Consider the following 225,052-nt stretch of genomic DNA (forward strand, 5'->3'; position numbering starts at 1 on the left):
CCGACATCCGCGTCGCCAGGAAGGCCTGCCATGACCCGCCGCTCCCCGGACGCTGCGCCGCGCACTGCGCTGATCACCGGCGTCTCCGGCCAGGACGGCATGTTCATGGCCCGCCGACTCCTGCGGGACGGCTGGCAGGTCGTGGGCACCGTGCGACCCGGGATCTCCTCGCTCGCCCGCATGGCGCCCTACCTCGAGGGCGTCGAGATCGTGGAGCACGACCTGCTCGACGCCGCGGGCTTCGACGAGCTCGTGGTCCGTCACTCCCCCGACGTCGTGACAAACTTCGCCGGGTTCAGCTCGGTCGGTCGCAGCTGGAACGACGCGGACCTGGTGCTGCGCACGAACGCGACGACGGTCGTCGCGATGGTCGAGAGCCTGCTGCGCTATCGCGACAAGAACGCCCGCGACGTCCGTTTCCTGCAGGCCTCGAGCGCCGAGATGTTCGGCCCCGACGCGAGTGGCGCCCTCGACGAGTCGGCGCCGCACCGCCCCCGCACGCCGTACGCGATCGCCAAGAGCGCCGCCCACCACACGGTCGGCGCCTACCGCGAGAAGCACGGCCTGCTGGGCAGCACCGCGATCCTGTTCAACCACGAGAGCCCGTTCCGCGGCCAGCAGTTCGTGGCCGGGCGCATCGCGCGGCTCGCCGCCCAGACGGCGCTCGGCATCCCGGCCCGCCTCGACCTGGGCGACCTGGACGTCGAGCGGGACTGGGGCGCCGCGGCCGACTTCGTCGACGCGATGGCCGCGGCGGTCCTGCACGAGCAGGCCGACGACTACGTCCTGGCGACCGGCACGACCCACACCCTGCGCGACATGCTGACGGTGGCCGGCGCGGCCGCCGGGGTCGACGACCTGGTCGACCGGGTCGACCTCTCGGCCCACCTGTGGAGCAGCATCCAGGCACCCGCCCTGCTCGGCGACGCCACCCGGGCGCGCGAACAGCTGGGCTGGCAGCCGCAGACCTCCTTCGAGGACCTGGTCACCGACATGGTGCGGGTCGACCTGGAGCGCCTGCGCTCGGGCGTCGACGAGTCGGCCGACTACCTCCGCTGAGGCCTACTTCCACATCCCGGACGGGGTGATGGTCTCGGACTTGACCCGGCGCACGAGGCCCGGGAAGCGCTTCTTGAAGCGCGCGACCTCGTCCGGCACCGAGCAGCGGATCGCGATCGCCGCGTCGCCGGCGAGCTCGCGCCCGATCGTGCGCCACGTGCCGCGGCGCCACGAGGTCCAGGCCTCGGCGTCCTCGGGGAGGAAGGGCGAGGGCAGCGACTCGCCGCGGTCCGACGCGACCCGGTAGGCCCGCCGCACGAGCCGCGAGATCGGGCGGCCCGTCGTGTCGACGTGGTACGGGTACTCCCCCGCCTCCGGCAGCCACGCCTGGTGGTCGAGGATGCGGCGGGCGTACTCACGACACATCGCGTCGATCGTGGGGTTGCCGGCCCGGTGGTGCGCCGAGGAGCCCTCGTGGCGGACCGACAGCTCGGTCTCGGAGTGCGGGTCGAACGCGTGGAAGTGGAACAGTCGCAGGCGGTCGCCGTTGGAGGTGATGACGGGGCCGTCGTCGTCGCTGCCGATCGGGCGCTCGTGGAGGTTCACGACGCTGACGTTGTAGCCGTAGTGGCGCAGGATGCCCGCCTGGTAGGTCGAGGCACCGATGTCGAGCCACTTCTGGTCGACGAAGAGGCCCGCGAGCGGCTCGAAGAGGCACTCCGACCGCAGGTGCGCCCACCACCAGTCCAGGAACGGCAGGGCTCGGCGGTCCCAGCCGCCGAAGCCCAGGTTGTAGACGCCGGTGTGGAGCAGGTGGGCGTCCCACGAGAGGTCGTCGAGCGACGGCAGCGGCTCGAGGAAGTGGGGGGTCAGGAGGAGGCCGCCGGCGCTGTCCGCGAGCGCTCCGGGGAGCTCGTCCATGGGGGCCGTCACGTACGTGTCGGGGTCGAGGTAGAAGACCTGCTCCGCGTCGCGCAGCAGCTCGCGGAAGAAGGTGGGCTTCACGGCGGTGGCGAACTCGACGAGGTTGTAGATCGTCGCGAGGCGCAGCAGCTCGAAGCGGCTCAGCCCGATCTCGTCGGTGCCCACCGCGCGCACGTTCGACAGGCGCGACAGGTCGGGGGCGTCGGCACCCGTGCGGGCGTCGATGAACAGGATCGTGAGCGTCGCGTCGGGGTGGTGGTCGGCCAGCGAGTCGGCCAGCGCGAGGGCCTTCGGCAGGTAGTTCGAGGCCAGGACGGTGCAGTAGCTCGGCTCGGCAGCCATGAGGTCCCTTCGCAGGTCAGGCGCGTCCTCGGGGGGCACGCGGGCCCATCCTACGATCAACTCCGGTGAGTCCCCACGAGGGCGCGAGAACCGGTGTTAGTCTCCTCCCGTGCCCACGACCGAGCCCTCCGTCGACCTCGTCCGCGACCGTTACCTCGACCTGGTCAAGCGCAGCCTCACCGGCGCCCTGGCCGAGGACAACGACTCGATCCTCGGAGGTGTCCGCACCGACGGATCGCCCTCCTTCAAGAAGCGTGCCGCGAGCGCCGTGGGCAAGTTCGCCCAGCGCTACAACGTCGAGATCGCGGTCAAGAAGCCGTACGACCCGCAGGCCCGCCAGAACGGCCGCGACTGGCCCTCCCGCGCGGAGTCGATGATCGGCCTCAAGCGCATGGACAACCTGCAGGAGTGCATCGCGCAGATCATCGCCGACGACGTCCCCGGCGACCTGATCGAGACCGGCGTCTGGCGCGGCGGCGCGTGCATCTTCATGAAGGCCAACCTCGACGCCTGGGGCGACACCACGCGCACCGTGTGGCTCGCCGACTCCTTCGAGGGCCTGCCGGCTCCTGACGTCAGCGCCTTCCCCGCCGACCAGGGCGACGAGCTCTACAAGCGTGGCGGCCTGGCCGTCGGCCCGGAGATCGTCAAGCACAACTTCGAGCGCTACGGCCTGCTCGACGACCGCGTGAAGTTCCTCGTGGGCTGGTTCAAGGACACCCTGCCCACCGCCCCGGTCGAGCAGCTCTCGCTCGTGCGCCTCGACGGCGACATGTACGAGTCGACGTGGCAGGCCATCGAGAACCTGTACCCCAAGCTCTCCTCGGGCGGCTTCCTCGTGATCGACGACTTCGGCAGCTTCGTCGACCAGGCGCAGCAGGCGGTGCACGACTACCGCGCACAGCACGGCATCACCGACGAGATCATCGACATCGACGGCCACGGCGCCTACTGGCGCAAGAGCTGACCCCAGCACCTGCAGCACCCACGGGCCCCGCTCGTCGACCTAGTCGGCGGTGGGGCCCTGCTGCGTGACGGGCTCGTCCTGGTGGGCCGTCGCGGTGCTGACCTCCGCCTCCGGGTGCCGGATGCGCCAGGCCAGGAGCGCCATCAGCACGGCGGCGCCGACGCTGTGGGTGATGGCGACGGCCCACATGCCGGCGACGATGCCGCCGATCGGGGTCACGATGACCACGACGGTCAGGATGACGACGGTCGAGATGATGTCGTAGGCCAGCGAGGTGCGCACCGAGCGCGTGCCGAGCAGGCCGGCGCGGGGGCCGGTCAGCAGGCTCATGCCGACGAGCTGCCCGGCAGCGGCCCACAGCAGGGGCTGGGCCTCGTACCAGGTGTCGCTCAGCACGAGCGTGCCGAGCGAGTCGGGCAGCAGGACCATGACCGCGCCGTTGACCAGCGCCGCGGCCAGGGCGAATCCCGTGACGCGGAGCGCGACGGTCATCGCGAACGAGCGCCGCTCGGAGGCCACGCGGGAGATCTCGGCCGTGCCCGAGGCGATGCCGGCGATCTGCACGGTCTGGAACGGACGGGTCAGCAACAGGGCACCCTGCAGGCCACCCAGCGCCCGCGCTCCGGCGAGCGTGCCGATCGCGACGCTGGTGGCCAACGCGCCACCGCTGGTCGACCCGTAGGCGATGAGGTAGCGCCAGGAGAAGCCCCACGTCTCGCGCAGCCACCGCGTGCCGGGCCGCTGGCTACCGACCCGGTTCTGCAGGCACGAGCCGATCCCGGCCAGGGCGCCGCTGACGGCCCAGGTCGCCACGAAGACCGGCAGCGACCGCTGTCCGACCAGCAGCGCGACCGTGAGCGCCCCGATCTGGATGCCGAGCCAGGCCACGTCGAGCACGAGGGCGCGGGCGGGCCGCCGGGTCGTGAAGGCGAGGTAGCGGCCGGCGTCCTGGACGATCAGCAGCGGCAGGCACGCCGCCAGCACCCAGAGCGCCTCGGCGAGCACGGGGTCCCACGAGAGCGCGGCGACACCGCCCAGGGCCACGAGCACGCCCAGAACGCCGCCGACGACCCAGGCGCTGCCGATGGCGCTGCCCGCGCGGGCGGTGGCCTCCTCGGGGTGCACCAGGAGCGGGTCGCACACCAGGGCGCGGGCCAGGCCGATGACGGTCACGTAGGTCGTGAAGACGATCGCGAACAGGCCGAACTGCCCGGGGGTCAGCACCTGGACGGCCAGCAGGGCGAAGAGGACGTTCGACCCGCCCGAGACGGCCTGGTCGATCGTGACGACCCCGACGCGACGGCCCATCCCGGCCGAGGAGTCCTGGGGGGCCTCGGCGTCCGCGGGGGACGCGTCGTCCGCGCTGTCGGCCCGTCGCTCGTCGGTCGTCATCCTCGGGCCTCCACGGTGCGGGCGATCGTCGCGCGCACGGACTCCACCGTGCGCGACCAGGTGAAGCCGGCGGCCCACGCGCGTGCGGCCTCCGTCTCGTCGGGGGTCCTGGCGGCCGCCGCCAGCACGGCGTCGGCCAGCGCGGCAGGTGCCCAGTCGTCGGCCACGCTGGCGTGACCTCCCGCCGTCTCCATCGCCCCGGGGTCGGGGGCGATCACGACCGGCGCCCCGAGGGCCATGCCCTCGACGACCGGCAGGCCGAAGCCCTCGAGGTCCGAGGCCAGCACGACCATCGCAGCGTTCGCGACGACCCGGCGGAACTCCTCGTCGGGGAGGTAGGGGGCCAGCGACACGGACGCCCCCAGGTCGTGGCGATCGATGCGCTGCTGGAGCTCCGCGCGAAGGCCGGATCCGAGGCCGAGCACCAGGAGGTCGGCCGGGAGCCGGCCCCGGTCACGGAGCTCGGCCCACGTGTCGATCACGAGGTCGGGGTTCTTGTTGGTGTGGTGTCCGAACGCGACGGCCGCACCCGGGCTCGAGCGGCGCGGCCACGACGCGACGTGGTCGGCACCGAGGGGAGCCACCCCCGTCGGCAGGGCGCGCGTGCGGGGGTGCAGCCGGTGGAGGTCGGCGACGGTGCGCTGCGACACCCCGACCACGCCGTCGGCGATCCGGTAGCTGCGGCCGTAGGAGACGTCACGCAGGCGCCGGCGGGCCCAGCTGAACTGGTGCGGCAGGATCTCGTGGCGCAGGTCGTGCACCACGACCGTGAGCGGCGGGCCGGGGCGACGGACGGTCGTGGTAGGTGCCGTGGCCAGCACGGCATCGGCACCCGTCTCGCGGGCGAGCCGCGGCATCCAGCGGGTCTGCGCCGACGGACGACCGATCTCGGACGGCGCGCGGACGGCGACCTCGTGCGTCTCGTGCCCAGCCGTGTCGAGGTCGGAGCCCTCGACGACCAGGACGTGCAGCGTGTCGTCCGGTCGCACCTCCGCCCAGGCCGACAGCAGCCCCTCGACGAACGTGCGGTTGCCGCCGAACTGCGCGCACATCGCGTCGACCACGACGGTGAGCGGGGCGTCGCTCATGCTGCTCCGGTCACGCTCGGACCTGGGCGACGGCCGAGGAGTCCGCCGCGTCCGCCTGGTCGTCGTCCTCGAGCTCCTCCGGGTGGGCCTCGGCGTAGCGCTTGGCCAGCACCGGGGCCAGCAGGGCGAGCGACATCATCGACCAGATGTAGCGGTCCCACATGAGCGAGGTGACGAAACCGAGCGTCGCGTAGGCCAGCGCGGGCAGTGCGAGCAGGTGGTAGGGCGAGGGCAGGGTCAGCAGCGGCCGGACGATCGTGATGAACACCAGGACGTAGCCGACCAGACCGATCACGCCGACGGCGGCCACGGCCTGCAGGTAGATGTTGTGCGCCTCGAGCACGCCGGACAGACCACCGCCGATGATCGGGTTCTCGTGGAACTGCTCCAGGGCCTCGCGTGCGGCGTTCTCGCGCTCGATGTCGGATCCGCTCGCGCTGCCGCCTCCCAGCAGACGGCCGATCGCGTTGCCGGAGTCGGCGGCGAGGAGCCGGTTCGAGAAGGCGAGGAAGATCGCGAAGCCCGTCACCATGAAGGCGATCGGCACGAGCGAGCGGGTGAGCTGCGGATAGATCAGGGCGATCGCGATGAGCACCGCGAGGGCCGCACGGCTGCCGCTGATGTACAGGCCGTACGACGCGATGACGCCGCCCGTGATCGCGAGGACCTGGACGCCCACGGTCGCGCGGTGGCACAGGAACGGCACGATCGCGACGGCGAGCAGCATCGTCAGACCCAGGATGTTGGCGTGGGTCGTCAGGCCGGCGTACCGGCCACCGTCACCGTCCGGGCCGCGCAGGACGCCGATCACGGTGCTCAGGCTCGCGCCGAGGAGGTAGCCGGCCGCGAGCCAGCGCACCACGCTCTCGCGCGGGCTCCAGATCAGGAACAGGATCGGCAGGCCGAAGGCGCCGACGACGAGTCGTACGGTCAGGGCGAGGCTCACGAACGGCAGGTCGCTGATCACCGAGGCGACCAGCGCCGAGCCGACCAGGATCACGATGCCGGCGACCAGCGTCGACGGCAGCTGCACCCGACGACGGAGCAGGGTGGGCAGCAGGATCGTGAAGGCCAGCGCGAACATCGCGTCCGACGCCGTCACGAACGTCAGGCCGGGAACCGGCCGTACCGCGTTCATCGGCGACAGCACCATCGCCACGACGGCGAGCCCGGTACCGACGCGCTCCGTGCCCTGGGACAGGACGGCGCCGACGAGCAGGAACAGGCCGACGAGGATGCCGCCGACGAAGGCTCCCGACGTCGCGGCCAGCGTCACCGAGACGACCGTCAGGGCGCCGATCACCCCCGAGACCGCGATCCCCGACGCAGTCTCGGTCGAGACCGCCGACCAGCGGGGGGACGACCCCATCATCTGTCGTCCTACGGGGCGCGGCGACGGCCGGGCATGACGCCGTCGCGGCCCTTCGGCTTGGCGGCCTTCGCGGCCTTGGCGTCCTTGGCTGTGTTCGGGCTCTTCTGGCCGTAGCCGTACCCGTAGCCGTATCCGTAGCCGTACGCGCCGAGCGCACGCTTCGGCGCCATGTTGAGCACGACGCCGATGACCGGCGAGCCGACGGCCTCGAGGCGCTCGAAGGCGTTGCGGAGCACGACACGGCCGGTCTTGCCCTGGCGTGCCACGAACAGCACGCCGTCGGCGAGCGTCGAGACGACCGCCGGGTCGGCCACGGGCACCAGCGGCGCGGCGTCGAGGATGACGACGTCGTAGATCCCGCGGGCCTCCTCGATGAGGTTCTTCATGCCGCGGGTGCCGAGCACCTCGACGGGGTTGGGCGGCTGCGGGCCGGTGCCGAGGAAGTCGACGCCGCTGACGTGCGGCTGGATCGCGGCCTGCAGCGTCGTGCGTCCGACGAGGACCGACAGGAGGCCGACCGCGTTCTCGAGGCCGAGGAAGTCGGCGACCTCCGGCTTGCGGAAGTCGGTGTCGATCAGCAGCACGCGCTTGCTGTTCTGTGCCAGCGCGATCGCGAGGTTGCACGACGTCATGGTCTTGCCCTCGTTCGGCACGGCGCTCGAGACCATGATGACCCGCAGGTCGTCGTCGAGATCGGCGAACTGCAGGTTGGTGCGGAGCATGCGGAAGGACTCGGCGCGCAGGTTGCCGGCGCTGTCGCCGTCGATCAGCGGGTGCTTGGAGGCCGTCGGGTCGAACGGCACGACCGCGAGGACCGGGCGATCGGTCATCGCCGCGACGTCGTCGGCGTTCTTGACCGAGGTGTCGAAGATGTCGCGCAGGACCGCGCCGACGACGCCCAGGACGAGTCCGAGCAGGCCGCCGACCACGAGGTTCAGGGGCAGGCTCGGGCTGACCGCGGTGTTGCTGAAGGTGGGCTCGCCCGCGAGCCGCGCCACGATGGGTGCCTGGGACGGAAGTCCCGTCGTGGCGTCCAGGCCGTTCGGCGGCGCCTCGAGCTCCGAGACGAGGAGCTCGATCTGCTCGGCGACCGAGCGTGCGATGTCGACGGCCGTCTCGGGCACCGCGTCGGAGACGCTGATGGTGAGGGTCACCGAGCTGATCGGCGCCTCGACGGAGACCTCGCTCGACAGGTCGGCGACGGAGCGGTCCAGACCGAGGTCGTCGATCACGGCCTGCATGACCGAGGGGCTGGTCGCCAGGTCGGCGTAGCTGCTCGTACGCAGGGAGGAGTAGATGCCGAGCTGGTAGGCGTCGATCGTCGACGACCCGGTCGCGGTCACGTAGATGCTGGCGCGCGACTCGTACTTCGGGGTCATCAGCGTCGACACGACACCGGCCACGACGAGGCCGAGCAGGAAGACTGCGGTCACGAACTTCCAGCGACTGCGCAGGGTTCGCAGAAGTTGACGCAGCTCCACGGAAAGGCTCCTCTTTCGTGCGGTGAGTTGGGACCTTGGTCCTCGACCGGGCCCGACGTCGAAGTCTACGTCCTGAACGGCTCCGAGTCAGAAGGCGCGTGTGGGAAGATCTCGGTCGGGGCCAGGCTGCCCCGACCCGACCGATCTCGAAAGGCTTTTCCATGACCGTGCTAGTCACCGGCGCCGGTGGATTCATCGGTGGCCACCTCGTGGCCGACCTCCTCCGCCAGGGACACGACGTGCGCGCTGCGGACGTCAAGCCGCAGGGCGAGTGGTACCAGGTCCACGAGGCCGCCGAGAACGTCGTCGCCGACTGCGCCGACGCCCGGGACGCCCATCGCATCAGCGAGGGCACGCAGGAGATCTACAACCTCGCCGCCGACATGGGTGGCATGGGGTTCATCGAGAACAACAAGGCCGAGTGCATGCTCTCGGTCCTGACCAGCACCAACATGCTCGTCGCGGCCCGGGCCGCCGGCACCCGTCGCTTCTTCTACAGCAGCTCGGCCTGCGTGTACGCCGGCGACAAGCAGACCGACCCGAACGTCACCGCTCTCAAGGAGGAGGACGCGTACCCCGCGGACCCCGAGGACGGCTACGGCTGGGAGAAGCTCTTCAGCGAGCGCATGGCCCGCCACTTCCGCGAGGACTTCGGCATCCAGACGCGCATCGCCCGCTACCACAACGTGTACGGGCCCGACGGCACGTTCGAGGGCGGTCGCGAGAAGGCGCCCGCCGCGCTGAGCCGCAAGATCGCCGAGGCGAAGCTCTCCGGCGACCACACGATCGAGATCTGGGGCGACGGCGAGCAGAGCCGCAGCTTCATGTACATCGACGACTGCGTGCGCGGCACCCAGGAGATCCTGGCCGGCGACTTCGTCGAGCCGGTCAACCTGGGCTCGGCCGAGCTCGTCACCATCAACCAGATGGTCTCGGTGCTCGAGGAGATCTCGGGCGTCACGGTGGAGCGCAAGTACGACCTCAGCGCGCCGCAGGGCGTGCGGGGTCGCAACAGCGACAACACCCTGTTCCACAGCGTGTACGGCTGGGAGCCCTCGATCACGCTGCACGACGGCCTCGAGCGCACCTACGCCTGGATCCACGACCAGCTGACCGCTCGCGCCTGAGCCGCGGTCGGGGCGTTCGGCCTCAGGTGACGGGAGCGTGTGCCGTCGCCCGGCCGAACGCCTCGGCTGCGTGCAGCAGCCAGCGGTGCACGCCCACGTCGTCGCCACCGCGGTACGCCTCGGACGCGGCCCGGTAGGCCGGCTCGAGGTCGGCGTGACCTGCCTCCGTGACGACCAGCGAGGCCGGGTCGACGCCCGCCGCGACGACGACGAGCCGCTCGGCGGCGCGGGCGACGAGCCCGTTGTGCGACGCGAACGCACCGGCCGCGAGGATCTCGGCGTGCACCAGCGCCGCCACGACGAGGCCCGGCGCCGCGGTCGGCCGGGCCAGGTCGCGGGCGAGCCGGGTCAGGCGGTGCGTGCCCTCGGGGTTCACCGGGCGACCCGGCTCGAGACCGGGCCCGGCGTCGTCGACGACCGTCAGGGCGTGGACCCGCGCGATCGCCTGCAGCGGAGCGCGCTTCCACACGGGGACGAGCGACAACAGCTCGCTGGACATCCGCAGGGCGCCACGGGCGACGGGTCCGCCACCGCCCTCCGCGAGGTCGTCCGGCGCGACCGGGTCGCCCTCGAGCGTCGCCGAGGCAGCCGCGCCGAGGAGCAGCGAGCGGGCCGTCTGCTCGGGCGTCGAGCGGCGCAGTCCGCGGTCACGCAGCACGGAGTCGATGCCGTCGCGCGCCGAGGCGAACGACGACGGGATGCCCTCGAGGGTGGCGAGGCGCAGGAACGGATCGTCGGTCGCTGACACGCGTCGTAGCGTACCGAGCGCCTCGCGGACCGCGGGTACGCTGCAGGAATGGAAGGCGCGACCGTGCAACGGATGGCGAAGTGGCTGGTCGGCGAACGACTGTCGACCGTCCTGCACCTCGGTGACGCCTCGCTCGCCTACACGATGGCCGAGCAGGGTCACGACGTCGTGATCGCCGGCGACGACGTGCGCGTGGCCCGCGGGGCCGACCTCCAGTACGTGCGCACGGCCGGCGACCGCCTCCCCTTCCGCGCCGACTCCTTCGACGCCGTCGTGGCGCCCGCGCTCGACGACTCCCCCTCGGTGCTCGCCGAGTACGCCCGCGTGCTGAGGCCCGGTGGCGTCGTCTCGAGCGTCCGTCGCACGATCGACGAGACCCTGCCCTGGGTCCGGCGCCTGCGGGCCATCGCCGGGACGCCCCCGTCCGAGCGCGACGACACCCGGCTCGTGGTCGCGTCCGGGATGTTCGCGCAGCCCGAGGTCGAGCAGTTCGCGTCGTGGGAAGAGCTCGACGCGGCCGGAGTGCTGCAGCTGGCGCGTCACTTCCGCGACTCGCTCGGCCCCGAGCAGACCGCCCAGGTGCACCAGCTCGTCGCCTCGTCCTCGCACGGCGGCGGAACGCTCCGGCTTCGCCAGGCCACGACCTGCACCCGGGCCGAGGTCGAGAAGGCTCCCGACGCCACGGCCGACGAGCCGGCCGAGACGTCGCTGCTCGACTTCCGCTGAGGCTCGACCCCGCGGCCTAGACTTCCTGGGTGGAGTTCCTCAACGGCCTGCAGCCCGCGCACGACCTGACCTACAGCGACGTCTTCATGGTGCCGCGACGCTCCGACGTCGTGAGCCGCTTCGACGTCGACCTCGCGACCGCCGACGGCACGGGCACGACCCTGCCGCTCGTCGTCGCGAACATGACCGCGATCTCGGGACGCCGCATGGCCGAGACGATCGCGCGCCGCGGCGGCATCGCGATCATCCCGCAGGACATCCCGCTCGACGTGGTCGCCTCGACGGTGCGCCGGGTCAAGGCGGCGCACACCGTCTACGACACGCCCGTCACGGTGCCGTCCTCGATGACGGTCGGCGAGGCGCTGAGCCTGATCCCGAAGCGTGCACACGGTGCCGCGGTCGTCGTCGACGACGGCAAGCCGCTGGGCATCGTGACCGAGCGCGACGGCGCGGAGGTCGACCGGTTCGCCCAGGTGCACGAGGTCATGGACTCCGACATGTTCACGGTCGACGCCGGGCTCGACCCGCGCGCGTACTTCGACGCGCTGACGAGCCAGCACCGACCCCTCGCCCCCGTGCTCGACGGCGACTCGCTCGTCGGCGTCGTGACCCGCAAGGGTGCGCTGCGCTCGAGCATCTACACGCCCGCCACCGACCCGGACGGCCGGCTCGTGATCGGTGCCGCGGTCGGCATCAACGGTGACGTCCGCGCCAAGGCCCGTGCGCTGCTCGAGTCCGGCATCGACGTCATCGTGGTCGACACCGCCCACGGCCACCAGGTCAAGATGGCCGACGCGCTCCCCGTCGTGCGCGAGGAGCGCGACGCCTTCGAGGCGCGCACCGGGCGACGTGTGCCTGTCGCGGCGGGCAACATCGTCTCGGCCGACGGCACCCTCGAGCTCGTGGAGTCCGGTGCCGACATCGTCAAGGTGGGCGTCGGCCCGGGCGCGATGTGCACGACGCGCATGATGACCGGCGTCGGCCGGCCCCAGTTCTCTGCGGTGCTCGAGTGCGCGGCCGCGGCCCGCTCCGTCGGAGCCCACGTCTGGGCCGACGGCGGCGTCCGGTACCCGCGCGACGTCGCGCTCGCGCTGGCCGGCGGTGCCGCCAGCGTCATGATCGGCTCCTGGTTCGCCGGCACGCACGAGAGCCCCGGCGACCTGAAGTTCGGCCCCGACGGCCGCCCCTACAAGGAGTCGTTCGGCATGGCGTCCTCACGGGCCGTGGCCAACCGCACGCGGGACGCCGCCGGCTTCGAGAAGGCCCGCATGGCGCTGTTCGAGGAGGGCATCTCCACCTCGCGCATGTTCCTCGACCCTTCGAGCCCCGGCGTCGAGGACCTCGTCGACCAGATCACCGCCGGCGTGCGCTCCAGCTTCACGTACGCCGGTGCCCGGTCGATCCCCGAGTTCGCCGATCGCGCGGTCGTCGGGCTGCAGAGCTCGGCCGGCTACGACGAGGGCCGCCCGCTGCACGCCTCCTGGTGAGGCGCGCGACTCGTCCCTCGTCGCTCCACCGACTCGTTCCTCGTCGGTGCCGGGCTTCGCCCAGGCGCGCAGACCTCGCTTCGCTCGGCTTGTGGTGACCGCGGGACAAGACTTTCGTGGGACGACGAACGGCGCGCTCGCCATTGCGTATCGTGGGCCCGTGACCCACGAGCCGCAGAACGTCGTCGCCACGCAGAACAGCGCCCACGGTGAGGGACACGACTACGTCAAGGGATCGCCGCACCTGCGGCACACGGTCCTGCGCACGATGATCGCCGACCAGCTCGCGGCGCTCGTGAGCGAGACCATCGCCCGCAAGGGCTCGTGCCACGTGCTCGAGGTCGGCGCCGGTCACGGCACGTTCTCGGACTTCCTGCTGGCGGCCGGCGCGCGCGTCACCGTCACCGAGGCCAGCGAGGCGAGCGCGAAGACCCTGACCGAGAAGTACGCGGACCGCGACGACGTCGAGGTCTTCTTCGACACGACCGGCGGCGACGTCTTCGAGCGCGAGGACCGCTTCGACGGCGTCGTGTGCGCGTCGCTGCTGCACCACATCCCCGACTACGTCACGTTCGTGGGCGACCTCAGCGGACTGCTCGACGAGGACGGCTGGTTCTACTCCGTCCAGGACCCGACCTACTACCCGCGGCGCAGCCGGCGCACGCAGCTGCTGGGCCGTGGCACGTACTTCCTGTGGCGGCTCGGGCAGGGCAACTACAAGCGGGGGCTCTCGACCCGGGTGCGACGCGCCAAGGGCGAGTGGTCCGAGACCGAGGCGTCCGACCTCGTCGAGTACCACGTCGTGCGCGACGGCGTCGACGAGCTGGCGCTCGTGACCGAGCTCGAGAAGCACTTCACGGACGTCGAGCTGTTCACGTACTGGTCGACCCAGGGCCCGCTGTTCCAGAAGATGTTCGCCGGCCTCAACCCGCCCACCGACTTCGGCCTCATCGGCCGCCACCGCACCGCCTGACCCCTGCCGGTTTCCCACGAGACCGCTCAAACCCCGCATCGATGACACGAAGCTTCGTGCGCGCGATGCGGGATTCCGACGGTCTCGTGGGAAACCGCGGGGGTCAGCGGAGGATGAGGGCAAGGCCGCGGGCGAACGATCCGTCGAGGTCGGGGTCGAGCGTGATCGCGCCGACGGCCGCCGCCTGACGGTGCAGCTGGGTCGACTGGGTGTGGCCGACGACGTAGATCAGCAGCGTGCGCGCGAGGTCGAGCCCGACCTGCTCCGCGAGCGCCTCCTCGAACGTCGACACCTCGAGCCGGAAGGCCGACGCGGTCGCGACGACCTCGGCACCGTCGCGCACCGCCAGCATTGCGGTGCGCAGCTGGTGCAGGGAGCCCGCGACGTCGTCGGTGACCGCGACGTCCGCGACGATGCGCGCGGCCATCAGCGACAGGAGCGTCTGCTTGTTCGCGACGTGGTGGTAGAGCGCGCTGGGCTGCACCCCCAGCGCGCCGGCGACCCGACGCATCGAGCAGAACTCCAGGCCGAACTCGTCGAGCACGCCCAGGGCGCCAGAGACGACGTCGTCGAGCGTGTTCGCCATGGGGCCTCCCACCGGGTGCGCGTGGACCCCGGGCGGGATCGTGTGCCACACTACCGAACACCGTTCAGGTGAACACCGTTCAGGAGCCCTCATGACCAGCTCGACCCCCACTCCGGCCAGCACGCAGGCCGTGCCGCTCAAGCGCCGCAGCTCGCCGGCCACCGACCTCGCCCTCGTCACGACGTTCGCCGCCGTGATCGGTGTCTGCGCTGTGCTGCCCGCCATCAACGGCGTCGCGAGCGTGCCTTTCACGCTGCAGATGTTCGGCGTCTTCCTCGCCGGAGCCGTGCTCGGCGCCAAGCGCGGCTTCCTCGCCGTCGCGCTCTACCTGGCGGTCGCCACCGCCGGCGTGCCGATCTTCACGCAGGGCCAGGCCGGCCCCGGGGTCTGGGGCGGCGCCTCCGGCGGCTACCTCGTGGCGTTCCCGATCGCCGCGTTCCTCGTCGGGCTCGTCGCGACGTACACCGTCCGCCGCGGACCCGCGGTCTTCACGGTCGCCGTCGGTGTCGCTGCCGCGATCGTCACGGTCGCGGTGGTCGGCACGCTCGGCACCCTGGGCATGGCCCGTGCGCTCGACGTCTCGTGGGGCGTCGCGTGGGGCTACGCCACGCCGTTCTTCCCGGCCGACATCGCCAAGGGCGTCATCGCCGCGATCGTCGCCGCCGCCGTGCACCGCGCGTTCCCGCGCCTCACGCGCGGGTAGGTTCTCCCTGACCGAGACGCCCCGGGACGGAGCAGCACAGTGATCCAGCTGCAGAGCGCGACCGTCGTGGTCGACTCCCCCAGCGGACCGCTCACGCTGCTCCACCCCACGACCCTCGACCTCGGCGAGCACCGCATCGGCATCATCGGCGCAAACGGCTCCGGCAAGTCGACGCTGGCACGCCTGCTCAACGGGCTGGCGCTCCCGGCCGCGGGCCAGGTGCTGGTCGACGGGCTGGACGTCGACCGCGACGGCCGCGAGGTGCGCCGACGGGTGGGGTTCGTCTTCACCCATCCCGACGCCCAGCTGGTGATGCCGACGCCGCTCGAGGACGTCACGCTGTCGCTGCGCCGCAGCGTGCCGGACAAGGCCGAGCGGCGTCGACGCGCCCGCGAGGTCCTCGACACGATCGGGCTGGGCGACCGCGCCGACGTGCCCGTGCACTCGTTGTCGGGTGGGCAGAAGCAGCTGCTGGCCCTGGCCGGGGTGCTCGCGACCGACCCGGAGGTCGTGGTCGCCGACGAGCCGACGACCCTGCTCGACCTCCGCAACACGCGCTCGGTCGCCGACCGCCTGTTCGGCCTGCGGCAGCAGCTCGTGCTGGTGACCCACGACCTCGACCTCGCACGCCGCTGCGAGCGGGTGCTGGTCGTCGACGCCGCCCGCGTGGTCTTCGACGGACCCGCTGCCGACGCGGTCGACCACTACGTGGCCCTGAGCGATGTCTGAGGCGGACGATGTCTGAGCTCCTGGGCGCGTACCGGCCGGGATCGACGCTGCTGCACCGGATGCCGGTCGGACCGAAGCTGGCGGTGGTGGCGGCGTGGTCGATCGTCGTCGTCGCGACGCGCGGACCCCTCTTCTCGCCGGTGCTCGCCGCGCTCGCGATCGGGATCGCGATCTGGTCGGGCCTCGCGCTGCGTCGCACGCTCCGCACGATGCGCGGATTCCTGCTGCTGATGGTGCTGGTCGCGGCCTTCCAGACGTGGCAGCGCGGACCGGAGGTGGCCGTCACGGTCGTCACCAGCCTGCTGGCGCTGCTGCTCGTCGGCCTGGCGTTCACGGCCACGACCGCGGTCGACGACCTGCTCGGCACGGTCGAGCGGATCACCTCGCCGCTGCGGTTCGTCGGCGTGCGTCCCGAACGTGTGGCCCTGGCCTTCGCCCTGGTGCTGCGCGCGCTGCCGGCGGTGCTCGAGGTCGCGACGCAGACCCGCGACGCAGCACGGGCCCGCGGGCTCGAGAGGAGTCCGCGGGCCCTGCTGGTGCCGTTCGCGATCCGAGTCGTCGCCCACGCCTACGCCACGGGCGACGCCCTCGCAGCCCGCGGCCTCGACGACTGACCCTTCACCGAGAAATGCGCCCAGATGCGCAGAATCCCGTCAGGGAAACCGCGCAACTGGGCGCATTTCTGGGTCGGGGGCCTCAGGCCAGGGTGGCGAGGACCTCGTTCAGCGTCTGCGACGGGCGCATGACCTTGGCGGCCTTCTCGACGTCGGGCTGGAAGTAACCGCCGATGTCGGCCGGCGACCCCTGCACCGCGAGGAGCTCGTCGACGATCTTCTGCTCGTTCTCGGCCAGCGACCCCGCGACGGCGCCGAAGGCCTCGGCCAGGGCCGCGTCCTCGGTCTGCTTGGCCAGCTCCTGCGCCCAGTACAGGCCCAGGTAGAAGTGGCTGCCGCGGTTGTCGATCGTGCCGAGCTTGCGGCCCGGCGAGCGGTCCTCGTCGAGGAACGTGCCGGTGGCGCGGTCGAGCGTGTCGGCCAGCACCTGCGCGCGGGCGTTGTCGGTGGTCTGGGCGAGGTGCTCCAGGCTCACCGCCAGCGCGAGGAACTCACCGAGCGAGTCCCAGCGCAGGTAGTTCTCCTCCACGAGCTGCTGCACGTGCTTCGGGGCGGAGCCGCCGGCACCGGTCTCGAACAGGCCGCCTCCGTTGATGAGCGGCACGACCGACAGCATCTTCGCGCTGGTGCCCAGCTCGAGGATCGGGAACAGGTCGGTGTTGTAGTCGCGCAGCACGTTGCCGGTGACCGAGATCGTGTTCTCGCCCTTGCGGATGCGCTCGACTGACAGCTTCGTCGCCTCGACCGGCGAGAGGATGCGGATGTCCAGGCCGTCGGTGTCGTGCTCCGGGAGGTAGGCGTCGACCTTGGCAATCAGGTTGGCGTCGTGCGCGCGCTCGGCGTCGAGCCAGAAGACGGCCGGGTCGCCGGTGGCGCGGGCGCGCGTGACGGCGAGCTTGACCCAGTCGCGGATCGGCACGTCCTTGGTCTGGCAGGCGCGCCAGATGTCGCCCTGCGCGACGACGTGCTCGAGGATCGCGTCGCCCGCCGAGTTCACGACACGGACGGTGCCCGTGGTCGGGATCTCGAACGTCTTGTCGTGGCTGCCGTACTCCTCGGCCTTCTGCGCCATGAGGCCCACGTTCGGGACCGTGCCCATCGTGCTCGGGTCGTAGGCGCCGTTGGCCTTGCAGTCGTCGACGACGACCTGGTAGACGCCGGCGTAGCTCGAGTCGGGGATGACCGCGAGCGTGTCGGCCTCGCCGCCGTCCGGGCCCCACATGTGGCCCGAGGTGCGGATCATGGCCGGCATCGAGGCGTCGACGATGACGTCGCTCGGCACGTGCAGGTTCGTGATGCCCTTGTCGGAGTTGACCATGGCCAGCTCCGGGCCCTCGGCGAGCTCGGCGTCGAAGGACGCCTTGATCTCGGCGCCGCTGTCGAGCGCGTCGAGGCCGGCGAGGATGCCGCCGAGACCGTCGTTGGGGCTGAGGCCCGCGGCGGCGAGGTCGGCACCGAACGCGGCGAACGTCTTCGGGAAGAACGCGCGCACGACGTGACCGAAGATGATCGGGTCGGAGACCTTCATCATCGTGGCCTTGAGGTGCACCGAGAACAGGACGCCGTCGGCCTTGGCCTTGGCGATCTGCTCGGTGAGGAACTCGCGCAGCGCGGCGACGTCGAGGTAGGTCGCGTCGACGACCTCACCCGCGATGACGGGCAGCGACTCCTTGAGCACCGTGGTCGAGCCGTCGTCGCCGACGAGCTCGATGCGCAGGGTGTCGTCGGCCTCGATCACGACGGACTTCTCGTTGGAGCGGAAGTCGCGGACGCCCATCGTGGCGATGTCGGTCTGGGAGTCGGAGGACCAGGCACCCATGCGGTGCGGGTGCTTCTTGGCGTAGCTCTTGACCGACGCGGGGGCGCGGCGGTCGGAGTTGCCCTCGCGCAGGACCGGGTTGACGGCGGAGCCCATGACCTTGCCGTAGCGGGCGCGGACCTCCTTCTCCTCGTCGGTCTGCGGGTTCTCCGGGTACGCGGGGAGCGCGTAGCCCTGGTCCTGCAGCTCGGCGATCGCGGCCTTCAGCTGCGGCACGGAGGCGGAGATGTTGGGGAGCTTGATGATGTTCGCCTCGGGGCGCAGCGCGAGCTCGCCGAGCTCGGCGAGGGCGTCGCCGATGCGCTGCCCCTCCTCGAGGTGCTCGGGGAACTGGCTGATGATGCGGCCCGCCAGCGAGATGTCGCGGGTCTCGACCTGCACGCCCGCGGTGGAGGCGTAGGCCTCGATGAACGGCAGGAACGAGTGCGTCGCCAGTGCGGGCGCCTCATCGGTGTGGGTGTAGATGATCGTCGGGTCGGCCACGGGGTCTCCGTTTCGCACGCAAGAATAGTTTGACGTCAAGATATCTCATCACGAGACGTCCCCACCGTGGCACCCGCCGCGACCCCTGTCGAGCCGGGGCGGGCGCGGTAGCGTCCCCGCATGGAGGTCATCGGCGGCGCAGCGCTCGGCGCACTCGTCGTGCTGCTCGGCCTCGCGGGCTGGCGGCGGGCGGTCCGTCGGCGCGACGAGTCGCTCGGCAGCCCCGACGACCTGGCCACCTACGCGACGCTGCACACGGCCTCGCTGGCCGCACCGGCCCTGCGTGCCGGCCTCGACACCGACGGCGCGGCTCGCGCCCTGCCGTACCTGCGGGCCCTGCTCGGCGACGCGCCCGCCGCGCTCACCGACGGCGCCGGGGTGGTGGCGTCCTCGGGCGACGTCGACGCCGAGACCGCCACCCCGCTCGTCGAGGCGGTGCTGGCCGAGGGGCGCACCCAGGCGTCCGACCGGGTCGTCGTGGCGCCGCTCGCCGTCGAGGACCGCGTCGTCGGCACGCTCGTCGTGCGCACCGACCACCCGTCCGCGGGCCTCGTGCGCGCCACCACCGAGGTCGCGCGCTGGGTCTCCAGCCAGCTCGAGCTCGGCGAGCTGGCTGCCTCGCGCACCGCCCTGATGGAGGCCGAGCTGCGCGCGCTCCGGGCCCAGATCTCGCCCCACTTCATCTACAACTCGCTCGGCGCGATCGCGTCCTACGTGCGCACCGACCCGGAGCGCGCCCGGTCGCTGCTGCTCGAGTTCGCCGACTTCACGCGCTACTCCTTCCGGCGTCACGGCGACTTCACGACCCTCGCCGAAGAGCTGCTCTCGATCGAGCGCTACCTCGTGCTGGAGAAGGCCCGGTTCGGCGACCGGCTGCGCGTGACCTCCAGCGTCGCCCCCGAGGTGCTGCACGTGACCCTGCCGTTCCTCGCGGTGCAGCCACTCGTCGAGAACGCGGTGCGCCACGGCATCGAGCCGAAGGACGGACCCGGACACATCACGGTGGTGGCCCGCGACGCCGGGGCCACGTGCGTCATCGAGATCGAGGACGACGGCGTGGGCAGCGACCCCGACGTCGTGCGCGAGGCGCTGGCCGGTCGCGCGAGCAGCGGATCGATCGGCCTGGCCAACGTCGACGAGCGGCTGCGCGCGGTGTACGGCGACGACCACGGGATCGTCGTCGAGACGGCACCCGGCCTCGGCACGAAGGTCTCGCTGCGCGTGCCGAAGTTCAACCCGCGCGACCTTCCCTGAGGGCACGACCCGAACCGCGAGGTGACGCCGGTCACTCCGCCGTAGACTCACCGGGGTGAACGACCGCACGGCTCCCCCGGCACTGCGCGTGCTCGTCGTCGACGACGAGCGCCCCGTGCTCGACGAGCTGGTGTGGCTGCTCGCCCGCGACGAGCGCATCGCCCACGTGCGCACCGCGTCGTCGGGCACCGAGGCGCTGCGCGTGCTCGAGGGCGGTGACGTCGACCTGGCGTTCCTCGACATCGCGATGCCGGGGCTCAGCGGTCTCGAGATCGCCCGCCTGCTCGGTCGCTTCGCGCACCCGCCCCAGGTCGTGTTCGTGACCGCCCACGACGCCCACGCGATCGAGGCGTTCGAGATGAACGCGGTCGACTACCTGCTCAAGCCCGTGCGCGAGGAGCGGCTGGCCGAGAGCATCCGCCGCGCGGTCGACGCGGGCGACCGCGTGCCGGCCGCCCCGGACGAGCGCATCGCGGTCGAGCTCGGCGGGGTGACCCGCTTCGTCATGCGCTCGACCATCACCGACGTCGAGGCCCAGGGCGACTACGTACGGCTGCACACGATCGACGGCACCTCCCACCTCGTGCGCATGACGCTGAGCCACGTCGCCGACACGTGGGCCGAGCACGACTTCGCCCGCGTGCACCGCAGCCACGTCGTCAACCGGCGCCACATCCGCGAGGTCCGCCAGTCCGGCGGGCGGACGACGCTGGTGCTGCCGAGCGGCGACGCCACGCTCGAGGTCGAGGTCTCACGCCGCCACCACCGCGACCTGCGCGAGCTGATCCGTGACGCCTGACGACCCGCCGGAGGCCGTGCCGCAGCACCGCGAGCGGGTCCGCGTCACGAGTCCTCTCGTGCACGCCCCGGCGCCCCAACGGCGCAGCGCGCGCCAGGAGGTCGCCGAGCAGTCGACGGTCGGCGCGGTCTACGTGCGGTCGCTCGTGCGTGCCCAGCGCCGGGCGGCCATCGCGACGACCCTGGTCGCGGCGGTCTCGATCGGCGTGCTGCCGGTGCTGTTCTGGTCGGACCTGCCGGTCCGCACCTGGACGATCGCCTCGGTGCCCGTGGTGTGGATCGTGCTGGGCGTCCTGGTCTACCCGTGGGTGTGGTGGCTCGGCCGCGCGTACGTGTGGCGCGCCGAGCACAACGAGTCGACGTTCGTCGCCCTCATGGACTCCCCCACCGACCCGGCGGTCGACGACGCCCCGAGCCCGCCGTGAACACCACCGCGGGGCTCGCCGCGATCGTGCTGGTCGTGCTGGCGACGCTGACGATCGGCGCGCTCGCGATGCGCTGGAGCCGCACGACGAGCGACTTCTACGTGGCCTCGCGCAGCGTCAGTCCCTGGCTCAACGCCTCGGCGATCGGTGGCGAGTACCTGTCGGCCGCGTCGTTCCTCGGGGTCGCCGGGCTCGTGCTCGTGGCCGGGGCCGACGTGCTCTGGTATCCCATCGGCTGGACGACCGGCTACCTCCTGCTGCTCGTCGTCGTGGCCGCGCCCCTTCGGCGGTCAGGGGCGTACACGATCCCGGACTTCGCGGGCTGGAGGCTGCGCTCCGTCGCGGTCCGCCACGTCTCGACGCTGCTCGTGGTCGCCGTCGGCTGGCTCTACCTCATGCCGCAGTTCCAGGGCGCCGGCCTCACGATGCAGGCCGTCACCGGGGCTCCGGTCTGGACGGGCATCGCGGTCGTCGCGGTCGTGGTCGCGACCCTCGTGGCCTCGGGCGGGATGCGCTCGATCACCTTCGTCCAGGCCTTCCAGTACTGGCTCAAGCTGACCGCGCTGCTCGTGCCGCTGGTGTTCCTGCTGATCGCGTGGCGGGGTGACGGCGCCCCGATGCCGGAGGCCACGGCCGGGTGGGCGCTGCCGGACGCCGACCTCGGGGCGGAGCGCCTCTACACCGCCTACGCGGTCCTGACGGCGACGTGCCTCGGCACGATGGGTCTGCCCCACGTGGTGGTGCGCTTCTACACGAACCGCGACGGGGTCGCGGCCCGCCGCACGACGCTGATCGTGCTCGGCCTGCTCGGGGTGTTCTACCTCCTGCCCACCGCGTACGGCGCGCTCGGCCGGGTCTACGCGGGCGACCTGAGCGACTCGAGCCAGGCCGACACCGTGATCCTGCAGCTGCCGGAGCGGATGCTCACGACGGGTGCCGACGCGCTCGGTGCGCTGATCCTCGCCGGCGCCTTCGCCGCGTTCCTCTCGACCTCGTCGGGGCTGACGATGGCGATCGCCGGTGTCGTCGGGCAGGAGATCGACCGGCGACGCTGGTTCGGCGGACGGCTCGTCGGCGTCGCCTCGGTGCGCGTGGCGGCCGTGACCTGCGTGCTGCCGCCCCTCGCGCTCGCCCTCACCGCCGACAACATCCCCATCGCGACCTCGGTGACGTTCGCGTTCGCCCTCGCGGCGTCGACCTTCTGCCCGCTGCTGGTGCTCGGCATCTGGTGGCCACGCCTGACCCGCCAGGGGGCGGTCGCCGGGCTGGTCGGCGGCGGGCTGGCGGCCGGGATCGCGCCCCTGGTGACGTTGGGCCTGGACCCGGACGGCTGGGTCGGCCTGGTCGTCGCCCAGCCCGCCGTGTGGACCGTCCCGCTCGGCTTCGGGCTCATGATCGCCGTCTCCCTCCTCACCCGCCGCGCGAGCGACGAGGACACCGACCGGGTCTTCGCCAAGCTCCACACCCCCGAGCGCGCCTGACCCTCCCGCCCTCGGGGCGGGAGGAGCCTCGAAAGGGGTCCCTCGACCACCGGGGTGGGAGCGGTTGTCCACCGGTGGCCAACCGGGTCGTTGACGAGTGTCCGCACCCGCCTGGATGCTACGTATCAGTATCGGGGGACACGGCCGCGACGGGCGTCCGGGCCCCGTGCTCGTATCGGGGAAGGACGTACGACATGTCAGTCATCGAGCTGCCGAGCACCGCCTCGGCCCACGCGTACGCGTGGTCGAGCAACACCCTCCAGAGGACGCGGGTGAGGCTCGAGAACGGGCTGGTCCGCTACGACGGCTGGTTCCTGGTCTTCACGGCCGTGATCCTCGGCCTCGGCGCCACGATCATCAGCGGCATGGCGATCTGGTGCGTCGTCAAGCAGAAGAAGAACTTCACCGGGGAGTGGGGCTTCAAGAACTTCGGTCTGAAGGTCCGCTTCGAGTGCGAGTAGCCACTCGAGCCGGCGGGGCCGGCCGCGCAGCTCCGGCGACCGGCCCCGCCACCCGACCCACCCCCTCCTCTCGGAAGGCACCGGTGACGCGATGACGACGCTCGACGCCCGATCGATCGACTACGCCTACGAGCCGGGCGTGCAGGTGCTCCACGGCGTCGACCTGTCGGCCGCGTCCGGCGAGGTCCTGGGCCTCGTCGGCCCCAACGGGTCCGGCAAGTCCACCCTGATCCAGGTCCTCTTCGACCTGCTCGCCGCCCAGGGCGGGTCGGTCACGATCGACGGCCACCCGCACACCTCCACGGCGGCGAAGGACGCCTCCCTCTACCTGCCCAGCGACGACTACCTCCCCCAGTTCCTGACGGGCCGCGAGTACCTGGGGCTCGTCGCCCAGCTCTACGGCACCCGCGCCGACGACCCCTCCGACCTGTTCGCCCGGTTCGGCATGCAGGGACGCCTCGACGACCTGCTCGAGGACTACTCGCACGGCATGCGCAAGAAGACGCAGCTCATCTCGGCCCTGACGATGAGGCGCCCCGTGACCGTGATCGACGAGACCCTCAACGGCATCGACGTCGGGTCGCTCCGGCTCTGCGAGAAGGAGCTGGCGCACCTGCGCGACGAGGGCGGCGCCATCGTGCTGTGCACCCACGACTTCGCGCTGCTCGAGCGCCTGGCCGACCGCGTGGTCTTCCTCGACCTGGGCCGGGTGGTCGCCGACGACACGACGGCGGCGCTCGTCGCGCAGCACGGCTCGCTGGCCACGATGGTGTTCGACCACCTCGACTCCGCGGCGCGCTGAGGTGCGGCCCTCCCGCGCGCGGGCGCTGTCCGGGATGCTGCTGCGCTACTTCGGTCGCCGGGTCCTGCGCAGCGGCGTCCTGGCCTCCCGTCCCCTGCGCCTGGCCGCCGCTCTCCTCGTCGCCGGCCTCGCGGTCGTGGCGGTCGTGGCCGCCGTGACCTTCCTCGAGCCGCTGCGCTCCGAGCCGGAGGCCTGGGACCTGCTGTTCGACGCCACCAGCATCTCGGCGGTCCTCTGGTGCCTCGTCGCCGTGCTCCTGACCAAGACCCTGTTCCTCAACGCCGAGGGCATGCTCGCCCTGACCTTCGCGCTCCCGGTGACCAACCGTGAGCGGGCCGCGGCCTTCGTCCTCTTCGAGGCCGCCACGGCCGGCATCGTCGTGGCGGCAGGCGTGGGGGCCATGGCCGTCGCGGCGCTCGTGCTGCGCGGCCCGTCGGCCCTCCTCCCGCTCGTCGAGTCGATCGTGCTCCCCGTGCTCCTGACCTATCTCGTGGTCGGGCTCGCCTACCAGCTGCTCACCTGGGTGCTCACGGCCGTAGGCCTGCGCCGGACCCAGCCCCCGGTGCTGCTGCTGAGCCTGTTCGCCCTGCTGATCGCGTACGCGGCCACCGTCCCGCGCCTGACCGCCGCGGTGAGCGGCTCCTACCTCGAGGGCACCGACGAGCGGCCGTGGACCGCGGGAGTCGCGTCGCTGGCCGACCAGTGGGGCCACCCTGCCGCCCTGGCCACCTGCGCCGCGGCGATGGCGGTCCTGGCGGTGGCCACCGTCGCGCTGGCTCCCAACCGCCACCTCACCGCGTCGCGCTACCTCCCCTGGCGGGCCGGGGCGCTCACCCGCCGCCTGCTCGGCCCCTACGACTGGTGCGTGTTCCGCAGCCTCCAGACGTGGCTCCCGACCGTGCTGGCGGCCGCGGTCTACGTCGCCCTGACGATCAAGCCGCTGGCGCACCCGATGTGGGCCCTGTCCCTGGTGTCGATGGGCGCGCTCTACCAGTTCGCGGCCACCGAGCCGCTGCGTCGCCTGCGGGGCGGTCGCACACCCGCCTGGTCCGTCTACGTCCGCCTCCTGCGTGCCCAGGCACTGCTGTGGCTGCTGCTCGCGGTGCCGGCCACCGCCGCGGTGCTCGTGGTCGAGCCGGGCGCCGTCGCCGACGTCGTGGACCCGCTGGTCGGCAGCCTCGCCGGCACGGTGCTGGCGCTCGCCGTCGGCATCGTCTTCCCCGCGGTCGACGACAACCCGTTCTCCCTCTTCGTCGGCCTGTCGCTGGCCGTCGTCGTCGTGACCGCGCTCGCCCTCGCGATCGGCGTGCTCAGCCTGCCCCCACCCGTCGCTGCGGCCCTCGCCGTCGCGACCCTCGCGCTCGCCGTCGTCTACAGCGTCGTCGGCATCACCACCCACGAGTCAAGGAGACGTCATGAAGAAGTCGCTGATCGCCGTCAACAGCGTGGCCGGGGCGGCGCTGCTGACCCTCGTCGCCGGCGCCGCGATCCTGCTGGTGCTCATGTTCTCGACGGACGGTGACGCCGACGCGGACCGCCGGGCGTTCTTCGGCTCGCTCATGTTCAGCACGAAGGAGCAGGCCGACGGGTCGACCGCGATCACCGCAGGGGTCGACGACCCGGTGCCGCTGATCGTGCTGTTCGTCGTGCTCGCGATCGCCCTGACGTTCATCCAGCTCACGTACCGCGCGCTCAAGGTCCACCGCCAGCGACTCCTCGAGGAGCGCGGCCTGGCCTGAGCGGTGGACCGTCGCGCCTCGGTCCCCGCGATCCTGACCGCGACCGCCGGTCAGGTGTGGCCGCTGCTCGCCCTGCTCGGCACGTTCGCGGCGGGCGGCTCCGCGTGGTGGGTCACGTCGGGCGACCCGTCGCTGGTCCGGCTCGCGGCCGAGCTGCTGCTCGTCGCCGTCGTCGGCCTGGTCGGCTCGTTCGCGGTGCACGAGTCGGCGCACCTGCTGGCCCTGCGACGCGTGCCGACCGTCACCGCCGTCCGGCTGGAGCGCACCGCCTGGCGGCTCTCGCTGCACCCCGAGGGGCGGATGACGCGCCGCCACGTCGTCCTGGTCGCCCTGGCCGGCCCGGGTGCGTGCCTCGGCGCCGGGCTGACCCTCGCGGCGGCGGCGCCCGAGTCGTCCCTGCGGTGGTGGTTCGCGGCGCACGCGGTCTTCCTGGTCCCGCCGTTCGGCGACGGCCGCGCCGTCCTGAGGGCGATCCTGGCCCGGGATCCGCGGTGAGCGCCGACCGTTCGTCGCCGGAGATCGACCGCTCGTCGCGCCCCGCCGACCGGTGAGCGCTCCGCCCCCGACCTTCGACGCTGCACCCGCGCTGTGACCTGTCCCACAGGCCTGCGGGTTCCTAGCGTGAGCCACGACACACCCGTGTCCATCGGCCGCTGCTCCCTGCCGCCGGTGCGAGACAGAAGCAGGTGATCGACGTGGCCGAGAAGGTCAGTCCCGAGGTGCAGGCGGAGTACCAGCGTATTCACGCCACCGCCGAGTTCAAGGCGCTCCAACGCGCCTACCGCAAGTTCGTGATCCCGACGACCATCGCCTTCATGGTCTGGTACCTGACCTACGTCCTGTTCTCGAACTACGCGGGCGACTTCATGGGTCAGCAGGTCTTCGGCAACGTCAACGTGGCCCTGCTGTTCGGCCTCCTGCAGTTCGTCACGACCTTCGCGATCGCCTACGCCTACGCGCGCTACTCGCTGGCGAAGATGGACCCGATCTCCGACGAGCTCCGGGCCCAGTTCGAGCGGGAGGTCGACTGATGAGCGCCCTCCACACCGTCCTCGCCGACGACCGGGTGATCCTGGCCGCTGAGGGCACCACGAGCGACAACCGCGTCCTGACCGCCTCGCTGTTCGGCTTCGTCGTCCTGCTGACGGTCGGCATCACCTTCTGGGCGAGCCGCAACACCAAGACCGCTGCCGACTACTACGCCGGCGGCCGGTCGTTCTCGGGCATGCAGAACGGGTTCGCGATCGGCGGCGACTACATGTCGGCGGCGTCGTTCCTCGGCATCTCCGGCGCGATCGCCCTGTCGGGCTACGACGGCTTCCTGTACTCGATCGGCTTCCTCGTCGCGTGGCTCGTGGCGCTGCTGCTGATCGCCGAGCTGCTGCGCAACTCCGGCCGCTTCACGATGGCCGACCAGCTCGCGTACCGCATGGAGCAGCGACCCGTCCGCACCGCGGCGGCGACCTCCACCATCATCGTCTCGATCTTCTACCTGCTCGCCCAGATGGTCGGCGCCGGCGCCCTCGTGTCGCTGCTGCTCGGCATCGATGGCGAGACCGCGAAGAACATCACGATCGCTGCGGTCGGCCTGCTGATGGTCTTCTACGTCGTGCTCGGCGGCATGAAGGGCACGACCTGGGTGCAGATCGTCAAGGCCGTGCTGCTGATGTTCGGCACGCTGCTCATCTCGGTGCTGGTGCTCGCGAAGTTCGGCTTCAACCTGTCGGACCTTCTCGGCACCGCGGCGCAGGAGAGCGGCCAGGGCAAGGCGTTCCTCGAACCCGGACTGAAGTACGGCGGCTCCACCACGAGCAAGATTGACTTCATCTCGCTCGGCATCGCCCTGGTGCTCGGCACCGCGGGCCTGCCGCACATCCTGGTGCGCTTCTACACCGTGCCGACCGCCAAGGCGGCCCGCGTCTCGGTGCTCTGGGCCATCGGCCTGATCGGCGCCTTCTACCTGATGACGCTGATCCTCGGCTTCGGCGCCGCGGCGCTCGTCACGGGCGACCAGAAGCAGCAGATCATCGACTCCGGCGGCAACCTCGCCTCACCGCTCCTGGCGCAAGCCGTCGGCGGTGGTCCGGGCACGACCGGTGGCGCGATCCTGCTGGCCCTCATCGCGGCCGTCGCGTTCGCCACGATCCTCGCGGTCGTCGCCGGCCTCACGCTGACGTCGGCGTCCTCCGTGGCGCACGACCTGTACGCCAACGTGTGGAAGAAGGGCACCGCGTCGGAGAAGGACGAGGTCAAGATGGCCCGTATCGCGGCCTTCGTGATCGGTGGCGTCGCGATCGCCCTGGCGATCCCGGGCAAGAACCTCAACGTGGCGTTCCTCGTCGCGCTGGCGTTCGCGGTCGCGGCCTCGGCCAACCTGCCGGCCCTGCTCTACAACCTGTTCTGGAAGCGGTTCAACACCCGCGGAGCGGTCTGGAGCATCTACGGCGGCCTGATCTCCTCGGTGGGGCTGGTCATCTTCAGCCCGATCGTGTCGGGCAAGGGCCTGGACCCCAACGGCAAGAACCTGTCGCTGCTGCCCGAGAACATCGACATCAGCTGGTTCCCGCTGGAGAACCCGGGCATCGTCTCGATCCCGCTCGGCTTCTTCCTCGGCTGGCTGGGCACCGTGACGACCCGCAGCCGGGTCAGCGAGGAGCGGTTCCCCGAGCTCGAGGTCCGCTCCTTCACCGGAGCCGGCGCCGAGAAGTAAGCCGGCACCACCACGGTTGCGGGGCGGGCCTCGCCCGCCCCGCAACCACTCCGCAACACGCCTCGCGGCATGCTGTGGCGTGCGACACGATGAATGACGACAGCCCCTCGACCAGGAGACACCTGTGACTGACGAGACCATCAGCAACCTCGCCCACGAGGACCGCATCTTCGAGCCGCCGGCCGACCTCGCGGCGAACGCGAACTTCACCGCCGCCACCTACGAGGCCGCCGAGAAGGACCGGCTCGGCTTCTGGGGCGAGCAGGCGGCCCGCCTGACGTGGGACACCCCGTTCACCGAGGTGCTCGACTGGACCGATCCGCCGTTCGCGAAGTGGTTCGTGGGCGGCAAGCTCAACGTGGCCTACAACTGCGTCGACCGGCACGTCGAGAACGGGAACGGCGACAAGGTCGCGTTCCACTTCGTCGGCGAGCCCGGCGACACCCGCACCATCACCTACGCCGACCTGAAGGACGAGGTCAGCCAGGCCGCCAACGCGATCACCGAGCTCGGCATCGAGACCGGCGACCGGGTCGCGATCTACCTGCCGATGATCCCCGAGGCCGTCATCGCGATGCTCGCCTGCGCCCGTCTCGGCGCCCCGCACACCGTGGTGTTCGGCGGGTTCAGCTCCGACGCCCTCGCCTCACGGGTCGACGACTGCGGCGCCAAGCTCGTCATCACGTCCGACGGCGGCTACCGCCGCGGCAACCCCTCGGCCCTCAAGCCCGCGGTCGACGAGGCCCTCGCGAAGCTGGGCGACGCGAGCCCGGTCGAGCACGTGCTCGTGGTCAAGCGCACGGGCCAGGACGTCGAGTGGAACGACGACCTCGACGTCTGGTGGGACGAGACGGTCGGCCAGGCGTCCACCGACCACACCCCCGAGGCCTTCGACGCCGAGCACCCGCTGTACGTCATGTACACCTCGGGCACGACGGGCAAGCCCAAGGGCATCCTGCACACCTCGGGCGGCTACCTGACGCAGGCGGCGACGACGTTCCACGGCACGTTCGACCACAAGCCCGAGACCGACGTCTACTGGTGCACCGCCGACGTCGGCTGGGTCACGGGCCACTCCTACATCGTCTACGGCCCGACGGCCGAGGGCGCGACGCAGGTGCTCTACGAGGGCACCCCCGACACCCCGCACAAGGGCCGCTGGTGGGAGATCATCGCCGAGTACGGCGTGACGCTCTTCTACACGGCCCCCACCGCGGTCCGCACGTTCATGAAGTGGGGTCGCCAGATCCCCGCCGAGCACGACCTCACGTCGCTGCGCATCGTCGGCTCGGTCGGTGAGTCGATCAACCCCGAGGCCTACGTCTGGTACCGCGACAACGTCGGCGGCGGGAAGACCCCGATCGTCGACACGTGGTGGCAGACCGAGACCGGCGCCCACATGATCACCCCGCTGCCGGGCGTCACGAAGGCCAAGCCCGGCTCGGCCATGATCGGCTTCCCCGGCATCAGCATCGACGTCGTCGACGACGCGGGCGAGCCCGTGCCGAACGGAGGCGGCGGCTACCTCGTCGTCACCGAGCCGTGGCCCTCGATGCTCCGCACGATCTGGGGCGACGAGGAGCGGTACAAGGAGACCTACTGGTCGCGGTTCGCCTCGCAGGGCTACTACTTCGCCGGCGACGGCGCCAAGAAGGACGACGACGGCGCCATCTGGCTGCTCGGCCGCGTCGACGACGTCATGAACGTCTCGGGCCACCGCCTGTCGACGACCGAGATCGAGTCGGCCCTCGTGTCGCACCCGTCCGTCGCCGAGGCCGCCGTGGTCGGCGCCGCCGACGAGACCACCGGCCAGGCCGTCGTGGCGTTCGTGATCCTGCGCGAGTCCGCCGGCGACGAGGGCGGCACCGACGACGCGATCGCGGCGCTGCGCAACCACGTGGCCAAGGAGATCGGGCCCATCGCCAAGCCGCGCCAGATCATGGTCGTGCCGGAGCTGCCCAAGACCCGCTCCGGCAAGATCATGCGCCGCCTCCTGCGCGACGTCGCCGAGAACCGCGAGGTCGGCGACGCCACCACCCTGGCCGACTCCTCCGTGATGGACCTCATCACCCAGGGCCTCAAGACGACCAGCACCGACGACTGACCCCAGCCGTCGGGTTGGGCGGTGAGTGTTCCACCTAGGGCGGTGAGTCCTCCACCGTATGAACGTTCGTACGGTGGAGGACTCACCGCCCGTCGGCGTCAGGTGGAACACTCACCGCCCCACCGGGCGGGCGGTCGTGGTGCGCCGGGGGCGGTCGCTTGTAGGCTCGCGCCCATGGCCACCAGCGTGAAGCCCTCGTCCGACTCCGCGACCGAGACGGTCGAGGAGCCCACCATCGGTCGCCTCGTCGCCGACGCCAGCCGCGACCTGTCGGCGCTCGTCCAGCACGAGATCGCCCTCGCGAAGGCCGAGATGCGCTTCAGCGTCAAGGCCGGGGTGCTCGGCTCGCTGCTGTTCCTGGTCGCCGGCTTCCTCGGCATCCTCATCATCATCATGCTGTCGTTCGCGTTCGCGTACTTCCTCACGATGACCGGGCTGCACCCCGCCTGGGCGTTCCTGATCGTCGCCGGCGCCTACCTGCTGCTGGCCGGGCTCCTGGTCGTGGTGGGGGTCAACCGCATCAAGAAGATCAAGGCTCCCGAGGCCACGATCGAGACCGCCAAGCAGATCCCGGCTGCGCTCAAGGGGCAGCGACCGGGTCGCGACCTCGCCTGACCGCTCCGGCGATCGCGATCACCAGACCGACCACCAGCACGGCTCCGGCTCCGAGGGCGGCCGTGCTGAGCAGTCCGCCGTAGGAGTCGCGCGCCACGTCGATCAACGCCTGCGCCACGCGGTCGCCGGCCCCGGTGCTCGTCGTGACGTCGCTCGCCGACACGACCCGCGCACCGACGTACGACACGCCCACCGCGAGCAGCCCCCCGGCAGCGAGCCAGGCCAGGGCCGCCCCTCGACGGTTCGCCAGCAGCACGGCGGTCAGGGCTCCGACGAACGCCACGAGCGCGGCCGCCACGCCCATCAGCGGACTCGCGCCGATGAGCTGCACGGCGCGGCGGGCCGCCGTGCTGTCGTCCTCGACGGGCAGGTTCGCGGGCACCTCGAGGTCGACACCGGCCTGCACGGCCACGGCCGAGACGAGCGGCGAGAGCTCGACCACGAACCCGCTGCCGTCCTCGCGGAACATCTGCTGGTGGGCCTCGCGCTGCGACTCGCCCCAGGCGTCCACCACGGCGGCGCTGCCGAGACCCTGGCCGACGAATCCCTCGACGGTCGCGAGCGCCTGGTCGACCAGCTGGGGCGGCACCCCGAGTCCGAGGAGTCGCTCGCGCGTCTGCCCGGCGAGCTCGTCGGAGACGGCACCGACCAGCGCGTCGCGCGTCTCGGTGTCCTCCAGCACGCCGCGGCTGAGCTCGACGTAGCCGTCCTCGTCCGCGATGTGCGTCATGACCCACCCCAGGGGCAGCAGCGCGGCGAACGCGACGACGGCGAACAGGCCCGCGAGGAACGCGAGAAAGCCCTTCATGCACAACCTCCGGTGTCGACGGAGCGCGACGCCGTGCGCCCCTGGTCGGCGGCGTCGGCGACCTGGTCGGCCGTCAGCGCGTAGCCCGTGTTGGCGTCGGTGACCGACGCGGCGAAGATGACGCCGAGCACGCGCCCCTCGGCCGAGACGAGCGGGCCACCGGAGTTGCCCGACCGCACGAGGCTGCGGATCGAGAAGGACTCGCGGACGTGCTGCCCGTCGTTGTAGATGTCGGGGCTCTTGAGCCGGATCTGCTCGCGAATGCGGGCCGCCTGGGCGTCGAAGGGTCCGTTGCCGGGGTAGCCCAGCACCGCGGCGTCCTGCCCAGCCTGGCCCGCACCGTCGAACTCCAGCGCCGGCAGGTCCAGGTCGACCGCCAGGACCGCGATGTCCAGGGTCGGGTCGAATACCACGACCTCGGCGTCGAAGGATCCCTCGGTCGTCACGACGCTCGGCCGCGAGACGCCGGCGACGACGTGGGCGTTGGTCATGACGCGGTCGTCGGCGTACACGAAGCCGGTGCCCTCGATGCCGCGGTCGCAGGAGGCCTCACCCAGGATCTTGACCACGGAGGCGGACGCCTGCTCGACCCCGGGCAGCAGGAGGGTCGCCGGGTCGGGCGGACCGACCCGGACGATGTCCTCGCTGTCGAAGGGGTCGAGGTACTGCGGGAACAGGTTGGCGTCGATGACGTCGCTGAACGCCTGCAGCACCCCGGCGGTCTGCGAGGGCATGACGTCGTCGACGGCCCCCAGGATCGTCGAGTCCCGCGCGGCGGTCGACAGGTACGGCACGGTCGTGCCGCTGACGGCGTAGCCGAGGGCCCACGAGACGACCAGCACCGAGACGACGCTCAGCACGCCGCCGCCCGCCGCGTCGGCCCAGCGACCGCCGGGAGTGCGGACGGTGCGCCTCAGGTCGGTGCCCACCACCGTGCCGATGATCTGACCACCGGCCGCGGCCGCGACCACGAGGCCGAGGGCGGTCAGCGACGCGGCCAGGCTGGGCTCGTCGGGCGAGATCACCAGCGGCACGACCAGCACGGCGAGCAGGCCGCCCGCCAGCAGCCCCAGCGTCGCCGCGAGGTTCGCCAGGAACCCCTGCACGACACCGGACACGGCGAACGCGGCCGCCACGAGCACGATGCAGAGGTCGAGGGAGTTCATGGCAGGGCCGGCAGCTCTCGCTCGTCGGAGACGTCCCACGGACGCTCCCAGCCGACGACCTCGAAGAGTCGCGAGATGATCCCGGCCGTGAAGCCCCACAGCGGGATCGTCGTGCCCACGTCGAATGCCGGGCCCCGCCAGCCGAGCGGGTGCACGACGGTGAACCGGTGGTCGGGGTCGAGCAGGAGGTCGATCGGCTGGTGCAGGACGGTGCGGACCTCCTCGGGCGAGGCAGCACCCAGCACCTCCGGCGTGCGCCAGTAGGCCAGCACGGGAGCCACGGCGAAGTTGCTCGGCGGCAGCCACAAGGTCGGCAGCACGCCGAAGACCTCCACCCCGGCCGGGTCGAGCCCGACCTCCTCCTGGGCCTCGCGCAACGCCGCCGCCACGAAGCCCTCGGTGCCGTCGCCGTCGACCGGGTCGACCCGCCCCCCGGGGAACGAGACCTGCCCGGCGTGCTGACGCAGGGTCGTGGCCCGCTCGGTCAGCAGCAGCTCGGGCCCGTCGGCGCCGTCGGAGAACAGCAGCAGCACGGCGGCCGGACGGGCGTCGTCCGGCGGGTGCGGGAAGCGCGGCGAGAGCACCTCGGGCTCGACGGATCCGGCGATCTCGGCGAGCGGTCGGAGCCACGGTGGCAGGGCGGAGGTGCTGGGGCTCACTTCCCGACCTCCAGGTGCTCGGCGATGTCCGCGACGAGCACACCGTAGTCGTCGTAGGGCGTCAGCTGGGAGCCGACGACCTCTCCGTCGACGAGGAAGGCCGTCGTCGGCAGGCCCCGGAGCGAGAGCGCCGCTCGGAGCGAGCTCGTCGGATCGGCGACCTGCGGGTAGGTCACCCCGGTCTCCTGCGCCAGGGAGATCGCGGAGCGCGGGTCCTCGTCGGCGAACAGCACCCCGACGAACGTCACCTGGCCGGCGTACTCCTGCGCGGCCCGCGCCAGCAGCGGGAGCTCCTCGCGGCACGGCTCGCACCAGTGGGCCCAGACGTTGACGACGACGGGGCCGTCGAAGGCGGCGAGGTCGACCGGGTCGCCGGTCGAGACGCAGACGAGCTCGAGCCCACCCAGCTCGGTGTCTGCGTCGGCGCCCTCGGACGGTGCGGGGCAGCCGGCGATGCCGGCCTCGTGCGCCGCAGTGGTGACGGCCGTGTCGACGGGGGCTCCGTTCGTCTCCGCGTCGCCGGCGCGGTCCGGGGCGCAGGCGCCGACGACCAGCAGCGCCGCGATCGCGGCCGCCGCGAGCCGCTTCACGCGGGGCCCTGGGTGGTCACGAGGGCCTCCGCGACCACCGGGTCCGACGGGCCGAGTCCGTGGGAGGGGCACCAGCGAGCCACCGGGCACGCCCCGCACGCCGGGGTGCGGGCATGGCACCGACGGCGGCCGTGCCAGATGAGGCGGTGGCTCAGCATCGTCCAGTCGCGCCGCGGGAAGAGCGCGCCGACGGCGTGCTCGGTGCGCACCGGGTCGGCCAGGGTGTGGGCGTCGGCCCAGCCCAGTCGCTCGACGAGCCGCAGCACGTGCGTGTCGACCGGCAGGCCCGGCACGTCGAAGGCGTTGCCCAGCACGACGTTCGCGGTCTTGCGTCCGACTCCGGGCAGGGTCACGAGGTCGGCCATCCGCGGCGGCACCTCGCCGTCGAAGCGCTCGACGAGCACCGCCGAGAGCCCGAGCAGGTGTCCCGCCTTGGCCCGGAAGAACCCGGTCGAGCGGATGACCTCCTCCAGCTCGGTCCGGTCGGCGCCGGCCATCGTCGCCGCATCGGGCCACAGCTCGAACAGCGCCGGCGTGATCGCGTTGACGCGGCGGTCGGTGGTCTGGGCCGAGAGCACGGTCGCGACGAGCAGCTCGAACGGGGTGCGGAAGTCGAGCTCGCAGCGGGCGTCGGGATACGTCTCGGCCAGGACCCGGTGGATCCGACGCGCCCGGCGCACGAGCGCGGTGCGGGAGACGTCGTGGAGGGGCGACGGGCCGTCCTCGGGCGTGGGCACGCCACGTGCAGTCTCCGGTCGCGCCACCCGCACAGCCTAGTTGGCCCGTCAATCTCCCGTTAGCGCGCCGGAGTGTGACAGAATTTGACGGTACGTGTGAAACACCACATCGAGAGAAGGCCCACGTGTCCGAGGAAGTGCTCCGCCAGGCCCCGCTCTTCGCCGGTCTCGGCGAGGATGCAGCGGCGACGCTCGAGGCGTCGATGACGGCGGTGAGCCTGCGGCGCGGCGAGGTCCTGTTCAACGAGGGCGACGACGGCGACCAGCTCTACGTCGTGGTCGACGGGAAGATCAAGCTCGGCCGCACGTCCCCCGACGGCCGCGAGAACCTTCTCGCGATCCTCGGTCCGGGACAGATGTTCGGTGAGCTGTCGTTCTTCGATCCCGGTCCGCGCTCGGCCACCGCCACGGCGGTCACCGACGTCGACATGCGCAGTCTCGGTCACGAGGCCTTGAGCCCCGTCCTCGAGGCGCACCCCGGAGTGGCCAACGCGCTGCTCCACCAGCTGGCCGGCCGGCTGCGCCGCACCAACGAGGTCGTCGGCGACCTGGTGTTCTCCGACGTCCCGGGCCGCGTGGCCAAGGCGCTCCTCGACCTCGCGAGCCGCTTCGGCCGCGGTGCCGACGACGGTGTCCACGTCAACCACGACCTCACGCAGGAAGAGCTCGCGCAGCTCGTCGGCGCGTCGCGCGAGACCGTGAACAAGGCCCTGGCCGACTTCGCCTCGCGCGGCTGGCTGCGGCTCGAGCCCCGCTCGGTCATCATCCTGGACCTCGATCGTCTGCAGCGCCGCGCGCGCTGACCATTCGGTCTGCACGGCCCTCCGCCCCACCGGGTGGAGGGCCGTTCTGCGTGGGACGCGATCCGACGGCTCGTGGACGCCGACCCCGGTGGGCGGTGGATCCGCCACCGAATCGGGCCGCACACCCGGGCGGGCGGTGGATCTACCACCGAACAGCGCTGGTATCGGTGGAGGATCCACCGCTCCTCAGCCGGAGTGGGCCTTTCGGTGGTAGATCCACCGCCCCGGACCAGCGGTCACTCGCTGCGGAGGTACTCCAGCTGCGCCTCGACCGAGCGCTCCGCGGCCGGCCAGAGCGACCGGTCGACGTCGGCGTAGACCTTCTCGACGACGTCCTGGGCCGTGACGGCCCCGGCGGCGACGGCCGCACGGACCTGCTCGAGCCGCTCGAGGCGGTGCGCCCGGTAGAAGTCGACGACGCCGTGGGCATCGGGGAGCACCGGCCCGTGCGCGGGGTAGAAGCGGCTCGCGCGACCGGACGACACGACGTCGCCGATGCGGTCGAGGGACTCCAGGTACGGCCCGAGGGCGCCGTCCGGGTGGGCGATGATCGTCGTGCCGCGACCCAGGATCGTGTCGCCGGTCAGGAGAGCGGCGTCGTCCTCGACGAGCAGGCAGATCGAGTCCTGCGTGTGCCCGGGGGTGTGCACGGCCTCGACCCGCAGGCCGTCGACCTCGACGACCTCCCCGTCGGCCAGCGGCTCAGCGTCGCGGCACCAGGCCGCGTCCCGAGCCCGCGCGGGGGCGCCCGTGCGGGCGACCATCGTGTCGATGGCATCGGTGTGGTCGCCGTGCCAGTGCGTGTAGAGCACCAGCGCGACCTCACCGGCCTCCGCGAGCACGGCGTCGAGATGGGTCGGGTCGTCCGGACCGGGGTCGACCACGATGCTGCGCGCCGCACCCGGCGCCCGCAGGACCCACGTGTTGGTGCCGTCGAGCGTCATGATGCCGGCGTTGTCGGCCCGCACGACCACGGCGCGGTCACTCACCCGCACGGGCACGTCCGTCGGTCCGGCGGTCACGTCGGGAACGGCACCACTCATGACAGGTCCTCCAGGGTGTTCTCGATGTACCAGGCGCCGTCGTCGCCCCGCACGAGGCGCGGCTCGACGGTCTCGATCACGCGCTCGTGCGCCAGCCGCACGACGTCGCGGGCCCGGAGCCCCACCAGGTCGCGGCACACGGCCACGGTCGGAGGCATCAGCGCGACGCCACCACCGGCCGCCGAGTCGAGGGCGGCCTGCGGTGCGATCCAGGCGGCGCGGTCGGCCTCGCCCGGCAACGAGCCGACCCGCTGACCCTCGGGCACCGCAGCGACGAAGAAGCGGGTGTCGAAGCGGCGAGGCTCGAACGACGGGGTGATCCAGTGCGCCCAGGCGCCGAGGAGGTCGCTGCGCAGCACCCAGCCGTGCTCGCCCAGCACGTCGGCCAGGCTCCGGCGGGCGCCGTCGAGGTCGAGGCGGGTCTGCGTGATCTCGTCGGTGTCGAGCTCCGTCGCCGTGGTGTGCTCGTCGGGCCCCGCGAGCAGGATGCCGGACTCCTCGAAGGTCTCGCGGACCGCCGCGACGACCAGCGCCCGCGCGATCTCGGGGGTGCAGCGCAGCCGCGCCGCCCACGCGTCGACCGAGGGTCCGACCCAGCCGAGCGGCTCGTCGTCGCCGGCCTGGGTGGATCCGCCGGGGAACACCGACATCCCGGCCGCGAAGGCCATCGTCGGCTGACGGCGCAGGAGGTACGTCTCGGACCCCGCCTCGGTGTCGCGCAGCAGGGCCACGGTGGCGGCATCGCGCGGCGCCACCGGATCCTGGTCGTGGACGGGCTCCCAGCCGTCGGGCAGTCGGGTCCTCATGCGTCACTCCTCACTGCCGTCGCCTCAGGAGCGGACGGCGACCTGCAGCTCGACCTCCACCGGCGCACCGAGCGGGAGCTCGGCGACACCGACGGCGCTGCGCGCGTGCTGGCCCGCATCACCGAACGCGCCGGCGAACAGCTCGCTGGCCCCGTTCGCGACGGCGGGCTGGCCGGTGAAGCCCGGCGCGCTCGCGACGAACACCCCGACCTTCACGACCTGGACGACCGACTCGAGGTCGACGACGCTCGCGACGGCGGCAATCGCGTTGAGCGCGGCGACCTGCGCCAGCGCTGCGGCCTCCTCGGGCGTGACCTCGGCGCCGACCTTGCCGGTCGCCAGGAGAACCCCGGCGTCGAAGGGCAGCTGACCGGACGTGAACACGAAGCCGCCGTGGGCGACCGCGGGCACGTAGGCCGCGACGGGCGCGGCGACGGGCGGGACCGTCAGGCCCAGCGCCGCGAGCCGGTCGACAACCGCTGACACGTCAGGCCACCGGGCGCTTGAAGTACGCCACGAGGTTCTCGGGGTTCAGCCCCGGCACGATCTGGACGAGCTCCCAGCCGTCACGGCCGAAGTTGTCGAGGATCGCCTTGGTGTTGTGCACGAGCAACGGGGCGGTCAGGTACTCCCAGTTCGTCATGAGCCGACTGTAGCGGCGCGCGGCCGCGGCCCGGACAGCAGCAACGACCAACCGTCCCCGGCCGGGGTGGGGTCAGGCGGCGTCGACGAGGGCGCGGAGGAGCTCCTCGGCCAGGGCCAGCTCACCCGCGGCGTCCAGCTCGTCGCCCGGTGAGAGGTTGACGGTGTAGAGCACGCCGTCGGACAGCGCCGCGCCCGCGGTCTGGCTGAAGCCCGAGAACTCGCCGGTCACGATGCGGGCCTGCTCGCCGATGTCGGGCGCCGACTCGTCCTCGAGCGTGAGGCCCGCGGTCAGGCCGTCGAAGTAGACCTCCGCGCCGCCACCGAGCTCCGACTCGAGCAGCGCCCCCAACGAGAACGACGTGGAGCGCGGGTCCTCCTGGCCGTACTCGCAGATGTCGAACGGGCCCTCCTCGGCCGTGAGCGTCAGGCCCGAGACCGAGCTCGCGTCCTCGGCCGGGAAGATCTCGCAGACGTTGGGCGCCTCGGACGGCGCGTCGCCGGAGTCGCCGGAGTCCGACGAGCTGCTCGAGTCGGAGCTGCCTGCGTCGGAGTCGCCCGAGTCGTCGCCGCCACAGGCCGTGAGCAGCGCGAGCGGGACGAGCACGGCCGAGACGAGACGAAGACGACGCACGATGGCTCCTGGGGGTGGGGCAGACGGTGCCGCCACGCTACGCCGGGCGAGGCGACCGGGCGACGGGGGTTTTCCCTCGTGCGTGGCCCGATCCGACGAGCGCGCGGCGGGGATCTCGCTAGGCTGCGAACGTGTCGTCCACCGCCCTCCACGTCGTCACCGGCAAGGGCGGCACGGGCAAGACCACGGTCGCCGTGGCCCTCGCCCTGGCCCTCGCCGGCCGCGGTCAGCGCGTGCTGGTGTGCGAGGTCGAGGGACGCCAGGGCATCGCACAGCTGCTCGACGTCGCACCGCTGCCGTACGAGGAGCGACGCGTCGCCTCCGGGCTCGGTGGCGGCGAGGTGTTCGCCCTCGCGATCGACGCGGAGTCCGCACTGCTGGAGTACCTCGACATGTTCTACCGGCTCGGACGGGCCGGGAAGGCGCTCGACAAGTTCGGGGTCATCGACTTCGCCACCACGATCGCGCCGGGTGTCCGCGACGTGCTGCTGACGGGCAAGGTCTACGAGATCGCCAGACGCCGCGGCGAGAAGAAGGACACCGGCCCCCAGTACGACGCGATCGTGATCGACGCGCCACCCACGGGCCGCATCACCCGCTTCCTGAACGTCAGCACCGAGGTCGCCGGGCTAGCGAAGGTGGGCCCGATCCGGCGCCAGTCCGACTCGGTCACCGCGATGATGCGCTCCGACTCGACCCGCGTGCACCTCGTCACGGTGCTCGAGGAGATGCCGGTCCAGGAGACGCTCGACGGCATCGCCGAGCTCACCGCGGCCGAGCTGCCCGTCGGCCACGTCGTCGTGAACCTGGTGCGCGACGCGCTGCTCGACGAGGCGGCCGCGTCCGCGATCGACGAAGGCAGCCTCGACGCCGAGGCGGTCGGCGCGGTGCTGTCGTCGGCCGGGCTCGACGGCAGCACGGCCACGACCCTCGTGGCGGAGGGGCGAGGCCATCTCGAGCGCCAGGCCCTGCAGGCGGCGCAGCGAGCCCTGCTGGCCGAGTCCGACGCGCGCACGGCCGAGCTCCCGCTCCTCGACGGCGTCGACCTGGGCAGCCTCCTCGACCTCGCGGGCCGCCTCCGAGAGCAGGGAGTGGCATGAGCGAGCGCCAGCGAGCGAGCATCGGAGCACTCATGCCGGTTCCGGCTATCCTCACGCTCTTCAGGCCGGTGCCGGCATGAGCCCGAGCAAGTCGCGCACGGCGCCCGCTGCGGGGCGCCCCCGTTCGCAGGGGCGCGTCGTCGCCTCCCGCGACGCCGCGGGTCACCTCGACGTCGACGCCCTGATCCACGACCGCTCCGTCCGCATCATCGTGTGCTGCGGGTCGGGCGGCGTCGGCAAGACCACGACCTCGGCGGCGCTCGCGATGCGGGCGGCCGACGCGGGCCGCGGCGTGTGCGTGCTGACGATCGACCCGGCCCGCCGCCTGGCCCAGTCGATGGGGCTGACCGAGCTCGACAACACCCCCCGCGCGGTCGCCGGCGCCGGGGCCGACGGCGGCTCGCTCGACGCCATGATGCTCGACATGAAGCGCACCTTCGACGAGGTCGTCGAGAGCCACGCGACGCCCGAGAAGGCGGCGCAGATCCTGAACAACCCGTTCTACCAGGCGCTCTCCAGCTCGTTCGCGGGCACGCAGGAGTACATGGCGATGGAGAAGCTCGGCCAGCTCCATGGGCAGGACGAGTGGGACCTCATCGTCGTCGACACCCCGCCGTCGCGCTCGGCCCTGGACTTCCTCGACGCGCCGGAGCGGCTGTCCTCGATGCTCGACGGTCGCTTCATCAAGCTCCTGCTCGCGCCGGCCAAGGGCCCGGCCCGCCTGCTGAGCGCGGGCTTCGGCCTCGTGACCGGGGCGATCAACAAGATCCTCGGCGCTCAGGTGCTGAGCGACGTGCAGACCTTCGTCGCGGCCTTCGACACCCTGTTCGGCGGCTTCCGCCAGCGCGCCGAGGCGACCTACGCGCTGCTCCAGGCGCCGGGCACCGCGTTCCTCGTCGTCGCGTCACCCGAGCCGGCCGCGATGCGTGAGGCCTCGTACTTCGTCGAGCGCCTCGCCGGCGACCGCATGCCACTGGCCGGCCTCGTGGTCAACCGCGTGCACGACGACGTCACCGACGGGATCGAGCTCGACGAGGCCCGCGCTGCTGCGCGACGCCTCCGCGGCGCCGGCGAGACCGAGACGCAGGTGGCCGAGCTGCTCGACGTGCACGTGGAGCGGCTCATCACCGCCGCACGCGAGCAGCGGGAGCGTGACGGCTTCGCCCGGGCGCACCCCGGCGTGCCTCAGGTGCCCGTGACCGCGCTGTCGACCGACGTGCACGACCTCGAGGGCCTGCGCCGCATCGGCGACCTCCTCGCCCGTACGGGGACCCCGCAGGGCTGAGTCAGCCGGTCGGCTGCAGCACGCGACGCCACTGCGTCACGTTGGGGCGACGACGCAGCAGCGCACGGCGCTCACGCTCCGTCATGCCACCCCAGACGCCCCACTCGATGCGGTTGTCCAGGGCCTCGGCCAGGCACTCCGCGGTGACGGGACATCCGCCGCACATCACCTTCGCCCGATTCTGCTCCGCGCCCTTGACGAAGAGCTCTTCGGTCTTGCCGCGACAGGCGGCATTGGCCGACCAGTTGGCGTTCCATGTCATGTCGAACCTCCCGAGAGTGGTCCCGACCCGACGGGACCAAAGGTGTCTGAGACGACCGTATGAAATAACTGAGGACCTCCGGCAGGGTCATGGTGAGGCTTTTCGCATAGTTCTTTCGGGCTAGAAGTCCCGAAAAGGACCCGCCGGAGGGGTGCGCCGTGCGACGCGACCGCCGCCCGGACCCGCTCGTGGCCGGTCGGGCCGGGTCTCGTCACGTACCCTGTGCACATGGATTGGGACCGTGCCGCGACACGTCTACGACGCCGCGTGCGTGACGAGCCCCGACCCCCGTCGGCCGGCGCTGCAGCGTTCGCCGTCGTGCGGCTCGCGGCCATCGGCGGCCTGCTCGTGGCGGCCATCGTGGCCCCGGCTGCGGCCCTGGGCACCTACACCGTCACGCGGGCGGCCGACGACGTCATGTCGCTGCCGCTGACCCTGCCCGACTCGACGAACCCGCAGACGAGCCGCGTGCTCGCCGCCGACGGCCAGCTCATCGCGTACTTCTTCGAGGAGAACCGGCAGGACGTCCCGCTCGACCAGATCGCGCCCGTCATGACCGACGCGATCCTCGCGATCGAGGACCAGCGCTTCTACGAGCACGGGGCGCTCGACTTCGAGGGCACCGTGCGCGCCCTTGTCACCAACTCCGCGACCGGCTCCACCCAGGGCGGTTCCACGATCACGCAGCAGCTCGTCAAGATGACGCTCCTGCAGCAGGCCGGCACCGACGAGGAGAAGAAGGCCGCCACGGAGGAGACGATCGCCCGCAAGGTGCGCGAGCTGCGCCTGGCGATCGACCTCGAGAAGGAGTACTCGAAGGACGAGATCCTCCAGCAGTACCTCAACATCGCCTACTTCGGCGACGGCGCGTACGGCATCTTCTCCGCGGCCTCGCACTACTTCTCGGTCACGCCCGACCAGCTCACTGCCCAGCAGGCGGCGATGCTCGCGGGCCTGGTCAAGAACCCCGTCGGCTTCGACCCGAGCATCTACCCCGAGAAGGCCCTGCAGCGCCGCAACACGGTGCTCGCGGTGATGGGCCAGCAGGGCAAGATCTCCGAGAAGGAGTCCACCGACCTGCAGGCCACCGACCTCGGGCTCAACGTCACGGAGTACCCGAACGGCTGCGTCACCTCGTCGGCGGCGTTCTCGTGCGACTACGTGACCCAGTACCTGCTGCAGGAGCCGGCGCTCGGCGACACCGTGGAGGAGCGTCGCGAGATGCTCAAGCGCGGCGGACTCACGATCAAGTCCAACATCGACCTCAACATGCAGGGGGCGCTCAACGCCGCGGTGGCCGAGCACGTCTCCCCCACCGACAGCGCGATCGGCGCGATGGCGCTGGTCGAGCCCGGCACCGGCAAGGTGCGCGGCGTCGCGCAGTCGCGTCCCATGGGTCGCGACAAGGCCGCAGGACAGTCGTACATCAATTTCGCGGTGTCCAAGCCGTACACCGAGTCCAACGGCTTCCAGGCCGGTTCGACGTTCAAGATGTTCACGCTCGCCGCGGCGCTCGACCAGGGCCTGCCCGTCTCGACGGGCTTCAACTCACCGGCGACGATGACGATCCCGCCGGGCACCTACTTCGACTGCCAGGACCGCGGCACCAACAAGTTCGAGGTCCGCAACTCCACGACCTCCGGCTACACCAACATGTACACGGGCATGCGCCTGTCGGTGAACACGTACTTCGCGCAGCTCGAGGCCAAGGTCGGGCTCTGCCCCACCGTCACGATGGCCCGCGAGTTCGGCATCGTCGTTCCCGAGAACCAGGAAGTGCCGTCGTTCACGCTGGGCGTCACCGACACCAGCGTGCTCGACATGGCCGCCGCGTACGCCACGGCCGCCTCGGGTGGTCTGTACTGCAAGCCGCAGCCCGTGACCGAGATCGTCGGCTCCGACGGCCAGCCGATCAAGACCTACGAGCCGGAGTGCACCCGGGTGCTCACCGAGGAGGTCGCGGCGCAGATCAACGACATCACGCGTGGCCTCCAGGAGCCCGGCGGGTTCGGCTACTCGCGTGGCACGGGCCTCTCGGTGCCCTCGGCCGCGAAGACCGGCACGACGACCTCGGCCAAGGCCGTCTGGTACGTCGGCTACACGCCGGAGCTCGCCGCTGCGGCGATGATCGCAGGCGCCGACGCCGACGGCGTGCCGATCGCCCTGCGCGGCGGCAACGCGGCCGGCAGCTCGGTCGCGGGTCCGATGTGGGCCGACGCGATGCACGTCATCGACGACTTCCTGAGCCCGGTCGAGTTCGCCCGACCGCCGCAGGGTCGCCCGTCGAACCCGACGCCGCCCGCGCCTCCGGCCACGCCGGCGGCACCTCCGGCCGACCCGGCCGCGCCGCCCGCTCCCTGAGTCAGGCGCCGAGCTGGCGCTTGACCTCGGCGGCCACGGCTCCGCCGTCGGCGCGACCCTTGACCTGGGGCTGCACGAGCCCCATGACCTTGCCCATGGACTTCAGACCCTCGCCGGCGGCGCCGGTCTGCTCGATGGCCGCCGTCACGATCGCGGCGACCTCCTCGTCGCTGAGCGCGCTCGGCAGGTAGGTCGCCAGGATCTCGGCCTCGTCGCGCTCCTTCTGGGCGAGCTCGGGCCGGCCGCCGTCGTCGAAGGCCGTGGCGGACTCGCGGCGCTTCTTGGCCTCCTTGACGACGATGTCGAGGACTTCCTCGTCGCTCAGCTCGCGCGCCTCCTTGCCGGCGACCTCGGCGGTGCTGACCGCGGCCAGCACGAGGCGGATCGTCGACGCCGTGAGGGCCTCGCGGGCCTTGAGAGCGGTCGTGAGGTCGGAGCGCAGGCGTTCCTTGAGAGCGGACATGCCGCCATTGTCGCGCACGGGTCGTGACCGGGGCCGCCGCGCAACCGTGTGCAAGGGTGGACGCATGCGCGCCCGTGACGCCCTCGCCTGGTCGACCGCCCTCGGCGTCGGTGCCGTGGCGTGGGGCGCCGTCGTCGAGGTGCGCGCCTTCACCCTCCGCCGCGTGACCGTGCCGGTGCTGGCTCCCGGCTCTCGGCCCCTGCGGATCCTGCACCTGTCGGACGCCCACATGACGCCGTCCCAGGGCCGCAAGCAGGCGTGGCTGCGCGGGCTGGCCGCGCTGGAGCCTGACCTGGTGGTCAACACGGGCGACAACCTGTCGCACCTCGACGCGTTGCCGTCCGTGCTCGACGCGTACGGTCCGCTGCTCGACGTGCCGGGGGTGTTCGTCTTCGGCTCCAACGACTACTTCTCCCCCCAGCCCAAGAACCCGTTCCGGTACCTGGTGGGCGGCTCCGGCGTCGCGGCCGGCGGCTCTTGGGAGCGCGCGAAGGACCTGCCGTTCGAGGAGATGCGCGCGGCGTTCACCGACCGCGGGTGGAAGGACCTGTCGAACCGCGAGGACGAGGTGATCGTAGACGGCCGCCGCCTGTCGTTCGCCGGCGTCGACGACCCGCACCTGGAGTACGACGTGCTGGCCGACGTGCCCGCGGACCCGACGGCCGACCTCGCGATCGGCGTCGCCCATGCGCCGTACCTGCGGGTGCTGGACCACTGGAACCGGCTCGGCTACCCGCTGATCCTCGCCGGGCACACGCACGGCGGGCAGCTCTGCGTGCCGTTCTACGGCGCGCTCACGACGAACTGCGACCTCGACACCCGGCGTGTGAAGGGCCTGCACCAGCACCAGGTGGACGGGCTCGATCCCTCGTGGATGCACGTCTCCGCGGGGCTCGGGACGTCCCGCTACGCGCAGGTCAGGTTCGCGTGCCGCCCCGAGGCGACACTGCTGACCCTGACTGGGTAGACTCTCCTAGGTCGCTCACGCGAGTGGCGGCCGGGGTGTGGCGCAGCTTGGTAGCGCGCGTCGTTCGGGACGACGAGGCCGCAGGTTCAAATCCTGTCACCCCGACGCTGGACAAAGGGCTCGCCGACGAAGTCGGTGGGCCCTTTGTGCTGCGTGGGGTGGCCTTGCCCTAGCGCTTGGCGAGCTCGGCCGCGAAGATCGCGGAGGCCTTCTTGAGGACCTCGATCTCGTCACGGGCCGACGCGAGCTCGGCCTCGAGCTCGGCGATGCGTGCCAGCAGCTGCTCCTTGGGCGCCTGGCGCAGGCGCGCCCCGTCGCCGGAGGTGAACATGCCGTCGTCGAGCCGCTTGACCCAGATGCGCAGGGACTGCTCGCCGACCTCGAGCTCCTCGGCGACCTCGCGCAGGATCGACCGGTTGCCGGGCTCGGCCTGGCGACGATCGATGACACGGCGCACCGCAGCGTCACGCAGCTCGTCGCTGTACTTCTTCTCGAAGGCCATGCCCGTCCTCGTCCGATCCTCGTCCCGCCTCAGCGTAGCGACTCGCCCCGCCCCTCTCAGTCGCGACGCAGCACGACCTCGTCGATGGGGAGCCGCTCGCGGGGTGCGGTGTCGCGCGGGGCGAACTCGGGCTCGAGCTCGTCGGCCGGCGTCGCGCGTCCCACGGCGACCGTCACGAACGGCTCGAAGCGAGGGTCGACCGCGAGCGCACGGGCTGCGACCGCGGGGTCGAACCCGCCCATCTGGCGCACCGAGAGGCCCAGCTGCTGCGCCTGGATCGACAGGTGCGCGACCGCCTGACCGAGGTCGTACTCGGAGAACCGCTGACGCGCGCCGTCGGCTCCCACCCGCTCGACGAGGCCCAGCACCAGCAGCGAGGCGCGCGGCGCCCAGACCTGGTTGCGCTCGTTGATCGCCGACGCGATGCCTGCGTGCACCGCGGTGCCGCGTCGACCGACGAGGAACCGCCGGGGCTGCCGGTTCTGGGCCGACGGCGCCCAGCGGGCGGCCTCCAGGAGGGCCGTGACCTCGTCGTCGCCGATCTCGTGGTCGGCGTCGTAGGAGCGGGGGCTCCAGCGCTCGGCGAGCAGGTCGTGGATGGGTGCGGACGTCGCGGCGCGGCGGGTCGTCGCCACGGGTGAGGTCGTCATGGGTCCACGCTGCCAAACTCCGCAGCCGCCGTGGGTGCGTCCCGCCCCTCGGACGGCGTGCGTGGGTCAGGCGGCGGGCTGGGTGGCAGCCGGGTCCGGCATCGTCGGGTCCGGCACTGCAGGGTCGGGCACCACCGGGTCGGGCACCACGGGCGCCGGGGGTGGGGGTGCCCCGCCGAGGCTGAACGTGGTGTCGCCGGGCTCTCCGCCGAGGGTGCCGAGCTTGAGCGTGTATGAGCCGGCGCCCACGAAGGCCTCCGCGTCCGAGCAGGACCCGCCGGACACCCGGCCGTTCCAGGTCACCGTCGTGACGGTGGCCCACTCCGGGCTCAGCCGCACGGGGCTCGCCAGGATCGAGGTGGTGCAGGCGGTGGAGTCGTAGACCGGGTTGTCGCCGTCGTCGATCACCACGACCAGCTCCGAGGCCGACGCCTCCAGCACGCAGGGCTTCGCGGCGCTGGAGGAGATGGTCAGGGCGATCTGCACGGGTCCGCCCGCGGTCTGGTCCGCGGGGACGCTCGGGGTGACGCGCACGGTCGACGGCTCGCAGGCGGCGTCACCCGTGGCGAGGCTGGCCGGAACAGTGCCCTCGGGCATCTCCACGGCCTCGGTCTCGGTGGGCGTGGGGGTCGGCGCGGTGGCGCCCTCGTCCGCCGCGTCGTCGCCGCCCAGCACGGTGCGCACGAGCAGCCAGAGGATCAGGGCGATGCCGAGCACGCCCGCCAGCAGCACGATGCGTCGACGCCGGTACACCTCGGGCGGCAGCGGACGACTCACCCGGCCACGGTAGCCGCCACCTGCGGCGTGACAGGATCGACCCGCCATGACCCCGCCGCCCGAATCAGCCCTGGTGCAGCCGATCGACGCCGCGAGCCTGCACGAGCGGATCGCCACGTGGTTCGAGGCGAACGCCCGGTCGCTGCCCTGGCGCGACGACCCCCGTCCGTGGCCTGTCATGGTCTCGGAGCTGATGCTCCAGCAGACGCCGGTCGTGCGCGTGCTGCCGGTCTTCGACGCCTGGATGGAGCGGTGGCCGACGCCGGCCGACCTGGCGGCAGAGCCGGTCGGCGAGGCGGTGCGCGCATGGGGTCGGCTCGGGTACCCCCGGCGCGCCCAGCGGCTCCACGCCGCGGCCGTGGCGATCACCGAGCATCACGGCGGCGAGGTGCCCGGCACCTACGAGGAGCTCATCGCCCTGCCCGGCGTGGGCGACTACACCGCGGCGGCGATCGCCTCCTTCGCGTTCGACCGCCGGCACGTCGTGCTCGACACGAACGTGCGGCGGGTGCTCGTGCGCGTGCTCGAGGGGCGTCAGTACCCGCACACCTCGGTGACGAAGGCCGAGCGCGAGATCGCGACGGCGGTGCTCCCGGAGACCGGTGCCGCTCGGTGGGCCGCAGCGACGATGGAGCTCGGCGCGGTCGTGTGCACGGCCCGCTCACCGCGCTGCGCCGAGTGCCCGGTCGCGGACCTGTGCCGCTGGCACCTCGCCGGGCACCCGGAGCACGACGGCCCCGCCCGCAAGGGCCAGGCCTGGGCCGGCACGGACCGCCAGTGCCGCGGCCGACTCCTCGCGGTGCTGCGCGAGTCGGCCGATCCGGTGCCGAAGGCCGACCTCGACCTGGCCTGGGACGACGTCGCCCAGCGCGAGCGCTGCCTCGACTCCCTCCTCGACGACGGCCTCGTGACCCCCCACCCCGACGGCACCTTCACCCTCTGACCCGCCGCTCACCCAGATTTGCGCTCAGATGCGCGAAAAGCTCGCCCCCAAATTGCACATCTCGGCGCAAATCTGGGTCGGGGGACGACGAGGCCCCCGCACCCTGAGCGGGTGCGGGGGCCTCGGTCGAGCGGTACGTCAGTTGTCGGACGTGCCGGCCTCGACGGCCAGGGGCTCGTCGCCCTCGGTCAGCTCGAGATCGGCCTTGGAGGTGCCGGCGAACGTGAAGGTGGCCGACGGGCCCTCGCCCTCGACGTCCACGAACACGATCTGACCCGGACGCAGCTCGCCGAACAGCATCTTCTCGGCCATCGTGTCCTCGATCTCGCGCTGGACCGTGCGCCGCAGCGGACGCGCGCCCAGCACCGGGTCGAAGCCTCGGCGGGCCAGGAGATCCTTGGCCGCCTCGGTGAGCTCGATGCCCATGTCCTTGTCGGCCAGACGCTTCTCGAGCGACGCGATCATCATGTCGACCATCGAGATGATCTGGTCCTGCGTCAGCGGCGGGAACACGACGATCTCGTCGACGCGGTTCAGGAACTCGGGCCGGAAGTGCTGCTTGAGCTCCTCGGAGACCTTCGACTTCATCTTGTCGTACGAGCCCTGGACGTCGTCGACCTGGCTGAAGCCCAGGTTGACGCCCTTCGCGATGTCGCGCGTGCCGAGGTTGGTCGTCATGATGATGACCGTGTTCTTGAAGTCGACAAGTCGACCCTGGCTGTCGGTCAGACGGCCTTCCTCGAGGATCTGCAGCAGCGAGTTGAAGATGTCCGGGTGGGCCTTCTCGACCTCGTCGAACAGCACCACGCTGAACGGCTTGCGACGCACCTTCTCGGTGAGCTGGCCACCCTCCTCGTACCCGACGTAGCCGGGAGGCGCACCGAACAGGCGCGCGACCGTGTGCTTCTCGGAGTACTCGCTCATGTCGAGCTGGATGAGGGCGTCGTCGTCGCCGAACAGGAAGTTCGCCAGCGTCTTGGACAGCCACGTCTTGCCGACGCCCGAGGGGCCCGCGAAGATGAACGATCCGCCGGGACGGCGGGGGTCCTTCAGGCCGGCACGCGTGCGTCGGATGGCGCGGGACAGGGCCTTGATGGCCTCGTCCTGACCGATGACGCGCTTGTGCAGCTCGTCCTCCATGTTGAGCAGTCGCGTGGACTCCTCCTCGGAGAGCTTGACGATCGGGATGCCCGTGGCCAGGGCGAGGACCTCGGCGACGAGCTCCTCGTCGACGACCGCGACGGCGTCCATGTCGCCGGCCTTCCACTGCTTCTCGCGCTCGGACTTGGCCGCGATGAGCTTCTTCTCCTCGTCCCGCAGCGAGGCGGCGGCCTCGAAGTCCTGCGAGTCGATGGCGCCCTCCTTGCGGCGGCGGACGTCGGCGATCTGCTCGTCGAAGTCCTTCAGGACCGGCGGCGCCGTCATGCGACGGATGCGCAGGCGCGAGCCCGCCTCGTCGATGAGGTCGATCGCCTTGTCCGGCAGGAACCGGTCGGTGACGTAGCGGTCGGACAGGTTGGCCGCCGCCACGAGCGCCTCGTCGGTGATCGTGACGCGGTGGTGCGCCTCGTACCGGTCGCGCAGGCCCTTAAGCATCTCGATCGTGTGCGCGACCGAGGGCTCCGGCACCTGGATGGGCTGGAACCGGCGCTCGAGCGCGGCGTCCTTCTCGAAGTGCTTGCGGAACTCGTCGAGCGTCGTGGCGCCGATGGTCTGCAGCTCGCCGCGGGCCAGCATCGGCTTGAGGATGCTGGCGGCGTCGATCGCGCCCTCGGCGGCACCCGCACCCACCAGGGTGTGGATCTCGTCGATGAACAGGATGATGTCGCCGCGGGTGCGGATCTCCTTGAGGACCTTCTTCAGGCGCTCCTCGAAGTCACCGCGGTAGCGCGAGCCGGCCACGAGCGCGCCGAGGTCGAGCGTGTAGATCTGCTTGTCCTTGAGCGTCTCGGGGACGTCGCCACGGACGATGTCCTGGGCGAGACCCTCGACGACCGTCGTCTTGCCGACGCCGGGCTCGCCGATCAGCACCGGGTTGTTCTTGGTGCGTCGCGACAGGACCTGCATGACGCGCTCGATCTGGGTCTCGCGTCCGATGACCGGGTCGAGCTTGCCCTCGCGCGCGGCCTGCGTGAGGTTGCGGCCGAACTGGTCGAGGACGGTCGAGCCCTGCGGAGCGGACTCGGCGGGGGCGCCGGCGGCCTCGGCCTCCTTGCCCTGGAAGCCCTGGACGAGCTGGATGACCTGCTGGCGCACGCGGTTGAGGTCGGCGCCCAGCTTCACGAGGACCTGGGCGGCGACGCCCTCGCCCTCGCGGATCAGGCCAAGCAGGATGTGCTCGGTGCCGATGTAGTTGTGGCCCAGCTGCAGCGCCTCGCGCAGGGACAGCTCGAGGACCTTCTTGGCGCGCGGCGTGAAGGGGATGTGACCGCTGGGGGCCTGCTGGCCCTGGCCGATGATGTCCTCGACCTGGGCGCGCACGGCCTCGAGCGAGATGTCGAGGCTCTCGAGGGCCTTGGCGGCGACGCCTTCGCCCTCGTGGATGAGGCCCAGGAGGATGTGCTCGGTGCCGATGTAGTTGTGGCTGAGCATGCGCGCTTCTTCCTGCGCGAGCACGACCACACGACGGGCCCGATCGGTGAATCTTTCGAACATGGCGTCCCTCCCGGTTTTGGGCTGTCCGTCCAGTCTACGGGCGGTCAGGTCGTGTGCAGACTTCTGTCCGCACACGTGACACAACGGCAACACGGGGGGTCATGTTCCTCGCGTTCGCTCTCGGCGTACACGGGGGTGCGTCCCACCCGCCTGGCCGACCCCGGACGCACCACCGGGCGATCCGGCTCAGGCGTCGAGGTCGGCCTCGACGAGGTCGGCGATCGCGGTGAGCGCGGCCTCGTCGTCGGACTCCACCGTCACGCTGTCACCCTTGGCGGCGCCGAGGGTCATGATGAGCAGCGCCGAGCCGGCGTCGACCGGCTCGCCGCCGTCCGTCGCGAGGGTCACCGGGGCCGAGAGGCCGGCCGCGGCGGCGGCGATCGTGGCGGCCGGGCGGGCGTGCAGGCCGACGGCGGATCCGACGGTCACGGTCTTGCTGGGCATGGTGTCTCCTTCAGACAGGACGGTCAGGCGTTGACGGCGGTCGCGGGCGGGACGGTCTCGTGCTCGTACTCGAACGCCGCATCGGTGCGGTCGCGCCCCAGCTGCTTGAGCAGCGTGACCGAGGCCGCGCTGACGAGCGTACCGACGACGATCGCGACGAAGAACCAGATGACCTGGTCGATCGCGAAGAAGACGAACACGCCGCCGTGCGGGGCTGCCGACTCGACACCGGCGGCCATCGAGATCGCCCCGGCCGTGGCCGATCCGAGCATCATCGAGGGGATCACGCGCAGCGGGTCGGCCGCGGCGAACGGGATCGCACCCTCGGAGATGAACGCGGCACCCAGCAGCCAGGCCGACTTGCCGTTCTCGCGCTCGGCCGGCGTGTAGAGCCGCGGACGGATCGCGGTCGACAGCGCCATGGCCAGCGGCGGCACCATGCCGGCGATCATGACGGCGGCCATGATCTTGACCTCCGTGCCGCCGTTGGCGATCGCGTCCGCCGTCAGGCCGGTCGTCGCGAACACGTAGGCGGCCTTGTTGATCGGCCCGCCCAGGTCGACGGCCATCATCAGACCGAGGATGACGCCGAGCAGCACGATGGAGCCGCCGGAGAGACCGTTGAGCCAGTTCTCCAGGCCCTGCGAGGCGTCGGCGATCGGCTTGCCGATGAGCAGGAGCATCACGAGCCCGACGAGGAAGATCGTCACGAGCGGGATGATCACGACCGGCATCAGCCCGGCCAGCCAGCGCGGCACCTCGCGCTTCGCGAGCCAGCTCGCGACCAGGCCGGCGAGCAGACCGCCGACGATGCCGCCGAGGAACCCGGCTCCGATGCTGGAGGCGAGCGCCCCCATCACGAAGCCCGGCGCGATGCCGGGGCGGTCGGCGATCGCGTAGGCGATGTAGCCGGCCAGGGCCGGGACGAGGAACCCGAACGCCAGGCCACCCAGCACGTTGAGCAGGGAGCCCAGGTAGGTCAGCAACGCGCTGCCGAACAGGGCGTTCTCGCCGGCCGGGGGCAGGTTCGTCAGCGAGAACTCGTCGAAGACGGCTCGGGCCGGGTCGCCGTTGTACTCGTAGCCCGCCAGCAGGAAGCCGAGCGCGATCAGCAGGCCGCCACCGGCGACGAACGGGATCATGTAGCTCACGCCGGTCAGCAGCCACTGGCGCAGCTTCAGGCCGATGCTGCCGCCCTCGGCCTCCTCGGCGGAGGTGTCGACCGTGCCGCCGACGCGACGCGCCTTCGGGTCCGTCGAGGCCCTGCGGGCCTCGGCGAGCATGACCGACGGCTCGTTGATCGCGCGCTTGACCCCGCTGACGACCACGGGCTTGCCGGCGAAGCGGCCCTCGTTCTTGACGCCCACGTCGGTCGCGAAGATCACGGCGTCGGCGGCGGCGATGGTCTCGGCCGACAGCGGGGTGCTGCCCGACGAGCCCTGGGTCTCGACCTGCAGGGCGATGCCCTCGGCCGACGCGGCCTGCTTGAGCGCGTCGGCCGCCATGTAGGTGTGCGCGATGCCGGTCGGGCACGCGGTCACGGCGACGACCTTGAGGCCGTCGGCGGTGGGGGTCGCAGCAGCCGGGGTGGGGTCCGCCGTCGCGCCGGCTCCCTCCGCAGGCGCGACGACGGAGTCGACGAGCGAGACGACCTCGGCGGGTGTCTTCGCTGAGCGCAGGGCGTCGGTGAAGTCCTGGCGGACCAGCGCCCGGGCGAGCGACGAGAGCAGCTTGAGGTGCTCGGTGCCCGCACCGTCCGGCGCCGCGATCATGAAGACCAGGTCGGCCGGGCCGTCCGGGGCGCCGAAGTCGGCCTTCCGCGCGAGGCGCGCGAACGCCAGCGTCGGCTCGGTCACCGCGGCGGAGCGGCAGTGCGGGATCGCGAGGCCACCGGGCAGGCCCGTGGCGGACTGGGCCTCACGGGCGAGCGCGTCGGTCGCGAGCTGGTCGGCGTCCGTCGCACGGCCCGCGGCCGCGACGGTCGCCGCGAGGCGGGCGATGACGTCGGCGGCCTGCGCGCCGAGGTCGGCGTCGAGGCTGACCAGGTCAGCGGTGATGAGAGATGACATGACGGTCCTTCAGGGGTGGTGCCGGGTGGGGGTGTCGAACAGCTCGCGGGCGACCGTCGCCTCGAGGGCGGCGACGTCCGACGGACGGGGGGGCGTGGAGCCCGGGAGGGCGGCAGCGGCGCTGCCGTGGAGCACGGCGCTGACCAGGGCCGCGGGCGCGTCGGCGCCGAGGGAGTCGGCCAGGAGGTAGCCGGCCAGCGCGGAGTCGCCGGCACCGACGGTGCTGAGCGGGCGGATGCGCGGCGACGGTGCGAACCAGGTCCCGGCCGCGGTGGCCAGCACGGCGCCGGCTCCTCCGAGCGTGAGGAGCACGGTGGCCGGTCCGCGCTCGGTCCGCAGGGCCTGCGCGAGCTCGCCCGCGAGCCGCGGATCGGACTCGACCTCGTCGGCGTCGCCGCCCACGAGGTCGACGAGCTCCTGCGCGTTAGGCTTGACCAGGTCGGGCGCCGCGGACGGATCGGCGAGTGTCGCAGTCAGCGGCTCGTCCGAGGTGTCGACCGCGACCCTCACGCCCAGCTCGCGCAGGGAGCGAGTCAGGTCGCGGTACCAGTGCGCGGGCACGCCGGGCGGCAGCGATCCGCAGAGCGCGACCCACGTGGCGCCGACCGACGTCGTCAGCACCGTGCGGGTGAACGTCTCGAGCTCGACTCCCACGAGCTCGGCACCGGGTGCGTTGAGCTTCGTCGTGGTGCCGTCGTCCTCGGCGAGGGTCAGGTTGACCCGCACCCGGGTGGACGTCGGCACGGCCACGTGGTGCAGGCCGGTCTCGCGGACCGCGGAGACGAAGGAGTCGTGGTCCCGTGCGGGGAACACCGCCGTGACGGGCTGCGCCGCGGCTGCGATCGCGCGGGCCACGTTGACGCCCTTGCCGCCCGGCTGGTCGACCGGCGCCGCCGTGCGCACGACGCCGCCGCGCTCCAGCGGGGAGCCGAGGGCGACGAGCCGGTCGATCGCGGGGTTCGCGGTGACGGTGACGATCATGCGAGGACCACCTCCACCCCGGCCTCGCGGATCCGCGAGACGGCCTCGGGGGACGCGGAGGAGTCGGTCACGAGCACGTCGACGTCGTCGAGGGCGGCGAAGGTCACGACGAAGTCGGTGTCGAGCTTGGTCGCGTCGGCGAGCACGACGGTCTGCCGGGCCGCGGCGACGATGGCGGTCTTGACTGCGGCCTCCGCGAAGTCCGCGGTCGTCAGTCCACGCTCGGGCGAGATGCCGTTCGCGCCGATGAAGGCGACGTCGACCCCGACCTGCCCGTAGGCGGCGACGGTGCCGGGACCGACGGCGGCTCCCGTCGCGTCACGGACGCGGCCGCCGAGCACGTTGAGGTCGACCGAGGTCGACCGGGCCAGCTGCGCCGCGGTGACGACCCCGTGGGTGATCGCGACGAGCGGCAGCTCGGCCGGCAGGTGGTCGACGAACGCCGCGGTCGAGGTGCCGGCGTCGATGATCATGCTGCCGCCGACGGAGGGCAGGAACGCCAGGGCCGCGACGGCGATGGCCGACTTCTGCTCGGCCTGACGACCCTCGCGCTCGACGAGACCGAGCTCGACGGCCTGTACGGACGTGCGGGCCACGGCCCCGCCGTGAACCTTCCGCGCGACGCCGTGGCGCTCCAGGGCGGCCAGGTCGCGACGGACGGTCTCGCCGGACACCCCGAACTCGGTGGCGACGTCGACGACGCTCACCCGGCCGTCGACCCGGAGCTTGCGCGCCAGGGCGGTCCGTCGTTCGGATGCGTACACGGTCGTGCCCTCGTCTCGTCGTCCCGATTCCGCCGGCCGGAGCCGTTGTGGAATCGTGTGGATTTATGTTGCTTTGTGTTGTTCTACGCGTTAACGTGACGTGACGTCAAGCACATCCGAGAAAAAACCTCGCGAGAGCGTCGTCCCGGTCACTGTCAGGAGTCAGATGAGCACCACCGGAACCCCCGTCGTCCCCGGCGTCGGAGCCGGACCCGTCGTCCGGCCCGGCGCCCGCGCCGAGGCCCCCGCCGACGAGCCGTTCACCGACGTCGAGAGCACCGTCGCCGCCTTCACCGCGGCGGCCGCCACGGTCGCCGAGCGGCTCACGGCGCGCGCCGCGCACGCCTCCGGCGCCGCCGCTGAGGTGCTGCAGGCCACCGCCGGCATGGCCGCCGACCGAGGCCTCGCGACCTTCGTCGGCAAGCAGGCGGACGGCGCCGGGCCGGCCACCGCGACGACGCGAGCCGTCGACGACCTCGCGGCGATGTTCACCGCGGCCGGCGGTCTCATGGCCGAGCGCGTGACCGACCTGCACGACGTGCGCGACCGCGTCGTCGCCGAGCTGCTCGGGGTCCCGGAGCCGGGCGTGCCCGTGCCGGACGTCCCGTCCGTGCTCTTCGCCGACGACCTCGCACCGGCCGACACCGCCGGGCTCGACCCCGAGCGGATCGTGGCGATCGCGATCCGCCTGGGCGGCACGACGAGCCACACCGCGATCATCGCCCGCCAGCTGGGCATCCCGTGCGTCGTGGGCGTGACCGACCTGCCTCTCGACGACGCTCCTGCCACCGCCCTGGTCGACGGAACCACGGGCGAGGTCGTGCTCGATCCGGACGACGCCGACGTCGAGGCGCGCCGCTCGGCCGACGCCGCCCGTCGTTCCGCCGGTGCGTCGTGGACCGGGCCCGGTGCCACGGCCGACGGCCACGCCGTGCAGGTCCTCGCCAACGTCCAGGACGGCCCGGGTGCCCGGCGAGCGGCCGAGCAGCCCATCGAGGGGTTCGGCCTCTATCGCACCGAGCTCAGCTTCCTCGATCGCGGCTCCGAGCCCACGGTCGACGAGCAGGTCGAGATCTACCGCTCCGTCTTCGACGCCGTGGGCCCTGGCCAGAAGGTCGTCGTGCGCACTCTCGACGCCGGCTCCGACAAGCCGCTGCAGTTCGCCGACATGGGCGACGAGCCGAACCCGGCCCTCGGCATCCGCGGCCTGCGCATCGCGACGGAGCGCCCCGAGCTCCTCGACCACCAGCTCGACGCCGTGGCCCAAGCCGCGCAGGGCAGCGAGGCCGAGGTGTGGGTCATGGCGCCGATGGTCGCGGTGACGTCCGAGGCCGCCGCGCTCGCCGAAAAGATCCATGCTCGTGGGCTCAGCGCCGGCGTCATGATCGAGACGCCGTCGGCCGCACTGCTCGCCGACCGGATCCTCGAGCACGTCGACTTCCTGTCGATCGGCACGAACGACCTCAGCCAGTACACGTTCGCGGCCGACCGCATGGCGCCGGCGCTCAGCCATCTCACCGACCCGTGGCAGCCGGCCCTGCTGATGCTGATCGAGCAGGTCGCCGCCGCCGGGCTGCGGGTCAGCAAGCCTGTCGGCGTCTGCGGCGAGGCCGCGGCGGACCCCCTGCTCGCGTGCGTGCTCGTGGGGCTCGGCGTCTCGTCGCTGTCCTGCGCCGCGACCGCGGTCCGCAGCGTCGGCGCCCAGGTCGGCGCGGTGACGTTCGCGCAGTGTCGCGAGGCCGCCCACGCCGCCCTCACGGCCGACGACCCCGAGTCCGCCCGCACCGCCGCCCGCGCCATCCTGACCGGCACGACCGCTGGTTGAGGTGCGAGTGCCGCCTGCGGCGCGAGCCTCGAAACCTCCGAAGTCGCAGAGCGCGAGTGATCGGGCTCTACCTTTGCTTCCCGATCACCCGCGCACGGCTGCGGTCAGCCGACCGCGTCACTCGGCGCGGGTGATCGGGAAGAGGATCGCCTCGCGGATGCCGATGCCCTGCAGGAGCATCACGAGGCGGTCGACGCCCAGGCCCACGCCGCCCGCGGGAGGCATGCCGAACTCCAGCGCGCGCAGGAAGTCCTCGTCGACGTCCATCGCCTCGGGGTCGCCCGCAGCAGCCAGACGCGCCTGCTCCTCGAGCCGCTCGCGCTGGATCACCGGGTCGTTGAGCTCGGTGTACGCGGGCGCCAGCTCGACGCCGTTGATGATGAGGTCCCACGCCTCCACCAGGCCGGCGGTGGAGCGGTGCTTCTTGGCCAACGGCCGCACCGACTCGGGATAGTCGCGCACGAAGGTCGGCTGGATCAGCGTGTGCTCGACGAGCTTCTCGTACAGCTCGAGCACGACCTGACCGGCGTCCCAGCCGGGCTGCAGCGCCACGCCGTGCTGCTCGGCGGCCGCGCGCAACGAGGTCTCCGAGGTCTCCACGTCGATCGTCTGGCCGACCGCGTCGCTCACGAGCTCGTGCACCGTGGCGTGACGCCACTCGGCCTCGAGGTCGATCGTCGACCCGTCCCGGGCCGGCACCACGGTGCGGCCGACCGCGCGCGCCGCGTTGACCACGAGGCTCCGCGTCAGCTCGGCCATCGAGTCGTAGTCGCCGTAGGCCTCGTACGCCTCCAGCATCATGAACTCGGGGTTGTGCGTGTTGTCGACGCCCTCGTTGCGGAACGTCTTGCCGATCTCGTAGACCCGGTCGATGCCGCCGACCAGCGAGCGCTTCAGGTGCAGCTCGAGGGCGATGCGCAGCAGCGCCGGCTCGTCGAACGCGTTGACGTGGGTCGAGAACGGACGCGCCGCCGCGCCGCCGTTGGTGTGCTGCAGGACCGGCGTCTCGACCTCGATGAACTCCCGGCCGTCGAGCGTCGCGCGCAGCGACTGCAGCACCTTCGCCTTGACCCGCACGTTGTCGCGGGCCTCCGGGCGCACGATCAGGTCGACGTAGCGCAGACGCGTGCGCGCCTCGTCGGAGAGCGGCTTGTGCTCGTTGGGCAGGGGTCGGAGCGTCTTGGCAGCGAGGTCCCAGGACGTGGCCGCGACGCTGAGCTCGCCGCGGCGGCTCGTGATGACCTCGCCCGTCACCGACAGGTGGTCGCCGATGTCGACGAGTCGCTTGAAGTCGGCGAGCGACTCCTCGCCCACCTCGGCGAGCGAGAGCATCGCCTGCAGCTCGGTGCCGTCGCCCTCGCGCAGGCGCGCGAAGCAGAGCTTGCCCGTGTTGCGCTGGAAGATCACGCGGCCCGTGACCGAGACGACCTGGCCGGAGTGGTGGTCCGGGCCGAGCGCCTCGGGGTCGAACTCGCCGACGACCTGGCGCAGCGTGTGGGTGCGCGGGACCGAGATCGGGTACGGCGCCCGACCGGCGGCCAGCAGCTCCTGGCGCTTCTCACGGCGGATCCGGAGCTGCTCGGGCAGATCGTCCTCGGGCTCGGACACAGGTACGTCGGTCACGCCCTCAGGGTAGTGGTGCGACCCGGCTCACCCCGGAGCCGCACCACCACGCTCAGCGCTTGGACTTCTGCGAGCCCGAGACCTTGATCCAGACGAGCAGCACGATGACGGCACCGATGACCGAGCCGATGATGCGCTCCTTCGAGCATGGGGGACGTGGGGCCGTGCGTGCTGCGAGCAGGAAAAAGGGCCCGGGCGGACCCGGACCCTCTCCTGTGGTTCTGGCCTACTTCTTGAAGGCGTCCTTCACGTTGCCGGCGGCGTCCTTGGCGTCCTCACCGGCGTTCTTGAGACTGCCCTTGGCCTGGTCGGCCTGGCCCTCGGCCTTGAGGTCGTCGTTGTCGGTGGCGTCCCCGACCTTCTCCTTGCCCTGACCAACCAGCTTCTCGGCGGAGTTCTTGGCCTTGTCGGCGATTCCCATGCGTCCTCCTGATCGATCACGGGCCGGCGGGTCCGACCCTCACCTCCACGGTAGGTCGGCGGTGGGCGCTCGCAAGTCGGCCGCCGAGGGCGGACCCGGCGGGTAGCGTCGTGCTCGATGAGCACCCCCCGTCTCGACCGGCGCCTCCTGTCGGCCATCACGATCGGCACCGTCGCCGTCGCCCTCGGGGTGGCCGCGACGGTCGGCGAGACACGCCTGACCTCGCACTCCCACGCGGCCGGCACGCCGACCCCCGCCCCCACCGTGCCGGACCTGCCCGTCCCGACGCCCGCGCTGACGACGACCCCGCCGAGCCCCTTCCTCGACCGCCAGGTGGTCGTCACCGGGCCGGACGGGGTGCTCCGCATCGGCGGGCACGTCATCGTCAACAAGACGTACGCACTGCCGGAGGCCTTCGGCCCGGGCGGTCTCGCTCCGGAGGTCGACCAGGCCTTCGCGGCGATGCAGGCCGACGCCGCGTCGACGGGCGTGGTGGACCTCCGCATCATCTCCGGCTATCGCAGCTTCGCGCGCCAGTCGCAGAACTACGCCCAGCGGGTCGCGTCCGTGGGCCAGGAGGTCGCCGACCGCGGCATGGCCCGCCCCGGCCACTCCGAGCACCAGACCGGGCTCGCGATCGACGTCAACCAGCTCTCGACGAGCTTCGGCCAGACCGAGGCCGGACGCTGGATCGCCGCCAACGCGCACCGCTTCGGCTTCATCGTCCGCTACCCCGACGGCAAGGAGGCCGCCACGGGCTTCAAGTACGAGCCCTGGCACCTGCGCTACCTCGGCGTCGAGTTCGCGACCGAGCTCACCGCCTCCGGGCTGACGATCGAGGAGTACTACGGCCTGACCTCGGCCTACTGACGACCCCCGCAGATCAGTCGTGACGCCTCAGTCGTGGTTGCGCTCGTGGACGAGGCGGAGGCCGGTCAGCGTGAGCCAGGGGTCGCGGTGCGTGATGGTCGTGCAGTGGTCGATCACGACGTCGGAGTACGCCCCGGTCGCGATGACGGCGACGTCGTCGGCGTCGGTCTCGAGCGCCGCGATCATCCGCTCCACGAGCCCGTCGACCAGGCCCGCGAAGCCGTAGACGGCACCGGACTGCACCGCCTCGACGGTGTTCTTGCCGATCACGCCGCGCGGCGCCGCCAGCTCGACGCTGCGTAGCTGCGCACCACGACGGGCGAGTGCCTCGAGCGACAGCTCGATCGCCGGGGCGATGGCACCGCCGACGTAGCGGTTGGACTCGTCGACGACGTCGAAGATCGTCGCGGTGCCGTTCATGTCGACGACGATGGCCGGGCCGCCGTAGAGCTCGGCCGCGGCGAGCGCGTTGACGATGCGGTCGGCGCCGACCTCACGCGGATTGTCGGTGTGGATCGGGATGCCGGTCTTGACCCCGGGCCCCACCACCGAGACCGGCAGGTCGCCGTAGTGGCGGTCGAGCATCGCGCGCAGCTCGACCTGGATCGACGGGACGGTGCAGCACATCGCGACCGCCTCGACGTCGGCCAGTCCGGCGGAGCGGACGAACCCGAGCGCCAGCAGGTGCCACTCGTCGGCGGTGCGGCGGGCGTCGGACGACACCGTCCAGTGGTTGACGAGCTTCTCCCCGTCGAAGACCCCGATGACCGACTGGCTGTTGCCGATGTCGAGGGTCAGGAGGGTCACGCGCGGCTCGCGACCAGCGGGTTGTCGCGGACGTCGCTGCCGAGGGTCACGTCGCCGCGGATCAGGCCCGTGCCGGGCAGCGCCTCGGCCGGGTCGGAGCCCGTGCCGATGATGCGGTTGCCGGCGTCGACGAACACGACGTTCGGCTGGAACGCGCGCGCCTCGGCGTCCTCCATCTGGCCGTAGGCGATCAGGATCACCAGGTCGCCGGGCTGCACGATGCGGGCGGCAGCGCCGTTGATGCCGATCACGCCCGAGCCGCGCTCGCCCTCGATCACGTAGGTGACCAGGCGTGCACCGTTGTCGATGTCGACGATGTGGACCTGCTCACCGGGGATCAGGTTGGCGGCGTCGAGCAGGTCGGCGTCGACCGTGACCGAGCCGACGTAGTGCAGGTCGGCCTGCGTCACGGTGGCGCGGTGGATCTTGGAGGTCATCAGGGTGCGGAGCATGGTCAGCTTCCTTCCGGGGCGTGCCCCAGGGCGTCGGGCCCGAGGGTGAGAGCGCGGTTGTCGAGGAGTCGGGGCTTGCCGACACGGGCGGCGATCAGCAGGCGTGCTGCGCCGGGAACGGCCTGGCCCAGGTCGGGCGAGGTGACGGCGACGTAGTCGGGGACGACGCCGAAGTCGGTGAGGCGGGCCAGCGCTGCGGCGCGCACGGCCTCGGGGCCGTCGCTGCCGGCGGCGACACCTGCGTCGAGGGCCTGCGAGAGGGCCACGGCGCGCACCCGCTCGTCGGCCGTCAGGTAGCGGTTGCGCGAGCTCATCGCCAGGCCGTCGGCCTCGCGCACGGTCGGGCAGCCGACGACCTCGACGTCCAGGCACAGCGCGTCGGCCATGAGCCGGATCAGTGCGAGCTGCTGGTAGTCCTTCTCGCCGAAGACCGCGACGTCGGGACGCACCAGGCCGAACAGCTTCGCGACGACCGTGAGCACGCCGCGGAAGTGGGTGGGTCGCTGCTCGCCCTCGAGGATGCTGCCGAGCGGACCGGGGTCGACGGTGACCTGGTCGACGAGGCCCGCGGGGTACATCGTGGCGACCTCGGGCGCGAAGACGACGTCGACGCCGGCCTCCTCGCAGCGCTGGAGGTCGTCGTCCCACGTGCGGGGGTACTCGCCGAAGTCCTCGCCCGCCGCGAACTGCGTCGGGTTCACGAAGATCGAGGCCACGAGGGTCTCGGCCAGCGGACGCGCGTGCTTCATGAGCTGTACGTGACCGTCGTGGAGGGCGCCCATCGTCGGGACGAGGGCGATCGTCCCCTCGAGCGCCCGCAGCTCGGCCGCGGTGCGGACGACGCGCGGCGTCATCGCTCGGCTCCCTCGGAGAGCGAGTCGCGGAGCGAGGCGGCGGCGTGCTCGTCGATGCGGGCGTCGCGGAGGGCGCGCTCGATCGTGGCCGCCGAGAGAGCGGTGTACGTGGCGGCGATCTCGCCACCGTCGTCCACGGCCGTGTGGATCGCGTCGAGGTGGGCCTCGACGGTGCGAGCGTCGCCACGGGCGACCGGACCGGTCAGAGCGGCGTCGCCATAGGCGAGCGTGTTGGTGACGGAGGCGCGCAGCAACGGCTCGAGCACGGCCGACGGGTCGGCGACGCCGATCGAGCGCAGCAGGTCCATCGCCTGGTTCACGACCGTGACCACGTGGTTGGCGCCGTGCGCCAGGGCCGCGTGGTAGACGACGCGGTCGGCCTCGTCGACCCACACGGGGGTGCCCCCGACGGCCAGGGCGAGCGCCTCGACCTCGGGGCGGTCCTCGTCGGCGGCCGTGAGGCCCATGACGCACGTGCGGTCGAGGTCGACGTCGCTGCCGGTGAACGTCATGGCGGGGTGGAAGGCGACCGTGCGGGCTCCGCGGTCCGCCAGGGAGGCGAGGACCGCGCGGCCGTGACGACCACTCGTGTGCAGGACCAGCTGGCCTTCGTGCACGTGAGGGGCGAGCTCGGCGGCGAGCTGCTCGAGCGAGTCGTCGGGCACGGCCAGCAGCACCAGGTCGGAGCGTCGCACGACCTCGGCGGGATCGAGCACGGGCACGCCGTGCAGCAACGTGCGGGCGCGGAGGAGCGACGCCTCGGAACGGGCGCTGACGGCGACGACATCGTGGCCGGCGGCACGCAGGCGTGCGCCGAGCACAGCGCCGACCCTGCCGGCGCCGACGATGCCCACACGGGCTCGCGACATGGTTGGTGCCTTTCGTTCCAGTCCCCGTTCGGGGTACCAGACAACTGACACGGTCAGTCTACGTCGGCCGCCGCACGGCGTCCCCGTGACCCCGGTCACCCGTGCCCCGGTGGTTGCGGGCCGTCCGACGGCTCGGGCGGTTACCGTCGAACCATGGAGCGTGAACCGACACCCCTGGACCGTGTGGCCGAGGACTGGCTGGAGACGCTGCTCGAGCTGCAGCCCGAGTGGCACGTCGAGCTGGGTCGCCCGGGCCGAGAGGGCGAGTACGCCGACCACTCCCCCGACGGGCACGCCGCGCTCGCCGACGCGGCCCGGTCGACGCTGCAGACGGTCGCGGCGACCGACGCCGTGGACGAGGTCGACCGCGTCACGCGCCTCGAGCTCGAGCGCACCCTGGGGCTCGCGATCGAGCAGTTCGAGTCGGGCGAGTGGCGACGCGACCTCAACGTCATCGCGTCGCCGGCCCAGGGTCTGCGCGAGATCTTCGACCTCGTGCCGACCGAGACCGCAGAGGACTGGAGCCACGTCGCCCGTCGCCTGCGCAACGTCCCGGCGGCCGTCGACGGCTACGTCGCGTCGCTGACCGACGGCATCGACCACGACCAGACCCCGGCGATCCGCCAGGTCCGCGAGGTCCTCGAGCAGGTGCGCGAGCTCGCGGGGCCGGAGTCGTTCTTCGCGACCCTGGCCGGCCAGGGGCCCGACGCCCAGCGCGACGACCTGTCCGCCGCCGCGGCGGACGCCGCTGCCGCCTACGCCCGCCTCGGTGAGTTCCTCGCGCACACCCTGGCGCCCGCCGCCCGCGAGCAGGACGCCGTCGGGCGCGAGGCGTACGCCCTCGCCTCGCGGTCGTTCGTGGGTCTGGAGGTCGACCTCGACGAGACCTACGCCTGGGGCGTCGAGGAGCTGCACCGGATGGTCGAGGAGCAGGAGCAGGTCGCGCGCGAGATCGTGCCCGGCGGGTCGATCGCCGACGCCATCGCGGCGCTGGACGCCGACCCGACGCGGACTCTGCACGGCACGGACGCCCTCCAGGCCTGGATGCAGGAGACCAGCGACGCCGCGCTCACGGCCCTCGACGGCACGCACTTCGACATCGCCGAGCCGCTGCACCGCCTGGAGTGCCGCATCGCGCCGACCCAGAACGGCGGCATCTACTACACGCCGCCGAGCGAGGACTTCGCCCGCGCCGGCCGGATGTGGTGGAGCGTGCCGCCCGGCGTGACGGAGTTCGGCACCTGGCGGGAGCGCACGACGGTCTACCACGAGGGCGTGCCCGGCCATCACCTCCAGTGCGGCGTCGCGGTGGCCGCCGCCGCCACGCTGAACGGGTGGCGCCGCATCAGCTGGAACTCGGGCCACGGCGAGGGCTGGGCGCTGTACGCCGAGCGCCTCATGGCCGACCTCGGCTTCCTCGACGACCCGGGCGACCGGCTCGGGATGCTCGACGCCCAGCGTCAGCGCGCCGCCCGCGTGGTCGTCGACATCGGCGTGCACCTGGGCCTGCCGAAGCCCGACGGCTCGGGCCCGTGGCGCGGCGACGACGTGCTGCCCTTCATGCGTCAGCACATGCACATGGACGAGGGCTTCGTGCAGTTCGAGTCCAACCGCTACCTCGGCTGGGCGGGGCAGGCGCCCTCGTACAAGATCGGCGAGCGCGAGTGGACCCGCCTGCGCGACGACTGGGTGCGGGTCAACGGGTCCGACCTGAGGCGCTTCCACGCCGACGCCCTCGCGCTCGGCGGCGTCGGCCTCGGCACGCTCCGCCACACGCTCCTCAGCTGAGGCCCTCCCGCGGATTCCCACGAGACCGTCGGAAACTTCGTGGGTTCACCCAGGAAGCCCGCATAGAGCGCATGAAGCTTGGTGCGCTCGATGCGTGATTCGAGCGGTCTCGTGGGAAACCGGGACCTCAGGTGGGGCTGGGGGTGGCCTTCGAGCGGGAGCCGTCGTCGTCCTCGTCCTCGTCGTCGTCCGTGGGGAGCCGGCAGGCACGCTCCATGAGGAGGCCCGCCAGCATCAGCAGGGCCGCGGCGACCGCGGCGCCGCCGCCGTGCAGCACACGGTCCCGACCGTTCGTGGTCTCCCACAGGTCGACGTACGCGAGCGCGAAGCCCGCGTAGCCGCCCAGGAAGAGGGCACCCACGCGGGACGACGCGTGGGCGAGGGCGAGGTGGAACAGCGCGCGGTCGGCGTTGACCCGTTGGTGGTCGCGATGGACCGACTTCCAGGTCGACCACGCCACGACACCGACGATGCCGGCCGCGATGGCCAGCAGGGTCGCCGGACCCCAGGAGAGCAGCGGCACGTCGCCGCCGAGGCGCCGCACCAGCACCGGGAGCCCGGCACCGAGCAGCAGCCCGGCGCTGACCACGACGGCCAGCAGCCGGATCGAGGTGGGTCGGACTGACCTCATGCCACGGCTCTCACGTCAGGGCTCTCAGAGGAGGATCTCGAGGTCCTCGCGCTTGACGACGCCGCTGGTGTCGACCCCGCCGATCAGGTCGGCGACAAAGCCCTGGCCGGGGATCTGGCCCTCCGGGTCGACCTCCAGCCACGGCACCAGCACGAAGCCGCGCTCGTGGGCGCGCGGGTGCGGGAGCTGCAGCGACTCGTCGTCGGCCACGCGGTCGCCGACGACGATGACGTCGACGTCGAGCGTGCGCGGGGCGTTCGGCTCGCTGCGCTCGCGACCGAAGGCGTCCTCGATGGCCAGCGCGCGGTCGAGCAGCGTGTGGACCGTGAGGGTCGTGTCGATCAGGACGACCGCGTTGAGGAACTTCTCGGAGCCGGCGGGGGCCTCGAAGGGCTCGGTCTCGTAGACCGAGGAGATCGCGACGACCTGCACCTCGGGGGTGTCCTCGAGCGCCGAGACGGCGCCCTGCAAGCGCGCGTGGCGGTCGCCCAGGTTCGAGCCGATCGCGATGACGGCCTGGCGGATGGGACGCATCCCGCCGGTCATGGTGTCGGCGTCCAGCACGTAGGGGGTGGGCGATTCGGTCACTGTCTGCTCCGCTCGATCGTGACGGCCACGTCGGTGAACGTGGGCGTGATGGGCGCGTTCGGCTTGTGCACCGTGACGCTCGCCCACTGCACGCGGGCGTCCGTCAGACACAAGTCCACCATACGCAGCGCCAGCGACTCAATGAGGTCCACAGGAGGACCCACGAGCACCGCGTGGATGCTGTCGGCGAGCTCTCCGTAGTGGACCGTCTCGGCCAGGTCGTCGGTGCGTCCGGCCGTCGTCAGGTCCAGCCCGAGCACGACGTCGACGACGAACTCCTGGCCGTCGCGGCGCTCGTGGTCGAACACGCCGTGGTGGCCGAAGCCGCGCAGTCCGGTCAGCTCGATGCGGTCCAGGCCCTCGGGGATCGCCATCACTCCTCCTCGGTCGGCTCGGCGTCGAAGTCGATGATCGGCGAGGCGTGGCGGGTGTGGAACTGCCAGCGCCCCTGCCGCAGCACCAGGATGCTGGTGCTCGTGACCTTGCCGCCGGCGAAGCTGTCAGGGCTCTCCAGCCCGTGCCCGGACAGGATGTTCTCGGTGCAGGTCACGATCGCCACCGCACCGTCGGACGTGTAGGCGGCCTGCACGTCGGTCAGGAAGAACTGCAGGTAGCCGGCCTGCGCCATGAGCATGGTCCAGGACCGCAGGATGCCCGACGTGCCGCGCACGGGCGTGGTGCCCGGGTGGGCGCAGGAGGTGTCGGGGCGGTCGATCCACAGCGCCGCCATCAGGTCGACGTCACCGGCCTCGATCGCCTCGTAGAAGCTGCGGTGCACGGCCAGCACGTCACCGCTCATGGGGACGATCCTGCCAGGCGTGCCACGACCCGCACCGCATCGGCCGAGGGGCGGGCCTCGTGCACCCGCACGGCCCAGGCGCCGGCGCGGGCGGCCAGGGTCGAGAGCGCCGCCGTGGCGTCGTCGCGCCGGTCGGCCGGACGCAGGTCGTCGCCCTCGGCCAGCAGCTCGCCGAGGAAGCGCTTGCGGCTCGCCGCGACCAGCACCGGGTGCCCCAGCGCGGCGAAGGCCTCCAGCTCGGCCAGGACCGTCCAGTTCTGCTCGCCCGTCTTGGAGAAGCCGAGCCCGGGATCGACCACGATCCGGTCGGCGCGCACGCCCGCCTCGAGGGCGGCGTCGACCTGCCCCCGCAGCTCGGTCAGCACGTCACGGACCACGTCGTCGTAGTGCGTGTGGTCTCCGTGCTGCATCGCGGCGGAGTGCGCGCGCCAGTGCATCACGACGAACGGTGCACCGACCTCGGCGACCACCCGGAGCATGTCGGGGTCGGCGCGGCCCCCGGACACGTCGTTGACCAGGGCGGCCCCCGCCTCCCACGCGGCCGCCGCCACCGAGGACCGCATCGTGTCGACCGAGACGGCCACGCCGTCGGCCACGAGGTCCCGGACCACCGGCACGACCCGCTCGAGCTCGGTCGCCTCGTCGACGCGGAGCGCGCCCGGTCGCGTCGACTCCCCGCCGACGTCGACCACGTCGGCGCCGTCGGCCACGAGCTGGCGCCCGCGCGCCACAGCGGCGTCCGCGTCGAGCCAGAGCCCGCCGTCGGAGAAGGAGTCGGGGGTGACGTTGACGACCCCCATCACGAGGGTGTGCGGGGCAGGCGGGTGACCGGCGATTCCGGGGAGGAGCGGCCGGCTCACGAGCCCTTGATGAGACCCATGGCCTCGGCGCGCGTGGCGGTCTCGCGCAGCTGTCCGCGCACCGCGCTGGTGATGGTCTTCGCGCCGCCCTTGCGGATGCCCCGCATCGTCATGCAGAGGTGCTCGGCCTCGATCACCACGATCACGCCACGCGGCGACAGCACCTCGGTGAGGGCGTCGGCGATCTGCGTCGTGAGCCGCTCCTGCACCTGCGGCCGGCGGGCGAAGACGTCGACGAGCCGGGCCAGCTTCGACAGACCCGTCACGTTGCCCTCGGCCGCCGGGATGTAGCCGATGTGCGCGACACCGAAGAACGGCACGAGGTGGTGCTCGCACAGGCTCCACATCTCGATGTCCTTGACCAGCACGAGCTCGTCGTGACCGACGTCGAACGTCGCGGTCAGGACCTCCGTGGGGTCCTGGTCGAGGCCCGCCACGAGCTCGCCGTACGACCGGGCGACCCGAGCCGGCGTCTCGCGCAGGCCGTCGCGCTCCGGGTCCTCACCGATCGCGATCAGCAGCTCGCGGATCGCCGCCTCGGCGCGGGCGTGGTCGATCGCCACGCCTCAGACCGATCCGTCCACATCAGGGCCGATGTCGACGCCGTCCTCGGACACGGCCGGCTGGGCCGGGGCGATGACGACCGGCGGCTCCTGCGAGGGCTGTCGCGTGTCGGACCCGGTCCACGGGGGGCGCACCTCGCGGCGGCGCAGCGGCTCGAAGATGCGCGCCACCTGCGCCTTGTCGAGGGTCTCCTTCTCCATCAGCTCGACGACCAGCGAGTCCAGGACGTCGCGGTTGTCGGCGAGGATGTCGAAGGCCTCCTGGTGGGCGTTGCTGATCAGCAGCGTCACCTCGTCGTCGACCAGCGCGGCGACCCGCTCGGAGTAGTCGCGCGTGTGGCCCATGCCGGTGCCGGCGCCCAGGAACGGCTGGCTGTTGTCGCTGCCGAGCTTGATGGCTCCGACCCGCTCGCTCATGCCGTACTGCGTGACCATCGCGCGGGCCAGGCCCGTGGCCTTCTCGATGTCGTTGCCGGCGCCCGTGGTGGGGTTGTGGAAGACGAGCTCCTCCGCGGCGCGGCCGCCCATCATGTACGCGAGCTTGTCCTGCAGCTCGGCGCGGGTCTGGCTGTACTTGTCCTCGTCGGGCAGCACCATCGTGTAGCCAAGCGCGCGGCCGCGGGGCAGGATCGTGATCTTGTGCACCGGGTCGCTCTGCGGCAGGGCGGCGGCCACGAGTGCGTGGCCGCCCTCGTGGTACGCCGTGACGAGCCGCTCGTGCTCGTTCATCAGGCGGGTGCGCTTCTGCGGTCCGGCCATGACGCGGTCGATCGCCTCGTCGAGGGTCTCGTTCGTGATGACCTTCTCGTCGTTGCGGGCCGTGAGCAGGGCCGCCTCGTTGAGGACGTTCGCCAGGTCGGCGCCACTGAAGCCGGGGGTGCGCTTCGCGACGCTGCCGAGGTCGACGTCGGGGCCGATCGGCTTGCCACGCGCGTGCACCTTGAGGATCGTCTCGCGGCCCTTCAGGTCAGGCGCCTCGACGCCGATCTGACGGTCGAAGCGTCCCGGGCGCAGGAGGGCCGGGTCGAGCACGTCGGGACGGTTGGTCGCGGCGATGAGGATGACGCCGCCGCGGACGTCGAAGCCGTCCATCTCCACCAGGAGCTGGTTGAGCGTCTGCTCGCGCTCGTCGTGCCCGCCGCCCATGCCGGTGCCGCGGTGACGACCGACGGCGTCGATCTCGTCGATGAAGACGATCGCCGGGGCGTTCGACTTGGCCTGCTCGAACAGGTCGCGGACACGGCTCGCGCCGACACCGACGAACATCTCGACGAAGTCCGAGCCGGAGATCGAGTAGAACGGCACGCCGGCCTCACCCGCGACGGCTCGCGCCAGCAGCGTCTTGCCGGTGCCGGGAGGTCCGTAGAGCAGCACGCCCTTGGGGATCTTCGCGCCGACGGCCTGGAACTTGGCGGGCTCGGAGAGGAACTCCTTGATCTCGCCGAGCTCCTCGATCGCCTCGTCGCAGCCGGCGACGTCGGCGAACGTGGTCTGCGGGGTGTCCTTCGTGATGAGCTTGGCGCGCGACTTGCTGAACTTCATGACGCCGCCACCGCCGCCCTGCATGCGGCCCATGAACCAGAACAGGATCAGGACGATCAGCATGATCGGCAGCAGCGTGAACAGCAGCGAGACGAACGGGCTGGTCTGCGGGTTCTCGACGTCGAAGCTCGGGAGCTTCTTGTCGTCGACCGCGGTCTCGGCGGTCTCGACGAGGCGGGCGCCCTGGTCGCCGAGCCAGGTCGCGCGGACCTTCTCGTCGTCCTTCTTGAGGGTCGCCTCGATGCGCTGCTCGCCCTCGATGAAGGTGAGCTCCTTGATCTTGTCGGTCTCCAGGTAGGTGACCATCGTCGAGGTCTTGACCTCGCGATAGCCGTCGGAGGACGACGAGAACTGCAGGATGCCGATCACGACGAGGGCGATGACGATGATCCAGAGCCACGGGCCCTTCAGGATCTGCTTCACGTTCATGGGGCGTCAGCCCACCCTCTCCTCAGCGATCGACGGTAGGTGAACCGTACACGTGGGGCGGTCACGCATGACCAACGTCCGGGCACTTCGTCGGGTTCCTGCTGTGCGGCGTCTCGGCCCGGAACCTCAGGCCCTCAGCGGTACACGTGCTCGGCGAGGGTGCCGATGCAGCGCAGGTTGCGGTAGCGCTCGGCGTAGTCGAGGCCGTAGCCCACGACGAAGGCGTTCGGGATGTCGAAGCCGATGTACTTGACGTCGACCTCCATCTGGACGGCGTCGGGCTTGCGGAGCAGGGTCGCGATCTCGACCGAGGCGGGCTTGCGCGACCTCAGGTTGGCGACGAGCCACGACAGGGTGAGGCCCGTGTCGATGATGTCCTCGACGATCAGGACGTCGCGGCCGCTGATGTCGGCGTCGAGGTCCTTGAGGATGCGGACGACGCCGGAGCTCTTCGTGCCCGAGCCGTAGGAGGACACGGCCATCCAGTCCATCTCGACGTGGCGGTCGAGCGCGCGGGCGAGGTCGGCCATGACCATGACCGCACCCTTGAGCACGCCGACGAGGAGCACGTCACGGCCCTCGTAGTCGATCTGGATCTGCTGCGCCATCTCCTTCAGGCGAGCCTGGATCTGCTCCTCGGTGTAGAGGGTCTGGGTCGGATCGAGGTCGTCCTCGATGTGCTCACGGTCCACGGGATCAGCGTGCCACAGCGTCAGGTGAGGGGCAGGGTCGGGACGAAGCGGAGCCGATCGGCCTCGCGGGTGCAGGTGACGCCGCCGGGCAGCTCGATGCGGCGGCCACCGCGCGGCGTCGTCACGAGCGAGTCGAGTCGGCCGACGTGCTCGGCGGTGGTCTCGCCGGGCGTCGCGCCGGCCGCGACCGCGAGGCGGTGCAGCACCCGCGTGCGGACTGCGGCGTGCTGGGCCGCGAGCTCGGCGATCGTGGGGTCGGGGTGCGCGTCGACCCACGCGGAGGTCAGCGCCTCCAGCAGCTCGAGGTCACGGCCGAGGTGGGTCGCGGTGCGGGCGAGGGCCTCGGCGACGCCTCCGTCGAGCACGTCCTCGAGCACGGGCATCACCTCGTGGCGCACGCGCACACGGCGGAAGCGCGGATCGGTGTTGTGCGGGTCGTGCCACGGGTCGAGGCCGAGGGTTGTGCAGATCGCCTCGGTCTCGGTCCTGCGCAGGCCGAGGAACGGGCGGCGGACGAGGCCGGAGCGAGGAGCCATGCCGGCGAGCGAACGAGCGCCCGAGCCGCGGCCGAGCCCGAGCAGGACCGTCTCGGCCTGGTCGTCGAGGGTGTGGGCCAGGCAGATCGCGACGGCACCGGTCTCGCTCGCGCGCAGTTGGAGGGCCTGCAGGCGCGCGGTGCGGGCGGCGGCCTCCGGTCCGCCGTCGGCGCCCACGGTCACGCGGACCACCTCGGCGCCCAGCCCGAGGGCGCGGCACTGCTCGGCGGCTCGCTCGGCGACGGCGTCGGACCCGGGCTGCAGCGCGTGGTCGACCGCCACGGCGCGGACGTCCCAGCCGGCTCGAGGGCCGACGAAGGCGAGCGACGCGGCCAGCGCGAGCGAGTCGGCCCCGCCGGAGACGCCGACCAGCACGACACCGCCGGCGTCGACGTCGGCCAGCGCGTCACGCACGGCGGCACGCCCCGCGGCCACCTCCGCCGCCAACCGCCCTACGCCCGAGCCCGCACTCATCCCCCCACCCTCCCAGAATCACCGCTCGCGAGTGAGCTTGTTAGGGGCGACGAGAGACTTTGTTGGTGGACAGGAGAGCCGTCGTCCACAGGGCCACCTCGTATCCACGAACAACGTCGCTCGTGACCACGAACAAGTTCACTCGCGAGGGGTAACAAGGTCTCTCGCGAGGGGTACGTCAGGGGGAGACGCGGGCGAGCCAGAGGGTGGGGTCGAGGACCTCGGCGTGGCTCGGGAGGGTCTCGGCGGACGTCCAGACGTCGTTGAAGCCCTCCATGCCCACCGCGTCGACGACGGCCCGCACGAACGCGGCGCCCTCCTGGTACTGCCGGAGCTTGCCCTCCATGCCGAGGACCTTGCGCAGGATGCGGTCGAGCGGACCGGCCGACTCGCGGCGCTGCGAGAACCGGCGCCGGATCGTGGCGACGGTGGGCACGACCTCGGGGCCCACGCCGTCCATCACGACGTCGGCGTGACCCTCGAGCAGCGACATGACCCCGGTGGCACGCGCCACGAGGGCGCGCTGCTCGTCGCTCTGGAACAGCTCCTGGAACGACAGCTCGACCTCGCCACGCAGCGCCTTGCCGAGCTGCTCGGCGATGCGGCTCACCGCATCGGCGTCGGTCTGGTCGAGGAACTCCTGCACGATGCTGCGCAGGTGGTCGCGCAGCCACGGGTTCGCGGTGAACTGCACGCGGTGGGTCTCCTCGTGCAGGCAGACCCACAGACGGAAGTCCGACGGCACCACGCCGAGCTTGCGCTCGATCTGCACGATGTTCGGCGCGACCAGCAGGAGACGACCGGGCTCGCCGCCCGGGCCGGTCCAGAACGGGTCGAACTGTCCGAGCACCCGGCTCGACACGAGGGCGAGCACGGCTCCGAGCTCGGCGCCCGACACGGCGCCGCCGACCCGACGGGTCATCGCGTTGGTGCGTGCGTCGAGCTTCTCGAGCGTGGGACCGAGGAGCTCGGAGAACGAGCCGAGGTTGGCCTCGATCCACCGGGGCCGGTCGACGACGAGCACGGGCGTCGCGTCGGTCGGCGCCGAGAGACCGGTGAACTCGCGGACCGGCAGCTGGGCACGGGCCGCGGCGACCCGCAGCTCCTCGACGACCTCGGCGGCCTCCGCCGGGGACACGTCGGGCCCGGGGCGGCTGAGTCGGGCACCCGTGGCGCGGGCGAGCCGCCAGTCGATCATGACCTCAACCTACGGACACCGGCCCAACCGCGCTCGACCAATCCCGGGATCCTACGGAGCAGCACAGCTGCAGCCGGCCAGCGACGCCACGACGGCGTCGACCGCAGCGCGCGAGTCGAGCGGACGGGTGAGGTCGGCCTGGTCGACCATGACCGCCACGGTCAGCACGACGCCGTCGGCCGTGGTGACCGTGCCGGCGAGCGAGTGGACCTGGTTGAGCGCCCCGGTCTTGACCCGGGCCAGGCCACGGCCGGCCACCCCGACGAACCGCTCGACCAACGTGCCGGTGAACCCGGCGACCGGGAGGTCGCCCGTGAGCTGAGGGGCGGCCTCGCGGGAGGCGGCCACGACCGAGGTGAGCGTCGACGGCGCGATGCGGTTGCGGCGCGACAGCCCGCTGCCGTCGGAGAGCTCGAGCCCGGTGGTCTCGACGCCGGCTGCGGCGAGGGCGGTGCGGATGGACTCGGTGGCGCCGGTGAAGCTCGGCTCGGCGCCGGCGGCGATCGCGACGTGACGGGCCAGGACCTCGGCGGCACCGTTGTCGCTCGTGAGCACCATGCGCTCGACGGCCTGGGCGACGGTGGGTCCCTCGACGTCGGCGACCTCGGTGGCGCTCGTCGGCGCCTGACCCGGCTCGACGGCCGTGACCGTGACTCCTCGCTCGGTGAGCTGCGCGGCGAAGATCGACGCCGCGGTGCCCGACGGGTCCTCGACACGCCGCTTGTCGACGCGCCCGCGGTCGGTCCAGAGAGCCGTGATGGGGCTGACCTGGTTCTGCGACGCGTAGCTCGGCTCCCAGGTCGGGTTGTCCGCCGGACCCGTGAACATCGTGTCGTCGAAGGCGAGCTGCACCTGCGTGAGGCCCCGCTCGACGAGGTCGGCGGCCGTGCGGTCGGCCAGCGTGGCGAGGTCGGCCGGTGCCGCGAACCCGCGGTCGGCCGGGGTGGCCATGAGGTACGGGTCGCCGCCGCCCACGAGCACCAGCCGGGACCCGTCGAGCCGCACGCTGGTGCGGAAGTGCTGAGCCGGGTCGAGCGTCGTGAGCGCGGCGTAGGCCGTAAGGACCTTCGTGGTGGACGCGGGGATGAACGCGTCGGGCGAGGTGGCGAGCACCTCGGTGCCGTCGAGCTCGCGCACCGACACGCCCACGTGGGGCCCGAGCAGCGGCTGTCCGAGCGTGGCCTCGACCGCGGCGGACACGGCGCCCTGGTCGGCCTCGGCGGGCGGCGGCGACGAGAGGGCCTGGCCCGCCGGGTCGGCCACGTCGAGCTGCTCGGGCGCGGTGACGTAGCGGTCGCCGCAGTCGCCCCCGCAGAGGAACTCGTTCAACGATCCACGCTGGTGGAGCACCGTGACGCCGGCGATCGCCGCGGCCAGGACGGCGAGTGCCGTGAGCCATGCGAGGGCGCGCAGGACGGGGTGGCCGGTGCGCTCCTGCACCCGGTTGCCTCGACGTGACGTCACATGGGCCAGACTATAGAGACGGTCGGACGCCCCCTTCCGCTGGACAGGGGCGGGCGATCACCGACGACCGAGCACCTGCCGTGAGCGAATCCGGCCGGCCACCACCTGGAGGACAAGTGATCTTCGACGTCACCGTGGAGATTCCCAAGGGCGAGCGCAACAAGTACGAGCTCGACCACAAGACCCACCGCATCCGCCTGGATCGCACCCTCTTCACCTCGATGACGTACCCGGCCGACTACGGGTTCATCGACGACTCCCTCGGCAACGACGGCGACCCGCTGGACGCCCTCGTGGTCCTGCCGTTCCCGACGTTCCCCGGCTGCGTCATCGAGTGCCGCGCGATCGGCATGTTCAAGATGACCGACGACGCCGGTGGCGACGACAAGGTGCTGTGCGTCCCGTCGCACGACCCGCGCCAGGCCCACCTGCAGGACATCACCGACGTGTCGGAGTTCGACCGCGGCGAGATCCAGCACTTCTTCGAGACCTACAAGGACCTCGAGCCGGGCAAGTTCGTCGAGAAGGGCTCGCACTGGGTCGGTCGCGAGGAGGCCGAGGCCGAGATCCAGGCCAGCTTCCAGCGCTTCAAGGACAACGGCGGCTACTGAGCCTTCGGGCGCACCAGCGACCGGATCGCGGCCGCGAAGACGCTGACGTCGATCGTGGCGTCGAGCGAGCGCATCGCGCCCATCCCGATGCCGAGGCTCAGGAGCGACGTGGCGGCCTGGTCGGGCGTGAGCGCGAGCTCGATGCCCTCCTCCTCGGCGATCTGCGTGATGAGCCCGGCGGCCATCGCCCGCATGTCGCGGTGCCGCTTCACGAGCTCGCGCGCGACGAACGGGCTGTGCCGGGCCGCGGCGGCGAACTCGACCTCGAGCGCGGTGTAGCGCGGGGTGCCGACGCTGCGGCGGGCCCACTCGACGAACGCGTCGATGCGGCTGTCCAGGTCGGTGCGGGCGCTGAACGCCTCGACGATGCCCTCGATCTGCTCGGCGTGCAGGCTGTCGAGCACGGCGAGGCACAGCTCCTCCTTGCCGGAGAAGTTGGAGTAGACCGCGCCCTTGGAGAACCCGGCGGTCAGGGCCACCTTGTCGAGCGGCGTCGCGGCGTAGCCCTCGGTCAGGAAGAGCTCGCACGCGACCTCGACCAGACGCTCGCGGGTCTGCGCCTGGCGCTCGGCTCGGGTGATCCGGGTCCCGTCGACGGTCACGTCGTTCTCCTCACATCGATGCCGCACCATCTTGGCGCACGACTCAGATACCGATAGTATCCGAAATGTGATCAGCACCGACACCCTCATCATCGGCAGCGGCTTCTCCGGCATGGGCATGGCCATGAAGCTTCGCGAAGCCGGCCGCACCGACTTCCTCGTGCTCGAGAAGGCCGACGACGTCGGCGGCACGTGGCGCGACAACACGTACCCCGGCGCGGAGTGCGACGTCCAGAGCCACATGTACTCCTTCTCCTACGAGCTCAACCCCGAGTGGTCGCGCGAGTACTCCGGCCAGGCGGAGATCTGGGAGTACATGCGGGGCGTCGCGAAGAAGCACCGCCTGCACGAGGTCATCCACTTCGGCACCGAGATGACCGGCGCCACGTGGGACGAGGACCGCCAGCGCTGGACCGTCACGACCAACGGCGAGACGTACGACACCCGCGTGCTCGTCTCGGGCATCGGTGGCCTGCACATCCCCAACATCCCCACCATCAAGGGCGCCGAGTCGTTCGAGGGCGCCCGCTTCCACTCGGCGCAGTGGGACCACGACGTCGACCTGACGGGCAAGCGCGTCGCGGTCATCGGCACCGGCGCCAGCGCCATCCAGTTCATCCCCCAGATCGCCCCGATCGTCGGCCAGCTCGACGTGCACCAGCGCACCGCGCCGTGGGTCGTCCCGAAGTCGAACCACGACATCACGGGCAAGAAGAAGACCTTCATCTCCAAGGTCCCGGGCGGCACGCGCGCCTACCGCAACCTGCACTACTGGATGAACGAGGCCACCCAGCTCGGCTTCACCGGGCCGCTGCAGAACATCACCTCGGTCGTCGAGAAGAAGGTCTCGGGCTACATCCGCAAGACCGTCAACGACCCCGAGACCGCCGAGAAGCTCATCCCCGACTACCGCCTCGGCTGCAAGCGGGTGCTCAAGACCGACAACTACATCCCGGTCTACAACCAGGAGAACGTCGCCCTGATCGACACGGGCGTCGAGGAGATCACGGCCACCGGCATCCGCACGAAGGACGGCGACTTCCGCGAGGTCGACGTCATCATCTACGGCACGGGCTTCCACGTGACCGACGCGTTCCAGTGGGTGCACGTCACGGGTGAGGGCGGGCGCGACCTGTCGAAGACCTTCGACGAGCACGGCATCGAGACCTACAACGGCATCGCGGTCTCGCACTTCCCGAACTTCTTCCTGCTGCTGGGCCCCAACACGGCGCTCGGCCACAACTCGGTCGTGTTCATGATCGAGCAGCAGACGAAGTGGATCGTCAAGCTGCTCGAGACGATGGACGAGCGGGGTGCCGGCGCCGTGCAGCCCACGCCGCAGGCGCAGACCGCGTTCAACGACGCGGTGCAGGAGAAGGTGTCGAAGGGCGTGTGGAGCCAGGGCGGCTGCACGAGCTGGTACCTCGACAGCCAGGGCAAGAACCGCACGATCTGGCCCGGGTTCACGTTCCGCTACTGGTGGCACCTGCGCACCGTCGACACCGGCGACTTCATCTGGCACACCGCCACCCGCGAGACCTCCCGCGCCGCCTAGCCGCCTACCGCTCGCGAGAGACTTTGTTGGTGGTCACGAGAGACTTTGTTCTCTCCTGTCCACCAACAAGGTCTCTCGCGAGGGGTAACAAAGTCTCTCGCGAGCGGTAGTTAGTGGGGGCCGACGTCGGTGATGCGGACGACGGCCTCGCCGGCCTCGTCGGAGGCGTCCAGGTCGACCTCGGCGGTGATGCCCCAGTCGCGGTCGCCGTCGGGGTCGTGGAACGTCTGTCGCACGGTCCACCCGCGCGTGCCCGGCTCCATCGACGCCGGCGTGGCCTCGTCGACCTGGAAGAACTGCGGCCCGCGGGCCTCCGGGCCCGTGCCCAGCTCGTCGTACTCCTCGCGGTAGGCCAGCATCGCCTCGCGCCAGGCCTCCGCGTCCCAGCCGTCGTCGGCGTCGAGCTCGGCCAGCGCGGTCCAGCGGCCGAACGCCGCCAGCTCGACGCGGCGGAACAGCGCGTTGCGCACGAGCACCCGGAACGCCCGGGCGTTGCCCGTGACCGGCCGGGGCGGAGCACTGCCGTCGGCCTTCGGGCGGACCACCGCAGGGTCGTCGCCCGGGTTGATGAGCTCCTCCCACTCGTCGAGCAGGCTGGAGTCGGTCTGCCGCACGAGCTCGCCGAGCCACTCGGTGAGGTCCTCGAGCTCGGTGTTGCGCGCCTTCTCGGGCACCGTGCGACCCAGCGTCTTGTAGACGTCCGACAGGTACCGCAGCACCAGGCCCTCCGAGCGGGCGAGCTGGTAGTCGCCGATCAGCTCGGAGAACGTCATGGCGCGCTCCCACATCTCGCGCACGACCGACTTGGGCCGCAGCTCGTGGTCGGCGACCCACGGGTGCCCGATCCGGTACGCCTCGTAGCCGGCCGTCAGCAGCTCCTCGAGCGGCTTGGGGTGCTCGACGTCCTCGAGCAGCTCCATGCGCTCGTCGTACTCGATGCCGTCCATCCTCATCTCGTTGATCGCCTCGCCGCGGGCCCGGTGGCGCTGGGCGTTGATGATCGGACGCGGGTCGTCGAGCGTGGCCTCGATGACCGAGACGACGTCGAGCGCGTACTCCGGCGACTCCCGGTCGAGCAGCTCCAGCGCCGCGACGGCGAAGGGCGAGAGCGGCTGGTTGAGCGCAAAGTTGGCCTGCAGGTCGATCGTGAGCCGCAGCGTGCGACCCTCGGCGTCGGGCGGGTCGATCGCCTCGACGACGCCGCCGGCGAGCAGGGCCTCGATGATCGCGTCGACCTCGGCGAGCATGCGGTCCTGCGAGTCCTCGGTCTCGCCACTCTCGCGCAGCAGCCGCTCGAGCGAGGCGCGCGCGTCACCCGGGCGGCTGACGACGTCGAGCACCATCGCGTGGCTGACCCGCATGCGTGACACGAGCGGCTCGGGCGTGCCGCCGACGAGCTTGTCGAACGTCCCCTCGCCCCAGGAGACGAACCCCTCGGGGGCCTTCTTGCGCTGCACGCGCTTGAGCTTCTTGGGGTCGTCCCCGGCCTTGCGGACGAGGCGCGCATTCTCGATCTCGTGCTCGGGCGCCTCGACGACGACGTGCCCGATCGTGTCGTACCCCGCTCGCCCGGCACGGCCCGCGATCTGCTGGAACTCGCGCACCTGCAGCTGTCGCTGGCGGGTGCCGTCGTACTTGCTGAGCCCGCTGAACAGGACCGTGCGGATCGGCACGTTGATGCCGACGCCGAGCGTGTCGGTGCCGCACACGACCTTCAGCAGGCCCTGCTGCGTCAGCGTCTCGACCAGTCGGCGGTAGCGCGGCAGCATGCCGGCGTGGTGCACGCCGACCCCCATCCGCACGAGGCGTGACAGCGTCTTGCCGAACGCCGAGGAGAAGCGGAAGTCGCCCAGGGCCTCGGCGATCTGGTCGCGCTCCTCACGGGTCGCGACCTTGATGCTCGTGAGCGCCTGGGCCCGCTCGAGCGCGGAGGCCTGCGTGAAGTGGACGACGTAGACCGGGGTCTGGCCGGTCTCGACGAGCTGCTCGAGCGTCTCCTGCACCGGCGTCGTCACGTACTCGCTGACGAGCGGCACGGGTCGTTCGGTCGAGGTGACGACCGCGGTGTCGCGACCCGTGCGTCGGGTGAGGTCGTCCTCGAGACGGGTCGTGTCGCCGAGGGTGGCGGACATCAGCAGGAACTGCGCCCGCGGCAGCTCGATCAGCGGGACCTGCCACGCCCAGCCGCGGTCGGGGTCGGCATAGAAGTGGAACTCGTCCATGACGACCAGACCGATGTCGGCGGCCGCGCCCTCGCGCAACGCGATGTTGGCGAGGATCTCGGCGGTCGCGGCGATGATCGGGGCGTCGGCGTTGACCGCCGCGTCGCCCGTGACCATGCCGACGTTCTCGGCACCGAAGATCTCGCACAGGTCGAAGAACTTCTCGCTGACGAGCGCCTTGATCGGCGCGGTGTAGACGCTGCACTCACCGCGCGCCAGCGCCGCCGCCATCGCGCCGGTCGCGACGAGGCTCTTGCCCGAGCCCGTCGGCGTGGCGAGCACGACGTTCGAGCCCGCGACGCACTCGAGGATCGCCTCGTCCTGAGCCGGGTAGAGCGTGAGGCCACGGGACTCGGTCCACTCGGCGATGGCCTCGTAGACGGCGTCCTCGTCGGTCGTCGTCCCGTCCGGCAGCAGGTCGACGAGTCTTCTCATGGGTCCATCCTCCCGGACCGACCACCGGGACCCCCGTCGGCCCGTCGCGGGCGCTCGCTAGGGTCGACGCATGCGTGCGGTGCAGATCACAACCCTGGACGGTCCCGAAGCAGTCGGCGTGACGGAGGTCGACGCCCCCGACTCCGCCGGCAAGGTGCTCATCGAGGTGAAGGCCGCCGGCGTGGCGTTCCCCGACGTGCTCCAGACGCGGGGGCAGTACCAGCTCAAGCCCGACCTCCCGTTCGTGCCCGGGTCGGAGGTCGCCGGCATCGTCGTCGAGGCGCCCGAGGACTCCGAGTTCGCGCCGGGCGACCGCGTCGCGGCCCTCAGCTTCATCGGCGCCTTCGCCGAGCAGGTCGCGGTCGACGAGCAGTTCGTGCTCCCGCTGCCGGAGAACGTGTCCTTCGAGAAGGGCGCGTCGGTCATCTTCAACTACGGCACCGCCTACTTCGCCCTGATCGAGCGCGGTCACCTGCAGCCGGGCGAGTCGGTCCTGGTGCACGGGGCGGCGGGCGGCGTCGGCACGGCGGCGATCCAGGTCGCGAAGGCCTTCGGGGCCGGGCGCGTGGTCGCGGTCGTCTCGACCGACGCGAAGGGTGAGGTCGCCGTGGCCGCGGGCGCCGACGAGTACGTGCTGGCCGACGGCTTCCGCGAGAACGTGGGCGAGAAGGTCGACGTCGTGGTCGACCCCGTCGGCGGTGACCGCTTCACCGACTCGCTGCGCAGCCTGCGCGAGGACGGTCGTCTGCTGGTCATCGGCTTCACCGCCGGCTCGATCCCGGAGGTCAAGGTCAACCGCCTGCTCCTCAACAACACGACCGTCGTCGGTGTCGGCTGGGGCGCCTACGCGCTGAGCCGCCAGGGACACATCCGCATGGAGTGGGACGCGCTGCTGCCGCACCTGGCCTCCGGCGCGCTCGATCCCGTGATCTCGTCGACCCGCCCCCTGGAGGAGGTCGTCGACGCGCTGCTGGAGATCGACCAGCGACGAGCCACCGGCAAGGTCCTGCTCGTCCCCTGACGGCCTGACCCTGATCGATCCACCACCGTGCCGAATCCCACCGAGGTCCACGACCCCCGCTCCGGCGCCTGGGTCGCGGTGCTGCCGTCCGCCACGACGACGGCGGTCCTGCAGGAGGGCTTCGACACCCTCGAGGGGACCTTGCTGGCGGCCTCGAGCACCCTGGGGCTGCGACCCGACGAGCTGCGGGAGCTAGCCGGCCTCGACGACCCGTCGCCGCGCTCGTTCGTCGACCTCGTGACGGTCGCGCCGCACCCGCTCATGACGATCCTCGACGCCGGCCGTTTCCGGGTCGAGCGCACGCGGGTGCCGAACGGCAGCTGCCTGTGGCGTGTCGACGCCGACGGCGAGCGACGGGTGCTGACCTACTACGACGGACCCGCCTACGGCTGGCGCAACGGCCGCGGGTACCTGGCTCCCACGGAAGCCCTCGGTCCGTGGGGCACGCTCGGCGGACGTGAGTACGCAGCCGCCTTCCCGGCCGGCGAGACCGAGCGCGTGGGGCTGGTGGCCGTGGGCGACGAGCCGCCGGACGGCTTCACCTGGACCCGCCCCGGCGTCTCCCAGCGGTACGTCGCGGTGTCGGACCTGGAGTCGCTCGTCGCGCGGTGAGGGGCGACGGTTGGGCGTGGCTGGGGACAAGCAGGCATGGAGCACCCAGTGGGGTGGCGGCTCGGGTCGATCTGCGGCTCCCCCGCGAGATGTGTGCGCTCCCGGGGGTGGCGGGCTACCCGCGGAGCTGGGCGGCGAGGGGGCAGTCGAAGGGGTCGCGGGCGCGCAGGCCCACGTTGTTGAGGTAGTCGACCACGATCGCGTAGGAGTGGAACAGGCCCACCTCCATGTAGTCGATGCCCTCGCGCTCGCAGTGGGCACGCACCAACGGCTGGGCCTTCTTGAGGTTGCAGCGCGGCATGTTCGGGAACAGGTGGTGCTCGATCTGGTAGTTCAGGCCACCCATCGCCCAGTCCGTGACGGGGTTGCCCTTCACGTTGCGCGACACCATCACCTGGCGACGCAGGAAGTCGAGCTTCATCTCGGGCGGGATGATCGGCATGCCCTTGTGGGCCGGGGCGAACGAGGCGCCGAGGCAGAAGCCGAACACCGCCATCTGCAGCGCGAAGAACGCCAGGGCCTTGCCCAGCGGCAGGAACGCGAGCAGCACCACGACGTAGATCGAGAGCCGGCCGACGACCAGCGCGAGCTCGGTGCGGCGCCACGGCTGCTTGGAGGTCTTGTCGCGGGCAGCGCGGATGCTCTCGGCGTGGAGGTTGAGACCCTCGAGCGTGAGCAGCGGGAAGAACAGCCAGCCCTGACGCTTCACGAACCACCCGGCGAACCCGGTCGTGCGCTGGTTGACGATGCCGGGCGTGAAGGCGATGGCACCGGGACCGATGTCGGGGTCGTAGCCCTCGAGGTTCGGTCCGCGGTGGTGCATGTTGTGCTTGGCCCGCCACCAGGCGAAGCTCAGCCCCGCGAAGGCACCGGCGAGGATGCGCGCGGTCCACGCGTTGCGTGCCGGGGACGAGAAGATCTGGCGGTGCGCGGCGTCGTGGCCGAGGAACCCGAACTGCGTGACGATCACGCCGAGCAGAGCCGCGAGGATCAGCTGGAACCACGAGTTGCCGAGCAGGAAGAACCCCACCCAGATGCCGGCGAAGGCGGCGACGTGCACGCCGATCTGCCAGACGTAGTAGCCGCGCCGCCGCTCCAGGAGCCCGGCACGCTTCACCTCCTGCATCAGGTCGGTGAAATGGCTGACGTACCCGCCGTCCGGCCTGCTGGCCGGCCGCGGGTCATTGATCGTGTCGGTGGTCGTAGAGCTCATCGCGGTCCGCCTCGGGACTGGATTGTGTCCGACACCGTGCCCGGTAGTCCTCCGCGCGGCCTGCGTACCCCTTCAGGCTACGCGCTCCGGGAGGCACCCGCTGATCGTCAGGCGGGATCCCGCGCCACGAAGGTCTCCGCGTTGCGCGGCATCCCCTTCACCGCCGAGTCGGACGGGTCCTTGCCGAACGACTCCAGCTGCTCGTCGAGCTCGCCCGTGAGCTCGATGTCGCGCCACCGCATCACGACGCCGGCGGCCGCGTCGACCGAGGCGCGGTCCATGAGCTGCACGTGCAGGTGCGGCATCGAGCTGTTGCCGGTGTTGCCGACCGACCCCAGCACGTCCCCGACCTCCAGCCGGTCGCCCTCGCCGACGCGCGCCGAGCCCTTCTTGAGGTGGGCGTACGCCGCGAACGTCCCGTCGCCGTGGTCGACGACGACGTGGTTGCCGAGCACCCTCCCCGTGCCGGCGGCCTCCCGCCACAGCGCCTCGAAGGTGAACATGTAGGCGAAGCCCTGCCAGGTGTTGCGGGCCCGGTGGTCGCGCTGGCCGTCGCGCACCCGCACGACCGTGCCGCCCGCCATGGCATGGATCGGCTCGCCGAAGCACGGGTACGCCTCGGGGCGGCTCGAGCGCAGGGCCCACCGCACGATCTCCGGCGTGGTCGGCCCCGAGGTTCCGCACACGTCGATCGCGCCGTACTGGCCCCGCGTGCGCGTGCCGTGGCTCGGCAGCTGCTGGCCGGGTCCGTTCACCGAGACCCAGCGGCCACGGACGGGCGGGGCCAGCTCGACCGGCTCCTGCACGTCGAGGTCGTGGCGTGGCGCGACGCCCACGAGGAGCGACAGCACGACGAACGGCACGCCGTAGACCACCAGCGCGCCGAGCGCCCCGCCCGGCAGCCCGAGCCCCGACAGGCCCGGGAGCACCGCGGTCAGCACGTCGGCCACCAACAGCGCCGCGAGCAGGAGCATCAACGCGTCCCACAGCGGGCGCAGGCCCGCGATCATCCGTCTCACGTCAGTCCCCCAGGTGTCGGTCAGGGCTCGATCAGGGCTCGGTCGGGGCGAGCGTGACCGCCGGCCCCTCCTCGGTCAGACGACCCCGGAGCCAGGCCCGATGCACGATCAAGCCGGCCACCAGCGACCCCATGGTGCCGAGGAAGAGGTCGCCCAGCGTGTCCTCGTAGAGCCGGTTCGGCAGCGCGTCCCAGCGGTGCAGGAATGCGAAGTACTCCGCGATCTCCCACGCCAGCGCGGCGGTGACGCCGAAGGCGAGCGACCGCTCGAGCACCGCGGCGCGCGTGGCCTTGCGCGGCATCGTCAGCAGCAGCACCGCGACGACGAGCAGGCCCGTGTTGAAGAAGTGCATCCAGTCGTCGAACCACCAGATGCGGTCGTACAGGTCGAGCCGGTTGCCGAGGATGTCGGAGAAGCACGGGATCGTGATGCAGAGGTCCGCGAGCCACGGGAACGACATGCGCTCGCGCCAGTACAGCGCCCACAGCAGCGGCAGCGTGAAGGCCAGCGCCGGATAGCCGACGGCCCGCCACCAGGCGCCCTTGTCCTGCATGTTGCCCATGTCCGGAGCGATGAGTGCCCCGACCAGCAGGACGAGCAGGATCGCCTTCGCGGCGATGTCGAGCTGTCGGACGGTGGAGTCGAGGCGGCTCCGGGGCTCCAGGTCGCTGTCCATCCGTCGACCCTACCGATCCCCGTCGTCGCCCAGCCCCGGTCAGTCCAGGATCGGGCCGAGGACCGCGGGCAGGGTCGCCTGCCAGCCGTGCTTGAGGTCGGCGACCGAGACGGTGAACTGGTCCTCGACGACGACGTCGGACCCGCCGGTGCGACCGATCGAGGCCAGCTCGACCCCGTGCTTCTCGGCCAGGGCGACGAACGCGTCGTGGTCGGACTCGGCGACGGTCACGATCGCGCGGGCCGTCGACTCGCTGAACAGGTCGAGGAAGGGGTCGTCGAGCGCGACCGTGACACCCACGCCGTGCCGGAACGTCGACTCCGCGAGCGCGACGGCGAGGCCACCGTCGGACAGGTCGTGGGTGGAGGTCAGGAGGCCCTCCGCGATCGCGTCGCGCACCAGGGCGCCCAGCGCCTGCTCGGCGGGGAGGTCGACGCGCGGAGGCAGGCCACCGAGGTGACCGTGCACGACGTCGGCCCACGTGCCGCCGGAGAGCTCGTCCTCGGTCGAGCCGAGCAGCAGCACGTGCTCGCCCTCGGCAGCGAAGCCGTGGCGCACGCGCTTCGTGACGTCGTCGACGACCCCGAGCACGCCCACGACCGGGGTCGGCAGGATCGCGGTCGCGCCGGTCTGGTTGTAGAACGACACGTTCCCGCCCGTGACCGGGATGCCGAGCTCGGCGCACGCGTCCTTGAGGCCGTGCGTGGCCTGCTCGAACTGCCACATCACGTCGGGGTCCTCCGGCGAGCCGAAGTTGAGGCAGTCGGTCACCGCCAGGGGCAAGGCACCGGCGACGGAGATGTTGCGGAACGACTCGGCCAGCGCGAGCTGCGCCCCCGCGTACGGGTCGAGCTTCGCGAACCGGCCGTTGCAGTCGGTAGACACCGCGACGCCGAGGTTGGTCTCGTCGTCGATGCGCACGACGCCCGCGTCGTCGGGCTGCGACGTGACCGTGTTGCCCTGCACGTAGCGGTCGTACTGGTCGGTGACCCACGACTTGTCGGCGATGTTGGGCGAGGCGACGACGCGCAGCAGCTGCTCGAGCAGCTCCTCGCCCGACGTCGGCCGCGGCAGCTGCTCGGCACCCTTGGACTGCAGCATGTCCTGCCACACGGGTCGGGCGTACGGACGCTCGTAGGTGGGGCCGTCGTGGGCGACCGAGCGCGGCGGGACGTCGACGACGGTGTCGCCGTGCCAGTCGATGACGAGGCGGCCCGTGTCGGTCACCTCGCCGACCACGACGGCCTCGACGTCCCACTTCTCGCAGATCGCCATGAAGCCGTCGAGGTGGTGCGGCTCGACGACCGCCATCATGCGCTCCTGGCTCTCGCTCATGAGGATCTCCTCCGGGCTGAGCGTGGAGTCGCGCAGGGGCACGGTGTCGAGCTCGACGTGCATGCCGCCGTCGCCCGCCGAGGCGAGCTCGCTCGTGGCGCAGGAGAGCCCGGCACCGCCGAGGTCCTGGATGCCGCCCACGACGCCGGCCTTGAACAGCTCGAGCGTGCACTCGATCAGCAGCTTCTCCATGAACGGGTCGCCGACCTGGACGCTGGGCCGCTTCGCCGGGCCGGTCGCGTCGAAGGTCTCCGACGCGAGCACCGAGACGCCGCCGATGCCGTCGCCACCGGTGCGGGCGCCGTAGAGGACGACCTTGTTGCCGACGCCGGTGGCATGGGCGAGGTGCAGGTCCTCGTGGCGCAGCACGCCGACGCACAGGGCGTTGACGAGCGGGTTGCCGAGGTAGGTCTCGTCGAACACGACCTCGCCCCCGATGTTGGGCAGGCCGAGGCAGTTGCCGTAGCCGCCCACGCCCGCGACGATCCCGGGCAGCACACGGGCGGTGTCGGGGGCCGAGAGCGGACCGAAGCGCAGCGGGTCCATCACGGCGACCGGCCGCGCGCCCATTGCGAGGATGTCGCGCACGATGCCGCCGACACCCGTCGCCGCACCCTGGTAGGGCTCGACGTAGCTCGGGTGGTTGTGCGACTCGACCTTGAAGGTCACCGCGTAGCCCTGCCCGATGTCGATGACGCCGGCGTTCTCGCCGATGCCGGCGAGGGTCTTGCCGAGCGGGGTCTCCTGCGGCAGCTCGCCGAACTTCTTCAGGTGGACCTTCGAGGACTTGTACGAGCAGTGCTCGCTCCACATGACCGAGTACATCGCCAGCTCGGCGCCGGTGGGCCGACGGCCGAGGATCTCGACGATCTTCGCGAACTCGTCGGGCTTGAGTCCCAGCTCGGCCCACGGGAGCTCGCGCTCCGGGGTGGCCTCCGCATGAGAGACGGTATCGAGGACGGGCTTCGCGGCAGCGTCGGTCACGCGCTCATCGTATCGGTGCCGCTCAGCGGCCCATCTGCTCCCAGGTCGCGTCGATGCCCGACCTCACGTCGACCTCGAGCACGCCCGCCACGTCGGGGCTCGAGATCTCCCGGGCCACGTACCGTGCGACGAACTTCTTGACCTCGGCGTCGACGCCGGCGGCCTTGCGCACGACGCTCGCCCGCAGGCCGTCGGCCTTGAGGTCCATGCGGATGTCGCGGGCCGACGGCGGCGTCACGTCGATCACGATGCGCAGGTCGTCGGTCGCCCGCGCGTGCACCGTGATGGGCACCACGAGGTCGCCGTGGAAGTGGTGCTTGTCGACCTGGAGGTCGAGCTCGAAGTCCAGGTGGACGGGCAGCATGACGGCGTAGACGACCTCGTCGTTCGCGACCGACCGCACCACCGGCTCCCCCACGTCGCCGTGGGCCGTGACCTGCGCGACCCGGCCGGGACCGACGCCGATCGGTCCGAGCTCCATGGGCCTGCCGGCGACCTGGCCGATCGCGGCGAGGATGCGGTCCTCGGTCACGGCGGCGCGGAAGAACGCCTCACCGAACTCGGCGTACGAGCAGAACGGCGTGGGTGTGACCTCCGTCATGTCGCGACAGTAGCCCAGCGATCAGTCGTGCGGGGCCGCTTCCGGGGCCTCGAGCGCCGGGCGGGTCGTCGGCGGACGACGACGCGACCCCGGGATGCGCGTCGCGAGCGAGCTCAGCGGCTCGACGGCGTTGTTGAGCACCGCGACCGCCTGGTTGAGGGTCGGGATCGCGGCGCCGAGCATGTCCACGCGCGGCACGAGGGCCTCGAAGGTCTCCCCCAGCTCGACCAGACGGTCGAGCGTGCCACCCGGACGCAGGAGCGTCTCGAGGATGCCCTGGTCGGCGAGCAGCTGCTCCAGCAGGCCGCCCTCCGCCAGGATGCGGTCGAGGGGGCCACCCTCCTCGAGCAGGCGGTCGAGCGCGCCGTCCTCCTCGACGATGCGCTCCAGCGGACCGTCCGGCGCGAGCAGCCGGTCGAGCGGGCCGCCGGGGGCCAGGAACCGGTACAGGGCACCGTCCTCGGCCAGCGCGCGGTCGAGCGGGCCGCCGGCCTCGAGCAGGCGGATGAACGGGCCGTCCTCCGACGCCATCCGGTCGAGCAGACCGTCACGGGCCAGCGCCTTGCCGATCGGACGGTCGTCGGCCGTGAGCTCGGCCAGCGTGTACGCCAGCCCGACGGGTCCGTGCTCGTCCTCCATGATCCGGCTGATGCGGTCGAGCAGACCGCCCTCGGAGAGGATCTTCGACAGCTGGGTGGCGTACCCGCCGTCGCGGAGCAGCGGCCCCTGCGGCGACACGAAGTAGCCGAGCGCGAGCGTGGTCTGGGTCGCGGCGACGGTGACCCGCACCGGGAGCACGGCGAGCTGGCGGAGGTCCATGGCCGTCAGCGTAGGGCGGCCGGCGGGCCGTGTCACTCGGTGTGACGACGCAGCTCGAGCGCGAGCGTCAGAGCGAGCCCGCGAGGGCCCCGATCAGCGCGAACAGGGCCACGACCATCGAGATCGGGACGAGCCACAGGGCGGCGATCGTGAGCGAGATCGACCAGCCGATGCGCGGTGGCGCGAAGTTGCGGGCACGCCGCAGGTCCTCGACGCCCTCGATCCAGCGGGCCGGCATCGTCACGCCGCGCCACGCGCCCCGCAGCCGGGAGAACACGCGCGACCCGCCGCCGCCGGCGATCTGCTGGAGGATCCCGCGGGTCTCGTCGGCCCGGTCGCTCATCTCGACCATGATGCCGAGCTCGGTGGCCAGGGCGACCGGGTCGTCGACGGCCTTGACGACCTGGTGGCGGCGCCATCCGAAGGCTGCGGCGACGGCTGCCATGGCGACGGCGACGACGAGGCCGACGACGCGGAACGCACCGTCGGCGGCGATCGCGACGATCGCGGTGACGACGATGAACGGCAGCGGGAAGGCGAAGAGGATCGCGGTGGGGATGCGCAGCACGCGCACGGCCACGACCAGCAGCTGGGCAGCGCGCTCGGCGGCCTGCCCCGTGCTCGTGTCGATCCGGGACGTCACGCGTCCCGCAGCCTCGTTGGTCCTACGACCCCAACCTCGTGCGCGCTCACCCACGGCACCAGCCTACGGATGCGGCGGAAGCAGGAGTACCGTCGCGCCGTGGCGGTGACCCTCGCGCTGATCTCGGCGCTGACGTACGGCGTGAGCGACTTCCTCGGCGGGATCTTCTCGCGGCGGGCCAGCGCCTGGCAGATCTCGGTCTGCGGCCAGTCGTCCGCGGCCGTCGTCACCTGGGTCGCGGCGCTCCTGCTGGCGGGCGACCCCACGCGGGACGACCTCCTGCTCGGAGCCCTCGCCGGCGTGGGCTCGGGCTTCGGCATCGTCTTCCTCTACCGCGGCCTCGCGCACGGTCGGATGGGCGTCGTGGCCCCCGTCTCCGCGGTGGGCTCGGCGCTCGTCCCCCTGGCGGTCGGGCTGGCGCAGGGCGACCGGCCGTCGGCCCTCGCGGTGTTCGGCGTCGTGTGCGCGTTCCCGGCGATCTGGCTCGTGGCTCGGCCCCCCGAGGAGTCCGACGGCCCGCTGACCGACGACGACGCCGCGACGCCCTCCTCCAGCGGCCTGGTCGACGGCGTGCTGGCGGGGCTCGGTTTCGGCCTGCTGTTCGCCGCGCTCGGCCAGGTGCCCGACTCGGCCGGCTTCGTGCCGCTCGCGATCGCCAACTCGACGGCGATCCTCGCGGTCATCACCGTCGCCGTGACCCTGCGGGAGGCCTGGGTCCCGCGCACCAGGGCCGCCGCCCGCGGTCTGCTGCTCGGGCCGCTGAGCTTCATCGCCTCGGGCACGTTCCTGCTGGCCACGCACCACGGGCTGCTGTCGATCGTGTCGGTCATCGCCGCGCTCTACCCCGCTTCGACGGTGCTGCTGGCGTGGCTCGTGCTGAGCGAGCGCATCGGGCGGGGCCAGGCGGTGGGCCTCGGGGCCGCGGCCGTCGCCGTGTCCCTCGTCGCTCTCGGTTAGGTTCGATCCGTGCGCATCGCCACCTGGAACGTGAACTCCATCCGCAGCCGCATCGACCGCGTGGTCGGCTTCCTGGAGCGGCACGACGTCGACGTGCTCGCGATCCAGGAGACCAAGTGCCGTGAGGACCAGTTCCCCGGTCTCGAGCTCAGTGCCCTCGGCTACGAGGTGGCGCACTTCGGCCTGAACCAGTGGAACGGCGTCGCGCTGATCTCCCGCGTGGGGCTGGAGGACGTGCAGCGCCAGTTCGCCGACGACCAGCCGCAGTTCGCCGACGTGCTCGAGCCGCGCGCGATCGGGGCCACGTGCGGCGGCGTGCAGGTGTGGAGCCTGTACGTGCCGAACGGGCGCGAGCTCGACCACGAGCACTACACGTACAAGCTGGCCTGGCTCGAGCGGCTGCGCCAGCAGGGCGAGGCGTGGCTCGCGGCGGACCCTGACGCCCAGATCGCGCTCACGGGCGACTGGAACATCGCGCCGGAGGACGACGACGTCTGGGACATGGCGGTCTTCGAGAACCACACCCACGTCTCCGAGCCGGAACGCGCCGCGTTCCGCGCGATGGTCGAGACGGGCTTCACCGACGTCGTCCGCCCCCACACCCCGGGCCCCGGCGTCTACACGTTCTGGGACTACCAGCAGCTGCGCTTCCCGAAGCGCCAAGGCATGCGCATCGACTTCCAGCTCTGCTCCCCCGCCCTCGCGGCCCGCGTCAGCGGCGCGTGGATCGACCGCGAGGAGCGCAAGGGCAAGGGCGCCAGCGACCACGCCCCGGTCGTCATCGACCTGGACTGAGGGTTTCGGCACCTGACCGCCGTCGGTGGTGACGGACAAGCAGGCATGGACCACCCAGCGGGGTGCGGATCCGGTCAGCCGACCGCCCGCCTCCAGATGTGTGCACTTACCGACCCTGTCGAGGTCGAACACGGTCGGTTGGCGCACACATCGTGCGGGGGCTCACCAGGTGGGGCGGAGGGGGAACCCGCTCGTGCCGTCCTCGTGGGGCTTGACGGCCAGGATGTGGTGGAGCTCGATCTCGTCCTCCTCGAAGGCCAGGCGGGAGCCGGCCATGTAGAGGCCCCAGACCTTCGCGGTGCCGAGCGAGACCTCGCCGAGCACCTCGTCCCAGTTCTCGACAAGGTTGCGGTTCCAGTCACGCAGGGTCAGCGCGTAGTGCTCGCGGATGTTCTCGCTGTGGCGCACCTCGAGGCCGGCGTCGTGCGCCTCCGAGACGATGCGCCCCACGCCCGTGAGCTCGCCGTCGGGGAACACGTAGCGGTCGATGAAGGCGCCGGCGCTCGCGGGCGAGGTGTTGTTGTCGCGCGTGATGCAGTGGTTGAGCAGGCGTCCGCCGGGCTTGAGCTTGCCCTCGATGAACGAGAAGTACGAGCCGTAGTTCTTGACGCCGATGTGCTCGGTGAGGCCGATCGAGCTGATCGCGTCGAAGTCGCCCTCGGTCACGTCGCGGTAGTCGAGGAACCGCACCTCGGCACGGTCGTCGAGGCGCTGCTCCTTGATGGCCTGCTGCGCCCACACGGCCTGCTGCTCCGAGAGCGTGACGCCCAGCGCCTGCACGCCGTAGTGCTCCGCGGCGTGGCGCACCATGCCGCCCCACCCGCAGCCGAGGTCGAGCAGGCGCTGCCCGGGCTTGAGGTCGAGCTTGCGGCAGATCAAGTCGAACTTCTCGGCCTGCGCCTGCTCGAGCGTCGCGTCGAGGTCGGGGAACACGGCGCACGTGTACGCCATCGACGGACCGAGCACGAGCTCGTAGAACCGGTTCGAGACGTCGTAGTGGTGGTGGATCGCCTCGGCGTCGCGCTGGCGGCTGTGCCGCCAGCCCTCGAACGCCCGCCGGGCGCGCGAGAGGTGCTCCTCCGGCGGCGGCGTGGGGGCGATGAGGTTCGCCAGACCCAGGCTGCGCAGCACCTTCACCAGCTCGCCCGGCGGCGGCAGCTTGAACGTCAGCCGGCTGCGGAAGTGCCGCATCAGCTCGTACGGGTCGCCCGGGTGGATGCCGTCGATCTCCAGGTCGCCGGAGACGTAGGCGCGGGCGAAGCCCAGGTCGCCCGGGTGCGACATCAGGTAGCGCAGCCCGCGCTCGTTCAGGAGGCGCACGGTGTAGGGCGAGTCCACGTCGCCACCCGCGCTGCCGTCGTAGGCCTCGAACCTGAAGGGCATCCCGTGCCGCATCAGCGTGCCGAGGGCGTCAGAGATCGTCATGAGTTCCTCACTGCCTTGTCGTACAGGGACGTCAGCCGACCGTCGGGGTCGTACTGCGTCCGCAGCTCGTCCATCGTCGCGGTCCCGTAGAGCCGCGCGAAGGTCTCTTCGTCGTAGAAGGCCTCGGAGTACAGGGACTTGTGCCCGCCGAGCCCGTTGACCGCCGTCTCGACCGCCCGGTTCACGCTGCCGGGCTCCGCGTCGGCCGGGACCACCACGGTTCCCCAGAAGCCGGCGTTGACGTAGATCGCGCCGGTCTCGAGCGGGTACGACGACCAGTCGCGGGTCGTGCGCAGCGGGCAGAGCCACACGGGGCGCATGCCGACCTCGGCGTCGAACCAGCTCAGGAACTCGGGCAGGGCCTCGAGCGGCACCTCGATGTCCTGGATCACGCGCTCGCGGCCGGGCACCTTCTTGATCTTGTCGAGGGTCTTGATGATGCCGAGCTTCGTGTCGAGCCCGACGAGCCGGTGGTAGACGTCGCTGCGACGCCAGCGGCGGGGCCACACGCGGCGGATCCACGGGTTCTGCGCGCCGAACGCGCCGGAGCACCAGAACCAGTCGGTGTCCCAGCGCCACAGGTAGTCGAGCATCGACAGCCCGTCGGTCTCCTTCTCCTGGATCGACCGGAAGTAGATGTCCTGGCCCGTGTAGTCGCTGAGGTCGATCGGCGCGTCGGTGAACTCGGCGAGGCTCAGGTAGATCTCGTCGGGGCTGAAGGCCGTGCCGTCGAGCCCGTCGACGCGGCGGCCGTCGTGCTCACCGGTCTCGCCGATGTCGTGGATGGCCTTCACGGCGTCGTCGGCCGAGTCGAACCGCACGTGGCGGAGCGACACGCGCTCCGGCACGCGCTCGAGCTTGATCCGCAGGCGCGTGGCGTAGCCGAGGCTGCCGTAGGAGTTGGGGAACGCGGTGAACAGGTCGGCGTGCTCGCCCTCCGGCCCGATCGTGAGGATCTCGCCCGAGCCCGTGAGCACGTCCATCTCCAGCACCGACTCGTGCGGCAGGCCGTTGCGGAACGAGGTCGACTCGATGCCCAGGCCCGTGACGGCTCCGCCGAGCGTGATGGTGCGCAGCTGCGGCACGACGTAGGGGATCAGGCCGTGCGGGAGCGTCGCGGCGACGAGGTCCTCGTAGGTGCACATCCCCTGGACGTCGGCGGTGGCCGCGTGGGCGTCGATCGCGATGACGCCGTCGAGGCCGGAGACGTCGAGGCCGGGCCCGACCGACGAGGAGCGCGGGCGGAAGAGGTTCGAGGTGCGCTTCGCGAGGCGGACCGGGGATCCCGGAGCGATCGCGGCGTAGGAGTCACGGAGTCGGGTCACGGCCTCGGCGTGCTGCTCCCAGTCCTTCACCACCCCAGATTATGACGTCGTGTCACCGGAGCAACAGGGTGTCGTTGCACACAGCAACGAATTTCGCTCTCAGCGCAACCCGGGGGCGCCGCAAGGACCCGGTTCGAGAGCTCAGGCGAGGTGCCAGACGAGCGCCTCGCCTGCCCCGTGCAGCACGAGCGGCCCGTCGGCGGCCGAGGTCCGGAGCTCGTCACCGGCCCGCAGCACGTCGTCGCCGATCGCGATCTCCCCGCGTGTGACGTGCACGAGCACCTTCGCGTCGACGTCGACCTGCACCGGGTCCGCCGGCCGCACGACCTCGAGCCAGGCCGAGGCGCGGACCGCCACGGCCGGAAAGCGACCCGGGCCCTCCGGCACGTCGACCGTGGCGTACTCGGGCGCGGCCTCGTGCTCCGAGCGCAGCATCATCTGCACGAAGACGAGCGGCTCGGTCTGCGAGGCGTTGCGCTCCGCGTGCTGAGCACCCTCCCCCGCACTCAGGCGCTGGGTCGTGCCCGGGCGGATCACGCCGCCGTGCCCCGTGGAGTCGCGATGCTCCAGCTCCCCCTCGAGCACCCAGGTGACGATCTCGACGTCCTCGTGGCGGTGTGCGTCGTAGCCGGCGCCGGGCTCGATCGTCTCGGTGTTGATCGCGACGAGGGAGCCGAAGGCCACGTTCGTGGGGTCGTAGTGCGCGCCGTAGCTGAACGAGTGGCGGGTCGACGTGCCCTCGCCGACGGTCAGGTACCGGTCGTCGGCCCTGCGCAGCATCGGCGGCACCGGGGCTGGCCCCTGGAGATCAGGCATAGCCGAGGTCGTGCAGTCGGTCGTCGTCGATGCCGAAGTGGTGGGCGATCTCGTGCACCACGGTGATGTGGACCTCCTCGACGACGTCCTGCTCCGTCTCGCAGATCGCGAGCGTCGGACGACGGAAGATCAGGATGCGGTCGGGCAGCACCCCGCCGTAGGTCGTGTCTCGCTCGGTCAGCGCCACACCGTCGTAGAGACCGAGCAGGTCGGGCTCCTCCGCGGGGGCGTCGTCCTCCACGAACAGCGCCACGTTGTCGAGCAGGCTCGCAAGCTCCGGCGGCAGCGTGGCGAGCGCGGCCTCGGCCAGCTCCACGAAGCGGTCCTCGTCGACCTCGATCACGCCGCCATCCTGCCAGCCGCACCCGCGTCGCGGTCGACCCCGCTCCCTGTGCCGGATCACCCCGGCTTCCCTAGAATTCGGAGGTGAGCCCGAGGAGTCCCCTTGCCGCGGCCAGCCCTGAGCTGCGCGCCGCGTACGACCTCGTGGACTGGTCGCGCACGAGCCTGGGGCCCGTCGAGACCTGGAGCCGCTCCCTGGTCGACACCGTCGACCTGATGATGCACAGCCGCTTTCCCATGACGTTGCTCTGGGGACCTGACTTCGCGCTCGTCTACAACGACGCCTACGTCGAGCTGATCGGCGAGAAGCACCCCTCCGCGCTCGGCGGGGCGGCGCGCGAGGTGTTCGGCGAGGCCTGGGAGCAGATCGGCCCGTGGATGGAGGCCGTGGCGAGCACGGGCGAGGCGAAGCTGGTCGAGGAGGCCCTCGTGCCGCTGGAGCGCCACGGCTTCCTCGAGGAGTGCTACTTCACGTTCTCGTACTCGGCCGTCCGCGGGCCGGAGGGCGACATCGAGGGCGTGCTCGACGTCGCGACGGACACGACGCGGGCCGTGCTGGGCCGGCGGCGCCTCGAGTCCCTCGGCCGCCTGGCGGACTCGTTGGCCGGTGTCGGGTCACTCGACGACCTGCGCCGCCGCACGCTGCGGTCGCTCCATGCCTTCGGCGCCGACTTCTCCGTCGTGGAGCTGCAGCTCGCCGGCGAGATCGACGAGCAGTGGTCGTCGGAGGTGCACGGCCCGTCCCCGCGTGAGCTGCTGGCCGGGGAGGTCGTGGTGGAGACGTCGTCGGACGGCCTGCGCACCGCATGGGTCGCCCTGGAGTCCGATCGCGACGACATCGCGGTGTCCACGCTCATGGCCGAGCTGAACCCGCACGTCCCGCTCGACGACGACCTGCACGACTTCATCCGCTTGGCCGGTTCCGTCGTCGGACGCGCCCTCAGCCGCACCCGCGCCGGTGCGGTGGAGCGTGCCCACCTCGACCAGGAGCGCCGCCTGAGCGAGACGCTGCAGCGCAGTCTTCTCAGCAGCCCGGTGCAGCAGCCGGGGCTCCAGGTCGCGGTGCGCTACCTCCCGGCCGCCGAGGAGGCCCAGGTCGGCGGCGACTGGTACGACGCGTTCGAGCTGCCCGGCGGAGACCTCTGCCTCGCGATCGGCGACGTCACGGGGCACGACCGCGAGGCGGCGGCCGGCATGGCCCAGCTGCGCAACATGCTCCGCGGGGTCGCGGTGACGATCGGCGACGCTCCGGCGGCGGTGCTGGGCTCGGTCGACCGGGCCGTGCAGCAGCTCGAGATGGACGTGCTCGCGACCGCCGTCGCGGCGCGGGTCGGCCGGCGCGACGACGGGTCCGCCGCGCTCTCCTGGTCGAGCGCGGGTCACCCGCCGCCGTTCGTGATCACGCCGGACGGCACCGCACGCATCCTCGAGGGGAAGCCCGATCCCCTGATCGGCATCGGTGAGTGGGACAGGGTCGACCACCACGAGTCGCTCGCACCCGGCTCGATCGCCGTGCTGTTCACCGACGGCCTGGTGGAGCGCCGCGGGGCCTCGATCGACGACGGCTTCACCTGGCTCGAGGAGGTCCTGACGGGCCGGCAGCACCTCGATCCCGAGGCCCTCTGCGACGAGCTGATCGCTCACGTGCCGCCCGGCATCGAGGACGACGTCGCGCTGCTCGTCCTGCGGGTCGGGAGCGTCCCCGCTCCGTAGTGGTTCCTCCCAGCCGGGGTTGTCCACCGTTCTCCACAGGGTCCTGGTGGGCCGGGGCTGCTGTCGGTGGGGGCGGGTTGGCTGGTCTCATGTTCGAGGACCTGGCACCTGAGGGCGTACTTGCTGCTGTGGCGGGTGCGGACTATCGCGTGGTGGATCCGATCGACGTGATGGGCGCCAAGCATGTCGATGCGATCGTGGCGTTGGAGCGGCTGATCCGGGTCGCGCAGGCGCGTCTGGTCGAGCAGGTCGCCGACTTCTACGAGCTGCGTCTGGCCACGCATGCGGGTGATCGTGACCTGGCGCTGACCGTGGCGGCCGAGACCGCGATGGCCCGGGGTCAGTCACCGACCGCGGGCCGCAACCTGCTGGAGCTCGCGATGGGCCTGCGGCCGATGCCGATCCTGCGCACCGCGTTCGGTGAAGGGGTGGTGTCCGAGCCGGTCGTGCGGGCGATCGTGCGGGTCGTGCGCACCCTCGACCCGGCCACCATCACCCTCATCGACGCCGCCCTCGCCGGAGCCCTCGCCGGTCTGACGCCGGCGCAGGCGGCGGACCTGGTGCGCGAGCTGGTCGTCAGTCATGACGTCGAGGCCGCCGCAGAACGCGAGCGCAGGGCCCGCGCCGACCAGTTCGTGTCGTACTGGGCCGAGCCCGACGGGGTCGGCACCCTCATCGTCCACGGGCCCGCCGAACAGCTCGTCGGCATCCGTCAGAGCCTGCAGGCCCACGCCGACCGACTCCGCGCCCGCGGCGACGACCGCGATCGTGGCCAGATCATGGTCAACACCCTGTTCGAACGGGTCACCGGCGTCGAGACCGTCGCCGGACCCGACATCGACCTGTCCATCGTGCTGCCCATCGAAGCCCTCAAAGGCGAAGCCGCGGCCGCCAAGGACCACATCGGCACGACCGGCTGGTCACCACAGGCCGAGCCGAAGGCGAGGCAGGCGCCCGGGCGTAGCCCGGCACCGGCGAGGAACGAGCCGGGGAGACGGCGACGAAGGAGCCGTGCGCCCCACAAGTGCCGCCAACCCGGATGTTCTTGCCGGATCCGCGAGATCGACCACATCCGACCCCACCGCAACGGCGGACCCACCACCGAAGCCAACGGCCAAGGACTGTGTCGAATGTCCAACCTCGTCAAAGAACTACCCGGCTGGTCCGTCCACGCCGGATCTCACGGCGAGGTCACGTGGACCACCCCCACCCAGCACACCTACACCTCCCCACCACCCCGCCCCCACCGGCGGACGTGATCGGCCCTGCTGACCCTCCGGTCCGCCGGCGGATATGCTGACCCGGCGTCACGCCCCGTTCGTTTAGTGGCCTAGGACACCGCCCTTTCAAGGCGGCAGCGCGGGTTCGAATCCCGTACGGGGTACCAGGGCTGGCGGTCTCGCACGCAGCACGCGAGGCCGTGGCATCGAGCGCCAGCCACCGCGCCGGAGCACCCGATCACGACTCGAGGAGTCCCCATGTCCGAGAACGTCGAGCTGGCCATCAGTGACGGCATCGCCCACCTGACCCTGAACCGTCCGGAGTCGGCGAACTCCTTCGACCTGCCGACCGCCACCGCCTTTGCCGCTGCTGTCGACCAGATCGCGGCGTCGTCAGACGTGCGGGTCGTCGTCCTGAGCGGTGCCGGCAAGCGGTTCTGCGCGGGCGGCGACGTGGCGAGCTTCCAGGCCGCCGACGACCCGCAGGCCTACATCCGCGAGCTGGCGGACGTGCTCGACGGGGCCATGCAGCGGTTCGCCGCACTCCCCGTCGTGACGGTGGTGGCCGTGCAGGGCGCGGCAGCGGGCGCGGGCCTGAGCGTCATGCTCGGGGCGGACGTCATCGTCGCGGGCCGTTCCACGAAGTTCGTCACCGCCTACGCCGGCATCGGGCTGACCCCGGACATCGGCCTCTCGTGGCTGCTCCCCCGGGCGGTCGGGCAGGTCCGGGCCCTCGACCTGCTCGTCAACGGCCGCGTGCTCGACGCACCGACCGCCCTCGACTGGGGCCTCGTCACCGAGGTCGTCGACGAGGACCCCCTCACCCGGGCGCGGGAGATCGCCGCGACGGTCGCCGGCAGCGCCTCCGCGGCGCTCGGCGAGGCGCGACGACTGGTCCGCACCTCGTGGTCGGTCTCCCGGAGCGAGGCCGGCGACGAGGAGGGCCGCACGATCGCCGAGCGCGTGGGCACCGACGAGGCCCAGCAGCTCATCACCGCGTTCGTCGAGCGCGGCCGCTGACCGACGGCACGTCCCCACCGCCAGCGTTCGGGGACAGGCTTCAGGTCAGGTCGCGCTCGAGGGCGTCACGCACCAGAGGTGCCACCGCGTCCGCGGGAGCGTCATGACCGTGACCTTCGACCAGCACCAGGTGGGCGCCCGGGACGGCCTCGACGACCTGGCGGGCGACCTCGACGAAGAACGGCGCACCGGCGGTCCCCGCGAGCACGGTCGTGGGCACCGCGACCGACCTGAGGCTCGCCAGGGGGGCCAGACCGCCCTGCGCGTCACCCATGGCGGCGCTGTCGTACGCGAGCGTGGGCGCCACCGACGCGAGATGGCGACCGGTCTCGGCGGCCTGCTCCGGAGGCACTCCCACGCCGGAGAGGAACTGCGCGACGGCCTCGGCGTCCCGCCCGGCACGCAGCAGCGCGAGAAGGCCCGCCCTGTAGTGCTGCGAGTCGAGGACCTGTGACTCGTCGAGGTTGTACGGCGCGTCGTGGACCACGAGCTGCGTGATCGGCAGACCCGCGAGCACGCACCGGATCGCGAGTCCGGCACCGGAGGAGTGCCCGTAGACGGCCGCAGGACCCGTCGCCGCGAGGATGGCCGCGACGTCCTCCAGCTCCCGCTCCACGGACCACGGGTCACCGCTGTCGTCGGTGCTGTCGCCTCGTCCGCGCCGGTCCACGTTCACGACGCGGTGCGACGCGGCCAGCAGGTCGGCCAAGGGCCGCGTGACGCCGCGCGTGCACAACGCACCCGGCAGCAGGACGACAGGAGATCCCTCGCCCAGCTCGTCGAAGGAGATGACGGATCCGTCGGCTGAGGTCACGGTGCCCATGGCGTCATCGTAGGTACGTCTCCGGGCGCGAACCTGAGAACGTCCCCAGTCACCCGGCGGTCCGAGCACTCCCGTGTCACGGTGAGGAGCCCGCTTCCCCGATGAACAGGACGTCCCATGCCCGTCTCCGTGACCGACTTCAGCCACGTGCGCCTCACCGTGAGCGACATCGAGGTCTCGCGCGCCTTCTACGACGCGGTGTTCGGCTTCGACGTGGCCTTCGAGCTGCCGGAGAACCCTGACGAGCAGACCAAGGAGGAGCTCTCCTTCCTCTTCGGCGGCGTGATCTACTCCTTCGCCGGCGGCCTGCTGGGGCTGCGCCCGGTCGCTCCGGGACACGACACCTTCGACGAGGACCGCACGGGGCTCGACCACGTCAGCTTCGCCGTTCCCGACCGCGCCGCCCTCGAGCAGGCCGTGGCCGTGCTCGACGAGCTGGGCGTCGCCCACGAGGACATCAAGGACGTCGGCCCCATGTCGATCCTGGAGTTCCGCGACCCCGACAACATCGCGCTCGAGCTGACCGCCAGCTGAGCCGCCCGCCGCGTCAGCCCATCAGCGCGGCGCCCGCCATCCGCTCCAGCAGCGTGGCCATCTCGGTCGTGTCGAGGCGGGCGCTGTGCGGCGTCGAGTTGATGAGCCCGAAGACCGCGTGGGCCGACGACCGCGCATGGGCGGCATCCGTGCCCGTGGCGGCCTGGATCGCCGCCGTCCAGATCTCGACGTAGCGGCGCTGCAGCCGTCGCACGGTGGCGCGGTCGTCGACTCCGAGACTGGCGAGGTCGCGGAACTGCACCGTGATGAGTGCGGGCTCCGTCAACGCGAACTCGACGTGCCAGCGGATCAGCGCGGCCAGCTCGGCGCGAGGACCCTCCGGCCGCGCCTCCTCGGCGCGTCGGCGACCCTCGGCGAGCAGGCGCTCGGAGATGTCGACCAGCATCGCCCCGAGCAGGGCCTCCTTGCCCGCGAAGTGCTTGTAGAGCGCGGGTCCCGACGTGCCGACGGCCTCGCCGATCTCGTGCATCGAGACCCCGTGGAAACCTCGTTCGGCAAACAGCCCGGCGGCCACCTCGACGATCTGCCGGCGGCGGCCTCCCACCAGCGGGACTCGCGTCGATTCGGTCACGGCAGGGTTCCTCGGTCAGTTGCCAGGTCGGTTAATGCGGGTTAACCTACAGGAGTTAACGACCGTTAACCACCCCTGATCCCGGGAGCGCCATGCTGGACCTGAGTCGTGAGCACGGGGCCTTCCGTGCCGTCGTGCGTGACTTCGCCGAGAAGGAGATCGCGCCGAACGTCGCGCAGTGGGACCACGACCACCAGTACCCCGTGGAGATCGTGCACGCGATGGGCGACCTCGGCCTGATGGGCCTGACGTCCCCGGAGTCGCTCGGTGGCGCGGGCGACGACGGCGACTTCGTGTCGCTGTGCCTGGCGATCGAGGAGATCGGCCGGGTCGACCAGTCCCTGGGCGTCACCCTCGAGGCCGCGGTCGGGCTCGGGATCAACCCGATCCTCACGTTCGGCACGCCCGAGCAGCAGGAGCGCTGGCTCCCCGACCTGGTCGCCGGCCGCGCCCTGGCCGGCTTCGGCCTGACCGAGCCCGGCGCCGGGTCCGACGCGGGCGCCACACGCACGCGCGCCGAGCTCGACGGCGACGAGTGGGTCGTCAACGGCGCCAAGCAGTTCATCACCAACTCCGGCTCCCCCATCACCTCGCTCGTGACCGTCACCGCACGCACGGGCCAGCGCGAGAACGGCTCCGCCGAGATCTCGACCGTCGTCATCCCCGCCGGCACGCCCGGCTTCCTCGTCGAGCCCTCCTACGACAAGCTCGGCTGGCACATGGTGGACACGCATCCGCTCTCCTTCACCGACTGCCGTGTGCCGCAGGACCACCTGCTCGGCGAGCGCGGCCGCGGCTACGCGCAGTTCCTCAGCACCCTCGACGACGGCCGCGTCGCGATCGCCGCGCTCGCGGTCGGCCTGCTGCAGGCCTGCGTCGACCTGTCGGTCGAGTACGCCGGCCAGCGCCAGACCTTCGGCGGACCCATCGGACGCAAGCAGGGCGTGGCCTTCCAGATCGCCGACGTCGAGGTCATGCTCCAGGCGTCCCGCCTGCTGACCTACCGGGCCGCGGCGATGAAGGACGCGATGACCCGAGGCGCCTCCGGCGCTCCGACGGCGGCCGAGTTCAAGCACGCCGCCTCGATCGCGAAGCTCTACGCCACCGAGTCGGCCGTGACCGCGACCCGCATCGCGACGCAGGTCTTCGGCGGCTACGGCTTCATGGAGGAGTACCCCGTGGCGCGCTTCTACCGCGACGCCAAGATCCTCGAGATCGGCGAGGGCACGAGCGAGGTCCAGCGCATGCTGATCGCCCGCGGCCTCGGCCTTCCGGTCGAGTGATCCGATGACGAGCCTCGCGGACCACACCGCCCAGCTGCACGCGCACCTGGCCCGCGTGCGCGACGGGCGCGCCGGTGGCAGCGAGTCGGCCCGCGCCCGGCACACCGACCAGGGCAAGCTGCTCGTGCGCGACCGCGTCGACCGACTGCTCGACCCGGGCAGCCCCTTCCTCGAGCTCAGCCCTCTGGCCGCGCACGGCCTGTACGGCGAGGACGGCGACGACTTCGCCGTGCCGAGCGCGGGCATCGTGACCGGCATCGGTCGCGTCTCCGGTCGCGAGGTCATGGTCATCGCGAACGACGCCACCGTGAAGGGCGGCACGTACTTCCCGCTGACGGTCAAGAAGCACCTGCGCGCCCAGATGATCGCCGCGCAGAACCGCCTGCCCTGCATCGCCCTGGTCGACAGCGGCGGCGCGTTCCTGCCGCTGCAGGACGAGGTGTTCCCCGACCGGGAGCACTTCGGGCGCATCTTCTTCAACCAGGCGCAGATGTCGGCCCAGGGCGTGCCGCAGATCGCGGCCGTGATGGGCTCCTGCACCGCAGGCGGCGCCTACGTCCCGGCGATGTCGGACGAGACCGTGATCGTCAAGGACCAGGGGACGATCTTCCTCGGCGGACCGCCCCTCGTGAAGGCCGCGACCGGCGAGGTCGTGACGGCCGAGGAGCTCGGCGGCGGCGACGTGCACGCCCGCACCTCCGGCGTGGTCGACCACCTCGCGAACGACGACGCCCACGCGCTCGACATCGTGCGCGGCATCGTCGGCACGTTCGAGCGGCCCACGGCGGGCTCGCTCGTCGCGGCACCGGCCGAGGACCCGCTCGTGGACGCCTCGGACCTGTCGGACGTCGTGCCCGCCGACGCCCGCACGCCGTACGACGTGCGCGACGTGATCCGCCGCGTCGTCGACGGCTCCCGCTTCCAGGAGTTCAAGCAGCTCTACGGCGAGACGCTCGTGTGCGGCTTCGCGCGCATCCACGGCTTCCCGGTCGGCATCGTCGCGAACAACGGCATCCTCTTCAGCGAGTCAGCGCTCAAGGGTGCGCACTTCATCGAGCTGTGCAACCAGCGCGGCGTCCCCCTGGTGTTCCTGCAGAACGTCACGGGGTTCATGGTCGGACGCGAGTACGAGAACCGCGGCATCGCCAAGGACGGCGCGAAGCTCGTGACGGCCGTCGCCTGCTCGGTCGTGCCGAAGTTCACCGTCGTGATCGGCGGCTCGTTCGGGGCCGGCAACTACGGCATGTGCGGTCGCGCCTACGACCCTCGCTTCCTGTGGATGTGGCCCAACGCGCGCATCTCGGTGATGGGCGGCGAGCAGGCTGCCTCGGTCCTCGCGACGGTGCGCTCGGACCTGGAGACCGACGAGGAGATCGAGGCGTTCAAGGCCCCGATCCGCGAGCAGTACGAGACCCAGGGCTCGGCCTACTACTCCACGGCGCGCCTCTGGGACGACGGCGTGATCGACCCGGCCGACACCCGGCGCGTCCTCGGCCTCGGACTCGCGACGGCGGCCAACGCGCCCGTCCCCCCGCCCTCCTACGGCGTCTTCAGGATGTGACGACATGACGACAGTGCTGGTCGCCAACCGCGGCGAGATCGCGCTCCGCGTGTTCCGCACGGCCCACGCGATGGGCCTGCGCACCATCGCGATCCACACCGAGGTCGACTCCGCTGCTCCGCACGTGCGAGCGGCCGACGCCGCCGTGCAGGTCGACAGCTACCTCGACGTCGACGCCATCGTCGCGGCAGCCGTCGCCACCCGGGCCGACATCGTGCACCCCGGGTACGGCTTCCTGTCCGAGCGCGCCGAGCTCGCCGCGGCCCTGGAGGCGGCCGGCGTCGCCCTGGCCGGACCCAGCGCGCTCGTGATGGAGCAGATGGGCCGCAAGGACGCCGCCCGCAAGGTGGCCGTCGCGGCCGGCGTCCCGGTCGTCCCGTCCTACGAGCTCGCCGCCGACCCGGAGACGTTCGCCTACCCGGTGCTGGTCAAGGCCGCGGCCGGTGGCGGCGGCAAGGGCATGCGGGTCGTGCGCTCCGCCGCGGACTTCGCCGAGGGCGCGGCAGCGGCCCGACGCGAGGCCGCGAGCTCCTTCGGCGACGACACCCTCCTCGTGGAGAAGTACGTGGAGTCGGGCCGGCATCTCGAGGTGCAGGTCATGGCCGACGCGCACGGCACCGTGCTGCACCTGTGGGAGCGCGACTGCTCGACCCAGCGGCGCCACCAGAAGGTGCTCGAGGAGGCCCCGGCTCCCACCATCGACGAGGAGACCCGGACGCGACTCACCCGGTCGGCGGTCGACCTCGCCCGCGAGGTCGGGTACGTCGGAGCCGGCACGGTCGAGTTCCTGCTCGACAACGCGACGGGCGAGTTCTACTTCCTCGAGATGAACACCCGCCTGCAGGTCGAGCACCCCGTCACCGAGGCCATCACGGGCCTCGACCTCGTGGCCCTGCAGCTCGAGGTCGCCGCGGGCCGCCCCCTGACGATCACCCAGGAGGAGGTGCGTCGCGACGGCAGCGCGATCGAGGCGCGCGTCTACGCCGAGGACGCGTTCGGCGGCTACCTGCCGCAGGCCGGCACGGCCACGCACGTCGCCTGGCCGACCGGGGTGCGGGTCGATCACGCCCTGGAGTCCGGGCAGACCGTCTCGACGGCCTACGACCCGATGCTCGGCAAGATCATCGCCCACGGTCCCGACCGCGAGTCGGCCCGGCGCGACCTCGTGGCGGCCCTGGACGAGGCCGTGATCCTGGGCCTCACGACCAACACCGGATTCCTCCGCGCCCTCGTCGACCTCCCGGCCTTCGCGGACGCCACGATCGACACCGCCTGGCTGGACCGCAACCGGGTCGAACCGCCGTCGGTCGACGACGCCCGCACGATCGCGGCGTGGACCCAGGCCACCACCCATCGCGCCGCCGACGACGGCCCGTTCGCTGCCGACGGGTACCGCTCCGCAGGCGCGTCGGCGCCGCTGCGCATCAGCCTCGACCGTGACCTCGAGGTCGACCTCGTCGCCGGCACGGTCGACGGCGTGCCGGTACGACCGCTCGAGCGGGCCGTCGGGCCTGAGGTCACCCGGGTCCGCGCGCGGATCGACGCCCGTGACGTCGTCGCCCACGTGCGTCTCGGACGCCACGGCATCGAGGTCGTCGCGCAGGGGCAGCAGCACGAGTTCCGCATCCCCGACCCGACCGCGGACGCCGGTGCCGCACCGACCGACGGCAGCGTCGTCGCCCCGATGCACGGGACCGTGGTCGAGGTCCTCGTCGCGGCGGGGCAAGAGGTGCACGAGGGGGAGGTCCTCGGACGGATCGAGGCGATGAAGATGGAGCTGGCGCTCCAGGCCCCCTACGCCGGAACCGTCTCGCACGTCGGCGCCGCCGCAGGTGACCAGGTCAGCCTCGGCGCCCTGCTCTTCCAGGTGGACGCAGCCGACGAGGACTGACGTCCGAACGTCTCCGAGTGTTCACCGCGCGGCCCAGTGCGCCTCCCTGCACCCGTGCGCTACGCTTGTCGTGTTGTAGGCGTTTGTTGTGCCAGTAGGTGATTGACCGGATCGCGTTCGCGCGGTCCTCAGTTTGACTCCTCGGTTGATGATGCGTCGCGACTCAGTCGCCCGCAATCCATGCGTGCGCAGAACCGAAGGAGAAAACTATGGCTACCGGAACCGTGAAGTGGTTCAACGCTGAGAAGGGCTACGGCTTCATCGCCCCCGACGACGGCGGCGAGGACCTGTTCGCCCACTTCAAGCAGATCCAGGGCTCGGGCTACCGCTCGCTCGACGAGAACCAGAAGGTCGAGTTCGAGGTCGAGCAGGGCCAGAAGGGCCTGCAGGCCGCGAACATCCGCGCGCTCTGATCTGACCCAGCTTCACCGCAACGCCCCGTCCGCTCATCGAGCGGGCGGGGCGTTCGCCTTTCCCCACCCTGATGCCTGCGACGGACCACCGTCAGACTGAGGGCATGTCCGCCGGCCGCTACGCCCCGTCGCCCTCGGGCGACCTGCACGTCGGCAACCTGCGCACCGCGGTGCTCGCGTGGCTGTTCGCGCGGTCGTCGGGCCGCGACTTCCTGATGCGGGTCGACGACCTGGACCGCGTGCGCGAGGGTGCGGCCGAGCGCCAGCTCGCGGACCTTGCCACGCTGGGCCTCGACTGGGACGGACCCGTGCTCTGGCAGAGCTCCCGCGTCGACGCCCATGCCCAGGCGGTCGCGCGGCTGACCGACGCCGGGCTCACCTTCGAGTGCTTCTGCACGCGGCGCGAGGTGCTGGAGGCACCGTCCGCCCCGCACCGCCCGCCCGGCGCCTACCCCGGCACGTGCCGCGACCTCACCGAGGCCGAGCGGGAGGACCGGCGACGCGAGCGACCGGCGGCCGTCCGGCTGCGCGCCGACGTCGACTCCTGGACCGTGCGCGACGAGCTGCACGGTGACGTCACCGCCGACGTCGACGACCTCGTGCTGCGCCGTGGCGACGGCGTGCCGGCCTACAACCTCACGGTCGTGCTCGACGACGCGCACCAGGGAGTCGACCAGGTCGTCCGCGGTGACGACCTGCTGACGTCGGCGCCACGCCAGGCCTACCTCGCCACTCTGCTCGACCTGCCGGTGCCGTCGTACGCGCACGTCCCGCTGGCGCTGAACGCCGACGGCGCGCGGCTGGCGAAGCGCGACGGTGCCGTCACGCTCACTGAGCTCCGCGACGCAGGGGTCGACGTGCTGGCGATGATCGGCGGATCGCTCGGCTTCCGAGGGGCGGGCCCGCAGGACTGGCTCGACGAGCTCGATCCCGAGGGTCTGCCGCGGGAGCCGTGGGTCGTGCGCCCACCCGCCCTCGGCTGAGGAGGCCGCTTCGGCCCTACCCGTGCGTGACCAGGTGCTGCTCGATCAGGTCGCTCACGGCACCCGGCCGCTCGATCGTGCTGGAGTGCCCCGCCCCGGGGATCACCACGAGCCGCGCGCCCGGGATGGCCGCCGCGATCACCTCGGCCTTCATGACCGGGGTCGCGACGTCGTGCTCACCCGTGGCCACGAGGGTCGGCGCCGTGATCGACCCGATCTCGGCCAGGATCGGGTCGCGGTCGGTCACCCCGTAGATCGCCTGCTGCATGCCCGACCGGGTGACCTTCCTGAGCTGACTCATCCACTCCTCGATCAGCGCCCGCTCGGCCGGCTCGTCGCCGTAGCCGGGCGCGAACATGATCGGCTCGACCTTCTTCGCGACGACACCCATGCCGAAGAGCCGGTAGACCCGGGCGAGCAGCCGGTACCGCGAGACCTTGTCGGGGTCCTCCGGGCCGGCACTCGTGTCGAGCAGCGTGAGCGACAGGACCTTCTCGGGGTGCCGCGCCGCGAGCCGCATGCCCACGAACCCGCCCATCGACAGCCCGACGTAGTGCACCGCGTCGAGCCCGAGGGCGTCGAGCACCCCGAGCAGGTCGTCGGTCAGCGTGTCCATGTCGTACCCGCCCGAGACGGCGGGCGGGCTCTGCCCCTGCCCACGCCAGTCGACCGTGACACAGCGGTACCGCCCCTGCAGTGCCTCCACCTGCGCGGCGAACATCCACCCGCTGAACAGCAGGCCGTGGCCGAAGACGACGGCGGGTCCGTCGCCGCCGGAGTCGGTGACGTGGATGCGGGTCCCGTTAGCGTCGATGAGAGGCATGAGGTGCAGCGTGTCGTCTGGGTCACACGATGTCCATAGTCCGTCCGGTCTTGACGTGGTTTGTGAGTCATCACTAACTTGTCGAGCATGTCACCTCGCATGAGCGCCGACGACCGCCGAGAGGCGATCCTGCAGGCCGCGATCCTCGAGTACGGCCGATCCGGCATGCACGCGACCTCGACCGAGGTCATCGCGGAGCGCGCGGGCATCAGCCAGCCCTACCTCTTCCGCCTCTTCGGCACGAAGGCCGAGCTCATCACCGCCGCGATCGAGTACCACACCGACGGCATCCGGACCCTGTTCCGCGAGGCCGTGGAGCAGCGCTCCGAGGGCACCAGCCCCCTGGTGGCGATGGGCACGGCCTACCTCGCCCTCCTGGAGCAGGACCCGAACGACCTCCGCTGCCAGCTGCACACGTGGGCCGCGGCGTCCGACCCGGACATCAAGGAGGTCGCGCAGCGCACGTACCGCGCGATCTGGGCCGACGTGGCCGAGCTCAGCGGCGCGTCGCCCGACGAGGTCCGGCGGTTCATGTCCTACGGCATGCTCATGACGATCCTCGGCGCCCTCGACCTCCCCGACCTGTACGGCAACCCGCTCGAGACCCTCGAGGAGTTCTGATGATCGACGCACTCGCACGCCTCGCCACCACCCGACCGTGGCGCGTGCTCGCCGTGACCGGCGTCTTCGTCGTGGTGGCCGCCGTGGTCGGCGGTCCCGTGACCGGCCTGCTCAACAGCGACACCGACTCGTTCTCCGACACCAGCTCGGACAGCTCGGTCGCGCTCGACCGTGTCGCCGAGGCCAGCGGCCTGGACGCCACCCCCTCCGTCGTGGTGCTCGTCGACACCGACGACACCGACGCGCAGGCGGCGCTCCTGGAGGTCCTGGACCGCGACGAGGCCGTGGGGCAGGTGGCCGGTGGAACCGAGGCAGGGCCGCCGTTCGTCTCCGACGACGGCGAGCGCACCTTCTACGCCGTCACCTACGCCGCCGAGGCCGACGGCGACCTCGCCACCGAGCACCTGCGGGACGAGCTGGCCCGCATCGACGGGGCCACCGTCGGCGGTGCCGCGGTCGCGTTCCAGCAGGTCAACGACCAGGTCGAGCACGACCTGGTCACCGCCGAGCTCCTCGCGTTCCCCCTCCTGTTCGTGGCCGCCCTGCTCGTGTTCCGGTCGGCCGTCGCGGCGCTGCTGCCGCTGCTGGTCGGCGGGCTGACGATCATCGGCTCGATGCTCGTGCTGCGCGGCGTCAACGAGGGCCTGGAGATGTCGGTCTTCGCCCTGAACCTCATCACCGGCCTCGGTCTCGGCCTGGCGATCGACTACTCGTTGTTCATGGTCTCCCGGTTCCGGGAGGAGCTCGTGCGGGTCGGACCAGGGGCCGAGGCCGTGCGACGCACCGTCGCCACGGCCGGCCGGACGGTGTTCTACTCCGCCGTCACGATCGCCGGGGCCGGCCTGTCCCTGCTCGTCTTCCCGCTGCGCTTCCTGTACTCCATGGGGGTCGGCGTGGTCCTGGTCGCCCTGATGGCAGCCGCCGTCAGCCTCGTCGTCCTGCCCGCGATCTTCGCCGTGCTCCAGCTCCGAGTGAACGCCCTCGCCCCCGCGCGCTGGAAGCGGGCCGGCGAGGCCGAGGCGGACCCGGACCACCGCGGGTTCTGGTACTGCCTCTCCCAGTTCGTCATGCGCTTCCGGGTCGCGACCGCCGTCGTCGCCACCGTCGTCCTGCTGGGCGTCGGAGCCCCGTTCCTGAACGTCAGCTTCACGGGGGTCGACTCGGGCGTGCTCCCCGAGAGCGCCTCCGCACGGGTCGTCGACGACACGCTCCGCACCGAGTTCACCGACGCCGACTCCTCACCGGTCCTGGTCGCCGTCACGGCCGAGGAGGGTGAGGGCGCGCAGGTCGAGTCGTGGGCGCGCCAGCTCGAGGGGCTCGACGGCGTCGCGTCGGTCGTGCCGCCGCGCTACCTCGGCGACGACCTGTGGCAGCTCGACGTGCTCACCACCGGCGCGCCCCTCGACCAGCAGAGCAAGGCGCTCGTCGACGACATCCGTGCGCTCGACGCGCCCGGCGAGGTACTGGTGGGCGGCACCGCAGCCGACCACGTCGACCAGCTCGCGACGATCGCCGACCGCATCCCGTTGGCCCTGCTGATCCTCGGGCTGCTGACGTTCGTGACGCTGTTCCTGATGACCGGCTCGGTCGTCCTGCCCGTCAAGGCGCTGCTGATGAACCTGCTGACCGTGAGCGCCACGTTCGGCCTGCTCGTGATGATCTTCCAGTGGGGCCACCTGGAGGACCTGCTGGGCTTCACCAGCGTCGGAGCGCTGAACTCGACCCAGCCGGTCCTGATCTTCGCGCTCGTCTTCGGGCTCTCGACCGACTACGCGGTCTTCCTCCTCACGCGCATCAAGGAGGCCCGCGACGCGGGCGCCAGCGACCGGGAGGCCGTCGCGCTCGGCCTGCAGCGCACCGGGCGCATCGTCACGGCAGCCGCCGTGCTGTTCGCGATCGCCCTCGGGGCCTTCGCCACCAGCGAGGTCGTGTTCATCAAGCAGCTCGGGGTGGGCGTCGCGGCTGCGGTGCTGATCGACGCGACGATCGTGCGGGCCTTCCTCGTGCCCTCGCTCATGGCGATGCTCGGCAAGGCCAACTGGTGGGCCCCGAGGCCGCTGCGTCGCCTGCACGACAAGATCGGCCTGAGCGAGGGCTGAAACCACCAGATGTGTGGACTTCCGCCCCACTCCTCGCGGAAAAAAGGGGCGGAAGTCCACACATCTCGGTGGCCCAGCTCAGAGGCTCAGCTCAGAGGAAGCCCTTGTCGGTCAGCCACTGCTTGGCCAGGTCCTTGGGCGCGGTCTTGTCCGGACCCTGGTTCTGCGCGTTGAGGTCCAGCAGGTCCTCGGTCGTCAGCTCCGCGGAGACCTTGTTGAGGATCTCCTTGACCTCGTCGGTCGCCTTGTCGGAGTTGATGAGCGGGATGATGTTCTGCGCCGCGATGAGGTTCTCGGGGTCCTCGAGCGTCACCAGGTCGTTCTCGACGATCGACGGCGTCGTCGAGTAGATGTCGGCGACGTCGATGTCACCCGACAGCAGCGACTGCAGGGTCTCGGGACCGCCGCCGTCCGGGATCGAGACGAACTCGATGCCCGTGAGTCCGTAGACCGACTCCAGCCCCGGGATGCCGTAGTCGCGCTCGGCGAACTCCGGGTTGGCGCCGAGCGAGAAGCCGGGCACCTTGGAGAGGTCGGCGATCGTCGTCAGGCCGTTGGCCTCGGCGAACTCCGGGGTGACGTTGAGCGAGTCCTTGTCCTCGGCCGGCGCCGGGTCCAGGACCTCGTAGCCGTCGGGGGCCGCATCGGCGAGCGCCGTGACGATCTCGTCGGGTCCGGTGGCCGTGGCCTCCGGGTCGAGGTAGGACAGCAGGTTGCCGCTGTACTCGGGCACGAGGTCGAGCTCGCCGTTGGTCAGCGCGGGGATGTACGTCTCGCGCGGGCCGGAGCCGGTCTTGCTCTCGACCTTGATGCCCTCGGCGTCGAGCGCCTGGACGTAGATCTCGGCGATGATCTGGGCCTCGGGGAAGCTCGCGGAACCGACGACGATCGTGTCGGACGCGGCGGCCTCGCCCTCGGTGGGGTCACCGCCACAGGCGGCGAGACCGAGGCCGAGCACCGAGACGGCGGCGAGAGCCGTGATCCGTCGCAAGGGGGTACGGGAACGGGACATGGTGGTTCCTTCTTCTTCTCTCGGTCAGACGCGATCGGGGGTCGAGACGCGTCGGCGTGTGGTGAGTCGTTGGACGACCGCGAACAGCAGGTCGACGACGAGGGCCAGCACGATCACGATGACCGCACCTCCCACGACGCGCGGGTAGTCGCCGACGGCGAGCCCGCCGAGCAGGTAGACGCCCAGCCCGCCCGGGCCCGGCACCTGCGGCGCGATCGTCGCGGTGGCGATGACCTGCAGCGTCGCCGATCGGAAGCCACCGACGAGCAGGGGGAACGCCAGCGGCACCTCGACCCGCCAGAGCACCTGCCAGTGGGTCATGCCGACGGCTCGGGCGGCGTCGACCGTGGCCGGGTCGACGGACTCGAGACCGGCGTACGCCCCCGCGAGCAGCGGCGGGATGGCCAGCAGCACGAGCGCGACGAGCGTGGCGGTCAGGTTGATGCCGGTGTTGAGCGAGACGAGGGTCAGCACGCCGAGCGTCGGCAGCGCGCGCAGCGCCCCGGTCGAGGCGACCGCCAACCCACGGAACCGACCGGTATGGCCGATGTAGAGACCGAGCGGGATCGCGATGACCGCGGCGATCGCGATCGTGAGACCCGTGTACTGCAGGTGCTCGAGGGTGCGGTGCGGGATGCCGGCGTCCCCGCTCCAGTTCGCGGAGTCGGTGAGCCAGTCCCAGGAGTCCGAGGCGACGCTCATGCGACCCCTCCCCGCACACGACGGGCACCCGCGGACCACGGCAGCAGCGCCCGGCCGGCGATCACGAGGAGGAGGTCGAGCACCAGGGCCAGGGCCACGACGAGCACGATGCCCGTGAGGATCTCGGCGGTGTTGCCGGTGAACACGCCCTCGGTGAACAGCCGGCCGAGGTTGTCGACGCCGGCGAGCGCCCCGACGCTGACCAGGCTCACGGTGCTGACCGACACGACCCGCAGGCCCGCGAGCAGCACGGGCCCCGCGAGCGGCAGCTCGACCCGCAGGGCGAGCCCCGCCGCACCGAAGCCGCTGGCGCGGGCGGAGTCGAGCACCGCCGGCGACACCGATGCGAAGCCGTCCGACGCGAAGCGGGCCATGACGGCCACGGCGTACACCGTCAGGGCGATGACGATGTTGAGCGGATCGAGGAAGCCGGTGCCGATCACGCCCGGGAGGATCAGGATGAACGCGAGCGACGGAATCGTGTAGAGCACGTTGCCGACGCTCAGCACCACGCCCCGGACCGCCGGCACGCGGTTGGCCCACCACCCGATCGGCAGCGCGAGCAGGAAGCCCAGGACCGTCGGGACGATGCTGAGCCACACGTGGCTCGCGAGGTACCCGAGGATCAGGTCGGTGTTGTTGCCGATCCACCTCATGCCGACAGGCTCATCCCTTGAGCACGCCGGTGGCGCGGCCCTGGGCGTCGACCACGACCTGCACGCCGTCGCGCTCCTCGACGTGCAGCTCGCGACCGCCCTTGTCCAGGCCGACGAAGCTGCGCACGAAGTCGTTCGCGGGCGCCGCCAGGATGTCGGCCGGCGTGCCGACCTGGGCCCGCTGGCCACCCTTGGCGAGGATCACGACCTGGTCACCGAGCAGGAACGCCTCGTCGATGTCGTGGGTCACGAACACGATGGTCTTGCCGAGCTCACGCTGGAGGCGCAGCAGCTCGGCCTGCAGCTCGTCGCGCACGATCGGGTCGACCGCGCCGAACGGCTCGTCCATCAGCAGGATGTTGGGGTCGGTCACGAGCGCACGCGCCACGCCCACGCGCTGCTGCTGACCGCCCGAGAGCTGGTGCGGGTAACGGTCGGCCAACGCCGTGTCGAGCCCGACGGTCTCCATGAGCTCGAGCGAACGACGTCGCGTCTCGGCACGACTGACGCCCTGCAGGCGCAGCACGGTACCGACGTTGTCGAGGACCGAGCGGTGCGGCAGGAGCCCGGAGGCCTGCATGACGTAGCCGATGCTGCGGCGCAGCTCGACGGGGTTGCGCGACGCGACGTCGACGTCGTCGATCAGCACCTGGCCGCTGGTGGGCTCCACCATGCGGTTGACCATGCGCAGCAGCGTCGTCTTGCCGCAGCCGGAGGACCCGACGAACACCGTCGTGGTGTGCGACGGGATCACCAGGTCGAAGTCCGCGACGGCCGCGTTGCCGCCGGAGAAGGTCTTGCCGACGGATCGGTACTCGATCATGCAGGCCTCACAGACGCCGGTGGGGCGAACCCACGGGTTCGACGGTCCCGGACATTCTGTGGTCGCCGGACCACGCTGGCAACTGGAAGACTCACGCCCGGACGACCTGCTCGATCGGGGTGGCGCCCGGCACGACGGGCAGGCCCGCGTCGCGCCAGCCGTACAGACCACCCTCGAGGTCACCCGCGCGGAGGCCGAGGGACGTGAGCGCGGCCGCGGCGAGCGACGACGTGTAGCCCTCCGTGCAGAGCACGATCCACTGCTGGTCGTGAGCCGCCTGCGGCAGCGCCGCACCCGACTCGGGGTGCAGGCGCCACTCCAGGTGGTTGCGCTCCACGATCAACGAGCCCGGGACCTCGCCGTCGTCCTCGCGCTGCCAGGCCGGCCGGATGTCGACCAGGAGCGCGCCGTCGGCGACGAGCCGCGCCGCCTCGGCCGGCGTGTAGCGGCTGATCGAGCTGCGGGCGTGCTCCAGGAGCGCGTCGACGGACTCGAACGGGCCGCTCACGAGGCGTGCCGCTGGGTGACGGCGGCCGGCGCGGGTGCCTCCGGGTCGTCGGTCCAGGCGGACGCCAGCTTGACGAGCTGGCCGTTCTCGGCGTCGTAGTAGTTCATCTGCGACAGCGGCGGCGAGTAGGCGTGCACGCTGACCGCGGTGCGCGACTCGACGTTGCGCACGTCGTGCACGTAGTGCTCGCCGAACACGACGGTGTCGCCCGAGGTGCGGGAGGTCTCGCGCAGCTCCTGGGCGCCCGGGGTCCAGACGGCCTCGCTGAGCTCGCCCTCGACCACGGTGTACGCACCCGACGAACCGCCGTGGTCGTGCAGCTGCGTGCCCTGGTCGGTCGTCCAGCTGATGAGCCACACGTCGACGTTGTCGTCGCGGCGCAGGCGCACGTGCCAGCGGTCGTCGGAGTCCGCGTGCACCTCGTGACAGCCGCGACGCACCTCGTCGGCGACCTCCTGGGTGAGGTCGACCAGCTCGGCGAGGCTGAGAGCGGGTGCGGTGACGCGGCGGACGGACATGGCCCCATCGAAACCTTTTCGCGGCGATCTCGGGGGCCGTCCCGCATCGTGGGACGGGTGTCCACGTCCACGCCGACGAGGTGCCCCGTTCACGAGGGGGTCGTTTTGATCCCGGCCGACCCCATGGGCTAATGTTGCCCCCGCGGTTCGCCGCATGCATGAGGCCCCGTGGCGCAGTTGGTTAGCGCGCCGCCCTGTCACGGCGGAGGTCGCGGGTTCGAGTCCCGTCGGGGTCGCCATGAACGACAGCCCACACCACCACGGTGTGGGCTGTCGTCGTCTTCGCCCCCGTCCGCCGGGCCCTCGTGTCGGTGGGCTCTGGCAGCCTTCTGGACATGAGTGACCCGGACCGCAGCACCACGTACGCCGCCGAGGACATGGTCACGGCGTGGCTCGACGCCGTCTCGCCCGAGACCGGCCAGGTGCAGGTCACGACCCGCCGCGACGGACGCTGCCAGCAGGCCACGTACACCCCCGAGGTCGAGCCCCGCTTCAGTCGACCGGCCGAGGTCGCCCAGTTCGTCGAGAAGGTCATGGATCGCCTGCAGGGCCTGTCGCGCCAGTACGGCTCCGGCTACCGCGGCCGCGAGAAGAAGCCGGTCCGCGTGGTGGCCCATGCGGGCTGGAAGAAGGCGACCTACAGCGACGGCCTGATCCGCCTCCCCCAGCGCGAGCGGGGCGGGGCGTGGGCGCTGCGCGGGTTCGTGGTGCTCCACGAGCTGGCCCACCACCTGAACACCGGGGTCGACGGCGCGATCATCGACGTCCACGGCGAGGGCTTCCGGGCCACCTTCGTGCAGCTGCTGGAGGACCTCGGCTGGGTCCAGGTCGCCGCCATGCTGCGCGAGGCGTACGACCAGGTCGGGCTCGACCGCCGGCAGGGCGCCGACGACGGCATGCTCGAGAAGGTCGGCAAGCTGCTCCGGCACGCCGAGGGCGCCACCACCGAGGCCGAGCGCGAGGCCTTCTTCTCGAAGGCCCAGGAGCTCGCCTCGGTGCACTCGATCGAGCTCGCGGTCGCCCGGGCGGCCCACGAGCGGGGGGCCGCGGAGCGCACCCCCACGTTCGAGAGCATCCGGCTCGGGCACCGCGGCCAGCCCTCGAACGTCCGCTTCATCAACCTGGTGCTGGCCATCGCCCGTGCCAACGACCTGCGGTGCAGCATCCGGGGCGACAACACGGGAGTCACCCTCTACGGCTTCGCGAGCGACATCGAGGTGACCCGGGTGCTCTACGTGTCCCTCGCGGTGCAGATGGTCGCCGACGCCGACGCCTACATCCGTTCCGGGGCGCACCGCCCCGTGCACGGACGCACGGCCCGGGCCGCCTTCTACGCGGGCTGGACCAGCCGCATCGGCCAACGGCTCCACGAGGCCAACCGCGCGGCGCGGGCGATCTCCGGCGTCGGTGGTGAACCGGGCGCCCCCGCCCCCGAGCGCCCCGGCACGAAGGCTCTGGCGCTGCTGGCCAAGGAGGTCGAGGTCGACGACTACTACGCCTCCATGGCGCGGCAGCACGGAGTCTCCGGCACCTGGAAGGGCAGCACCGTCGTCGACGACGCCCGGTCGACGTCCCGGGGTCGCGCCGCCGCCGACCAGGCGCGACTGGGCAGCCAGAAGGTCATCTCGGCCTGAGCCCGGGCTGCCCGCGGGAATGAGCCTCGCGCCCGTCGACGTTGGACGGGGGTATGAGCACCTCCACGACCTCCGACGCCTTCGTCCTCGACGACACCACGCTCGACCTGCTGTTCCGTGAGGCCCGCACGGCCAACACGTGGACCGACGAGCCCGTCTCGGTCGAGCAGGTGCGCGAGGTGTTCGAGCTGATCAAGCTCGGTCCCACGGCGGCGAACAGCCAGCCGGTCCGCCTGCTCCTGGTCGAGCAGGGGCCCGGGCGCGACCGCCTGATCCCCCACATGTCGGGCAGCAACAGCGCCAAGACGGCGGCTGCCCCGCTGGTGGCCGTCGTCGCCGCCGACACCGACTTCCACGAGCGCCTGCCCGAGCACTTCCCGCACTCCCCCGGGGCCCGCGACTGGTTCAAGGACGACGCGTCCCGTGAGCGGAACGCGATCTACAACGCGGCCCTGCAGACGGCCTACTTCATCATCGGCCTGCGTGCCGCCGGCCTGGCGGCCGGACCCCAGTCAGGCTTCGACAAGGACGGCGTCGACGCGGAGTTCTTCGCGGGCACGACGTGGAAGAGCCAGCTCGTGGTCAACATCGGCCACCCGGGCGAGAACGCCTGGTTCGACCGGCTCCCCCGGATCTCGGCCGACGACGCGATCCGCGTGGTCTGAGCCCGCGCACCGATTCGTTCGCCCCGCCGGCCATCGAGTAGAGTGGCGGTCGCTCGCCGCGAGGCGGGCACGGCCAGGTAGCTCAGTTGGTACGAGCGACCGCCTGAAAAGCGGTAGGTCGCCGGTTCGACCCCGGCCCTGGCCACGTCATGACGAAAGCCCCCGCGTTCTGTGCGGGGGCTTTCGTCATGACGTGAGAAGGGCCGGGGGCGGACCGGCGCAGCCTGGGGGTCCCCCCAGGCTCGGGCGGTGCTCGGGATGCCGTCGTTCGCGCCACGAGGCACGATGGGAGTTTCCGAGGGCCGCAGGAGGATGCATGCACGACACGGTGGAACGCCCGGCACGAGAGGTCTACGTCGCCGCGCTCGAGACCCCTCCTGCCGACCGCCGCCGCCTCGACTGGCTGCGCTGGCCGACGCGGATGATCGGCGCGGCCCTGGGCGTCCTCGACGAGCCGTCGTTCGGCGACGTCGTGGTGCGCCGCATCGACGACGCCTCCGAGGTGCTGCGACTGCCGGTCACGGGCAGCGAGGAGACCGCGATCCTGCTCGACGACGTCCGCGGCGACCTGGAGGCGCTCAGCGCCGACGAGTTCGCCGAGCGCTGGACCCTCGGGGACTGACCCGCCCCGATCGCTCGCGCTGCACCGCGGGGCTGCCATGCTCGAGGCACCCGACGAGAGAAGGCGCGACCGTGGCCAGGATGTCCGACCTGGAGTCCGTCTTCTGCCGCACGCCGATGTGGCGGGTCGCGGCACGCCGTCTCGTGGTGCCGCGCGTGCTGGAGGGTCCGGTCGGGCCACGCGTGCTGGAGATCGGGTGCGGCAGCGGCGCGATGGCGGTCGAGGTGCTGCGGGCGCGGCGCGACGTCACGCGCTACGTGGCGACGGACGTCGACCCGGCGATGGTCGAGCTCGCGTCACGCCAGCTCGCCGACCTCGGCGAGCGGGCCGAGGCGCGTCAGGTCGACGCCACGGGGCTGCCGTACGAGGACGCCACGTTCGACACGGTGTGCAGCTGGCTCATGCTGCACCACACGATCGAGTGGGAGCGGGTCGTGGCGGACGCCGTGCGGGTCCTCCGCCCGGGCGGCCGGTTCGTCGGCTACGACCTGCCGGACTCGCGGTTGAGCCGCGCGGTGCACACCCTCACCCGCTCGGAGGTGCGGATGATCGCCGCCGACGACCTGGTGGCCGAGCTGGGCCGCCTCGGGATGCGTGAGCTCGTCGTCGAGCCGCTCGGCGTCGCCGGTGCGTACCGGTTCTCGGCGACCCGCTGAGCGCCGGTCCGACCCGGATCCGAGCCCGTCATTCCGGCCCGAAAGTGTCGGTGCCAGGGCGTAGGTTCGGGACATGAGCGAACACCTGAGCGCCGAGCGCGCCGACCTCCTGGAAGCCCTCGCCAAGCACCGTGAGCTCTTCCTCGGCACCGTCGAGGGACTCACCGACGAGCAGGCCCGCCTCACGCCGACCGCGAGCGAGCTCTCGCTCGGCGGGCTCGTCAAGCACGTCACCGCCACCGAGGCCGAGTGGCTCTCGTTCGTGACCGACGGACCGGCCGACGGCCCCGAGGTCGACTGGGAGAACGTCGACTGGTCCGACCCGCCCGCCGAGGTGCTGGCCTACCAGGACCAGTTCCGCCTCACCGAGGGCAAGACCCTGGCCGGAGCCGTCGCCGAGCACCGCCGGGTCGCCGCCCGCACGGACGAGCTCGTGCGCACCGTCGACCTCGACGCCACGCAGCCGCTGCCGGCCGCGCCGTGGTTCGAACCGGGTGCGTCGTGGACCGCCCGGCGCACGTTCGTGCACCTCGTCGCCGAGATCTCCCAGCACGCGGGCCACGCCGACATCATCCGCGAGACGATCGACGGCCGGAAGTCCATGGGCTGAGCCCACCCCGTCCGACCCGCCCGGGTCAGTCGCCTGCCGACACCGACTGACGCTGGCGACGCTGCTCGAACTCCTGGTCGATCCGCACCGGTGCGTACGCCAGCACCACGGCCACCACGGCGATCAGCAGGTGGTGCAGTCCCCCACCCACCAGCGCCAGGCACAGGGCCGTCAGCCCCGCAATCGTCCACAGTCCTGCCCACAGCAACAGCCCGAGCTCTCGCGTCTCCCGCATCGTTCCCCTCGTCCCCGAACCGGCGGCCGACGACCCCCAGAGGGCCAGGTTCCCCCGCCGGACCCCACTTCGCAGCATCGACCCGCCGTGACGTCCGTCACGGTCTCGCCGAGCCGCTCACGTCGCGGCGCAGAGGGCCCGCACCTAGCCTCGAACCATGGCGATTCGCGTGTGGTGCCCCGAGCTCGAGCGGGTCCGGGTGAGGGTCGACGGAGCGGACCACGAGCTCGCCCGCGACCCCGGCGGGTGGTGGTCGGTCGACGTCGACGCAGCCCACGGATCCGACTACGCGTTCCTGCTCGGCGACGACGACACGCCCCTGCCGGACCCGCGCTCGCGCTGGCAGCCGAACGGCGTGCACGAGGCCTCCCGCAGCTACGACCACGACCGCTTCGACTGGAGCGACGACGGCTGGACCGGTCGCGCCCTGCGCGGCTCGGTCGTCCATGAGCTGCACGTCGGCACGTTCACCCCGGGCCGCACGTTCGACAGCGCGATCGAGCGGCTCGACCACCTCGTCGACCTCGGGGTCGACCTGGTCGAGGTGCTGCCCGTCAACGCCTTCGACGGCCCGTACGGCTGGGGCTACGACGGCGTGCTGTGGGGTGCGGTGCACGAGCCCTACGGCGGACCCGACGGGTTCAAGCGGTTCGTCGACGCCTGCCACGCGCGCGGGCTCGGCGTGGTGCTCGACGTCGTCTACAACCACCTGGGTCCCTCGGGCGCCTACCTCGACCGCTTCGGGCCGTTCTTCGCCGGGACGACCGACTGGGGTGCCGGGCTCAACCTCGACGGCCCCGAGTCCGACGAGGTCCGCCGGTACGTGCTCGACAACGCGCGCGACTGGTTCGAGCACTTCCACGTCGACGCGCTGCGGCTCGACGCGGTGCACGCGCTGCGCGACACCCGTGCGCTCACGCTGCTCGAGGAGCTCGCCGCGCAGACCGCCGACCTGTCCGAGCGACTCGGACGTCCGCTCTCGCTCGTCGCCGAGTCCGACCTCAACGACCCACGCACCGTCACCCCGCGCGGCGAGCACGGACTCGGGATGGACGCCCAGTGGGCCGACGACGTGCACCACGCCCTCCACGTGTGGCTGACCGGCGAGACCTCCGGCTACTACGCCGACTTCGCCGCACCCGACGCCGTCACGCGCACTCAGCGCGGCGCCTTCTTCCACGACGGCACGTGGTCGTCGTTCCGGGAGCGCTCCCACGGCCGACAGGTCGACCGGTCGACGACCCCCGGATCCGCGTTCGTGGCCTACGTGCAGGACCACGACCAGGTCGGCAACCGGGCCACCGGCGACCGCCTGTCGGCCACCGCGACGCCCGGCCGGCAGGTGTGCGGCGCGGCCGTCGTGCTGCTCGGACCGTTCACGCCGATGCTCTTCATGGGCGAGGAGTGGGCGGCGAGCACCCCCTGGCAGTTCTTCGCGTCGTTCCCGGACCCCGAGCTGGCCGAGGCCGTGCGCACGGGCCGGCGGCGCGAGTTCGGTCGCCACGGCTGGGGCGAGTCGGACGTGCCCGACCCGATGGACGTCGCCACCCTCGAACGCTCGACGCTGCGCTGGGACGAGATCGACGAGCCCCCGCACCGGCAGGTCCTCGACGCCTACCGCGACCTGGTCGCGCTGCGCCGCGAGCACCCCGAGCTGCGCGACCCGGACCTGTCCGCGGTCCAGGTCGAGCACGACGGCTCGCGACTGACGCTGCAGCGCGGACCGTTCACGGTCGAGGTCGACCGCGACGCGGAGGCCGTGACCGTGCGCCGCGGTTCCGAGGTGGTCTGGACGTTCTCGGGAGGCGGACCGACCACGGCGGGGGCAGAGTGACCCGCATGACCGACATCCCGCAGGAGGACCCCCGGATCTCCGAGGACCCGGAGGACGACCCCAAGCACAAGACCACGGACCCGCAGCGCCGGTCCGAGCCGGACGACCCCGACGCACCCGCGCCGTTCACGGGGCCGTACTCCTGACGAGACCCTGATCTCGTGCGACGGGTCCGGCGCTCCTGACACACTGGGCGGATGCTCAACCCGACGCACGAGACCACGGTGCTCGCCGGGCGACCGTTCCCCCTGGGCGCCCACCCCGAGGCGGGAGGCGTGCGGTTCGCGATCGCCAGCAGCGTCGCCGAACGGGTCGAGCTGTGCCTCGTCGACGACGACGGCAGCGAACGCCGCATCGAGCTCACAGAGCGCACCTTCGGGGTCTGGCACGGCCTCGTCCCCGGCGTGCTTCCCGGCCAGCGCTACGGCTACCGCGTGCACGGGCCCTACGAGCCGAAGACCGGCCTGCGCTGCAACCCCCACAAGCTCCTGCTCGACCCGTACGCCCGCCGCATCAGCGGGTCGCTGACCGACCTCGACGCGGCGGTCGGCTACGCCGATGATCCCGACGGCGTCGAGATGTCGACCGTCGACTCCCTCGGCTCGGTCCCGCTCAGCGTCGTGACCAGTCCCGGCGGCCCCGACACCGGCGTGAAGCCGGAGGTGCCGTTCGAGGAGACGGTCGTCTACGAGCTGCACGTCAAGGGCTTCACCCAGCAGCACCCCGACGTGCCCGAGAACCTGCGCGGCACGTACCTCGGCCTCGCGCACCCGGCCGTCGTGGAGCACCTGGTGCGCCTCGGCGTGACGGCGGTCGAGCTGCTGCCGGTGCAGGCGTTCAGCGACGAGCCGTCGCTGATGCGCGCGGGCCGCCACAACTACTGGGGCTACTCCCCCCTCGGCTACTTCGCGCCGCACGCGGGCTACGCGAGCGAGCCGGGCCGCGAGGTCGAGGAGTTCCGCACGATGGTCGCCGCACTGCACGCCGCCGGCATCGAGGTGCTGGTCGACGTCGTCTACAACCACACCTGCGAGGGCGGTCCCGACGGACCCACGCTGAGCTTCCGCGGGTACGAGGCGCCGGCCTACTACCTGCACGACGAGGACGGCCACATGGCCGACATCACCGGCTGCGGGAACACGCTCGAGGCGTCCTCCCCCACCGTGATCCGCCTCGTCACGGACTCGCTGCGCTACTGGGCGACCGAGCTCGGGGTCGACGGGTTCCGCTTCGACCTCGCGAGCACGATGGGACGTCCGAACGGCGGCCCGTTCGACCGCGACGCGGCGCTGCTCACCGCGATCACGACCGACCCCGTGCTGTCGCGCTGCAAGCTCATCGCCGAGCCGTGGGACGCGACCGGCGAGGGCTACAAGGTGGGCGACTTCGCGTCGCAATGGGCCGAGTGGAACGGCATCTACCGCGACACCGTGCGCGACTTCTGGCGCGGGCGGTCGGGCGGCGTCGACGACCTCGCGTACCGGCTCTCGGGGTCGTCGGACCTCTACGACCACACGCTGCGCCGCCCGTGGCAGTCGATCAACTTCGTCACCGCGCACGACGGGTTCACCCTGCGCGACCTCGTCTCGTACGACCACAAGCACAACGAGGCCAACGGCGAGGAGAACCGCGACGGCACCGACGACAACCGCTCGTGGAACCACGGCGCCGAGGGCGAGACCGACGACACCGAGGTGCGCGCGGTGCGGCAGCGCCAGGCACGCAACCTGCTCGCGACGCTGCTGCTCTCGACCGGCACCCCGATGTTCGTCGCGGGCGACGAGCGCTGGCGCACGCAGGGCGGCAACAACAACGCCTACTGCCTCGACGACCCGACCGCGTGGGTCGACTGGACCTCGACCGAGGAGGCCGACGCGCTGCTCGCGTTCTCGCGGCGCGTCATCCACCTGCGCGCGAAGAGCCCCGCCCTGCGGCAGGCCCAGTTCTTCGACGGACGCACGACGCCGACCGGCCGTCCGGACCTGATCTGGATCCGGCCTGACGGGCAGGAGATGACCGAGCCCGACTGGCTCGACGAGGGGCGCCAGACGCTCGGCATGTGGATCGACGGCTCGCACAGCCAGTCGCGCAGCCGCGAGGGCGAGCTCATCACCGACCACTCCTGGCTCCTGCTGCTGCACGCCGGGGCCGACCCCGTGGACGTCGCCCTGCCCGGCCCGGAGTTCGGCGCGACGTTCCAGCCCACGCTCGACACCTCGGCGCCCGACGGCGAGCCCGCCTGGGAGTCCCCGCTGCCCGCGGGGAGCGCACTGACCCTCGGCCCCCGCTCGCTCCTCCTCCTCAAGGCCCCCCGCCCGGACTGACGCACCAAGATGTGCTCCCGAATCCACCGTTCGCGAGCCCCGGTCCGGTGGATTCGGGAGCACATCTGGGTCGGGGGCGTGGTGGTGGTCACGGTTTCGGGCTGGGACCGCTGGGGAACACTGGGGGCGTGACCAACCACGCCCGCCTCATCCCCGTGTCGGAGCCGCGTGACGCGGAGGCCGCGGTGCTGGTGCTGCACGGTGGCGCGAGCCGCCAGGGCGACGCGATGGTGAGCCCGACACAGCTGTCGGTGCTGCGCATGATCCCGATCGCGAAGCGGCTCGCCCGCTCGGGTCGACGCCGCCTGGCGGTGTACCGCCTGCTCAACTCGACCCGCGGCTGGAACACGACCCACACGCCCGTCGACGACGCGCACTGGGCGATCGACCAGCTCCACGAGGGCCGCACCCAGAACCTCCCGATCGGGCTCGTCGGCCACTCCCTCGGAGGCCGCGCCGCGATCCTGGCCGCCGGCCGGGCCGAGGTGCGCAGCGTCGTGGCGCTCAACCCGTGGGTCTACCCGACCGACGGCGACCTCGACCTGACGGGGCGTCGGGTGCTGATCGCGCACGGCACCGACGACCGCATCGCGGTCCCGGCGAGGTCGGAGTCCGCGGCCCGCAACGTCGCGCGCACGGCCGACGTGTCGTACGTCCGTGTCGAGGGCGGCAAGCACGCCATGCTGCGACGGCACCGCACGTTCGACGGGCTCGCCGCCGACTTCACCGCGACGACGCTGCTCGAGGGCGCGCGGCCCTCGGGGCTGCTGCGGCGCGTCCTGGAGTCGGACGCACCTCTCGAGGTCTGACTCCGACCGGCTGGGATCGCGCCGGGCACGGTCTCTCGGTACGTTCGAGGCGAGGGACACCGCGCAGCACCCACCGAACGACGACATCGACGAACGGGGAGGCTCGACCATGACCGCACGCATCGGGATCGACGACGTCAGGCCGCTCGCGGGCGACGGCACCCATCCGACCAAGGCCGTCGTCGGCGAGCACGTGCCCGTCGTCGCCACGGTCTGGCGCGAGGGCCACGACGCCGTCGCCGCCAACGTGGCCTGGCGTGGGCCGGGCGAGCGCCGCGACCGCACGACGCGCATGACCGAGATCGGCACGGGCCTCGACCGCTTCGGGGCCACGATCGTGCCCGACGCCGAGGGGCTCTGGACGTTCCGCGTCGACGCGTGGAGCGACCCGTGGGCCACGACGGCGCACGCGATCGAGGCCAAGCTCGCCGCCGGGCAGGGCGTTGCCGAGGTCGCCAACGACCTCGAGCTCGCCGCGCGCCTGCTGGAGCAGGTGGCGGCACGCAAGGACCGACGGGCCGACCAGGCGGCGCTCCAGGGCGCGGCCGACGCGCTGCGCCACGCCGACCTGCCGCTCGGCGCCCGGGTGGGACCCGCCCTGTCTGCCGAGGTGCGCGCCGTGATGCACGAGCACCCCGTGCGCGAGCTCGTCACGAAGGGCCCGACCCGGCAGGTCTGGGTCGACCGCCAGCGGGCCGCGTTCGGCTCCTGGTACGAGTTCTTCCCGCGCTCCACGGGTGGAGTCGACGCCAGCGGCAAGCCGGTGCACGGCACGTTCCGCACCGCGTTCAGCGAGCTCGAGCGGGCCGCCGCGATGCAGTTCGACGTCGCCTACCTGACCCCGATCCATCCCATCGGCCGCGAGAACCGCAAGGGCCGCAACAACACCCTCACGCCCGGCCCGGACGACCCCGGCTCGGTGTACGCGATCGGCGCGGCCGAGGGCGGTCACGACGCGATCCACCCCGAGCTGGGCACCGACGAGGACTTCGCCGCGTTCGTCGCGAAGGCTGCCGAGCTGGGCTTGGAGGTCGCGCTCGACCTCGCCCTGCAGGCTGCGCCCGACCACCCATGGGTCACGGACCACCCGCACCTGTTCACGACGCTGCCCGACGGCACGATCGCGTACGCGGAGAACCCGCCGAAGAAGTATCAGGACATCTACCCGATCAACTTCGACAACGACCCGCCCGCGGCGCTGGCCGAGATGGTGCGCGTCACGTTGCACTGGGTCGAGCGGGGCGTGAAGATCTTCCGGGTCGACAACCCACACACCAAGCCGCCGAGCTTCTGGACCGACCTGATCGCCACGGTCAAGGCTGAGCACCCGGACGTGCTCTTCCTGGCCGAGGCCTTCACCCGTCCGGCGCGCCTCTGGGGCCTGGCCCGGCTCGGCTTCACGCAGAGCTACACGTACTTCACCTGGCGCACGACCAAGGCGGAGCTCACCGAGTTCGGCGAGGACCTGCGCGACCGCTGGGACGACGGCCGCGGCAACCTCTTCGTCAACACGCCCGACATCCTCCCCGAGCACCTGCAGGTGGGAGGGCCGGGCATGTTCGCGCTGCGCGCCGCGCTGGCGGCCACGCTGTCGCCCACCTGGGGCGTCTACGCCGGCTACGAGCTGTACGAGCACGAGGCGCTCAAGCCCGGGAGCGAGGAGTACCTCGACTCCGAGAAGTACGAGCTGCGCCCGCGCGACTTCCAGGCCGCCCTCGACGAGGGTCGTTCACTGGAGCCGTGGCTGACCCGCCTCAACGAGATCCGCCGCGCCCACCCCGCGCTGCAGCAGATGCGCACGCTGCGCTTCCACCACGTCGACCACGACGCGCTGATCGCCTACTCCAAGCACGACCCCGCGAGCGACGACACCGTCGTCGTGGTGGTCTCGCTCGACCCGCACGAGACCCGCGAGGGCACGGTGTCGCTCGACCTGGCCGCCCTCGGGTTCGCGCCCGACGAGCAGCTCACGGCCCACGACGAGGTGACCGGCGAGACCTACACGTGGGGCCCCCACAACTACGTCCGGCTCGACCCGACGCGCGCCTGCGCGCACATCGTCAGCCTGACCCGACGCATCGCGTCCGACCTCGAGGAGCCGCCTGCATGACGACCCAGCACGAAGACACCGCACCCGACCACGCCCTGGAGGGACTCGAGGACACGCCCCACACGGGCGAGTCCGTCGAGGCCGACGGCACGCTCGTGGAACCGCAGGCCGACGACTTCGCCCACGCCGAGCAGGCCCCGAGCGACCCCGAGTGGTTCAAGCGCGCGGTGTTCTACGAGGTGCTGGTGCGCGCGTTCGCCGACTCCGACGGCGACGGCACGGGCGACCTCCGCGGACTGGCTGACAAGCTCGACTACCTCGAGTGGCTCGGCGTCGACTGCCTCTGGCTGCCCCCGTTCTACGCCTCGCCCCTGCGCGACGGCGGCTACGACATCAGCGACTTCCGCGCGGTGCTGCCCGAGTTCGGCACGGTCGACGACTTCGTGCACCTGCTCGAGGAGGCGCACAGCCGCGGCATCCGGGTCATCACCGACCTCGTGCTCAACCACACGTCCGACGCGCACCCGTGGTTCCAGGCCTCGCGCCAGGACCCCGACGGCCCCTACGGCGACTTCTACGTGTGGTCCGACGACGACTCCGCCTACAGCGACGCGCGCATCATCTTCGTCGACACCGAGTCGTCGAACTGGACGTACGACCCCGTGCGCGGGCAGTTCTTCTGGCACCGCTTCTTCAGTCACCAGCCCGATCTCAACTTCGAGAACCCGGCCGTGCGCGAGGCGATGCTCGACATCCTGCGGTTCTGGCTCGACCTGGGCATCGACGGCTTCCGGCTCGACGCCGTGCCGTACCTGTTCGAGGAGGAGGGCACGAACTGCGAGAACCTCCCCCGCACGCACGAGTACCTGCGCGAGGTACGGGCCACGATCGACCGCGAGTTCCCCGGCCGCGTGCTGCTGGCCGAGGCGAACCAGTGGCCGGCCGACGTCGTGGAGTACTTCGGCGACCCGGCCGTGGGCGGCGACGAGTGCCACATGGCGTTCCACTTCCCGCTGATGCCGCGCATCTTCATGGCCGTGCGCCGCGAGTCGCGGTTCCCGATCTCGGAGATCCTGGCGCAGACGCCGCCGATCCCCGACGGCACGCAGTGGGGCATCTTCCTGCGCAACCACGACGAGCTGACGCTCGAGATGGTCACCGACGACGAGCGCGACTACATGTACCGCGAGTACGCCAAGGACCCGCGGATGAAGGCCAACATCGGCATCCGTCGCCGGCTCGCGCCGCTGCTCGAGAACGACCGCAACCAGCTCGAGCTGTTCACCGCGATGCTGCTGAGCCTGCCGGGCTCGCCGGTGCTCTACTACGGCGACGAGATCGGCATGGGCGACAACATCTGGCTGGGCGACCGCGACGCGGTGCGCACCCCGATGCAGTGGTCGCCCGACCGCAACGCGGGCTTCTCGCGCTCCGACCCGGGCCGCGTGTACCTGCCGCCGATCATGGACCCGACGTACGGCTACGAGGCCATCAACGTCGAGTCGCAGCAGGGCAGCAGCGCCTCGCTGCTCAACTGGACGCGCCGCATGATCGCGGTGCGCAAGGAGCACCCCGCGTTCGCCGAGGGCGAGTTCGTCGACCTGGGCGGATCCAACCCGAGCGTCCTGGCCTACGAGCGCCGCCTCGTGCGCGAGGACGGCGAGCTCGACGTCGTGCTGTGCGTCAACAACCTGTCGCGCTTCCCCCAGCCGGTCGAGCTGAACCTGGCCGACCACGAGGGCCGCACGCCGGTCGAGCTGACCGGCCGCGTGCGGTTCCCGCGCGTGGGTGAGCTGCCGTACCTGCTGACCCTCCCGGGCCACGGCTTCTACTGGTTCCAGCTGGCCGAGACCGACGACGAGGGCGAACGGAGGAGCATGGCATGAGCACCGCACCGGGCTCGCACCGCGCGAGCGAATCCCAGACCCACGACGACCTGGTCACCCAGATCGCCGCCGCCCTGCCGGAGTGGCTGCCCACGCAACGGTGGTTCGGCGGCAAGGACCGCGCGATCACGGCCGTGCGTCCGCTCGCCGCGACCGACCTGCCCGCCGGTGACGACGTGCTGCTCCTGCACCTCGTGGTCGAGGTCGAGCAGGGCGACCGCCGCGAGCCGTACCAGCTGCTGATCGGCCACCGCGACGACCAGGTGCCCGACGTGCCGGCGTCCGCCTCCATCCCCCTCGCCGACGGTCCGGCGGTCTACGAGGCGTCCGGCGACGCCGACCTGACGTGCCACCTGCTCGACCTCGTCGCCGGCAGCGCCACGGTCGACGGACTGCGCTTCGCGCCCGAGCCCGGCGCCGAGCTGGAGTCCGGCCTGCGGGGTCACCCGATCAGCACCGAGCAGAGCAACACCTCGATCGTCTACGGCGGCCAGTACATCCTCAAGCTGTTCCGGAAGCTGACCCCCGGGACCAACAAGGACCTCGTGCTGCACCGGGCCCTCCGCGAGGTGCAGTCCGAGCACATCGCCGACCCGCTCGGCTCGATCTCGGGCGAGCTCGGCGAGGAGTCCGTGACGTTCGGCATGCTGCAGCGCTTCATGCCCGACGCTGCCGACGGATGGGTCATGGCCACCACGAGCGTGCGCGACTACATGGCCGACCCGTCGGGCCTGCCGCCCGAGGACCTCGGTGGCGACTTCTCCGGCGAGGCCTACCGGCTCGGTCGGGCGGTGGCCGACGTGCACGCCGACCTGGCGCAGGCGCTCGGCACCCGCGAGGCCGACGCCGACGAGCTCGCCGAGACGGTCACCGCGATGGTCGACCGGCTCGAGCGGGTCGCGGCCGACGTGCCCGAGCTGGCCCAGCACGTCGACGGCCTGGGCGCGGCCTTCCGCGCCGTCGCCGACGTGCCGCCGCCCGTCACGGCGCAGTCCGTGCACGGCGACCTCCACCTCGGCCAGGTGCTGCGCACGCTGCAGGGCTGGCTGCTCCTCGACTTCGAGGGCGAGCCCGCCGCGAGCGCCGCCGAGCGCTCGACGCTCCGCTCGCCGCTGCGCGACGTGGCCGGCATGCTGCGCTCGTTCGACTACGCGGCGCAGCAGCTGCTCGTCGGCCAGGGCGACGACGACCACGACCAGGCCGAGCGGGCCGACGCCTGGGCGCGGCACAACCGGGCCGCCTTCTGCGACGGCTACGCCAAGGTCGCCGGGCGCGATCCCCGGGACGACGCCGTGCTGCTGCGGGCCTTCGAGCTCGACAAGGCCGTCTACGAGGTCGCCTACGAGCACGCGAACCGGCCGGACTGGCTGCTCGTGCCGCTGTCGTCGATCCGACGACTCATGACCGAGGGGAGCTGATCACCGTGGCCGCACCAGTGACACCGACCGTGGGAGAGCTCGACCTCCACCTGTTCGCGGAGGGCCGCCACGAGCGCCTCTGGGAGGTGCTCGGCGCGCACGTGCGCGACTCCACCGACGCAGGGGGAGGCACCTCGTTCGCCGTGTGGGCCCCGCACGCGCAGGCCGTGCAGGTCGTGGGCGGGTTCAACGGCTGGGACGGCGGCGGCCACGCGCTGCAAGCCGTCGGCGGGCCCGGCGTGTGGGAGATCTTCGTGCCCGGAGTCGGCGCCGGGGAGGCCTACAAGTTCCGCATCCAGGGGCCCGACGGCTCGTGGCACGAGAAGGCCGACCCGATGGCCTACGGCACCGAGGTGCCGCCCGCGACCGCGTCGATCGTGGTCGATCCGGCGCACCAGTGGCAGGACGCCGACTGGGTCGCGCGCCGCGACGCCACCACCTGGACCGACGCGCCGATGAGCATCTACGAGGTGCACCTCGGCTCGTGGAAGCAGGGGCTCGACTACCGCGAGCTCGCCGACGCCCTGGCCGACCACCTCGAGGCCACGGGCTTCACGCACGTCGAGCTGATGCCCGTCGCCGAGCACCCGTTCGGCGGCTCGTGGGGCTACCAGGTCACGTCGTACTACGCGCCGACCTCGCGATTCGGCAGCCCCGACGACTTCCGCTGGTTCGTCGACCGGCTTCACCAGCGCGGCTTCGGCGTCATCGTCGACTGGGTGCCCGCGCACTTCCCGAAGGACGAGTGGGCGCTGGCGCGCTTCGACGGCACGGCGCTGTACGAGCACCCCGACCCGCGCCGCGGCGAGCAGCCCGACTGGGGCACGTACGTGTTCGACTTCGGCCACCCGCAGGTGCGCAACTTCCTCGTCGCCAACGCGCTGTTCTGGCTCGAGGAGTTCCACCTCGACGGGCTGCGCGTCGACGCGGTGGCCTCGATGCTCTACCTCGACTACTCCCGCAACGACGGCGAGTGGGTGCCGAACGAGCACGGCGGACGCGAGAACCTCGAGGCCGTGCAGCTGCTGCAGGAGCTCAACGCCACGGTCTACAAGCACCACCCCGGCGTGGTGATGGTGGCCGAGGAGTCGACCGCCTGGCCGGGCGTCAGCCGGCCCACCGAGGGCGGCGGGCTGGGCTTCGGCTTCAAGTGGAACATGGGCTGGATGCACGACACGCTCTCCTACCTGGGCAACGACCCCGTGCACCGCTCGTACCACCACGGCGAGATGACGTTCGCGATCGACTACGCGTTCACCGAGAACTTCGTGCTGCCGCTGTCGCACGACGAGGTCGTGCACGGCAAGGGCTCGCTGTGGGGCCGCATGCCCGGCGACGACTGGAACAAGGCCGCGGGCGTGCGTTCGCTGCTGGCGTTCATGTGGGCGCACCCGGGCAAGCAGATGCTCTTCATGGGCGGCGAGTTCGGGCAGGAGGGCGAGTGGGCCGAGTCGCGCTCGCTCGACTGGGACCAGGCCGCCGAGCCGCTGCACGCGGGCGTGCAGTCGCTGGTGTCGGACCTCAACGCGATCTATCGCGAGGCTCCGGCGCTCTACTCGGCCGACACGGTGCCCGAGGGCTTCGCGTGGATCGACGCCTCCGACACCGCGGGCAACGTGGTGCTGTTCCAGCGGATCGGTCGCGACGGGTCACGGCTGGCGTGTCTGGCCAACTTCTCCGGCAGCCCGCACCACGACTACCGCGTCGGCCTGCCGCTCGCGGGTCCCTGGCGCGAGGTGCTCAACACCGACGCCGAGGTGTACGGCGGCTCCGGCGTGGGCAACATGGGGCTCGTCGAGGCCGAGGGCACGCCGTGGCACGGCCAGCCGGCGTCCGCGCTGGTGCAGCTGCCGCCGGCCGGCGTCCTGTGGCTCGTGCCGGACGAGGTCGACCCCACCGCCGGCAAGCGCCGCGCCACCTGACCCGGCGCCCCGGGCTAGCCTCGGGGCATGAGCCATGCACTGCTGATCGGGGCCGGTGACCTGGGGTCCGACGTGGGGCTGCGGCTCGCGACGCTGGGGCACGAGGTCACGGCCGTGCGGCGCCGAGGTGACCTGGTGTCCGCGCCGATGCGCGGGATCTCCGCCGACCTGACCCGGGAGGCACCAGACCTCGCGGGCCTCGCCGTCGACCTGCTGGTCGTGGCCCTGACCGCTCGGCCCCGTTCGGAGGAGGCGTACCGGGCGACCTACGTCGACGGCATGACGCGGGCGCTGGACGCTCTGACCGCGACGGGGCAGGTGCCCGTGCGTTCCGTGCTCGTGTCGTCGACCGGCGTGTACGGCGACGCGGGGCCGGAGACCGTGCTCGACGAGGACTCCCCGGCCGTCCCCGGCGACGCCCCGGCACGCGTGCTGCTCGAGGCCGAGCAGACGTTCCACGAACGCCTACCGTCCGGCACCGTGCTGCGCCTCTCGGGCCTCTACCGCGGCGAGGGCGGACGTCTCGTCGACCAGGTGCGTAACGGGACCTTCGACGACCCGCACCGGTGGACGAACCGCATCCACCGCGACGACGCCGCGGCGGCCGTCGTGCACCTGCTGACCCGCGCCGAGCAGCCCGGACCGCTGTACGTGGGCACCGACGACGAGCCGTCCCTCATGGGCGACGTCGCGGCGCACGTGGCTCGCCAGCTCGACCTGCCCGCGCCGCCGGCCGCCGAGGCGGCTCGAGGTCACGGCAAGCGACTCTCGAACGCCCGCCTCCGCGCGAGCGGCTGGCGACCGGTGCACCCGACCTACCGCGAGGGCTACGTCCTCCACCCCTGACCCGCCGGCGGGCGGGGGCGGGGTCAGCGGTCGATCATCTGCTGCATGGCCTCGGGGTAGCGGTCGCCGACCACCGCGACGGCGTCGGAGGCGGCCGCGAGCTCGGCGAGGTCGTCGCCCGTCAGCGTGAGCGAGGCGCCGCCCAGGTTCTCCTCGAGCCGCTCGAGCCGGCGCGTGCCGGGGATCGGGACGATCCACGGCTGCTGCGCGAGCAGCCACGCCAGCGCGACCTGGCCGGTCGTGGCGCCGTGCCGCTCCGCCACCGCGGTCACCCGGTCGACGAGCTCGAGGTTCACGTCGAGCGCCTCGGCCGTGAAGCGCGGCAGGGTCGCCCGGATGTCACCCTCGCCGAAGGTCGACTCGCGAGTGACCGCACCCGTCAGGAAGCCGCGACCCAGCGGGCTGAACGGCACGAAGCCGATGCCCAGCTCGGCCAGCACCGGGAGGACCTCCTGCTCCGGCTCACGCCAGAACAGCGAGTACTCGCTCTGCAGCGCCGTCACGGGCTGCACGGCATGGGCACGACGGATCGTCGCGGCGCCCGCCTCGGACAGCCCGAAGTGACGCACCTTGCCGGCGTCGATGAGCTCCTTCACCGCGCCCGCCACGTCCTCGATCGGGACGTTCGGGTCGACCCGGTGCTGGTACAGCAGGTCGATCGTCTCGATGCCGAGGCGGCCGAGCGAGCCGTCGACCGCGTCCCGGATGTGCTCCGGTCGGCTGTCGAGCGCCCCGGTCTGGACGCCACCGGCGTCGATGTCGAAACCGAACTTCGTCGCGATGACGACCTGGTCGCGCACCGGGGCGAGACCCGCGCCGACCAGCTCCTCGTTGTGGAACGGGCCGTAGACCTCGGCGGTGTCGAAGAACGTCACGCCGTGGTCGACGGCGTCACGCAGGAACGTGATCATGTCCTCGCGTTGCGGCAGGGCTCCGAAGCTCTGGCTCATGCCCATGCAGCCGAGGCCGAGGGCCGAGACCTCGAGGCCCTGCGCGCCCAGCGTGCGGGTCGGGACGGATGCGCTCATCTCAGGCCTCCGGGATCTCGCGGCCGAACCGCTCCAGGGTGACGACCTCCGGGTCGGGGCCGCCGCGGACGCCCGTGTCGAGCGCGTCGATCGCGGCCAGCTGCTCGGCGGTGAGGTCGAAGTCGAACACGTCGAGGTTCTCGACGATCCGCGACGGCGTGACCGACTTGGGGATGACCTGGCGTCCCTGCTGCAGGTGCCAGCGCAGCATGACCTGCGCGGGCGTGCGGCCGTGCGCGTCGGCGATGCCGCCGATGATCGTGTCGTCGAGGACGCTGCGCCGCTCGTCGCCGAAGCCGGGGTAGAAGGTGATGCCCCCGATCGGCGACCACGCCTGGTTCACGATGCCCAGCTCGTCGTCCTTCGCCAGCACCTCGGACTGCCGGAAGTACGGGTGCACCTCGATCTGGTTGACCGCGGGCACGACCGACGTCTCGGCCAGCAGCTTGTCCAGGTGCTCGACCATGAAGTTGCTGACGCCGATGGCGCGCACCTTGCCGGCCTCGAGCAGCTCCTCGAGGGCGCGGTAGGCGCCGATCGTCAGGTCGAACCGGCTCGGCAGCGCCTGGTGCAGGATCAGCAGGTCGATCTGGTCGACGCCGAGCTTGCCCGCGCTCTTGTCGAACGCGTGCAGGGTCTCGTCGTGTCCGAAGTCGCTGATCCAGATCTTCGTCTCGATGAAGACGTCGGAGCGGTCGACGTTCGACTCGGCGATCGCGTCGCCCACCTCGCGCTCGTTGAAGTAGCCGGCGGCGGTGTCGATGTGCCGGTAGCCCGCGTCGAGCGCGGCGTGAACCGCGGCCTTCGTCTCGTCCGGCGGCGTCTGGAAGACGCCGAGGCCCAGGGCGGGCATCGTGACGCCGTTGTTCAGGGTGAGGATTTCCATGGCTTCAGCCTTTCTCGGGGGTGGTGACGGGTCAGGGGGTGACGAGGACCTTGAGGGCCTCGCGGTCCTGCATCGCGGTGTAGCCGGCGGGGACGTCGTCGAGGCCGATCGTGCGGTCGAAGACCTTGCCGGGCTCGATCGTGCTGTCCAGGACGAGCGGGATGGCGTCCTCGATGTAGGCGCGGACCGGGGCGGGGCCGCCGGTCAGGGTGACGTTCTTGCCGAAGAGCGACCCGAAGCCGACGGGCGCGGCCTCGTACTGCGGGACGCCGACGCGGCTGATGGTGCCGCCGGGGCGGACGATGCCGTAGGCCTGCTCGTAGGCGGGCATGTGGCCGACGGCCTCGAGGACGACGTGACTGCCCTCGCCGCCGGTCAGGTCCATGACCTTCGCGATGCCCTCCTCGCCACGCTCGGCGACGACGTCGGTGGCGCCGAACTCGCGGCCGAGGTCGGTACGGCTCTGGTGGCGCCCCATGAGGATGATCTGCTCGGCGCCCATCTGCTTCGCGGCGAGCACCGCGGACAGGCCGACCGCGCCGTCGCCGATGACGGTGACGACCTTGCCCGGGGCGACGCGGCCCGTGAAGGCGGCGTGGTGGCCGGTCAGGTAGACGTCGGACATCGTCAGGAGGCTCGGCAGGAGGTCCGAGGACTCCTCGACACCGGGCACGACGACGAGGCTGCCGTCGGCCTGCGGAACGCGCACGGCCTCGGCCTGGCCGCCGCCGACGCCGCCGTTGCCGTAGAAGCCGCCGTGAACGCACGAGGTGTGCACGCCCTCGCGGCAGAACACGCAGGTGTTGTCCTGGAACGCGAACGGCGCGATGACGAGGTCGCCCTTGCGCAGGGTCGAGACGTCGCTGCCGAGCTCCTCGACGATGCCAAGGAACTCGTGGCCCATCGGCGCACCCGTGCTGGAGTGCTCCATCGAGGCGTAGGGGTGCAGGTCGGACCCGCAGATGCAGGAACGGGTGACGCGCACGATCGCGTCGGTGGGGTTCTGGAGGGTCGGGTCGGGGACGGTCTCGACGCGGACGTCGCCGGCGCCGTACATGAAGGTGGCTCGCATGATCCCCATCAGACACCGATGTCAGCGCCCGTGGCAGTGTCCATCGTTCCGGGTACTGGCAGGACCTCCCACCCCGCCCGCAACCGGCCTACCGTGGGGTCATGACGTCCATCGACCTGCGAGCCGAGATCCGGGAGTTCCTGAGCTCCCGACGCGCCCGCATCCGCCCCGAGGACGCCGGGCTGCCCGCCTACGGCGGCAACCGGCGGGTCAAGGGTCTGCGCCGCGAGGAGGTCGCGATGCTCGCCGGGGTGTCGGTCGACTACTACGTGCGCATGGAGCGTGGGAGCCTGGCCGGCGCCTCCGAGAGCGTGCTCGACGCACTTGCGAGTGCCCTGCAGCTGGACGACGCCGAGCGCGACCACCTCAACGCGCTGGCTCGCGAGTCCGGCAGCACGCCGGCCCGTCGCCGGAGGGCCCCGACCGCCTCGATCCGACCAGGCCTTCAGCAGGTCATCGACGCGATCGGCGACGCCCCCGCCTGGATCCGCAACGGGCGCCACGACATCCTCGCGATGAACCCCCTGGCCGCGGCCCTGTACGCACCCGTGCTCGCGGATCCCCGCCGCCCGGCGAACACGACCCGCTTCGTCTACCTCCAGCCCGAGGCCGCCCGCGAGATGTTCGTCGACTACGACCAGATCGCCAAGGACGCCGCGTCGATGCTGCGGCTCGAGGCCGGACGCCACCCGCACGACAAGGCGCTGATCGAGCTCGTGGGCGAGCTGTCGACACAGAGCGAGCTCTTCCGGCAGCGCTGGGCGTCGCAGGACGTCCGCTACCACCGCAGCGGCCGCAAGCGCCTGCGTCACCCGGCGGTCGGCCAGCTCGACCTGGACTACGAGGCGTTCGAGATGCCCGGCGAGCCGGGTCTCCACCTGAACGTCTACACCGCCCCGGTCGGGTCCCCCGCGCACGACGGACTGCGGCTCCTCGGCTCGCTCGTCGCGAGCGACCAGGTCGCGGCCCCCCAGGCGTGAGCACCTCGCGACCCCTGCCCGTCGCCGCAGCCTGGTGCTGGATCGCGGCCGGCCTCGTCTACCTCGGCACCGAGGCGGTCTCGGCGGTGGCGTTCCCCGGCTACTCGTACGCGACGAACTACATCAGCGACCTCGGCATCCCCGAGGTCGGCACGTCCGGCGGCCGACCGATCGACTCGCCGCTGGCCTGGGTCATGAACACGGGCTTCGTGCTGCACGGGCTGCTGTTCGCGGCGGCCGGCGTGCTGGTCGCTGCGAAGCGTGGAACGACGGTGTGGCGCCTCGTCGCCCTGCTCGCCGTCGTCCACGGGGTCGGGAACGTGCTGGTCGGCGTGGTCCACAGCGGCGACGGCCCGCTGCACGGCATCGGGGCCGCGATGGCGATCGTGGGCGGCGACCTCGCCGCGATCACCGCCGGCCTGGCCGTGCGCGCCAAGACGTCGCGACGACTCGGCGCGGCGTTCGTCGCCCTCGGCGTCGTGGGGATCGTCAGCGTCGTCGCCCTCGTGCTCGACAGCGGGTCGAGCAGCGTCGACCTCCTGCCCGACGGGGTGTGGGAGCGGCTCGCCGTCTACACGATCACCGCCTTCGAGCTCACCCTCGGCGCGACGATCCTCGCGCGGCGGCGGCGCAGCGCTCCGCGAGCGTCCTGAAGGCCTCCGACAGCTCGGGCGGGCCGACGACCTCGACCGGGGCGTCGAACCGCAGCAGGGAGGCAGCGAGCCCGGTCCACGACCACGATCCCGTCACGACGCGGGTGCGCCCGTCGCCGAGGTCCTCGACCGTGCCGTCGCCGACGTAGGGGACGACGTCAGCCGCCGGCAGGTCGAGCACCACCTCGCCCTGGTACGGCCACGCCGTCGATCCCGTGGCGCCGCGGAACCGGGCGACGAGGAACGACGTGACGTCGCCCTCCGGGAGGTCGCGCGGCGCGAACCGGGGTCCGTTCGGGATGCGCAGCGCGAGGCGATCGGCCCTGAACGTGCGCCAGTCCTCGCGGTCGAGGTCCCACGCGACGAGGTACCAGCGTCCCTGCCACGTGGCGAGGTGGTGCGGCTCGGCCCGGCGCACGGCGTCCGCTCCGTCGTACGTGAAGCGCAGCACCTCCCGCGCGTGGACGGCGCCCCCGAGCGCGACGAGCACCGCGCTGTCCACCTCCGCCTGCCTGCCCGGCGCGCGGACGGCGACGAGCGGCAGCGCGTCCAGCCGGTGGCGGATCCGCGACGGCATGACCTGTCGCATCGTGGTCAGCGCCCGGAGCGCTCCCTCCTCGACCCCGGTCCCGGCCGTCGCGGCGAGCTGGAGCGCGACGGCCAGGGCGACCGCCTGCTCGTCGTCGAAGAGCAGCGGCGGAAGATCGGCGCCGGCCTCGAGCCGATAGCCGCCGTCGGGTCCCTTGACGGCCTCGATCCGGTAGCCGAGCTCGCGCAGGCGGTCGACGTCGCGGCGGACCGTGCGTCCGCTGACCTCGAGCCGCTCGGCCAGGACGCCGCCCGGCCAGTCGCGCCGCGTCTGCAGCAGCGACAGCATCGCGAGAAGGCGAGAGGACGTCGTGGACATGGCTCCATCATGCGCCACGTAGAGGACACATCCTGTCCTCTATGACTGCGAGCGTGGGTCCACCGGCGACCACGAGGGTCGCCGACCCGAGAAGAGGAACCCCATGTTCGACGTGCTCTCCGACCTCAGCTGGCTGGGCTTCGCCCTGGCCACCCTCGCCTCCATCGCGCTGGCCGGCCTGTGGTTCCCGGTCCTCATCGCCAAGCCCTACGTCGTGGCCCTGGGCCGCGAGGAGGCTCCTGCCCCCGCGAGCAACCTCGTGACGAACCTCGGCCCGATCGTGTGCCTCGTCGTCGTGACGTTCACCAGTGCGGTGCTGCTCGAGGCGCTCCAGGTGACTTCGACCGGCGACGCCGTCCTGTTCGGACTGATCGTCGGCGTGGGCTACCTGTCCGCCATGACCTTCCAGATCGCGATCAACCCCAACTTCCCGAGGCCCCTCTTCTACGGCGTGCTGAACGCCCCGTTCTTCGTGCTCTCGAGCGTGGTCAGCGCGGTGATCATCACGCGAACCTGACGCCGGTCATCTCCTCCGAGAGCGTCCACAGACGGGCGGCGTCGGCGGTGCTCCGCATCGGCTTCCAGAGCGTCTGCTCGCCGGGCGGGCCGCCGATGCCGCCGATCCCCTGCGGGCCGTAGAACCCGCCGTCCTTCGCCTCGGTCGACGTGGCCGCCATCAGGGCCGGGAGCTTCGCGCTCTCCATCGTGCCGGCGACGATGCCGTGCTCGGACATCCAGCGGATCATCTTCACCGCGCGCGTGTCCTCGGAGCGCCCCATCTCGGGACGTGCCGCGAGCAGGCTGGTCGGGGCCACGCCGGGGTGCGAGACGTTGCTCGTGATCCCCCAGCCGGCCGCGGCGCTGCGCCGGCTGAGCTCGAGACCGAAGAGGGCGACCGCCAGCTTCGACTGGCCGTAGGCGTTGGCGCCGTAGGAGCGCTCCCAGCTCACGTCGTCCCAGTTGATGCTCGCTCGCTTTGCGGCGACGCTCGACTGCGAGACCACCCGGGCCCGACCCTCCCGCAGCAGCGGGAGGAGACGACCGGTCAGGGCGACGTGGCCGAGGTGGTTCGTGCCCATCTGCAGCTCGAAGCCGTCGGCGGTCTCTTGCCGCTCCGGCGGCGTCATGACGCCGGCGTTGTTGATCAGCAGGTGGATCGGAGCACCCTCGGCGAGCAGCCCGTCGGCCAGCTTCTCGACCGACGCGAGGGAGGAGAGGTCGAGGTCGGCGAGGACCACCGCCGCATCGCGGTGCGCCGCGCGGATGTGGGCAGCTGCCGCCTCACCCTTGCCGCGGTTGCGCACGGGCAGCACCACCTCGGCACCGGCCGCCGCGACGCGCGTCGCGATGCCGAGGCCGATGCCGTCACTGCCTCCCGTGACCACTGCGCGGCGCCCGGTCAGGTCGGGCACGTCGATGTCGAACGTCTTGCGGGGCATGGGACCACTCCTGCGTCTCGTCGTCCGGCACCCGTCCGGTGCCGTGCAACGAGACTCGCGCAGCGCCGAGAAGTTATCCACGGCCTGACGATCCGTGGCTGGGCGGGACGATCTGCGGAACCATGGACGCATGATCGATCGCGTCGGACTCGCCGAGTTCCTCCGCAGCCGCCGCGAGGCGCTGCAGCCGGAGGACGTCGGCATGCCGCGCGGACAGCGCCGCCGGACGAGCGGACTGCGCCGCGAGGAGGTCGCGGCGCTGTGCCACATGTCGGCCGACTACTACTCGCGGCTGGAGCGACAGCGCGGACCCCAGCCGTCGGAGCAGATGATGGCGTCGATCGCGCAGGGGCTCCACCTCTCGCTCGAGGAGCGCGACCACGTGTTCCGGCTCGCCGGCCACCAGCCGCCGGCGCGCGGGGCGGGGAGCGACCACGTCAGCCCGGGCATGTTGCGCATCTTCGACCGGCTCGCCGACACCCCGGCCGAGATCGTGACCGAGCTCGGCGAGACGCTGCGCCAGACCCCGCTCGGCGTCGCCCTCGTGGGCGACCTCGGCCGCCACACCGGTCCGGCGCGGTGCATCGGCTACCGCTGGTTCACCGACCCGGCGGCGCGCGAGCTGCACCCGCCGGAGGACCACGACTTCTACTCGCGGATGTACGCCTCCGGACTGCGCGGCGTCGTCGCCCTGCGGGGCCCGAAGTCCCGCGCCGCATCGCTCCTGGCCGACCTGACCGACCGCAGCGCGGAGTTCCGCGAGGTGTGGCAACGCCAGGAGGTCGGCATCAAGCCGCGCGAGATCAAGCGGTACCTGCACCCGCAGGTCGGGCTGCTCGAGCTCAGCTGCCAGACCCTGGTTGACCCGGCCCAGTCGCAGCACCTGCTCGTCTACACCGCGGCGCCCGGGAGCGAGAGCCACGAGAAGCTGCAGCTGCTGTCCGTGATCGGACCGACCAGCACCTCAACCAGCGAAGCAGGGGCACCGCTGGCACCGCCGTCGTAGGCTCCGGGGGTGACGGACCAGCGCGAGCGAACGGTGCTGGTGGTGGCGATCCTGGCGTCGTTCGTGGCGTTCCTGGACGGCTCGATCGTGACCGTCGCGCTCCCGGCCATCGCCGAGGAGCTGGGCGGTGACGTGACCCTGCAGCAGTGGGTCGTCGACGGGTACCTGCTGACGCTCGGCTCGTTGATGCTCGTCGCGGGCTCGCTGTCCGACACCTTCGGTCGTCTGCGCATCCTCACGGCAGGCCTCGTCGGTTTCGCGGCCACCTCACTGCTGGCGGCCCTCGCCCCGACCTCCGAGCTGCTGATCGTGGCGCGGGCGCTGCAGGGCGTGGCGGGTGCGCTGCTCGTGCCCTCGAGCCTGGCGCTCATCACCTCCACGTTCACGGGGGCGGCGATGTCCAAAGCGATCGGCACGTGGACCGCGTGGACCGGGGTCGCCTTCCTCATCGGCCCCCTGGCCGGCGGCGCGCTGGTCGACACGCTGAACTGGCGCTGGGTCTTCGGCATCGTCGTGGTCCCCGTGGTCGTGACCCTGGTGCTCGTCACCCGGCTCCCCGGCGACGCGCACCGCGGCACCGACGGCCACGCCCACGTCGACGGCGTCGGCGCCGTGCTGGCGGCCCTGGGCCTGGCCGGTCCGGTCTTCGCCCTGATCGAGGGCCAGCGCATCGGCTTCGACGACCCGTTCCTGCTGGCCGCACTCGTCGGCGGACTGGCCTGCCTCGGCGCGTTCGTCTGGTGGGAGTCGCGCGCACCGCACCCGATGATGCCGCTGCGGCTCTTCCGCGTGCGCGCGTTCGCCGTCGGCAACCTCGCCACGGTCGGCATCTACGCCGCGATCGGCCTCGGCACGCTCGTGATCCCGCTCGTCGTGCAGGAGATCGCGGGCCTGTCGGCGACCGTCTCGGGACTCGTGATGGTGCCGACGACCCTGATCTCGCTCACCCTCGCGAGCCGGATCGGAGCCCTCGCGGGGCGGTTCGGGCCGCGGCCCTTCATGACCGTGGGCCCCCTCATCGTGGCCGCCGGGTTCCTGTGGATGCTGACGGTCCGGGAGCCTGTCGACGTGTGGTGGCAGATCCTGCCCGGGATCCTCCTGTTCGGGCTCGGCATCACGGTCACCGTGACGCCGCTGACGTCGACCGTGCTCGCCGAGGTCCACCCGAACGAGTCGGGCATCGCCTCAGCCGTCAACAACGCCATCGCCCGGGTCGCCGGCCTGGTGTCGGTCGCGTTCATCGGCGTGATCACCGGCGGCACCCTCGACGTCGACGGATTCCACCGTGTCGTCGTCGTGACAGCGGGCTTGCTGGTGCTCGGGTCGCTGGTGTCGGCTGTCGGTCTGCCACGACGGCCGCGAGCCGGCCTCGATGCGGCTGCTTCCTGACCCATCCGCCGGCTCCACGGCGTCGAACTCCTCTTGTTGAACACTTAAGGAGTTTGGGAAGCATGGCGGTGGGCACGGTGGACTGGTACGACTGGCAGGCAGGAGAGGGGCGGATCGTCCCTGACGACGGCGGGCCGGACGTACCGGTCGATCATCACGGCATCACCGCGACCGAGCCGGTCCCCCTGCACTCGGGACAGCGTGTGAGGTTCGACGTGCTCCCGGGCCCGACCGGGCTCGCGGCCGACAACGTGCGCGGGGTCTGCGCTGCCTGAGGCAGGCGACTCCCCCGCGAGAAGTTGCGGACCCGTGACGGCGTGAGACCGTGAAGGTTCCTGGTTGGGCCGACAGCCGGGCGTACTGCCGTCCGTGAGGAATCATGACGAGCTCGCCCCGCCGAACCCTTCGCCCTGAGGACCTGCGTCCACACACGGCGTCGCCGTGGCCCATTCCCGGCGCCGGCGACACCGCGACCCGGTGGTCGAGTCTCGCCGACCTCGCCGCGCGCGACCTCCCGCTCGTCAAGGTCGTCGAGCCCCACCACGATGCGGCGGCGATCCTGGCCGACCTCGGTGGACGACCGCCCCAGGACGACGAGATCTGGGGCGTCTGGGCGGCCGAACCGCCGTTCGCGGTGCTCACCGCGAGCCGCGACGGCGACCGCTGGACCCTGTCCGGGACCAAGGCCTTCTGCTCCGGCGCCTCCCTCGTGACCCACGCCCTCGTGACCGCCAGGACTGACGCCGGAAGCCGCCTGTTCGCCGTCGAGCTCACGGACGGCGTCCGAGCCGACGACACCGCGCCCCGCTGGTCGGGCGCCGGCATGGCGCGCGCCGACACGACGGCGCTCGCGTTCGACGCCGTCGCCGCCACCCCGGTCGGCGACGTCGGCGACTACGTGGACCGCCCCGGGTTCTGGCTGGGCGCGATCGGCATCGCGGCCTGCTGGCTCGGAGGTGCCACCGGAGTCGCCGCGACCCTCGAGAAGGTGGCGCCGCGGCTCGACCCGCACGGCCTCGCGCACCTGGGTGCCGTCCGCGCGGCGCTCGACACGGCGCAGCTGGCGATGACCGCCGCCGCCGACCTGGCCGACCGGGAGGACCTGACGACCGAACGGTCGGAACGACTGGCCCATGCGCTCCGCGCCCACGCCGCCGGGACGGTCGAGACCGTCGTCAGCCACGTGGGCCGTGCCCTCGGCCCGGGCCCCCTGGCGTTCGACGCGGCCCACGCTGAGCACGTGCAGGACCTGCAGGTCTTCGTCCGCCAGCACCACGCCGAGCGCGACCTCGAGCGGCTCGGGTCCCTGGGGGCTCCCGATGCCTGAGACCTGGAGCGACGTCCTGCACGACCTGCCCCTGGAGCGCCCTCATGACCCGGGCGGCTCGGTGCTCGTGCTGTCGGCCCACCCTGACGACGAGGTGCTCGCGGTCGGCGCCTGGCTGGCCTGCCAGGTCGAGCGACCCGTCACCTTCGTGACCGCGACGGACGGCGAGGCCTCCCACCCGGACAGCAGCTCCATCACCCCCGACGAGCTGAGGGAGCGGCGCCCGCGTGAGCTCCACGCCGCGCTGCGCCGCCTGGGCTTCGACGACCCGGACGTGCGCCGGCTGTGCCTGCCGGACGGGGGCCTGGACGACGCCCGACCGCAGCTGCGTGAGGCACTCGCGCCGCTGGTCGGCCCGGTCGACCTGGTGCTGGCCCCGTTCGAGCGCGACGGTCACCCGGACCACGACGCCCTCGGAGATGTCTCCCGCGAGCTCTGCGGGGACCACACGACCCTGTGGCGCTTCCCGATCTGGACGTGGGTGTGGAACCAGCCCGACGACGAGCCGTGGCTCGCCTCGGCACGACGGCTGCCCTCGGTGCCCGCCGCCGTCGACCTCAAGCGCCGCGCCCTGACCGCCTTCGAGACGCAGGTGGCCCCGGTCGGGACGAGCGGCGGCGACGGGGCGATCGTCGACGACGCGCTCCTGCACCACGCGACGACGGCCCCCGAGGTCGTGATCGTGTGACCGCGCCCGAGTACTTCACCGACATGTACGCACGCTCCGCGGATCCGTGGCACCTCGGCGAGCGCGAGTACGAGCACCGCAAGTACGGCATCACCGTCGCCAGCCTTCCGCACCGGAGCTACGGCCGCGCATTCGAGCCGGGGTGCTCGATCGGCCTGCTGACGGCGCTCCTGGCGCCGCGCTGCGACGAGCTGCTCGCCACCGACGCGGTCGCCGCGCCGCTCGAGCAGGCCCGGAGGACCGTGCCGGACCCTCACGTCAGGTTCGAGCAGGCGTCGCTGCCCCACGAGTGGCCGGACGGCGAGCTCGACCTCGTGGTGCTGTCGGAGGTGCTCTACTTCCTGTCGGCCGAGGCCCGCGCCCAGGTGCGGGCGCGCGTGCTCGAGGGGCTGAGCGCCGAGGGGCACCTCGTCGTCGTGCACTGGCGGCACCCCTTCGACGAGGCCGACTGCACAGGCGACGACGCCCATCGTGAGCTCGGCGACGAGCCGGGGCTCACCACGATCGTCAGCCACGTCGAGGACGACTTCCGACTGGAGGTGATGGGCCGTGCCTGAGCACGAGATCGACCACGTGGTGGTCGTCATTCCCGCGCGGGACGAGGAGGCGACGATCGCCGTCGCCGTCGACGCCGTCCGCACGGCCGCCGTGAACCTGCCGGCACCCGCGACGGTGGACGTGGTGGTGGTCGCGGACGCGTGCTCCGACCGGACGGTCGAGCTCGCCTCCGAGGCCGGTGCGCACGTCATCGTCTGCGACGAGGGCAACGTCGGAGCCGCGCGTGCCCTCGGGTGCGCCTGGGCCCTGGACCGCGCTCACGACGTCGGCGCGCTCTGGCTGGCCCTCACCGACGCCGACAGCATCGTGCCGGCCGACTGGCTGGCCCGGCACGTCGAGGAGGCACGGGCGGGGGCCGACGTCCTGCTCGGCACGGTCGAGCTCGAGGCCGCCGAGGCGCGCCGACACCCGCGATGGCTGCTCGGCTACCGGCGGCGCCGCACGGGCGCGGACCACGGGCACGTGCACGGGGCGAACCTCGGCGTGCGGGCCACGGCCTACCTGGCCGTGGGCGGCTTCCTCGACCTCCCGCTGCACGAGGACGTCGACCTGGTGACACGACTCCTGGCCGACGGAGCCACGCCGGCCTGGGTCGACGACGTCGCGGTGACGACGTCGGCCCGGCACCTGTCACGGGTCACCGGCGGGGTCGCGTCCGATCTCGCCGCCGGCGCCGACGTGGACACGGCGCCGGGGCGGATCGACGTGGCCTGAGCAGCTCGGCTCAGCAGGGGAACACTTCCCAGATACCGTCGGCGCGCTGTCGAAGGTCGAGGGACGTCGTGCCGGGTCCCGACATCGAAGCGGGCAGCCTGGCTTCCGCATGGTCGCCCTCGATGGTCACGTCGATGTCCGCGAGGTCGTGTTCGATCCAGCGAAGACCGGAAGCGATCGCGTCAGCAGCGGACTGCTGGCATTCGGCCGGCAGCAGCGGTTGGACACGCGCTACGTCCCCGCTGCCAACCGCCTGGACCCAGGCCGAAGCCACGGAGGCCACCATGGTTTCAGGCACCGCTGGCTCGTAGTACCCCGCAGTGGGACCGCTGACCGCGGGACGGCTTTGCTTGGCGTCCGTATCGCTCTCGCTGGCGCCGGCCCCCAGCCCGACCAGTGCGACGATCAGGACCGGCCCTAGCCTTCGAGCGGATTGGAGCAGTGACGGTCGTGGTCTTGGGTGTGGCGCCATGGGACTTTCCTGACCGGTCGAGGGTTGTGGGTTCGAAGGTTAGCCACGAGTTCCGACCAGTGTGACGATCGTCACTATTCTCCGTCTGACGGAGTGCCGCGTGCAACTCGGCCTACGCGCACCGAAACGGAGATCCACGATGAATCGACCGATCACTCGCCTCCTGCCGCACATCGCGCTTGCCGTTGTCCTCAGCGCCGCAGCCTCCCCGCCCGTCGACGCAGCAGAGCAGTCGGGATCACGCCCCACCACGGCGGTGGGGACGGAGGCCTCCGTCACACCTGAAGCCATGCAGCCGGAGCCGTTCTCCGATGAAGAGCTCGCGTGGGAGGAGATCCGTCCGATGGGCGATGCCATGTTCATCATCGAGACCGACTACGCCGCCGATTTTGCCTACGCCCACTTCGCGGGGACGACCGCGGTGATCGGATTCCGCGGCGCCGCGCCCGAGGAGGCCCTCACCATCTTGGAAGCTGCGTCGCAGGACTTCCGCGTGGAGGAGCACGTGACCTACACCTACACCGACTACCAGTTGGCCGCTGAGCGACTCGGTGAGGACATCAAGGAACGCGCCGATGCGGCGGGACTGACGCTCGACGCCCTCCTGACCGGACCGGCCCCTCAGGACGGTGCCGGCGTCATCTCGGCCACCGTCGTGTCCACGGACGGAGCGGACCTGAGCGCTCTCGGCGAGATCGCCAGGACCACGCCGGTCGCGGAACCGTTCAGGACCAACGTAGTAGAAGGCTCCGACCCGCCCGAGGATCTCCAGTACAACCGCCACGGTGGCACGTGGCTCGTGGATCCAACGGGGTTGGGAGCCTGCACGTCGTCCTTCGTGGCCAAGCAATCGTCCGGCCCCAGGCTCGGGGTGGTGACTGCGGGGCACTGTCCCAACAGTCTGCGTTACTACAACGACCTCATGGGAGCCTGATCCTGCACTCGCCGCCCGCGGCTAGCGGCAGGTGCGCGCGATCGCAGCGGCGCGCCTGACGCCGCAAGCCTCGTCCGAGTCGTGGTCGTGACCGTCGCGCTCCCGACGATCGAAGTCCAGTGTCGGCCGTCGCACTGCGACGGCTCAGAGCACGGGCAGCGGTGCCTTGCGTCGGCGCAGGCCGAGGACGATCGTGGCGACGACCAGCAGCACGATGCCGACGAGGGTGGCGCCGGCGACCTCGCCCGTGCCGTCCTCCTGGGCCGTCACGGAGATGCCGATCATGGCCCAGACGCCGGCGGCCGCGTAGGCCACCGACCCGTGGACGGCGGCGGTCACCCCCAGCAGCACCAGCACGGCCACACCGAGGACGACGACCTGCCAGGTGACGTCGCCCGCCTCGAACGCACCGAGGTCGACGAGCGCCGTCGAGACGTTGAGGAAGAACGCGGCCGTCACCCAGCCGGCGTACAGACCGACCGCGGCGCGGGTGAGCGTGCCGAGCCACGACCGCTCGAACGTCTCCTGCTCGACGGCCAGCACCGCGACCAGCGCCGCCCCGAACATGACGGTCAGGGCGGCGGCGGTGGCGATGCTGCTGTCGAGCCCGGCGAGCGCGATCCACGCCGTGCCCCCGAGGTACAGCACGACCTGAGCGACCTGTCGACGCTCCGAGCCGGTCGCCCCGGTCACGAGGGCGGCGACCGCCTGCACGATGGCCAGCGTGTAGATCACGCCCCAGATCGAGAACGCCCACCCGACCGGCGTGATGAGCAGGTCGGGCCCCGACCCGCCCCCGGGCGACGTGCCCGGGCCGGCGAGGGTCACGACGGGCGCGACCGCCTGCAGGACTGCCGTGACGAGCACGGCGACCGGCAGGAGCCGCGACTGCCGGGTGGGGGTCGCCGTCGCCGTCATCTCAGGCCTTGTCCTGCATGCTCGAGCGAGCCTCGTTGCCCTGCTCCCCGGCCTTCGGGTCGGTCTCGTCGGCCTTCTCACGCACACCCGACTCGATGGCTGCACCGACGTCGCCGTCGATGTTGCGCCAGTACTCGAACGCACGCTGCAGGATCGGCTCGCTGACGCCGTTCAGGAGGTGACCGACGACGTTGTCGACGAGTCGGCCCCGAGCGTCCTCGTCCATGACGTCGCGCACGAGGGTGCCGGCCTGGCTGAAGTCGTCGTCGTCCTCGCGCAGCGTGTACGCGGCGCGCACCATGTCACCATCGGCGGCCCAGCGTCCGCCATCGTCGGTGCGGGCCGGGTCGGCCGCGGGACCGCCGTAGGAGTTCGGCGCGTACAGCGGGTCCTTCGTGTTCTGCACGCGCATCGCGCCGGCCGTCGAGTAGCTGTGGACGGGCGAGGTCGGCGCGTTGACCGGGATCTGCTTGTAGTTGACCCCCAGGCGCGCGCGGTGGGCGTCGGCGTAGCTGAAGCCGCGAGCGAGCAGCATCTTGTCGGGCGAGAGGCCGGTGCCGGGCACGATGTTGTTCGGCTCGAAGGCGGCCTGCTCCATCTCGGTGTGATAGTCCTCGACGTTGCGGTTCAGCGTCAGCCGGCCGACCTCGTGCAGCGGGTAGTCGGCGTGCGGCCACACCTTGGTCAGGTCGAACGGGTTGAGCCGATAGGTCTTCGCGTCCTCGAACGGCATGACCTGCACGTGCAGCGTCCAGCGGGGGTGCTCGCCGGACTCGATGTGCTCGAACAGGTCGCGCTGGTGGTAGTCGGTGTCGGCGGAAGCCATCTGGTCGGCCTCGTCCTGCGTGAAGGTCTCGATGCCCTGGTCGGTCTTGAAGTGGTACTTGACCCAGGAGAGCTCACCGCCGGCGTTGATCCACGAGTAGGTGTGACTGGAGTAGCCGTTCATGTGGCGCCAGGTGCGCGGGATGCCGCGGTCGCCCATCAGCCAGGCGACCTGGTGCGAGGACTCGGGGCTGAGGGTCCAGAAGTCCCACTGCATGTCGTGGTCGCGCAGGTTGTTGTCGGCGCGACGCTTCTGGGAGCGGATGAAGTGCTGGAACTTCATGGGGTCCCGGATGAAGAACACGGGCGTGTTGTTGCCGACCATGTCCCAGTTGCCCTCGGACGTGAAGAACTTCAGCGAGAAGCCGCGCGGGTCGCGCCACGTGTCCGGGCTCCCGCGCTCGCCGGCGACGGTGGAGAACCGGGCGAGCACGTCGGTCTTCGTGCCGGGCGCGAACACGGCGGCGCGGGTCAGGGACGTGACGTCCTCGGTGACCTCGAACGTGCCGAAGGCGCCGCCACCCTTGGCGTGTGGCTGCCGCTCCGGGATGCGCTCCCGGTTGAAGTTGGCCATCTGCTCGATCAGGTAGTGGTCCTGCAGCAGCAGGGGGCCGTCCGGCCCCACGGTCAAGGAGTGCTCGTCGCTGGCGACGGGTGCACCGCCGTCGGTGGTGGTGGGACGCTGGCCCTGGTCAGTCATGTGAGCTCCTCGATCGACAAGTTTCTGTGGAGGAGTACCCACCTCTGGTGGGCGCACACGCGTCAGGTGCGGAGCGGCGGTTCGTGTTCTCGGGCCCGCTGCGCGTTTCTGCGGATGGTGCGGAGTCGCTCGCGGGTGGTGCGCCTGAGGGTGAGGTCGATGGGTCGGCCGTCGCGGGTGGTCATGGTGAACTGACCCCCACCAGTGGCTTCGACCTTCAAGAGACCTTGGTGAATCAACATGTGGCAGCACTCGCAGTAGCCGACGAGCTCATCAATGTTGGTCTTGCCGCCCTGGGACCACCAGTTCACGTGGTGGATCTCGAGGTGGGTGTTGGTGCAACCCGGCGCGGCGCACTGGCCGGCCTGCTTCGCGATGACCGCCTTGCGCTGGGCGGGGGTAGCGAGGCGGATGGTGTCGCCGACGTTGAGGATCTGGGCCTGCTCGACGTCCCCGCACGAGGTGAGGATGGGGGTCGATTCGCCGGTGCAGGTGATGTAGGACAGGAGCTTCGGCCCGATGGGCCCAAACCCCTGGAGCTCGGCCGAATCCCCGCCGGCCATCGTCTGGCTGGTCATGGCGTCGTGCAGGGTGTCGACCGGCACGATGACACTGACCTGGGGCCGGACGCCCTTGCTGGTCGGCAGACCCGACTCGAGGATCGCCGTCATCATCTTGTCGAGGGATGCGACGCGGCGTTCGGCGCTGGAGCGGTCGTCATTCTTGGTGACGGGGATGGAGAACGAGTCGAGCACGGCCTTGAACTTCGCGCCCGTCAGCGTGTTGAGGAAGCCCGTCAGGTGCCACCCGTCCGGAACGGGCGAGAGCTGGAAGTCTTCCTTGGCCATCCCCTTGATCCACGCCTCGTCCAGCTCGTCGGGATACACAGCCTCCCGAAGCTTGCGCACCACACGCCGCAGCTCGACCGGCTCGTTGGTCTTGGCGACGTCGAGCAGCCAGGGCTGGGCGTTGCTGATGATCTGCGGGCTGATGTGCTTCATCCCGAAGGTGAAGAGCTTGACGTGCTCCAGACGGATCTGGCCGGCCGTCGCGGCTTCGGCCACCAGCGGCAGGTCACGCATCGTCGCGTCGGCAGCGATGAGCGACTTGGTCTGCTTCGCATCCAGACGCAAGTGCAGACGCGACCAGGCAGTGATGGTGGAGGAGCCGTCGAGCTCGAACTCGGCGGTGCGGTCCATCTCGGCCAGGTGGTGCGCCTTCGCCGCGTCCAACGCGTCCTGAGCGACCTGGATGGCCCGCAGTGCGGTGCGGTGGTCGCCGGAGTTCAGGGCGTGCGCGGCTTCACGAAGCGCCTGCACCGTGACCGCTGAACTCATGATCTGATTCTACTCGAACAGGCGTTCGAGTACAAGGGTCGGATCGCGATAATTCGCTGCGGTTCCAGTCCGAACGGACGGTTAGGATCGACCTCTCACCCTTCAGGGCCCGGGGTGGCCGGGTGGTCCATGCCGCCTGTCCCGCACCTACGACGGAGCAGCATCCACCCGACGTCGGGCTTCGACTCCGGCGTCGGAGCAGAAGCCGAGTCCGGTCCGCTTCAGGCACAGCAGCCCCAGCAGGCGCCCGTCCTCCCCCACGACGGCCAGCCGACGCACTCCGTCGGCGACCATCCGCCGGCGCACCAGCTCCGCGTCGTCCGACGGCTCCACCGTGCGGCCCGCGAGCCGACCGAGGTCCGCCGCGCGGGCGCGATCGTCCGCGGAGCCCAGGTCGGACCGGAGGACGACCGCCGTCAGCACCCCGGTGTCGACGATGAGGTCTGCGTGCACGTGATCGTCGACGAAGAGGGCACGCGCCGCGGCCACGTCGGCATCCGGAGGCAGCAGGTACGGCTTGGAGACCAGGTGGTCGGCCACGGTCCCGCACACCGCGAGGTCGTCCGGTCGGTCGACGTCGTCCGTCGTGCCGGGAGCGACGTCGTGCGGCGTGACCACCAGGCGCGACAGGAGCGCCCGCATCGACGCCCCGTCGGCGTCGACCCCGGCGGCGGCTGCCCGCAGCGCGTCGACACGGAACCTCGCGGCGAGCGGCTGCAGCCGATCGCGGTCACGCAGCAGCACGGCGTCCGCACCGCCGCACGTCTCCAGCTCGGCGACCACGCGGTCGACCAGCGGCATGTCGCAGGCCAGCACGAGGACGTCCCGCGCGCCGCCCTGGCCGTTCAGCGCCGACAGTCCGGCGACCACCCCGGCGACCGGCCCGCCGCCCGCGGGACTCTCACGCGTCTGCAGCACCCCGGGCGGCAGGTCGTCGCGCGGCGGACCCACGACCACGACGGTGCCGGCGTGCTCGACCGCGGCGAGCGTGCGCTGCAGCAGCGTCGCCCCGCCCAGGACCACGTCCTGCTTCGGTCGTCCGAGCCGCCGCGACTGCCCGCCGGCCAGCACGATCGCGTCGAACGGCTCAAGGCTCATCAGGCGCCCTCGACCCGTTGCGGGTGCGTGTAGACGTTGAAGGAGCCGCGACGCGAGAACCCGACGAGCGTGATGCCGACCGAGTCGGCCAGGTCGACCGCGAGCGACGACGGTGCGCTGACCGCCGCGAGCACCGGGATCCCCGCCATCGCCGCCTTCTGGATGAGCTCGAAGGAGGCCCGGCCCGAGACCTGCAGCACGTGACCGCTCAGCGGCAGCGCGCCCCGGCGCACCGCGTCGCCCACGACCTTGTCGACGGCGTTGTGCCTCCCCACGTCCTCGCGGACGACCGCCGTCGCTCCCCCTGCGCCGAACAGGCCGGCGGCGTGCAGCCCACCCGTCGAGTCGAACACCGCTTGCGCCTCGCGCAGCCGGTCGGGCAGCGCCGCGATCGTCTCCGGCGAGACGCGGAGCTCGTCGCCGAGAACGTCGAAGCGCGACGTCGTGCGGACCGCGTCGATCGACGCCAGACCACAGACCCCGCACGAGCTGGTCGTGTAGACGTGGCGCTGACGGTCCATCGCGACGAGCGCTCCCGGACCCGCCACGGCGACGTCGACGACGTCGCCCTCCCCTCCCTCGAGGTCTCCTCCGCCGAGCACCTCGATCCCCGTCAGGTCCGCGGCCGAGCCGATGACACCCTCCGACACCAGGAACCCCGTGGCGAGGTCGAGGTCGTCACCCGGGGTGCGCATCGTGACGGCGTAGCCGCGCCCGTTGACCCGGATCTCCAGCGGCGCCTCGACGGCGACCTCGTCGTCGACGACCTCGGTCCCGGCGGCCGTGACGCGGCTCAGCGAGCGGTGCGTGACCGCCTCGCTCACGCCGGCCTCGGCTCGAGCCGGACGACGACGCTCTTGGAGGTCGGGGTGTTGCTGTGGATCGCGGTGGAGTCGAGCGGGACGAGCGGGTTGGTCTCCGGGTAGTACGCCGCCGCCGAGCCGCGCGGGGTGTCGTAGGCCACGACGCGGAACGCGGGCGCGACCCGGTGGTCGCCGTCGGACCACACCGAGCGGAGGTCGACCATCTGCCCGTCACGCAGGTCGAGCCCGGCGATGTCGTCGGGGTGCACGAAGACCACGCGTCGTCCGCCCTCGATGCCGCGGTAGCGGTCGGAGAACCCGTAGATCGTGGTGTTGTACTGGTCGTGGCTGCGCATCGTCTGCAGCAGCAGGTGCCCCTCGGGGACGTGCAGCACCTCGATGGGCGAGACGGCGAGCTCACCCCGACCGCTGGTCGTCACGAACGTGCGGGAGTCGCGCGGCGGGTGCGGCAGCACGAAGCCGCCCGGTCGCTCGGCCCGCCGGCTGTAGTCCTCGAATCCGGGGATGACGCGCGAGGCGTGGTCGCGCACGATGCCGTAGTCCTCGGCCATCTCGTCCCACCGGATGCCGTGCCGGTCGGAGCCGTCGGGGCCGCGCAGGGTCGCCGCCGCCAGACCGGCGACGATCGCGGTCTCGCTGCGCAGGTGCGGCGAGGCGGGCGCGAGGACACCGCGCGACGCGTGCACGGAGGACATCGAGTCCTCGACCGTCACGAACTGCTCGCCCGTGGCGCGCTCGTCGACCTCGGTGCGGCCGAGCGTGGGCAGGATCAACGCCGTGTCGCCCGTCACGAGGTGCGAGCGGTTGAGCTTGGTCGAGATCTGCACCGACAGGTCGGTGCGGCGCAGGGCCGCCGCGGTGACCGAGGTGTCGGGAGCCGCGTGCAGGAAGTTGCCGCCCAGCCCCACGAACACCCGCACCGTGCCGTCGCGCATCGCGCGGATGGTCTCGACGGTGTCGAGGCCGTGCTCGCGCGGAACGGCGAAGCCGAACTCCCGCTCCAGGGCGTCGAGCAGCGCCTCCGGGGGCTTCTCGAAGATGCCCATCGTGCGGTCGCCCTGGACGTTGGAGTGCCCGCGCACGGGGCACACCCCGGCGCCGCGCTTGCCGATGTCGCCTCGCACCAGGGCGAGGTTCACGACTTCCTTGATCGTCGCGACGGAGTTGCGGTGCTGCGTCAACCCCATGGCCCAGCAGTAGATCGTCGCGCTCGAGCCCCGGATCATCTCCGCGGCCTCGGTGATCTGCGCCCGGGTCAGGCCCGTGGCCTTCTCGACCGTGCTCCAGTCGACCGCCGCGACGTGCTCGGCCCAGGCCTCGTAGCCGGCCGTGTGGGACTCGACGAACTCGTGGTCGATCGCGTCCCACTCGACCAGGAGCGACCCGATCGCCTGGAACAGGGCCAGGTCGCCGTTGATCCGGACCGGGAGGAACAGGTCGGTCAGGTCGGTGCCGCGACCCACCACGCCTCGCGGCTTCTGCGGGTTCCGGAAGTTGACCAGCCCCGCCTCGCGCAGCGGGTTGATCGAGATGATCTTCGCGCCCCGACGCTTGGCCGTCTCCAGGGCCGACAGCATCCGCGGGTGGTTGGTGCCCGGGTTCTGGCCCGCGATCACGATGACCTCGGCATCGTAGAGGTCGCGCAGGCTGACCGAGCCCTTGCCGATGCCGATCGACTCGCCGAGCGCGACGCTGGTCGACTCGTGGCACATGTTCGAGCAGTCGGGCAGGTTGTTCGTGCCGAGAGCCCGCACGAACAGCTGGTACACGAACGCCGCCTCGTTCGATGCGCGACCGGACGTGTAGAACGTGGCCTGGTCCGGCGACTCGAGCCCGTTGAGGTGCTCCGCCACCAGCGCGTACGCGTCGTCCCAGTCGATCGGCTCGTAGTGCGTGCCGCCGGGGCGCTTGACCATCGGGTGCGTGATGCGCCCGGCCTGACCGAGCCAGTGCTCGTCGTGGGAGTCGAGGTCGGCGATCGAGTGCTCGGCGAAGAACTCGGGCGTCGCCCGGTCCGTCGTGCCCTCCTCGGCGACCGCCTTCGCGCCGTTCTCGCAGAACTCAGCGGTGTGACGGTGCTCCGGGTCGGGGTCGGGCCAGGCACAGCTCATGCAGTCGAAGCCGTCGGCCTGGTTGAGCTTCAGGAGCGCCTGCGTCGCGCGCGTCGGGCCCATGTGGCCGACGGCGCGCTGCATCGCGACCCGCACCCCGGTGACGCCGGCGGCGGCCGACTTCTGGTCGTGCACGTCCAGCTCGGTCTCGTCCTGCGTGCCGAAGAACTCCACCATGTCTCCACGGTCTCACGGCTTGGCACTTCCCGAGCGGGAGCGCTCGACGACCCCGCGGACCGCCGCGGCCACCCGCTCGTGGACGTCGGGGTGAAAGACGCTCGGGATGATGTAGTTCGGCCCGAGGTCGTCGCCCGTCACGGTGCCCGCGATCGCCTCGGCCGCGGCGACCAGCACGTCCATGTCGATGCCACGGCTCTGCGCGTCGAGCAGGCCCCGGAAGATGCCGGGGAACGCCAGCACGTTGTTGATCTGGTTCGGGTAGTCGGACCGACCGGTGGCCACCACGGCCGCGTGCTGACGCGCGAGGGCGGGATCGATCTCGGGGTCCGGGTTGGCGAGCGCGAACACGATCGCGTCGTCGGCCATGCCCTCGACGTCGGCCGCCCCGATGAGGTTCGGGGCCGAGACCCCGATGAACACGTCGGCTCCCGGCAGCGCGTCGCGCAGGCTGCCCTCGACCCGGGCCCGGTTCGTGTTCTCGGCGGTCCAGGCCAGCGAGGGGTCGAGACCGGCCCGGCCGGGGTGGATGATCCCGTCGATGTCGCAGACCACGACGTCGCGCGCCCCCGCGTGCACCAGGGTCTTGAGCACCGCGGTGCCGGCGGCACCCGCACCGGCCATGACGATGCGGGCGGAGCCGAGCTCCTTGCGCACGACGCGCAGCGCGTTCTCGAGCGCCGCGAGCACGACGATCGCCGTGCCGTGCTGGTCGTCGTGGAAGACCGGGATGTCGAGCCGCTCGCGCAGGCGTGCCTCGATCTCGAAGCAGCGCGGCGCCGAGATGTCCTCGAGGTTGATGCCGGCGAAGCCCGGCGAGATCGCGGCGACCGTCTCGATGATCTGCTCCGTGTCCTGCGTGTCGAGGCAGATGGGCCAGGCGTCGATGTCGGCGAACGACTTGAACAGCGCCGCCTTGCCCTCCATGACCGGCAGGGCCGCGTGCGGCCCGATGTTGCCGAGCCCGAGCACGGCTGACCCGTCGGTCACGACCGCGACGCTGTTGCGCTTGATCGTGAGGCGGCGGGCGTCCTCCTTGTCGCGGGCGATGGCCTGCGAGATCCGCGCGACGCCCGGCGTGTAGATCATCGACAGGTCGTCGCGGTTGCGCAGCGGGTGCTTCGTGGCGACCTCGATCACACCGCCGAGGTGCATCAGGAACGTCCGGTCGGAGACCTTCTTGACCGTCACGTCGCCCATCGCGACCAGCGCCGCGACGATCGCGTCGGCGTGGTCGGTGTCGGACGTCGCCGCCGTCAGGTCGATCCGCAGGTGCTCGACCCCCGACGGCACGACGTCGAGCGCGGTGACCAGGCCACCGGCCTGCTCGACCGTGGCGGTCAGGCCGCCGACGGCTGAGCCACCCGCCGGCACCTCGAGCCTCACGGTGATCGAGTGCGACACGCTCGGGGCGCGCGCGGGGACGGCAGCCTCGGGCGGCGCGACGGTCTCAGGAGGGGTGGTCGGGGTCTCGTTCTGGTCGCTCACCCCTCGATCCCACGCTGCCGCGCCTCCCGTGTCCACCCCTACCCGCGGGTCACCTCGGAATCGGACGATTCACACGCGGTATCGGCGACGCTGGCGAACTCCCGTCTACGGTTCGGTCACCACAATCCGCGTTGGGAGCGACACTCGATGGACCTGGCCGAGACTCGCCGCGTGCTCGGCGACTTCGCCACCCGCCCGGTCAACGCCGTCGCCAACCTGGCCTCCATCCTCGGCCTCGTGCTGACCGTCCTCGCGACGATCGGCTGGAACTCCGCAGCCATCCCGATCGTCTACCTCTGCGCCCTGTCCTCTTTCCTGATCGTCAGGTACGTGCGACAGGAACGATGGTCCCGGTACTCCGAGGCCGCTCTCGTCATGGATCGCGCTCACCGCCGCCTCAAGGAGGTGACGGACTCCGTGGTCTTCGGCGGGGTGCGCCTGGAAGACGCTCTTCACGGCCTGCACGACAGCCTTTCCGCGTTCGCCGAGGCGTTCACCCTCGTCACGGGTTCCAACTGTCGGGCGTCGATCAAGGAGATCTACGCCGAGGCCAAGGACGCGGGCACCGCTGCCGGGTCGACCGACCTGCGGTCCGAGCTCTTCGCGGCAACGGTGTCGCGCAGCGACCGTGACGAGGTCCGCCGGATCGCGGAGGAGCGACCGGACCTCGTGCGCGAGAACAGCGACTTCGAGCTCGTGGTCGCGAACCGCGACGCCTTCCACAGCAACGACCTGCCGCGGCTGTGGTTGAACCGGGAGTACCGCAACTCCCACTGGCCCGACTCGCTCCGCAGCTCCGGCAAGTTCCCGTACACCGCGGCGATCGTGTGGCCGATCGAGGCCGACCGCGTCACGTCCGTCCGCAGTCCGATCTCGAACGAGAACGTGATCGCGGTGCTGTGCGTGGACACCAGACGGCGCGGAGCGTTCCGTCCGCGCGTCGACGTTCCCTTCGGCATGGCGTACGCGCATGCCTTGTACGCTCTGCTCTACTTCGACCGATCCTGAGGACACCATGCGTGACACCGACGAGATGACCAGCGCCATCCTGAAGGTCGAGCCCACCAGCGCCCGATGGGCCGACGTCACCGTCCGCACCAAGACGGGCGAGGAGTCGGTCATCAAGGTCCGGCGCGGCTCCCGCATGACCGGGCGACCGAAGCCTGCTGCTCGCTAGCCGGCCGGCCTCAGCCGTTCGTGAGCTGCCGTCCGCGGACGACGGCCAGGCCGCCGAGCAGGATCAGCAGCACCGCGATCGCGGCGATCCACCCGTCCGGGCCGCCGGTGCTCGGCAGCTCGAGCACCGCGTCGTCCGACGCCGTGGCGACGTCCGCGCCCCCGGCCTGGCCGTCGACGGTCGCGACGTTCGTGATCGTCGAGCCCGGCGCTGCCGTCACGTCGGTCACGACCGTGAGCGTCAACGAGGTGCCGACCGGGACGACCGCCGGGTAGGTGCACGTGACCTCCCCTGCGGCCTCGCCGCAGGTCCAGCCCGTGCCGCCCGCCGACCGGAATGTCAGCCCCGCGGGCAGGTCGTCGGTGACCACGACCGGGGCGAAGGTCGGTGTCGGCCCCGTGTTCACCACCGTCAGCGACCACGTGGCCGTGCGGTCGACGAGCGAGGTCAGCGACTTGTCGATCGTGAGCGCCGCCCGGCCACCGACCGGATCGGTCGTGGTCGAGCCGTTGCCGCCCGTGACCCCGTTGTCCTCCGACGGCGACGAGACCGTCGCGCTGTTGGTGGCGGTCGGGTAGGCCTGCGGCCCCACGGCCACGGTGAGCTCGATCGTCGTCGAGGCGCCGACAGCCAGGGGATCGTCCGAGAGGCACACCACGACCTCGTCGTCATCGGCCTCGCAGTCCCAGCCGCTGCCCTCGGCCGCCACGTAGGACAGGCCCGCGGGCAGGGCGTCGACCACGGTGATCGGGCCCGGGTCGGCCGTCGGTCCGGCGTTCGACACGGACAGGAGGTAGGTGGCCTGCGCCCCGACCTGCAGCGTGCCCTGGAGCTCCTTGACCAGGGTCAGGTCGCTCAGCGCCGGCACGGCGACGGTGTCGGTGTCGGAGTTGTCGTCGGTGTCACGGTCGGGCTCCGTGGAGCCGACGGTGGCCGTGTTGTCGATGCTCGGGTACGCGCCCGGCTCCACCACCACGGTCATCGAGACCACGGCGGCGTCGGTCTGCGGGGCGAGCGGGTCGTCCAACGTGCAGTCGACGGTGTCGTCGTCGCACGTCCAGCCGAGTCCGGAGACCGAGCCCGGCACCAGCGTCAGGCCCGCGGGAAGGACGTCCTGCAGACGCACGCCGGTGGCCGTCGAGGGGCCGTCGTTGCGCACGGCGAAGGTGAACGTGAGGTCGCTGCCGACCCGCACCCGACCCGTGTGGCTCTTGACGACCGAGAGGTCCACCGAGCCGGCGGGCGTCACCGTCGCGGTGTCCTCGGCGCCGTCGGGGTCCGTCGTCCCGGACGTCGCGGAGGCCTCGTTGACCAGCGCGTCACCCGTCGAGTCCGACGCCAGCAGCACGGTGATCGAGAGCAGGGGCGCCGCCGCGGTCGCGACGATCCCGGCGTCGTCGTCCAGCACGCAGACGACCTGCTGACCGGTCGGGCCGGCCGTCCCCGGCGTGCAGGTCCACGGACCGGCGGAACCCACGTACGTCATGCCGGCCGGGAGGTCGTCGGTGACCGTGACCGGCCCGGCCGCGTCCGACGGACCCGTGTTGCTGACCTGGAGGTCGAACGTCAGCTGCTCGCCGGCCACCGGGGTCTGGTCGGGGGCGACCGTCTTGGCCAGCTCGAGGTCCGCCGAGGCCGTCACGGCCACCGAGTCCTCCCCGGAGTTGTTCGTCGTCGACACCTCGGTCGTGACGGTGGCGACGGTGGCCGTGTTCAGGATCGTGGATCCGGGAGCGACTCCGCTGCCGACCGTCGTCACGACGGTGAGCGTGGGCGCGGCGCCGGGGGCGAGCGTCGGGCGCGAGCAGGTGAAGGAGCCCGGACCCGGGTCGGGGCAGGTCCAGCCCGTGCCGGAGACCGACACCAGCGAGAGACCGGCCGGCAGCGTGTCGGTGACCGTCACGCTGTCCGCGTCGGACGGGCCGGCGTTGGTGACCACGACGTCCCACGTGACCGGCGCACCGGCATCGACGGACGCCACGCGCGCCTGCTTGGTGACGGTCAGGTCGACCCGGTCGACGACGTCGGTCGGGTCGAGCGCCACGTTGTTGCCGGGGGTCGGATCGGTGTTCTGGCCGTCGACCTGGACCCGGTTCGTCAGCGTCGAGGGACCCGCGTCGGACGCCACCGTGAAGGTGAGGTCCAGCGACGTCGAGTCGCCGCTCGTCAGGCCGTCGGTGCGGGCACACAGCACGGTTCCGGCGTCGGCCCCGGTGCCGGCCTCGCAGCTCCAGCCGTCGTCGCCGGGACCGTCGTCCGGGCCGCCGGTGAACGTCAGCCCCGCCGGGACGGTGTCCACGACCTCGAGCGGTCCCGGCTCGTCGGACGGTCCGTCGTTCGTGACCTCCACGGTGTAGGTGACGTCACCGCCGGCCACGACCTCGCCGGTGTGGGACTTCTCGATCGTCAGGTCGGACCGCTGGTCCGGGGTGTTGCTGTCGGTGTCGTCGTCGCCGGTCGGGTCCTCCGTGGCCGTCACCGACGCCGTGTTCTCGATGTCGCCCGTGTACCCGGAGGCGACCCGCACCCGCAGGTCGAGCTCCCAGGCCTCGTCGGCGCCGACACCCAGCTCGTCCGGTCGCTCGCACGTGACGGTCTGGCCGGCCGCCGAGCACGTGGCGTCGCTGCCCGTCCCCACGAAGGTGAGGTAGGTCGGGAGGACGTCCGTGATCGTCACGTCGGTCGCGGTCGAGGGGCCACTGTTCGTGACGGTCAGGCGGTAGGTGCCCTCTGCGCCGGAGACGAGCGGGTCGTCACCCGCCAGTGCCTTCTCGATCGACAGGACCGCGGTGCGGTCCGGCGTCGTGGTGACCGTCGAGGAGTCGTTGTCGGCGTTGGGGTCGTCCGGCGCGTCGACCGTGGCCGTGTTCACGACGTCGGCGGTGCGGTCGGCCGGGACGGCGACCTTCACCGTGACCTCGAAGCCACCGCCGAGCGGGAGCCCGTCGGCGAACGTGCAGGTCAGCACGCCGCCGGCCGGCGCCGGGCAGCTCAGTCCGGTCGGACCTGTCGCGCTGACGAAGGTCGTGCCGCTGGGCAGGGTGTCGGTCACGACGACCGGTCCCGCCGAGGCCGAGGGCCCGAGGTTCGTGACCGCGAGCGTGTAGGTCGCGGTCTCGCCGGCGACGAGTGCACCCGTGAGCGACTTGACCATCCGGACGTCGGCCTGGACGTCCACGGCCTCGTCGACCGACGACGTGTTGTCGCTGGTGTCCGGGTCGTGGGTGCGCGCCGTGACGGTCGCGGCGTTCGTGATCACCGCGTCGGCGGCGACCGTCGAGGCGACCGTGCCGGTCAGCGTGACGACCGGGAGCGTCTGGTTCTTCGTGACCGGACCCGGATGCGTGCAGGTGGCGGAGCCGGCGCTGATGCTGCAGCTCCAGCCCGTGCCGCCTGCCGTGACACCGGAGAGCTGCGCGGCCGGCGGCAGGGTGTCGGTCACGGTGACCGGCCCCACCGCTGCGTCGGGTCCGCCGTTGGCGACGGTCAGCGTCCAGCTGAAGGACGTGCCGGCCACGGGATCGCCCACACCCGCCTTGACGACCGAGAGGTCGGCGCTGTGGATCTGGGCGGAGGCCGACGCCGCGGGTCCGGCGTAGCTGCCGGACTGGTTCGCGGTCGCACCGGTCGCGTCCTCCGCGAGGACCGACACGGTGTTCGTGTGGTCGACGCGGGTGCCGTCGGGCGCGGTCACGCCCGGCGTCTCGAGCGCGTCCGCGCTCGGCACCGCCGCGTAGGAGACGACGATCGTCGCGCCGACGGGGAGGCCGGCCGGGGCCAGGTCGTTCCACGCCAGCGTGGCGGGGTCGGCACCGTCGTCGGTCGGCACGAGCACCGCCCCGGTGAGCGGCACGCCGGCGACCGAGATCTGGGCGCTGCCGTCCTGGAAGCTCCAGCCCTCGGGCAGCACGTCCGTCAGGTCGACGTCGAAGGCCGGAGCCGTGCCGTCGTTGACGGCCGTGATGGTGAACGACGTCGGATTACCGGCATACGCGACCGGGTCGGCCACGCTCTTGGAGACCACGACGTGCGGGAAGCGCGGGGTCACGGTCGCGGTGGCCGTCGGCACGGGGTCACCGGCCTCCGGGTACGTGCGCCCACCCGTCGCCAGGCTCTCCCACGAGGTCACCTGGACCGTGTTGGTGCGAGCGGCCGTGTCGATCATGCTGCTCGCCGCGAGGCTCGCGCCGTACGTGAACGTCTGCGTGGCGCCGACGGCCATCGGCGAGGGCACCGTCCAGGTGATCGTCCGCTGCAGGGGGTCGTAGGCGCCGCCGGACGCGACGAGCGTCGCGGTGTCGACGACGATGCCGAACGGCACGCGGTCGACGACCTGCACGTCGTGCGCCGGGGCCCGGTTCGGTCCGGTCTGGTTCGTCACGGTCACGGAGTACGTGAAGGGGGCGTCGCCCGGCGCGGGACTGGGGTTGCTGACCGTCTTCGCGACGCCGAGCTGCGGCTCCAGCACCGTCGTGGTGACGGTGTTCGAGGCGACCGGGGGCCGGTCGCTCGTCGCCGTGACCGAGGTCGGGTCGGTCTTGTTCGTGTAGTTCCACGCCACGCTGGCGGTGTTGGCGACGGCCGTGCCGGCCTGGTTGGACGCCACGTCGGCGATCTTCGCGGTGAAGGTCACGACGACCGTGCGGACGCGCGTCTGGCTGGTCAGGTCGCCGAGGAACCACCCGACCGTGCGGTCCGAGGACGTCAGCGGCGTGCTGCCGACCGTCGGCGTCGCGCACGCGGTCTGATCGGGGTAGCGGCAGACGACCGAGACGGTCTGGAGCGAGCCGACGTCGAGGCCGGCCGGGAGCGTGTCGAGGACCCGGGCGTCGTAGAAGTTGATGTTGGCCGCGAACGGCACGGTCACCGTGTAGGTCACGGTGTCGCCGACGGCCTTCGCCTCGCTGCCGGGAGCCAGTGCCTTGACGGGCGTCGCACCGGGCACCGTCACGGTGGCGTTCGCGCTCGTGGTGATGACGCGCTCGACGGTGGTGTCGTTGACGTCGTTCGGAAGGGTGCTGCCGGTCAGCGCAGCACGGTTCACGTAGGCCTGGTTGCCGGCCGCGGCCGCCGAGACGGTCGCGAGGTAGGTGATCGAGCGGTTGCCGGGCGGCAGGTCTCCGATCGTCCACACGAGCTTGGTGCCGGTCCCGGTGGCGCATCCAGACGTGTCGGCGGCGATGGCCAGGCCCGGGGGGAGCGTCGCAGGATCGACCGTGAGCCCGGTCGGCACGCAGTCGACGACGCTGGTGTCGTGCAGGACCGGTCGCCCGGCGGTGTTGAAGGCCGTCAGCGTGTACGTGACCGCCTGACCGGCGACGGGTGCGGCGACGCTCGCCGCCTTGGCGAGCGACGGGCTCGGCTGCACGATCGTCGTCAGGACCGACGCCGACTGCGGCGTGACGGCCGGGCTGAGGATCGACGGGCCGCTGGTGCTCGTGACGGTCGCGGTGTTGGTGCGGGCCTGGTTGTGGGACGCGTAACCGACCTGCACCCGGGCGGTGACGGTGAAGACGAAGGTCTGGTCGAGAGAGGTCGCGTTCGTGTAGGTCGTCGGGAACGTGAGCCGGACGACCGCCGCGCTGGACGTCAGCGTGGTCCCGGGGGGCGTCGCGGTGGTCGTCGCGGCCGACACGAACGTCAGGTTCGCCGGGAGGGGATCGGTGACCGCGCCGTTGTAGAGGGTGGTCCCCGCCTTCACGGTGGTGGAGACGGTGTAGGTGACGGTCTCGCCGGGCACCGCCTGCGCGGCACTGTTGCCGGTCTCGTTCAGCGAGGTCACGGCGGTCTTGCTGACGGTCGCCGCCGGCAGCGAGATCGCGGCGGTGTCGGACGCGGCGGTCGTGTCGACCGCGGACGCCGGCACGGCCCGGTCCACGTTCGAGGCCGGGAAGTGCGGCGCGGTGCCGCCGGTGTTGGTCGGCGTCACGTACGTGCGCACGGCTGCCGTGTTCGTGTGGGTGACGCCCTGGCTCGTGCTCACCGGCACGAGGACGTCGTACTCCAGACGGAGGCGGTTGGCGGCACCCTGCTCGAGCGGGGCGATGGTCACCGGGACGGTCCAGCGCACGACGGAGCTGGTGGCCGCACCCGTCACGTCCGGGTGCCCGGCCTGGCCCGGGTTGGTGCACACCACGGTGGGCGTGACCGTCCCGGACGGACTGGTGGCGGTGTACGACCCCGCGACGACGTCACCGCAGCGCAGCGGCTGCGGCAGGACGTCCCAGACCTCGGGGTCGCGGACGCCGATCGCGTTGCCGACGGCGGCCGTGCCCCCATTGGTGACGTCCACCGAGTAGCGGACGACGGTGCCGTGGCGGACCTCCTCGAGGTCCTTCGGGGTCGTCGGGGTCGGCGTGACGGTGCGGACCTGCTTGACGACCGCGACGGGCGGCGGCGGGGGCAGCACGAAGTCGACCTGGTCGCGCGAGGACACGGCGCGGCCCTGGCGGTCGACCCACCGCAGCTTCGCGAGGTTGCCGGGCATGTCGACCGAGGGCGACGTGTCGTTCGCGACGACGCCCGAGAGCGTCACCTCGAAGACCTCGCCGGGCTGCACGTAGCGGTGGGCACCGACGGTCGTGCCGAGCTGGAACGTGACCGAGTCGGCCGCCTCGGCGACGACGATCTCGGCCGGGGTCAGGGTCGACGCAGCGGTCGGGGTGACCGACCCGGTCTCGTAGGTCACGCCGTCGGGCAGGAAGTCGGTCAGCACGGCGTCGCGCGTGGAGGAGCCCGCCGGGAAGGCGACCCGCAGGCGGAAGCAGACGCGGTCGCCCTCACGGAACGACCGCTGCCCGTCGGTCAGCGCGCCCGGGCCGGAGCTGTTGCCGTACGTCGCGGAGCCGCACGCGGCCGGGTCGGCGTAGGCGCCGATGGTCTTGTCGAGCACGGGCGCGCCGGAGCCGAGGGTGTGCTCGGAGGCGTCGGCGACCGTGACGGGGCCCGTCGGGCCGGGTGGCAGCTGGGCGGGCAGCGTCGAGGTCACGCCGGTCAGCGAGACGGAGTTCTTGTAGGCGTCGCCGGCCGAGGTCGGCTCGGAGTCGGCGGCGTAGCCGTCGCGCATGCCGGCGCGGTAGACGACGTCGGTGACCTGGTTGGCGCCGAGGCTGATCGGGGCGAACACGACCGTGAACCCGGCGGCACCGTTGTCGGTGACCGACGCGAAGGCGACGGACGGCGCGAGCCCCGCGCCCGGGGCGCACGCCGGAGCGCCGGGCGCCGGGGTGTGGTTCGTGGTCGCGTCGAGCGGGCAGAGCCCGTCCTGCATCTGGTCGGTCAGCACGACGTCGGCGGCGCTGGCGTACTCGCCCGTGCGCACGCGCAGCGTGTAGGTCACCCGCTGGCCGTCGACGAAGGTGCCCCGGTCGGCGATCTTCTGGACCGCGAGGTCCTCGATCGACACGGTGTGGGTCGTGGCCGCCGAGACCAGCACGTTCGTCTGGCCCGCGAGGGTCGTTCCCTGGAACAGGCCCTCGGCCCGCACCCGGTTGACGGCGGAGGTCTCGCTCGACCCCTCGCGCGTCGGCGCACCCGTGTTGTTGTCGAGGTTCGCCGTGGAGACGAACGCGGCCGGGTTCGCTGGCATCACGTTGGACCGCATCGGCACGCCGGCGCGGTAGAGGATCTGGACGCTCTGGCCGGGCGCCAGGGTGCCGACGTTCCACTGCACGCGGGTGTAGACGCCCGCCGGGTACCCGGTCGGCAGGTCGCTGTCGACCGTCGTGACCGACGCCGGCGACGCGCAGCTCGGCACGTCCTGGGTCGAGACGTCGAGGCGCGGCGCACCGGGGTACTCGACGGCGCTCGAGCTGTCGGTCGTGCCGCAGCCGAGGAACTCCAGGCTCGCCGGCAGGTGGTCGGTGACCGTCACGGCGTTCGTGGGGTGGATGCCGTTGTTCGTGACGGTCAGCGTGTAGACCGTGTCGTGGTCGTGCACGCCGCGGAGCAGCTCGCCCTCGGGGCTCGGCTCGGACTTCGTGACCTGGATCGCGGTGACGGAGGTCGAGGCGTCGTCGGTCGCTCCCGCGGAGTACGTGGACGCACGGGGCTGCCCGATCGACGGTCCACTCGTCTCGAAGCGGGGCATCGTGCGGGGGTTCTCGTGGGTGTACGCGCCGGCCGTGTTGAGCAGGGTGTCGCCGACGGGACGAGCCTGGGGGCCGGTGCCGGCGACGGACGCCTTGAAGGTCAGGGCCTGGGTCTGGTCGACCGCCAGGTCGGCCACGTTCTGCCAGACGAGCACCTGGCCGCCGGTCACGGGATCGGTCAGGACGACGGGCTCACCGAAGGCGGCGGGCGAGGTCGACCCGCCGACGTAGGTGACGCCGAGGGGCAGCACGTCGCGGAAGCCGAGGTTGTACTGCGGGACGGCGCCCGGCGCGGAGGGGTTGCTCGCGGTCAGCGTGTACGACACCTGGCCGCCCTGGAGGACCGACTCGTCGGCGGACTTCGAGAACGTGATCGAGCCCGCGGCCTGCGTCGGGCTCGTGAGCACGGCGACCACGCCCGAGGCGACGAACAGCGTCGAGATCCCGAGCGCGACGGCTCGCCACGCGCCCCGGCGCGTCCGGACAGCACGATGCGTGCGGGCAGCACGATGTGCTGCCGAATGGCGTGACGCCATGATTCCCTCCTGCTGCCCCGCGGGGCACGGCTCCCTCCCGTTGGCCGTGTGGCCAGGAGCTCGGGAGTCAATCTCTCACAGGAAAGGGTCAGTCGTGGCCCGTTCAACTACGTCGCGGCTCCAGCGGGCCGGGCTACCAGGCGTCGGCCGCAAAGGTGGCGCGCAGCTCGCGACGAGTGACTTGCTCCTCGCAGTGCGGGCACCGCAGCTGCAGCTCGGGGCGGTGGCCGCAGGCGCGGTGGCTGAGCGCCATCGGCGGCGTCTCGCTCTTCCACCGGTCGCCCCACTCGATCAGCGCCACGAGGAGCGGGTAGAGGTCCTCGCCCTTCGGCGTCAGGCGGTACTCGTGCCGCGCCGGCGAGTCCTGGTACTGCACGCGCTCCAGGACGCCCTCGCTCGTCAGCATCACCAGGCGGTCGGCCAGCACGCTGCGTCCGAGTCCGAGCGTCTCCTGGATCGCGTCGAACCGGCGCTGGCCGCGGAAGAGCTCGCGCAGGACCAGCATCGTCCAGCGCTCACCGACGACCGACCAGGTCTTCGCGACCGAGCAGTTGACGTCGGCGAGGTCGTCGTGGCGCATTCGTCCATGCTACCCGAACTCCGTCTTGAATCGTGACCCAGCAGGTCAGAGGCACGCTTTTATTGGTACGTTGCGATCATGACCTCCCCTGCAGCGCCCGCCGAGCGGGCCGTGGTGCCCGTCGTCGCGGCCGGGACGCTCGTCACGCTGATGACGTTCACGGCACCGCTGGCGACGATCGGATCGATCAGCAAGTCTCTCGAGACGGGCGCGGGCGGACAGGCCTGGATCCTCAGCTCGATGAGCGTCGGGCTCGCGGCCCTGCTGCTCTCGGCCGGCGCCGTGGCGGACGACGTCGGGCGACGGAGGACGTTCGTGATCGGCCTGGCCGTGATCGCCGTCGCCTCGCTCGTGTGCGTCGCCGCGCCGGACACGCTGACGTTCGTCCTGGCCCGCGTCGCGCAGGGCGTCGGCGGCGCAGCCGTGACGGCGGCCGGTCTCGGCACGATCGCCCATGCGATCCCGGTCGGCCCGGCGCGCGCGGCGGCGACCGGCGTGTGGGGCGCGAGCGTCGGCGCCGGCATCGCGATCGGACCGCTGCTCTCCGCGGTCAGCGACCGGTGGGCCTCCTGGCGCGACGTGTACGTGCTGCTGGCGGTCGCGTCGGCGCTCCTCGCGTGGCTCGCCCACCGCTACGTCGAGGAGTCCCGCTCGCCCACGCCTCGGGGCATCGACGTCTGGGGATCGGTCCTGCTCGGGTCGTCGCTCAGCTGCCTGCTGGCCGCCCTCGTCGAGAGCCGGACGGGTGAGGTCGGCCCGCAAGTCTGGGCCCTGGCCGCCGTGGGGCTGGCGCTGCTGGTGCTGTTCGTGGTGGTCGAGCTCCGATCCGCGGCCCCCATGATCGACCTCGGGCTGCTGCGCGTGCCCCGGTTCCGCGCGGCGACGATCGGTGCCGTCGCGACGGGCCTCGGTCCGATCGCCCTGTTCTCGTACCTGATCGGCTTCGCGGGAGCCGCGCTCGACGACTCGGTCCTGGCCTCGGCCCTCCTGCTGCTGGGGTGGTCGGGCACCAGCGTGGTGTTCGCGCTGCTGGCGCGTCGACTGCCGCCGACCTGGTCGGGGAGCGCGCAGCTCGGGTGGAGCCTGGTCGCGGTCGCCGTCGGGCTGGTCTCGCTGACGGGCCTGACGACCGACGCCGCCTGGTGGCGGTTGCTGCCCGGTCTCCTGCTGGCGGGCATCGCGACCGGCGTGCTCAACGCCGCCCTCGGACGCGAGGCCGTGGCGAGCGTGCCGCCCGGACGTGGCTCGATGGGCAGCGGCGCCAACAACACGGCCCGCTACCTGGGCGCCGCGATCGGCGTGACGATCGTCGCCGTCGTCGTGGCCGGCGGTGCGAGCACGCCCCAGGACCTGGTCTCGGGGTGGAACGTGGCAGCCGTCGTCACGGCGGGATTCTGCGCGCTGGGGGCGCTGACGATCGCCGTCACGGGTCGCACACCGGCGAACCAGCCGGTCTGACAGTTCCCGCCCGGCATCGCGAGACCCCTTGCCAAGAGGCGCGACATCCCGCCATCCTGGTCGAGACCGATACGTCTGATGTATCCGAATCGAAGAGGTGCCCGATGGCCGTGCCCGACCTGCCCCTGCTCGACGCCGCCGACGTCCCCGCCGCTCTGACCGCACAGGTGGAGCGGCTCGAGGGCCTCGACGCCGACACCTCCTTCCATCGCTACATCTCGCACGCCCCGCACATGGTCGACTTCTTCTGGCGCGACTTCTACACCCACGTCTTCCACGAGGGGATCGTGCCGCTGCGCACCAAGGAGGTCGTGCGCCTGGCGCTGGCGGCCCTCAGCGGCTGCACCTTCTGCCGCATCGGCGACATCGACTCGGCGCTGAAGAACGGGCTCACGCAGGAGCAGGTCGACGGCGTCCTGGCCCTGGACCCCTCGAGCCTGCCGGCCGACGAGCAGGTCGCCTTCGCCCTGGCCGTCCGACTGTCGCCCTTCGCGTTCTCCGACGAGATCATGGACCCCGCCGACTGGAGCGAGCTGCGTCAGCACTTCACCGACGCGCAGGTCTCGGAGCTGCTCCTGTGCACCTCGGTGCTGGCCGGCGTCGGACGCATGCTCGTGATCAGCGGCTTCGTCCCGCGGGTGTGCGAGCTGCCCGCCCCCCAGGCCTGACGAGCGTGCACGACGGCACGGACCGCCTCCTGGAGCACCGCTACGGCGGACAGCCCCACGCCCCGAAGGTCGCGTGGACACCCGCGGTCGAGACCATGCTGCGGCACCGCTCGGTCCGCTCGTTCCTGCCGGATCCCTTGCCGGCCGGCACGCTCGAGACGATGGTGGCGGCGGCCCAGTCGGCGTCGACCTCGTCGAACCTGCACCAGTGGTCCGTCGTGGCGGTCACGGACCCGGCCACGGTGAGGGACCTGCGGCACCTGTCGCGCAGTGACGCTGCGGGCACCTCGATGTCGCTCGTCGAGGAGGCGCCGCTGATGCTCGTGTGGGTCGGGGACCTCTCGCGCACGCGGTCCGTCGTGGGCACCGCGGAGACCTTGGAGCACCTCGACTCGTTCATGGCGGCGACGATCGACGTCTCGCTGGCCGCGCAGAACGCGGCGATCGCGGCCGAGTCGCTGGGGCTGGGGGTGGTCTTCCTGGGCTCGATGCGCAACCACGCGGCAGAGCTGGCCGACCTGCTCGGGCTTCCGGACCTCAGCTTCGTCGCCTTCGGCATGGCGGTGGGGCACCCTGATCCGGACCGGGTCACGGGCGTCCGCCCTCGACCCGCCCAGTCGGTCGTCCTGCACCACGACCGCTACCGAAACCCCGCGGACGAGGACTGGGTCGACTCGCTCGACGCCGCAACACGTGCGTTCAGGGCGCGCGAGGGCTTGCGGGACTCGTCGTGGCGCGATGCTGCTGCCCGGGCAACGAGCCTGGCGTACCTGGACGGACGCGAGCACCTGCGCAGCACGATCGGGTCGCGGGGCCTCCCCCTCCGCTAGACGTCACGACCCGCCTCCCCCAGATGTGCTCCCGAATCCACCGATCGGGGTGACCCCAAAGGTGGATTCGGGAGCAATTCTGGGCGCGCGGTCGCTACGAGGCGCCCGTGCGGATGCGGACCTCGCGCTCCATCCGCTTCTCGTGGCGCTCGCGCCCCTTGACCGCCTCGCGCTCGCGACTCTTGGGCGGTGCCTTGGTCACGAGGTCGTCGAGCATCCGACGGGTCGCCTCCGCGATCTCGTCGATCGCCCGCTCGAAGGGCTCGGTGTTGGCCTGCGAGGGACGGGTCGAGCCACTGACCTTCCGCACGAACTGCAGGGCGGCCTCCCGGACCTCGTCGTCGGTCGTCGGCGGGTCGAAGTTGTGAAGAACACGAATGTTGCGGCACATGCTCCGACGGTAACCCCGGGGATCGGACTGAGTCAGCCGGTGGCGCGAAGTCTCGGGGCGGTCGCGCGCCGGGTGTGCCGACCGGTGCCGAGCTGCGCGGCGGCCTGGAGGTCCAGCACTGTGTCGACGTCGCGGCGGGCCCGTGGGTCCACGTCGAACAGCGGGTGCGCCCCTGCGGCCCGGTGCAGGTCGGCCGACCCCGGCCCGTAGGCGATGGGCAGGACGCGCGGGATGCGAGCGGCCAGCAGCGTGGTCCCGTCGCCCTGAGCGTCGGGCACGAAGGAGGTCGCCGGCTCGGCCGCCTCGGCCAGGACGCCGTCGAGGACCTCGGGCGTGAGGCACGGCAGGTCGGCGGGGACGACCACGATCGGCTCACCCGGGAACCGGCTGACCGCCCAACGTCGTCCGAGGTCGACGGCGGCCGCCAGCCCCCCGGCGCCCTTGAGCGGGTGGTCGGCGACGATCGCGGCACCCAGGGAGCGGGCCGGCAGGATCAGGCCCGCCTCCGACGAGACGACCACGACGCGTCCGACGCTCGGCGTCGCGGCGGTGGCCTCCAGGGTGTCGAGGGCGAACGCGCGCGCGAGGGTGATGCGCCGTGAGCTGTGGAGCCGACTCTTGCCCAGCCGCCACGGCTTGACCGGGATGACGGCAGTCCAGCCGCTCACGACACGACCGCCTCGAGGGCGCGCGGGTGCGCGAGCGTCGCGGGCAGGTGCGCGTAGCCGGTGGTGCGCTGGACGGCGGGGCGGTCGGCGAGGTGGGCCATGGCGACGAGCTCGTCGACCTCCTTGCGGCTGCCGTTGACCGAGCCGGCCATGCGACTGATGGTCTCCTCCATGAGGGTGCCGCCGAGGTCGTTCACGCCGCCGTTGAGCACCTGGGTGCACTGGTCCGGTCCGAGCTTGACCCAGGAGCACTGGATGTTGTCGACGAGTCCGTGCAGGCGGATGCGGGAGACGGCGTGGACGGCGCGGTTGTCGCGGACCGTGGGTCCGGGGCGGGCGACGCCGGCGAGGTAGATCGGGCTGGACTGGTGCACGAACGGCAGCGGCACGAACTCGCTGAAGCCGCCGGTCTGCTCCTGGATGCGCGCGATCACCCCGAGGTGGGTGGCCCAGTGGCCGGGGTGGTCGACGTGGCCGTACATCATCGTCGCCGTGGTCGGCAGCCCGACGGAGTGGGCGGTGGTGACGACGTCGATCCACTGGGCGGTCGGGAGCTTGCCCTTGGTGAGGATCCACCGGACCTCGTCGTCGAGGATCTCGGCGGCCGTGCCCGGCAGGGAGTCGACGCCCGCCTCCTTCAACGACACCAGGAACTCGCGGACTGACAGTCCCGTACGGGACACGCCGTTCATGACCTCCATCGGGCTGAACGCGTGCACGTGCATGTCCGGGTCGGTCTGCTTGACCGTCTGCGCGATGCGCGCGTAGGTGTCGGCCGGCAGCTCGGGGTCGATGCCGCCCTGGATGCAGACCTCCGTCGCCCCCGCCTCGCGAGCCTCGACGACGCGGTTCGCGATCTCCTCGAACGAGAGGCTGTAGGCGTCGGCGTCGGTCTTGCGCTGGGCGAACGCGCAGAACCGGCAGCCGGTGTAACAGACGTTGGTGAAGTTGATGTTCCGGTTCACCACGTAGGTGACCGCATCGCCGACCGTGTCACGACGCATCTGGTCGGCCAGCGCGCAGACGACCTCGAGCGCCGCACCGTCGGCCCGCAGGAGGGTCTCGGTCTGCGCGTGGGTCAGGGACGTCGGCGCGGACTCGGCGACCTGCAGTGCCGCGGTGACATCGGTGCCGATGGCAGCACCCAGCAGTGTCGGAGCCGACCTGACCTTCTCGCGGAGCAGGGCCCAGTCGCCGTAGACCTCGTCGAAGTCACCCCTGCGGTCGCCGGTCCTGCCGGTGGTGTCGATCGTCGAGTGCAGGTCGGAGCGCCCGGTGGTCTCGAGTCCGCCGTCGGGCTCCTGCCACACCCTCCCGACCGGCCTCGCACCCTCGGCGAGCAGTCCGTCGGGGCCGCGGAGCGCGTCGACATGGCCACGGAGACGCGGGTCGACCCACGGCGCGTCGAGCAGCTCGGGATGCGTGGTCAGGCGCGGCTTCAGCGCGAAGCCCTCCCCCTCGCAGACACCGCGCAGGAGGTCCAGGTCGGGCCAGGGTCGTTCCGGGTTCACGTGATCCGGGGTCACGGGGCTGATGCCGCCGAAGTCGTCCACACCCGCTGCGAGCAGGGCGCGGCACTCGGCCAGATCGACCAGGTTCGGCGGCGCCTGGACCCGGACGCTCGGCCCGAGCACGACCCGCGCGGTGGCGACGGCGGCGAGGTACTCGTCCAGGCCCAGGTCGTCCACGGACCGCATCGCGGTCGCGTCCTTGGCGCGGAAGTTCTGGACGATCACTTCCTGGATCGACCCGTGCTCACGATGCACGCCACGGATCGCGAACAGGCTCTCGGCGCGCTCCGTCAGCGTCTCCCCGATCCCGACCAGGATGCCGGTCGTGAACGGAATCCCGAGGCGCCCGGCGTCCTCCAGGACCCGCAGGCGCACCGCCGGGTCCTTGTCCGGTGAGCTGTAGTGCGGCTGGCCCTTCTCCGTGAAGAGTCGCTCGCTCGTGGTCTCGAGCATCATGCCCATCGAGGGGGCGACGGGCTTGAGCCGGTTCATCTCCGCCCAGCTCATGACGCCCGGGTTCAAGTGAGGAAGCAGACCCGTCTCCTCCAGCACCCGGATCGCCAACGCGCGGACGTACTCCAGCGTCGAGTCGTAACCGGCCTCCTCGAGCCACTGCTTCGCCTCCGGCCACCGATCCTCCGGCCGGTCACCCAACGTGAACAGCGCTTCGGTGCACCCCTGCTCGGCACCCGCTCGACAGATATCGAGGACCTCGTCGAAGCTCAGGAACAGGCTCTGCCCCTCACGCTCCAGCTGGCCTGGCGTCGCCACGAACGTGCAGTAGTGACACCGGTCCCGACACAGACGCGTCACTGGGACGAACACCTTCGGCGAGAACGTCACCACACCCGGCCGACCCACCGCCTCCAGCCCCGCATCGCGCACCCGCGCAGCAACCGCCATCAACCGGTCCAGGTGCTCACCGCTCGCAGCGAGCAGCGCCGTCACCTCGGGCAGGTCGAGCGTCTTGCCCGCCTCCGCCCGAACCACCGCGCGCCGTACCTCACGCTCCGTCGGCAGCCCGTCGAGCGGGGCCGGGAACGCGGGAAAGGGCAGCGCCGTGCTCATCGTCAGCCGGCCTCGACACCCGTGATCGCCACACCCGAACGGGTCTTGTAGCGCTTGTTCATGCTGATCAGCACGGCGGTCAGCGGCTCGAGCTGGCGCGCCAGACGCAGGGCGCCGGCGTCGATGCCGCGCTTGCCGGTCACTGAGGCGGCGAGGTCCTGCACGACCGACTTCGCCTCGGCGTCGTCACCGCACACCAGGACGTCCTCGTGCGACAGCGCGTCGGGGGTCTTCCACAGCGACAGCGCCGCCACGTGGTGGAACGCGCCGACGACCCGCGCCGTCGGCACGAGCCGCTGGGTCTCCTGCGCCGCCGACTCCTCCAGCACGAGCCCGAACGGACCGTCGCCGTCGAAGCCCAGCGGGTTCACGCAGCTGATCACGATCGTGTCGGCGAGGCCGTCGGCCAGCGACGACACGAGGTCCGCATGCCCGTCCCAAGGCACCGCCAGCAGCACGACGTCGGCCTGCGCGACCGCGTCGGCGTTGGTCGCACCCGAGACCTGCAGGCCCTCGGCCTTCGCCGCGATCTCCTCGGCCTTCTCGCTGGCGCGGCCCGCGTCGCGGGAGCCCAGCACGACCTGGTGACCCGCCAGCGCGAACCGGTACGCCAGCCCGCGGCCCTGTGGTCCGGTGCCGCCGACGACCGCGATGGTGTGCGTCGTGTCGTGGTCCTGCGTCATGCCGTCACCCCACTGGTCTGGTTGCTGCCTCCGGCACTGGCCTGCTTGTCGCCTCCGGCGACGCGGGCGATGGTCGCGGCCTCGTCGTCGAGGCGCTCGTGCAGCCCCACCTCGGAGCCGGTGCGCAGGAGGCGCTTGTTCTCGACGAGCACGTCGTGGCGGACGGCCACGAGTGCGGCGACGACCTGCTCGACCTCGGCGTCCAGGCCGCCGTCGTCGACGAGGCGGGTCACCAGGCCCCACTGCTCCATCTCGGTCGCCGTCACACGGCGGTTGGTCAGGACCACGTCCGTGGCCCGGGCCCGACCGATGGCTCGCGCGAGCCCCCAGCTGACGCCCGCGTCGGGCGTGAGACCGGCAGCGGCGTAGGCGCCGACGAAGGTCGCCGATCGCTCCGCCACCACGACGTCGCCCGCGAGGGCCAGCCCGATGGCGGCGCCCGCCGAGGCACCGTGCACGGCCACCACGAGCGGCACGGGGAGGTCGTGCAGCGCAGCAACCCCTCGGTGCGCGTGCGCGGTCATGGTCGTCATGTGGGCGCCGATGTCCGGGGCTGCCGCGAAGTCGGCGAGGTCGCCGCCGACGCAGAAGTGCCGTCCGCGGGCGCGCAGCACCACGACCCGCACCTCACGCGCATCGGCGAGGTGGCGCACGCGTGCGGTGAGCTCGTCGAGCTGCTGCACGAAGGCGAGGTCCATCGCGTTCCGGCCCGCTCGACCCGAGAGCGTCAGGGTCGCGACGGCCCCGTCGACCTCCAGGTCGATCCGCGGCTCGAGGTCTGTCATCAGCCGACGAGCTCGAGGATCGTGGCGTTGGCCTGGCCGCCGCCCTCGCACATGGTCTGCAGGCCGAAGCGCGAGCCCGTGCGCTGCATCTCGGCGATCATCGAGGTCATGAGTCGCGTGCCGCTCGCGCCGATCGGGTGACCGAGCGCCATCGCGCCGCCGTTGACGTTGACCTTCGACAGGTCGGCGCCGATCTCGCGCTGCCAGGCGAGCAGCACCGACGCGAACGCCTCGTTGACCTCGAACAGGTCGATGTCCTCGACCGCGAGGCCCGAGCGCTGCAGCGCCTTGTGGGTCGCGTCGATCGGGCCGGTCAGCATGTAGATCGGGTCCGAGCCGACGATCGACATCGTGTGCACCTTGGCGAGCGGGGTCAGGCCGTGACGCTCGACCGCCGCTCCACTGGCGACCATGACGGCGGAGGCGCCGTCGGAGATCTGGCTCGCGAGCGCCGCCGTGAGGCGGCCGCCCTCGCTGAGGGGCGACAGGGAGGCCATCTTCTCGGCGGTGCTGCCGCGACGGGGGCCCTCGTCGACCGTGATGCCGGCGATCTCGACGATCTCGTCGACGAAGAGGCCGGCGTCGATCGCGGCGGCCGCACGGCGGTGGCTCTCGAGCGCCGACTGCTCCATCTCCTCGCGGGAGATCGACCACTTCTCGGCGATCAGCTCGGCGCCGTGGAACTGCGAGACCGGCTGGTCGCCGTAGCGAGCCTTCCAGCCCGCCGAGCCCGAGAAGGGGTCGTCACCGAGGCCCATCTCGCGGCCCACCAGCGTCGCGGTGCCCATCGGGATCATGCTCATGTTCTGCACGCCGCCGGCCACGACGAAGTCGGCGGTGCCGCTCATGACGGCCTGGGCCGCGAAGTGCACGGCCTGCTGCGACGACCCGCACTGGCGGTCGATCGTGACGCCGGGGACGTGGGTCGGCAGCCCGGCGGCCAGCCACGCCGTGCGGGCGATGCAGCCGTTCTGCGGTCCGATGTTGTCGAGGCACCCGAGGATCACGTCGTCGACGAGCTCCGGGTCGACGCCGGAGCGCTCGACCAGGGCGGTGAGCACCTGGGCGGCCAGGTCGGCCGAGTGGATGCCGGCGAGCCCACCGCCTCGCTTGCCGACGGCGGAACGGGCGGTGCCGACGACGTACGCGGCGCGAGGATCGATGGTGGTCATGGGTCGTCTCCTTGACGGTCAGGCGGACACGACGAGTGCTCGGGCGAGCGCGCGTCGGTGCAGGGTGGGGGCACCGAGCAGCGGACGGTCCGTCAGCGCTCGGCGGTAGAAGAGGTGGGCGGTGTGCTCCCAGGTGAAGCCGATGCCGCCGTGCAGGTGGATCGCGTCGCGCGATGCCCGGCAGAAGGCCTCGCTCGCCGCGACCTTCGCGACGCGCACGGCATCGGCCACGGCCGCGGCGGACGCGTCGTCGGACGCGAGCGCGTCGACGGCCACGCCGACGGCCGCCTCGGCGGCCGACACCTCGCCGAAGAGGTCGGCGAGTGCATGCTGCACCGCCTGGAAGGAGCCGATCGGACGGTCGAACTGGGTGCGCACGGTGGCGTACTCGACCGTGCGCTCCAGGCAGGTGCGCGCGGCCGCGGCGGACTCCGCGGCGAGAAGCGCGGTGGCCTCCAGCAGCGTGCGCTCGAGCAGCTCGGGCGTCACGGCACCGAGCGGCTCGGCCGGCACCGACTCCAGGCGGAACGTGACGCGGGGGCGCGTGAGGTCGAGGGTCTCGAGCGGTGTGGCGTGCACGCCGGGCGCGGTCGGGTCGACGGCGAGCACCTGGCCCTGCACCACGAGCAGCAGCAGGTCGGCGTCACCGCCCTGGACGACGGGGTCGGTCGTGCCGTCGACGACGCACGCGTCGCCCGTGAGGTCGACGACCAGCGGTGAGGCGTAGGCGGTGTCCCACGCGTGGTCGAGGCCGGCGACCGCCACGACCAGGCGGCCTGCGACGACCTCCGGGAGCCACCGCTCCCGCTGGGCCGGCGTGCCGCCGTGGGCCAGCAGGGTGAGCGCCGAGCCGAGCACCGGAAGGTGCGGCGCCGGGGTCAGGCGACGGCCCAGGGCGGCCGCCACCGCGGCGTGCACCGCGAAGGACTGGCCCTGTCCGCCGAGCTCGGTCGGCAGGTGCAGGCCGATCAGGTCGAGCTCTCCGCCGAGGCGGGCCCAGGCCGCACGGACCGGCACCGGGTCGTCGGCGAAGCGCTGGGCGGCGTCCTCGGGGTAGACCGCGGCGACCATCTCGTCGACTGCACGGACGAGCTCGGCCTCCTCCGACCGGGACGTCGCGTCGTCCCGGCTCACGGGGTCGTGACCTGCTCGCGCAGGACGCGCCGGAGCACCTTCTGGCTGGCGTTGCGAGGCAGCTCCTCGAGGAAGTGCACCGCAGACGGGCGCTTGAACCGCGCCAGGTAGGTCGTGCAGTGATCGAGGACGTCGGCCTCGGTCAGGCTCGAGCCCGCCTTCGTCACCACGAAGGCGACGGGCGACTCGCCCCAGCGCTCGTGCGGGGTGCCGACGACCGCGACCTCGACGACGCTCTCGAGCTCGGCGACGCAGTACTCGATCTCGGAGGGGTACACGTTCATGCCGCCGCTCACGATCAGGTCGGTACGACGCTCCGTGACGTAGACGTAGCCCTCCTCGTCGATCGCGCCGAGGTCGCCGGTGAAGAACCAGCCGTCACGGAAGGAGGACCGCGTGGCGGCCTCGTTGTTCCAGTAGCCGGCCACCATGGCGGGCGACCTGACGACCAGCTCGCCGATGGTCTCGCCGTCGTTCGGGAGGTCGTTGCCCTCCGGGTCGACGATCTTGACCACCACGTCGATGCACGGGCGGCCGGTGGAGGCGAAGAAGTCGTGGGCCTTCGAGCCCTTCACGACGTCATCGACGTCGGTCACGGTGAACAGGCTGCCCGAGCCCTCCGACATGCCCCAGCCCTCGAGGAACCGGTGGCCGACGACTCCGGCCCACCGCTCGAGCTGGGCCGACGGCGCCTTGGACGCCGAGTGCACGAAGCTGCGCATCTGCTGCCACTTCTCGGGGTGCGCCCGCGCGTACTCGATCATGCCCGGCAGCCACGGCGAGGCGACGAACGTGAACGTGCCGCCCTCCTCGCCGATCACGTCGAGCGCCTGCTCGGGGCTCGTCACGTCGGTCGCCATCACGATCGTGCCGCGCACGAAGACGTGCGACATCATCAGGCCGAGCACCGTCGCGACGAACGACATGTTCGCGTAGTAGACGAGCGTGCTGCCCTGCGGCGTGCGGTAGGAGTGCGCGTGGTTGCGGGTCGTGTTCTTGAGCGAGCGGTGGGTGACCATGGCGCCCTTGGGCCGCCCGGTCGTGCCGCTCGTGTAGGAGATGACGAACAGGGCCTCCTCGTCGGGCAGCGGCGGCAGGTCGGTGCCACCGCCGGCCAGGAAGCGCTCGTACTCGGAGCCGGAGTCGTTCCAGTCGCCCAGCGCGAAGAGGCGGCGGAGCCCGTGCTCGGCGCCGAGCTTCTCGGCCTCGACCGACCGCGCCTCGGGGTGGAACATCGCCACCGCGCCGGAGTCCTCGACCTGGTACGACGCCTCGTGCTGCGTGAACAGGCTGTTCACCGGCACGAGCACGAGCCCCGCCTTCGCCACGGCGAAGTACAGCTCGAAGTACTGCGGACACGTGCTGAGCCACGCGGCGATGCGCTCGCCCGGCGCGAAGCCCGCGTCGAGCAGGGCGTTGGCGAGGCGCGTCGTGCGCTCGTCGAACTCCGCGTACGTCAGCTCGAAGCCGTCGCGCGTCTTGAGCGCGATCCGGCGCGGGTGCTGCGCCGCGGCGTTGGTCAACAGGGGCCCGATCTGGTCCATCGTTTCTCCTACCAAGTGCTTGGTTTGTTTAGTCTAGACGTGTCCCACGCCACACGGCAACCCCGGTTCAGGTGCGCGGGATCCAGGCGAAGTCGAAGTCCTGCTGGCCCGCGATGCGCAGCTCGCGCTCGGCGATGAGCCAGCGACCGTCCTCCCGGCGGAAGGTGTCGACGTACCGGCCCCAGAGGTAGCCGTCCGGCCGGTCCGTCGTGAACGCGTGCCAGGCGTAGAGGGAGGTGCGACCCGTCGCCTCGTCCTCCCCGGTGAAGTCCACCCGCATGTTCGAGACGTGGTGGCTCGTGGCGCGGAACGTCGCCAGCAGGCGTCCGACCAGCACGGCCACGGCCTCTCGGCCGCGCGCCTCGCCCTTCGGTCCGGCGAACGCCCGGAACACACAGTCCTCGGCGAAGATCGCGGCGACGTCCTCCGCCCGGCCGTCGTCGATGCCCTCCGCGTACGCGTGCACGAGGTCCTGCAGCTCCAGCCGGTCGGCGATGCGGTCCACGGTTGCTCCTGGGTCGAGGGCGGTCACAGGACGGCGACCGCGTTGGCCGGCGATCCCACGCCGCCGGGAAGATTGAGCGGGACCGCCGCGAAGAGGAAGTCCCAGGTCCCGGCCGCCGCGCAGGCCTCGGCGAGCTCGTCGAGGTCGAACAGCTCGCCGAGCGGCATGCCCAGCATCGTGATGAGGCGGTGGTGCAGGAAGCCGGCGGCCGGGTCGCCCGGCTGGACCTCGACGGTCGGGTTGTCGCTCACGACGGCCGCGACGCGGTGGTCCCACAGGAAGGCCGCGGTCGCCGGCTCGGCGCTGAGCCCGTTCGTGCGGGGCCGGGCCATGAGGCCGACGCCCGCGTCGCGATCGAGCGCGGCGAACGCGGTGTGCCAGCCGAACCGCACGCACAGGACGTCGCCCTCGCGCAGCTCGGTGCCTTGGAGGTCGGCGACCTCCGCGAGCTCCTGGGCGGTCACGGCCCGGCCGCCGAGGGCGTCACGCTCGCCGCGCGCGTCCAGGTAGGCGCCGACGTCGAGCAGCACGCCACGACCGACGATGCCGGTGCGCGCCCACGCGTCGATGCCGAGCTGAGGGGCATCCGCGGGTTCGCCACGGTGACCACCGTAGAAGCCGACCTCCTTGTGCAGGACGTGCAGGAGGCCGTCCCACTGCGAGGAGCCCTGCAGGTCGAGGTGCTCGATGCGGTCGCCCCAGCTGAATCCGTTCGCCTGGTAGAGGCGGTGCACGAGCGGGTCGCGGCCGAACGGCGGAGCGTGCGGCCGGTCCAGCGGGAGGGTCAGCGAGACCGTGCGGCCGGTGCGCGCGCAGCCCAGTGCCGCGAGCCGTCGCTCGTCCGTCAGGTGGTTCAGGGTGCCGAGCGAGTCGCCGCGCCCGAACACGTCCCACGCGTGGCGCAGATCGGTGCCGTCGACCAGCGGGAGGTCGTCGTAGCGAGGCAGCGCCGGACCCGCGGCATTGATAGAGGCCATGGTCTTGGATACCATACCAAGCAAGCGCTTGAGTAGGAGAGAACATGAAGCTGGTCCCGTTCGCGACCATGACCTGCCCCCTGGCCAAGGTCGAGTACCGCGCCGACGGCCCTCGCGGCCATCGGCTCGTCGGCCCCATCAAGGGCGCCCGCCTCGAGGGCGAGCAGCTCCAGGCGACCCAGCGGGGCACGTCGTCCGCCGACTGGCTGCTCCAGGGGCCCGACGGGACGATCGTCGTCGACGTGCGGATGAGCATCCGCACCGACGACGGGGCGTTCCTCCAGATCACCTACGGCGGACGAGCGAGCTGGGCCGACGGCATCGGCAGCGGTCCCGTCTTCTCCGCCTTCACCTTCGACGGCGACGACGAGCGCTACGCCTGGCTGCGCCGGCGCCTCGTCGTCGGGCGCGGCGAGGTGCGCCCGGACCAGGGCGTCTACTCCCTCTACCTGCTCGACTGACTCCTACCGATCGGACCCGCACCATGTACAAGCTCCTGTTCTGCCTGCGTCGCCGCGAGGACCTCACGCGTGCCGAGTTCCTGGCCCACTGGCACGGGCCTCACGCCGACATCGGCCGCGCCGGCGCGAAGGCCATCGGTGCGGTCCGGTACTTCCAGAACCACACGGTCGACCACCCGCTCAACGAGGACCTGCGCGCCTCCCGCGGCGCCCCGGAGCCCTACGACGGCGTCGTCGAGCTGTGGTTCGAGAGCCTCGACGCGATCGGCAGCACCTTCACCGACCGCGAGGCGCGGCGCCGCATCGCGGCGCTCGTCGCGGACGAGCCGAACTTCATCGACCTCGAGCGCTCACCCATCTTCGTCACCGAGTCCCACCCCATGTGGGACTTCACCGCGTGACGTCCACGGCGCCCGCCTGGTACACCTCGGCGCTCGCTCACCCGCCCGTGCGCGACGACGTGCACGGGGCCGAGGTGGTCACGGCCTGCCGCGCCTGGGGACCGGTCGACGCGCCGATGATCGTGCTCGTGCACGGCGGGGCGGCCCACGCCGCCTGGTGGGACCACGTGGCCCCGGCGCTGGCCGCCGGGCACCGCGTCGTCGCGCCGGACCTCGCCGGCCACGGCGACAGCGGACGCCTCCCCGCGTACACGCTGGCCGCGTGGAGCCGGCAGGTCGTCGAGGTCGTGCGGGCGCGGAGGTCGTCCGCCCCGGCGCTGCTCGTCGGCCACTCGATGGGCGGGATCATCGCCATGCTCGCCGCCCACGAGCTCGGCGACGAGGTCGCCGCCCTGCTCATGGTCGACGCCGAGGTGCCGCTCGACCGGGAGGGCTTCGTGCGTCCCGAGTGGACGAGCTCGCCGGCCCCCCGCACCTACCCCGACCGCGCCACGATCCTGTCGCGGTTCCGCACCCTGCCGGCCGACGAGGGACATCCGCCGTACGTCGTGCCGCACGTCGCCGAGCACTCCGTCCTCCAGACGCCCGACGGGTGGACCTGGAAGTTCGACCCCGCCTTCTTCGGGCACGACCGCCTCGGCATGGACGACCTGCGACCGCTCGACGTGCCCGTGACGATCGTGCGCGGCGAGACCGGGCTGGTGGAGCCGTCGCTCGCCGACCTGACCGCCCGCGCCCTGGGCCACCCGCACACGCCGGTGACGATCCCCGGCAGCGGCCACCACGTCCCCCTCGACCAGCCCGTCGCCCTGGTCGCCACGATCGCGCTCGCCGCGCGCGCCTGGTGCCCGAGCGTCCCCCGTCCCGAGTTCTCACCCGTTGTCGATGAAGGAGCACGATGAGCCACTACCGCAGCAACCTGGCCGACGTCCGGTTCAACCTGTTCGAGGTCTTCGGTCGCGACCGCGTCCTCGGCAGCGGGCCCTGGTCCGACCTGGACCGTGACACCGTCGAGTCGATGCTCACGGCAGGCGCCGAGCTCGCCGAGAACGAGCTGGCCGCGTCGTTCGCCGACGACCGGCTCGAGATCGCGTTCGACCCGACGACCGGGACGGCACTGATGCCCGAGGCGTTCAAGAAGTCGTACGCGAGCTACGCGGCCGCCGAGTGGTGGCGCATGGACGTCGACCCGGCGATCGGCGGCATCGCCGCACCGCCGTCGCTGCGCTGGGCGATGGCCGAGTTCCCGCTGGGCGCGAACCCGGCGATCTTCCTCTACGCCGCGGGCTGGCCGCAGGCCGAGATCCTCTACCGCCAGGGCAACCCCGACCAGAAGCGTCTGGCCGAGCTCATGGTCGAGCGCCACTGGGGCGCCACGATGGTACTGACCGAGCCGGACGCCGGCTCGGCGGTGGGATCGGGCAAGACGCGCGCGGTGCCGCAGGCCGACGGCACCTGGCACCTGCACGGGGTCAAGCGCTTCATCACGAGCGCCGAGCACGACATGGCCGAGAACATCGTGCACTTCGTGCTGGCGCGGCCGGTCGACACCGAGGGCGCCGGTGGCCCCGGCACGAAGGGGCTCAGCCTCTTCGTCGTGCCCAAGCACCACGTCGACCTGGAGACCGGGGAGATCGGGGAGCGCAACGGCGCGATGGTCACGAACCTCGAGCGCAAGATGGGCCTCAAGGCGTCCGTCACCTGCGAGCTCACGTTCGGCGAGCACGAGAGCCCGGCCGTGGGCTGGCTCGTGGGCGACGTGCACGACGGCATCGCCCAGATGTTCGAGGTCGTCGAGTACGCCCGCATGCTGGTGGGCACGAAGGCCGCCGCCACGCTGTCGACCGCGTACCTGAACGCGCTGGACTACGCCAAGACGCGCCTCCAGGGTGCCGACCTCGCGCGGAAGGGCGACCGCAGCGCTCCCGACATCGCGATCATCGGCCACCCCGACGTCCGCCGCTCGCTCCTGCAGCAGAAGTACTACGCCGAGGGCATGCGCGCCCTGGTCGCGTACGCCGCGTGCGTGCTCGACGACATCGAGCTGGCTCGCCAGGACGGGGCCGGTGCGGCTGACTCGATCGCGCGCAACGACCTGCTGCTGCCGATCCTCAAGGGCTTCTGCTCCGAGAAGGGGTACGCGCTGCTGAGCGAGAGCCTGCAGGTCTTCGGTGGCTCCGGCTACCTCAAGGACTACCCGCTCGAGCAGTACGTGCGTGACTCCAAGATCGACACGATCTACGAGGGCACCACGACCATCCAGGGCATCGACCTGTTCTTCCGCAAGATCCGTCGCGACGGCGGCAAGGCGCTGGACGCCCTGCTGCTCGACGTGGAGTCGGACGCACGGGCCCTCACCGACGGCGAGGGGCGTCTCGCGCCGGTCGGCTCGTCGCTCCTGGCCGCCGCCGACGCCGTGCGGGCGACGGTGGCGCACCTGGAGGCGATGGCGGACGCCGCGGCCGACGACCCGGACCAGCTCTACCGCGTCGGCACCCACACGACCCGCCTGCTGATGATGTGCGGCGAGCTGCTCATCGGCTGGATGCTCGCTAAGCAGGCGCGGGTCGCCGCCGAGGCCCTCGAGGCCGGCACCGGGCCCTCGGGCGCCGGCTTCTACGAGGGCAAGGTCGCCGCCGCCCGCCAGTTCGCGGTCGAGCGACTCAGCACCGTGCCAGCCGAGGCCCGGGTCGTCGCCGACGCCGACCAGCCCGACCTCATGGAGCTCCCCCTCGACGCCTTCTGACGGAGGGCGGCAGGCACGACGAACGGCGACAGGGCACGGAAGAGATTCCGTGCCCTGTCGCCGTTCGTGAGGCTGTTCGCCGAGGCTCGACCCTCGGCGGGGTCAGGCGATGGAGATGGAGAGGTAGCGCTCCTGGAGGGCGGCGTCGCGCGAGAACGCGTCGGTCGGGCCCTCGTGGACGACCCGACCGGTCTCCAGGACGTAGACGCGGCTCGTCAGGTCGGTCACGAACGGCAGGTTCTGCTCGGCGACGAGGATCGCGACGTCGAACATCTGCGGCAGCCGCTGGATCGCTTCGGCGATGCCCTCGACGATCAGGGGGGCGAGACCCTCGGTGGGCTCGTCGAGCAGCAGCAGCCGGGGCCGCGACACGAGCGCGCGAGCCACGGCGACGAGCTGCTGCTCACCACCGCTGAGCTGGTTGCCCTTGCGACCGATCAGCTTGTCGAGCAGCGGCAGCGAGGCGAGCAGCTCGTCGACCGTCACCGGGTCGCGGGTGCCGGCCGCGAACTTCGCCAGCTCGAGGTTCTCGCGCACCGTCAGGTTGGTGAAGATACGCCGGTCCTCCGGCACCCAGCCCACACCGGCGCGCGCGATGGAGTCCGCTGATCTCGTCGAGATCGGCGTGCCGTCGAGCTCGATGCTGCCGGTCGAGCGCACCTGCAGGTTCATGATCGCGTTGAAGGTCGTGCTCTTGCCGGCGCCGTTGCGGCCCAGCAGGCCGACGACCTCGCCGGGCTCGACCCGCACGTCGACGTCGAAGAGCGCCTGCGCGGCGCCGTACCAAGCGTCGAGCCCGGTCGCGGACAGGACCGGGGCTCCGGGGGTCGTGCTCATGCTGCTCCTCCTCCGTGCCCGAGATACAGGGCCTTGGTGGTCTCGTGCTCGGCGACCTCGCGCGGCGTGCCCTCGAGCACGACCTGGCCGTTCGCCATCAGCACGACCCGCTCGGCGAGCGAGTGGATGACGTCCATGTCGTGCGCGGTCAGGATGATCGTCATGTCGCGACGCCCGTCCAGCATGCGCTTGAGCTGGGTCGTGGCCGCACGCGCGTCCTCGTAGCCCATGCCCGCGGTCGGCTCGTCGAGCAGCAGGATCCGCGGCTCCTGGACGATGGCCATCGCCATCTCCAGCGTCTTGCGGGCACCCTGCGCCAGGGCGGAGGCCTGCGCGTCGGCGAGCTCGGTGAGCGAGGAGTCCTCCATCGCCCGGTCGACCCGCTCGTGCACCTCGCGGTGTCCCGAGAACATGTCCCAGAACTTGATGCCGCGGCGCTGACCCGTGAGGGCCGCCATGAAGAGGTTGTCGCGCACGCTCATGGTCGGGAAGAGGCGCGCGACCTGGAAGGTGCGGCTCATGCCGGCCATCGCGCGGCTCGAGGAGCGGTGACGCGTCACGTCGCGGCCGTCGAACGTGACCCGGCCGGTCGTCGGACGGTGCTCGCCCGCGATCGTGCCGAACAGCGTCGACTTGCCCGCACCGTTCGGACCGATGATGGCCAGGCGCTCGCCCTCGGCGACCTCCAGGTTCACGTCGGTCACGGCCGGCACGCCGCCGTACGACTTGCCGACGCCTTCCAGGACCACGATGGGGCTCATCGGACACCCTCCTCGACCAGGTCGTCGGACGCGGTGGCGGCACCACTCGGCGGTGGAGCACTCTCGCCCTTGGCGGGCCGTCTGCGGCGTCGACCGGCGAGCCGGCCCGGCAGCGAGACGAAGCCGCCCGGGAGGGCGATGACGATGACCAGCAGCAGCAGGCCGACGAAGATGTTCGACTCGTGGAAGATGTTGCTCATCAGCGTCTGCGACCAGATCAGCACGACCGCGCCGATGACGGGGCCGATGAACTTGCTGGTGCCGCCGATGAGGCAGGCGACGAGGATCTCGCCCGAGATGGCGAAGGTCAGCATGCCCGGGCTGACGACGCCCTGGCCCTGCGCGATGAGCGCACCGGCCACGGCCGAGAACGCGGCGCTGACGGCGAACGCGCTGACCTGCACGCGTCGCACCCGGATGCCGAGCGCAGCGGCCCGCCACGGGTCGTCGCGCACGGCGCGCATCGCCTGTCCGGCCGTCGAGCGGCTGAGCAGCCACAGCAGCCAGACGCAGACGCCGACCACGGCGGTCGTGTAGTACCAGAGCTGCAGGTCGGAGGTCAGCGGTCCGCCGAGGATCTTGACGCCGAACAGCCCGTGGAAGCCCTCCTCGCCGTTGAGCCAGTCGACCCGGTAGGTCAGGAGCCACAGCACCTGGGCCAGCACGAGCGTGAGGATCGCGAACTCCGCGCCGCTGGTGCGCAGGGCGAACAGCGCGAACAGCGCCGCCACCACGCCGGCGACCAGGGCCGCGACGACCAGCATGACGAATCCGGACATCTCCGGGTCGCGCTCGTAGAGCAGGGCCATCGTGTAGGCGCCCATGCCGAAGAACGCGGCCTGGCCGAAGGAGAGCAGGCCGGTCCAGCCGAACAGCACGCTGGTGGCCGTGGCGAACAGCACCCAGGCCAGCGCGGTGGTCCAGGTGAAGAGCTGGCTGCCCGAGAAGAGCAGGGGCATGACCATGGCCACGGCGGCGAAGCCGATCAGCACGTGGAGCCCGGATCGTGACACGAGCGGAAGTCGTTCGAGGACGGTCATCGAGGTCACCTGGCCATCTGGATGGATCGGGAGGACGAGCCGAACAGGCCCTGGGGACGGAACATCAGGAACAGCGCGACCACGAGGTAGTAGCTGAACCCGCTGAGATCGGGCGCGGCACGGAAGATGACGCTCTCCAGCACGCCGAGCGCCATCGCCGCGACGAGCGCGCCCGGCACCGAGCCGAGTCCGCCGACGATGATGACGATGAACGCCGGAAGCATGTAGTCGGTGCTGAGCGCGAGGCCCTCGTCGATCGAGGACACCGGGGCGATCAGGGCGCCGGCCACGCCGGCCAGGAACGCGCCGATCGCGAAGACCGTGGTCGAGACGCGGCCCACGCGGATGCCGAGCGCCAGCGCCATGGTGCGGTCGTGCGAGACGGCCCGCACCCGCATGCCGAGCGAGGTCTTGGACAGCAGCAGCCAGAGTCCGACGGCGATCACGCCGCCGAGGACGACCATCGCGACGTCGTACTCGCCGATGCGGGCACCCGCGACCGTGAACGAGCCGTCGAGGGCGTCGGGGTAGCGCACGGTGCGGGGGTTGGTGCCCCACACGACGATCGCGAGGCCGAGCAGCGCCAGGAACAGCGCGAAGGCGCCCAGGAAGCTGACGGTCGGCCCGGCCTTGTAGAGGGGCCGGAACACCAGCAGCTCGCTGACGATGCCGACGATCATGACGCCGAGTCCGGCGATCAGCACGGCACCGAAGAACGAGCCGAGGCTGCCGCCCTGGATGGTCGAGGTCAGGATGAAGGCGCCGATGAGGAAGAAGCCACCGTGCGCGAAGTTGAGGACGTGCAGCACGCCGTAGATCAGCGTGAGGCCGCTGGCGACGATGAAGATCGGCACGCCTTGGGCCAGTCCTGTGACGAGGATCGTGAGGAGATCGTTCACCGACGTCTCTTTCGTGGGGGGAGGACGGAGTGGGGGTGGGCCTCGCCGGCCGTGACCTCGGGAGGTCACGGCCGGCGGGGAGGAACTACTTCTTGGCGGGGACGACCGTGCAGTCGTCGATGGCCACGCCCTGCGGCGCGTTCGGGTCGCCGACGAGCGTCGCGGTCGTGACGCCACCGGCGCCGTGGTGCGAGTCCTTGCCGACCGTCATCGTCGTGCCCTTGGGCGTCTCGATCTCGATGCCCTCGAGCGCCTTCTGGACCTCGGCGCTGTCGGTCGAGCCGGCCTTGGTGATCGCGGCCTCGAGCAGCTTGATCGCGACGTAGCCCTGGTAGGCACCCGTGTCGGGCTTCTCGCCGGTCGCCTTCTCGAAGGCCTCGACGAACGCCGTGTTCTCCTCGGTCTCCTGGCACGCGTAGAAGTAGTCGTGCACGTTGTAGATCGAGGGCGCGGTGCCGTCGAGCGCCGTGGCGGTCGGCCAGTAGACGCCGGTCTGGGCGATGACGCCGTACTGGTCGATCAGACCCGTGGGCGCGGCCTGCTGGATGAAGCTCGTGGTGCCGGCGCCGTAGATGCCGAGGAACAGTCCGCGCTTGGACTTGTCACCCGTGGCCTCCAGGCCCGAGATCTCGTTGCGCATCGTGGTGGCGCTGACCGGGACGGCGTACTGCTCGCCGACCTCGATGGTGCGGCCGAGCTCCTCCTCCATGGAGGCCTTGGCGACGTCCCACGACTGGCGCATCGCCTCGACGTCGTAGGTGACGACGTCCCAGGTCTCGATGTCGGGGTAGCGCTCGGCGAGCCCCTTGCCGATCGCGTCGGCGAGGTCGGGCATCTGCTGCCCGATCATGAAGAAGTTCGGCGTGATGGGCGGGTCGACCAGGGTGGGCGACGTGCAGTGCGCACCGATGAAGGTCATGTTGAACCGCTGCGACGCCTCGGCCGAGGACTTGCAGAGGTCGGAGGTCTGGCCGCCGATCGCCAGGGACACGTCCTGGTCGTTGAGGTCGCGCATGACCGTGGCGCTGCGGCCCGGGTCGAGCTGGTCATCGACCTCGACGAGCTCGATCTTCCACTTGCCGTCGACGCCGCCGTCGGCGTTGATCAGGTCGGCCGCGACGCGCGCGCCCTGGCCCTCGAGCTCGGCGATCGTGGCCTGCACGCCCGTGAAGGGGAGCACGACGCCGATCTTGACGGTCTCGGACGCCTCGCCCGAGTCGTCGGACCCACCGCCGCACGCCCCGAGAAGGAGCGCACCTGCCATGGTCATGGCGATTGCGCCTCGCGAGATGTTCTTACTCATCACTCACTGCTCCTGTCGAAAGGTGTCGAAGATCGAGCTGAGCCGAGCGGGGTCGTCCACGGGCCATCCGTAGTACGACGACGTCCGCTTGACGTTGTCCCCCAAGTGCTTCTTCGCGAGCGCCGGGATGTCCTCTGGACGTCCCGTCACCGAGAAGTGGTCGATGAAGTCGTCCGGCATGACCGAGGCCATCTCGTCCCACCGGTTCGACTTGGACATGGCCGTGAGCTCCGGCTGCAGGTCCTCGTAGCCGATGGCCTCGAAGACCGGGCCGTAGGCCGGCGTGGATCCGTAGAAGCCGAGCTGCGCGGCGATCTGCGCGCGACGCTCCTGGAGCTCCTGCTCGGTGTCGCCGATGGCCATGAAGATCGGCAGCGAGATTTCGATGTCGTCGATCGTGCGACCCGACTTCGCGAGGCCCCGCTCGAGCGCCGGCCAGGTGACCTTCTCGAGGTAGGCCGGGTTCGTGAACGAGTGCAGCAGGATGCCGTCGGCGACCTCGGCCGCCATCTCGACCATCTTCGGGCCGACGGCCGCGAGGTGGATCGGGATGTGGTGGTCGTGCGGCTTCGGCGCCCAGAACGGCGACATCAGCGTGTGCGTGTAGTACTCGCCCTCGAAGGTGAGGCGCTCACCGGTCCGCCAGCTCTCCCAGATCGCGCGGAGGGCGAGCACGAACTCGCGCATCTGCCCGACGGGGCTGTGCCACGGCATGCTGTAGCGGCGCTCGATGTGGGGCTTGACCTGGCTGCCGAGACCGAGGGTGAAGCGACCGTCGGCGACGCCGGCGATGTTCCAGGCCGAGTAGGCCACGGTCATCGGCGTGCGGGCCAGGGCGACCGCGATCGCGGTGCCGACACCGATCGTCGAGGTGCGGCGCGTGACCTCGTAGGCCTGGAGGAAGACGTCCAGACCGGTCTCGGTGCACCAGGCCGTGTCGTGGCCGGCGAGCTCGGCCGCCACCGCCTTGTCGCCGGACGCGATGATGTCCTTGTCCAGCAGCGTGGTGTCGATGCGCACTGTCAGTCCCTTCGATTGAACCAAGCGATTGCTTGGGTGATATAGAACACGGTCCCCGGTGTGATGTCAAGCACAGTCCGGCGGTGCGACGACCTAGCGGACGAGGTCGGTGCGGAGCACCGACTTGAGCACCTTGAGGTTGGCGTTGCGGGGCAGCTCGTCCACGAACTCCACGCGCGTGGGCTTCTTGTAGCTCGCCAGGCGGGACAGCGCGTGGTCGACCACGGCGGCCTCGTCGAGGCTCGATCCCGCGGCCCGCACCACGACGGCACAGACCGACTCCCCCCACCGGTCGTGGGGCACCCCGACGACCGCCACGTCCGCGACCCCGTCGAGCTGCGCCAGGACGCGCTCGACCTCGGCCGGGTACACGTTCATGCCGCCGCTGATGATCAGGTCGGCCTGCCGGCCGTCGACGTAGACGAAGCCGCGCTCGTCGACGTGGCCGAGGTCGCCCGTGAAGTAGCGACCGTCGCGCAGCGCAGCCCGGGTGGCTGCCTCGTTGCCCCAGTAGCCCACGAACAGGCAGGGCGAGTCGACGACGATCTCGCCCACCTCGCCCGGTGGCAGGACGTCGCCGTCCTCGCCCACGACGACCACCGACGAGGGTGCGAGCGGCCGACCGATCGTGCTGAACGGCGCCTCCGCCCCGCTCGAGCCGTCGGCGTCCAGCCGGGTCGTGGCGGCGACCGCCGCCAGGGTCTCGGTCGCCCCGTAGGACTCGACGTAGGCGGCGCCCAGCACGGCGACCATCGCCTCGCGCTGCTCGGGCGTCGCGGGCGAGGCCGAGTGGCACACGCCCGCGAGCCGGGCGATCGCGGCGGGCCGTCGGGCGGCGTGCTCGGCGAAGCCGTCCATGTACGGCGTCGGCACGAACGTGAAGGTGCTGCCGTGCTGCTCCATCCGGTCGAACCACCGGTCGAAGGTCAGCCCTGGCTGCAGGAAGTCGATGCTCGCCCCCACGGAGAGGTGCGGGTACACGAATGCCCACATCAGGGCGGTGAACGAGATCGATCCGGAGAACGCACCCTCGCCGTACGGCACCACGCGGAAGGCCACCTGGTTCGTCCGCATCGCGGCGAGCCCACCTGCGTGCGACATCATCGCGCCCTTGGGGTTGCCCGTCGTGCCGCTCGTGTAGCCGATCATCGCGAGGTCGCCGGGCGACGGCCCGACGTCCGGCGGCTCGGCCGAGCCCGTGGTCACGACGGACTCGTAGGCCGCGTCGGTCTCGGCGCCGTCCCCTCCGCCCGTGCAGACGCGCACGAGTCCCGTGGCCGCCTCGCAGGAGTCCACGACACCGGCCACGCCGCTCGTGTGGACGATCGCGGCGGCGTCACAGTCGCGCAGGATGTGGGCGAGCTCGTGCTCGCGGAACCGGGCGTTGACCGGCACCACCACGGCACCGGCGAGCGTGGTCGCGAGGTGCGGCTCGAGGCTGCGCAGGCCGTCCTCCACCATGACCGCGACCCGGTCGCCGGGTGCGACGCCGAGTCCCGCGAGGTGCCGCGCCAGGCGGGACGCGCGGTCCAGCAGGTCGGCGTAGCTCCGCTCGTGCTCGCCCGCTCGCACCGCCACGCGGTCGCCGAACTCACGACAGCGCAGCAGGACGTCGCGCAGCGTGTCCATCCGGGCCTCAGCCTCCGTGCGTGCGGAGCGCCTCGCGCCGCTCGCCCAGCAGCTGCAGCTCGTCGGCCGCGGACAGGGGGTGAGCGACGTCGGACGGATCGAGGATCTGCTCGATGTGCAGCGCGATGTCCTCGACCGTGGCGGGCTTGTCGCCCGAGCCTCCCCAGCCGCTCGTCAGTCCGGTCGTGACGCGGGCGAAGTGCCCGGCACCCGCGGAGAAGACCATGTGGGTCTCGTGGCACGCCTCGCTCGAGAGGTAGGCGACCAGCGGGGCCACGTGCTCGGCGCCGAAGGCGTCCGCGTCCTCCGGGTCGCCGGCGAGGATCGCCTCGGTCATGCGGGTGCGCGCGATGGGGCACACGACGTTGCTGAGCACCCCGGCCCGCGCCCCCTCGATCGCCAGGACGTTGGACAGACCGATGACCCCGGTCTTGGCCGAGCCGTAGGCCGCCTGTCCGAAGTTGCCGAAGGTGCCCGCGTTCGAGGCGATGAACACGAGGCGGCCGTAGCCCTGCTCCTGCATGTGGCGGAACGCCGGACGGCTCACGTACGCGGCACCGCGCAGGTGCACGTCGTGCACGGCACGGAAGTCGTCCCAGTCGAGCTTGGCGAAGCTCTTGTCGCGCAGGATGCCGGCGTTGTTCACGACGACGTCGATGCGGCCGAAGGTCTCGACGGCCGTGGCCACGATGGCCTCGCCGCCCTCGACGGTGGCGACCGAGTCGGTCGACGCGACGGCCCGGCCACCGGCGGCCTCGATCTCGTCCACGACCGCCTGGGCGGGCGTGGTCGAGCCGGCGGTGCCGTCGACCGAACCGCCGGTGTCGTTGACGACGACGACGGCGCCGCCGCGGGCCAGCTCGAGGGCGTAGGCGCGACCGAGGCCGCCGCCGGCACCGGTGACGACCGCGACGCGGTTCGCGAGGGAGAGTGCGGACATGGGTTTCCTCCGTGATGATGCGGTGCGGGTCAGGCCAGGCCGTGACGGGGCAGGACACCCTGAAGATCCGCGCGGATCTGCAGGGCCAGGTAGGTCGAGTAGAGCCGCGCCTCCATGAGCGATCCGCCCATGACCCAGAAGCCGTCCTGGGCCGTGCGGACCCACATGTTCTCCATGATGTGGTTCTCGTCGAACCCCCAGATGCGACCGACGCGGTCGGCGACCTCGTCGCCGAAGAGCAGGCGGACGCCCTCCTGCTGGTTCTCGTAGCCGGTGGCCAGGATGATCGAGTCGGCCTCGAGCAGCTCGCCGCTGAGCATGCGGACACCGCCGGCCTCGACGGTCCGGATGTCGGCCGCCTGGCGCACCGAGATGCTGCCGTCGATGATCAGGTCCGAGCACCCGACGTTGATGTAGTAGCCGCCGCCCTTGCGGAGGTACTTCATGTGGAAGCCGGTCTGGTCGGGCTCGAAGTCGGTGCGGAAGCCCGCCTTCTCGAGCCCGTCGATCAGGTCACGGTCCAGGTCGCACGTCTTGCGCGTGAGCCACTGGTAGGTGTCCTTGAGCATCGGGTAGGGCGTCGCGGCCTGCACGAAGTCGACGTCCGTGGGATCGAGCTCGTCGGAGTAGGCCGCGTAGACCATCGTGCCGCAGGGATCGAGGCTGATGACGGCTGACGGGTTGCGCTGCACCATCGTGACGCGGGCGCCGTTCTCGTGCAGGTCCTGCGCGATGTCGTGCGCGCTGCTGCCGGTGCCGAACACGACGACCGACTCGCCGGCGTGGTCCGTGCCCGAGCGGTAGGACGTGGAGTGCATGCTGCGGCCGGCGAAGTCGTCGAGCCCGTCGATCGTGGGCACCTTCGGGACGCCGCTGTGGCCGCCTGTCGCCAGCACCACGTGCGGGGTCGTGATCTGCACCTCGCCGTCGGGGCGACGGACGGTCAGCGACCACTGGCCCGTCTCGTCGTCACGGGCACCCGTCACGACCTCCGAGCCCGTCCAGACGTTGAGCTCCATCGCCTCGGCGTAGGACTCGAGCCAGTGGGCGAGCTTGTCCTTCGGCAGGAACGCCGGCCAGGTCTCGGGGTACGGCATGTACGGGAGCGTGTTGGTCGCGACCTCGTTGTGCAGGGTCAGCGAGTGGTAGCGGTGGCGCCAGTTGTCGCCGACGCGCTCGTTGCGCTCGATGACGAGCGCGTCCACGCCCATCTGACGCAGGCGCGCGCCGAGCACCAGGCCGCCGTGACCGCCGCCGATGACGACGACCTGCGGGTCGCGGTCGTCGAAGCGCTGCTCCTTGGTCCGCCGGTCGAGCCAGTTCTCCGTGCCCGCGCCGTGCTCGCGGCCCTTCGGGCGGTCGACGCCCGTGCGGACCGGGAAGCCGTGCAGCTCCTGGAGGGTCGTGAGCATGACCCAGACGGTCGGCTCGGGACCGTCGATGCGCAGCCGCACGTACGCCGTGCCGCGGCCCGCGGTCGTCTCGTAGTCGTAGAAGCCCTCCAGGACGTCGACGCCGGACCGGCGCGCGATCTTGGGCGGCGGGCGCCGCGACGACAGCTCGATCGACTTCATGCGGGCCTCCTCGGAGGTCCGGCCGAAGGCGTCGGTGATCTCGTCGCGACCCGCGAACGTGCGGTACCGCCAGGTGAAGGCGAGGTAGTCGATCCAGTAGCCGTCCGCGGCGAAGAGCATCGCGAAGTCGCGGGGCGCGGGCGAGCTCACCGCCTCGCGCAGCTGGTCGAGCCAGCTCTCGAACTCGTGCAGCGCGCGGCTGCCGCGCTCGATCGCTTCTCGGGTGTCATCGGTCGTCACGGCGTTAACCTAGCAAGTGATAGGTTGGTTTGTCGAGAGTAAATTGATCAAGCGCTAGGGCGGCCCGGTGTGTTTACACTGCTCGGCATGACGAGTACCGATGCGGCCACCAAGGCCGACGTGGCGGCCCGCCCCAAGCGAGGGGGTGGCCGCGACCGCCGCGGTGAGCTCATCGCGATCGCGAGCGAGCTCTTCGCCGAGCGCGGCTTCCTGGCGACGACGATCCGCGACATCGCCGATGCCGCCGGCATCCAGTCCGGCAGCCTGTACCACCACTTCACCTCGAAGGAGTCGATGGTCGAGGAGCTGCTGGCGGACTACTGGACCACCCTGCTCCAGCGATACCGCGAGGTCGTCGACAGCGAGCCCGACGCGACGAAGGCGACCCGCGGACTGGTCCGCGCGTCGGTGCTGCTGCTCGACGAGTGCGCGCTGGCGCTGCGGGTCATGCTCAACGACTGGACCTACCTGTCGGAGACGTTCCCCTTCATGGAGGAGTCGCTCGCGGAGTGCCAGGCGATCTGGCTCGACGTCATCGAGCGCGGCGTCGCCGAGGGGTCGCTGAGCTCCGAGGTCGACGCGACGATCTGCTACCGCACCGTCATGGCCTCGGTCAGCGGCACGGCGCGCTGGTTCCGCCCCGAGGGCAAGGTCAGCGTCGAGGCGCTCGCCGACGACATGGCCAACATCTTCATGAGCGGCTTCGCGGCGCGATCTTGACCGATCGCGCCGCGAAGGCGGGTGCTGGGACCGGCAGGTCTCAGCGCAGCTCGTACACGTCGTAGCGCACCTGGCCGGCCGTGGTGTCGATCGAGCCCTTGCCGACGAACAGGCTGGAGTTCAGCCACGTGTAGCGCTCGTCCGCGACCTCGAAGGTGATCGCGGTGTACATCGTGGCGCCGTTCATGCCGCCCGACGCGTCGCCGCGGCCCTGGTACGTCATGTAGACGAAGGCCCCGTCGTCGGTCTTGAGGGCCATGCGGACGTCCGGGATCGCCGTGCCGTCCGGGCCGATCAGCAGCCAGTCGGCCGCCGACTCGCCCCGCTGGGAGGCGGAGAGGCGCTCGCCCTCGAGGCGGCCGTCGGTGATGCCGACGACGATCCGCTGACCCAGGGGCGTCTGCCCCGCGAAGTCGGGCTTCGCGATCGGGTTGGCGGTGAGCGTGCAGAAAGGGACCAGCTCCATATGTCTTCTTCTCCTAGATCTCGAGCACGTGGGCGGCCGACACGGCGGTCGTGCCCTTGATGAGTCCGCCGCCGCACTGGACGAACGCGCGACGAGCACCGGCGACCTGACGGGCGCCGGCCAGGCCACGCAGCTGCGTGACGGCCTCGTAGACCTGCGCCACACCGGTGGCGCCGATCGGGTGACCCTTGGCGACGAGCCCGCCGGAGGGGTTGACCGGGAGGTCGCCCTTCAGCGTCGTGTGGCCCGTCTCGACCCACTTCATCTCGTCACCCGGTCGGCACAGGCCCGACTCGACCCACGAGACGATCTCGCCCGGGGTCGTCGCGTCGTGCAGCTCGGCGAAGTCCATGTCCTCGGGCCCGAGCCCCGCCTGCTCCCACGCGGCCGCGGCCGAGTACTCGTGCGAGTCGGACGGACCGGTGCTGTCGGCCGAGAGCGAGCGCATCTGCGAGGCGCGGATGCGCACCCCGCCCGGGCTCGTCGGCGCGGAGATGATCGCGGCCGCGGCACCGTCACCGACGGGCGAGCACATCAGGACCGTCAGCGGTCCGAGCACCGAGCGCGAGGCGAGGATCTCCTCCGGGCTCATCGGGGTGCGGCGCTGCGCGAGCGGATTGAGCGAGCCGTTGTAGTGCGCCTTCGAGGCGACCTGCGCGAACGCCTCGGGGGTCAGTCCGCGCTCGTTGAGCAGCAGGTCGGCGACCTTGGCGTACCGGTCGATGAAGGGGCTGCGGCTGACGCCGGCTCCCTCGCCGATGTCCATGTAGTCGACGTCCATCCCGCCCATGAAGGCCGAGAAGCTCTTCTGCTTGTCGGAGGAGTACAGCTTCTCAGCACCGACGACGAGGACCGTGTCGTACTGACCACCGGCGACCGCGCTCCACCCGAGGTGGAAGGCGTTCGCGCCCGACGCGCAGGCGTTCTCGACGTTCGTGACCGGCAGCGCGGGAGCACCCATGTGGTGCGTCACCGTCTCGCCGCGGATCGAGTGCTGGCCGTACATGACGCCGGCCGCGACGTTGCCGAAGAACACCGCCTGGACGTCGTTCCAGCCGACGCCCGCGTCCTCGAACGCGGCGTTGATGGCCCGCGCCGAGAGATCCTTCAGGCTGACGTCCTCGAACCGGCCGAACGGGGTCATGCCGACCCCTTGCACCACGGTCTCGCGCATGTTTCCTACCTCTTCCTCATGAGTGGTCGCCCGAGGCGAGCGAGCCGTCCTTGGCTGCCGCCGCGTAGCGGGCGTCGTACCGTCCGTCGGCCGTGCGTCCCCCGTCGATGACGAGGCACTGGCCCGTGATGAAAGCGGCCTCGTCCGATCCGAGGAAGGCGACGGCGGCCGCCGCCTCGTCCGGACGGCCCTGGCGACGCATCGGCTGCATCAGGTCGCGACCGATGCGCTTGGCCTCGTCGTCGCCGAAGCCGTGCCGCACCATGTCGGTGTCGATCACGCCCAGCGCGACCGCGTTGGAGCGGATGCCGCGCTCGGCGTACCGCACCCCGAAGTGGCGCGAGACCGCGAGGAGCGCAGCCTTGGACGCCTCGTACGAGAGCGAGTAGCCGCTCGAGATGATGCCGGCGATCGAGGTCACGAAGACGAACGAGCCCTGGCCGCGCTCGAGCATGCCCGGCAGCGCGCTCTGCGCGACGAGCCAGTGCGAACGGACGTTGACGTCGTTGACGAGCTGCCAGTCCTCGACGGTCTGGGTGCGGCCGGGGTAGCGGCCCGTGATGCCGACGTTGCAGACGACCAGGTCCAGCGGACCGATCGCCTCCTCGGCGCGGCTGACGAGCGAGCGGCACGACTCGACGTCGCCCGCGTCCGACTGCAGGGCGACGGCGTCGTCGCGGCCGGAGGCGGTGACGGTGGCCTGGGCACGGTCGAGGTCGACGTCGGACACGGCGATCCGCGCCCCCTCGGCGGCGAGCCGCAGAGCGATCTGCGCGCCGTTCGCCCCCAGGGCGTCCGGGCCGGCGGCACCGCCGCCGACGACGAGCACGGCTCGACCCTCGTACCGTCCGGTCATCGCATCCTCCGTCGGCTCGGCGTGGGCCGGCCCTGTCGTGTGTCGCCGCCTCGGACGACCGCGCACCACCGGCGCGCAGTAGCCAAGCAAGCGCTTGGCTTGTAACGTAGCACACGTCCTATGCCGACAGAAGGGCCGCGATGAGCACCCCCACCCCCTCCCTCGAGGACTTCACCCGCGAGGCGCTCGACTTCGTCGGTGCGCACCAGAAGCGCGCGACGCACGACGCCTCGCTCGAGCCGACCTACAGCGTCCTCCCCGAGAAGCCGCGCGAGGTCGAGGAGCGCGAGCTGGCCGAGGCGCTCGCCTGGCGCAAGACGACGTTCGACGCCGGCTTCGGCTGGGTCGACGGCCCCGGCGCCCACGGCGGACGCGACCTCCCGCCCGCCTACGCGGACGCCTACCGCGGGGTGGAGCGACTCTTCGACGTGCCGGACGAGGCGTACACCCGGTTCAGCGTCGGCATCCTGTGCCCCGCGCTCCTCGAGCACGCGGACCCGGCCCTCGCCGCCGAGATGCTGCGCCCGCTGCGACGCACCGACCTGGTCGCCTGCCAGCTCTTCTCCGAGCCCGGCGCCGGGTCCGACATGGCCGCGGCCCGCACGCGAGCCCGGCTCGACGGCCAGGAGTGGGTCGTGGACGGTCAGAAGGTCTGGACGTCCGGAGCGCACTACAGCGAGGTGGGGCTGCTGCTTGCCCGCACCGAGCCGGGATCGCGGCGCAACGCCGGTCTCACGGCCTTCCTCATCGACATGGACCAGCCGGGCATCGAGGTGCGACCCATCCGCCAGATGACCGGCGGCGCCTCCTTCAGCGAGGTCTTCCTCGACGGGGCACGCGTCCCGGACCACCGCCGCGTGGGCGAGGTCGGACAGGGCTGGTCGGTCATCATGACGACGATGCGCTTCGAGCGCGCCGTCATCGGCACCGACGGCGGCATCGACCTGGTCCTGCTCGACCAGCTCGCCCGACTCGCCCGCGACGAGGGGCTGGGCGAGGACTCGGCCACGCTCGACGCGCTCGGCGACATCCTGGTCCGCGGACGTTCCGCCGCCGCGATGACGCAGGAGTTCCTGGCCCGGGCGAACGGCGGCCCCGGCCCGGAGATGTCGATGTCGAAGCTGCTGCTGACCGACAACCTCGGCCGTGTCGCGCAGACCGCCCACGACCTCCTCGACGAGCGCATGACGGTGCGCCGCGACCCGGAGTTCGCCTGGCACCAGCTCGCCCTGAGCCTCGAGGGCCTGCGCATCGGCGGCGGCACCGACGAGATCATGCGCACGATCGTCGCGGAGCGCGTCCTGGGCCTCCCCCGGACACCCGTCCCCGCCGCTGCACCAACCAAGCGCTCGCTTTGATACCTTTGCTGTCGTCTCCCGGAAGGACCACCATGCCCACCACCCCGTTCGACCTGTTCTCCATCGACTCCCTGGTCGACGAGGAGACGCGTGCCATCGCCGCGACCGTGCGCCGCTTCGGCGACGACCGCCTGCGTCCGCACGTCCCCACCTGGTTCGAGGACGGCGACATCCCTGCCCGCGAGCTCGCGAAGGAGCTCGGCTCCCTCGGGGTGCTCGGCATGCACCTGACCGGTTACGGCTGCGCCGGCGCCAGCGCGACCGCCTACGGCATGGCGTGCCTCGAGCTCGAGGCCGTCGACTCCGGCATCCGCTCGCTCGTCTCGGTGCAGGGATCGCTGGCGATGTTCGCGATCTGGCGGTTCGGCTCCGAGGAACAGAAGTCCGAGTGGCTGCCGCGCATGGCCGCGGGCGACGCGATCGGCTGCTTCGGCCTGACCGAGCCCGACGTCGGCTCCGACCCCGGCGCGATGAAGACCCGGGCCCGCCGCGACGGTGACGACTGGATCCTGCGCGGCAACAAGATGTGGATCACCAACGGTTCCGTCGCCGACGTCGCCGTGGTCTGGGCGCAGACCGAGGACGGCGTTCGGGGCTTCGTCGTGCCGACCGACACCCCCGGCTTCAGCGCGGTCACGCTGAAGGGCAAGCTCTCGCTCCGCGCGTCGGTCACCTCCGAGCTCGTGCTCGAGGACGTGCGGCTGCCGCAGTCGGCGATGCTGCCCGAGGCCAAGGGCCTCTCCGGACCGCTTGCCTGCCTCAACGAGGCGCGGTTCGGCATCGTGTTCGGCGCCGTCGGTGCCGCACGCGACTGCCTCGAGACCGCGATCGCCTACGCGGAGGACCGCCAGCTCTTCGGGCGGCCCCTCTCCGGGTTCCAGCTGACGCAGGCGAAGTTCGCCGACGCCGCCCTCGAGGTCGGCAAGGCGGCCCTGCTCGCGCTGCACCTGGGACGCCTCAAGGACGCCGGCGACCTGCGGCCCGCGCAGGTCAGCCTCGGCAAGCTGAACAACGTGCGCGAGGCGATCGCGATCGCGCGCGAGTGCCGCACCGTGCTCGGCGCGGCCGGCATCACCGGCGAGTACCCGATCCTGCGGCACGCCAACAACCTGGAGTCGGTGCTGACCTACGAGGGCACCTCCGAGGTGCACCAGCTCGTCATCGGCAAGGAGCTCACGGGGCACGCCGCCTTCCGCTGACCCCACCCCGCCCCTCGCCAGATGTATCCAGCTTGGGCCCGTTCTCCGCACGGAGAATGGGCCCATGCTCGTCACATCTGGCTGGGTCAGTCGTCGAAGCCGACGAACGTGGCGGCCTCGGCGAGGGACTTGCGGCGCGAGACCACGGCGTTCGCCGGGAACGTCTCGTCCGGCCAGCCGAGCGCGACGCACGTCTGGATCACCTGGTCGTCGGCGATGCCGGCGTGCTCGCGCACCACGGGCGACTGCATGATGCCCTGGCTGTTGATGACGCAGCCCAGCCCGCGCGACCACGCGGCATTCACGAGCGCGTTGGTCACGGCCCCGCAGTCGAAGGTCGCGATGTCGTTGCCGTAGAGCACGCGGTCGTAGGTGATGACGATCGAGACCGGGGCGTCGAACTGGCGGAACCCGCGCAGCACCCAGTCCTGGCGCATCTCGGCGTCCTCGCGCGCGATGCCCATCGCGCCGAAGAGCTGCTTGGCGATCTCGACCTGCCGCTCGCGGTGCTGCCCGGTGTAGGGCTCACCCATGCGGAACTCGCGCGAGTCGGGCACGCCGGCGAGGGTGCGCTCGGTGTTGCCGGCGCGGATGCGGTCCAGCACCTCGCCCGTGACCACGGTGAAGCTCCACGGCTGCGAGTTGAGCGAGGAGGGCGCCCGCATGGCCAGCGTGAGAATCTCCTCGATGAGCTCGCGCGGGACCGGGTCCGACGTGAATCCCCGGATGCTGCGGCGGCCCGTCACGACCTCGGCGTAGGTGTCCATGCGTCATCTTCTCCCGAACGGCTGCGAACGAGCCCGGGACGCCCCATCCCGGCCTAGGCTGCTGCGATGACCGACGTCCTGGACGAGGGACCGTTCTTCCACGGCACGAAGGCCGATCTCCGCCTCGGCGACCTGTTGACGGCGGGATTCCGCTCGAACTACCGGCCCGAGGTCGTGATGAACCACGTGTACTTCACGGCGCTGCAGGCCGGAGCCGGGCTCGCCGCAGAGCTGGCGGCCGGCGACGGCACGCCACGGGTGTTCGTCGTCGAGCCGACCGGAGCGTTCGAGGACGATCCGAACGTGACCGACAAGAAGTTCCCCGGCAACCCGACCCGCTCCTACCGCAGCCGCGAGCCCGTCAGGATCGTCGGCGAGGTGGACGACTGGACCCGGCTGACGCCCGAGGCGCTCCGGGAGTGGCACGAGCGCCTGGTCGCGCTCCGCGCCGACGAGCGCGGCGAGATCATCAACTGAGCGCGAGCACCGAGCCTCACTCGCCGGGGTAGACCAGGCCGATCTGGCGTCGGACCTCGTCCAGGGTCTCCATGACCGCCACGCTCTCCGCGGGCGGCAGCACGTCCGTGTCGGTCCGTCCCTCGCGCACGAGCCGCTCGAGCTCGAGGGCCTGGAGCTGCATGCCGCGTCCGGGCACGGATCCGTCGAAGGACTCGACCACGCGGCCGTCCGGCGCGACGACCCGCATCGTGGTCGGCCGGTACCAGGTGGGGTCGATCTCGACCCGCGCCTCCGTGCCGAGCACGACGGCGTCGTTGCGGCCGGCGACGTCGAGCGCCGAGTGCGTCACGGCCTGCTGCCCCTGGTCGTAGGTCAGCACCACGGTGGTCTGCGCGTCGACCCCCGTGGCCGTGGGGGTCGACCGTGCGGTGATCGCCTGTGGCACTCCGAGGACGTCGTGCGCTAACGAGATGGGGTAGATCCCGAGGTCGAGCAGGGCACCGCCGCCGAGCGCCGGGCTCTGGAGTCGGTGCTCTGGATCGCTGGGCAGACGCTGGCTGTGGTCGGCGGTCAGCGCGCGCACCTCGCCGATCGCGCCCGACGACACGATCTCGCGCAGCCGGACCATGTGCGGGAGGAAGCGCGTCCACATCGCCTCGAGCACCACGAGCCCACGCGACTCGGCCTCGGCGACGACCTGGCGGGCCTCGGCGGCGTTCAGCGTGAACGGCTTCTCGACGAGCACGTGCTTGCCCGCCCGCAGCGCCAGCAGCGCGTGCTCGGCGTGGAACGGGTGCGGCGTGCCGACGTAGACGACGTCGACCTCCGGGTCGTCGACCAGCGCGGCGTAGCTCGCGTGCGCCCGCGGCACCTCCAGCTCGGCCGCGAAGGCGTCGGCCGACTCCTGCGAGCGCGATCCGGCGGCGCGGAGGTCCAGACCCGCGACCCGCAGGTCGGCGCCGAACTTCCTCGAGATCCCGCCGAGCCCCAGGATCCCCCACCGCAGTCGATCAGCCATGTCGGGAGGCTAGCCGGGCCGGTGCACCTCTCCCACGACCGCGTCGATCAGGCGGTCGAGCACGGCGTGCATCGCGTCACGAAGGGCCGGGTCGTCGGGCCGGTCCGCCAGCCTGAGGGCCGCCTCGTTCATCGCTCCCGAGAGCTGGGCCGTCGCGGCGTCGAGGTCCGGCCCGACGACACCGCAGCCCGTGAGCGCGTCCCGGAGGTGCGCCTCCGACGCGGCCGCGTCGAGCGCGCGCCACTCGGCCCATCCGATCACCGCGGGCACCTCGACGAGCAGGAGCCGCGCGGAGGGCCCGGCCGTGACGGCGTCGAGGAACGCGTGGCTCCCCGAGCGCAGCTGGTCGAGCGGGTCGGGCTGCTCCTGCGCCGCCGCCACGACCGCGGCGGCGACGTCCGACTGCAGCGCAGCCGCCACGGCGCGCACCATCCCGGACTTGCTGCCGAAGTGGTGCGTCACCGCGCCCCGCGTGACGCCCGCGACGCGAGCGACCTGGTCGAGCGACACCGCGGCCACGCCCTGCTCGACGAAGAGATCGGTGGCGGTCCGCAGCACGGTGCGGGCCGTCTCGGCCGCAGCGGCAGCGGTGGCTCTCGGCATCGGCTCTTCCTTTACGTACGTGACGTATGTATCGTGGAACGCGTTACATACCGATTGTACGTAAAGGAGTCCTGATGAATCCCACGAGCCTCTACCCGGTCCTGATGTCGGACGACGTCGCCGCCGCCGCCGACTTCTACCGCGCCGCGCTCGACGCCACGACGACCTTCGAGACCGACTGGTACGTCAGCCTGCAGGTCGGACGCTTCGAGCTGGCCGTGCTGCAGCACGACCACCCGACGATCCCCGAGGGCTTCCGCGCCCTTCCCAGCGGCGTGCTCCTCAACGTCGAGGTCGAGGACGTCGACCGGGTGCACGACCGGTTCACCTCCGACCTCGGGCTCGCGCCGGTGCTGTCGCTTCGGAGCGAGACCTTCGGCCAGCGGCACTTCATCGTGGCGGCGCCCGACGGGGTGCTGCTCGACGTCATCCAACCGATCGAGCCGGGCCCCGAGCACGCCGACGCCTTCGCCGTCGCAGCGACATGAACGGCTCCTCTCGCTAACCTCGGGTGATGGCAGAGATCGTGTTCTTCCACCACGCCGGTGGACTGACCGCAGGCGTGCGCTCGTTCGCCGACACGTTGCGGGCCGCCGGCCACACCGTGCACACCCCCGACCTGTTCGAGGGGCGCACCTTCACCGCGGTCGAGGACGGGGTGGCCTTCGCCCAGTCCCTGGGTCCGCAGGTCGTCGCCGATCGCGTGGCCGACGCCGTCCAAGGACTGCCGACCGAGCTGGTCTACGGCGGGGCGTCGCTCGGGTCAGTGCGGGCGGCCGAGCAGGTCTTCGAGCGTCCCGGAGCACGCGGTGCGTTCTTCCTCTACGGCGCCGTGGCCCCCTCGTGGTGGGAGTCGAGCTGGCCCGCGGGGGTCCCGGTGCAGGCCCACCAGGCCGAGGTCGACCCGTGGCGCGAGGTCGAGGCCGAGGAGGAGCTCGCGGGCATGCCCGGCGCCGAGGTGTTCGTGTACCCCGTCACCGGCCACCTCTTCGCCGAGGCCGGCCACCCGGAGTTCGACGCCGAGGCCAGCAAACTGCTGACCAGCCGGGTGCTCGACTTCCTCGCCGCGATCGACGCCGCCTAGGCCGCCCGCGCACCGGCGCCGCCGGGCCGTGGACGGCCCTCGTAGTCTCGACGCGTGTCGCACCAGAGCGTTGACTCTGCCCCCGTCCCGTCCGAGCTGCCGGCGGCTCCCGATCTCAGGATGGTCGTCGTCGACATGGACGGAACCCTGCTCGACGGGCGCGGCGAGGTGCCCGACGCGCTGTGGCCCCTGCTGCGGGCGATGCACGAGCGAGGCATCGCGTTCGTGCCGGCCAGCGGCCGTCAGCACGCCACCCTCGCCCGACTGTTCGACCGTGCGTCCGAGGGCATGCCCGTCATTGCCGAGAACGGGACGTACGTCGCGCGCGACGGCGTCGAGCTCGCCTCGGTCACACTCGACCGGGAGCTCGTGATCACCGCGGTCGCCCTCCTCCGCGACCTGGCCATCCAGGGCCGCAACCTCGGCGTGGTCCTGTGCGGCAAGCGGTCGGCCTACGTCGAGCGCACCGACGAGACCTTTCTCGCCGAGGCCCGCCGGTACTACGTGGCCCTCGCCTCGGTCGACGACCTGCTCGCGGTCGACGACGACGTGCTCAAGCTCGCGATCTTCGACTTCGACGACGCCGAGACCGGCACCGCGCCCTCGCTCGAGCGCTTCCGCGAGACGCACCAGGTGGTCGTCTCCGGCGAGCACTGGATCGACGTCATGGCCGCGGGGGTCAACAAGGGCCACGCCGTGCGGATGCTCCAGGCCGAGCTCGGCGTGACGGCCGCGCAGACCGCCGCGTTCGGCGACTACCTCAACGACCTCGAGATGCTCGACGCCGCGGACCTGTCGTTCGCGATGGCCAACGCCCACCCCGAGGTCATGGCCCGGGCTCGCTACACGGCTCCCTCGAACACCGACCTCGGTGTCGTCACGACGCTCCGCGCCCTGCTGGGGACCGACGGAGTGTCGCCGGGCGCCTGACACTGCGTCAGTCTGTCGGCGGTCCGACCGGCTCTCGCGGCGATGCTCGAGGGGTGACCACCGACCTCACCCCACCGTCGTCCCCCGTCCTGACCGACGCCCTCGAGCAGCTCGCCGAGGCCGTCGACCTGCTCGGCCTCGGCGAGGGAGTCCGCCGCACCCTCGCGCAACCACGGCGGGAGGTGACGGTGAGCATCCCGCTGCGCCGCGACGACGGCTCGGTCGAGGTCCTCACGGGGCACCGGGTCCAGCACAACCTCACCCGCGGACCGGCCAAGGGCGGCGTCCGGTTCAGTGCGGACGTGACGCTGGACGAGGTGCGCGCCCTGGCCATGTGGATGACGTGGAAGTGCGCGCTCGTCGACGTGCCCTACGGCGGCGGCAAGGGTGGGGTGCGCTTCGACCCCACGCAGTACTCACGGGCCGAGGTCGAGCGGGCGACGCGTCGCTACACCAGCGAGATCGCGCCGCTGATCGGCCCGGACCGCGACATCCCGGCGCCCGACCTGGGCACCGACGAGCAGGTCATGGCCTGGATGATGGACACGTACTCCACCGGCGCGGGCCACACCGAGCTCGGCGTGGTCACGGGCAAGCCGCTGGCCCTCGGCGGATCCCTGGGCCGGCAGACCGCGACGTCGCGCGGCGTCACCCACGTGGCCCTCGCGGCCCTCGCCTCCCGCGGCATCGCGGCCAGGGGCTCGCGGGCTGCGGTGCAGGGCTTCGGCAAGGTCGGTCGCTACACCGCACGCTTCCTCGACGAGGCCGGGGTGCGCGTGATCGCGGTCAGCGACCAGCACGGCGCGGTCGTCGACGGAGCGGGCCTCGACGTCCCGGCCCTGGAGGCGCACGTGGACGCGACGGGATCGGTGGTCGGCTTCGCGTGCAGCGAGCCGTTGCAGGCCAAGGACGACCTGCTCACCCTGCCCGTCGACCTCCTCGTGCCGGCGGCCGTCGAGGGCGTCATCCACGCGGACAACGCCGACCGGGTCCTCGCGCGCGTCGTCGTCGAGGGGGCCAACGGACCGACCACCCGGCAGGCCGACGCGATCCTGGCCGACCGCGGAGTCCTCGTGGTGCCGGACATCCTCGCGAACGCCGGCGGCGTCGTCGTCTCCTACTTCGAGTGGGTCCAGGCCAACCAGGCGTTCTGGTGGAGCGAGGCGGAGGTCGAGGAGCGCCTCGCCACCCGGATGTCGCTCGCGTGGGACCGCACGACCGAGGTCGCGGCGAAGCACGACGTCTCGCTCCGTTCGGCGGCCACGGGTCTCGCGGTCGGCGCCGTGGCGGAGGCCCACCGACTGCGGGGTCTCTACCCGTAGGCCGCTATCCGTGAGCCCCTACCCGTGAGCCCGCTCAGTCGGAGGTCTCGCCGGCCAGCTGCGCGGCGACCAGAGCCACGTGGAGGGACACGCGCACGTCCGGGTCGTCGAGGTCGACGCCCAGGAGCCGCTCGATCCTGGCGACCCGGTCGTAGAAGACGGGGCGCGAGAGGTGCACGCTCGCCGCCGCCTCGGACTTGCTGGTCGGGTGCGTCAGCAGGGCCTCGAGGACCGCCGTGTGGCCCGTGCCGTGCTGGGCGTCGTGGTCCCACAGCGGCGCGAGCTCGCGGCGCACGAACAGGCGCACGCGGTCGTCCTCACCGAGCAGGGCGAGCAGGCCACGCAGGTGGACGTCCTCCAGGCGGTGCACGCGATGCGTCTCCGGACGCTTGACCGACGACAGCACGTGGGCGCTCTCGCGCAGGGTCCGGTCGACCTCGGTGACGGTCGCGACCGGGCGGCCTGCGCCGACCACTGCCTGCCGCCGACGGTGGATCGCCTCGGCCACCTGGTCGGCCACCCGGTCGACCTGCGCGGCGCTCGGGCCCGCGAGCAGCACGCGCACCGTCCCGTCGACCTCGCACACCAGGGCGGGCGTCCTCGCGGTGTGGGCGGTGTGGACCGCGGCGGCGATGACGTCGTCGACGACGTGCGGCAGGGACTCGCGCCCGTCGGTCACGGGGCGCACCGCGAGGGCCACGTACTGGTGCCGCACCAGCGGGAACCCGACCACCTCGCAGCGACGCAGGACCTGCGCGTCGGTCGGGTCGTGGATCAGTCCGAGCACGAGCTCCTGGTGCGAGCGGCGCACCTGGCTGTCGCGCTGGCGGTCGTGCAGCCGGTGCATCGCCAGCGCGGCGGCCCCCCGCTCCACCACGGCGACGAGTCGCTGGCCCGGCTCGACCGGAGACTGGACGACCAGGCGGCCCCAGCCCCGCTCGCGCCGCCCGATCCGGGTGACCAGCCAGCCCTGGCGCCGGTCCCACGTCGTGCGCGAGTCCAGCGTGACCGATCGTGATCGCGCGGCCCAGTTGTACATGAAGTCCCGCACGCCCGACGGGCCGGGGCGGAAGTCCACGACCTGGTGGTCGCTGTTCTCGAGCACGACGGTTGCTCCCGCGAGCTGCTGGACCGCTCCGAGGATCTGCTCGGGGGCGGCCTCGCCGATGCTCAGCTCGGTGAACGTCTCGTGCACCTCGTGCGCCTCGCGCAGCTCGCGCAGGCGCTGGTCGACGATGCGCTCGCCGAGCTCCTGGGTCACCGCCGCGAAGCGCACCTCGTGGTGCAGCACGACCAGCGGCAGGCCGAGCGCCTCGCAGGAGCTCACGAGGGCCGCCGGCGCCTCGGACCACCGTCGTCCCAGCTCGATGACGACCCCCGCGACACCGCTGGCGTCCAGGCTCGAGGCGAAGGCGACCAGTCCGTCCTCGGAGTCGGGCAGCGCGATGCCGGTGCTCAGCAGGAGGTCGCCCTCCCGCAGCAGGGGGGCGATGTCCGCGAGCTCGGTCGAGTGGACCCACCGCACGGGCCGCGTCAGGCCGTCGGCACCCGCGACGACCTCGGGTCCGGCGTGCCGCAGCACGTCGAGGTCCAGGGCGTCGGCCACGGTCACGGGCGTCATCACGAGTCGGGAGCCTACACATCGTTCGCGGACTCTGCGGCTCCCTACATTCTGTCGCCTCCGCGCCGGTGTCGGCCGACCCACGATGGGCGGGACGAAAGGGAGACCACATGACCACCGTGATCCACCACTGGCTCGACGGAGCGCCGTTCGACGGGCAGTCCGGGGCGACCGCCGACGTGACGAACCCCGCCACCGGAGAGGTCACCGGCCGCGTGGCCCTCGCCTCCGAGGCCGACGCCGCCGCCGTGATCGCGTCGGCGAGGGCGGCCTCCCTGACCTGGGGCGCGACCTCGGTCGCACGCCGGACCCAGGTGGTCTTCGCGTTCCGCGAGCTGCTGAACGCCCGCAAGGACGAGCTCGCCCGCCTGATCACCGCCGAGCACGGCAAGGTCCACTCCGACGCCCTCGGCGAGGTCGCCCGGGGCCAGGAGGTCGTGGAGCTCGCCTGCGGGATCCCGCACCTGCTCAAGGGCGGTCACTCCGAGAACGCCTCGACCGGGGTCGACGTGCACTCCAAGCGCGAGCCCCTCGGCGTCGTGGGCATCATCAGCCCGTTCAACTTCCCGGCGATGGTGCCGATGTGGTTCTTCCCGATCGCCATCGCGGTGGGCAACGCCGTGGTGCTGAAGCCGTCGGAGAAGGACCCGTCCGCGGCGCTGTGGATCGCCCGCCTCTGGAAGGAGGCCGGTCTGCCGGACGGCGTCTTCAACGTCCTCCAGGGCGACAAGGTCGCGGTCGACGCGCTCCTGCAGAGCCCGGACGTCGCGGCCATCAGCTTCGTCGGCTCGACCCCGATCGCCGAGTACGTCTATCGCGAGGCGAGCGCGCACGGCAAGCGCGTGCAGGCCCTCGGCGGCGCCAAGAACCACATGGTCGTGCTGCCCGACGCCGACCTCGACCTCGCGGCCGACTCCGCCGTCAACGCGGGCTACGGCTCGGCGGGCGAGCGATGCATGGCGATCAGCGTCCTGGTCGCCGTCGAGCCGATCGCCGACGACCTCGTCGCGCGCATCGCCGAGCGCACGCGCACGCTGCGCACCGGCGACGGTCGCGAGGGCGACGGCCCCGAGGCCGACATGGGTCCGCTCGTCACGCGCGCGCACCGCGACCGCGTCGCCGGCTTCATCGAGTCCGGCGAGCGGGCCGGCGCGAAGCTCGTCGTCGACGGCCGCGACGTCCGTCCGGCCGGCGAGGCCGACGGCTTCTGGCTGGGTCCGACCCTGTTCGACCACGTGACGCCCGACATGGACGTGTACCGCGAGGAGATCTTCGGCCCGGTGCTCGCGGTCGTGCGCGTCGCGACCTACGAGGAGGCGCTCGCCCTCGTCAACGCCAACGAGTACGGCAACGGCACCGCGATCTTCACCAACGACGGCGGTGCCGCCCGGCGGTTCGAGGCCGACGTGCAGGTCGGCATGATCGGCGTCAACGTGCCGATCCCCGTGCCGGTCGCCTACTACTCCTTCGGCGGGTGGAAGCGGTCGCTGTTCGGCGACACCCACGCCCACGGCACGGAGGGCGTGCACTTCTTCACGCGGGGCAAGGTCGTGACCTCGCGCTGGCCCGATCCTGCGCAGCGACGCGTGGGCGGTCTCGAGCTGGGGTTCCCCCGCAATGACTGACACCTCGAGGACCGACACCGTGGAGGAGCCCACCGTGACGACCTTCGACGACCCGCAGCGCGCCTACGAGCTCGACCGCGCCCACGTCTTCCACTCGTGGTCGGCCCAGCAGCAGATCAGCCCGATGACGGTCAGCCGCGCCGAGGGGTCGTTCCTCTGGGACGGCGACGGCCACAAGTACCTCGACTTCACCTCGCAGCTGGTGTTCACGAACCTGGGCCACCAGCACCCGCGCATCGTGGAGGCGATCCAGCGGCAGGCCGGCGAGCTCTGCACCATCGCGCCGGCGCACGCCAACGGGGCGCGCTCCGAGGCCGCGCGGCTCATCGCCGAGCGCACGCCCGGCGACCTCGACCACGTGTTCTTCACCAACGGCGGCGCCGACGCGAACGAGCACGCGGTCCGCATGGCGCGCCTGCACACCGGTCGGCACAAGGTGCTCGCGCGGTACCGCTCGTACCACGGCGGCAGCCACCTGGCGATCAACCTCACGGGCGACCCGCGCCGCTGGCCCAACGACCACGCGACCGACGGCGTCGTGCACTTCTTCGGCCCGTTCCTCTACCGCAGCGCGTTCTCGGCCACGACCGAGGCCGAGGAGTGCGAGCGGGCGCTGGAGCACCTCGAGCAGGTCATCGCCCTCGAGGGTCCGAGCACCATCGCGGCCATCGTGCTCGAGTCGATCCCCGGCACCGCCGGCATCATGGTGCCCCCGCCCGGCTACCTCGCGGGGGTGCGCGAGCTCTGCGACCGCTTCGGCATCGTGCTGATCGCCGACGAGGTCATGTCCGGGTTCGGGCGGGCCGGCCGCTGGTTCGCGATCGACCACGCCGGGGTCGTCCCCGACCTGCTGACCTTCGCGAAGGGCGTCAACTCGGGATACGTGCCCCTCGGCGGCGTCGCGATCAGCGACGCCATCTACGCGACCTTCGCCGACCGCGCCTACCCGGGCGGCCTGACGTACTCCGGGCACCCGCTCGCGTGCGCGGCAGCCGTGGCCACGATCGAGGCGATGGAGGACGAGGGCGTCGTCCGCCACGCGACCCGGCTCGGCGAGGACGTGTTCGGCCCGGGCCTGCGCGACATCGCGGCTCGGCACGAGTGGATCGGCGAGGTCCGCGGCGTGGGCGCCTTCTGGGCGATCGAGCTCGTGCGCGACCGCGAGTCGCGGGAGCCGTTGGCACCGTACGGAGGCTCGAGCCCCGAGATGGCCGCGGTGCTCGCCGCGGCGAAGAGTCGCGGCCTCCTGCCGTTCGCCAACTTCAACCGCATCCACGTGGTCCCGCCGCTCAACATCACCGAGAACCACGCCCGCGTCGGCCTGCAGATCCTCGACGAGGCGCTGCACGAGGCGGCGAGGCCGCGGTGAAGCACCGGTCCGACCCGCCTCCGCCTGTCTACAGTGAGGCCGTGGACCACCAACGCGAGCTGCTGGCCCAGGTCCTGCTGGACTCCTTCGGCGGCCGGTTCCACCTGTCGAGGTCGCGAGCCCTCCGCCACGCCGAGTCGGTGCTGCGGGCCGGCTTCACCCTCCCTCAGGTGGTCACGTCCGCGGCGGAGCTCGCTCAGCTCTCTGTCGGCGCCGTCGTGATCCGGTCGCAGCACGCCGGCCGGCCCGACGCCTTCGTCCGCCGAGCCGACGGGTGGGTGGACGTCGACGGCGGCGAACCGGTCGCGGACGCCCACCTGTTCACCCCGGGGACGTGGCTGACCCTCGGGCGCCCCTGACCGTCGGGCGCTGACCGTCAGCCCGCCGATGTTCGGTCCGACCCACCGGGCGCCGGCCCGCCGTCGTGCGTCACGCTGGTGGTCCGCTGCTGTTCTCCCCGCGAAGGACCACTCATGAGCGACGTCCAGGTCGTCCACGACCCCGCCCGCAAGCGCTACACGGCCACGATCGACGGCGAGACCGCCGGCTTCGCCGAGTACATCCAGACCGACGAGCTGATCGTCTTCACCCACACCGAGGTCGACCGACGGTTCGAGGGCAAGGGCGTCGGCTCGGCTATCGTCCGGGTCTCGCTCGACGAGGTGCTCGCCGCAGGTCAGCACAAGGTCATGCCTCTGTGCCCTTTCTACAAGGGGTGGATCGGTCGGCACCGCGAGTACGTGCCGATGGTCTACGGCGTGCCCGAGTCGACCGCCACCGACTGAGTCGCGAGCCGGGTCACGGGCGCGACGTCAGTGCGTGGCGGCTGACTGCGCCGCCAGGCGGACGGGCGCGTTGGGGGCGCCGAAGCCCGCGTAGCCGGCCCGGCGCTCGACGACCTCGAGGAAGACCTGCCCGACCGTGCGGGTGTAGAAGTGCACGAACTCGCCGTCGTCGTCGCGGTCGTACAGCAGGTCGAGGTCCTGGAGCTCGGCGACGACCTCGGCGGCCAGCCCGAACCGCGCCGACAGGTCCTCGTAGTAGTTGTCCGGCACCGGCAGGAAGGCGAGCCCGCGTCGACGGGCGGACCGTGCAAGCCCGACCACGTCGTCGCACGAGACCGCGACGTGCTGGTCGAGGTGCGCCTGGACCGGCGGCGCGACGTTGAGCGGCAGGCTGACCGCGCCGTCCGGCGACCGCATGACGTGGCTGCGGACCAGGCCGTTCGGCCCGGCGACCTGCGTGGAGGCCTGGGCCTCCAGCCCCAGGACGCTCGTGTGGAACAGGACCGCCTCGTCGAGGACGTCCCACGGCTGCGCGAGGTTGACGTGGTCGACCCGCCCGATCCCGGTCGGGCCCGGTGCCGTGCCGTGCTCGAACTCCTCGACCCACGCGGGCTCGCCGGCGACGGCGTCCACCCAGTAGACCTCGGTGCCGTCCGGGGCGACGACCGCGTCGATGACCTGCTCGGTGGCGTACGTGCGGCGGTGCGCCGGCGGGGCCACGAGCTCGGCGGCACGGAGCGAGGTCGCGGAGGCGTCGGGCACCTGCAGCCCGACCGCGGCCAGGTGCGGGGCCTCACCTCGGGCGTGCTGCTCGTTGAGCACGACCCGCACGTCGCCCGCGCTCCAGAGCGTGACGGGCTTGGTGCGATGGCGACCTCGCGGGGTCAGACCGAGCTGCCCGAGAAGGACCTCGAGCTCGCTCGTGTCCTCGGCCTTGATCTCGACGAAGTCGAACCCGGTCGGCGCGGCGGCCTCCTTCAACTGGCGCACGTCGTGGCGCTCAGGGACCAGGCGAGCGGCGGCGTCCTCGAGCCAGCGCAACGAGCGCAGCGCGTGGACCGCTGTCCGGCGCGTGTCGGTCTGCCGGAAGGTGTCGTTGAAGACCTCGAGCGACAGCGGGCCGTCGTAGCCGGTCCGCAGGACGTGGGAGACGAAGGTCGGCAGGTCGAAGCTGCCCTCGCCGGGGAACAGGCGGTGGTGGCGGCTCCACGAGAGCACGTCCATCGACAGCGCGGGGGCGTCGGCGAGCTGGAGGAAGAAGATCTTCTCGCCGGGGATCTGCTCGATCGCCGACGGGTCGTGCCCGCGGGACAGCACGTGGAAGGAGTCGAGGCACGTGCCGACGGCGGGGTGGTCGGCGAGCTCGACGATGCGCCACGCGCGGCGGTAGTCGTCGACGTAGCGGCCCCACGCGAGTGCCTCGAAGGCGATGCGCACGCCGTAGCCCTGGGCGAGGTCGCCCAGACGGCGCAGCTGGGAGGCGCTCACCTCGTCGTCGTCGATCGTCGCGGTGCCGACGTTGCTGCAGCACAGCACCAGGTCCATGCCGAGCCGCTGCATCAGCGCGAACTTCGCCTCGGCGCGCCGCAGCACGTCGGCGAACTGCTCCTCGGTGACGCCCTCGACGTCGCGCATCGGCTGGTAGAGGTCCAACGTCAGCCCGAGGCGGTCGGCGAGCGCCCGGATCTCCTCGGGGCTCGACGGGCAGGCGACCAGGTCGGGCTCGAAGACCTCGACACCGTCGAAGCCCGCCGCGGCGCACGCGTGCAGCTTCTCGACGAGGGTGCCGCTGAGGCACACGGTGGCGATGGAGGTCCGCATCCACGCAATGTACCAAACAGTTCATTACTCGGCGATCCGTCACGCCTGGGGGCACCTGCCGCGCACTAGGCTGCAGGCGTGGCGGAGAAGCAGCAGCGCGACGCAGAGCGCACGAGGGCCGAGCTGCTCGCGACCGCGACGACGGTCTTCGCCGAGATGGGCTACTCGGGCGCTCGCGTCGACGAGATCGCCGAGCGCACCCGCACCACGAAGCGGATGATCTACTACTACTTCGGCGGCAAGGAGCAGCTCTACCTCGCGGTCCTGGAGAACGCGTACCGCGGGATCCGCGACGCCGAGCAGGCCCTCCACGTCGACGACCTCGACCCGCTCGACGCGCTCCGCGCCCTGGCCGAGCGCACCTTCGACCACCACCTCGAGCACACCGACTTCATCCGGCTGGTGTCGATCGAGAACATCCACCGCGGCGAGTTCATCCGTCGCCTCGACTCGCTGCGTGACCTCGCCCAGCCCGCGAAGGACCTGCTCGACGAGGTCCTCACCCGTGGCCGCGCGGCCGGTGTCGTCCGCGACGACGTCGACGCCCTCGACGTGCACCTCGTGATCAGTGCGTTCTGCGTCTTCCAGGTCGCGAACCGCCACACGTTCGGCTACCTGTTCGACGTCGACCTCGCCGAGCGCGCCGACCACCTGCGCACCGTGGTCGGCGACGTCGTCGTCGGCTGGCTCCAGCAGCGCTGACCACACGACCCCATCCGAGCGCCCACCGCGGCGCCTCGGGCACGCCGCCGCGCCGTTTTCACGCCTGGGACGCGTCCCGGCGTTGACGTGACGTGGGTCTCGTGCTTCACTTCACATCCTGAACGTACCGTTTCGTACATTGGAGTGACGCCGTGACATTTCGGAGCTACCTCGTGGGCCTGGTCGGCTCCGGCGTGGGACCGTCCCTGACCCCCGCCTTGCACGAGGCCGAGGCCCGGCACCTGGGGCTGGCGTACACGTACCGCACGATCGACATCGCCGACCGCGGCATCGCCCCCGAGCAGATCGGTGAGGTCCTGCAGTGGGCCCGCGACCTCGGCTTCGACGCCCTCAACGTCACCCACCCGTGCAAGCAGCTCGTGCTCCCCCACCTCGACCGGATCGACCCGGTCGCGGAGGCGCTGGGCGCCGTCAACACCGTGATCTTCACGCCCGACGGCGCCGTGGGTCACAACACCGACACCAGCGGCTTCGCCACGGCGTTCACCGCCGGGCTGCCCGACGCGGCCCGCCGCGAGGTCGTGCTGATCGGCGCCGGTGGCGCCGGAGCCGCCGTGGCCGACGCCGTGCTGCGGCTCGGCGCCGAGCGGCTCACCGTCGTGGACGTCGACGACGACCGCGCCGCACGCCTCGCCCGCGAGCTCGCTGACCGGCACGACACGCCCGTCACCGGCTCGACGCCCGACAAGCTCCCGGCCCTGCTCGCCGACGCCGACGGCGTCGTGCACTGCACCCCGACGGGCATGGCCGACCACCCCGGCCTGCCGTTCGACGCGGCGCTCCTGCGCCCCGACCTGTGGGTCGCCGACATCGTCTACCGCCCGCTCGAGACCGCGCTCGTGCTCGCCGCCCGCGCGGCCGGCAGCCCCACGCTCGACGGCGGCGCGATGGCCGTGCACCAGGCCGTCGACGCCCTGCGCCTCATCACCGGCGTCGCCCCCGACGCCGCGCGCATGACCCAGCACTTCCACCGACTCGTCGACGCCGTCGGCTGAGTACCGTGACTACAGGAGAGACCATGTCCGAGACCACGACCACCGAGAAGACGCCGAAGAAGGCGGCTCTCGCGAGCTTCATGGGTAGTGCCGTCGAGTACTACGACTTCTTCATCTTCGGCTCCGCAGCGGCGCTGATCTTCCCGACGGTGTTCTTCCCGTCGGACAACGACGCGGCCCTCGTGATGTCGTTCGCGACCTTCGGCTTCGCCTACATCGCGCGGCCGTTCGGCGCCGTGATCCTCGGCCACTTCGGCGACCGGCTCGGCCGCCAGCGCGTCCTGATGTTCACGCTGGTGCTGATGGGCATCTCGACGTTCATCATCGGCTGCCTGCCGTCGTTCGAGCAGGTCGGCTGGCTGGCGCCCGGACTCCTGGTGCTGTGCCGCCTGATGCAGGGACTCTCCGCGGCCGGCGAGCAGGCCGGTGCGTCGTCACTGACGCTCGAGCACGCCCCCGACGACCGGCGCTCGTTCTTCACGTCGTGGACCCTGACCGGCACGCAGGGCGGCCAGATCCTCGCGGCCCTCATCTTCATCCCCGTCGTGGCGCTGCCCGACGAGATCAAGTTCAGCTACGGCTGGCGCATCCCGTTCTGGGCCAGCGCGATCGTCGTCGTCGTCGCGTTCTTCATCCGCCGCAGCCTCGAGGAGACGCCGGAGTTCACCGAGGCGCAGGCCAAGGGCGAGATCGCCAAGATGCCGCTCATCCCGCTGATGCGTGACCACTGGCGCGACGTCCTGCGCGTCGTCCTGTGCGCCTTCATCGCCGCCGTCTCGACCGTGTTCGGCAACCTCGCCATCGCCTACGGCAAGGAGGTCGGCGTCAACGAGTCGATCACGCTGTGGCTGGTGGTCGCGGCCAACGTGGTGGCCCTCGGCACGCAGCCGCTCTGGGGCAGGCTCGCCGACCGCATCGGACGCAAGCCCGTCTTCGTCTACGGCGCCCTGTCCTCGGCCGTGTTCATGCCGTTCTACCTGCTCTCGATGAGCCAGGACAACGAGCTGCTGACGTTCGCGCTGGCCATCCTGACCTTCTCGTTCGGGTACGCCGCGGCCAACGCCGTGTGGCCCTCGTTCTACGGCGAGATGTTCAGCACCCGCGTCCGCTTCTCGGGCATGGCGATCGGCACGCAGCTGGGCTTCCTGATGGCCGGCTTCGCGCCGAGCATCGTCACCGCCCTCGGCGGCGTGCAGGAGGGTGGCTGGGTGGTCATCAGCCTGTTCACCGCGGCGATCTCGATCACGGCGGCGATCGCGGCGCTCACTGCCCGCGAGACACGTGACGTGCCGACCGCGCTGCTCGGCCAGCGCGTGGACCCGGCGCGGCGCGAGCTCGTCGACGCCTGAGCACGACCTTCCGCAGCACCCGCGTCGGCCGGTTCCTCACCCGAGGGACCGGCCGATGCCTTGCGCCGCGACCTGCAGCGCCGTGGCCAGCCGGGTCCGGTCGCGACGCAGGGACGCCACGACGACACCCACGGCCGCGACGACCTGGTCCCCGCGGCGTACCGGGACCGCCACGGAGCACGCACCGAGCGTCATCTCCTCCGAGGTCGTGGCCATGCCCGAGCGCCGCACCCGCTCGAGCTGCTGGAGCAGCAGGCCTGGCTGGGTGACGGTGTAGGGCGTGACCCGACGGAGGTCCGCGAGCACCCGTCGCTGCACGTCGACAGGGGCGTGCGCCAGCAGCACCTTGCCGACGCCGGTGCAGTGCAGCGGCAGCGTCGAGCCGATCTGGCTGACGACCGGCACCGACGCGCGGCCCGTCATCCGCTCGAGGTACAGCACCTCGACGTCGTCGCGCACCGCCAGGTGCACCGTGGCACGCGTCGCCGCGTGCACGTCGTTGAGGAACGGCTCGGCGACCCGCCGCAGGTCCGACTCGACCGGCGCGAGCAGGCCGACGTCCCAGAGCCGACGGCCCACGGCGTAGCCGCCGGACGGTGTCCGCACCAGCGCGCCGCCGTCGACGAGCTCACCGACGAGACGGTGCGCCGTCGAGAGGGGCAGCCCGGCGCGCTCCGCGAGGGCGCTCAGGCCGAGCTCACGGTGCTGCTCGTCGAAGGCGGTCAGCAGGGCGAGCACGCGCGACGTCACGGTGGTGCCCGGGACCGCCGTGTTGCCCGCCATCCCATCAGGCTAGAACTTCCGCTGAGCGGAAGCAATCCCTTGGATCCGGCCCACCCACGGCTTACCGTCGGAGCATCATGACGACGATCGACACCAACCCCAACGCGGCCCAGCGCACGCAGGCCGAGATGTCCGCCGAGATGGCGGAGCAGACGGCGGCCTACGAGCGGGCCGGGGTCGAGGAGACCCAGCCCCGGCTCGACTACGCGCCGTACCGCAGCAGCCTCCTGCGCCACCCCACCAAGGACCTGCACCACGCCGACCCTGAGTCGATCGAGCTGTGGTCGCCGTGCTTCGGCGAGCGCGACGTGCACCCGCTGGAGTCGGACCTGACGATCCAGCACGGCGGCGAGCCGATCGGCGAGCGCATGGTGGTGACGGGGCGCGTCGTCGACGGCGACGGCCGGCCCGTGCGCCGTCAGCTCGTCGAGATCTGGCAGGCCAACGCCGGCGGCCGCTACGTGCACAAGCGCGACCAGCACCCGGCGCCGCTCGACCCGAGCTTCACCGGCGTCGGCCGGTGCCTGACCGACGACGACGGCACCTACCGATTCACGACGATCAAGCCCGGTCCGTACCCGTGGAAGAACCACCGCAACGCCTGGCGTCCGGCGCACATCCACTTCTCGCTGTTCGGCACCGACTTCACCCAGCGCCTCGTGACCCAGATGTACTTCCCGGGCGACCCGCTGTTCGCGCTCGACCCGATCTACCAGTCGATCCGCGACGCCAAGGCACGCGACCGGCTCGTCGCCACGTACGACCACGACGTCACGACGCACGAGTGGGCGACCGGCTACCGGTGGGACATCGTCCTGTCGGGCAGCCACCCCACGCCGCTCGAGGAGGACCACTGATGCTGCCCCCCACCCCGGCGCAGACCGTTGGTCCCTTCTTCGGCTACGCCCTGCCCTTCCCGCAGGACGACGAGCTCGTGCCACCGGGGCGCGCCGACGCGATCCGCCTGCACGGCGACGTGCTCGACGGCTCCGGTGCGGGCGTGCCCGACGCCCTGCTCGAGCTGTGGCAGGCCGCGCCCGACGGCACCGTGCCGCAGGAGCCCGGCTCCCTGCGTCGTGACGGCTGGACCTTCACGGGCTGGGGCCGCGCCTCGACCGACGACGCGGGCCACTACTCGTTCACCACGCTGCGCCCCGGGGCCACCGAGCCGGGGGCCGCGCCATTCTTCCTGGTCACGGTCTTCGCCCGCGGCCTGATGAACCGGCTCTTCACCCGCGCGTACCTGCCGGACGACGCCGATGCGCTCGCCGCCGACCGTCTCCTCGCCACCGTCGCGGCGGACCGGCGCGACACCCTGATCGCTGCTGCCGAGCCCACGGGCTACCGGTTCGACGTGCGCCTGCAGGGCGAGGACGAGACCGTGTTCCTCGCCTATCCGGGAGAGTGAGCCCATGACCGACGCAGCCTCCACCGCCGACCTGTTCTGGCCCGGCGCCCATCGCGCCACCGGGCTGGACGACGCCGCCTTCGTCGAGGCCATGGTCGTCGTCGAGCAGTCGTGGCTCGACGGGCTCGTGGCTCTCGACGTGGCACCGGCCGATGCCGCCGGTGACCTCACCGGGCTCGTGTCGGCGGAGGACCTCGCGCACCTGTCGGTCGCGGCCGAGGCCGGTGGCAACCCGGTCATCGGTCTGGTCGCGCTGCTGCGCGAGCGGACCGGCGGCGCGACGTCGCGCTGGCTGCACCGAGGGCTCACGAGCCAGGACGTCGTCGACACCGCCCTCGTCCTGCTGGCGCGGGGGGCGACGGAGCGGATCGCTGCCGACCTCCGCGCGCAGCTCGGCCGCCTGGCCGACCTCGCCGGCGAGCACCGGACCTCGCCGATGGTGGGCCGTACCCTGACCCAGCACGCCGTGCCGATCACGATCGGCACCAAGATCGCCGGCTGGATCGGCGGGGTGGCCGACGCGCTCGAGGACGTCGCTCGGGTGAGCGCCTCCCTGCCCGTGCAGATCGGCGGAGCGGCCGGCACCAACGCCGCGGCGGTCGAGCTCGCGGGAGACCCGCAGGTCGCGCTCGACCTGGTCGCTCGCTCGGCCGAGGCGCTCGGTCTCGCGGCGGTCGCGCCCTGGCACACGACGCGCAGCCCCATCACGTCGATCGGTGACGCACTCACCCGCTGCACCGACGCCTGGGGGCGCATCGCCGCCGACGTCGCGACGCTCTCGCGGCCCGAGATCGCAGAGGTGCGCGAGGGGTCCGGCGGCGGATCCTCGACGATGCCCCACAAGGCGAACCCCGTGCTGTCGGTGCTGCTGAAGCGCGCGGCACTCACGACTCCTGCGCTGGCCGCCACCCTGCACCTCGCCGCGGCCACCGCGGTCGACGAGCGGCCCGACGGCGCCTGGCACGCGGAGTGGGACACCCTCCGCCTGCTCGCGCTGCGCACCGTCGTCGCGGCGAGCCAGGCCCGCGACCTCCTCGACGGACTGGTCGTCAACGCCGACCGAGCGCTGGCGAACCTCCAGGCCGCCGTCGGCGTGGACGCCGAGCAGGCCTCGATGGCCGAGCTCGCGGGCCGTGCGCCGCGGGCCGACCACCTCGGCACCAGCACGTTCGTCGTCGACGCAGCCGTTGAGCGCGCCCGCAGCCTGGCGGGCGAAGCATGACGACGCCCGCGCTCACCGGCACCGCCCTCGGTGGTGCCGACGAGGCTCCCCTGCTGCTCCTCGGGCCGTCGCTCGGCACCCCGACCCGCGAGCTGTGGGCGGGCGCCGCGGCTCACCTGACCGGCTCCTTCCGCGTGGTCGGCTGGGACCTGCCGGGCCACAGCAGCTCGGCACCCACCACCGAGACGCTCGACGTGCCGGGCCTGGCCGCAGGCGTGCTGGCCCTCGCCGACCACCTCGCCCCCGGGCGGCCCCTCCACCTGGCCGGCGACTCGCTCGGCGGAGCCGTGACCCTGCAGCTCGCGCACGACCGGCCCGACCGGGTGGCATCGGCCACCGTGCTGTGCACCGGTGCCCGCATCGGCACGCCCGAGTCGTGGGCCGAGCGCGCGGCGACCGTGCGCGCGTCGGGCACGAGCGCCGTGGTCACGTCGTCGGCCGCACGCTGGTTCAGCCCCGGATTCATGGAGCGGGAGCCCGCCGTCGCGTCCGCCCTGCTGACCGGCCTGGCCCACACCGACGCCGAGAGCTACGCCCTCGCCTGCGAGGCCCTGGCGGCGTTCGACCTCGTCGCGCGGCTCCCCGAGATCACCGTGCCGGTGCTCGCGATCGCCGGTGCCGACGACGTGCCCACCCCGGTCGAGTCGCTGCGCACGATCGCCGACGGCGTGGCCCACGGCCGCCTCGTCGTGCTCGACGGCGTCGGCCACCTGGCTCCCGCCGAGGCCCCCGCCGAGGTGGCCCGCCTGATCCACGAGCACGCCACCGCAGGAGGACCCCGATGACCGACGACCGCTCCGACGACCGCACCGCCGGCCAGGCCCGCGAGGACGGCTTCGCCGTGCGCCGGGAGGTGCTGGGCGACGCCCACGTCGACCGCGCGATCGCCGGGACGACCGACTTCACGGCCGACTTCCAGGACCTCATCACGCAGTACGCGTGGGGCAGCATCTGGACGCGCCCCGGGCTCGACCGCCGCAGCCGCTCGCTCATCACCCTCACGGCGCTGGTCGCGCGGGGGCACCACGAGGAGCTGGCGCTGCACCTGCGCGCCGCCCGCCGCAACGGGCTGACCGTCGAGGAGATCAAGGAGCTGCTCCTCCAGACCGCGATCTACTGCGGCGTGCCCGACGCCAACACGGCCTTCCGCATCGCCGCCGAGGTGCTCGCCGACGAGATCTGAGCACGCGCTGCCGTCACGACGCCCGATCGACTGCGGTGGACGTGCGAGTCCGGGTCGACCTCCGTAGCGTCGGGTCATGACCAAGCCGAGCTACAGCACCCTCATGTCCGCGGCGACCGCCGGTTACGCCGTCTTCGCGCTCGCCAAGCCGCGACACCTCGGCACCGCCTTGACCAACAGCCCGCTCAAGCAGCCCGAGTACGACGTCGTGGCCCGCCTGTTCGGACCGCGGGACCTGGCGGTCAGTGCCTGGGCGATCTTCGCCCCGTCGGCACGGGTCCGCGAGCACGCGATGTTCGCCCGGGTCGCGCTCGACCTCACGGACGCCGCGCTGCTCAGCCGCGAGGCGACCCACACGGCGGGCAGGGCCAAGGTGCTCGGCGCCACCCTCGCGTGGGCCGGCCTCAACATCGCCGCGATCCTGGCCGACCGCAAGGCCTGACCGGCTCCCCGGGTGACGCACCACAACCCTCCCGTCAGCGAACCGCGCTGATCAGCTGGTCGACCGGCGCGTAGTCGTCCGTCAGCACGGGCGCCCCCGCGTACCAGTCGCGGAGCTCCTGGTCGTCGAGGACCTCCCAGCCGACCGACTCCAGCCCAGTGGCGAGAGCCGCGCTGTCGACCGATCCGTTCGTCGCGACGACCAGCAGGTTGCCGCCCCCGTCGCCGGCGATCGTCTCGGGCTCCGCCAGCAGCACGATCTCCTCGAAGACCGACGCCGCCGTGGCGACCTCCGCCTTGGCGAAGGACAGGGGCCCGTAGTCGATCAGGTTCGCGACGTACGTGCCGTCGTCGACCAGGGCGTCCTCGATCGCGACCACCGCCTCACGGGTCGTGAGGTGCCACGGCGGGCTGATGCCGCCGAACGCGTCGCCGATGACCAGCTCGAACGTCGCTGGCGCAAGGTCGTCGAGCACCAGGCGCGCGTCGTCGACGACCAGGTCGACGTCGGGCAACGGGCCGAGCTCGGTGCGGTTCAGCTCGGCGACACCGGGGTCGACCTCCACGACGGTGCTCGCCGTTCCCGGTCGCGTCGCCGCGAGGTAGCGCGGCAGGGTCATGCCTCCGGCGCCGAGGTGCAGCACCCTCGGCTCGTCGGCACCGTCCGAGTCCAGGACCTGGTCGGCCACGACGGCCAGCGCCTGGGTGTACGCGAACTCGAGGTGCGTCGGGTCGTCCAGGTCGACGGCCGAGTGGCGCAGGCCGTCGAGCTCGAGGGTCACGAGGGAGGGATCGTCGGGATCGGCCGACAGGACGGCGCAGTGGTAGGTCGTCTCCGCGTCGCAGGTTCCCCGGGCCGCGACGGTCAGAGCGCTGGCTGCGACGAGCGCGAGCACGAGCGGGGGAACCGCACGGGGACGCCGGTCGGCCACCAGCACCACCACGGCCAGGACGACGAGCGAGACGCCGAGCCCGATGAGGATCGTGCTGACGGCGACCCGTGAGATCAGGACGAACCCGGTCACGACCGTGCCGGCGATGGCGCCCACGGTGCTGATGCCCGAGAGGGAGCCGACGACCGCGCCGGTCTCCTCCAAGGTCGTGAGCCGCACCGTGGTGACGATCGGCGTGACGGCCGACAGCAGGGCCCCGGGGACGCCGATCGTGACCATGGCGGCCAGCAGGAGCGTCACGTCGTCGACGGCCGCGGCGGCCCGCATCACGGCCGGGGTCACGGCGACCGTGATGCCCGAGAGCGCAAGCGCCGGCGCCAGCAGCTGCTCGGGCGGGCGCCGGTCGGCCAGCCACCCGCCGGCCCACGAGCCCACCGCGATCGCGGTCAGCGCCAGGCCGATCACCATCGTGCTCGTCTCGAGGCTCAACCCGAAGTAGGGGGCCAGGAGCCTCAGCGCCGTCAGCTCGACGACGAGGACGGCCGCCGACGCGTAGAGGACCAGCGCGGTATGGGCGAAGCGCGTCACGCGGTCACCGTACCGACGGCGCCCTGAACGAGCAGGCCGACGAGCCCCTGCCCTCAGGCGTGCAGCTCGCGGAGCACCCGGTGGAAGTCGGCCTTGCCCTCGAAGCCGATGCCGGGCCGGTCGTCGAGCGCCACCCGGCTGTTCTCGACGACGGCATCGTCGGCGAACCCGCCCGTGGGCTGGAACTCGCCCGGGTACGACTCGTTGCCGCCGAGCTTGAGCGCCGCAGCGATGTGCAGGGAGAACTGGTGGCCGCCGTGCGGGATGCAGCGGCGTGAGGACCAGCCGTGCTGGGCGAGCATGTCCTGGATGCGGCGGTACTCGGTCAGCCCGTAGCTCAGGGCGGGGTCGAACTGCAGGTAGTCGCGGTCGGCGCGCATGCTGCCGTAGCGGATCAGGTTGCGGGCGTCCTGCAGGGAGAACAGGTTCTCGCCGGTCGCGATCGGATTGCGGTAGTGCTCCGACAATGTGGCGTTGAGGCGGTAGTCGAGCGGGTCGCCGACCTCCTCGTACCAGAACAGGCCGTACGGCTCGATGGCCTTGCCGTAGGCGAGGGCGGTCTCGAGGTCGAAGCGGCCGTTGACGTCGACCGCCAGGCGGGAGCCGTCGCCGTCGAGCACCTCGATGACGGCCTCGATGCGACGCAGGTCCTCGGTGAGGTCGGCGCCGCCGATCTTCATCTTCACGACGTCGTAGCCGGCGTCGAGGAACCTGCGCATCTCGTCCTGGAGGTCGACGAGGGACTTGCCGGGGGCGTAGTAGCCGCCGGCGGCGTAGACGAACACGGACTCGTCCGGGGCGCCGTCGCCGTGCTCGTCGGAGAGCCAGCGGTGGAGCGGGACACCGGCGATCTTCGACACCAGGTCGTGGATCGCCATGTCGACCACGCCGACGGCGACCGACCGCTCGCCGTGACCGCCCGGCTTCTCGTTGCGCATCATCGCGTCCCACGCCTTCTCGGGTGAGATCTGGCCGTCGTCCGCGAGCAGGGTGTCGGCCGGGGCGCCCATCAGCCGCGGCAGGATCCGGCGACGCAGGATGTCGCCGGCCGAGTAGCGCCCGTTCGAGTTGAAGCCGTAGCCGACGACCGGCTTCCCGTCGACGACGACGTCACTGACCAGCGCCAGGATCGAGCAGTCCATCGTGCTGAAGTCGATGAACGCGTTGCTCATGGAAGAGCTGATGGGGATGGTGCCCTCGTGGGCGGAGACGATCTTCACCGGACGACCTTTCGCATGTCTTATAAGTTGTAAGACTAACCTAGGCCGCCCGCTCGACGGACGCAACCTCTCTTATAAGTTCACCCCGGCTGTGCAACGATGAACCCATGCCGCCGACGTTCCTCAGCAAGGGCGACATCGCGTACGCAGCGCTGCGGGAGCAGATCCTCTCCGGCGCCCTGCCGGCCGGAGAGCGCCTCTCGCAGTACGAGATCGCCGACCAGCTCGGCATCAGCATCACCCCCCTGCGCGAGGCCGTCCGCCGGCTGACTGGCGAAGGGTTGATCGTGCTGGACACGCACCGCGACGCCCGCGTCGCCCGCATGGACGTCACCGAGGCCCGCGAGCTCTTCGAGACCCGCCGGGCCCTCGATCCCGCCGCCGCTGAGCTCGCCGCGACGAACCGCACCGACGACGACGTCGCCGCGATGCGTGCGGCACTGGAGGACCTGGTCCCGGTCACGCGCGACTGGGGCGAGCACGCACTCCGAGCCCATCGCGCCCTCCACCGCACGATCTACGCGGCCTCCCACAACACCGTCATGATCCGCGTGCTCGACGACATCTGGGACAAGTCCGACCGCTACCGACGCATCGGGCTGCGGCTCCCGACCGGCGCCGAGCCCCGGACCCGCGACTTCCAGGAGCACGAGGAGCTCGTCGACCTGGTCGTCGCCGGCGACGGCGCCGCCGCTGCCGAGCTCATGCGCGCCCACATCGACCGCAGCCTGACCGCGGCAGCCCTGGCCGCCCACGACGAACCAGCCGACGATCCTGCCTGAAGGGGCGTCCTCCGCCCCCGTGCGCGCGGGTCAGACCGTGGTCCGCTGAAGCTCCCGCCGCTGCTCGACCACCTGGGTGGCGACGTCGAACAGGCGCTGGTTCCCGTGCATCGAGAGCCGCCTCAGGTACTGGAACGCACCGCCGGCGTCGAGGTCGTAGACCGCCATCAGGATCCCCTGGGCCTGCCCGATCAGGTTGCGTGACTCCAGGGCTGTCGTGAGTCCGTCGACCGTCAGCGAGGCGGCGATCGCCACCGTGGCGTGGGCAGCGAGGTACTTCATGACCTCGAGGTCGCTGGAGGTGAAGTCGTGAGGCTCGTGGGAGAACGCGTTGAGCGAACCGTACGTGCGGTCGCGAGTCGCGAGGCGGACACTGACCACGCTGCGGAACTCGGACCCGGCTGCACGTGGGCCCCACGTCGGCCACCGCGGGTCGAGGCGCGCGTCGCCGGTCACGAGGCTGTCGTGCTCCCCGAAGATGGTGTCCAGGCAGGGGCCCTCCCCGCACTCGACCTGAAGCTCGTGAGCCCGGTCGACGGCCCCCGACGTGCTGGCGGCACCGGAGACCTTCTTGCGAGCCCTGACCATCAGGATCCCCGAGTCGCTCGCGTCGACGGCGGTCCGTGCGTAGTGCGCGATGCGCTCGAACGTCTCGGTCGGCGTGAGGTCCTGGACCTCGAGTGCCATGGCGGACAGCAGACGACGGACATCCATGATGCTCCTGGCGCGCGAGCCATGAAGGTCACAGGAGGGGCGTCGCGGCCAGTGTGGCACAGACGAGACCCCGCCTCCCTGCTGGGGAACGCGGGCTCAGGCGCTGGGGCTGCCGATGAAGTCGAGGACGAGTCGCGCGACCTCGTCCGGTCGCTCGACCTGGAGGAAGTGCCCGGCGCCGGAGACCGTCTCGACCTGACTCCCCTCGGGGAGCACGGCGGCCGTCTGGTCGCTCCAGTCGTGGAGGACGCAGCCGTCGTCGCGGCCGTGCAGGTACAGCATGGGGACGGTCGATCGGCGCATCAGTCCGGCCTGCGCCTCCCGGTACCGGTCCGGGACGGTCCACCACCGCGCCGCGTGCCGGTAGTAGCGGAGCACCTCGGTGCGGCGTGGCCGGATGGCCTCCATGGCTGCCTCCAGCTCGGCCTCCGCCTGGTGCCCGGGCGACCATCGACGCCACAGCGACGGTACGAGCCGGTCGAGGGACCGCTCGGAGAGGCGGGGAACCTGCTGGAACGCCATGTACCAGCTCAGACGGGCCTGCCTCGCCACCCGCCCCGCCCACGGCAACCAGCCGTCGGTGCGAGCGAGGAACGCTGCGGCCGGCGGCACCGCCATCGTCACGATGCGACGGAACGGCTGCCCGTCCGCTCCCGCCACCGCGTGGGCTGCGACCGCGCCCCAGTCGTGACCGATCAGCACGGCTCGCTCGTCGCCACCGAGCAGCCCGTGCAGCGCGAGGGCGTCGTGCGCGAG

Annotated in this window: 219 protein-coding genes and 4 tRNA genes (1 of these 223 only partly in view); 108 read left to right on the plus strand and 115 right to left on the minus strand. The window is 71.8% G+C overall.

Annotated features, from left to right (window positions below; all coding sequences use genetic code 11):
* Positions 1-30: 30 nt before the first annotated feature.
* Complete coding sequence (locus LO931_RS05155; RefSeq protein ID WP_229052212.1) at positions 31-1,059, plus strand: GDP-mannose 4,6-dehydratase; 1,029 nt, start codon at positions 31-33, stop codon at positions 1,057-1,059.
* Between the two features lie 3 nt (positions 1,060-1,062).
* On the opposite strand, the gene LO931_RS05160 is transcribed toward LO931_RS05155, so the two are convergent.
* Entirely contained in the window at positions 1,063-2,304 is a 1,242-nt protein-coding gene (locus LO931_RS05160) for a hypothetical protein (protein ID WP_229052213.1), read from the minus strand.
* A 70-nt stretch (positions 2,305-2,374) separates the two neighbouring features.
* Here LO931_RS05160 and LO931_RS05165 point away from each other — a divergent pair, with 70 nt between their 5' ends.
* Positions 2,375-3,232 carry a TylF/MycF/NovP-related O-methyltransferase gene (locus LO931_RS05165; RefSeq protein ID WP_229052214.1) on the plus strand — a complete coding sequence of 286 codons (858 nt, stop codon included), beginning with the start codon at positions 2,375-2,377 and terminating at the stop codon, positions 3,230-3,232.
* A gap of 39 nt (positions 3,233-3,271) precedes the next feature.
* On the opposite strand, the gene LO931_RS05170 is transcribed toward LO931_RS05165, so the two are convergent.
* From LO931_RS05170 to LO931_RS05185, 4 genes are read right to left on the minus strand one after another with little or no spacing between them, the layout of a single operon-like run.
* The gene (locus LO931_RS05170) at positions 3,272-4,624 is read right to left on the minus strand and encodes a hypothetical protein (protein WP_229052215.1); all 1,353 of its coding nucleotides are present in this window, start codon (positions 4,622-4,624) and stop codon (positions 3,272-3,274) included.
* Complete coding sequence (locus LO931_RS05175; RefSeq protein WP_229052216.1) at positions 4,621-5,712, minus strand: glycosyltransferase; 1,092 nt, start codon at positions 5,710-5,712, stop codon at positions 4,621-4,623. The genes LO931_RS05170 and LO931_RS05175 overlap by 4 nt, the downstream gene beginning before the upstream one ends.
* A 10-nt stretch (positions 5,713-5,722) precedes the next feature.
* Positions 5,723-7,084: an O-antigen ligase gene (locus LO931_RS05180; RefSeq protein WP_229052217.1), complete on the minus strand. Its 1,362-nt coding sequence runs from the start codon at positions 7,082-7,084 to the stop codon at positions 5,723-5,725.
* 8 nt (positions 7,085-7,092) lie between these two features.
* A complete protein-coding gene (locus LO931_RS05185) occupies positions 7,093-8,565 on the minus strand; it encodes a polysaccharide biosynthesis tyrosine autokinase (protein WP_229052218.1) in 1,473 nt (490 codons plus the stop codon).
* 161 nt (positions 8,566-8,726) lie between these two features.
* Here LO931_RS05185 and LO931_RS05190 point away from each other — a divergent pair, with 161 nt between their 5' ends.
* Positions 8,727-9,692 carry an NAD-dependent epimerase/dehydratase family protein gene (locus LO931_RS05190; RefSeq protein ID WP_229052219.1) on the plus strand — a complete coding sequence of 322 codons (966 nt, stop codon included), beginning with the start codon at positions 8,727-8,729 and terminating at the stop codon, positions 9,690-9,692.
* A 22-nt stretch (positions 9,693-9,714) separates the two neighbouring features.
* On the opposite strand, the gene LO931_RS05195 is transcribed toward LO931_RS05190, so the two are convergent.
* Positions 9,715-10,440, minus strand: coding sequence for an oxidoreductase (locus LO931_RS05195; protein WP_229052220.1), 726 nt, complete (start codon positions 10,438-10,440; stop codon positions 9,715-9,717).
* A gap of 48 nt (positions 10,441-10,488) precedes the next feature.
* Between LO931_RS05195 and LO931_RS05200 the strand changes: the two genes are divergently transcribed.
* The 3 genes from LO931_RS05200 to LO931_RS05210 all read left to right on the plus strand — a co-directional run bounded on the left by LO931_RS05200 (position 10,489) and on the right by LO931_RS05210 (position 13,626).
* A complete protein-coding gene (locus LO931_RS05200) occupies positions 10,489-11,166 on the plus strand; it encodes a class I SAM-dependent methyltransferase (protein ID WP_229052221.1) in 678 nt (225 codons plus the stop codon).
* A gap of 29 nt (positions 11,167-11,195) precedes the next feature.
* A complete protein-coding gene (locus LO931_RS05205; protein WP_255657743.1) occupies positions 11,196-12,653 on the plus strand; it encodes a GuaB1 family IMP dehydrogenase-related protein in 1,458 nt (485 codons plus the stop codon).
* Between the two features lie 160 nt (positions 12,654-12,813).
* Positions 12,814-13,626 carry a bifunctional 2-polyprenyl-6-hydroxyphenol methylase/3-demethylubiquinol 3-O-methyltransferase UbiG gene (locus LO931_RS05210; protein ID WP_229052222.1) on the plus strand — a complete coding sequence of 271 codons (813 nt, stop codon included), beginning with the start codon at positions 12,814-12,816 and terminating at the stop codon, positions 13,624-13,626.
* Positions 13,627-13,729: 103 nt separating this feature from the next.
* Here the strand turns inward: LO931_RS05210 and LO931_RS05215 are convergent, their stop codons facing one another.
* Positions 13,730-14,212 carry a TetR family transcriptional regulator gene (locus tag LO931_RS05215; RefSeq protein ID WP_229052223.1) on the minus strand — a complete coding sequence of 161 codons (483 nt, stop codon included), beginning with the start codon at positions 14,210-14,212 and terminating at the stop codon, positions 13,730-13,732.
* A 91-nt stretch (positions 14,213-14,303) separates the two neighbouring features.
* Between LO931_RS05215 and LO931_RS05220 the strand changes: the two genes are divergently transcribed.
* The 3 genes from LO931_RS05220 to LO931_RS05230 are packed head-to-tail and all read left to right on the plus strand — an operon-like array spanning position 14,304 to position 16,258.
* Complete coding sequence (locus LO931_RS05220; RefSeq protein WP_229052224.1) at positions 14,304-14,915, plus strand: biotin transporter BioY; 612 nt, start codon at positions 14,304-14,306, stop codon at positions 14,913-14,915.
* 39 nt (positions 14,916-14,954) lie between these two features.
* Positions 14,955-15,644 carry an energy-coupling factor ABC transporter ATP-binding protein gene (locus LO931_RS05225; protein ID WP_229052225.1) on the plus strand — a complete coding sequence of 230 codons (690 nt, stop codon included), beginning with the start codon at positions 14,955-14,957 and terminating at the stop codon, positions 15,642-15,644.
* Positions 15,645-15,652: 8 nt separating this feature from the next.
* Positions 15,653-16,258 carry an energy-coupling factor transporter transmembrane protein EcfT gene (locus LO931_RS05230; RefSeq protein WP_229052226.1) on the plus strand — a complete coding sequence of 202 codons (606 nt, stop codon included), beginning with the start codon at positions 15,653-15,655 and terminating at the stop codon, positions 16,256-16,258.
* A gap of 82 nt (positions 16,259-16,340) precedes the next feature.
* Here LO931_RS05230 and LO931_RS05235 read toward each other — a convergent pair whose 3' ends face one another.
* Positions 16,341-18,560 (minus strand): NADP-dependent isocitrate dehydrogenase, encoded by a 2,220-nt coding sequence (locus LO931_RS05235; protein ID WP_370636094.1) that lies wholly within the window; start codon positions 18,558-18,560, stop codon positions 16,341-16,343.
* 120 nt (positions 18,561-18,680) lie between these two features.
* On the opposite strand from LO931_RS05235, the gene LO931_RS05240 reads away from it, so the two are divergent.
* The 13 genes from LO931_RS05240 (at position 18,681) to LO931_RS05300 (ending at position 30,949) form a co-directional block, all read left to right on the plus strand.
* Entirely contained in the window at positions 18,681-19,814 is a 1,134-nt protein-coding gene (locus LO931_RS05240) for a sensor histidine kinase (protein WP_229052228.1), read from the plus strand.
* A gap of 55 nt (positions 19,815-19,869) precedes the next feature.
* Positions 19,870-20,613, plus strand: coding sequence for a LytTR family DNA-binding domain-containing protein (locus LO931_RS05245; RefSeq protein ID WP_229052229.1), 744 nt, complete (start codon positions 19,870-19,872; stop codon positions 20,611-20,613).
* Positions 20,603-21,037, plus strand: a complete 435-nt coding sequence (locus LO931_RS05250; RefSeq protein WP_229052230.1) for a hypothetical protein — start codon at positions 20,603-20,605, stop codon at positions 21,035-21,037. Before LO931_RS05245 ends, LO931_RS05250 begins: the two co-directional genes overlap by 11 nt.
* Positions 21,034-22,518, plus strand: a complete 1,485-nt coding sequence (locus LO931_RS05255; protein ID WP_229052231.1) for a cation acetate symporter — start codon at positions 21,034-21,036, stop codon at positions 22,516-22,518. Before LO931_RS05250 ends, LO931_RS05255 begins: the two co-directional genes overlap by 4 nt.
* A gap of 194 nt (positions 22,519-22,712) precedes the next feature.
* The gene (locus LO931_RS05260; protein ID WP_229052232.1) at positions 22,713-22,979 is read left to right on the plus strand and encodes a hypothetical protein; all 267 of its coding nucleotides are present in this window, start codon (positions 22,713-22,715) and stop codon (positions 22,977-22,979) included.
* A 91-nt stretch (positions 22,980-23,070) separates the two neighbouring features.
* Complete coding sequence (locus LO931_RS05265; protein WP_229052233.1) at positions 23,071-23,781, plus strand: ABC transporter ATP-binding protein; 711 nt, start codon at positions 23,071-23,073, stop codon at positions 23,779-23,781.
* 1 nt (position 23,782) lies between these two features.
* Positions 23,783-25,303 (plus strand): hypothetical protein, encoded by a 1,521-nt coding sequence (locus tag LO931_RS05270; protein WP_229052234.1) that lies wholly within the window; start codon positions 23,783-23,785, stop codon positions 25,301-25,303.
* Complete coding sequence (locus LO931_RS05275) at positions 25,197-25,520, plus strand: hypothetical protein (protein ID WP_229052235.1); 324 nt, start codon at positions 25,197-25,199, stop codon at positions 25,518-25,520. The genes LO931_RS05270 and LO931_RS05275 overlap by 107 nt, the downstream gene beginning before the upstream one ends.
* Positions 25,521-25,523: 3 nt before the next feature.
* On the plus strand, positions 25,524-26,015 hold the full coding sequence (locus tag LO931_RS05280; protein ID WP_229052236.1) for a hypothetical protein: 492 nt from the start codon (positions 25,524-25,526) through the stop codon (positions 26,013-26,015).
* Positions 26,016-26,215: 200 nt separating this feature from the next.
* Positions 26,216-26,551, plus strand: coding sequence for a DUF485 domain-containing protein (locus tag LO931_RS05285; RefSeq protein WP_229052237.1), 336 nt, complete (start codon positions 26,216-26,218; stop codon positions 26,549-26,551).
* A complete protein-coding gene (locus LO931_RS05290) occupies positions 26,551-28,230 on the plus strand; it encodes a cation acetate symporter (protein WP_229052238.1) in 1,680 nt (559 codons plus the stop codon). The genes LO931_RS05285 and LO931_RS05290 overlap by 1 nt, the downstream gene beginning before the upstream one ends.
* Before the next feature lie 124 nt (positions 28,231-28,354).
* Positions 28,355-30,334 carry an acetate--CoA ligase gene (gene acs / locus LO931_RS05295; RefSeq protein WP_229052239.1) on the plus strand — a complete coding sequence of 660 codons (1,980 nt, stop codon included), beginning with the start codon at positions 28,355-28,357 and terminating at the stop codon, positions 30,332-30,334.
* Positions 30,335-30,508: 174 nt separating this feature from the next.
* Complete coding sequence (locus LO931_RS05300; RefSeq protein ID WP_229052240.1) at positions 30,509-30,949, plus strand: phage holin family protein; 441 nt, start codon at positions 30,509-30,511, stop codon at positions 30,947-30,949.
* Here the strand turns inward: LO931_RS05300 and LO931_RS05305 are convergent.
* From LO931_RS05305 to nth, 5 genes are read right to left on the minus strand one after another with little or no spacing between them, the layout of a single operon-like run.
* On the minus strand, positions 30,915-31,757 hold the full coding sequence (locus tag LO931_RS05305) for a hypothetical protein (protein WP_229052241.1): 843 nt from the start codon (positions 31,755-31,757) through the stop codon (positions 30,915-30,917). The genes LO931_RS05300 and LO931_RS05305 overlap by 35 nt on opposite strands.
* Complete coding sequence (locus tag LO931_RS05310; RefSeq protein ID WP_229052242.1) at positions 31,754-32,923, minus strand: MarP family serine protease; 1,170 nt, start codon at positions 32,921-32,923, stop codon at positions 31,754-31,756. Before LO931_RS05310 ends, LO931_RS05305 begins: the two co-directional genes overlap by 4 nt.
* Positions 32,920-33,582 (minus strand): CoA pyrophosphatase, encoded by a 663-nt coding sequence (locus LO931_RS05315; RefSeq protein ID WP_229052243.1) that lies wholly within the window; start codon positions 33,580-33,582, stop codon positions 32,920-32,922. Before LO931_RS05315 ends, LO931_RS05310 begins: the two co-directional genes overlap by 4 nt.
* The gene (locus LO931_RS05320; RefSeq protein ID WP_229052244.1) at positions 33,579-34,172 is read right to left on the minus strand and encodes a TlpA disulfide reductase family protein; all 594 of its coding nucleotides are present in this window, start codon (positions 34,170-34,172) and stop codon (positions 33,579-33,581) included. Before LO931_RS05320 ends, LO931_RS05315 begins: the two co-directional genes overlap by 4 nt.
* On the minus strand, positions 34,169-34,909 hold the full coding sequence (gene nth, locus LO931_RS05325; protein ID WP_370636095.1) for an endonuclease III: 741 nt from the start codon (positions 34,907-34,909) through the stop codon (positions 34,169-34,171). The genes LO931_RS05320 and nth overlap by 4 nt, the downstream gene beginning before the upstream one ends.
* 125 nt (positions 34,910-35,034) lie before the next feature.
* Here nth and LO931_RS05330 point away from each other — a divergent pair, with 125 nt between their 5' ends.
* Positions 35,035-35,712, plus strand: coding sequence for a Crp/Fnr family transcriptional regulator (locus LO931_RS05330; RefSeq protein WP_229052245.1), 678 nt, complete (start codon positions 35,035-35,037; stop codon positions 35,710-35,712).
* A 236-nt stretch (positions 35,713-35,948) separates the two neighbouring features.
* Here LO931_RS05330 and LO931_RS05335 read toward each other — a convergent pair whose 3' ends face one another.
* The 5 genes from LO931_RS05335 to LO931_RS05355 form a co-directional block, all read right to left on the minus strand.
* Positions 35,949-36,755, minus strand: a complete 807-nt coding sequence (locus LO931_RS05335) for an MBL fold metallo-hydrolase (RefSeq protein WP_229052246.1) — start codon at positions 36,753-36,755, stop codon at positions 35,949-35,951.
* Positions 36,752-37,561, minus strand: coding sequence for an NUDIX hydrolase (locus LO931_RS05340; protein WP_229052247.1), 810 nt, complete (start codon positions 37,559-37,561; stop codon positions 36,752-36,754). Before LO931_RS05340 ends, LO931_RS05335 begins: the two co-directional genes overlap by 4 nt.
* A 24-nt stretch (positions 37,562-37,585) precedes the next feature.
* Positions 37,586-38,047, minus strand: coding sequence for a RidA family protein (locus tag LO931_RS05345; RefSeq protein WP_229052248.1), 462 nt, complete (start codon positions 38,045-38,047; stop codon positions 37,586-37,588).
* Between the two features lies 1 nt (position 38,048).
* Complete coding sequence (locus LO931_RS05350) at positions 38,049-38,204, minus strand: DUF4177 domain-containing protein (RefSeq protein WP_229052249.1); 156 nt, start codon at positions 38,202-38,204, stop codon at positions 38,049-38,051.
* Between the two features lie 72 nt (positions 38,205-38,276).
* Positions 38,277-38,837, minus strand: a complete 561-nt coding sequence (locus LO931_RS05355) for a hypothetical protein (protein WP_229052250.1) — start codon at positions 38,835-38,837, stop codon at positions 38,277-38,279.
* 131 nt (positions 38,838-38,968) lie between these two features.
* Between LO931_RS05355 and LO931_RS05360 the strand changes: the two genes are divergently transcribed.
* Together LO931_RS05360 and LO931_RS05365 are read left to right on the plus strand one after the other, a co-directional pair.
* Positions 38,969-39,937: an ArsA-related P-loop ATPase gene (locus LO931_RS05360; protein ID WP_229052251.1), complete on the plus strand. Its 969-nt coding sequence runs from the start codon at positions 38,969-38,971 to the stop codon at positions 39,935-39,937.
* Between the two features lie 76 nt (positions 39,938-40,013).
* Positions 40,014-41,222: an ArsA-related P-loop ATPase gene (locus tag LO931_RS05365; protein WP_229052252.1), complete on the plus strand. Its 1,209-nt coding sequence runs from the start codon at positions 40,014-40,016 to the stop codon at positions 41,220-41,222.
* Between the two features lies 1 nt (position 41,223).
* Here the strand turns inward: LO931_RS05365 and LO931_RS05370 are convergent, their stop codons facing one another.
* Entirely contained in the window at positions 41,224-41,484 is a 261-nt protein-coding gene (locus LO931_RS05370) for a WhiB family transcriptional regulator (protein WP_229052253.1), read from the minus strand.
* A 228-nt stretch (positions 41,485-41,712) separates the two neighbouring features.
* Here LO931_RS05370 and LO931_RS05375 point away from each other — a divergent pair, with 228 nt between their 5' ends.
* Positions 41,713-43,845 carry a transglycosylase domain-containing protein gene (locus LO931_RS05375; RefSeq protein ID WP_229052254.1) on the plus strand — a complete coding sequence of 711 codons (2,133 nt, stop codon included), beginning with the start codon at positions 41,713-41,715 and terminating at the stop codon, positions 43,843-43,845.
* Between the two features lies 1 nt (position 43,846).
* Here the strand turns inward: LO931_RS05375 and LO931_RS05380 are convergent, their stop codons facing one another.
* Positions 43,847-44,308: a GatB/YqeY domain-containing protein gene (locus LO931_RS05380; protein WP_229052255.1), complete on the minus strand. Its 462-nt coding sequence runs from the start codon at positions 44,306-44,308 to the stop codon at positions 43,847-43,849.
* A 64-nt stretch (positions 44,309-44,372) separates the two neighbouring features.
* On the opposite strand from LO931_RS05380, the gene LO931_RS05385 reads away from it, so the two are divergent.
* The gene (locus LO931_RS05385) at positions 44,373-45,275 is read left to right on the plus strand and encodes a metallophosphoesterase (RefSeq protein ID WP_229052256.1); all 903 of its coding nucleotides are present in this window, start codon (positions 44,373-44,375) and stop codon (positions 45,273-45,275) included.
* Positions 45,276-45,306: 31 nt separating this feature from the next.
* Positions 45,307-45,380, plus strand: a tRNA-Pro gene (locus LO931_RS05390).
* Between the two features lie 64 nt (positions 45,381-45,444).
* Here LO931_RS05390 and LO931_RS05395 read toward each other — a convergent pair.
* The 3 genes from LO931_RS05395 to LO931_RS05405 form a co-directional block, all read right to left on the minus strand.
* Complete coding sequence (locus LO931_RS05395) at positions 45,445-45,777, minus strand: transposase (protein ID WP_229052257.1); 333 nt, start codon at positions 45,775-45,777, stop codon at positions 45,445-45,447.
* Between the two features lie 56 nt (positions 45,778-45,833).
* Positions 45,834-46,427 carry a nitroreductase family protein gene (locus LO931_RS05400; protein WP_229052258.1) on the minus strand — a complete coding sequence of 198 codons (594 nt, stop codon included), beginning with the start codon at positions 46,425-46,427 and terminating at the stop codon, positions 45,834-45,836.
* A gap of 66 nt (positions 46,428-46,493) precedes the next feature.
* Positions 46,494-47,204 (minus strand): hypothetical protein, encoded by a 711-nt coding sequence (locus LO931_RS05405; protein WP_229052259.1) that lies wholly within the window; start codon positions 47,202-47,204, stop codon positions 46,494-46,496.
* Between the two features lie 46 nt (positions 47,205-47,250).
* Here LO931_RS05405 and LO931_RS05410 point away from each other — a divergent pair, with 46 nt between their 5' ends.
* Positions 47,251-48,147, plus strand: a complete 897-nt coding sequence (locus LO931_RS05410; RefSeq protein WP_229052260.1) for an A/G-specific adenine glycosylase — start codon at positions 47,251-47,253, stop codon at positions 48,145-48,147.
* Between the two features lie 138 nt (positions 48,148-48,285).
* On the opposite strand, the gene LO931_RS05415 is transcribed toward LO931_RS05410, so the two are convergent.
* The 5 genes from LO931_RS05415 to LO931_RS05435 form a co-directional block, all read right to left on the minus strand.
* Entirely contained in the window at positions 48,286-50,802 is a 2,517-nt protein-coding gene (locus LO931_RS05415; RefSeq protein WP_229052261.1) for an ATP-dependent Clp protease ATP-binding subunit, read from the minus strand.
* Between the two features lie 186 nt (positions 50,803-50,988).
* Entirely contained in the window at positions 50,989-51,246 is a 258-nt protein-coding gene (locus tag LO931_RS05420; RefSeq protein WP_229052262.1) for an HPr family phosphocarrier protein, read from the minus strand.
* Positions 51,247-51,269: 23 nt separating this feature from the next.
* Entirely contained in the window at positions 51,270-53,315 is a 2,046-nt protein-coding gene (locus tag LO931_RS05425) for a fructose-specific PTS transporter subunit EIIC (RefSeq protein ID WP_229052263.1), read from the minus strand.
* A gap of 9 nt (positions 53,316-53,324) precedes the next feature.
* A complete protein-coding gene (locus LO931_RS05430; protein ID WP_229052264.1) occupies positions 53,325-54,296 on the minus strand; it encodes a 1-phosphofructokinase family hexose kinase in 972 nt (323 codons plus the stop codon).
* Positions 54,293-55,060 (minus strand): DeoR/GlpR family DNA-binding transcription regulator, encoded by a 768-nt coding sequence (locus LO931_RS05435; protein ID WP_229052265.1) that lies wholly within the window; start codon positions 55,058-55,060, stop codon positions 54,293-54,295. Before LO931_RS05435 ends, LO931_RS05430 begins: the two co-directional genes overlap by 4 nt.
* A gap of 166 nt (positions 55,061-55,226) precedes the next feature.
* On the opposite strand from LO931_RS05435, the gene LO931_RS05440 reads away from it, so the two are divergent.
* Entirely contained in the window at positions 55,227-56,885 is a 1,659-nt protein-coding gene (locus LO931_RS05440; protein WP_229052266.1) for a putative PEP-binding protein, read from the plus strand.
* Between the two features lie 117 nt (positions 56,886-57,002).
* Here the strand turns inward: LO931_RS05440 and lysS are convergent, their stop codons facing one another.
* The gene (gene lysS / locus LO931_RS05445; RefSeq protein ID WP_229052267.1) at positions 57,003-58,508 is read right to left on the minus strand and encodes a lysine--tRNA ligase; all 1,506 of its coding nucleotides are present in this window, start codon (positions 58,506-58,508) and stop codon (positions 57,003-57,005) included.
* Positions 58,509-58,734: 226 nt separating this feature from the next.
* Complete coding sequence (locus tag LO931_RS05450) at positions 58,735-58,929, minus strand: CsbD family protein (protein WP_229052268.1); 195 nt, start codon at positions 58,927-58,929, stop codon at positions 58,735-58,737.
* 117 nt (positions 58,930-59,046) lie between these two features.
* Between LO931_RS05450 and LO931_RS05455 the strand changes: the two genes are divergently transcribed.
* Complete coding sequence (locus tag LO931_RS05455) at positions 59,047-59,799, plus strand: D-alanyl-D-alanine carboxypeptidase family protein (RefSeq protein ID WP_229052269.1); 753 nt, start codon at positions 59,047-59,049, stop codon at positions 59,797-59,799.
* Positions 59,800-59,826: 27 nt separating this feature from the next.
* On the opposite strand, the gene LO931_RS05460 is transcribed toward LO931_RS05455, so the two are convergent.
* From LO931_RS05460 to LO931_RS05475, 4 genes are read right to left on the minus strand one after another with little or no spacing between them, the layout of a single operon-like run.
* Positions 59,827-60,606 (minus strand): type III pantothenate kinase, encoded by a 780-nt coding sequence (locus LO931_RS05460; RefSeq protein WP_229052270.1) that lies wholly within the window; start codon positions 60,604-60,606, stop codon positions 59,827-59,829.
* Positions 60,603-61,058 (minus strand): aspartate 1-decarboxylase, encoded by a 456-nt coding sequence (gene panD / locus LO931_RS05465; protein ID WP_229052271.1) that lies wholly within the window; start codon positions 61,056-61,058, stop codon positions 60,603-60,605. The genes LO931_RS05460 and panD overlap by 4 nt, the downstream gene beginning before the upstream one ends.
* 2 nt (positions 61,059-61,060) lie before the next feature.
* Positions 61,061-61,912, minus strand: coding sequence for a pantoate--beta-alanine ligase (gene panC, locus LO931_RS05470; protein WP_229052272.1), 852 nt, complete (start codon positions 61,910-61,912; stop codon positions 61,061-61,063).
* Entirely contained in the window at positions 61,909-63,015 is a 1,107-nt protein-coding gene (locus LO931_RS05475; RefSeq protein ID WP_370636065.1) for a Rossmann-like and DUF2520 domain-containing protein, read from the minus strand. The genes panC and LO931_RS05475 overlap by 4 nt, the downstream gene beginning before the upstream one ends.
* On the opposite strand from LO931_RS05475, the gene LO931_RS05480 reads away from it, so the two are divergent.
* Positions 62,935-64,569 carry a DUF885 domain-containing protein gene (locus tag LO931_RS05480; RefSeq protein ID WP_229052274.1) on the plus strand — a complete coding sequence of 545 codons (1,635 nt, stop codon included), beginning with the start codon at positions 62,935-62,937 and terminating at the stop codon, positions 64,567-64,569. The genes LO931_RS05475 and LO931_RS05480 overlap by 81 nt on opposite strands.
* 127 nt (positions 64,570-64,696) lie before the next feature.
* On the opposite strand, the gene LO931_RS05485 is transcribed toward LO931_RS05480, so the two are convergent.
* From LO931_RS05485 to dacB, 11 genes are all read right to left on the minus strand, one after another.
* On the minus strand, positions 64,697-65,200 hold the full coding sequence (locus LO931_RS05485) for a DUF3180 domain-containing protein (protein ID WP_229052275.1): 504 nt from the start codon (positions 65,198-65,200) through the stop codon (positions 64,697-64,699).
* Positions 65,201-65,224: 24 nt separating this feature from the next.
* Complete coding sequence (gene folK / locus LO931_RS05490) at positions 65,225-65,788, minus strand: 2-amino-4-hydroxy-6-hydroxymethyldihydropteridine diphosphokinase (RefSeq protein ID WP_229052276.1); 564 nt, start codon at positions 65,786-65,788, stop codon at positions 65,225-65,227.
* Positions 65,785-66,162 (minus strand): dihydroneopterin aldolase, encoded by a 378-nt coding sequence (gene folB, locus LO931_RS05495; protein WP_229052277.1) that lies wholly within the window; start codon positions 66,160-66,162, stop codon positions 65,785-65,787. Before folB ends, folK begins: the two co-directional genes overlap by 4 nt.
* Positions 66,162-66,587 carry a nuclear transport factor 2 family protein gene (locus LO931_RS05500; RefSeq protein WP_229052278.1) on the minus strand — a complete coding sequence of 142 codons (426 nt, stop codon included), beginning with the start codon at positions 66,585-66,587 and terminating at the stop codon, positions 66,162-66,164. The genes folB and LO931_RS05500 overlap by 1 nt, the downstream gene beginning before the upstream one ends.
* Entirely contained in the window at positions 66,584-67,387 is an 804-nt protein-coding gene (gene folP, locus LO931_RS05505; protein ID WP_229053089.1) for a dihydropteroate synthase, read from the minus strand. The genes LO931_RS05500 and folP overlap by 4 nt, the downstream gene beginning before the upstream one ends.
* A 56-nt stretch (positions 67,388-67,443) precedes the next feature.
* Positions 67,444-68,010, minus strand: a complete 567-nt coding sequence (gene folE / locus LO931_RS05510; protein WP_229052279.1) for a GTP cyclohydrolase I FolE — start codon at positions 68,008-68,010, stop codon at positions 67,444-67,446.
* A gap of 3 nt (positions 68,011-68,013) precedes the next feature.
* The gene (ftsH, locus tag LO931_RS05515; RefSeq protein WP_229052280.1) at positions 68,014-69,981 is read right to left on the minus strand and encodes an ATP-dependent zinc metalloprotease FtsH; all 1,968 of its coding nucleotides are present in this window, start codon (positions 69,979-69,981) and stop codon (positions 68,014-68,016) included.
* Between the two features lie 134 nt (positions 69,982-70,115).
* Complete coding sequence (gene hpt, locus LO931_RS05520) at positions 70,116-70,673, minus strand: hypoxanthine phosphoribosyltransferase (protein WP_229052281.1); 558 nt, start codon at positions 70,671-70,673, stop codon at positions 70,116-70,118.
* Between the two features lie 20 nt (positions 70,674-70,693).
* Entirely contained in the window at positions 70,694-71,683 is a 990-nt protein-coding gene (tilS, locus tag LO931_RS05525) for a tRNA lysidine(34) synthetase TilS (RefSeq protein ID WP_229052282.1), read from the minus strand.
* Between the two features lie 178 nt (positions 71,684-71,861).
* Complete coding sequence (locus LO931_RS05530; RefSeq protein WP_229052283.1) at positions 71,862-72,881, minus strand: zinc-dependent metalloprotease; 1,020 nt, start codon at positions 72,879-72,881, stop codon at positions 71,862-71,864.
* A 51-nt stretch (positions 72,882-72,932) separates the two neighbouring features.
* A complete protein-coding gene (gene dacB / locus LO931_RS05535; RefSeq protein WP_229052284.1) occupies positions 72,933-74,345 on the minus strand; it encodes a D-alanyl-D-alanine carboxypeptidase/D-alanyl-D-alanine-endopeptidase in 1,413 nt (470 codons plus the stop codon).
* A 116-nt stretch (positions 74,346-74,461) separates the two neighbouring features.
* Here dacB and LO931_RS05540 point away from each other — a divergent pair, with 116 nt between their 5' ends.
* Positions 74,462-74,956 (plus strand): inorganic diphosphatase, encoded by a 495-nt coding sequence (locus LO931_RS05540; protein ID WP_229052285.1) that lies wholly within the window; start codon positions 74,462-74,464, stop codon positions 74,954-74,956.
* Here the strand turns inward: LO931_RS05540 and LO931_RS05545 are convergent.
* Positions 74,950-75,558 carry a TetR/AcrR family transcriptional regulator gene (locus LO931_RS05545; RefSeq protein WP_229052286.1) on the minus strand — a complete coding sequence of 203 codons (609 nt, stop codon included), beginning with the start codon at positions 75,556-75,558 and terminating at the stop codon, positions 74,950-74,952. The genes LO931_RS05540 and LO931_RS05545 overlap by 7 nt on opposite strands.
* Positions 75,559-75,625: 67 nt before the next feature.
* Here LO931_RS05545 and LO931_RS05550 point away from each other — a divergent pair, with 67 nt between their 5' ends.
* A complete protein-coding gene (locus tag LO931_RS05550) occupies positions 75,626-77,113 on the plus strand; it encodes an NAD(P)/FAD-dependent oxidoreductase (RefSeq protein ID WP_229052287.1) in 1,488 nt (495 codons plus the stop codon).
* 110 nt (positions 77,114-77,223) lie between these two features.
* Here the strand turns inward: LO931_RS05550 and LO931_RS05555 are convergent, their stop codons facing one another.
* Positions 77,224-79,770 (minus strand): RNA helicase, encoded by a 2,547-nt coding sequence (locus LO931_RS05555; protein WP_229052288.1) that lies wholly within the window; start codon positions 79,768-79,770, stop codon positions 77,224-77,226.
* A gap of 70 nt (positions 79,771-79,840) precedes the next feature.
* Here LO931_RS05555 and LO931_RS05560 point away from each other — a divergent pair, with 70 nt between their 5' ends.
* A complete protein-coding gene (locus tag LO931_RS05560) occupies positions 79,841-80,791 on the plus strand; it encodes an NADPH:quinone oxidoreductase family protein (RefSeq protein WP_229052289.1) in 951 nt (316 codons plus the stop codon).
* Positions 80,792-80,818: 27 nt separating this feature from the next.
* Positions 80,819-81,403 (plus strand): hypothetical protein, encoded by a 585-nt coding sequence (locus tag LO931_RS05565; RefSeq protein WP_229052290.1) that lies wholly within the window; start codon positions 80,819-80,821, stop codon positions 81,401-81,403.
* A 115-nt stretch (positions 81,404-81,518) separates the two neighbouring features.
* Here the strand turns inward: LO931_RS05565 and LO931_RS05570 are convergent, their stop codons facing one another.
* The 7 genes from LO931_RS05570 to LO931_RS05600 all read right to left on the minus strand — a co-directional run bounded on the left by LO931_RS05570 (position 81,519) and on the right by LO931_RS05600 (position 88,693).
* The gene (locus LO931_RS05570; RefSeq protein WP_229052291.1) at positions 81,519-82,616 is read right to left on the minus strand and encodes an acyl-CoA desaturase; all 1,098 of its coding nucleotides are present in this window, start codon (positions 82,614-82,616) and stop codon (positions 81,519-81,521) included.
* A gap of 107 nt (positions 82,617-82,723) precedes the next feature.
* Positions 82,724-83,626 (minus strand): M23 family metallopeptidase, encoded by a 903-nt coding sequence (locus LO931_RS05575; protein ID WP_229053091.1) that lies wholly within the window; start codon positions 83,624-83,626, stop codon positions 82,724-82,726.
* Positions 83,627-83,666: 40 nt separating this feature from the next.
* A complete protein-coding gene (locus LO931_RS05580) occupies positions 83,667-84,311 on the minus strand; it encodes a hypothetical protein (RefSeq protein WP_229052292.1) in 645 nt (214 codons plus the stop codon).
* 39 nt (positions 84,312-84,350) lie between these two features.
* On the minus strand, positions 84,351-86,630 hold the full coding sequence (gene purL / locus LO931_RS05585) for a phosphoribosylformylglycinamidine synthase subunit PurL (RefSeq protein WP_229052293.1): 2,280 nt from the start codon (positions 86,628-86,630) through the stop codon (positions 84,351-84,353).
* Between the two features lie 22 nt (positions 86,631-86,652).
* Positions 86,653-87,231: a hypothetical protein gene (locus LO931_RS05590; RefSeq protein WP_229052294.1), complete on the minus strand. Its 579-nt coding sequence runs from the start codon at positions 87,229-87,231 to the stop codon at positions 86,653-86,655.
* A 21-nt stretch (positions 87,232-87,252) separates the two neighbouring features.
* Positions 87,253-88,050 (minus strand): hypothetical protein, encoded by a 798-nt coding sequence (locus tag LO931_RS05595; RefSeq protein WP_229052295.1) that lies wholly within the window; start codon positions 88,048-88,050, stop codon positions 87,253-87,255.
* A gap of 67 nt (positions 88,051-88,117) precedes the next feature.
* The gene (locus tag LO931_RS05600) at positions 88,118-88,693 is read right to left on the minus strand and encodes a hypothetical protein (protein ID WP_229052296.1); all 576 of its coding nucleotides are present in this window, start codon (positions 88,691-88,693) and stop codon (positions 88,118-88,120) included.
* A 99-nt stretch (positions 88,694-88,792) separates the two neighbouring features.
* Between LO931_RS05600 and LO931_RS05605 the strand changes: the two genes are divergently transcribed.
* Both LO931_RS05605 and LO931_RS05610 read left to right on the plus strand, forming a co-directional pair.
* Positions 88,793-89,650, plus strand: a complete 858-nt coding sequence (locus tag LO931_RS05605) for an EamA family transporter (RefSeq protein ID WP_229052297.1) — start codon at positions 88,793-88,795, stop codon at positions 89,648-89,650.
* 9 nt (positions 89,651-89,659) lie between these two features.
* Positions 89,660-90,445, plus strand: a complete 786-nt coding sequence (locus LO931_RS05610; RefSeq protein WP_229052298.1) for an exodeoxyribonuclease III — start codon at positions 89,660-89,662, stop codon at positions 90,443-90,445.
* 162 nt (positions 90,446-90,607) lie between these two features.
* Here the strand turns inward: LO931_RS05610 and LO931_RS05615 are convergent, their stop codons facing one another.
* From LO931_RS05615 to LO931_RS05630, 4 genes are all read right to left on the minus strand, one after another.
* Complete coding sequence (locus tag LO931_RS05615) at positions 90,608-91,870, minus strand: class I SAM-dependent methyltransferase (protein WP_229052299.1); 1,263 nt, start codon at positions 91,868-91,870, stop codon at positions 90,608-90,610.
* On the minus strand, positions 91,867-93,225 hold the full coding sequence (locus LO931_RS05620; RefSeq protein WP_229052300.1) for an FAD-binding oxidoreductase: 1,359 nt from the start codon (positions 93,223-93,225) through the stop codon (positions 91,867-91,869). Before LO931_RS05620 ends, LO931_RS05615 begins: the two co-directional genes overlap by 4 nt.
* A 111-nt stretch (positions 93,226-93,336) precedes the next feature.
* A complete protein-coding gene (locus LO931_RS05625; protein ID WP_229052301.1) occupies positions 93,337-94,011 on the minus strand; it encodes a pirin family protein in 675 nt (224 codons plus the stop codon).
* Complete coding sequence (locus tag LO931_RS05630; RefSeq protein ID WP_229052302.1) at positions 94,004-94,354, minus strand: metallopeptidase family protein; 351 nt, start codon at positions 94,352-94,354, stop codon at positions 94,004-94,006. Before LO931_RS05630 ends, LO931_RS05625 begins: the two co-directional genes overlap by 8 nt.
* A gap of 83 nt (positions 94,355-94,437) precedes the next feature.
* On the opposite strand from LO931_RS05630, the gene LO931_RS05635 reads away from it, so the two are divergent.
* The 4 genes from LO931_RS05635 to LO931_RS05650 all read left to right on the plus strand — a co-directional run bounded on the left by LO931_RS05635 (position 94,438) and on the right by LO931_RS05650 (position 98,306).
* Complete coding sequence (locus tag LO931_RS05635) at positions 94,438-96,066, plus strand: SpoIIE family protein phosphatase (RefSeq protein WP_229052303.1); 1,629 nt, start codon at positions 94,438-94,440, stop codon at positions 96,064-96,066.
* Between the two features lie 152 nt (positions 96,067-96,218).
* Complete coding sequence (locus LO931_RS05640) at positions 96,219-97,325, plus strand: HNH endonuclease signature motif containing protein (protein WP_229052304.1); 1,107 nt, start codon at positions 96,219-96,221, stop codon at positions 97,323-97,325.
* Positions 97,326-97,377: 52 nt separating this feature from the next.
* A tRNA-Glu gene (locus LO931_RS05645) sits at positions 97,378-97,453 on the plus strand.
* A 91-nt stretch (positions 97,454-97,544) separates the two neighbouring features.
* Positions 97,545-98,306, plus strand: coding sequence for an enoyl-CoA hydratase/isomerase family protein (locus LO931_RS05650; protein WP_229052305.1), 762 nt, complete (start codon positions 97,545-97,547; stop codon positions 98,304-98,306).
* Positions 98,307-98,346: 40 nt separating this feature from the next.
* On the opposite strand, the gene LO931_RS05655 is transcribed toward LO931_RS05650, so the two are convergent.
* Positions 98,347-99,129, minus strand: coding sequence for an alpha/beta fold hydrolase (locus tag LO931_RS05655; protein ID WP_229052306.1), 783 nt, complete (start codon positions 99,127-99,129; stop codon positions 98,347-98,349).
* Between the two features lie 117 nt (positions 99,130-99,246).
* Between LO931_RS05655 and LO931_RS05660 the strand changes: the two genes are divergently transcribed.
* The gene (locus LO931_RS05660; RefSeq protein WP_229052307.1) at positions 99,247-99,663 is read left to right on the plus strand and encodes a VOC family protein; all 417 of its coding nucleotides are present in this window, start codon (positions 99,247-99,249) and stop codon (positions 99,661-99,663) included.
* Between the two features lie 13 nt (positions 99,664-99,676).
* On the opposite strand, the gene LO931_RS05665 is transcribed toward LO931_RS05660, so the two are convergent.
* Positions 99,677-100,255 (minus strand): TetR/AcrR family transcriptional regulator, encoded by a 579-nt coding sequence (locus tag LO931_RS05665; protein WP_229052308.1) that lies wholly within the window; start codon positions 100,253-100,255, stop codon positions 99,677-99,679.
* A 92-nt stretch (positions 100,256-100,347) separates the two neighbouring features.
* Between LO931_RS05665 and LO931_RS05670 the strand changes: the two genes are divergently transcribed.
* From LO931_RS05670 to gluQRS, 5 genes are all read left to right on the plus strand, one after another.
* Positions 100,348-101,538 carry an acyl-CoA dehydrogenase family protein gene (locus LO931_RS05670; protein ID WP_229052309.1) on the plus strand — a complete coding sequence of 397 codons (1,191 nt, stop codon included), beginning with the start codon at positions 100,348-100,350 and terminating at the stop codon, positions 101,536-101,538.
* Between the two features lie 4 nt (positions 101,539-101,542).
* Positions 101,543-103,099: a carboxyl transferase domain-containing protein gene (locus LO931_RS05675; RefSeq protein ID WP_229052310.1), complete on the plus strand. Its 1,557-nt coding sequence runs from the start codon at positions 101,543-101,545 to the stop codon at positions 103,097-103,099.
* 4 nt (positions 103,100-103,103) lie between these two features.
* Entirely contained in the window at positions 103,104-104,990 is a 1,887-nt protein-coding gene (locus LO931_RS05680) for a biotin carboxylase N-terminal domain-containing protein (protein ID WP_229052311.1), read from the plus strand.
* Between the two features lie 209 nt (positions 104,991-105,199).
* Complete coding sequence (locus tag LO931_RS05685; protein ID WP_229052312.1) at positions 105,200-105,403, plus strand: cold-shock protein; 204 nt, start codon at positions 105,200-105,202, stop codon at positions 105,401-105,403.
* Between the two features lie 104 nt (positions 105,404-105,507).
* On the plus strand, positions 105,508-106,386 hold the full coding sequence (gluQRS, locus tag LO931_RS05690; RefSeq protein ID WP_229052313.1) for a tRNA glutamyl-Q(34) synthetase GluQRS: 879 nt from the start codon (positions 105,508-105,510) through the stop codon (positions 106,384-106,386).
* Positions 106,387-106,402: 16 nt separating this feature from the next.
* Here the strand turns inward: gluQRS and LO931_RS05695 are convergent, their stop codons facing one another.
* The gene (locus LO931_RS05695) at positions 106,403-107,209 is read right to left on the minus strand and encodes an alpha/beta fold hydrolase (RefSeq protein WP_229052314.1); all 807 of its coding nucleotides are present in this window, start codon (positions 107,207-107,209) and stop codon (positions 106,403-106,405) included.
* 99 nt (positions 107,210-107,308) lie between these two features.
* Here LO931_RS05695 and LO931_RS05700 point away from each other — a divergent pair, with 99 nt between their 5' ends.
* Together LO931_RS05700 and LO931_RS05705 are read left to right on the plus strand one after the other, a co-directional pair.
* Positions 107,309-107,830, plus strand: a complete 522-nt coding sequence (locus tag LO931_RS05700) for a TetR/AcrR family transcriptional regulator (RefSeq protein ID WP_229052315.1) — start codon at positions 107,309-107,311, stop codon at positions 107,828-107,830.
* Entirely contained in the window at positions 107,830-109,929 is a 2,100-nt protein-coding gene (locus LO931_RS05705) for an MMPL family transporter (protein ID WP_229052316.1), read from the plus strand. The genes LO931_RS05700 and LO931_RS05705 overlap by 1 nt, the downstream gene beginning before the upstream one ends.
* 91 nt (positions 109,930-110,020) lie before the next feature.
* Here LO931_RS05705 and LO931_RS05710 read toward each other — a convergent pair whose 3' ends face one another.
* The 6 genes from LO931_RS05710 to LO931_RS05735 all read right to left on the minus strand — a co-directional run bounded on the left by LO931_RS05710 (position 110,021) and on the right by LO931_RS05735 (position 114,148).
* Positions 110,021-110,941 carry an ABC transporter substrate-binding protein gene (locus LO931_RS05710; protein WP_229052317.1) on the minus strand — a complete coding sequence of 307 codons (921 nt, stop codon included), beginning with the start codon at positions 110,939-110,941 and terminating at the stop codon, positions 110,021-110,023.
* Positions 110,942-110,965: 24 nt separating this feature from the next.
* Complete coding sequence (locus LO931_RS05715; RefSeq protein ID WP_229052318.1) at positions 110,966-111,643, minus strand: ABC transporter permease; 678 nt, start codon at positions 111,641-111,643, stop codon at positions 110,966-110,968.
* The gene (locus LO931_RS05720) at positions 111,640-112,299 is read right to left on the minus strand and encodes an ABC transporter permease (RefSeq protein ID WP_229052319.1); all 660 of its coding nucleotides are present in this window, start codon (positions 112,297-112,299) and stop codon (positions 111,640-111,642) included. The genes LO931_RS05715 and LO931_RS05720 overlap by 4 nt, the downstream gene beginning before the upstream one ends.
* Before the next feature lie 10 nt (positions 112,300-112,309).
* Complete coding sequence (locus LO931_RS05725) at positions 112,310-113,122, minus strand: ABC transporter ATP-binding protein (RefSeq protein WP_229052320.1); 813 nt, start codon at positions 113,120-113,122, stop codon at positions 112,310-112,312.
* Positions 113,123-113,213: 91 nt separating this feature from the next.
* Positions 113,214-113,630, minus strand: coding sequence for a rhodanese-like domain-containing protein (locus LO931_RS05730; RefSeq protein WP_229052321.1), 417 nt, complete (start codon positions 113,628-113,630; stop codon positions 113,214-113,216).
* On the minus strand, positions 113,627-114,148 hold the full coding sequence (locus LO931_RS05735) for a cysteine dioxygenase family protein (RefSeq protein ID WP_229052322.1): 522 nt from the start codon (positions 114,146-114,148) through the stop codon (positions 113,627-113,629). Before LO931_RS05735 ends, LO931_RS05730 begins: the two co-directional genes overlap by 4 nt.
* A 162-nt stretch (positions 114,149-114,310) precedes the next feature.
* On the opposite strand from LO931_RS05735, the gene LO931_RS05740 reads away from it, so the two are divergent.
* From LO931_RS05740 to LO931_RS05770, 7 genes are all read left to right on the plus strand, one after another.
* Positions 114,311-114,387, plus strand: a tRNA-Asp gene (locus LO931_RS05740).
* A 96-nt stretch (positions 114,388-114,483) separates the two neighbouring features.
* Complete coding sequence (locus LO931_RS05745) at positions 114,484-115,782, plus strand: DUF2786 domain-containing protein (protein ID WP_229052323.1); 1,299 nt, start codon at positions 114,484-114,486, stop codon at positions 115,780-115,782.
* Between the two features lie 53 nt (positions 115,783-115,835).
* Positions 115,836-116,447 (plus strand): malonic semialdehyde reductase, encoded by a 612-nt coding sequence (locus LO931_RS05750; protein ID WP_229052324.1) that lies wholly within the window; start codon positions 115,836-115,838, stop codon positions 116,445-116,447.
* A 71-nt stretch (positions 116,448-116,518) separates the two neighbouring features.
* Positions 116,519-116,592: transfer RNA gene (locus LO931_RS05755), tRNA-Phe, on the plus strand.
* A gap of 171 nt (positions 116,593-116,763) precedes the next feature.
* Complete coding sequence (locus LO931_RS05760) at positions 116,764-117,069, plus strand: hypothetical protein (RefSeq protein WP_229052325.1); 306 nt, start codon at positions 116,764-116,766, stop codon at positions 117,067-117,069.
* 80 nt (positions 117,070-117,149) lie between these two features.
* Positions 117,150-117,725, plus strand: coding sequence for a class I SAM-dependent methyltransferase (locus LO931_RS05765; protein WP_229053093.1), 576 nt, complete (start codon positions 117,150-117,152; stop codon positions 117,723-117,725).
* Between the two features lie 73 nt (positions 117,726-117,798).
* Entirely contained in the window at positions 117,799-118,335 is a 537-nt protein-coding gene (locus tag LO931_RS05770; protein WP_229052326.1) for a DinB family protein, read from the plus strand.
* Positions 118,336-118,360: 25 nt separating this feature from the next.
* Here LO931_RS05770 and LO931_RS05775 read toward each other — a convergent pair whose 3' ends face one another.
* The gene (locus tag LO931_RS05775; RefSeq protein ID WP_229052327.1) at positions 118,361-118,570 is read right to left on the minus strand and encodes a hypothetical protein; all 210 of its coding nucleotides are present in this window, start codon (positions 118,568-118,570) and stop codon (positions 118,361-118,363) included.
* Between the two features lie 157 nt (positions 118,571-118,727).
* Between LO931_RS05775 and treZ the strand changes: the two genes are divergently transcribed.
* From treZ to LO931_RS05820, 9 genes are all read left to right on the plus strand, one after another.
* Entirely contained in the window at positions 118,728-120,404 is a 1,677-nt protein-coding gene (gene treZ / locus LO931_RS05780) for a malto-oligosyltrehalose trehalohydrolase (RefSeq protein ID WP_229052328.1), read from the plus strand.
* Between the two features lie 5 nt (positions 120,405-120,409).
* Positions 120,410-120,550 carry a hypothetical protein gene (locus tag LO931_RS05785; RefSeq protein WP_229052329.1) on the plus strand — a complete coding sequence of 47 codons (141 nt, stop codon included), beginning with the start codon at positions 120,410-120,412 and terminating at the stop codon, positions 120,548-120,550.
* Between the two features lie 51 nt (positions 120,551-120,601).
* Positions 120,602-122,728, plus strand: coding sequence for a glycogen debranching protein GlgX (glgX, locus tag LO931_RS05790; protein WP_229052330.1), 2,127 nt, complete (start codon positions 120,602-120,604; stop codon positions 122,726-122,728).
* A 128-nt stretch (positions 122,729-122,856) separates the two neighbouring features.
* Positions 122,857-123,537 (plus strand): alpha/beta hydrolase, encoded by a 681-nt coding sequence (locus LO931_RS05795; RefSeq protein WP_229052331.1) that lies wholly within the window; start codon positions 122,857-122,859, stop codon positions 123,535-123,537.
* Positions 123,538-123,646: 109 nt separating this feature from the next.
* On the plus strand, positions 123,647-125,647 hold the full coding sequence (locus tag LO931_RS05800; protein ID WP_229052332.1) for a maltotransferase domain-containing protein: 2,001 nt from the start codon (positions 123,647-123,649) through the stop codon (positions 125,645-125,647).
* A complete protein-coding gene (gene treS / locus LO931_RS05805; RefSeq protein ID WP_229052333.1) occupies positions 125,644-127,473 on the plus strand; it encodes a maltose alpha-D-glucosyltransferase in 1,830 nt (609 codons plus the stop codon). The genes LO931_RS05800 and treS overlap by 4 nt, the downstream gene beginning before the upstream one ends.
* Positions 127,470-128,891 carry an aminoglycoside phosphotransferase gene (locus tag LO931_RS05810; RefSeq protein WP_229052334.1) on the plus strand — a complete coding sequence of 474 codons (1,422 nt, stop codon included), beginning with the start codon at positions 127,470-127,472 and terminating at the stop codon, positions 128,889-128,891. The genes treS and LO931_RS05810 overlap by 4 nt, the downstream gene beginning before the upstream one ends.
* Before the next feature lie 5 nt (positions 128,892-128,896).
* On the plus strand, positions 128,897-130,813 hold the full coding sequence (gene glgB / locus LO931_RS05815) for a 1,4-alpha-glucan branching protein GlgB (protein ID WP_229052335.1): 1,917 nt from the start codon (positions 128,897-128,899) through the stop codon (positions 130,811-130,813).
* 27 nt (positions 130,814-130,840) lie between these two features.
* Positions 130,841-131,659, plus strand: coding sequence for an NAD-dependent epimerase/dehydratase family protein (locus LO931_RS05820; protein ID WP_229052336.1), 819 nt, complete (start codon positions 130,841-130,843; stop codon positions 131,657-131,659).
* Between the two features lie 23 nt (positions 131,660-131,682).
* On the opposite strand, the gene LO931_RS05825 is transcribed toward LO931_RS05820, so the two are convergent.
* The 3 genes from LO931_RS05825 to LO931_RS05835 are packed head-to-tail and all read right to left on the minus strand — an operon-like array spanning position 131,683 to position 134,645.
* Positions 131,683-132,687, minus strand: coding sequence for an aldo/keto reductase (locus tag LO931_RS05825; protein WP_229052337.1), 1,005 nt, complete (start codon positions 132,685-132,687; stop codon positions 131,683-131,685).
* A 1-nt stretch (position 132,688) separates the two neighbouring features.
* Positions 132,689-133,573 carry an aldo/keto reductase gene (locus LO931_RS05830; protein ID WP_229052338.1) on the minus strand — a complete coding sequence of 295 codons (885 nt, stop codon included), beginning with the start codon at positions 133,571-133,573 and terminating at the stop codon, positions 132,689-132,691.
* Between the two features lie 31 nt (positions 133,574-133,604).
* Positions 133,605-134,645 (minus strand): alcohol dehydrogenase catalytic domain-containing protein, encoded by a 1,041-nt coding sequence (locus LO931_RS05835; RefSeq protein ID WP_229052339.1) that lies wholly within the window; start codon positions 134,643-134,645, stop codon positions 133,605-133,607.
* Between the two features lie 101 nt (positions 134,646-134,746).
* Between LO931_RS05835 and LO931_RS05840 the strand changes: the two genes are divergently transcribed.
* Both LO931_RS05840 and LO931_RS05845 read left to right on the plus strand, forming a co-directional pair.
* The gene (locus tag LO931_RS05840; RefSeq protein WP_229052340.1) at positions 134,747-135,625 is read left to right on the plus strand and encodes a helix-turn-helix transcriptional regulator; all 879 of its coding nucleotides are present in this window, start codon (positions 134,747-134,749) and stop codon (positions 135,623-135,625) included.
* Complete coding sequence (locus LO931_RS05845) at positions 135,622-136,278, plus strand: DUF998 domain-containing protein (RefSeq protein WP_229052341.1); 657 nt, start codon at positions 135,622-135,624, stop codon at positions 136,276-136,278. The genes LO931_RS05840 and LO931_RS05845 overlap by 4 nt, the downstream gene beginning before the upstream one ends.
* Here the strand turns inward: LO931_RS05845 and LO931_RS05850 are convergent.
* Positions 136,220-137,185 carry a YafY family protein gene (locus LO931_RS05850; protein WP_229052342.1) on the minus strand — a complete coding sequence of 322 codons (966 nt, stop codon included), beginning with the start codon at positions 137,183-137,185 and terminating at the stop codon, positions 136,220-136,222. The two genes, LO931_RS05845 and LO931_RS05850, sit on opposite strands and share 59 nt — an antisense overlap.
* 103 nt (positions 137,186-137,288) lie before the next feature.
* On the opposite strand from LO931_RS05850, the gene LO931_RS05855 reads away from it, so the two are divergent.
* Positions 137,289-137,702: a DUF1761 domain-containing protein gene (locus LO931_RS05855; RefSeq protein WP_229052343.1), complete on the plus strand. Its 414-nt coding sequence runs from the start codon at positions 137,289-137,291 to the stop codon at positions 137,700-137,702.
* Here the strand turns inward: LO931_RS05855 and LO931_RS05860 are convergent.
* Entirely contained in the window at positions 137,689-138,624 is a 936-nt protein-coding gene (locus LO931_RS05860; RefSeq protein WP_229052344.1) for an SDR family oxidoreductase, read from the minus strand. The two genes, LO931_RS05855 and LO931_RS05860, sit on opposite strands and share 14 nt — an antisense overlap.
* A 130-nt stretch (positions 138,625-138,754) precedes the next feature.
* Between LO931_RS05860 and LO931_RS05865 the strand changes: the two genes are divergently transcribed.
* The 7 genes from LO931_RS05865 (at position 138,755) to LO931_RS05895 (ending at position 144,306) form a co-directional block, all read left to right on the plus strand.
* Positions 138,755-139,630, plus strand: coding sequence for a helix-turn-helix transcriptional regulator (locus LO931_RS05865; protein ID WP_229052345.1), 876 nt, complete (start codon positions 138,755-138,757; stop codon positions 139,628-139,630).
* Between the two features lie 9 nt (positions 139,631-139,639).
* Positions 139,640-141,019 carry an MFS transporter gene (locus LO931_RS05870; protein WP_229052346.1) on the plus strand — a complete coding sequence of 460 codons (1,380 nt, stop codon included), beginning with the start codon at positions 139,640-139,642 and terminating at the stop codon, positions 141,017-141,019.
* A 62-nt stretch (positions 141,020-141,081) separates the two neighbouring features.
* Positions 141,082-141,294 (plus strand): cold-shock protein, encoded by a 213-nt coding sequence (locus tag LO931_RS05875; protein ID WP_229052347.1) that lies wholly within the window; start codon positions 141,082-141,084, stop codon positions 141,292-141,294.
* A gap of 104 nt (positions 141,295-141,398) precedes the next feature.
* The gene (locus tag LO931_RS05880) at positions 141,399-142,346 is read left to right on the plus strand and encodes an acyl-CoA dehydrogenase (RefSeq protein WP_229052348.1); all 948 of its coding nucleotides are present in this window, start codon (positions 141,399-141,401) and stop codon (positions 142,344-142,346) included.
* Positions 142,339-143,034 carry a PIG-L deacetylase family protein gene (locus LO931_RS05885; RefSeq protein ID WP_229052349.1) on the plus strand — a complete coding sequence of 232 codons (696 nt, stop codon included), beginning with the start codon at positions 142,339-142,341 and terminating at the stop codon, positions 143,032-143,034. The genes LO931_RS05880 and LO931_RS05885 overlap by 8 nt, the downstream gene beginning before the upstream one ends.
* Positions 143,031-143,591: a trans-aconitate 2-methyltransferase gene (locus tag LO931_RS05890; protein WP_229052350.1), complete on the plus strand. Its 561-nt coding sequence runs from the start codon at positions 143,031-143,033 to the stop codon at positions 143,589-143,591. The genes LO931_RS05885 and LO931_RS05890 overlap by 4 nt, the downstream gene beginning before the upstream one ends.
* Positions 143,584-144,306 (plus strand): glycosyltransferase, encoded by a 723-nt coding sequence (locus LO931_RS05895; RefSeq protein ID WP_229052351.1) that lies wholly within the window; start codon positions 143,584-143,586, stop codon positions 144,304-144,306. The genes LO931_RS05890 and LO931_RS05895 overlap by 8 nt, the downstream gene beginning before the upstream one ends.
* 10 nt (positions 144,307-144,316) lie before the next feature.
* Here LO931_RS05895 and LO931_RS05900 read toward each other — a convergent pair whose 3' ends face one another.
* Positions 144,317-144,604: a hypothetical protein gene (locus LO931_RS05900; RefSeq protein ID WP_229052352.1), complete on the minus strand. Its 288-nt coding sequence runs from the start codon at positions 144,602-144,604 to the stop codon at positions 144,317-144,319.
* 313 nt (positions 144,605-144,917) lie between these two features.
* Between LO931_RS05900 and LO931_RS05905 the strand changes: the two genes are divergently transcribed.
* Positions 144,918-145,712 carry a S1 family peptidase gene (locus tag LO931_RS05905; RefSeq protein WP_229052353.1) on the plus strand — a complete coding sequence of 265 codons (795 nt, stop codon included), beginning with the start codon at positions 144,918-144,920 and terminating at the stop codon, positions 145,710-145,712.
* A gap of 144 nt (positions 145,713-145,856) precedes the next feature.
* Here the strand turns inward: LO931_RS05905 and LO931_RS05910 are convergent, their stop codons facing one another.
* The 7 genes from LO931_RS05910 to LO931_RS05940 form a co-directional block, all read right to left on the minus strand.
* Entirely contained in the window at positions 145,857-146,630 is a 774-nt protein-coding gene (locus LO931_RS05910) for a hypothetical protein (RefSeq protein ID WP_229052354.1), read from the minus strand.
* Between the two features lies 1 nt (position 146,631).
* The gene (locus tag LO931_RS05915; protein WP_229052355.1) at positions 146,632-148,155 is read right to left on the minus strand and encodes a catalase; all 1,524 of its coding nucleotides are present in this window, start codon (positions 148,153-148,155) and stop codon (positions 146,632-146,634) included.
* Positions 148,156-148,217: 62 nt separating this feature from the next.
* Complete coding sequence (locus LO931_RS05920) at positions 148,218-149,492, minus strand: HNH endonuclease signature motif containing protein (protein ID WP_229052356.1); 1,275 nt, start codon at positions 149,490-149,492, stop codon at positions 148,218-148,220.
* Between the two features lie 147 nt (positions 149,493-149,639).
* Positions 149,640-150,590, minus strand: a complete 951-nt coding sequence (locus LO931_RS05925) for an NTP transferase domain-containing protein (protein ID WP_229052357.1) — start codon at positions 150,588-150,590, stop codon at positions 149,640-149,642.
* Positions 150,590-151,414 carry a formate dehydrogenase accessory sulfurtransferase FdhD gene (gene fdhD, locus LO931_RS05930; protein ID WP_229052358.1) on the minus strand — a complete coding sequence of 275 codons (825 nt, stop codon included), beginning with the start codon at positions 151,412-151,414 and terminating at the stop codon, positions 150,590-150,592. The genes LO931_RS05925 and fdhD overlap by 1 nt, the downstream gene beginning before the upstream one ends.
* Positions 151,411-153,702 (minus strand): FdhF/YdeP family oxidoreductase, encoded by a 2,292-nt coding sequence (locus LO931_RS05935; protein ID WP_229052359.1) that lies wholly within the window; start codon positions 153,700-153,702, stop codon positions 151,411-151,413. Before LO931_RS05935 ends, fdhD begins: the two co-directional genes overlap by 4 nt.
* Before the next feature lie 12 nt (positions 153,703-153,714).
* Entirely contained in the window at positions 153,715-155,106 is a 1,392-nt protein-coding gene (locus LO931_RS05940; RefSeq protein WP_370636096.1) for an NAD-dependent malic enzyme, read from the minus strand.
* A gap of 231 nt (positions 155,107-155,337) precedes the next feature.
* On the opposite strand from LO931_RS05940, the gene LO931_RS05945 reads away from it, so the two are divergent.
* Together LO931_RS05945 and LO931_RS05950 are read left to right on the plus strand one after the other, a co-directional pair.
* Positions 155,338-156,198 carry a hypothetical protein gene (locus tag LO931_RS05945; RefSeq protein WP_229052360.1) on the plus strand — a complete coding sequence of 287 codons (861 nt, stop codon included), beginning with the start codon at positions 155,338-155,340 and terminating at the stop codon, positions 156,196-156,198.
* 7 nt (positions 156,199-156,205) lie between these two features.
* Positions 156,206-156,367 carry a hypothetical protein gene (locus LO931_RS05950; RefSeq protein ID WP_229052361.1) on the plus strand — a complete coding sequence of 54 codons (162 nt, stop codon included), beginning with the start codon at positions 156,206-156,208 and terminating at the stop codon, positions 156,365-156,367.
* A gap of 10 nt (positions 156,368-156,377) precedes the next feature.
* Here the strand turns inward: LO931_RS05950 and LO931_RS05955 are convergent, their stop codons facing one another.
* Both LO931_RS05955 and LO931_RS05960 read right to left on the minus strand, forming a co-directional pair.
* Positions 156,378-164,993: an isopeptide-forming domain-containing fimbrial protein gene (locus LO931_RS05955; RefSeq protein ID WP_229052362.1), complete on the minus strand. Its 8,616-nt coding sequence runs from the start codon at positions 164,991-164,993 to the stop codon at positions 156,378-156,380.
* 133 nt (positions 164,994-165,126) lie between these two features.
* Positions 165,127-165,573 (minus strand): helix-turn-helix domain-containing protein, encoded by a 447-nt coding sequence (locus tag LO931_RS05960; protein WP_229052363.1) that lies wholly within the window; start codon positions 165,571-165,573, stop codon positions 165,127-165,129.
* Between the two features lie 78 nt (positions 165,574-165,651).
* Here LO931_RS05960 and LO931_RS05965 point away from each other — a divergent pair, with 78 nt between their 5' ends.
* From LO931_RS05965 to LO931_RS05975, 3 genes are all read left to right on the plus strand, one after another.
* The gene (locus LO931_RS05965) at positions 165,652-167,031 is read left to right on the plus strand and encodes an MFS transporter (RefSeq protein ID WP_229052364.1); all 1,380 of its coding nucleotides are present in this window, start codon (positions 165,652-165,654) and stop codon (positions 167,029-167,031) included.
* A gap of 104 nt (positions 167,032-167,135) precedes the next feature.
* Complete coding sequence (locus LO931_RS05970; RefSeq protein WP_229052365.1) at positions 167,136-167,699, plus strand: carboxymuconolactone decarboxylase family protein; 564 nt, start codon at positions 167,136-167,138, stop codon at positions 167,697-167,699.
* 5 nt (positions 167,700-167,704) lie between these two features.
* Complete coding sequence (locus LO931_RS05975) at positions 167,705-168,529, plus strand: nitroreductase family protein (RefSeq protein ID WP_229052366.1); 825 nt, start codon at positions 167,705-167,707, stop codon at positions 168,527-168,529.
* A 94-nt stretch (positions 168,530-168,623) separates the two neighbouring features.
* Here the strand turns inward: LO931_RS05975 and LO931_RS05980 are convergent, their stop codons facing one another.
* From LO931_RS05980 to LO931_RS06025, 10 genes are all read right to left on the minus strand, one after another.
* Positions 168,624-168,920 carry a DUF2277 domain-containing protein gene (locus LO931_RS05980; RefSeq protein ID WP_229052367.1) on the minus strand — a complete coding sequence of 99 codons (297 nt, stop codon included), beginning with the start codon at positions 168,918-168,920 and terminating at the stop codon, positions 168,624-168,626.
* Positions 168,921-168,952: 32 nt separating this feature from the next.
* On the minus strand, positions 168,953-169,588 hold the full coding sequence (gene cofC / locus LO931_RS05985; protein ID WP_229052368.1) for a 2-phospho-L-lactate guanylyltransferase: 636 nt from the start codon (positions 169,586-169,588) through the stop codon (positions 168,953-168,955).
* A complete protein-coding gene (locus tag LO931_RS05990; RefSeq protein ID WP_229052369.1) occupies positions 169,585-172,167 on the minus strand; it encodes a bifunctional FO biosynthesis protein CofGH in 2,583 nt (860 codons plus the stop codon). The genes cofC and LO931_RS05990 overlap by 4 nt, the downstream gene beginning before the upstream one ends.
* Positions 172,168-172,169: 2 nt before the next feature.
* A complete protein-coding gene (gene npdG, locus LO931_RS05995) occupies positions 172,170-172,850 on the minus strand; it encodes an NADPH-dependent F420 reductase (RefSeq protein ID WP_229052370.1) in 681 nt (226 codons plus the stop codon).
* On the minus strand, positions 172,847-173,635 hold the full coding sequence (locus LO931_RS06000; protein ID WP_229052371.1) for an enoyl-CoA hydratase/isomerase family protein: 789 nt from the start codon (positions 173,633-173,635) through the stop codon (positions 172,847-172,849). Before LO931_RS06000 ends, npdG begins: the two co-directional genes overlap by 4 nt.
* Complete coding sequence (locus LO931_RS06005; protein ID WP_229052372.1) at positions 173,635-174,807, minus strand: acetyl-CoA C-acetyltransferase; 1,173 nt, start codon at positions 174,805-174,807, stop codon at positions 173,635-173,637. The genes LO931_RS06000 and LO931_RS06005 overlap by 1 nt, the downstream gene beginning before the upstream one ends.
* An 18-nt stretch (positions 174,808-174,825) precedes the next feature.
* On the minus strand, positions 174,826-175,941 hold the full coding sequence (locus LO931_RS06010; RefSeq protein WP_229052373.1) for an acyl-CoA dehydrogenase family protein: 1,116 nt from the start codon (positions 175,939-175,941) through the stop codon (positions 174,826-174,828).
* Positions 175,938-177,485 (minus strand): class I adenylate-forming enzyme family protein, encoded by a 1,548-nt coding sequence (locus tag LO931_RS06015; RefSeq protein ID WP_229052374.1) that lies wholly within the window; start codon positions 177,483-177,485, stop codon positions 175,938-175,940. The genes LO931_RS06010 and LO931_RS06015 overlap by 4 nt, the downstream gene beginning before the upstream one ends.
* 67 nt (positions 177,486-177,552) lie before the next feature.
* Positions 177,553-177,990, minus strand: coding sequence for a nuclear transport factor 2 family protein (locus tag LO931_RS06020; protein ID WP_229052375.1), 438 nt, complete (start codon positions 177,988-177,990; stop codon positions 177,553-177,555).
* Positions 177,991-178,013: 23 nt separating this feature from the next.
* The gene (locus tag LO931_RS06025) at positions 178,014-178,967 is read right to left on the minus strand and encodes a cyclase family protein (protein ID WP_229052376.1); all 954 of its coding nucleotides are present in this window, start codon (positions 178,965-178,967) and stop codon (positions 178,014-178,016) included.
* A gap of 44 nt (positions 178,968-179,011) precedes the next feature.
* Here LO931_RS06025 and LO931_RS06030 point away from each other — a divergent pair, with 44 nt between their 5' ends.
* The 4 genes from LO931_RS06030 to LO931_RS06045 are packed head-to-tail and all read left to right on the plus strand — an operon-like array spanning position 179,012 to position 182,575.
* Positions 179,012-179,428 (plus strand): DUF3237 domain-containing protein, encoded by a 417-nt coding sequence (locus LO931_RS06030; RefSeq protein WP_229052377.1) that lies wholly within the window; start codon positions 179,012-179,014, stop codon positions 179,426-179,428.
* Between the two features lie 23 nt (positions 179,429-179,451).
* Entirely contained in the window at positions 179,452-179,829 is a 378-nt protein-coding gene (locus tag LO931_RS06035) for an EthD domain-containing protein (RefSeq protein WP_229052378.1), read from the plus strand.
* On the plus strand, positions 179,826-180,731 hold the full coding sequence (locus LO931_RS06040) for an alpha/beta fold hydrolase (protein ID WP_229052379.1): 906 nt from the start codon (positions 179,826-179,828) through the stop codon (positions 180,729-180,731). Before LO931_RS06035 ends, LO931_RS06040 begins: the two co-directional genes overlap by 4 nt.
* On the plus strand, positions 180,728-182,575 hold the full coding sequence (locus tag LO931_RS06045; RefSeq protein WP_229052380.1) for an acyl-CoA dehydrogenase: 1,848 nt from the start codon (positions 180,728-180,730) through the stop codon (positions 182,573-182,575). Before LO931_RS06040 ends, LO931_RS06045 begins: the two co-directional genes overlap by 4 nt.
* Before the next feature lie 102 nt (positions 182,576-182,677).
* On the opposite strand, the gene LO931_RS06050 is transcribed toward LO931_RS06045, so the two are convergent.
* The 9 genes from LO931_RS06050 to LO931_RS06090 form a co-directional block, all read right to left on the minus strand.
* Positions 182,678-183,412: an ABC transporter ATP-binding protein gene (locus tag LO931_RS06050; RefSeq protein WP_229052381.1), complete on the minus strand. Its 735-nt coding sequence runs from the start codon at positions 183,410-183,412 to the stop codon at positions 182,678-182,680.
* Positions 183,409-184,173, minus strand: a complete 765-nt coding sequence (locus LO931_RS06055) for an ABC transporter ATP-binding protein (RefSeq protein WP_229052382.1) — start codon at positions 184,171-184,173, stop codon at positions 183,409-183,411. The genes LO931_RS06050 and LO931_RS06055 overlap by 4 nt, the downstream gene beginning before the upstream one ends.
* The gene (locus tag LO931_RS06060; RefSeq protein ID WP_229052383.1) at positions 184,170-185,213 is read right to left on the minus strand and encodes a branched-chain amino acid ABC transporter permease; all 1,044 of its coding nucleotides are present in this window, start codon (positions 185,211-185,213) and stop codon (positions 184,170-184,172) included. The genes LO931_RS06055 and LO931_RS06060 overlap by 4 nt, the downstream gene beginning before the upstream one ends.
* A gap of 5 nt (positions 185,214-185,218) precedes the next feature.
* Positions 185,219-186,112: a branched-chain amino acid ABC transporter permease gene (locus tag LO931_RS06065; RefSeq protein WP_229052384.1), complete on the minus strand. Its 894-nt coding sequence runs from the start codon at positions 186,110-186,112 to the stop codon at positions 185,219-185,221.
* Positions 186,113-186,197: 85 nt separating this feature from the next.
* A complete protein-coding gene (locus LO931_RS06070) occupies positions 186,198-187,382 on the minus strand; it encodes an ABC transporter substrate-binding protein (RefSeq protein WP_229052385.1) in 1,185 nt (394 codons plus the stop codon).
* 36 nt (positions 187,383-187,418) lie between these two features.
* Positions 187,419-188,435, minus strand: coding sequence for a TIGR03617 family F420-dependent LLM class oxidoreductase (locus LO931_RS06075; RefSeq protein ID WP_229052386.1), 1,017 nt, complete (start codon positions 188,433-188,435; stop codon positions 187,419-187,421).
* Between the two features lie 93 nt (positions 188,436-188,528).
* The gene (locus LO931_RS06080; protein WP_229052387.1) at positions 188,529-190,064 is read right to left on the minus strand and encodes a class I adenylate-forming enzyme family protein; all 1,536 of its coding nucleotides are present in this window, start codon (positions 190,062-190,064) and stop codon (positions 188,529-188,531) included.
* Between the two features lie 7 nt (positions 190,065-190,071).
* Positions 190,072-191,004: an SDR family NAD(P)-dependent oxidoreductase gene (locus tag LO931_RS06085; RefSeq protein ID WP_229052388.1), complete on the minus strand. Its 933-nt coding sequence runs from the start codon at positions 191,002-191,004 to the stop codon at positions 190,072-190,074.
* A 29-nt stretch (positions 191,005-191,033) separates the two neighbouring features.
* On the minus strand, positions 191,034-192,818 hold the full coding sequence (locus tag LO931_RS06090) for an NAD(P)/FAD-dependent oxidoreductase (protein ID WP_229052389.1): 1,785 nt from the start codon (positions 192,816-192,818) through the stop codon (positions 191,034-191,036).
* A gap of 87 nt (positions 192,819-192,905) precedes the next feature.
* On the opposite strand from LO931_RS06090, the gene LO931_RS06095 reads away from it, so the two are divergent.
* Positions 192,906-193,538, plus strand: a complete 633-nt coding sequence (locus LO931_RS06095) for a TetR/AcrR family transcriptional regulator (RefSeq protein WP_229052390.1) — start codon at positions 192,906-192,908, stop codon at positions 193,536-193,538.
* A 40-nt stretch (positions 193,539-193,578) separates the two neighbouring features.
* Here the strand turns inward: LO931_RS06095 and LO931_RS06100 are convergent, their stop codons facing one another.
* Genes LO931_RS06100 through LO931_RS06110 form a run of 3 tightly spaced genes read right to left on the minus strand, consistent with a single transcriptional unit; the run spans position 193,579 to position 196,034 of the window.
* Positions 193,579-194,004: a DUF3237 domain-containing protein gene (locus tag LO931_RS06100; protein WP_229052391.1), complete on the minus strand. Its 426-nt coding sequence runs from the start codon at positions 194,002-194,004 to the stop codon at positions 193,579-193,581.
* A 13-nt stretch (positions 194,005-194,017) separates the two neighbouring features.
* Positions 194,018-195,178, minus strand: a complete 1,161-nt coding sequence (locus LO931_RS06105) for a thiolase family protein (RefSeq protein WP_229052392.1) — start codon at positions 195,176-195,178, stop codon at positions 194,018-194,020.
* Positions 195,179-195,194: 16 nt separating this feature from the next.
* The gene (locus LO931_RS06110; protein ID WP_229052393.1) at positions 195,195-196,034 is read right to left on the minus strand and encodes an SDR family NAD(P)-dependent oxidoreductase; all 840 of its coding nucleotides are present in this window, start codon (positions 196,032-196,034) and stop codon (positions 195,195-195,197) included.
* A 140-nt stretch (positions 196,035-196,174) separates the two neighbouring features.
* Between LO931_RS06110 and LO931_RS06115 the strand changes: the two genes are divergently transcribed.
* Positions 196,175-197,392: an acyl-CoA dehydrogenase family protein gene (locus tag LO931_RS06115; RefSeq protein ID WP_229052394.1), complete on the plus strand. Its 1,218-nt coding sequence runs from the start codon at positions 196,175-196,177 to the stop codon at positions 197,390-197,392.
* 32 nt (positions 197,393-197,424) lie between these two features.
* Positions 197,425-198,591: an acyl-CoA dehydrogenase family protein gene (locus LO931_RS06120; RefSeq protein ID WP_229052395.1), complete on the plus strand. Its 1,167-nt coding sequence runs from the start codon at positions 197,425-197,427 to the stop codon at positions 198,589-198,591.
* A gap of 86 nt (positions 198,592-198,677) precedes the next feature.
* Here LO931_RS06120 and LO931_RS06125 read toward each other — a convergent pair whose 3' ends face one another.
* The gene (locus LO931_RS06125; RefSeq protein WP_229052396.1) at positions 198,678-199,358 is read right to left on the minus strand and encodes a nitroreductase; all 681 of its coding nucleotides are present in this window, start codon (positions 199,356-199,358) and stop codon (positions 198,678-198,680) included.
* Between the two features lie 66 nt (positions 199,359-199,424).
* Between LO931_RS06125 and arr the strand changes: the two genes are divergently transcribed.
* Positions 199,425-199,835: an NAD(+)--rifampin ADP-ribosyltransferase gene (gene arr / locus LO931_RS06130; RefSeq protein ID WP_229052397.1), complete on the plus strand. Its 411-nt coding sequence runs from the start codon at positions 199,425-199,427 to the stop codon at positions 199,833-199,835.
* A 16-nt stretch (positions 199,836-199,851) separates the two neighbouring features.
* On the opposite strand, the gene LO931_RS06135 is transcribed toward arr, so the two are convergent.
* Positions 199,852-200,835 (minus strand): Gfo/Idh/MocA family protein, encoded by a 984-nt coding sequence (locus tag LO931_RS06135; RefSeq protein WP_229052398.1) that lies wholly within the window; start codon positions 200,833-200,835, stop codon positions 199,852-199,854.
* A 9-nt stretch (positions 200,836-200,844) separates the two neighbouring features.
* Positions 200,845-201,438, minus strand: coding sequence for a TetR/AcrR family transcriptional regulator (locus LO931_RS06140; RefSeq protein ID WP_229052399.1), 594 nt, complete (start codon positions 201,436-201,438; stop codon positions 200,845-200,847).
* Between the two features lie 74 nt (positions 201,439-201,512).
* Here LO931_RS06140 and LO931_RS06145 point away from each other — a divergent pair, with 74 nt between their 5' ends.
* From LO931_RS06145 to LO931_RS06160, 4 genes are all read left to right on the plus strand, one after another.
* Positions 201,513-201,926: a VOC family protein gene (locus LO931_RS06145; protein WP_229052400.1), complete on the plus strand. Its 414-nt coding sequence runs from the start codon at positions 201,513-201,515 to the stop codon at positions 201,924-201,926.
* A 26-nt stretch (positions 201,927-201,952) separates the two neighbouring features.
* Complete coding sequence (locus LO931_RS06150; protein ID WP_229052401.1) at positions 201,953-202,522, plus strand: dienelactone hydrolase family protein; 570 nt, start codon at positions 201,953-201,955, stop codon at positions 202,520-202,522.
* A 120-nt stretch (positions 202,523-202,642) separates the two neighbouring features.
* The gene (locus LO931_RS06155) at positions 202,643-203,452 is read left to right on the plus strand and encodes a Cof-type HAD-IIB family hydrolase (RefSeq protein ID WP_229053097.1); all 810 of its coding nucleotides are present in this window, start codon (positions 202,643-202,645) and stop codon (positions 203,450-203,452) included.
* A gap of 53 nt (positions 203,453-203,505) precedes the next feature.
* Positions 203,506-204,774, plus strand: a complete 1,269-nt coding sequence (locus tag LO931_RS06160; protein WP_229052402.1) for a Glu/Leu/Phe/Val dehydrogenase — start codon at positions 203,506-203,508, stop codon at positions 204,772-204,774.
* Between the two features lie 34 nt (positions 204,775-204,808).
* Here LO931_RS06160 and LO931_RS06165 read toward each other — a convergent pair whose 3' ends face one another.
* Complete coding sequence (locus tag LO931_RS06165; protein WP_229053099.1) at positions 204,809-206,395, minus strand: PucR family transcriptional regulator ligand-binding domain-containing protein; 1,587 nt, start codon at positions 206,393-206,395, stop codon at positions 204,809-204,811.
* 110 nt (positions 206,396-206,505) lie between these two features.
* Between LO931_RS06165 and LO931_RS06170 the strand changes: the two genes are divergently transcribed.
* The 4 genes from LO931_RS06170 to LO931_RS06185 all read left to right on the plus strand — a co-directional run bounded on the left by LO931_RS06170 (position 206,506) and on the right by LO931_RS06185 (position 210,174).
* Complete coding sequence (locus LO931_RS06170; protein ID WP_229052403.1) at positions 206,506-208,020, plus strand: CoA-acylating methylmalonate-semialdehyde dehydrogenase; 1,515 nt, start codon at positions 206,506-206,508, stop codon at positions 208,018-208,020.
* A gap of 34 nt (positions 208,021-208,054) precedes the next feature.
* A complete protein-coding gene (locus tag LO931_RS06175) occupies positions 208,055-209,389 on the plus strand; it encodes an aspartate aminotransferase family protein (protein WP_229052404.1) in 1,335 nt (444 codons plus the stop codon).
* Between the two features lie 41 nt (positions 209,390-209,430).
* Positions 209,431-209,748: a hypothetical protein gene (locus tag LO931_RS06180; protein WP_229052405.1), complete on the plus strand. Its 318-nt coding sequence runs from the start codon at positions 209,431-209,433 to the stop codon at positions 209,746-209,748.
* A gap of 114 nt (positions 209,749-209,862) precedes the next feature.
* Complete coding sequence (locus LO931_RS06185; RefSeq protein WP_229052406.1) at positions 209,863-210,174, plus strand: GNAT family N-acetyltransferase; 312 nt, start codon at positions 209,863-209,865, stop codon at positions 210,172-210,174.
* 27 nt (positions 210,175-210,201) lie between these two features.
* Here the strand turns inward: LO931_RS06185 and LO931_RS06190 are convergent, their stop codons facing one another.
* Positions 210,202-211,995, minus strand: coding sequence for a bifunctional sugar phosphate isomerase/epimerase/4-hydroxyphenylpyruvate dioxygenase family protein (locus tag LO931_RS06190; protein WP_229052407.1), 1,794 nt, complete (start codon positions 211,993-211,995; stop codon positions 210,202-210,204).
* A 78-nt stretch (positions 211,996-212,073) separates the two neighbouring features.
* Between LO931_RS06190 and LO931_RS06195 the strand changes: the two genes are divergently transcribed.
* The 3 genes from LO931_RS06195 (at position 212,074) to LO931_RS06205 (ending at position 215,062) form a co-directional block, all read left to right on the plus strand.
* The gene (locus LO931_RS06195; RefSeq protein ID WP_229052408.1) at positions 212,074-212,697 is read left to right on the plus strand and encodes a TetR family transcriptional regulator; all 624 of its coding nucleotides are present in this window, start codon (positions 212,074-212,076) and stop codon (positions 212,695-212,697) included.
* Between the two features lie 152 nt (positions 212,698-212,849).
* Positions 212,850-213,713, plus strand: a complete 864-nt coding sequence (locus LO931_RS06200; RefSeq protein WP_229052409.1) for a shikimate dehydrogenase — start codon at positions 212,850-212,852, stop codon at positions 213,711-213,713.
* A gap of 23 nt (positions 213,714-213,736) precedes the next feature.
* The gene (locus LO931_RS06205; RefSeq protein WP_229052410.1) at positions 213,737-215,062 is read left to right on the plus strand and encodes an MFS transporter; all 1,326 of its coding nucleotides are present in this window, start codon (positions 213,737-213,739) and stop codon (positions 215,060-215,062) included.
* Positions 215,063-215,098: 36 nt separating this feature from the next.
* On the opposite strand, the gene LO931_RS06210 is transcribed toward LO931_RS06205, so the two are convergent.
* Entirely contained in the window at positions 215,099-215,845 is a 747-nt protein-coding gene (locus LO931_RS06210) for an IclR family transcriptional regulator (protein WP_229052411.1), read from the minus strand.
* 77 nt (positions 215,846-215,922) lie between these two features.
* Between LO931_RS06210 and pcaH the strand changes: the two genes are divergently transcribed.
* From pcaH to LO931_RS06240, 6 genes are all read left to right on the plus strand, one after another.
* Positions 215,923-216,702, plus strand: coding sequence for a protocatechuate 3,4-dioxygenase subunit beta (pcaH, locus tag LO931_RS06215; RefSeq protein WP_229052412.1), 780 nt, complete (start codon positions 215,923-215,925; stop codon positions 216,700-216,702).
* A complete protein-coding gene (gene pcaG / locus LO931_RS06220; RefSeq protein WP_229052413.1) occupies positions 216,702-217,253 on the plus strand; it encodes a protocatechuate 3,4-dioxygenase subunit alpha in 552 nt (183 codons plus the stop codon). The genes pcaH and pcaG overlap by 1 nt, the downstream gene beginning before the upstream one ends.
* 4 nt (positions 217,254-217,257) lie before the next feature.
* On the plus strand, positions 217,258-218,475 hold the full coding sequence (locus LO931_RS06225) for a lyase family protein (RefSeq protein ID WP_229052414.1): 1,218 nt from the start codon (positions 217,258-217,260) through the stop codon (positions 218,473-218,475).
* Complete coding sequence (locus LO931_RS06230; protein ID WP_229052415.1) at positions 218,472-219,260, plus strand: alpha/beta fold hydrolase; 789 nt, start codon at positions 218,472-218,474, stop codon at positions 219,258-219,260. Before LO931_RS06225 ends, LO931_RS06230 begins: the two co-directional genes overlap by 4 nt.
* Entirely contained in the window at positions 219,257-219,658 is a 402-nt protein-coding gene (pcaC, locus tag LO931_RS06235; RefSeq protein WP_229052416.1) for a 4-carboxymuconolactone decarboxylase, read from the plus strand. Before LO931_RS06230 ends, pcaC begins: the two co-directional genes overlap by 4 nt.
* Positions 219,659-219,734: 76 nt before the next feature.
* A complete protein-coding gene (locus LO931_RS06240) occupies positions 219,735-220,100 on the plus strand; it encodes a hypothetical protein (RefSeq protein WP_229052417.1) in 366 nt (121 codons plus the stop codon).
* Between the two features lie 34 nt (positions 220,101-220,134).
* Here LO931_RS06240 and LO931_RS06245 read toward each other — a convergent pair whose 3' ends face one another.
* Entirely contained in the window at positions 220,135-221,580 is a 1,446-nt protein-coding gene (locus tag LO931_RS06245; RefSeq protein ID WP_229052418.1) for a fused MFS/spermidine synthase, read from the minus strand.
* 53 nt (positions 221,581-221,633) lie between these two features.
* The gene (locus LO931_RS06250) at positions 221,634-222,800 is read right to left on the minus strand and encodes a mandelate racemase/muconate lactonizing enzyme family protein (protein ID WP_304523495.1); all 1,167 of its coding nucleotides are present in this window, start codon (positions 222,798-222,800) and stop codon (positions 221,634-221,636) included.
* 107 nt (positions 222,801-222,907) lie between these two features.
* Between LO931_RS06250 and LO931_RS06255 the strand changes: the two genes are divergently transcribed.
* Complete coding sequence (locus tag LO931_RS06255; protein ID WP_229052419.1) at positions 222,908-223,582, plus strand: GntR family transcriptional regulator; 675 nt, start codon at positions 222,908-222,910, stop codon at positions 223,580-223,582.
* A 30-nt stretch (positions 223,583-223,612) separates the two neighbouring features.
* Here the strand turns inward: LO931_RS06255 and LO931_RS06260 are convergent, their stop codons facing one another.
* Positions 223,613-224,296, minus strand: a complete 684-nt coding sequence (locus LO931_RS06260) for a GAF and ANTAR domain-containing protein (RefSeq protein WP_229052420.1) — start codon at positions 224,294-224,296, stop codon at positions 223,613-223,615.
* 96 nt (positions 224,297-224,392) lie between these two features.
* A protein-coding gene (locus LO931_RS06265; RefSeq protein ID WP_229052421.1) for an alpha/beta fold hydrolase crosses the window boundary here: on the minus strand, positions 224,393-225,052 show its 3' portion. It continues 237 nt past the right edge of the window; only the last 660 of its 897 coding nucleotides appear in the window; the start codon falls outside the window, past its right edge; its stop codon occupies positions 224,393-224,395.

It is taken from the genome of Aeromicrobium sp. Leaf350 (genome assembly GCF_916858655.1).
In the GTDB taxonomy this organism is placed as follows: Bacteria; Actinomycetota; Actinomycetes; order Propionibacteriales; family Nocardioidaceae; genus Aeromicrobium.

Excerpts from the sequence above, each read along its gene's own strand:
- LO931_RS05155 (WP_229052212.1), top strand. The coding sequence starts at position 31 with ATGACCCGCCGCTCCCCGGACGCTGCGCCGCGCACTGCGCTGATCACC.
- LO931_RS05170 (WP_229052215.1), bottom strand. The coding sequence starts at position 4,624 with ATGACGACCGACGAGCGACGGGCCGACAGCGCGGACGACGCGTCCCCC.
- LO931_RS05175 (WP_229052216.1), bottom strand. The coding sequence starts at position 5,712 with ATGAGCGACGCCCCGCTCACCGTCGTGGTCGACGCGATGTGCGCGCAG.
- LO931_RS05180 (WP_229052217.1), bottom strand. The coding sequence starts at position 7,084 with ATGATGGGGTCGTCCCCCCGCTGGTCGGCGGTCTCGACCGAGACTGCG.
- LO931_RS05190 (WP_229052219.1), top strand. The coding sequence starts at position 8,727 with ATGACCGTGCTAGTCACCGGCGCCGGTGGATTCATCGGTGGCCACCTC.
- LO931_RS05200 (WP_229052221.1), top strand. The coding sequence starts at position 10,489 with ATGGAAGGCGCGACCGTGCAACGGATGGCGAAGTGGCTGGTCGGCGAA.
- LO931_RS05215 (WP_229052223.1), bottom strand. The coding sequence starts at position 14,212 with ATGGCGAACACGCTCGACGACGTCGTCTCTGGCGCCCTGGGCGTGCTC.
- LO931_RS05220 (WP_229052224.1), top strand. The coding sequence starts at position 14,304 with ATGACCAGCTCGACCCCCACTCCGGCCAGCACGCAGGCCGTGCCGCTC.
- LO931_RS05230 (WP_229052226.1), top strand. The coding sequence starts at position 15,653 with ATGTCTGAGCTCCTGGGCGCGTACCGGCCGGGATCGACGCTGCTGCAC.
- LO931_RS05240 (WP_229052228.1), top strand. The coding sequence starts at position 18,681 with ATGGAGGTCATCGGCGGCGCAGCGCTCGGCGCACTCGTCGTGCTGCTC.
- LO931_RS05260 (WP_229052232.1), top strand. The coding sequence starts at position 22,713 with ATGTCAGTCATCGAGCTGCCGAGCACCGCCTCGGCCCACGCGTACGCG.
- LO931_RS05265 (WP_229052233.1), top strand. The coding sequence starts at position 23,071 with ATGACGACGCTCGACGCCCGATCGATCGACTACGCCTACGAGCCGGGC.
- LO931_RS05275 (WP_229052235.1), top strand. The coding sequence starts at position 25,197 with ATGAAGAAGTCGCTGATCGCCGTCAACAGCGTGGCCGGGGCGGCGCTG.
- LO931_RS05290 (WP_229052238.1), top strand. The coding sequence starts at position 26,551 with ATGAGCGCCCTCCACACCGTCCTCGCCGACGACCGGGTGATCCTGGCC.
- LO931_RS05300 (WP_229052240.1), top strand. The coding sequence starts at position 30,509 with ATGGCCACCAGCGTGAAGCCCTCGTCCGACTCCGCGACCGAGACGGTC.
- LO931_RS05305 (WP_229052241.1), bottom strand. The coding sequence starts at position 31,757 with ATGAAGGGCTTTCTCGCGTTCCTCGCGGGCCTGTTCGCCGTCGTCGCG.
- LO931_RS05310 (WP_229052242.1), bottom strand. The coding sequence starts at position 32,923 with ATGAACTCCCTCGACCTCTGCATCGTGCTCGTGGCGGCCGCGTTCGCC.
- LO931_RS05335 (WP_229052246.1), bottom strand. The coding sequence starts at position 36,755 with ATGAGTGGTGCCGTTCCCGACGTGACCGCCGGACCGACGGACGTGCCC.
- LO931_RS05340 (WP_229052247.1), bottom strand. The coding sequence starts at position 37,561 with ATGAGGACCCGACTGCCCGACGGCTGGGAGCCCGTCCACGACCAGGAT.
- LO931_RS05350 (WP_229052249.1), bottom strand. The coding sequence starts at position 38,204 with ATGACGAACTGGGAGTACCTGACCGCCCCGTTGCTCGTGCACAACACC.
- LO931_RS05365 (WP_229052252.1), top strand. The coding sequence starts at position 40,014 with ATGAGCCCGAGCAAGTCGCGCACGGCGCCCGCTGCGGGGCGCCCCCGT.
- LO931_RS05370 (WP_229052253.1), bottom strand. The coding sequence starts at position 41,484 with ATGACATGGAACGCCAACTGGTCGGCCAATGCCGCCTGTCGCGGCAAG.
- LO931_RS05375 (WP_229052254.1), top strand. The coding sequence starts at position 41,713 with ATGGATTGGGACCGTGCCGCGACACGTCTACGACGCCGCGTGCGTGAC.
- LO931_RS05380 (WP_229052255.1), bottom strand. The coding sequence starts at position 44,308 with ATGTCCGCTCTCAAGGAACGCCTGCGCTCCGACCTCACGACCGCTCTC.
- LO931_RS05385 (WP_229052256.1), top strand. The coding sequence starts at position 44,373 with ATGCGCGCCCGTGACGCCCTCGCCTGGTCGACCGCCCTCGGCGTCGGT.
- LO931_RS05395 (WP_229052257.1), bottom strand. The coding sequence starts at position 45,777 with ATGGCCTTCGAGAAGAAGTACAGCGACGAGCTGCGTGACGCTGCGGTG.
- LO931_RS05400 (WP_229052258.1), bottom strand. The coding sequence starts at position 46,427 with ATGACGACCTCACCCGTGGCGACGACCCGCCGCGCCGCGACGTCCGCA.
- LO931_RS05410 (WP_229052260.1), top strand. The coding sequence starts at position 47,251 with ATGACCCCGCCGCCCGAATCAGCCCTGGTGCAGCCGATCGACGCCGCG.
- LO931_RS05415 (WP_229052261.1), bottom strand. The coding sequence starts at position 50,802 with ATGTTCGAAAGATTCACCGATCGGGCCCGTCGTGTGGTCGTGCTCGCG.
- LO931_RS05420 (WP_229052262.1), bottom strand. The coding sequence starts at position 51,246 with ATGCCCAGCAAGACCGTGACCGTCGGATCCGCCGTCGGCCTGCACGCC.
- LO931_RS05425 (WP_229052263.1), bottom strand. The coding sequence starts at position 53,315 with ATGTCATCTCTCATCACCGCTGACCTGGTCAGCCTCGACGCCGACCTC.
- LO931_RS05430 (WP_229052264.1), bottom strand. The coding sequence starts at position 54,296 with ATGATCGTCACCGTCACCGCGAACCCCGCGATCGACCGGCTCGTCGCC.
- LO931_RS05440 (WP_229052266.1), top strand. The coding sequence starts at position 55,227 with ATGAGCACCACCGGAACCCCCGTCGTCCCCGGCGTCGGAGCCGGACCC.
- LO931_RS05450 (WP_229052268.1), bottom strand. The coding sequence starts at position 58,929 with ATGGGAATCGCCGACAAGGCCAAGAACTCCGCCGAGAAGCTGGTTGGT.
- LO931_RS05455 (WP_229052269.1), top strand. The coding sequence starts at position 59,047 with ATGAGCACCCCCCGTCTCGACCGGCGCCTCCTGTCGGCCATCACGATC.
- panD (WP_229052271.1), bottom strand. The coding sequence starts at position 61,058 with ATGCTCCGCACCCTGATGACCTCCAAGATCCACCGCGCCACCGTGACG.
- panC (WP_229052272.1), bottom strand. The coding sequence starts at position 61,912 with ATGACGCCGCGCGTCGTCCGCACCGCGGCCGAGCTGCGGGCGCTCGAG.
- LO931_RS05480 (WP_229052274.1), top strand. The coding sequence starts at position 62,935 with ATGGAGCGTGAACCGACACCCCTGGACCGTGTGGCCGAGGACTGGCTG.
- LO931_RS05485 (WP_229052275.1), bottom strand. The coding sequence starts at position 65,200 with ATGAGGTCAGTCCGACCCACCTCGATCCGGCTGCTGGCCGTCGTGGTC.
- folB (WP_229052277.1), bottom strand. The coding sequence starts at position 66,162 with ATGGCGATCCCCGAGGGCCTGGACCGCATCGAGCTGACCGGACTGCGC.
- LO931_RS05500 (WP_229052278.1), bottom strand. The coding sequence starts at position 66,587 with ATGAGCGGTGACGTGCTGGCCGTGCACCGCAGCTTCTACGAGGCGATC.
- folP (WP_229053089.1), bottom strand. The coding sequence starts at position 67,387 with ATGGGGGTCGTCAACGTCACCCCCGACTCCTTCTCCGACGGCGGGCTC.
- ftsH (WP_229052280.1), bottom strand. The coding sequence starts at position 69,981 with ATGAACGTGAAGCAGATCCTGAAGGGCCCGTGGCTCTGGATCATCGTC.
- tilS (WP_229052282.1), bottom strand. The coding sequence starts at position 71,683 with ATGAGTGCGGGCTCGGGCGTAGGGCGGTTGGCGGCGGAGGTGGCCGCG.
- LO931_RS05530 (WP_229052283.1), bottom strand. The coding sequence starts at position 72,881 with ATGATCGACTGGCGGCTCGCCCGCGCCACGGGTGCCCGACTCAGCCGC.
- LO931_RS05555 (WP_229052288.1), bottom strand. The coding sequence starts at position 79,770 with ATGAGAAGACTCGTCGACCTGCTGCCGGACGGGACGACGACCGACGAG.
- LO931_RS05560 (WP_229052289.1), top strand. The coding sequence starts at position 79,841 with ATGCGTGCGGTGCAGATCACAACCCTGGACGGTCCCGAAGCAGTCGGC.
- LO931_RS05570 (WP_229052291.1), bottom strand. The coding sequence starts at position 82,616 with ATGAGCTCTACGACCACCGACACGATCAATGACCCGCGGCCGGCCAGC.
- LO931_RS05575 (WP_229053091.1), bottom strand. The coding sequence starts at position 83,626 with ATGATCGCGGGCCTGCGCCCGCTGTGGGACGCGTTGATGCTCCTGCTC.
- LO931_RS05580 (WP_229052292.1), bottom strand. The coding sequence starts at position 84,311 with ATGGACAGCGACCTGGAGCCCCGGAGCCGCCTCGACTCCACCGTCCGA.
- LO931_RS05590 (WP_229052294.1), bottom strand. The coding sequence starts at position 87,231 with ATGACGGAGGTCACACCCACGCCGTTCTGCTCGTACGCCGAGTTCGGT.
- LO931_RS05595 (WP_229052295.1), bottom strand. The coding sequence starts at position 88,050 with ATGGACCTCCGCCAGCTCGCCGTGCTCCCGGTGCGGGTCACCGTCGCC.
- LO931_RS05615 (WP_229052299.1), bottom strand. The coding sequence starts at position 91,870 with ATGACGATCTCTGACGCCCTCGGCACGCTGATGCGGCACGGGATGCCC.
- LO931_RS05625 (WP_229052301.1), bottom strand. The coding sequence starts at position 94,011 with ATGCCTGATCTCCAGGGGCCAGCCCCGGTGCCGCCGATGCTGCGCAGG.
- LO931_RS05650 (WP_229052305.1), top strand. The coding sequence starts at position 97,545 with ATGTCCGAGAACGTCGAGCTGGCCATCAGTGACGGCATCGCCCACCTG.
- LO931_RS05655 (WP_229052306.1), bottom strand. The coding sequence starts at position 99,129 with ATGGGCACCGTGACCTCAGCCGACGGATCCGTCATCTCCTTCGACGAG.
- LO931_RS05660 (WP_229052307.1), top strand. The coding sequence starts at position 99,247 with ATGCCCGTCTCCGTGACCGACTTCAGCCACGTGCGCCTCACCGTGAGC.
- LO931_RS05670 (WP_229052309.1), top strand. The coding sequence starts at position 100,348 with ATGCTGGACCTGAGTCGTGAGCACGGGGCCTTCCGTGCCGTCGTGCGT.
- LO931_RS05675 (WP_229052310.1), top strand. The coding sequence starts at position 101,543 with ATGACGAGCCTCGCGGACCACACCGCCCAGCTGCACGCGCACCTGGCC.
- LO931_RS05680 (WP_229052311.1), top strand. The coding sequence starts at position 103,104 with ATGACGACAGTGCTGGTCGCCAACCGCGGCGAGATCGCGCTCCGCGTG.
- LO931_RS05685 (WP_229052312.1), top strand. The coding sequence starts at position 105,200 with ATGGCTACCGGAACCGTGAAGTGGTTCAACGCTGAGAAGGGCTACGGC.
- gluQRS (WP_229052313.1), top strand. The coding sequence starts at position 105,508 with ATGTCCGCCGGCCGCTACGCCCCGTCGCCCTCGGGCGACCTGCACGTC.
- LO931_RS05695 (WP_229052314.1), bottom strand. The coding sequence starts at position 107,209 with ATGCCTCTCATCGACGCTAACGGGACCCGCATCCACGTCACCGACTCC.
- LO931_RS05700 (WP_229052315.1), top strand. The coding sequence starts at position 107,309 with ATGAGCGCCGACGACCGCCGAGAGGCGATCCTGCAGGCCGCGATCCTC.
- LO931_RS05705 (WP_229052316.1), top strand. The coding sequence starts at position 107,830 with ATGATCGACGCACTCGCACGCCTCGCCACCACCCGACCGTGGCGCGTG.
- LO931_RS05710 (WP_229052317.1), bottom strand. The coding sequence starts at position 110,941 with ATGTCCCGTTCCCGTACCCCCTTGCGACGGATCACGGCTCTCGCCGCC.
- LO931_RS05715 (WP_229052318.1), bottom strand. The coding sequence starts at position 111,643 with ATGAGCGTCGCCTCGGACTCCTGGGACTGGCTCACCGACTCCGCGAAC.
- LO931_RS05720 (WP_229052319.1), bottom strand. The coding sequence starts at position 112,299 with ATGAGGTGGATCGGCAACAACACCGACCTGATCCTCGGGTACCTCGCG.
- LO931_RS05725 (WP_229052320.1), bottom strand. The coding sequence starts at position 113,122 with ATGATCGAGTACCGATCCGTCGGCAAGACCTTCTCCGGCGGCAACGCG.
- LO931_RS05735 (WP_229052322.1), bottom strand. The coding sequence starts at position 114,148 with ATGTCCGTCCGCCGCGTCACCGCACCCGCTCTCAGCCTCGCCGAGCTG.
- LO931_RS05745 (WP_229052323.1), top strand. The coding sequence starts at position 114,484 with ATGAGTGACCCGGACCGCAGCACCACGTACGCCGCCGAGGACATGGTC.
- LO931_RS05750 (WP_229052324.1), top strand. The coding sequence starts at position 115,836 with ATGAGCACCTCCACGACCTCCGACGCCTTCGTCCTCGACGACACCACG.
- LO931_RS05760 (WP_229052325.1), top strand. The coding sequence starts at position 116,764 with ATGCACGACACGGTGGAACGCCCGGCACGAGAGGTCTACGTCGCCGCG.
- LO931_RS05765 (WP_229053093.1), top strand. The coding sequence starts at position 117,150 with ATGTCCGACCTGGAGTCCGTCTTCTGCCGCACGCCGATGTGGCGGGTC.
- LO931_RS05770 (WP_229052326.1), top strand. The coding sequence starts at position 117,799 with ATGAGCGAACACCTGAGCGCCGAGCGCGCCGACCTCCTGGAAGCCCTC.
- LO931_RS05775 (WP_229052327.1), bottom strand. The coding sequence starts at position 118,570 with ATGCGGGAGACGCGAGAGCTCGGGCTGTTGCTGTGGGCAGGACTGTGG.
- treZ (WP_229052328.1), top strand. The coding sequence starts at position 118,728 with ATGGCGATTCGCGTGTGGTGCCCCGAGCTCGAGCGGGTCCGGGTGAGG.
- LO931_RS05785 (WP_229052329.1), top strand. The coding sequence starts at position 120,410 with ATGACCGACATCCCGCAGGAGGACCCCCGGATCTCCGAGGACCCGGAG.
- glgX (WP_229052330.1), top strand. The coding sequence starts at position 120,602 with ATGCTCAACCCGACGCACGAGACCACGGTGCTCGCCGGGCGACCGTTC.
- LO931_RS05800 (WP_229052332.1), top strand. The coding sequence starts at position 123,647 with ATGACCGCACGCATCGGGATCGACGACGTCAGGCCGCTCGCGGGCGAC.
- treS (WP_229052333.1), top strand. The coding sequence starts at position 125,644 with ATGACGACCCAGCACGAAGACACCGCACCCGACCACGCCCTGGAGGGA.
- LO931_RS05810 (WP_229052334.1), top strand. The coding sequence starts at position 127,470 with ATGAGCACCGCACCGGGCTCGCACCGCGCGAGCGAATCCCAGACCCAC.
- LO931_RS05820 (WP_229052336.1), top strand. The coding sequence starts at position 130,841 with ATGAGCCATGCACTGCTGATCGGGGCCGGTGACCTGGGGTCCGACGTG.
- LO931_RS05825 (WP_229052337.1), bottom strand. The coding sequence starts at position 132,687 with ATGAGCGCATCCGTCCCGACCCGCACGCTGGGCGCGCAGGGCCTCGAG.
- LO931_RS05830 (WP_229052338.1), bottom strand. The coding sequence starts at position 133,573 with ATGGAAATCCTCACCCTGAACAACGGCGTCACGATGCCCGCCCTGGGC.
- LO931_RS05835 (WP_229052339.1), bottom strand. The coding sequence starts at position 134,645 with ATGCGAGCCACCTTCATGTACGGCGCCGGCGACGTCCGCGTCGAGACC.
- LO931_RS05840 (WP_229052340.1), top strand. The coding sequence starts at position 134,747 with ATGACGTCCATCGACCTGCGAGCCGAGATCCGGGAGTTCCTGAGCTCC.
- LO931_RS05850 (WP_229052342.1), bottom strand. The coding sequence starts at position 137,185 with ATGTCCACGACGTCCTCTCGCCTTCTCGCGATGCTGTCGCTGCTGCAG.
- LO931_RS05855 (WP_229052343.1), top strand. The coding sequence starts at position 137,289 with ATGTTCGACGTGCTCTCCGACCTCAGCTGGCTGGGCTTCGCCCTGGCC.
- LO931_RS05860 (WP_229052344.1), bottom strand. The coding sequence starts at position 138,624 with ATGCCCCGCAAGACGTTCGACATCGACGTGCCCGACCTGACCGGGCGC.
- LO931_RS05865 (WP_229052345.1), top strand. The coding sequence starts at position 138,755 with ATGATCGATCGCGTCGGACTCGCCGAGTTCCTCCGCAGCCGCCGCGAG.
- LO931_RS05875 (WP_229052347.1), top strand. The coding sequence starts at position 141,082 with ATGGCGGTGGGCACGGTGGACTGGTACGACTGGCAGGCAGGAGAGGGG.
- LO931_RS05880 (WP_229052348.1), top strand. The coding sequence starts at position 141,399 with ATGACGAGCTCGCCCCGCCGAACCCTTCGCCCTGAGGACCTGCGTCCA.
- LO931_RS05885 (WP_229052349.1), top strand. The coding sequence starts at position 142,339 with ATGCCTGAGACCTGGAGCGACGTCCTGCACGACCTGCCCCTGGAGCGC.
- LO931_RS05905 (WP_229052353.1), top strand. The coding sequence starts at position 144,918 with ATGAATCGACCGATCACTCGCCTCCTGCCGCACATCGCGCTTGCCGTT.
- LO931_RS05910 (WP_229052354.1), bottom strand. The coding sequence starts at position 146,630 with ATGACGGCGACGGCGACCCCCACCCGGCAGTCGCGGCTCCTGCCGGTC.
- LO931_RS05915 (WP_229052355.1), bottom strand. The coding sequence starts at position 148,155 with ATGACTGACCAGGGCCAGCGTCCCACCACCACCGACGGCGGTGCACCC.
- LO931_RS05920 (WP_229052356.1), bottom strand. The coding sequence starts at position 149,492 with ATGAGTTCAGCGGTCACGGTGCAGGCGCTTCGTGAAGCCGCGCACGCC.
- LO931_RS05925 (WP_229052357.1), bottom strand. The coding sequence starts at position 150,590 with ATGAGCCTTGAGCCGTTCGACGCGATCGTGCTGGCCGGCGGGCAGTCG.
- LO931_RS05935 (WP_229052359.1), bottom strand. The coding sequence starts at position 153,702 with ATGGTGGAGTTCTTCGGCACGCAGGACGAGACCGAGCTGGACGTGCAC.
- LO931_RS05945 (WP_229052360.1), top strand. The coding sequence starts at position 155,338 with ATGGACCTGGCCGAGACTCGCCGCGTGCTCGGCGACTTCGCCACCCGC.
- LO931_RS05950 (WP_229052361.1), top strand. The coding sequence starts at position 156,206 with ATGCGTGACACCGACGAGATGACCAGCGCCATCCTGAAGGTCGAGCCC.
- LO931_RS05955 (WP_229052362.1), bottom strand. The coding sequence starts at position 164,993 with ATGGCGTCACGCCATTCGGCAGCACATCGTGCTGCCCGCACGCATCGT.
- LO931_RS05960 (WP_229052363.1), bottom strand. The coding sequence starts at position 165,573 with ATGCGCCACGACGACCTCGCCGACGTCAACTGCTCGGTCGCGAAGACC.
- LO931_RS05965 (WP_229052364.1), top strand. The coding sequence starts at position 165,652 with ATGACCTCCCCTGCAGCGCCCGCCGAGCGGGCCGTGGTGCCCGTCGTC.
- LO931_RS05970 (WP_229052365.1), top strand. The coding sequence starts at position 167,136 with ATGGCCGTGCCCGACCTGCCCCTGCTCGACGCCGCCGACGTCCCCGCC.
- LO931_RS05980 (WP_229052367.1), bottom strand. The coding sequence starts at position 168,920 with ATGTGCCGCAACATTCGTGTTCTTCACAACTTCGACCCGCCGACGACC.
- LO931_RS05990 (WP_229052369.1), bottom strand. The coding sequence starts at position 172,167 with ATGAGCACGGCGCTGCCCTTTCCCGCGTTCCCGGCCCCGCTCGACGGG.
- npdG (WP_229052370.1), bottom strand. The coding sequence starts at position 172,850 with ATGACGCAGGACCACGACACGACGCACACCATCGCGGTCGTCGGCGGC.
- LO931_RS06000 (WP_229052371.1), bottom strand. The coding sequence starts at position 173,635 with ATGACAGACCTCGAGCCGCGGATCGACCTGGAGGTCGACGGGGCCGTC.
- LO931_RS06005 (WP_229052372.1), bottom strand. The coding sequence starts at position 174,807 with ATGACCACCATCGATCCTCGCGCCGCGTACGTCGTCGGCACCGCCCGT.
- LO931_RS06015 (WP_229052374.1), bottom strand. The coding sequence starts at position 177,485 with ATGGACCAGATCGGGCCCCTGTTGACCAACGCCGCGGCGCAGCACCCG.
- LO931_RS06025 (WP_229052376.1), bottom strand. The coding sequence starts at position 178,967 with ATGGCCTCTATCAATGCCGCGGGTCCGGCGCTGCCTCGCTACGACGAC.
- LO931_RS06030 (WP_229052377.1), top strand. The coding sequence starts at position 179,012 with ATGAAGCTGGTCCCGTTCGCGACCATGACCTGCCCCCTGGCCAAGGTC.
- LO931_RS06035 (WP_229052378.1), top strand. The coding sequence starts at position 179,452 with ATGTACAAGCTCCTGTTCTGCCTGCGTCGCCGCGAGGACCTCACGCGT.
- LO931_RS06045 (WP_229052380.1), top strand. The coding sequence starts at position 180,728 with ATGAGCCACTACCGCAGCAACCTGGCCGACGTCCGGTTCAACCTGTTC.
- LO931_RS06050 (WP_229052381.1), bottom strand. The coding sequence starts at position 183,412 with ATGAGCACGACCCCCGGAGCCCCGGTCCTGTCCGCGACCGGGCTCGAC.
- LO931_RS06055 (WP_229052382.1), bottom strand. The coding sequence starts at position 184,173 with ATGAGCCCCATCGTGGTCCTGGAAGGCGTCGGCAAGTCGTACGGCGGC.
- LO931_RS06060 (WP_229052383.1), bottom strand. The coding sequence starts at position 185,213 with ATGACCGTCCTCGAACGACTTCCGCTCGTGTCACGATCCGGGCTCCAC.
- LO931_RS06070 (WP_229052385.1), bottom strand. The coding sequence starts at position 187,382 with ATGACCATGGCAGGTGCGCTCCTTCTCGGGGCGTGCGGCGGTGGGTCC.
- LO931_RS06080 (WP_229052387.1), bottom strand. The coding sequence starts at position 190,064 with ATGGACACGCTGCGCGACGTCCTGCTGCGCTGTCGTGAGTTCGGCGAC.
- LO931_RS06085 (WP_229052388.1), bottom strand. The coding sequence starts at position 191,004 with ATGTCCGCACTCTCCCTCGCGAACCGCGTCGCGGTCGTCACCGGTGCC.
- LO931_RS06095 (WP_229052390.1), top strand. The coding sequence starts at position 192,906 with ATGACGAGTACCGATGCGGCCACCAAGGCCGACGTGGCGGCCCGCCCC.
- LO931_RS06100 (WP_229052391.1), bottom strand. The coding sequence starts at position 194,004 with ATGGAGCTGGTCCCTTTCTGCACGCTCACCGCCAACCCGATCGCGAAG.
- LO931_RS06105 (WP_229052392.1), bottom strand. The coding sequence starts at position 195,178 with ATGCGCGAGACCGTGGTGCAAGGGGTCGGCATGACCCCGTTCGGCCGG.
- LO931_RS06110 (WP_229052393.1), bottom strand. The coding sequence starts at position 196,034 with ATGACCGGACGGTACGAGGGTCGAGCCGTGCTCGTCGTCGGCGGCGGT.
- LO931_RS06115 (WP_229052394.1), top strand. The coding sequence starts at position 196,175 with ATGAGCACCCCCACCCCCTCCCTCGAGGACTTCACCCGCGAGGCGCTC.
- LO931_RS06120 (WP_229052395.1), top strand. The coding sequence starts at position 197,425 with ATGCCCACCACCCCGTTCGACCTGTTCTCCATCGACTCCCTGGTCGAC.
- LO931_RS06125 (WP_229052396.1), bottom strand. The coding sequence starts at position 199,358 with ATGGACACCTACGCCGAGGTCGTGACGGGCCGCCGCAGCATCCGGGGA.
- arr (WP_229052397.1), top strand. The coding sequence starts at position 199,425 with ATGACCGACGTCCTGGACGAGGGACCGTTCTTCCACGGCACGAAGGCC.
- LO931_RS06135 (WP_229052398.1), bottom strand. The coding sequence starts at position 200,835 with ATGGCTGATCGACTGCGGTGGGGGATCCTGGGGCTCGGCGGGATCTCG.
- LO931_RS06140 (WP_229052399.1), bottom strand. The coding sequence starts at position 201,438 with ATGCCGAGAGCCACCGCTGCCGCTGCGGCCGAGACGGCCCGCACCGTG.
- LO931_RS06145 (WP_229052400.1), top strand. The coding sequence starts at position 201,513 with ATGAATCCCACGAGCCTCTACCCGGTCCTGATGTCGGACGACGTCGCC.
- LO931_RS06150 (WP_229052401.1), top strand. The coding sequence starts at position 201,953 with ATGGCAGAGATCGTGTTCTTCCACCACGCCGGTGGACTGACCGCAGGC.
- LO931_RS06155 (WP_229053097.1), top strand. The coding sequence starts at position 202,643 with ATGGTCGTCGTCGACATGGACGGAACCCTGCTCGACGGGCGCGGCGAG.
- LO931_RS06165 (WP_229053099.1), bottom strand. The coding sequence starts at position 206,395 with ATGACGCCCGTGACCGTGGCCGACGCCCTGGACCTCGACGTGCTGCGG.
- LO931_RS06170 (WP_229052403.1), top strand. The coding sequence starts at position 206,506 with ATGACCACCGTGATCCACCACTGGCTCGACGGAGCGCCGTTCGACGGG.
- LO931_RS06185 (WP_229052406.1), top strand. The coding sequence starts at position 209,863 with ATGAGCGACGTCCAGGTCGTCCACGACCCCGCCCGCAAGCGCTACACG.
- LO931_RS06190 (WP_229052407.1), bottom strand. The coding sequence starts at position 211,995 with ATGCGGACCTCCATCGCCACCGTGTGCCTCAGCGGCACCCTCGTCGAG.
- LO931_RS06205 (WP_229052410.1), top strand. The coding sequence starts at position 213,737 with ATGTCCGAGACCACGACCACCGAGAAGACGCCGAAGAAGGCGGCTCTC.
- LO931_RS06210 (WP_229052411.1), bottom strand. The coding sequence starts at position 215,845 with ATGGCGGGCAACACGGCGGTCCCGGGCACCACCGTGACGTCGCGCGTG.
- pcaH (WP_229052412.1), top strand. The coding sequence starts at position 215,923 with ATGACGACGATCGACACCAACCCCAACGCGGCCCAGCGCACGCAGGCC.
- pcaG (WP_229052413.1), top strand. The coding sequence starts at position 216,702 with ATGCTGCCCCCCACCCCGGCGCAGACCGTTGGTCCCTTCTTCGGCTAC.
- LO931_RS06225 (WP_229052414.1), top strand. The coding sequence starts at position 217,258 with ATGACCGACGCAGCCTCCACCGCCGACCTGTTCTGGCCCGGCGCCCAT.
- LO931_RS06230 (WP_229052415.1), top strand. The coding sequence starts at position 218,472 with ATGACGACGCCCGCGCTCACCGGCACCGCCCTCGGTGGTGCCGACGAG.
- pcaC (WP_229052416.1), top strand. The coding sequence starts at position 219,257 with ATGACCGACGACCGCTCCGACGACCGCACCGCCGGCCAGGCCCGCGAG.
- LO931_RS06240 (WP_229052417.1), top strand. The coding sequence starts at position 219,735 with ATGACCAAGCCGAGCTACAGCACCCTCATGTCCGCGGCGACCGCCGGT.
- LO931_RS06255 (WP_229052419.1), top strand. The coding sequence starts at position 222,908 with ATGCCGCCGACGTTCCTCAGCAAGGGCGACATCGCGTACGCAGCGCTG.
- LO931_RS06260 (WP_229052420.1), bottom strand. The coding sequence starts at position 224,296 with ATGGATGTCCGTCGTCTGCTGTCCGCCATGGCACTCGAGGTCCAGGAC.